This window comes from Bordetella tumbae (genome assembly GCF_965139195.1).
Classification (GTDB): domain Bacteria; phylum Pseudomonadota; class Gammaproteobacteria; order Burkholderiales; family Burkholderiaceae_B; genus Bordetella_A; species Bordetella_A tumbae.
On the sequence record NZ_CBCSJH010000001.1, the window covers coordinates 254,120 to 484,805 of the forward strand.

Annotated in this window: 206 protein-coding genes, 1 tRNA gene, 4 pseudogenes and 1 riboswitch; of the genes and pseudogenes, 123 read left to right on the top strand and 88 right to left on the bottom strand. The window is 58.5% G+C overall.

The window, feature by feature from the left end; translation table 11 throughout:
- The 11 genes and pseudogenes from ACNA0J_RS01220 to ACNA0J_RS01270 all read left to right on the top strand — a co-directional run.
- Positions 1–508 (top strand): annotated as a pseudogene (locus ACNA0J_RS01220) (DUF3305 domain-containing protein); the annotation flags it as partial.
- Positions 505–1,128, top strand: a complete 624-nt coding sequence (locus tag ACNA0J_RS01225) for a DUF3306 domain-containing protein (protein ID WP_415815587.1) — start codon at positions 505–507, stop codon at positions 1,126–1,128. The pseudogene ACNA0J_RS01220 and the gene ACNA0J_RS01225, both read left to right, overlap by 4 nt.
- 101 nt (positions 1,129–1,229) lie before the next feature.
- Positions 1,230–3,326, top strand: coding sequence for a 4Fe-4S binding protein (locus tag ACNA0J_RS01230; RefSeq protein ID WP_415815589.1), 2,097 nt, complete (start codon positions 1,230–1,232; stop codon positions 3,324–3,326).
- Complete coding sequence (locus tag ACNA0J_RS01235; protein WP_415815591.1) at positions 3,323–3,943, top strand: TorD/DmsD family molecular chaperone; 621 nt, start codon at positions 3,323–3,325, stop codon at positions 3,941–3,943. Before ACNA0J_RS01230 ends, ACNA0J_RS01235 begins: the two co-directional genes overlap by 4 nt.
- Positions 3,944–4,079: 136 nt before the next feature.
- Complete coding sequence (locus tag ACNA0J_RS01240; RefSeq protein ID WP_415815593.1) at positions 4,080–4,286, top strand: twin-arginine translocation signal domain-containing protein; 207 nt, start codon at positions 4,080–4,082, stop codon at positions 4,284–4,286.
- An 11-nt stretch (positions 4,287–4,297) separates the two neighbouring features.
- On the top strand, positions 4,298–7,264 hold the full coding sequence (locus ACNA0J_RS01245; protein WP_415815595.1) for a formate dehydrogenase subunit alpha: 2,967 nt from the start codon (positions 4,298–4,300) through the stop codon (positions 7,262–7,264).
- 10 nt (positions 7,265–7,274) lie between these two features.
- On the top strand, positions 7,275–7,919 hold the full coding sequence (gene fdh3B, locus ACNA0J_RS01250; RefSeq protein ID WP_415815597.1) for a formate dehydrogenase FDH3 subunit beta: 645 nt from the start codon (positions 7,275–7,277) through the stop codon (positions 7,917–7,919).
- On the top strand, positions 7,916–8,143 hold the full coding sequence (locus tag ACNA0J_RS01255; protein WP_415815599.1) for a hypothetical protein: 228 nt from the start codon (positions 7,916–7,918) through the stop codon (positions 8,141–8,143). The genes fdh3B and ACNA0J_RS01255 overlap by 4 nt, the downstream gene beginning before the upstream one ends.
- A 78-nt stretch (positions 8,144–8,221) precedes the next feature.
- Positions 8,222–9,370 carry a formate dehydrogenase subunit gamma gene (locus ACNA0J_RS01260; RefSeq protein ID WP_415816487.1) on the top strand — a complete coding sequence of 383 codons (1,149 nt, stop codon included), beginning with the start codon at positions 8,222–8,224 and terminating at the stop codon, positions 9,368–9,370.
- A gap of 340 nt (positions 9,371–9,710) precedes the next feature.
- Complete coding sequence (locus tag ACNA0J_RS01265) at positions 9,711–10,085, top strand: hypothetical protein (RefSeq protein WP_415815601.1); 375 nt, start codon at positions 9,711–9,713, stop codon at positions 10,083–10,085.
- Positions 10,082–10,966, top strand: a complete 885-nt coding sequence (locus tag ACNA0J_RS01270) for a formate dehydrogenase accessory sulfurtransferase FdhD (protein ID WP_415815603.1) — start codon at positions 10,082–10,084, stop codon at positions 10,964–10,966. Before ACNA0J_RS01265 ends, ACNA0J_RS01270 begins: the two co-directional genes overlap by 4 nt.
- 38 nt (positions 10,967–11,004) lie before the next feature.
- Here ACNA0J_RS01270 and ACNA0J_RS01275 read toward each other — a convergent pair whose 3' ends face one another.
- Positions 11,005–12,147: a substrate-binding domain-containing protein gene (locus tag ACNA0J_RS01275; RefSeq protein ID WP_415816489.1), complete on the bottom strand. Its 1,143-nt coding sequence runs from the start codon at positions 12,145–12,147 to the stop codon at positions 11,005–11,007.
- 246 nt (positions 12,148–12,393) lie between these two features.
- Here ACNA0J_RS01275 and ACNA0J_RS01280 point away from each other — a divergent pair, with 246 nt between their 5' ends.
- Genes ACNA0J_RS01280 through ACNA0J_RS01290 form a run of 3 tightly spaced genes read left to right on the top strand, consistent with a single transcriptional unit; the run spans position 12,394 to position 14,707 of the window.
- Positions 12,394–13,137, top strand: a complete 744-nt coding sequence (locus ACNA0J_RS01280) for an ABC transporter permease (protein WP_415815605.1) — start codon at positions 12,394–12,396, stop codon at positions 13,135–13,137.
- Positions 13,134–13,892: an ABC transporter ATP-binding protein gene (locus tag ACNA0J_RS01285; protein ID WP_415815607.1), complete on the top strand. Its 759-nt coding sequence runs from the start codon at positions 13,134–13,136 to the stop codon at positions 13,890–13,892. The genes ACNA0J_RS01280 and ACNA0J_RS01285 overlap by 4 nt, the downstream gene beginning before the upstream one ends.
- Entirely contained in the window at positions 13,889–14,707 is an 819-nt protein-coding gene (locus ACNA0J_RS01290) for an ABC transporter substrate-binding protein (protein ID WP_415815609.1), read from the top strand. The genes ACNA0J_RS01285 and ACNA0J_RS01290 overlap by 4 nt, the downstream gene beginning before the upstream one ends.
- A 132-nt stretch (positions 14,708–14,839) precedes the next feature.
- Here the strand turns inward: ACNA0J_RS01290 and ACNA0J_RS01295 are convergent, their stop codons facing one another.
- The 3 genes and pseudogenes from ACNA0J_RS01295 to ACNA0J_RS01305 all read right to left on the bottom strand — a co-directional run.
- A complete protein-coding gene (locus ACNA0J_RS01295; RefSeq protein WP_415815611.1) occupies positions 14,840–15,658 on the bottom strand; it encodes a DUF4377 domain-containing protein in 819 nt (272 codons plus the stop codon).
- Between the two features lie 142 nt (positions 15,659–15,800).
- Positions 15,801–16,406: a DNA-3-methyladenine glycosylase I gene (locus ACNA0J_RS01300; RefSeq protein ID WP_415815613.1), complete on the bottom strand. Its 606-nt coding sequence runs from the start codon at positions 16,404–16,406 to the stop codon at positions 15,801–15,803.
- Between the two features lie 86 nt (positions 16,407–16,492).
- Positions 16,493–16,978: pseudogene (locus tag ACNA0J_RS01305) on the bottom strand (methylated-DNA--[protein]-cysteine S-methyltransferase); the annotation flags it as partial.
- Between the two features lie 270 nt (positions 16,979–17,248).
- Here ACNA0J_RS01305 and ACNA0J_RS01310 point away from each other — a divergent pair.
- From ACNA0J_RS01310 to ACNA0J_RS01330, 5 genes are all read left to right on the top strand, one after another.
- A complete protein-coding gene (locus ACNA0J_RS01310) occupies positions 17,249–18,262 on the top strand; it encodes a pyridoxamine 5'-phosphate oxidase family protein (RefSeq protein ID WP_415815615.1) in 1,014 nt (337 codons plus the stop codon).
- 106 nt (positions 18,263–18,368) lie between these two features.
- Positions 18,369–19,214 carry a helix-turn-helix domain-containing protein gene (locus tag ACNA0J_RS01315; protein ID WP_415815617.1) on the top strand — a complete coding sequence of 282 codons (846 nt, stop codon included), beginning with the start codon at positions 18,369–18,371 and terminating at the stop codon, positions 19,212–19,214.
- A 102-nt stretch (positions 19,215–19,316) separates the two neighbouring features.
- On the top strand, positions 19,317–20,390 hold the full coding sequence (hemE, locus tag ACNA0J_RS01320) for a uroporphyrinogen decarboxylase (RefSeq protein WP_415815619.1): 1,074 nt from the start codon (positions 19,317–19,319) through the stop codon (positions 20,388–20,390).
- Between the two features lie 350 nt (positions 20,391–20,740).
- Positions 20,741–22,822, top strand: a complete 2,082-nt coding sequence (locus ACNA0J_RS01325) for a primosomal protein N' (protein ID WP_415815621.1) — start codon at positions 20,741–20,743, stop codon at positions 22,820–22,822.
- Between the two features lie 13 nt (positions 22,823–22,835).
- Positions 22,836–24,893, top strand: a complete 2,058-nt coding sequence (locus ACNA0J_RS01330; RefSeq protein ID WP_415815623.1) for a UvrD-helicase domain-containing protein — start codon at positions 22,836–22,838, stop codon at positions 24,891–24,893.
- 31 nt (positions 24,894–24,924) lie between these two features.
- On the opposite strand, the gene ACNA0J_RS01335 is transcribed toward ACNA0J_RS01330, so the two are convergent.
- The 9 genes from ACNA0J_RS01335 to ACNA0J_RS01375 form a co-directional block, all read right to left on the bottom strand.
- Positions 24,925–26,154 (bottom strand): MFS transporter, encoded by a 1,230-nt coding sequence (locus tag ACNA0J_RS01335; protein ID WP_415815625.1) that lies wholly within the window; start codon positions 26,152–26,154, stop codon positions 24,925–24,927.
- A gap of 9 nt (positions 26,155–26,163) precedes the next feature.
- Positions 26,164–27,069 (bottom strand): amidohydrolase family protein, encoded by a 906-nt coding sequence (locus ACNA0J_RS01340; RefSeq protein WP_415815627.1) that lies wholly within the window; start codon positions 27,067–27,069, stop codon positions 26,164–26,166.
- A gap of 73 nt (positions 27,070–27,142) precedes the next feature.
- Positions 27,143–28,273: a M20 family metallopeptidase gene (locus ACNA0J_RS01345; RefSeq protein ID WP_415815629.1), complete on the bottom strand. Its 1,131-nt coding sequence runs from the start codon at positions 28,271–28,273 to the stop codon at positions 27,143–27,145.
- Positions 28,274–28,309: 36 nt separating this feature from the next.
- Complete coding sequence (locus ACNA0J_RS01350) at positions 28,310–29,215, bottom strand: alpha/beta hydrolase family protein (RefSeq protein WP_415816491.1); 906 nt, start codon at positions 29,213–29,215, stop codon at positions 28,310–28,312.
- Between the two features lie 3 nt (positions 29,216–29,218).
- On the bottom strand, positions 29,219–30,220 hold the full coding sequence (locus ACNA0J_RS01355; protein ID WP_415815630.1) for an ABC transporter ATP-binding protein: 1,002 nt from the start codon (positions 30,218–30,220) through the stop codon (positions 29,219–29,221).
- A complete protein-coding gene (locus ACNA0J_RS01360; protein ID WP_415815632.1) occupies positions 30,217–31,200 on the bottom strand; it encodes an ABC transporter ATP-binding protein in 984 nt (327 codons plus the stop codon). Before ACNA0J_RS01360 ends, ACNA0J_RS01355 begins: the two co-directional genes overlap by 4 nt.
- Positions 31,200–32,117 carry an ABC transporter permease gene (locus ACNA0J_RS01365; protein WP_415815634.1) on the bottom strand — a complete coding sequence of 306 codons (918 nt, stop codon included), beginning with the start codon at positions 32,115–32,117 and terminating at the stop codon, positions 31,200–31,202. The genes ACNA0J_RS01360 and ACNA0J_RS01365 overlap by 1 nt, the downstream gene beginning before the upstream one ends.
- Positions 32,118–32,121: 4 nt before the next feature.
- Positions 32,122–33,099: an ABC transporter permease gene (locus tag ACNA0J_RS01370; protein ID WP_415815636.1), complete on the bottom strand. Its 978-nt coding sequence runs from the start codon at positions 33,097–33,099 to the stop codon at positions 32,122–32,124.
- Between the two features lie 144 nt (positions 33,100–33,243).
- Positions 33,244–34,857 carry an ABC transporter substrate-binding protein gene (locus ACNA0J_RS01375; protein ID WP_415815638.1) on the bottom strand — a complete coding sequence of 538 codons (1,614 nt, stop codon included), beginning with the start codon at positions 34,855–34,857 and terminating at the stop codon, positions 33,244–33,246.
- 400 nt (positions 34,858–35,257) lie between these two features.
- On the opposite strand from ACNA0J_RS01375, the gene ACNA0J_RS01380 reads away from it, so the two are divergent.
- Complete coding sequence (locus tag ACNA0J_RS01380) at positions 35,258–36,181, top strand: LysR family transcriptional regulator (protein ID WP_415815640.1); 924 nt, start codon at positions 35,258–35,260, stop codon at positions 36,179–36,181.
- Between the two features lie 219 nt (positions 36,182–36,400).
- On the opposite strand, the gene ACNA0J_RS01385 is transcribed toward ACNA0J_RS01380, so the two are convergent.
- The 3 genes from ACNA0J_RS01385 to ACNA0J_RS01395 form a co-directional block, all read right to left on the bottom strand.
- A complete protein-coding gene (locus ACNA0J_RS01385; protein WP_415815642.1) occupies positions 36,401–38,026 on the bottom strand; it encodes an ABC transporter substrate-binding protein in 1,626 nt (541 codons plus the stop codon).
- 483 nt (positions 38,027–38,509) lie between these two features.
- Positions 38,510–38,743, bottom strand: coding sequence for a hypothetical protein (locus ACNA0J_RS01390; RefSeq protein ID WP_415815644.1), 234 nt, complete (start codon positions 38,741–38,743; stop codon positions 38,510–38,512).
- A 96-nt stretch (positions 38,744–38,839) separates the two neighbouring features.
- A complete protein-coding gene (locus ACNA0J_RS01395; RefSeq protein ID WP_415815646.1) occupies positions 38,840–39,736 on the bottom strand; it encodes an NAD(P)H-hydrate dehydratase in 897 nt (298 codons plus the stop codon).
- 108 nt (positions 39,737–39,844) lie between these two features.
- On the opposite strand from ACNA0J_RS01395, the gene ACNA0J_RS01400 reads away from it, so the two are divergent.
- Positions 39,845–40,678 carry an enoyl-CoA hydratase/isomerase family protein gene (locus ACNA0J_RS01400; protein ID WP_415815647.1) on the top strand — a complete coding sequence of 278 codons (834 nt, stop codon included), beginning with the start codon at positions 39,845–39,847 and terminating at the stop codon, positions 40,676–40,678.
- A gap of 79 nt (positions 40,679–40,757) precedes the next feature.
- Here ACNA0J_RS01400 and ACNA0J_RS01405 read toward each other — a convergent pair whose 3' ends face one another.
- Together ACNA0J_RS01405 and ACNA0J_RS01410 are read right to left on the bottom strand one after the other, a co-directional pair.
- Positions 40,758–41,501 (bottom strand): enoyl-CoA hydratase-related protein, encoded by a 744-nt coding sequence (locus ACNA0J_RS01405; RefSeq protein ID WP_415815649.1) that lies wholly within the window; start codon positions 41,499–41,501, stop codon positions 40,758–40,760.
- 19 nt (positions 41,502–41,520) lie between these two features.
- Positions 41,521–42,516 (bottom strand): NAD(P)H-dependent flavin oxidoreductase, encoded by a 996-nt coding sequence (locus tag ACNA0J_RS01410; protein WP_415815651.1) that lies wholly within the window; start codon positions 42,514–42,516, stop codon positions 41,521–41,523.
- Positions 42,517–42,672: 156 nt separating this feature from the next.
- Between ACNA0J_RS01410 and ACNA0J_RS01415 the strand changes: the two genes are divergently transcribed.
- From ACNA0J_RS01415 to ACNA0J_RS01430, 4 genes are all read left to right on the top strand, one after another.
- Positions 42,673–43,293, top strand: a complete 621-nt coding sequence (locus tag ACNA0J_RS01415; RefSeq protein ID WP_415815653.1) for a TetR/AcrR family transcriptional regulator — start codon at positions 42,673–42,675, stop codon at positions 43,291–43,293.
- A 69-nt stretch (positions 43,294–43,362) separates the two neighbouring features.
- Positions 43,363–44,511: an acyl-CoA dehydrogenase family protein gene (locus tag ACNA0J_RS01420; protein ID WP_415815655.1), complete on the top strand. Its 1,149-nt coding sequence runs from the start codon at positions 43,363–43,365 to the stop codon at positions 44,509–44,511.
- A 226-nt stretch (positions 44,512–44,737) separates the two neighbouring features.
- A complete protein-coding gene (locus tag ACNA0J_RS01425; protein ID WP_415815657.1) occupies positions 44,738–45,958 on the top strand; it encodes a CaiB/BaiF CoA transferase family protein in 1,221 nt (406 codons plus the stop codon).
- An 11-nt stretch (positions 45,959–45,969) separates the two neighbouring features.
- Positions 45,970–47,496 (top strand): 3-hydroxyacyl-CoA dehydrogenase, encoded by a 1,527-nt coding sequence (locus tag ACNA0J_RS01430; RefSeq protein WP_415815659.1) that lies wholly within the window; start codon positions 45,970–45,972, stop codon positions 47,494–47,496.
- Between the two features lie 114 nt (positions 47,497–47,610).
- On the opposite strand, the gene ACNA0J_RS01435 is transcribed toward ACNA0J_RS01430, so the two are convergent.
- The gene (locus tag ACNA0J_RS01435; RefSeq protein ID WP_415815661.1) at positions 47,611–48,531 is read right to left on the bottom strand and encodes a c-type cytochrome; all 921 of its coding nucleotides are present in this window, start codon (positions 48,529–48,531) and stop codon (positions 47,611–47,613) included.
- Positions 48,532–48,744: 213 nt separating this feature from the next.
- Between ACNA0J_RS01435 and ACNA0J_RS01440 the strand changes: the two genes are divergently transcribed.
- A tRNA-Arg gene (locus tag ACNA0J_RS01440) sits at positions 48,745–48,819 on the top strand.
- Positions 48,820–48,941: 122 nt separating this feature from the next.
- On the opposite strand, the gene ACNA0J_RS01445 is transcribed toward ACNA0J_RS01440, so the two are convergent.
- The 9 genes from ACNA0J_RS01445 to ACNA0J_RS01485 all read right to left on the bottom strand — a co-directional run bounded on the left by ACNA0J_RS01445 (position 48,942) and on the right by ACNA0J_RS01485 (position 57,571).
- On the bottom strand, positions 48,942–49,448 hold the full coding sequence (locus tag ACNA0J_RS01445; protein WP_415815663.1) for a hypothetical protein: 507 nt from the start codon (positions 49,446–49,448) through the stop codon (positions 48,942–48,944).
- Positions 49,449–49,572: 124 nt separating this feature from the next.
- Positions 49,573–49,965, bottom strand: coding sequence for a hypothetical protein (locus ACNA0J_RS01450; protein ID WP_415815665.1), 393 nt, complete (start codon positions 49,963–49,965; stop codon positions 49,573–49,575).
- Between the two features lie 277 nt (positions 49,966–50,242).
- A complete protein-coding gene (locus ACNA0J_RS01455) occupies positions 50,243–50,599 on the bottom strand; it encodes a hypothetical protein (protein ID WP_415815667.1) in 357 nt (118 codons plus the stop codon).
- A gap of 76 nt (positions 50,600–50,675) precedes the next feature.
- Positions 50,676–51,407, bottom strand: a complete 732-nt coding sequence (locus ACNA0J_RS01460; protein WP_415815669.1) for a hypothetical protein — start codon at positions 51,405–51,407, stop codon at positions 50,676–50,678.
- A gap of 15 nt (positions 51,408–51,422) precedes the next feature.
- Positions 51,423–51,875 carry a type III secretion system chaperone gene (locus tag ACNA0J_RS01465; RefSeq protein ID WP_415815671.1) on the bottom strand — a complete coding sequence of 151 codons (453 nt, stop codon included), beginning with the start codon at positions 51,873–51,875 and terminating at the stop codon, positions 51,423–51,425.
- 36 nt (positions 51,876–51,911) lie between these two features.
- Entirely contained in the window at positions 51,912–54,179 is a 2,268-nt protein-coding gene (locus ACNA0J_RS01470; RefSeq protein ID WP_415815673.1) for a hypothetical protein, read from the bottom strand.
- A gap of 115 nt (positions 54,180–54,294) precedes the next feature.
- Positions 54,295–55,914 carry a cache domain-containing protein gene (locus ACNA0J_RS01475; protein WP_415815675.1) on the bottom strand — a complete coding sequence of 540 codons (1,620 nt, stop codon included), beginning with the start codon at positions 55,912–55,914 and terminating at the stop codon, positions 54,295–54,297.
- Positions 55,892–57,028: an alanine racemase gene (gene alr, locus ACNA0J_RS01480; protein WP_415815677.1), complete on the bottom strand. Its 1,137-nt coding sequence runs from the start codon at positions 57,026–57,028 to the stop codon at positions 55,892–55,894. The genes ACNA0J_RS01475 and alr overlap by 23 nt, the downstream gene beginning before the upstream one ends.
- A 117-nt stretch (positions 57,029–57,145) precedes the next feature.
- Complete coding sequence (locus tag ACNA0J_RS01485; protein ID WP_415815679.1) at positions 57,146–57,571, bottom strand: ATP-binding protein; 426 nt, start codon at positions 57,569–57,571, stop codon at positions 57,146–57,148.
- A 117-nt stretch (positions 57,572–57,688) separates the two neighbouring features.
- Between ACNA0J_RS01485 and ACNA0J_RS01490 the strand changes: the two genes are divergently transcribed.
- Positions 57,689–58,030 (top strand): STAS domain-containing protein, encoded by a 342-nt coding sequence (locus ACNA0J_RS01490; RefSeq protein ID WP_415815681.1) that lies wholly within the window; start codon positions 57,689–57,691, stop codon positions 58,028–58,030.
- Between the two features lie 78 nt (positions 58,031–58,108).
- On the opposite strand, the gene ACNA0J_RS01495 is transcribed toward ACNA0J_RS01490, so the two are convergent.
- Positions 58,109–58,558, bottom strand: coding sequence for a type III secretion system chaperone (locus ACNA0J_RS01495; protein WP_415815683.1), 450 nt, complete (start codon positions 58,556–58,558; stop codon positions 58,109–58,111).
- A 303-nt stretch (positions 58,559–58,861) separates the two neighbouring features.
- On the opposite strand from ACNA0J_RS01495, the gene ACNA0J_RS01500 reads away from it, so the two are divergent.
- From ACNA0J_RS01500 to ACNA0J_RS01510, 3 genes are all read left to right on the top strand, one after another.
- Positions 58,862–59,746, top strand: coding sequence for an NAD(P)-dependent oxidoreductase (locus ACNA0J_RS01500; RefSeq protein WP_415815685.1), 885 nt, complete (start codon positions 58,862–58,864; stop codon positions 59,744–59,746).
- Positions 59,747–59,879: 133 nt separating this feature from the next.
- A complete protein-coding gene (locus ACNA0J_RS01505; protein ID WP_415815687.1) occupies positions 59,880–60,848 on the top strand; it encodes a Bug family tripartite tricarboxylate transporter substrate binding protein in 969 nt (322 codons plus the stop codon).
- 29 nt (positions 60,849–60,877) lie between these two features.
- Positions 60,878–61,558: an RraA family protein gene (locus tag ACNA0J_RS01510; RefSeq protein ID WP_415815689.1), complete on the top strand. Its 681-nt coding sequence runs from the start codon at positions 60,878–60,880 to the stop codon at positions 61,556–61,558.
- A 37-nt stretch (positions 61,559–61,595) separates the two neighbouring features.
- Here the strand turns inward: ACNA0J_RS01510 and ACNA0J_RS01515 are convergent, their stop codons facing one another.
- The 3 genes from ACNA0J_RS01515 to ACNA0J_RS01525 all read right to left on the bottom strand — a co-directional run bounded on the left by ACNA0J_RS01515 (position 61,596) and on the right by ACNA0J_RS01525 (position 65,553).
- Positions 61,596–62,255, bottom strand: a complete 660-nt coding sequence (locus ACNA0J_RS01515; RefSeq protein WP_415815691.1) for a GntR family transcriptional regulator — start codon at positions 62,253–62,255, stop codon at positions 61,596–61,598.
- A gap of 243 nt (positions 62,256–62,498) precedes the next feature.
- Positions 62,499–64,553, bottom strand: a complete 2,055-nt coding sequence (locus tag ACNA0J_RS01520; RefSeq protein ID WP_415815693.1) for a hypothetical protein — start codon at positions 64,551–64,553, stop codon at positions 62,499–62,501.
- Positions 64,554–64,674: 121 nt separating this feature from the next.
- On the bottom strand, positions 64,675–65,553 hold the full coding sequence (locus ACNA0J_RS01525) for an IclR family transcriptional regulator (RefSeq protein WP_415815695.1): 879 nt from the start codon (positions 65,551–65,553) through the stop codon (positions 64,675–64,677).
- 187 nt (positions 65,554–65,740) lie between these two features.
- On the opposite strand from ACNA0J_RS01525, the gene ACNA0J_RS01530 reads away from it, so the two are divergent.
- The 11 genes from ACNA0J_RS01530 (at position 65,741) to ACNA0J_RS01580 (ending at position 77,808) form a co-directional block, all read left to right on the top strand.
- A complete protein-coding gene (locus ACNA0J_RS01530; RefSeq protein WP_415816493.1) occupies positions 65,741–66,907 on the top strand; it encodes a CobW family GTP-binding protein in 1,167 nt (388 codons plus the stop codon).
- Between the two features lie 3 nt (positions 66,908–66,910).
- Positions 66,911–68,296 (top strand): dihydroorotase, encoded by a 1,386-nt coding sequence (locus ACNA0J_RS01535; RefSeq protein ID WP_415815697.1) that lies wholly within the window; start codon positions 66,911–66,913, stop codon positions 68,294–68,296.
- A complete protein-coding gene (locus ACNA0J_RS01540; RefSeq protein WP_415815699.1) occupies positions 68,293–68,973 on the top strand; it encodes an isochorismatase family protein in 681 nt (226 codons plus the stop codon). The genes ACNA0J_RS01535 and ACNA0J_RS01540 overlap by 4 nt, the downstream gene beginning before the upstream one ends.
- Positions 68,974–69,002: 29 nt before the next feature.
- Entirely contained in the window at positions 69,003–70,166 is a 1,164-nt protein-coding gene (locus ACNA0J_RS01545) for an ABC transporter substrate-binding protein (RefSeq protein WP_415815701.1), read from the top strand.
- Positions 70,167–70,225: 59 nt separating this feature from the next.
- Positions 70,226–71,146: a branched-chain amino acid ABC transporter permease gene (locus tag ACNA0J_RS01550; protein WP_415815703.1), complete on the top strand. Its 921-nt coding sequence runs from the start codon at positions 70,226–70,228 to the stop codon at positions 71,144–71,146.
- A 20-nt stretch (positions 71,147–71,166) separates the two neighbouring features.
- The gene (locus ACNA0J_RS01555) at positions 71,167–72,042 is read left to right on the top strand and encodes a branched-chain amino acid ABC transporter permease (protein ID WP_415815705.1); all 876 of its coding nucleotides are present in this window, start codon (positions 71,167–71,169) and stop codon (positions 72,040–72,042) included.
- Positions 72,035–72,793, top strand: coding sequence for an ABC transporter ATP-binding protein (locus ACNA0J_RS01560; protein WP_415815707.1), 759 nt, complete (start codon positions 72,035–72,037; stop codon positions 72,791–72,793). Before ACNA0J_RS01555 ends, ACNA0J_RS01560 begins: the two co-directional genes overlap by 8 nt.
- A gap of 22 nt (positions 72,794–72,815) precedes the next feature.
- On the top strand, positions 72,816–73,511 hold the full coding sequence (locus ACNA0J_RS01565; protein WP_415815709.1) for an ABC transporter ATP-binding protein: 696 nt from the start codon (positions 72,816–72,818) through the stop codon (positions 73,509–73,511).
- Between the two features lie 56 nt (positions 73,512–73,567).
- Positions 73,568–74,920, top strand: a complete 1,353-nt coding sequence (locus ACNA0J_RS01570; protein WP_415815711.1) for an MmgE/PrpD family protein — start codon at positions 73,568–73,570, stop codon at positions 74,918–74,920.
- A 99-nt stretch (positions 74,921–75,019) separates the two neighbouring features.
- Complete coding sequence (locus ACNA0J_RS01575; RefSeq protein WP_415815713.1) at positions 75,020–76,438, top strand: FAD-dependent oxidoreductase; 1,419 nt, start codon at positions 75,020–75,022, stop codon at positions 76,436–76,438.
- Positions 76,435–77,808 carry an MmgE/PrpD family protein gene (locus tag ACNA0J_RS01580; RefSeq protein ID WP_415815715.1) on the top strand — a complete coding sequence of 458 codons (1,374 nt, stop codon included), beginning with the start codon at positions 76,435–76,437 and terminating at the stop codon, positions 77,806–77,808. Before ACNA0J_RS01575 ends, ACNA0J_RS01580 begins: the two co-directional genes overlap by 4 nt.
- Before the next feature lie 42 nt (positions 77,809–77,850).
- Here the strand turns inward: ACNA0J_RS01580 and ACNA0J_RS01585 are convergent, their stop codons facing one another.
- The gene (locus tag ACNA0J_RS01585) at positions 77,851–78,828 is read right to left on the bottom strand and encodes a tripartite tricarboxylate transporter substrate binding protein (protein WP_415815717.1); all 978 of its coding nucleotides are present in this window, start codon (positions 78,826–78,828) and stop codon (positions 77,851–77,853) included.
- A gap of 174 nt (positions 78,829–79,002) precedes the next feature.
- Positions 79,003–79,917: a helix-turn-helix domain-containing protein gene (locus ACNA0J_RS01590; protein WP_415815719.1), complete on the bottom strand. Its 915-nt coding sequence runs from the start codon at positions 79,915–79,917 to the stop codon at positions 79,003–79,005.
- Positions 79,918–80,187: 270 nt separating this feature from the next.
- Here ACNA0J_RS01590 and ACNA0J_RS01595 point away from each other — a divergent pair, with 270 nt between their 5' ends.
- Entirely contained in the window at positions 80,188–81,459 is a 1,272-nt protein-coding gene (locus ACNA0J_RS01595; RefSeq protein ID WP_415815721.1) for an ankyrin repeat domain-containing protein, read from the top strand.
- 4 nt (positions 81,460–81,463) lie between these two features.
- Here ACNA0J_RS01595 and gshA read toward each other — a convergent pair whose 3' ends face one another.
- Positions 81,464–83,041: a glutamate--cysteine ligase gene (gene gshA / locus ACNA0J_RS01600; RefSeq protein ID WP_415816495.1), complete on the bottom strand. Its 1,578-nt coding sequence runs from the start codon at positions 83,039–83,041 to the stop codon at positions 81,464–81,466.
- A 194-nt stretch (positions 83,042–83,235) separates the two neighbouring features.
- On the opposite strand from gshA, the gene ACNA0J_RS01605 reads away from it, so the two are divergent.
- Positions 83,236–83,718, top strand: a complete 483-nt coding sequence (locus ACNA0J_RS01605; protein ID WP_415815723.1) for a hypothetical protein — start codon at positions 83,236–83,238, stop codon at positions 83,716–83,718.
- A gap of 139 nt (positions 83,719–83,857) precedes the next feature.
- Here the strand turns inward: ACNA0J_RS01605 and ACNA0J_RS01610 are convergent.
- Positions 83,858–84,025: pseudogene (locus tag ACNA0J_RS01610) on the bottom strand (helix-turn-helix domain-containing protein); the annotation flags it as partial.
- 237 nt (positions 84,026–84,262) lie between these two features.
- A riboswitch (SAM riboswitch) is annotated at positions 84,263–84,342 on the top strand.
- Here ACNA0J_RS01610 and metX point away from each other — a divergent pair.
- The 4 genes from metX (at position 84,332) to ACNA0J_RS01630 (ending at position 88,421) form a co-directional block, all read left to right on the top strand.
- On the top strand, positions 84,332–85,645 hold the full coding sequence (gene metX / locus ACNA0J_RS01615; protein ID WP_415815725.1) for a homoserine O-succinyltransferase MetX: 1,314 nt from the start codon (positions 84,332–84,334) through the stop codon (positions 85,643–85,645). Its footprint overlaps the riboswitch before it by 11 nt.
- Entirely contained in the window at positions 85,642–86,259 is a 618-nt protein-coding gene (gene metW / locus ACNA0J_RS01620; protein WP_415815727.1) for a methionine biosynthesis protein MetW, read from the top strand. Before metX ends, metW begins: the two co-directional genes overlap by 4 nt.
- A gap of 150 nt (positions 86,260–86,409) precedes the next feature.
- Positions 86,410–87,693: a muropeptide transporter gene (locus tag ACNA0J_RS01625; protein ID WP_415815728.1), complete on the top strand. Its 1,284-nt coding sequence runs from the start codon at positions 86,410–86,412 to the stop codon at positions 87,691–87,693.
- A gap of 89 nt (positions 87,694–87,782) precedes the next feature.
- Entirely contained in the window at positions 87,783–88,421 is a 639-nt protein-coding gene (locus ACNA0J_RS01630) for a trimeric intracellular cation channel family protein (protein WP_415815730.1), read from the top strand.
- A gap of 103 nt (positions 88,422–88,524) precedes the next feature.
- On the opposite strand, the gene ACNA0J_RS01635 is transcribed toward ACNA0J_RS01630, so the two are convergent.
- Positions 88,525–90,654: a hypothetical protein gene (locus tag ACNA0J_RS01635; RefSeq protein WP_415815732.1), complete on the bottom strand. Its 2,130-nt coding sequence runs from the start codon at positions 90,652–90,654 to the stop codon at positions 88,525–88,527.
- 546 nt (positions 90,655–91,200) lie between these two features.
- On the opposite strand from ACNA0J_RS01635, the gene ACNA0J_RS01640 reads away from it, so the two are divergent.
- Entirely contained in the window at positions 91,201–91,887 is a 687-nt protein-coding gene (locus ACNA0J_RS01640; protein ID WP_415815734.1) for a hypothetical protein, read from the top strand.
- A gap of 325 nt (positions 91,888–92,212) precedes the next feature.
- Here the strand turns inward: ACNA0J_RS01640 and gdhA are convergent, their stop codons facing one another.
- Both gdhA and ACNA0J_RS01650 read right to left on the bottom strand, forming a co-directional pair.
- Positions 92,213–93,556 (bottom strand): NADP-specific glutamate dehydrogenase, encoded by a 1,344-nt coding sequence (gene gdhA, locus ACNA0J_RS01645; protein WP_415815736.1) that lies wholly within the window; start codon positions 93,554–93,556, stop codon positions 92,213–92,215.
- A 431-nt stretch (positions 93,557–93,987) separates the two neighbouring features.
- Entirely contained in the window at positions 93,988–94,776 is a 789-nt protein-coding gene (locus ACNA0J_RS01650) for an exodeoxyribonuclease III (protein WP_415815738.1), read from the bottom strand.
- A 147-nt stretch (positions 94,777–94,923) separates the two neighbouring features.
- Between ACNA0J_RS01650 and pyrE the strand changes: the two genes are divergently transcribed.
- Positions 94,924–95,592, top strand: coding sequence for an orotate phosphoribosyltransferase (pyrE, locus tag ACNA0J_RS01655; RefSeq protein ID WP_415815740.1), 669 nt, complete (start codon positions 94,924–94,926; stop codon positions 95,590–95,592).
- A gap of 76 nt (positions 95,593–95,668) precedes the next feature.
- Here pyrE and gatB read toward each other — a convergent pair whose 3' ends face one another.
- The 3 genes from gatB to gatC are packed head-to-tail and all read right to left on the bottom strand — an operon-like array spanning position 95,669 to position 98,979.
- Positions 95,669–97,126 (bottom strand): Asp-tRNA(Asn)/Glu-tRNA(Gln) amidotransferase subunit GatB, encoded by a 1,458-nt coding sequence (gene gatB, locus ACNA0J_RS01660; RefSeq protein WP_415815742.1) that lies wholly within the window; start codon positions 97,124–97,126, stop codon positions 95,669–95,671.
- Positions 97,123–98,667, bottom strand: a complete 1,545-nt coding sequence (gene gatA / locus ACNA0J_RS01665; RefSeq protein ID WP_415815744.1) for an Asp-tRNA(Asn)/Glu-tRNA(Gln) amidotransferase subunit GatA — start codon at positions 98,665–98,667, stop codon at positions 97,123–97,125. Before gatA ends, gatB begins: the two co-directional genes overlap by 4 nt.
- 3 nt (positions 98,668–98,670) lie before the next feature.
- On the bottom strand, positions 98,671–98,979 hold the full coding sequence (gatC, locus tag ACNA0J_RS01670) for an Asp-tRNA(Asn)/Glu-tRNA(Gln) amidotransferase subunit GatC (protein WP_094823632.1): 309 nt from the start codon (positions 98,977–98,979) through the stop codon (positions 98,671–98,673).
- Positions 98,980–99,205: 226 nt separating this feature from the next.
- Between gatC and ACNA0J_RS01675 the strand changes: the two genes are divergently transcribed.
- From ACNA0J_RS01675 to rodA, 5 genes are all read left to right on the top strand, one after another.
- Entirely contained in the window at positions 99,206–100,249 is a 1,044-nt protein-coding gene (locus ACNA0J_RS01675; RefSeq protein ID WP_094823631.1) for a rod shape-determining protein, read from the top strand.
- A 79-nt stretch (positions 100,250–100,328) separates the two neighbouring features.
- Positions 100,329–101,213 (top strand): rod shape-determining protein MreC, encoded by an 885-nt coding sequence (gene mreC / locus ACNA0J_RS01680; protein ID WP_415815747.1) that lies wholly within the window; start codon positions 100,329–100,331, stop codon positions 101,211–101,213.
- On the top strand, positions 101,200–101,766 hold the full coding sequence (gene mreD, locus ACNA0J_RS01685; protein WP_415815749.1) for a rod shape-determining protein MreD: 567 nt from the start codon (positions 101,200–101,202) through the stop codon (positions 101,764–101,766). Before mreC ends, mreD begins: the two co-directional genes overlap by 14 nt.
- Before the next feature lie 24 nt (positions 101,767–101,790).
- Positions 101,791–103,998, top strand: coding sequence for a penicillin-binding protein 2 (mrdA, locus tag ACNA0J_RS01690; RefSeq protein WP_415815751.1), 2,208 nt, complete (start codon positions 101,791–101,793; stop codon positions 103,996–103,998).
- Positions 103,995–105,131 (top strand): rod shape-determining protein RodA, encoded by a 1,137-nt coding sequence (gene rodA / locus ACNA0J_RS01695; RefSeq protein WP_415815753.1) that lies wholly within the window; start codon positions 103,995–103,997, stop codon positions 105,129–105,131. Before mrdA ends, rodA begins: the two co-directional genes overlap by 4 nt.
- A gap of 303 nt (positions 105,132–105,434) precedes the next feature.
- Here the strand turns inward: rodA and ACNA0J_RS01700 are convergent, their stop codons facing one another.
- From ACNA0J_RS01700 to ACNA0J_RS01730, 7 genes are all read right to left on the bottom strand, one after another.
- Positions 105,435–106,223 (bottom strand): heme ABC transporter ATP-binding protein, encoded by a 789-nt coding sequence (locus tag ACNA0J_RS01700; protein WP_415815755.1) that lies wholly within the window; start codon positions 106,221–106,223, stop codon positions 105,435–105,437.
- Positions 106,223–107,161 carry a FecCD family ABC transporter permease gene (locus ACNA0J_RS01705; RefSeq protein WP_415816497.1) on the bottom strand — a complete coding sequence of 313 codons (939 nt, stop codon included), beginning with the start codon at positions 107,159–107,161 and terminating at the stop codon, positions 106,223–106,225. Before ACNA0J_RS01705 ends, ACNA0J_RS01700 begins: the two co-directional genes overlap by 1 nt.
- A 73-nt stretch (positions 107,162–107,234) precedes the next feature.
- Positions 107,235–108,098 carry a heme/hemin ABC transporter substrate-binding protein gene (locus ACNA0J_RS01710; protein WP_415815757.1) on the bottom strand — a complete coding sequence of 288 codons (864 nt, stop codon included), beginning with the start codon at positions 108,096–108,098 and terminating at the stop codon, positions 107,235–107,237.
- A gap of 129 nt (positions 108,099–108,227) precedes the next feature.
- Complete coding sequence (locus ACNA0J_RS01715; RefSeq protein ID WP_415815759.1) at positions 108,228–109,280, bottom strand: hemin-degrading factor; 1,053 nt, start codon at positions 109,278–109,280, stop codon at positions 108,228–108,230.
- Positions 109,281–109,349: 69 nt separating this feature from the next.
- On the bottom strand, positions 109,350–111,953 hold the full coding sequence (locus ACNA0J_RS01720; RefSeq protein WP_415815761.1) for a TonB-dependent receptor: 2,604 nt from the start codon (positions 111,951–111,953) through the stop codon (positions 109,350–109,352).
- Positions 111,954–112,069: 116 nt separating this feature from the next.
- Positions 112,070–113,059, bottom strand: coding sequence for a FecR domain-containing protein (locus tag ACNA0J_RS01725; RefSeq protein ID WP_415815763.1), 990 nt, complete (start codon positions 113,057–113,059; stop codon positions 112,070–112,072).
- Positions 113,038–113,547: a sigma-70 family RNA polymerase sigma factor gene (locus ACNA0J_RS01730; protein ID WP_415815765.1), complete on the bottom strand. Its 510-nt coding sequence runs from the start codon at positions 113,545–113,547 to the stop codon at positions 113,038–113,040. Before ACNA0J_RS01730 ends, ACNA0J_RS01725 begins: the two co-directional genes overlap by 22 nt.
- A gap of 144 nt (positions 113,548–113,691) precedes the next feature.
- Here ACNA0J_RS01730 and ACNA0J_RS01735 point away from each other — a divergent pair, with 144 nt between their 5' ends.
- Positions 113,692–114,609: a LysR family transcriptional regulator gene (locus ACNA0J_RS01735; protein ID WP_415815767.1), complete on the top strand. Its 918-nt coding sequence runs from the start codon at positions 113,692–113,694 to the stop codon at positions 114,607–114,609.
- On the opposite strand, the gene ACNA0J_RS01740 is transcribed toward ACNA0J_RS01735, so the two are convergent.
- The 5 genes from ACNA0J_RS01740 to ACNA0J_RS01760 form a co-directional block, all read right to left on the bottom strand.
- On the bottom strand, positions 114,610–115,596 hold the full coding sequence (locus tag ACNA0J_RS01740; RefSeq protein WP_415815769.1) for a Bug family tripartite tricarboxylate transporter substrate binding protein: 987 nt from the start codon (positions 115,594–115,596) through the stop codon (positions 114,610–114,612).
- A gap of 149 nt (positions 115,597–115,745) precedes the next feature.
- On the bottom strand, positions 115,746–116,837 hold the full coding sequence (locus ACNA0J_RS01745) for a tartrate dehydrogenase (protein ID WP_415815771.1): 1,092 nt from the start codon (positions 116,835–116,837) through the stop codon (positions 115,746–115,748).
- 124 nt (positions 116,838–116,961) lie between these two features.
- Entirely contained in the window at positions 116,962–118,212 is a 1,251-nt protein-coding gene (gene kynU / locus ACNA0J_RS01750) for a kynureninase (RefSeq protein WP_415815773.1), read from the bottom strand.
- A gap of 26 nt (positions 118,213–118,238) precedes the next feature.
- Positions 118,239–119,582, bottom strand: a complete 1,344-nt coding sequence (locus tag ACNA0J_RS01755) for an ATP-binding protein (RefSeq protein ID WP_415815775.1) — start codon at positions 119,580–119,582, stop codon at positions 118,239–118,241.
- Between the two features lie 3 nt (positions 119,583–119,585).
- A complete protein-coding gene (locus ACNA0J_RS01760) occupies positions 119,586–120,320 on the bottom strand; it encodes a response regulator (protein WP_415815777.1) in 735 nt (244 codons plus the stop codon).
- 248 nt (positions 120,321–120,568) lie between these two features.
- Between ACNA0J_RS01760 and ACNA0J_RS01765 the strand changes: the two genes are divergently transcribed.
- From ACNA0J_RS01765 to ACNA0J_RS01775, 3 genes are all read left to right on the top strand, one after another.
- A complete protein-coding gene (locus ACNA0J_RS01765; protein ID WP_415815779.1) occupies positions 120,569–121,258 on the top strand; it encodes a cytochrome c biogenesis CcdA family protein in 690 nt (229 codons plus the stop codon).
- 107 nt (positions 121,259–121,365) lie between these two features.
- Positions 121,366–121,884, top strand: coding sequence for a thioredoxin family protein (locus ACNA0J_RS01770; protein ID WP_415815781.1), 519 nt, complete (start codon positions 121,366–121,368; stop codon positions 121,882–121,884).
- A 268-nt stretch (positions 121,885–122,152) separates the two neighbouring features.
- On the top strand, positions 122,153–122,530 hold the full coding sequence (locus tag ACNA0J_RS01775; RefSeq protein WP_415815783.1) for a DUF4148 domain-containing protein: 378 nt from the start codon (positions 122,153–122,155) through the stop codon (positions 122,528–122,530).
- A 125-nt stretch (positions 122,531–122,655) separates the two neighbouring features.
- On the opposite strand, the gene ACNA0J_RS01780 is transcribed toward ACNA0J_RS01775, so the two are convergent.
- From ACNA0J_RS01780 to ACNA0J_RS01795, 4 genes are all read right to left on the bottom strand, one after another.
- Positions 122,656–122,937, bottom strand: coding sequence for a peptidylprolyl isomerase (locus ACNA0J_RS01780; RefSeq protein WP_094823610.1), 282 nt, complete (start codon positions 122,935–122,937; stop codon positions 122,656–122,658).
- Positions 122,938–122,995: 58 nt separating this feature from the next.
- The gene (locus tag ACNA0J_RS01785; protein ID WP_415815785.1) at positions 122,996–125,476 is read right to left on the bottom strand and encodes a TonB-dependent siderophore receptor; all 2,481 of its coding nucleotides are present in this window, start codon (positions 125,474–125,476) and stop codon (positions 122,996–122,998) included.
- Positions 125,477–125,646: 170 nt separating this feature from the next.
- The gene (locus tag ACNA0J_RS01790) at positions 125,647–126,702 is read right to left on the bottom strand and encodes a FecR domain-containing protein (RefSeq protein ID WP_415815787.1); all 1,056 of its coding nucleotides are present in this window, start codon (positions 126,700–126,702) and stop codon (positions 125,647–125,649) included.
- A 30-nt stretch (positions 126,703–126,732) separates the two neighbouring features.
- Entirely contained in the window at positions 126,733–127,293 is a 561-nt protein-coding gene (locus tag ACNA0J_RS01795; RefSeq protein ID WP_415815789.1) for a sigma-70 family RNA polymerase sigma factor, read from the bottom strand.
- A gap of 428 nt (positions 127,294–127,721) precedes the next feature.
- Here ACNA0J_RS01795 and ACNA0J_RS01800 point away from each other — a divergent pair, with 428 nt between their 5' ends.
- Genes ACNA0J_RS01800 through ACNA0J_RS01825 form a run of 6 tightly spaced genes read left to right on the top strand, consistent with a single transcriptional unit; the run spans position 127,722 to position 132,634 of the window.
- Entirely contained in the window at positions 127,722–128,393 is a 672-nt protein-coding gene (locus ACNA0J_RS01800; protein WP_094823606.1) for an RraA family protein, read from the top strand.
- A gap of 8 nt (positions 128,394–128,401) precedes the next feature.
- A complete protein-coding gene (locus tag ACNA0J_RS01805) occupies positions 128,402–129,628 on the top strand; it encodes an aminotransferase class I/II-fold pyridoxal phosphate-dependent enzyme (protein ID WP_415815793.1) in 1,227 nt (408 codons plus the stop codon).
- Positions 129,629–129,646: 18 nt separating this feature from the next.
- Positions 129,647–130,477, top strand: a complete 831-nt coding sequence (locus ACNA0J_RS01810) for an ABC transporter substrate-binding protein (RefSeq protein ID WP_415815795.1) — start codon at positions 129,647–129,649, stop codon at positions 130,475–130,477.
- 21 nt (positions 130,478–130,498) lie between these two features.
- Positions 130,499–131,203, top strand: coding sequence for an amino acid ABC transporter permease (locus ACNA0J_RS01815; protein WP_415815797.1), 705 nt, complete (start codon positions 130,499–130,501; stop codon positions 131,201–131,203).
- A 7-nt stretch (positions 131,204–131,210) separates the two neighbouring features.
- The gene (locus ACNA0J_RS01820; protein WP_415815799.1) at positions 131,211–131,903 is read left to right on the top strand and encodes an amino acid ABC transporter permease; all 693 of its coding nucleotides are present in this window, start codon (positions 131,211–131,213) and stop codon (positions 131,901–131,903) included.
- A gap of 8 nt (positions 131,904–131,911) precedes the next feature.
- On the top strand, positions 131,912–132,634 hold the full coding sequence (locus tag ACNA0J_RS01825) for an amino acid ABC transporter ATP-binding protein (RefSeq protein WP_415815801.1): 723 nt from the start codon (positions 131,912–131,914) through the stop codon (positions 132,632–132,634).
- Between the two features lie 66 nt (positions 132,635–132,700).
- Here the strand turns inward: ACNA0J_RS01825 and ACNA0J_RS01830 are convergent, their stop codons facing one another.
- Genes ACNA0J_RS01830 through ACNA0J_RS01840 form a run of 3 tightly spaced genes read right to left on the bottom strand, consistent with a single transcriptional unit; the run spans position 132,701 to position 135,522 of the window.
- Positions 132,701–133,606 (bottom strand): LysR family transcriptional regulator, encoded by a 906-nt coding sequence (locus tag ACNA0J_RS01830; protein ID WP_415815803.1) that lies wholly within the window; start codon positions 133,604–133,606, stop codon positions 132,701–132,703.
- 9 nt (positions 133,607–133,615) lie between these two features.
- Entirely contained in the window at positions 133,616–134,587 is a 972-nt protein-coding gene (locus ACNA0J_RS01835) for a Bug family tripartite tricarboxylate transporter substrate binding protein (protein ID WP_415815805.1), read from the bottom strand.
- 8 nt (positions 134,588–134,595) lie between these two features.
- Positions 134,596–135,522: a LysR family transcriptional regulator gene (locus tag ACNA0J_RS01840; protein WP_415815807.1), complete on the bottom strand. Its 927-nt coding sequence runs from the start codon at positions 135,520–135,522 to the stop codon at positions 134,596–134,598.
- Positions 135,523–135,710: 188 nt separating this feature from the next.
- On the opposite strand from ACNA0J_RS01840, the gene ACNA0J_RS01845 reads away from it, so the two are divergent.
- From ACNA0J_RS01845 to ACNA0J_RS01925, 17 genes and pseudogenes are all read left to right on the top strand, one after another.
- On the top strand, positions 135,711–136,688 hold the full coding sequence (locus tag ACNA0J_RS01845) for a tripartite tricarboxylate transporter substrate binding protein (protein WP_415815809.1): 978 nt from the start codon (positions 135,711–135,713) through the stop codon (positions 136,686–136,688).
- Positions 136,689–136,882: 194 nt separating this feature from the next.
- Positions 136,883–138,382, top strand: coding sequence for an aldehyde dehydrogenase family protein (locus ACNA0J_RS01850; protein WP_415815811.1), 1,500 nt, complete (start codon positions 136,883–136,885; stop codon positions 138,380–138,382).
- A gap of 60 nt (positions 138,383–138,442) precedes the next feature.
- Positions 138,443–139,417, top strand: coding sequence for a Bug family tripartite tricarboxylate transporter substrate binding protein (locus ACNA0J_RS01855; RefSeq protein ID WP_415815813.1), 975 nt, complete (start codon positions 138,443–138,445; stop codon positions 139,415–139,417).
- Positions 139,418–139,453: 36 nt separating this feature from the next.
- Positions 139,454–142,429 (top strand): xanthine dehydrogenase family protein molybdopterin-binding subunit, encoded by a 2,976-nt coding sequence (locus ACNA0J_RS01860; protein WP_415815815.1) that lies wholly within the window; start codon positions 139,454–139,456, stop codon positions 142,427–142,429.
- Positions 142,426–143,274, top strand: coding sequence for an FAD binding domain-containing protein (locus ACNA0J_RS01865; protein WP_415815817.1), 849 nt, complete (start codon positions 142,426–142,428; stop codon positions 143,272–143,274). Before ACNA0J_RS01860 ends, ACNA0J_RS01865 begins: the two co-directional genes overlap by 4 nt.
- Positions 143,271–143,783 carry a (2Fe-2S)-binding protein gene (locus ACNA0J_RS01870; protein WP_415815819.1) on the top strand — a complete coding sequence of 171 codons (513 nt, stop codon included), beginning with the start codon at positions 143,271–143,273 and terminating at the stop codon, positions 143,781–143,783. The genes ACNA0J_RS01865 and ACNA0J_RS01870 overlap by 4 nt, the downstream gene beginning before the upstream one ends.
- 2 nt (positions 143,784–143,785) lie before the next feature.
- Complete coding sequence (locus ACNA0J_RS01875; RefSeq protein WP_415815821.1) at positions 143,786–145,333, top strand: AMP-binding protein; 1,548 nt, start codon at positions 143,786–143,788, stop codon at positions 145,331–145,333.
- Between the two features lie 43 nt (positions 145,334–145,376).
- Positions 145,377–146,819: a UbiD family decarboxylase gene (locus ACNA0J_RS01880; RefSeq protein ID WP_415815823.1), complete on the top strand. Its 1,443-nt coding sequence runs from the start codon at positions 145,377–145,379 to the stop codon at positions 146,817–146,819.
- Positions 146,816–147,424, top strand: a complete 609-nt coding sequence (locus ACNA0J_RS01885; protein WP_415815825.1) for a UbiX family flavin prenyltransferase — start codon at positions 146,816–146,818, stop codon at positions 147,422–147,424. The genes ACNA0J_RS01880 and ACNA0J_RS01885 overlap by 4 nt, the downstream gene beginning before the upstream one ends.
- A gap of 69 nt (positions 147,425–147,493) precedes the next feature.
- A complete protein-coding gene (locus tag ACNA0J_RS01890) occupies positions 147,494–148,300 on the top strand; it encodes an enoyl-CoA hydratase/isomerase family protein (RefSeq protein WP_415815827.1) in 807 nt (268 codons plus the stop codon).
- 27 nt (positions 148,301–148,327) lie between these two features.
- On the top strand, positions 148,328–149,273 hold a 946-nt coding region (locus ACNA0J_RS01895; RefSeq protein WP_415816498.1), incomplete at its 3' end, for a GMC family oxidoreductase.
- A 1-nt stretch (position 149,274) separates the two neighbouring features.
- A pseudogene (locus ACNA0J_RS01900) lies at positions 149,275–150,004 on the top strand (GMC oxidoreductase); the annotation flags it as partial.
- Between the two features lie 56 nt (positions 150,005–150,060).
- Entirely contained in the window at positions 150,061–151,443 is a 1,383-nt protein-coding gene (locus ACNA0J_RS01905) for an MFS transporter (RefSeq protein ID WP_415815829.1), read from the top strand.
- A gap of 22 nt (positions 151,444–151,465) precedes the next feature.
- On the top strand, positions 151,466–152,665 hold the full coding sequence (locus ACNA0J_RS01910; RefSeq protein WP_415815831.1) for an alpha-hydroxy acid oxidase: 1,200 nt from the start codon (positions 151,466–151,468) through the stop codon (positions 152,663–152,665).
- A gap of 16 nt (positions 152,666–152,681) precedes the next feature.
- Positions 152,682–154,367: a thiamine pyrophosphate-binding protein gene (locus ACNA0J_RS01915; protein WP_415815833.1), complete on the top strand. Its 1,686-nt coding sequence runs from the start codon at positions 152,682–152,684 to the stop codon at positions 154,365–154,367.
- Between the two features lie 332 nt (positions 154,368–154,699).
- Positions 154,700–157,033, top strand: a complete 2,334-nt coding sequence (locus ACNA0J_RS01920) for a catecholate siderophore receptor Fiu (protein ID WP_415815835.1) — start codon at positions 154,700–154,702, stop codon at positions 157,031–157,033.
- A gap of 90 nt (positions 157,034–157,123) precedes the next feature.
- Positions 157,124–157,804, top strand: coding sequence for a Fe2+-dependent dioxygenase (locus ACNA0J_RS01925; RefSeq protein WP_415816500.1), 681 nt, complete (start codon positions 157,124–157,126; stop codon positions 157,802–157,804).
- On the opposite strand, the gene ACNA0J_RS01930 is transcribed toward ACNA0J_RS01925, so the two are convergent.
- Positions 157,771–158,679 (bottom strand): LysR substrate-binding domain-containing protein, encoded by a 909-nt coding sequence (locus ACNA0J_RS01930; protein WP_415815837.1) that lies wholly within the window; start codon positions 158,677–158,679, stop codon positions 157,771–157,773. The genes ACNA0J_RS01925 and ACNA0J_RS01930 overlap by 34 nt on opposite strands.
- 155 nt (positions 158,680–158,834) lie before the next feature.
- On the opposite strand from ACNA0J_RS01930, the gene ACNA0J_RS01935 reads away from it, so the two are divergent.
- The 5 genes from ACNA0J_RS01935 to ACNA0J_RS01955 all read left to right on the top strand — a co-directional run bounded on the left by ACNA0J_RS01935 (position 158,835) and on the right by ACNA0J_RS01955 (position 164,476).
- Positions 158,835–159,704 carry an HpcH/HpaI aldolase/citrate lyase family protein gene (locus tag ACNA0J_RS01935; protein WP_415815839.1) on the top strand — a complete coding sequence of 290 codons (870 nt, stop codon included), beginning with the start codon at positions 158,835–158,837 and terminating at the stop codon, positions 159,702–159,704.
- A gap of 36 nt (positions 159,705–159,740) precedes the next feature.
- Positions 159,741–160,922 (top strand): CaiB/BaiF CoA transferase family protein, encoded by a 1,182-nt coding sequence (locus ACNA0J_RS01940; RefSeq protein ID WP_415815840.1) that lies wholly within the window; start codon positions 159,741–159,743, stop codon positions 160,920–160,922.
- Between the two features lie 91 nt (positions 160,923–161,013).
- Positions 161,014–162,006 carry a Bug family tripartite tricarboxylate transporter substrate binding protein gene (locus ACNA0J_RS01945; protein ID WP_415815842.1) on the top strand — a complete coding sequence of 331 codons (993 nt, stop codon included), beginning with the start codon at positions 161,014–161,016 and terminating at the stop codon, positions 162,004–162,006.
- A gap of 37 nt (positions 162,007–162,043) precedes the next feature.
- Positions 162,044–163,738 (top strand): amidase, encoded by a 1,695-nt coding sequence (locus ACNA0J_RS01950; RefSeq protein WP_415815844.1) that lies wholly within the window; start codon positions 162,044–162,046, stop codon positions 163,736–163,738.
- Between the two features lie 42 nt (positions 163,739–163,780).
- Complete coding sequence (locus ACNA0J_RS01955; protein ID WP_415815846.1) at positions 163,781–164,476, top strand: isochorismatase family protein; 696 nt, start codon at positions 163,781–163,783, stop codon at positions 164,474–164,476.
- 19 nt (positions 164,477–164,495) lie between these two features.
- Here ACNA0J_RS01955 and ACNA0J_RS01960 read toward each other — a convergent pair whose 3' ends face one another.
- Together ACNA0J_RS01960 and ACNA0J_RS01965 are read right to left on the bottom strand one after the other, a co-directional pair.
- Positions 164,496–165,464 carry a Bug family tripartite tricarboxylate transporter substrate binding protein gene (locus ACNA0J_RS01960; protein ID WP_415815848.1) on the bottom strand — a complete coding sequence of 323 codons (969 nt, stop codon included), beginning with the start codon at positions 165,462–165,464 and terminating at the stop codon, positions 164,496–164,498.
- A gap of 120 nt (positions 165,465–165,584) precedes the next feature.
- The gene (locus tag ACNA0J_RS01965) at positions 165,585–166,562 is read right to left on the bottom strand and encodes a LysR substrate-binding domain-containing protein (protein ID WP_415815850.1); all 978 of its coding nucleotides are present in this window, start codon (positions 166,560–166,562) and stop codon (positions 165,585–165,587) included.
- Positions 166,563–166,657: 95 nt separating this feature from the next.
- Between ACNA0J_RS01965 and ACNA0J_RS01970 the strand changes: the two genes are divergently transcribed.
- The 4 genes from ACNA0J_RS01970 (at position 166,658) to ACNA0J_RS01985 (ending at position 170,951) form a co-directional block, all read left to right on the top strand.
- A complete protein-coding gene (locus ACNA0J_RS01970; protein ID WP_415815852.1) occupies positions 166,658–167,503 on the top strand; it encodes a fumarylacetoacetate hydrolase family protein in 846 nt (281 codons plus the stop codon).
- Positions 167,504–167,610: 107 nt separating this feature from the next.
- A complete protein-coding gene (locus tag ACNA0J_RS01975; protein WP_415815854.1) occupies positions 167,611–168,363 on the top strand; it encodes an SDR family NAD(P)-dependent oxidoreductase in 753 nt (250 codons plus the stop codon).
- A 31-nt stretch (positions 168,364–168,394) separates the two neighbouring features.
- A complete protein-coding gene (locus ACNA0J_RS01980; RefSeq protein WP_415815856.1) occupies positions 168,395–169,732 on the top strand; it encodes an MFS transporter in 1,338 nt (445 codons plus the stop codon).
- A 193-nt stretch (positions 169,733–169,925) separates the two neighbouring features.
- Positions 169,926–170,951, top strand: coding sequence for a Bug family tripartite tricarboxylate transporter substrate binding protein (locus ACNA0J_RS01985; RefSeq protein ID WP_415815858.1), 1,026 nt, complete (start codon positions 169,926–169,928; stop codon positions 170,949–170,951).
- Between the two features lie 66 nt (positions 170,952–171,017).
- Here ACNA0J_RS01985 and ACNA0J_RS01990 read toward each other — a convergent pair whose 3' ends face one another.
- On the bottom strand, positions 171,018–171,941 hold the full coding sequence (locus ACNA0J_RS01990; RefSeq protein ID WP_415815860.1) for a LysR family transcriptional regulator: 924 nt from the start codon (positions 171,939–171,941) through the stop codon (positions 171,018–171,020).
- 115 nt (positions 171,942–172,056) lie between these two features.
- On the opposite strand from ACNA0J_RS01990, the gene ACNA0J_RS01995 reads away from it, so the two are divergent.
- The 10 genes from ACNA0J_RS01995 to ACNA0J_RS02040 all read left to right on the top strand — a co-directional run bounded on the left by ACNA0J_RS01995 (position 172,057) and on the right by ACNA0J_RS02040 (position 182,702).
- Positions 172,057–172,740: an RraA family protein gene (locus ACNA0J_RS01995; protein ID WP_415815862.1), complete on the top strand. Its 684-nt coding sequence runs from the start codon at positions 172,057–172,059 to the stop codon at positions 172,738–172,740.
- Positions 172,741–172,751: 11 nt separating this feature from the next.
- Entirely contained in the window at positions 172,752–174,134 is a 1,383-nt protein-coding gene (locus ACNA0J_RS02000; RefSeq protein ID WP_415815864.1) for an amidase, read from the top strand.
- Positions 174,135–174,164: 30 nt separating this feature from the next.
- A complete protein-coding gene (locus tag ACNA0J_RS02005; RefSeq protein WP_415815866.1) occupies positions 174,165–175,199 on the top strand; it encodes a TRAP transporter substrate-binding protein in 1,035 nt (344 codons plus the stop codon).
- A 23-nt stretch (positions 175,200–175,222) separates the two neighbouring features.
- Positions 175,223–175,834: a TRAP transporter small permease subunit gene (locus ACNA0J_RS02010; protein WP_415815868.1), complete on the top strand. Its 612-nt coding sequence runs from the start codon at positions 175,223–175,225 to the stop codon at positions 175,832–175,834.
- Positions 175,835–175,843: 9 nt separating this feature from the next.
- Positions 175,844–177,133 carry a TRAP transporter large permease gene (locus tag ACNA0J_RS02015; RefSeq protein ID WP_415815870.1) on the top strand — a complete coding sequence of 430 codons (1,290 nt, stop codon included), beginning with the start codon at positions 175,844–175,846 and terminating at the stop codon, positions 177,131–177,133.
- Between the two features lie 140 nt (positions 177,134–177,273).
- Positions 177,274–178,455, top strand: coding sequence for an MFS transporter (locus ACNA0J_RS02020; RefSeq protein WP_415815872.1), 1,182 nt, complete (start codon positions 177,274–177,276; stop codon positions 178,453–178,455).
- Between the two features lie 249 nt (positions 178,456–178,704).
- Positions 178,705–179,556, top strand: a complete 852-nt coding sequence (locus tag ACNA0J_RS02025) for a GntR family transcriptional regulator (RefSeq protein ID WP_415815874.1) — start codon at positions 178,705–178,707, stop codon at positions 179,554–179,556.
- A 62-nt stretch (positions 179,557–179,618) separates the two neighbouring features.
- On the top strand, positions 179,619–180,593 hold the full coding sequence (locus tag ACNA0J_RS02030; RefSeq protein WP_415815876.1) for a Bug family tripartite tricarboxylate transporter substrate binding protein: 975 nt from the start codon (positions 179,619–179,621) through the stop codon (positions 180,591–180,593).
- 14 nt (positions 180,594–180,607) lie between these two features.
- Complete coding sequence (locus ACNA0J_RS02035) at positions 180,608–181,744, top strand: TauD/TfdA family dioxygenase (RefSeq protein WP_415815878.1); 1,137 nt, start codon at positions 180,608–180,610, stop codon at positions 181,742–181,744.
- Positions 181,745–181,835: 91 nt separating this feature from the next.
- On the top strand, positions 181,836–182,702 hold the full coding sequence (locus ACNA0J_RS02040; protein WP_415815879.1) for an isocitrate lyase/PEP mutase family protein: 867 nt from the start codon (positions 181,836–181,838) through the stop codon (positions 182,700–182,702).
- Positions 182,703–182,729: 27 nt separating this feature from the next.
- Here the strand turns inward: ACNA0J_RS02040 and ACNA0J_RS02045 are convergent, their stop codons facing one another.
- Both ACNA0J_RS02045 and ACNA0J_RS02050 read right to left on the bottom strand, forming a co-directional pair.
- Complete coding sequence (locus ACNA0J_RS02045) at positions 182,730–183,605, bottom strand: isocitrate lyase/PEP mutase family protein (RefSeq protein WP_415815881.1); 876 nt, start codon at positions 183,603–183,605, stop codon at positions 182,730–182,732.
- Positions 183,606–183,643: 38 nt separating this feature from the next.
- On the bottom strand, positions 183,644–184,648 hold the full coding sequence (locus tag ACNA0J_RS02050; RefSeq protein ID WP_415815883.1) for a Bug family tripartite tricarboxylate transporter substrate binding protein: 1,005 nt from the start codon (positions 184,646–184,648) through the stop codon (positions 183,644–183,646).
- Between the two features lie 167 nt (positions 184,649–184,815).
- Here ACNA0J_RS02050 and ACNA0J_RS02055 point away from each other — a divergent pair, with 167 nt between their 5' ends.
- From ACNA0J_RS02055 to ACNA0J_RS02070, 4 genes are read left to right on the top strand one after another with little or no spacing between them, the layout of a single operon-like run.
- Positions 184,816–185,523: a GntR family transcriptional regulator gene (locus ACNA0J_RS02055; RefSeq protein WP_415815885.1), complete on the top strand. Its 708-nt coding sequence runs from the start codon at positions 184,816–184,818 to the stop codon at positions 185,521–185,523.
- 57 nt (positions 185,524–185,580) lie between these two features.
- Positions 185,581–186,996 (top strand): 3-isopropylmalate dehydratase large subunit, encoded by a 1,416-nt coding sequence (leuC, locus tag ACNA0J_RS02060; RefSeq protein WP_415815887.1) that lies wholly within the window; start codon positions 185,581–185,583, stop codon positions 186,994–186,996.
- Positions 186,993–187,607, top strand: a complete 615-nt coding sequence (gene leuD, locus ACNA0J_RS02065; protein WP_415815889.1) for a 3-isopropylmalate dehydratase small subunit — start codon at positions 186,993–186,995, stop codon at positions 187,605–187,607. Before leuC ends, leuD begins: the two co-directional genes overlap by 4 nt.
- Positions 187,608–187,656: 49 nt before the next feature.
- Complete coding sequence (locus tag ACNA0J_RS02070; RefSeq protein ID WP_415815891.1) at positions 187,657–188,814, top strand: iron-containing alcohol dehydrogenase; 1,158 nt, start codon at positions 187,657–187,659, stop codon at positions 188,812–188,814.
- A gap of 92 nt (positions 188,815–188,906) precedes the next feature.
- On the opposite strand, the gene ACNA0J_RS02075 is transcribed toward ACNA0J_RS02070, so the two are convergent.
- Complete coding sequence (locus tag ACNA0J_RS02075; protein ID WP_415815893.1) at positions 188,907–189,416, bottom strand: flavin reductase family protein; 510 nt, start codon at positions 189,414–189,416, stop codon at positions 188,907–188,909.
- 159 nt (positions 189,417–189,575) lie between these two features.
- Positions 189,576–190,544, bottom strand: coding sequence for a LysR family transcriptional regulator (locus tag ACNA0J_RS02080; RefSeq protein WP_415815895.1), 969 nt, complete (start codon positions 190,542–190,544; stop codon positions 189,576–189,578).
- Between the two features lie 157 nt (positions 190,545–190,701).
- On the opposite strand from ACNA0J_RS02080, the gene ACNA0J_RS02085 reads away from it, so the two are divergent.
- Genes ACNA0J_RS02085 through ACNA0J_RS02095 form a run of 3 tightly spaced genes read left to right on the top strand, consistent with a single transcriptional unit; the run spans position 190,702 to position 193,855 of the window.
- On the top strand, positions 190,702–192,063 hold the full coding sequence (locus tag ACNA0J_RS02085; protein ID WP_415815897.1) for an acyclic terpene utilization AtuA family protein: 1,362 nt from the start codon (positions 190,702–190,704) through the stop codon (positions 192,061–192,063).
- Positions 192,064–192,066: 3 nt separating this feature from the next.
- The gene (locus tag ACNA0J_RS02090) at positions 192,067–192,411 is read left to right on the top strand and encodes a DUF4387 domain-containing protein (RefSeq protein ID WP_415815899.1); all 345 of its coding nucleotides are present in this window, start codon (positions 192,067–192,069) and stop codon (positions 192,409–192,411) included.
- 34 nt (positions 192,412–192,445) lie between these two features.
- Entirely contained in the window at positions 192,446–193,855 is a 1,410-nt protein-coding gene (locus tag ACNA0J_RS02095; RefSeq protein ID WP_415815901.1) for an LLM class flavin-dependent oxidoreductase, read from the top strand.
- A 22-nt stretch (positions 193,856–193,877) separates the two neighbouring features.
- On the opposite strand, the gene ACNA0J_RS02100 is transcribed toward ACNA0J_RS02095, so the two are convergent.
- The 3 genes from ACNA0J_RS02100 to ACNA0J_RS02110 all read right to left on the bottom strand — a co-directional run bounded on the left by ACNA0J_RS02100 (position 193,878) and on the right by ACNA0J_RS02110 (position 196,781).
- Positions 193,878–195,218, bottom strand: a complete 1,341-nt coding sequence (locus ACNA0J_RS02100) for a type II toxin-antitoxin system HipA family toxin (protein WP_415815903.1) — start codon at positions 195,216–195,218, stop codon at positions 193,878–193,880.
- 2 nt (positions 195,219–195,220) lie between these two features.
- Positions 195,221–195,463, bottom strand: a complete 243-nt coding sequence (locus tag ACNA0J_RS02105; protein WP_415815905.1) for a helix-turn-helix domain-containing protein — start codon at positions 195,461–195,463, stop codon at positions 195,221–195,223.
- Between the two features lie 232 nt (positions 195,464–195,695).
- Positions 195,696–196,781 (bottom strand): tartrate dehydrogenase, encoded by a 1,086-nt coding sequence (locus ACNA0J_RS02110; protein WP_415815907.1) that lies wholly within the window; start codon positions 196,779–196,781, stop codon positions 195,696–195,698.
- 98 nt (positions 196,782–196,879) lie between these two features.
- Between ACNA0J_RS02110 and ACNA0J_RS02115 the strand changes: the two genes are divergently transcribed.
- From ACNA0J_RS02115 to ACNA0J_RS02125, 3 genes are all read left to right on the top strand, one after another.
- On the top strand, positions 196,880–197,791 hold the full coding sequence (locus ACNA0J_RS02115; RefSeq protein ID WP_415815909.1) for a LysR substrate-binding domain-containing protein: 912 nt from the start codon (positions 196,880–196,882) through the stop codon (positions 197,789–197,791).
- A gap of 304 nt (positions 197,792–198,095) precedes the next feature.
- Positions 198,096–199,082, top strand: coding sequence for a ketopantoate reductase family protein (locus tag ACNA0J_RS02120; RefSeq protein ID WP_415815911.1), 987 nt, complete (start codon positions 198,096–198,098; stop codon positions 199,080–199,082).
- A gap of 202 nt (positions 199,083–199,284) precedes the next feature.
- Positions 199,285–200,313: a glycosyltransferase family 9 protein gene (locus tag ACNA0J_RS02125; protein WP_415815913.1), complete on the top strand. Its 1,029-nt coding sequence runs from the start codon at positions 199,285–199,287 to the stop codon at positions 200,311–200,313.
- On the opposite strand, the gene ACNA0J_RS02130 is transcribed toward ACNA0J_RS02125, so the two are convergent.
- The 4 genes from ACNA0J_RS02130 to ACNA0J_RS02145 all read right to left on the bottom strand — a co-directional run bounded on the left by ACNA0J_RS02130 (position 200,284) and on the right by ACNA0J_RS02145 (position 204,786).
- A complete protein-coding gene (locus tag ACNA0J_RS02130) occupies positions 200,284–201,801 on the bottom strand; it encodes a tripartite tricarboxylate transporter permease (RefSeq protein ID WP_415815915.1) in 1,518 nt (505 codons plus the stop codon). The two genes, ACNA0J_RS02125 and ACNA0J_RS02130, sit on opposite strands and share 30 nt — an antisense overlap.
- 22 nt (positions 201,802–201,823) lie before the next feature.
- Positions 201,824–202,339 (bottom strand): tripartite tricarboxylate transporter TctB family protein, encoded by a 516-nt coding sequence (locus ACNA0J_RS02135; protein WP_415815917.1) that lies wholly within the window; start codon positions 202,337–202,339, stop codon positions 201,824–201,826.
- 15 nt (positions 202,340–202,354) lie between these two features.
- A complete protein-coding gene (locus ACNA0J_RS02140) occupies positions 202,355–203,428 on the bottom strand; it encodes a Bug family tripartite tricarboxylate transporter substrate binding protein (protein ID WP_415815919.1) in 1,074 nt (357 codons plus the stop codon).
- 161 nt (positions 203,429–203,589) lie between these two features.
- On the bottom strand, positions 203,590–204,786 hold the full coding sequence (locus ACNA0J_RS02145; protein ID WP_415815921.1) for a pyridoxal-phosphate-dependent aminotransferase family protein: 1,197 nt from the start codon (positions 204,784–204,786) through the stop codon (positions 203,590–203,592).
- A gap of 211 nt (positions 204,787–204,997) precedes the next feature.
- On the opposite strand from ACNA0J_RS02145, the gene ACNA0J_RS02150 reads away from it, so the two are divergent.
- From ACNA0J_RS02150 to ACNA0J_RS02160, 3 genes are all read left to right on the top strand, one after another.
- Positions 204,998–205,774, top strand: a complete 777-nt coding sequence (locus tag ACNA0J_RS02150) for a GntR family transcriptional regulator (protein ID WP_415815923.1) — start codon at positions 204,998–205,000, stop codon at positions 205,772–205,774.
- Between the two features lie 31 nt (positions 205,775–205,805).
- Positions 205,806–208,835, top strand: a complete 3,030-nt coding sequence (locus ACNA0J_RS02155) for an FAD-binding and (Fe-S)-binding domain-containing protein (protein ID WP_415815925.1) — start codon at positions 205,806–205,808, stop codon at positions 208,833–208,835.
- A 497-nt stretch (positions 208,836–209,332) separates the two neighbouring features.
- On the top strand, positions 209,333–210,292 hold the full coding sequence (locus ACNA0J_RS02160) for a dihydrodipicolinate synthase family protein (RefSeq protein ID WP_415815927.1): 960 nt from the start codon (positions 209,333–209,335) through the stop codon (positions 210,290–210,292).
- Between the two features lie 21 nt (positions 210,293–210,313).
- Here ACNA0J_RS02160 and ACNA0J_RS02165 read toward each other — a convergent pair whose 3' ends face one another.
- On the bottom strand, positions 210,314–211,843 hold the full coding sequence (locus ACNA0J_RS02165; protein WP_415815929.1) for an acetyl-CoA hydrolase/transferase family protein: 1,530 nt from the start codon (positions 211,841–211,843) through the stop codon (positions 210,314–210,316).
- Positions 211,844–212,067: 224 nt separating this feature from the next.
- Between ACNA0J_RS02165 and ACNA0J_RS02170 the strand changes: the two genes are divergently transcribed.
- Both ACNA0J_RS02170 and ACNA0J_RS02175 read left to right on the top strand, forming a co-directional pair.
- The gene (locus tag ACNA0J_RS02170; protein ID WP_415815931.1) at positions 212,068–212,976 is read left to right on the top strand and encodes a LysR family transcriptional regulator; all 909 of its coding nucleotides are present in this window, start codon (positions 212,068–212,070) and stop codon (positions 212,974–212,976) included.
- A gap of 118 nt (positions 212,977–213,094) precedes the next feature.
- Complete coding sequence (locus ACNA0J_RS02175; RefSeq protein ID WP_415815933.1) at positions 213,095–214,768, top strand: ABC-F family ATP-binding cassette domain-containing protein; 1,674 nt, start codon at positions 213,095–213,097, stop codon at positions 214,766–214,768.
- Positions 214,769–214,831: 63 nt separating this feature from the next.
- Here the strand turns inward: ACNA0J_RS02175 and ACNA0J_RS02180 are convergent, their stop codons facing one another.
- The 8 genes from ACNA0J_RS02180 to ACNA0J_RS02215 form a co-directional block, all read right to left on the bottom strand.
- A complete protein-coding gene (locus ACNA0J_RS02180) occupies positions 214,832–215,473 on the bottom strand; it encodes a DUF1109 domain-containing protein (protein WP_415815935.1) in 642 nt (213 codons plus the stop codon).
- Positions 215,470–216,033, bottom strand: coding sequence for a sigma-70 family RNA polymerase sigma factor (locus ACNA0J_RS02185; protein WP_415815937.1), 564 nt, complete (start codon positions 216,031–216,033; stop codon positions 215,470–215,472). Before ACNA0J_RS02185 ends, ACNA0J_RS02180 begins: the two co-directional genes overlap by 4 nt.
- An 84-nt stretch (positions 216,034–216,117) precedes the next feature.
- Positions 216,118–216,759 (bottom strand): DUF1109 domain-containing protein, encoded by a 642-nt coding sequence (locus ACNA0J_RS02190; protein WP_415816502.1) that lies wholly within the window; start codon positions 216,757–216,759, stop codon positions 216,118–216,120.
- Positions 216,760–216,772: 13 nt separating this feature from the next.
- Positions 216,773–217,282 (bottom strand): DoxX family protein, encoded by a 510-nt coding sequence (locus tag ACNA0J_RS02195; RefSeq protein ID WP_415815939.1) that lies wholly within the window; start codon positions 217,280–217,282, stop codon positions 216,773–216,775.
- 5 nt (positions 217,283–217,287) lie between these two features.
- Positions 217,288–218,073 carry an HvfC/BufC family peptide modification chaperone gene (locus tag ACNA0J_RS02200; RefSeq protein ID WP_415815941.1) on the bottom strand — a complete coding sequence of 262 codons (786 nt, stop codon included), beginning with the start codon at positions 218,071–218,073 and terminating at the stop codon, positions 217,288–217,290.
- A complete protein-coding gene (bufB, locus tag ACNA0J_RS02205) occupies positions 218,063–218,983 on the bottom strand; it encodes an MNIO family bufferin maturase (protein WP_415815943.1) in 921 nt (306 codons plus the stop codon). Before bufB ends, ACNA0J_RS02200 begins: the two co-directional genes overlap by 11 nt.
- 31 nt (positions 218,984–219,014) lie before the next feature.
- Positions 219,015–219,326 carry a BufA1 family periplasmic bufferin-type metallophore gene (locus ACNA0J_RS02210; protein ID WP_415815945.1) on the bottom strand — a complete coding sequence of 104 codons (312 nt, stop codon included), beginning with the start codon at positions 219,324–219,326 and terminating at the stop codon, positions 219,015–219,017.
- Positions 219,327–219,457: 131 nt separating this feature from the next.
- Entirely contained in the window at positions 219,458–220,282 is an 825-nt protein-coding gene (locus tag ACNA0J_RS02215; protein WP_415815947.1) for a TauD/TfdA dioxygenase family protein, read from the bottom strand.
- Between the two features lie 88 nt (positions 220,283–220,370).
- On the opposite strand from ACNA0J_RS02215, the gene ACNA0J_RS02220 reads away from it, so the two are divergent.
- The 5 genes from ACNA0J_RS02220 to ACNA0J_RS02240 all read left to right on the top strand — a co-directional run bounded on the left by ACNA0J_RS02220 (position 220,371) and on the right by ACNA0J_RS02240 (position 224,826).
- The gene (locus ACNA0J_RS02220) at positions 220,371–221,339 is read left to right on the top strand and encodes a Bug family tripartite tricarboxylate transporter substrate binding protein (RefSeq protein ID WP_415815949.1); all 969 of its coding nucleotides are present in this window, start codon (positions 220,371–220,373) and stop codon (positions 221,337–221,339) included.
- A 222-nt stretch (positions 221,340–221,561) separates the two neighbouring features.
- Positions 221,562–222,068 (top strand): DUF1097 domain-containing protein, encoded by a 507-nt coding sequence (locus ACNA0J_RS02225; protein ID WP_415815951.1) that lies wholly within the window; start codon positions 221,562–221,564, stop codon positions 222,066–222,068.
- A 9-nt stretch (positions 222,069–222,077) separates the two neighbouring features.
- Positions 222,078–222,590, top strand: a complete 513-nt coding sequence (locus ACNA0J_RS02230) for a DoxX family protein (protein ID WP_415815953.1) — start codon at positions 222,078–222,080, stop codon at positions 222,588–222,590.
- Between the two features lie 65 nt (positions 222,591–222,655).
- Complete coding sequence (locus ACNA0J_RS02235) at positions 222,656–223,879, top strand: alpha/beta hydrolase (RefSeq protein ID WP_415815955.1); 1,224 nt, start codon at positions 222,656–222,658, stop codon at positions 223,877–223,879.
- 32 nt (positions 223,880–223,911) lie between these two features.
- Positions 223,912–224,826: a LysR family transcriptional regulator gene (locus ACNA0J_RS02240; protein WP_415815957.1), complete on the top strand. Its 915-nt coding sequence runs from the start codon at positions 223,912–223,914 to the stop codon at positions 224,824–224,826.
- A gap of 21 nt (positions 224,827–224,847) precedes the next feature.
- Here ACNA0J_RS02240 and ACNA0J_RS02245 read toward each other — a convergent pair whose 3' ends face one another.
- Both ACNA0J_RS02245 and ACNA0J_RS02250 read right to left on the bottom strand, forming a co-directional pair.
- The gene (locus tag ACNA0J_RS02245) at positions 224,848–225,816 is read right to left on the bottom strand and encodes a Bug family tripartite tricarboxylate transporter substrate binding protein (protein WP_415815959.1); all 969 of its coding nucleotides are present in this window, start codon (positions 225,814–225,816) and stop codon (positions 224,848–224,850) included.
- Positions 225,817–225,878: 62 nt separating this feature from the next.
- Complete coding sequence (locus ACNA0J_RS02250; RefSeq protein ID WP_415815961.1) at positions 225,879–226,754, bottom strand: fumarylacetoacetate hydrolase family protein; 876 nt, start codon at positions 226,752–226,754, stop codon at positions 225,879–225,881.
- 302 nt (positions 226,755–227,056) lie between these two features.
- Between ACNA0J_RS02250 and ACNA0J_RS02255 the strand changes: the two genes are divergently transcribed.
- From ACNA0J_RS02255 to ACNA0J_RS02265, 3 genes are all read left to right on the top strand, one after another.
- A complete protein-coding gene (locus tag ACNA0J_RS02255; protein WP_415815963.1) occupies positions 227,057–227,776 on the top strand; it encodes a FadR/GntR family transcriptional regulator in 720 nt (239 codons plus the stop codon).
- A gap of 197 nt (positions 227,777–227,973) precedes the next feature.
- Positions 227,974–229,350 carry an NfeD family protein gene (locus tag ACNA0J_RS02260; protein WP_415816504.1) on the top strand — a complete coding sequence of 459 codons (1,377 nt, stop codon included), beginning with the start codon at positions 227,974–227,976 and terminating at the stop codon, positions 229,348–229,350.
- 42 nt (positions 229,351–229,392) lie between these two features.
- A complete protein-coding gene (locus ACNA0J_RS02265; protein WP_415815965.1) occupies positions 229,393–230,154 on the top strand; it encodes a slipin family protein in 762 nt (253 codons plus the stop codon).
- On the opposite strand, the gene ACNA0J_RS02270 is transcribed toward ACNA0J_RS02265, so the two are convergent.
- Positions 230,151–230,666: a GNAT family N-acetyltransferase gene (locus ACNA0J_RS02270; protein WP_415815967.1), complete on the bottom strand. Its 516-nt coding sequence runs from the start codon at positions 230,664–230,666 to the stop codon at positions 230,151–230,153. The two genes, ACNA0J_RS02265 and ACNA0J_RS02270, sit on opposite strands and share 4 nt — an antisense overlap.
- Positions 230,667–230,686: the final 20 nt, after the last annotated feature.

Sequence of the window (230,686 nt, forward strand, 5' to 3'; positions counted from 1 at the left end):
GCGCATCACGGGCCCGATGAGCCGCTGGCAGGAGTGGCGTTGGGTGCTGGACGATGTGGTCGCCAACGAGACGGCGTTCGGGCCGACGGCTCGTCTTTTATATAAAGACGATACGCAAGAGCGCTGGCTGCACCCGGGCTATACGGTGCGCTTGTTCAAAGACGACGCCGAAGGCTATGTGTTGAACGCTACGACGGCGGCACCCTGTTGGTTTGTGTTGTGGCGTATGCACGATGCCGAAGACGGCAGCGAGCCTCAGGCTCGGCCTGAAATTGTGACGCTCAGCTATCACGATGCGGGCCGCTGGCTGGATGCTCAGGAAACGGTGGAACAGGTACCGGCGCCACCGTCGGTGGTGCAATGGATGAACGCCTTTATTGCCGAGCATTATGTGCCTGAACCCAAGCGGCGCAAGCGCCCGGCCAGTTTCCAGTCACTGCAGGACCGTTTTGGCAATCCTGCGTCGGTGTCGACACTGAAGAAGTTTCGGGGCGAGGGTTCGTCATGACTGCGGAAAATCGGGACGGTTTTCTGCATCGTTGGTCGCGACGCAAGATCGAGGCCCGCGAGGGGGGCGTCCCGGATGAGGACCGTCCGCAGCAGGAAGCGCCTGCGGCGGGGGGTGAGCTTGCGCAGGATTGCGCTACGGACGAATTTTCGCAGCGGACCTCTGCAGCCTCGCCTGCAGAGGCCGTTTCGCACACGGGCAACGATGGCATAGGGAACGAAGCGCCGCCGTTGACGCTGGAGGACGTGCAGGCGTTGACGCGCGATTCGGATTTCGCACCATTCATGACTCGGCAGGTCTCGCCCGAGGTCAAAAACGCGGCATTGAAAAAGCTGTTTTCCGACCCGCATTACAACGTCATGGACGGGTTGGACATCTATATCGATGACTATTCGAACCTGGAGCCGTTACCGGCGCCCATGTTGCGGCGGTTGGTGAGTGCGCAGGCGCTGAAGATGTTTGAGGCTGTCAGCGAGGATAGCGCCGAGAGTTCCTGCACTGAGGACCGGGCGGTAGACGCGAATGTGCAGGACAGTGAGACAACGCCCGCGGCGGGGCAAGCCGAGATGGAAGACGAGGGCGAGGCCGATCGCCCACAGGCAGCATCTGAATCAGAGTAGTGCGGGCAGCAGAGAGGCCATGATGCTAATGAGTCTCGGTTCTTTATTCAGCATTGCGTCAGCGTAAACTCCACTCGTTGGACCTTTTATTTTTTGCGCTCATGACGACTCTAATCTGTGACTGCAACCGCACCATGCCGCTGGCTCCCGATGAGTTGAGCCGCGCGTTGGGCGAGCCTCTGGCACCTCATTCGTTGCTGTGCCGCGGCCAGGCGGGCGATTTTCAGCAAGCGATCCGTGGCACGGACCAGGTGGTGGTGGCCTGTACGCAGGAAACACGGCTGTTTGATGAGCTCGGGCGCAGCACTGAAGGCGCGATCGCGCCGGTGCGTTTTGTGAATATTCGGGAGACAGGCGGTTGGAGCCGCGATGCCAGACAGGCCATGCCTAAATTGGCCGCCTTGCTCGCCGCCGCCCATCTGCCCGAACCGGATCCGGTGGCTACGGTGACGTATCGCAGCGCTGGCCGCTTGTTGATCATAGGGCCGTTGGATCGAGCCGAACAGGCGGCGGCGCTGCTGGATGATGTGCTGGAAGTCACCTTGTTTGCGGATGGCCACGGCCATGCGGGCGGCACTCAGGCACGTCAGTACCCTGTGCTCGCGGGCCAGCTTGACCGTCTGCAGGGCAGGTTGGGGGCATTTGAGCTGTCCTGGTCGCAGCACAATCCGATTGATCTGGATCTGTGCACCCGCTGCAATGCGTGCGTGGCGGCCTGTCCCGAAGGAGCGATCGGCCTGGATTATCAGGTTGACCTGACGCGTTGCACAGGGCATCGAAACTGTACGGCATCCTGTACGGTGGCGGGCGCCATTGATTTTCAGCGTCCGCCGAGGCAACTGACAGAGGTCTTTGATCTGGTGCTGGATCTGGGTGCGACGCCGCAGTTCCGTCGTCATGAGCCGCCGCAGGGCTATTTCACCTGGGCTGATAATGCGCCGGGGACGCTGTTGAAACTGCGCGAGATGGTGGGCGAGTTCGAAAAGCCCAAGTTTTTCGACTACAAACAATCTCTCTGCGCGCATAGCCGTAACGAAACGGTAGGCTGCCGGGCCTGTGTGGACGTGTGTTCGGCCGAGGCCATCAGCAGCGACAAGCATCATCAACGGATTGTGGTGGATCCACATTTATGCGTGGGCTGTGGCGCCTGCACGACCGCATGCCCGAGCGGCGCGCTGTCCTATACATATCCGCGCAATCCCGATCAGGGGCTGAAACTGCGTACGCTGCTGGGTACCTATGCCCAGGCTGGCGGAAGCCGCGCCGTACTGCTGCTGCATAGTCAGCAAGCGGGCCAGCAACTGGTCGAGGGGCTGGGCCGTGCGGCACAGTTGAAGCAGGCCCACGGCGTGCCTGCGAATGTGATTCCGGTTTCTCTGTGGCATACCGCTGGTGTGGGGGCGGATCTGTGGTTGTCGGCCATCGCGTTTGGCGCGGCCCAGGTGGCAGTATTGCTGACCGGCGAAGAGGCGCCGCAGTATCAGGATGCCCTGAGGGCCCAGATGGACATCGCGCAGCGTATTCTGAATGGCTTGGGTTATGCAGGGCAGCATTTGCATTTGCTGCAGGCTACCGAGGTCGCTGCGCTGGATGGCGCTTTGCAGGAGGTAGCGAGCCTGCGTCCCGTCGCGCCTGCCGAGCCCGCTCGTTTTGCGGTGGCACCGGAAAAACGGACGACGCTGAGTCTGGCGTTGGATCATTTGGTGGCGTTGGCTCCCGAGCCTTTACCCGAGACTATCGATCTGCCGGGCGGCGCTCCAGGCAGTGGGTCGCCGTTCGGCGCGGTCACCGTTGACCCTGACGCCTGCACGCTGTGCATGAGCTGTGTGAGCGCTTGCCCGGCCAATGCGTTAAAGGACAACTCACAGCTTCCGCAGCTGCGGTTCATCGAAAAAAATTGCGTGCAGTGCGGCCTGTGCGAGCAGACTTGCCCCGAAGACGCAATTCAGTTGGTTCCCCGGCTGTTGTTGTCCGAGCGTCGCAAGGAAGCCGTGGTTCTGCATGAGGCCCAGCCATTCCATTGCATTCGCTGTAACAAGGCCTTTGGTACGCAAAAAGGCGTGGAAACCATGTTGCAGCGTTTGGGCGGGCACGCGATGTTCCAGGGCGCCGCGCTTGAGCGCTTGAAAATGTGCGGCGATTGCCGCGTTATCGACATGTATTCGTCTTCTAACGAGACACGCATTACCGACCTATGACGATTATTCCGCCTACCGCCACTGAACCGGCCAGCCATGACGAAGACTTTGCGCGGGCAGAGATTTATAGCCTGCTGGCGCATTTGTTCTATGCGCCGCCTGCGCCGGCGTTATTGGCACAGTTGCGGGAGGCGGATGAGGACGATTCGGGCAGTGTGCTGGCGCTATCGTGGAACGCCTTGCTGGCTTGCGCACGCGAACTGGACGTGACGGCGATACAGGCCGAGCACGATACCTTGTTCGGCGGGGTCGGCAAGCCAGATGTTTATTTGTTCGGGTCGCATTACCTGGCAGGGTTTCTCAATGAAAAGCCCTTGGTTCGCTTGCGCGATGACTTGACTGCGCTGGGACTTACACGTGACCCTGCCATGCCTGAAACCGAAGATCACATCGCGTATTTGTGCGAAGTCATGCGCTTTCTGATCACAGGCGCGGATACCAATACGTCGAATCTGGCCCAGCAACGGGAGTTCTTTTCGACGCATATCCGCCCGTGGGCAGACGATTTGTGCGCTGCGATCGTGCAGCAACCGGCTGCACGATTTTATGCGCGCCTGGCTGAATTTTTCCGGGATTTCAACAACATAGAAGCACAGGGCTTCGATATGCTGTCCTAGCCCGTGCCGTCTGGGCAGCTGTTTTTGATGCTGCGCGGCTAATAGCCTTACTTATGAAAGGGGATTGGCCCTTTGTGCGTTATCGCGGTACAGTATGCAAAGAGTTTCATATCTAGTAGCCCCGGAGGGGATCGTCATGTCACAAAAGAATCCTCGACTTTCGCGCAGGATGTTCTTGGCCGGCGCTGCCACAGCAGGTGCGGCGGCCGCGGGTGCGGCTGTTCTGCCTGAAAACCGCCAGACTGCTCAGACCCAAGCGGATGCCAAACCGGCGCCCAAAAACGGGGGCGGCTACCACCTGAGCGAACACGTCAAGCGCTATTACAAGACCACCCTCGTGTGACGGAGTCCGGCATGTTGCTGACCAAGAAAACCGTTGCCGCGCGCGATAGCGCGGTGCAATCCAATTTCGTGCAAAGCCTGCGCCGCGGGTTGTCGCAGGCTTTGCCTACGATGGATCGCCGCACGTTTCTGCGCCGCTCGGGTATAGGCGTCGGCGCTGGGCTGGCAGCTGCTCCCCTGGCGCTGGTGAGGCAGGCGGACGCCGCCGAAACCAAGGAAGTCTTGACCGGCAAAACGAAAACGTCTGTGCACCGCACGGTCTGTTCGCACTGTTCGGTCGGCTGTGCAGTCGACGCCGTTGTGGAAAACGGCGTCTGGGTGCGGCAAGAGCCTGTGTTCGATTCGCCCATCAATCTGGGGGCGCACTGCGCGAAGGGTGCTGCCCTGCGCGAGCACGGCCATGGTGAACACCGCCTGCGTTATCCGATGAAGCTGGTCAATGGCAAGTACCAGCGCATCAGCTGGGACACGGCACTGACTGAAATCTCCGAGCAGCTACTGAAGCTGCGCAAGGACAGTGGGCCGGATTCCATTTACTGGATTGGCTCGTCCAAGCATAACAACGAGCAATCGTATTTGTTGCGCAAGTTTGTCAGCTATTTTGGCAGCAACAATTGCGATCACCAGGCGCGTATCTGCCATTCCACGACGGTTGCCGGTGTGGCCAATACATGGGGCTATGGCGCCATGACCAACTCGTACAACGACATGCAGAATGCCAAAGTCGCTTTGTACATTGGGTCTAATGCGGCCGAAGCGCACCCCGTGTCGATGCTGCACATGCTGCACGCGAAAGAAACCGGTTGCAAAATGATTGTGGTGGATCCGCGTTTTACACGGACCGCCGCCAAGGCCGATCAACACATTCGCATTCGGTCGGGTACGGACGTGGCTTTCTTGTTTGGCCTGCTGTATCACATCTTCAAGAACGGATGGGAAGACCAGGCCTACATCGATGCGCGTGTCTACGGCATGGATCAGGTCAAAGCCGATGTGCTGGCAAAATGGACACCGGACAAGGTTCAGGACGTATGCGGTGTCGACGAAGCCACGATGTACGGCGTGGCCAAGTTAATGCACGAAAACCGGCCCGGCACGTTGGTGTGGTGTATGGGGCAAACGCAGCACTCCATCGGCAACGCCATGGTGCGCGCATCCTGTATTGTCCAGTTGGCGTTGGGAAATATCGGCAGATCGGGTGGCGGAGCCAACATTTTCCGTGGCCACGATAACGTGCAAGGCGCCACGGACGTGGGGCCCAACCCGGACTCACTGCCGGGGTACTATGGCTTGACTGAAGGCTCGTGGAAACACTTCGCCAACGCGTGGGGTGTGGATTACGAATGGATCAAGAGCCGGTATGCCTCACCGGAGTTGATGACCAAGCCGGGCATTACGGTGTCGCGTTGGATCGACGGCGTGTTGGAAAATCCCGAGGTACTGGATCAACCCACGAATCTCAAGGCGGTCATCTATTGGGGTCACGCACCCAACTCGCAGACGCGCGGGCTGGAGATGAAACGGGCCATGGACAAGCTCGATCTGCTGGTCGTCGTGGATCCTTATCCGTCGGCGACAGCGGCCATGGCGGCCATGCCTGGCAAGCCCGAAGAGCTCAACCCAAATCGCGCGGTTTATTTGTTGCCGGCTGCGACGCAGTTCGAGACCAGTGGTTCCTGTACGGCCTCGAACCGCTCACTGCAATGGCGCGAAAAGGTCATTGAGCCGCTGTGGGAAAGCCGCAGCGATCACATGATCATGTATCAGTTCGCCGAAAAACTGGGCTTTGGCAAAGAGTTCGTCAAGAACTACGCGCTGCAAAAAGTCAAAGGCATGGACGAGCCGGTGATCGAGGACGTCCTGCGCGAGATCAATCGCTGCTGCTGGACAATCGGGTACACCGGTCAGAGTCCCGAGCGCTTGAAAGCGCACATGCGCAATATGCACGTGTTCGATGTGAAGACCCTGCGCGCCAAAGGCGGCAAGGACGCCGAAACAGGCTATGACCTGACGGGCGATTATTTTGGCTTGCCGTGGCCGTGTTGGGGCACCCCCGAGATGAAGCACCCGGGGACGGCGAACCTGTACGACACCAGCCTGAATGTGATGCAGGGCGGCGGGAATTTCCGTGCGAACTTCGGTGTCGAGCGTGGTGGCGTGAGCCTGCTGGCCGAAGACGGCTCGCATTCGAAAGGCGCGGATCTGACGACAGGCTATCCCGAGTTCGATCATGTGCTGCTCAAGAAACTGGGTTGGTGGAGCGAGCTGACCGATGCGGAAAAGACCGCAGCCGAAGGCAAGAACTGGAAAACAGACCCTTCTGGCGGGATCATCCGTGTGGTGATGAAGAACCATAGCTGCTATCCATTCGGCAACGCCAAGGCCCGTGCCGTGGTGTGGAATTTCCCGGATCCGGTCCCGCAGCATCGCGAGCCCATCTATGGCACGCGCCCGGACCTGGTCGCGAAATATCCTTCGCACAATGATCTGAAGACATTCTGGCGCGTGCCGACGTTGTATACGTCGCTGCAGCAAAAGAACGTCGCGGACAAGCTGTACGAAAAATTCCCGATTATTTTGACGTCGGGCCGCTTGGTCGAGTACGAAGGTGGGGGCGAAGAGACGCGTTCCAATCCATGGCTGGCCGAGTTGCAGCAGGAAGCTTTCGTCGAGATCAATCCAAAGGCGGCAGCGGATCGCGGCATTCAGAATGGCGATCGGGTATGGGTGCATACCCCCACGGGTGCGCGCCTGAATGTTCAGGCGTTGGTCACGCCGCGAGTGGGTCCCGACACGGCGTTTATGCCATTTCACTTTTCGGGTCATTGGCAAGGACAGGACATGCTGGCCAGCTATCCGGAAGGCGCAGCCCCGATTGTGCGTGGCGAAGCCGTCAATACGGGCACCACGTACGGGTATGACTCCGTCACGATGATGCAAGAAACCAAAACCACGATCTGCAATATCGCAAAGGCTTGAGGAGAGCGTTATGGCGAGAATGAAATTCGTCTGTGATGCAGAGCGTTGTATCGAATGCAATAGCTGCGTCACGGCCTGTAAGAACGAACACGAAATCCCGTGGGGCGTTAACCGCCGCCGCGTGGTGACCTTGAACGATGGCGTGCCCGGTGAAAAATCCATCTCGGTTGCCTGTATGCACTGCAGTGATGCGCCGTGCATGGCAGTCTGTCCGGTGAACTGCTTTTATCGCACCGAAGAAGGTGTGGTGCTGCACAACAAGGACACCTGTATCGGTTGCGGTTATTGCTCGTATGCGTGTCCGTTTGGCGCGCCGCAGTTTCCGTCCGAAGGGGCGTTCGGCGTGCGTGGCAAGATGGACAAGTGCACGTTCTGTTCGGGTGGTCCCGAAGAGCACGGCAGCGCCGCCGAATTTGAGAAGTATGGCCGCAACCGATTGGCTGAGGGCAAGCTGCCTGCGTGTGCCGAGATGTGTTCGACCAAGGCGCTGTTGGCTGGCGATGGCAACGTGGTGGCGGATATATTCCGCACGCGCGTCTTGCATCGCGGCAAGGGCGCCGAGGTCTGGGGCTGGGGTACGGCCTATGGCTCGCAACAGGCTGATCAGCCGCCCGCACAATCGCAGCCTGCGACGGACACAAAGGGTAAATCATGAGCTTACGTTTTGCCTTTGCCGTGATGGGTATCCTGGCGCTATCGGCCTGTACAGAGACGCCACAGGAAATGCATTCCAACGCCGGTCACGGCGTCCCCGAGTATGCGGGCACCGGCAGTAATTTTGTGGCGCCGGGCTGGACGCAGGGTGACAAGACCAGTTGGACCAGCGAGATGACCGCACGGACCCAGCGCGGACAGAACGAGTACAACAAACTTAACTGACCGGAGATCGCCATGTTACGGTCATTTTCCCAAGGTAAAACACGCCTCCTGGGGGCTTGGGGAGCGCTGTGCGCGGCGATGCTGACGGCTGTCGTATTGCTCGCGCCTGCCGCAGCACAGCAAGCCGCACCCGCCAGCGGCGGGCTGGGTGGCATCCAGAGCGCCAATATTTTTGAGGTCAAGCCTGATGCCAATGAGCAGCCAGGTTATGCCGAACAGACCAATGCCGAGCGCGCCAAAGTACAGCCCGGTAATAACGCACCCATGTGGCGCCAAGTCAATTCCGGCGAGCCAGGGTACAGCAGCTTGCCGCATAGCCAGGCGCCTGAAGCCGGCGTGCTGATTCAGCGCTTTGTGCAATATCCGGGATCGCAATACACCACGGCTGGCGAAGCCTGGCGTCAGGTGCGCAACAATTGGTTGATTCCCTATGGCGGCGCATTGCTGCTGATTGCATTTGTGGCGATCGCACTGTTCTATTTGGCCAAGGGACCGATCAAGGTCCATGGTGCGGAAACCGGCCGCAAGATCGAGCGCTTCACGTATTTCGAGCGCGCCGCGCATTGGGTGAATGCGACTGCGTTTGTCATCCTGGCCTTGTCCGGCATCGTGATGGCGTTCGGCAAGTTTTTCATGTTGCCGTGGATGGGGCCTGCCATCTTTGGCAAGCTGACCTGGTTCCTGAAAACGGCGCACAACTTCGTCGGCCCCGTGTTTGCCGTGTCCTTGATCGTCGTGTTGTTGACCTTTGCCAAGGACAACATCTGGCGCCGTTACGACTGGACGTGGTTGCGCAAGGGCGGTGGTTTATTGCGGCCCCAGCATGTGTCGTCGGGACGTTTTAACGCCGGTGAAAAAATCATGTTCTGGGGTGGCATGCTGTTCCTGGGCATGGTGGTGGTGGTGTCGGGCCTTTTCCTGGACCATGTCGTGCCCGGGCTGGCATATACGCGTGGCAATATGCAGATTGCCCATATGGTTCACGGTGTGTCGGTTATCCTGATGATGTGCATGCTGCTGGGGCACATTTATCTGGGTACGATCGGTATGAAAGGCGCATACAAGGCCATGAAGACCGGGTACGTCGACGAAACGTGGGCGCGCGAACACCATGACGTCTGGTACGACGATATCAAGTCGGGCAAGGTCCCGGCGCAGCGCACTGCCGATCGGGCGTCGAAACGGCGCAGCCATGCGATGGTACGTCCGACATCGGGATCACATTGAACCAGCGAGTGCCTGCGCAAGCGGGTCTTGCGCAGGCAGGTCCGAGCCATGCACGACATGGGAAGGAGGACAGTTGACTGTTCCCTTCCCTAAAGGAAAGGGATTCCCACTTCACAGAACCGAGCCGTTGTACATCATATGCACTCAGGTCTTACCGTTTCTCCATGGGCTAACACCGCCAGCCTGGCGGCTAATGGTTTGCATGCCCGAGATACTATCCAAGCCAAACCAGAAAACTGGATATTTATCCAGATGCCAACTCAAATCAGACCAATCTTGCAGCCTTGCGGCTGCGCCCTTTCCTCCCCGGCATGAATGCCGAGGTTTCTCGGAGCAATGGATGAAGACGAGATTCGCAGCATGGTCACTGGTGTTGGGTGTGTTGAGCACTCAGGCCGCTTGGGCTGCCGTCAGTGCTCAAGACGAAGCCAAGGCCGCTGAAGCCAAAGCTAAAGCCGCCTGGAGCACCAAGGTGACCGCCTATCAATTGTGTGCGGCTCAGGATAAGGTCGCAGAGGAATACCGCGCGCATATGAAGGCGAGCGGCAAAGATGCGCCCGCACCCGTGGCCACGCCTGCCTGTTCGGATCCGGGGCCGTTTGCGTATGCGCCTCAGGCCCGGGAGGGCTCTGGTGCGCACTCTCCCGCAGAAACGGCAACGCAACCGCCGAGTTCCGCCCAGCCTGATAGCGCCGGCAAGCCGTTAGCTAAGTGAGCGTAACCCCGTTGTTGCCCCGACTGACTCAGGCAAGTGCGCCGTTGACCCGTGAGGTGACGGTCGTAAACGAATTTGGCGCTGCCGAGACGGTGTCTATTCCGGCAGAGCGTCCGTTGACGATTTATGTCGATCGGCGCGAGATCGTGACCTTGATGACGTTAGGCGCCATGCCTGAATTATTGGTGCTGGGGTACTTGCGTAATCAACGGTTGATCCGTGAGGCCAGCGACGTACTGTCCATCATGGTCGACTGGGAGGTCAATGCCGCAGCGGTGGAAACGCGCCACGGTATTACGGATATCGATGCCCGGACTGCTCAACGAGTGGTGACGACTGGATGCGGGCAGGGCAGTGTATTCGGCGGCCTGATGGAGGAGCTGGATCAACTCCAGTTGGCGCCGCATGCACGAGTGACACAGACGCAGTTATATGGTCTGCTCAATGCCATTCGTTTGCAGGAAACCACCTATAAATCGGCAGGATCAGTGCATGGCTGCGCGTTGTTCCGTGGCGCCGATATGCTGATGTTTGTCGAGGACGTCGGGCGTCACAACGCAATCGATACCTTGGCTGGCTGGATGTGGATGCAGCCCGAGTCCGAGCAGCGGGGAGACGACAAGATCTTCTACACGACGGGGCGGTTGACCAGTGAAATGATCATGAAATCCGCGCAGATGGGCGTGCCGGTCGTGGTGTCGCGCAGCGGCATGACGCAGATGGGATACGAAATCGCACGGGACCTGGGATTGTGCACCATTGGCCGTGCCATCAATCGGCGTTTTGTTTGTTATACCGCGCCGGAACGCTTGGTGTTGCAGCCTGAATTGGCGGCGTCGCGCGTGGCTGCCGATAGCGTGAGCGTCGCAAGCGGATCCTGATCGCCAGCAACGCTGGCGCCTTACAGAGCAAAGGTGCGTCAGCCTGGCCTGTGCGCAGCGCTTTTTGTGGGTCGGCGTTGCCGGGTGGTTTTTTGGGTCGTGAACGTCCACCACGGCAATACCCGTTTCATCGAGAGTACTTGACCGCTTTGCAACGGGCCGTAGCCTGGCATCGAGGACAGCGCGGCTTGCCATTGCGGGCTGCGCAGAATGGCAAGCAAAGCCTGCGTAGAGGGCTGATCCAGGGTCGATTTCAGGCAGACCAGGAAATAGTTTTCCTGCACCAGCGGAACAAAATCCAGTGCATGCCCGAGCACGGCGGGCTCGATGCCGAGACCGGCATCTGCATGGCCACTCGCAATAGCGTGAGCTACTGCGTTATGTGAGGGTTCCGTGCGTTCGTATCCATTGATCGCCGCCGCCGGGATGTTCGCCTGTTCGAGCAGCTCGTCAAACAGCACACGTGTACCCGTACCGAGGGCGCGATTCACATAGCGCACCTCTGCGCGGCGCAGATCGGCCAGGGCGCTGATGCGTTTGGGATTGCCTCGCGCCACGATCAGCCCCTGGCTGCGTTGGGCAAAGCCGATGATCTTGTGCAGCCCCGGCTTGAGCAGGGGTTTGTAAATGCGTTCGGTCAGGGAGCCTGGCACGGGGTCCTGGCGGGTATGAAAGCCTGCGATGACGCAACGGCCCTCGTTGAGTCCGCGAATCGCATCGACGCTGCCGGCATAGCTGATGTCGAGATAGAGCTTGTCGCTGGCCACGGCGTGCTCGCGCAACGCGCCCAAGGCATCGTCATGACTGGCGTACAGCGGCACAACGTGGGCCGCGTCGTCAAATGCCATGGCGAAAGCGCGCTCCAGATCGGCGCGTAGCGCGTTGATTTGCGGGGCCAGCCGGGCTTGGGCCTGGCGTTCGGCCCACAGCAATTTTTCACCGAATTCGTTCAGCTGTGCGGGCTGCCCCTTGTCCCAGACGATCAGGGTGCGGCCCAGTGTCTGTTCCCATCGTTTGAGCTCACCCCATACATGGCGGTACGACAAGCCTAGCGCCTTGGCGGCGCCCGAGATTGAGCCGTGTTCGCGCACGGCGAACAGCAAGTCCATCAGCGCGTTGCCGATGATCGAGGGGGCGGCCGACGTGGAGCCCAATTGGTAGGAGAGGTCGATACGATGCACGGCGGAAGTATGCCCTAAATGCGGGTTGGGGACGTTCCTCTGCAGATAGTAAGTCATCCCTATGCAAAAGTATTCATATGGTGGGCCGCGTTTTGGTGAGATACCCTCAGCACATTGTGCAGCGGACGAGTGAGTTTTCGCTCTGAAGGCATGGGGCTGAATTCGCGGTTCGGCTCAGAATGCGTGGCGCCGCACGGATCGTAAATCCAGATAGAAAAATGACACTTTGCTCTCTGCTCGTCTTCCATGAATACCGTATCTGAAAGCGTATTGACGGCTTTTGAACTGATCGTGTCAGTTGATCCGGTGTTGCTGTCCATCGTGTTGCGTTCGCTCGCTGTGAGCGCCTGTGCCTGTGTGTTGGCGTGCGCAGTGGGGATGGTGGCCGGTGCATGGCTGGCGGTCGCACGATTTCGTGGTCATGGATTCGTGTTGGTGCTGTTGAATACCTCGCTGGCATTGCCATCCGTAGTGGTGGGGTTGGTGGTGTACTTGCTGCTGTCACACTCCGGTCCTTTGGGATTTCTGGGCTGGTTGTTTTCGTTTCAAGCCATGGTGCTGGCCCAAGCGGTGCTGGTTTGCCCTGTCGTAACGGCACTGGTGCGTCAAACGATTTCCGATGCCGAGCGGCACCACGGTGAGCAATTGCGCTCGCTGCGCGCGCGTGAATGGCTGCGCGGCCTCTTGCTGGTCTGGGATGAGCGTTTTGCGTTGTTGACGATTGTGATCACGGGCTTTGGCCGGGCGATTTCAGAGGTCGGTGCGGTGATGGTGGTGGGCGGCAATATCGAGGGTTACACGCGCGTGATGACCACTGCCATTGCGTTGGAAACCAGCAAGGGCGATTTACCGTTGGCACTGGCATTGGGATTGTTGCTGTTGTGTGTGGTGTTGCTATTGAATATGTTGGCTGCGGTGGTGCGGCGTTGGCGCGAGCGGCGTGATGCGGGATTGTCCGGTTTGTTTGACCGGGCGGGAGCCGGTGCATGACCTGTACAGCGCCTTTCGAGACCTTGTTTGATCTGCGCGATGTTGACGTGGATTTCGGCAACGTGCAGGCCCTGCGTGAGGTGTCGTTGACGATACGGCCGGGTGAGTGCGTGGCGCTGGTGGGCGCGAATGGCAGTGGCAAGAGCACGCTGCTGCGCGTGTTGCATTGCCTGCTGCAACCCTCGCGCGGCCAGGCCTCATGTGTGGCGCGCAAGCACCAGGCCATGTTGTTTCAGCAGCCGTACATGTTGCGCATGTCAGTGTTGAACAATGTGGCTTTGGGGCTATGGTTGCGCGGCATGCGTTGGCGCGATGCTCGCGCGCAGGCTGGGCCTGCATTGGCGAGAGTCGGTATGGAGGATCTTGCCACCCGCAGTGCCAAGGCCTTGTCCGGCGGACAGCAGCAACGATTGGCGATGGCGCGTGCCTGGGCCCTGAAGCCGGATGTGTTGTTGCTGGACGAGCCAACGGCCAGCCTGGATCCCCATGCCAAGCGTGAGGTCGAGCAGATGATGCATGACTTCGTGCAACCGGTGATAGCGAGTGAGGGGACGTCTGACGCTCGATCCGAGGCGAATCGCCGGCCTGCGATGGTGTTCAGCAGCCACAATCTGGGCCAGGTCAAACGGCTGGCGCAACGCGTGATTTATTTAGAACGGGGTCGCGTGGTGGTCGATCTGCCCGTTGACGATTTCTTTTACGGCCCGCTGCCCGAAGCAGCCAGTTTTTTCCTCAAAGGAGAACGCATCCTATGAAACTCTCGACTCTCTTGCGGCGCGTAGCGATGCCGGCTTTGCTCGTCGCCGCCACGTGGGCAGCGCCGGCGGCCCAGGCAGAAACCATTGTCATGGCTTCGACCACTTCTACTGAGCAGTCTGGCTTGTTCGCGCATTTGTTGCCTGCTTTTAAAAAGGCCAGCGGTATCGATATCAAAGTCGTCGCGCAGGGAACCGGTCAGGCACTGGATACTGCACGCCGTGGTGACGCCGACGTATTATTTGTGCACGATCAAGTGGCTGAAGAAAAATTCGTGGCCGAGGGCTACGCTACCAAGCGTTATCCCGTCATGTACAACGATTTTGTCTTGATCGGCCCGGCTGACGATCCTGCAGGGATAAAGGGCAACGATATCGTTCAGGCCTTGAGCAAGTTGGCCAAGGACAATGCGTCTTTTGTCTCGCGCGGCGACAAGAGTGGCACGCACGCCGCCGAGCTGCGGTTCTGGAAAGCTGCGGGTGTTGAGGACATGGGCAAGGGCTATAAAGCCTGTGGTTGCGGCATGGGGCCGGCGTTGAATATGGCCTCGTCGATGGGCGCTTATGTTTTGTCGGACCGTGGCACGTGGCTAAGTTTCAAGAACCCCGGCAAGCTGAAGATTCTGGTCGAAGGCGACAAGCGTTTGTTCAATCAGTACGGCGTGATGGTGGTCAATCCCGCCAAGTTCCCGCACGTCAAGGCCAAGGAGGCTCAGCAATTCGTGGACTGGGTGACGTCGTCAGCGGGGCAGGACACGATTGCCAGCTACAAGGTCAACGGGCAACAGCTGTTTTTCCCGAACGCGGAAAAATAAAGTCGAGCGTATGCTGTTTGCGTCATGTCAGCAGCGGGGAATGATTTAACGCTGCTGGGCTCGCATCGCGGATAGACGGCATATCAGTCAAATCAGGCTCGATGAATTCGAGCCTGATTTTTTTGCTGTCGTTTATTCCTTGGCGCTTTGCACCACCATGTCCAGCACATACACATAACGGGATGCGTCAGCTGGCACCGGGTTGCGTTCATAGCGTTTTACGCGCAGCACGTTACGTATGCCCGGTTGATGGGTATAGCCTTCGATTTCGCTATAAAAAGCCTGCCATTCGCCTTGGCCGGTCTGGATCCCGTTGGCATCGTATTGCACCTCGCGCACCTGCAGGCATTGCATATTGGGGATGCCAGGATGAGAACAACGTACTCGCTGCGAGGCGATTTCCAGGAACTGGGTTTCGCCTGCGCCACCATAGCGAGTCTCGTCAGTGGGCGTGCCTGTCAGCGTCCATTGCGCGCCGTCGGCGAAGCCCAGCGTCAATAGCGGTCCCGTCGGGCTCTGCGTGATCTGCCAGGTGGACGCTTGTGGCAAACGTTGGCCGAAGGCCTGTTCGTATTGCATGAGCGCATTGTCGTTGCAGGCCATCATCGTGCCGACGGCACCCGAGATTTTGATCTTGTTCGCGTCGAGGCTATAGCCTGCACCCAGCCGGTTGCACAGGCCGGATACGGACAGGCGTTGATCCTTGAAACTCAGACGCAAAGGCGCGCCATCGCGTGTTTTGGGTGGCGCCCATTCTGTTTGTGCGGTGCCGTTGGCGTCACGGGCTTCGCTTAAGTCCCAGTGATACGCCGATAGCGTCGAGGCGGCGGTGTTTGTGCCCGTCGTGGGCGCATCGGTAGTAGACGTTGTATTCGTGTTCATCGCGCAAGCACTCAGTACGCTGACCGTGGCGGTAAGTAGTAGACGAGAGAGCAAAGTGTTCAATGGCATGGCGCGTGGTCCTGATAAAGCAAGTTCAAGGCTTGATTATGGACTGAATTGATGCGGCGAGCTGTCATTGACGAGAATGCCGTGTGAAGAAGCGCTACGTAGTGACGATTTGTGTAATACGCTCGTGATTTATGTAACGTGTTCACGTTGTCCGCCAGACGCCAGAGCTGCCACGGCGATGGCTGTCGATCAAATGCGTGTCGATCATTCCCGTAGCCTCCATCAATGCATGCATGGTGGTTGGCCCGACAAAGGAAAAACCGCGCTTGCGCAGGGCTTTGCTCAGTGCAGTGGAGGCCTCGGATACGGTGGGGATCTCCGCCAGCGTACGGGGAGCGGGGGTTTCGGCCGGTTGAAATGACCAGATGAAATCCACCAGCCCGCCGTCGGCTCGCAGTGCGATGGTCGCAGCAGCGTTGTTGATGGTAGCCAGGATTTTGGCCCGGTTGCGTACGATGCCGCTATCGGCCATCAGGCGTACGATGTCTTTTTCACTGAACGTCGATACGACATCGGGATCGAACTGGCGAAACGCAGCACGAAAAGCCTCGCGTTTGCGCAGGATCGTCGCCCACGACAAACCCGATTGAAAACACTCCAGGCTCAACCGTTCGAACAACCCGTGTTCATCGCGCACGGGCATCCCCCACTCGGTATCGTAGTATTGGCGCATTAAGGGGTCTTGCGCGGCCCAGGGTGGGCGCGCCAAGCCGTCTTCACCGATGATGACGCCGGTGGGTGAGTTCATCTGTTGCTCCGGGAAACTTCGGCATGCATGCCGGAAAAAAAGGGCAGCGGTCATGCTGCCCTCACGGAATAATAAAACGTCTATGCGGCTGTGGCGCCATGCTCGAGGCCCAGCAGCAGTTCCTTCGCCGGTAATCCGCCGGCAAATCCAGTGAGAGCTCCGGATGCGCCAACAACGCGATGACAAGGCGCGATGATCGAAATCGGATTGCGTCCATTGGCGGCCCCAACGGCACGCACGGCCTTGGGCCGGCCGATCTGTGTCGCGATGTCGCGATAGCTGCGCGTCTGGCCGTAGGGAATGGTCAAGAGCGCAGCCCAGACCTGTTTCTGGAATTCAGTGCCAACAAAATCCAATGGCAGGTCAAAGCGTTCGCGTCGTCCCGCAAAATATTCCGTCAATTGCTGCTCGGTTTTTAACAGAGTGGGATGGTCGGCATCCTCTTGCATCGGCCCCAGGCGAACACGGCCTGGCCGGTCGTTTTCCCACAAAATGGCAGCCAGCTTGGCGTCCTTGGCGACGAGCGTCAATCGGCCCACGGGAGAGGCGATGGTCTTGCAGGCATAGGACATGATGGTTCCTTTCACAGATGGAGCGGATCTAGGTTTGTGGTGATGCCGGTTGTGCCGGTGCAAAGCATCGCCCTGCTGTATCACCATGTCTGTAGTCTAGGGATCACGCCTGAGTGGCGCACTCGTATTCTTGCCGTTGAACTGGGTTTTCGTGGGGAGCTATCACCCTCGAGGGCGAGGCGTCATTGCGTTTTATACAAGAAAACCATGGAAATAAATAATTCTCATTTATAAAATGGATGTTCCTTATCGAATCAACCGGAGACGCGGATGGACAGTGTGATCAATACGGTCGAGGCTCTGGAGTCTCAGGTGGGAGCGCGTGCAGGCGCTGTGGACCTGAAAGTGATCGATCATCTGGATGCCCATGCTCAGCGCTGGCTGGCCGTTTCGCCATTGGTGTTTGCGGGGTTCAGCGACACACAGCAGATCGAGGTGACGGTGGCTGGCGGCCGTCCGGGTTTTACGGTGGCATTGGATGCGAGCCAGTTGCGTATCCCGCGTGTGGCGCTGGATGATCCGCATTATGCCCAGGTGGGACGCGGGGCTGGCTTGTTGTTCCTGATCCCGGGGCTGGGAGAGACCTTGCGGGTGAATGGCGCGGTGGAGGCGGTGTCCGATGATGACATAGTGATTGCGGTGCATGAGTGCTATGCCCACTGCGCAAAGGCATTGCTGCGATCGGCATTCTGGTCATCTGACGAGCCGGTTGCGCGAACGGGTACCGACGATCTGCCAGGATTTCTGGCGGTGTGCCGTTTTATGGCCTTGGCGACAGCCGATACCGAATTGCGCACCGATTTGAGTCCCAAGGGCGATCCCGCGGGCTTGCTGATGCAGGGGGACTCAACGCAGCTTTGTTTTGCCGATCGTCCCGGTAATCGCCGGACGGATAGCATGCGCAATATGCTGGTGCGGCCACAGGCAGCCATCATGTTGCTGGCGCCTGGGTCTGCGCAGGTTGCCGTGGTGAGAGGACGTGCGCACATGACGGCAGACGAAGCATTGAGACAGCAGTTCGAAGTGCAGAGCAAGATTCCAAAGGTCGTGACGGTATTGGAATCACCGCATGTTGTCTTGCGGGAGAGTGCCGCGTTGCTGCGGGCACGGCCTTGGATGACCGCATCGGCGCCAGAGGACATTGATCCTGCTGCTGTTTTTGCCGCACACGTCAAACTGAATAAGACAGGGGGTTTGAGCGCGGCGATTGCGCGCGGGATGGTGTCGATTCCCGGGCTGATGCGTAAAGGACTGGATCAGGATTACAAACGGAATATGTACTGATCTGCACTTGGCTATACGTAGAACCCGCAGTGTGATAACTGCGAATATCGTGGGATGACGATGATGTGTACGCTTGTTTTTTTTCATGCGTATACAGGAGTCCCTCTTGCGTGAAATCTTCGATTGCGCCGTTCTGATGACCCCCGGCCATGAGGGCTGGGTACGGGATTGGGTAGATAGCCATCACGGACAATTCGGCCGTTTGCGGCTGTACGTGCTGGACGTCACCAGTGAGGCGCCTGCCGACGCTCAATGGTTGTCGCGCGCTCACTTGGCATTGCGGCGCTTTGATGGCTGTATATTGCCGGTGGCGCCTGAGTCGCTGTCCTGGGTACGTACCGTGCTGGCTAATGCCGAGGCGAGATTGCGCATCCCATTGGTCGCCGTCGTTTTCGATATCACTGCTCCAGGGATGTTGGACTTGTTGTCGCTGGGTGTTGCCGATTTTGTGCGGGCGCCTGTTTGTCCCGATGAGCTACGGGCGCGCCTGGTGCATTGGCATCGCCAGGCGCGGCCACATGGTCTGACAGAGGCTGCTACGGCGCTATCGTTGACATCATCGCCTGCTTCTGTGTCGGAGGGGGATCAGGCCCTTCGGCCTCGCAACAGGCGCCCCGGCGGGACCATACAGGAGCCTTTGCGCGCCTACGGCGGACTGCCAGGCAGCAAACACCTGTCACCCAGAAAGAAATCGCCTCGGCCGGCTGCCGCAAACGATGTTTTTGATATCGGGGCGATTGACCAGCCGTTTCGTCAAGCCAAGGCCCGGATGGTCGAGGATTTCGAGTGTGCTTATTTGCGTCATGCCTTGTCACGCCATTCCGGAAACGTCGCTCAGGCTGCGCGCGCCTCCAGCAAGCACAGGCGCGCGTTCTGGGCACTGATGCGCAAGCATCGTATTGACGCTGCTCATTATCGCGATAACGCTTCTTTGCCTGAGCCACCAGCCTGATTCGGGCATAGCGCACTGCCGGGGGGCGGGCACACCCAGGGGCAGGCGCCCGCTATGCGTTTGAGGCAGTAAAATCACGGCTTCCGAAATCGAAGGATCGCTGTGTCCGCTGCTTCCCTGAAGAACGATGTGTTTCTGCGCGCCCTGTTGCGCCAGCCCGTCCCGTATACCCCGATTTGGCTGATGCGCCAGGCGGGGCGCTATCTGCCCGAGTACAACGCGACACGTGCGCGGGCGGGTTCGTTCATGGGGCTGGCGCAAAATCCCGATTACGCCGCAGAGGTCACGTTGCAACCCTTGGCACGCTACGATCTGGATGCGGCCATTCTGTTTTCTGACATCCTGACGGTGCCGCACGCCATGGGCTTGGGGCTGGATTTCGCACCGGGCGAAGGGCCGCGCTTTGAGCGGCCGCTGCGCACCGAGGACGATGTGGCGCAGCTCGCGGTGCCCGATATGGACTCACTGCGTTACGTTTTCGATGCTGTGACGGTCATCCGCCGGGAATTGGATGGCAGGGTTCCTCTGATCGGTTTTGCAGGCAGCCCCTGGACCATCGCGTGTTACATGGTCGAGGGGCGTGGCAGCGCCGACTACCGCCTGATCAAGACCATGCTGTATTCGCGCCCGGATCTGTTGCATCGCATCCTGGATATCAACGCGCAAGCGACCCAGCAATACCTTAATGCCCAGATCCAGGCGGGGGCGCAGGCCGTCATGTTGTTTGACAGCTGGGGGGGAGTGCTGGCCGATGGCTTGTTCCAGCAGTTTTCGCTGGCCTATACCCGCAAGGTCGTGTCGGGCTTGATCCGTGAGCACGAGGGACGCCAAGTCCCCGTCATTGTCTTTACCAAGGGCGGCGGGCTGTGGCTCGAAGATATCGCCGCCTGCGGCTGTGATGCGGTGGGGCTCGACTGGACGGTAAACCTAGGACGCGCGCGCCAGCGCGTCGGCGATGCCGTTGCATTGCAGGGCAACCTCGATCCGATGACATTGTTCGGCAGCAGTGATGCCATCCGGGCCGAAGCCCGCCGGACGCTGGACGCTTTTGGCCCTGTCGGCGGGGCCGGGCATGTCTTCAATCTGGGACATGGCATTTCGCAGCATACGCCGCCCGAGGCTGTCACGGACCTGGTGGACGAAGTGCACGCCTACAGCCGCTCGTTTCACGCCTAAGTAAGTGTCCGCTAGCGTGCTGAAGGCCTAGTCTGTGTGCTGGTCACCCAGACTTGTGCACAGCAGCGAAATCGCTCCCAGCAGCACCGGCAATCTAGGATAAATTCTGGGATATTTTTATAAGTCATTGATTTTAAAATAAAAATACAATGTCAATAGTATTCGGGCATTTATTTTTATATTAAGCACCTTGACAGGAAATCAGGTTATTGAATGTTTTTCCCCAAAGTTATCCACAGGCTGTGTTGCCGTGGATATTTCGCGCAGATTTGACAGCCTGTTAGCTCAAAAATCGAGAATTCACTTTAACTTGTCCACGCCGACTACCATGCTTTTGATATCCACTGCCCATGTCTGACGTACCCGATGGCCTCCGTCCCAGCGTGGGGTGCTGGGTGCGCGTGGCACTGGATGTCCCGCTGCCGGGGCCTTTTGATTATCGGGCTCAGGCTGCTGTACCTGTCGGTGCGCGGGTGATTGTGCCGTTTGGCCGTCGCAAATTGGTGGGCGTGGTTGTGGATAACCCGGCCGAGCCGTCCATTGATCCAGCGCAGGTACGCGAGGTGGAGCAGGTCCTCGAGGATTTGCCCGCATTGCCTGCTGATTGGCTGCGTTTGGCACGGTTTGCAGCCGATTATTATCAGCGGCCGCTAGGCGAGGTCATGTTGCCCGCCATGCCACCGCCATTGCGCAAGCCCTCGGCTTACCAAGGCAAACGGTCGGGGCAAGGCCCGGTAGCACGTCTGGACGCACGCAAGGCCAAGCACGTTGTCGCGGCGGCCACGCCCGATCAGGCACCTGTACTGAATGAGGCCCAACAGGCGGCGGTAGATGCCGTTGCAGCGCTAGATGGGTTCAAACCCGTTTTGCTGCACGGGGTGACCGGTAGCGGCAAGACCGAAGTCTATCTGCATATTGCCGAACGCGTGCTGGCGGCGGGACGCCAGGTCTTGTTGCTGGTGCCCGAAATCAATTTGACGCCGCAGCTCGAGGCAGCGGTGCGGGCGCGATTGGAATCAGTGCTGGGGGTTGACGGCCTGGCCGTGATGCATAGCGGCCTTTCGGACGGCGAGCGCGTGCAGGCGTGGGCCCGGGCGCAGCGCGGCCAGGCGCGCATGTTGCTGGGCACGCGGATGGCGATTTTTGCGCCGCTGACCGAGCTGGGCCTGATCGTGGTCGACGAAGAGCACGATGCCTCGTACAAGCAGCAGGACGGCCTGCGTTATTCCGCCCGCGATCTGGCGGTATGGCGGGCGCGCGATCAAAATGTGCCGGTGGTGCTGGGCTCTGCCACGCCTTCGCTGGAGAGCTGGTATCACGCCGGGCGCAACCACTATTTGCGTCTGACGCTGCCGGGCCGTGCGCGGGCGAGCAGCTTGCCGGCGATCCGCTTGATAGACACTCGCCGTCTGGCGATGCGTCAGGGGATGTCGCCTCAGTTGATCGATGCGATCAGTCAGCGGCTCGAGCGTGGCGAGCAGTCCCTGGTGTTTTTGAATCGTCGTGGCTATGCACCCGTGCTGCATTGCGCCTCTTGTGCCTGGGTCAGCCATTGCCCTCGCTGCTCGGCCTTTACCGTGTTGCATCGAGCCGTAGGCCGCGGCAATCGATTGCACTGCCACCACTGCGGTTATCAGGCGCCTGTGCCACGGGCGTGCCCGGAATGCGGCGATCAGGACCTGGAGCCCATGGGGCGCGGGACGCAGCGCGTCGAAGAACACCTGGCAGAGCTATTTCCTCAGGCACGGATTTCACGTATCGATGCGGACAGCACGCGGCGTAAAGGCAGTGCGCAAGCCTTGTTCGCCGCCGTGCATGCGGGCGAGGTCGATATCCTGGTGGGCACCCAGATGGTCGCCAAGGGACACGACTTTGCGCGATTGGGTCTGGTCGGCGTGTTGAACGCGGACTCGATGTTGTTTGCCCACGATTTTCGGGCGCCTGAGCGGTTGTTTGCTCAACTGATGCAGGTCGCGGGCCGCGCCGGCCGCCACGCCAATGGGGGCGAGGTCTTGATTCAGACCGGCTATCCCGAGCAGCCCGTGTATCAGGCCCTGCTGCGTCACGATTATGCGGGCTTTGCTCGCCATGCCCTCGAGGAGCGCGAGACGACAGGGCTGCCGCCGTTTGCGTATCAGGCGTTGTTGACGGCCGAGGCACGCGAGTTGGCACAGGCACTGGCGTTTCTGCAAGAGGCTCGTGATGTCGCCGAGCAGGGCGGTTTCTCAGGCGTGTCATCGTTGACGTTGTACGATCCTGTACCGCTGCGCGTGGTGCGTGTGGCCAATGTCGAGCGTGCGCAGTTGTTGCTGGAAAGCACGAGCCGGCCCGCCTTGCAGGCGTTTTTGACGGAGTGGTCGGCACATCTGCCGACGCTTGCGTCACAATCGCGTGTCCGTTGGCAGTTGGAAGTCGACCCTCTAGAGATTTGAGTTTTCGTTTTCTATGTCTGATAGCGCACCCATAGGCCACGGCCTGAATCCCGCTCAGAAAGAGGCGGTGTTGTACCTGGACGGGCCATGTCTGGTCCTGGCAGGTGCAGGCAGCGGCAAGACGCGCGTGATCACGCAGAAAATCGCGTATTTGCTGCGCGAGTGCGGCTATATGGGCCGCAACGTTGTGGCATTGACGTTCACGAACAAGGCCGCGCGCGAAATGGACGAGCGTCTGCACTCCTTGGTCGATCGGAAGCTGGCCAAAGGCCTGACCATCAGCACGTTCCACTCCCTGGGTGTCAAGATGCTGCGCGAAGAGGCCCGCAATGCGGGACTCAAACCACAGTTTTCTATTCTGGATGCGGACGATGCCATGGCTATCATCCAGGAACTGCTGGTCACTACGGATCGTGGTCGTCTACGCACCGTGCAGTCGACGATTTCGCTGTGGAAAAACGCCTTGCTCAGTCCGGATGATGCCGCACGCGTCGCTGCGACCCCGGCCGAGTCAGAGGCTGCGACGGTATATCGCCATTACGCGGCGACCCTGGCGGCCTATCAGGCAGTGGATTTCGATGACCTGATTCGTATCCCCGCACAATTGCTCGATAGCAACGAGGAAGTCCGTACGCGTTGGCAAAACCGCGTGCGCTATTTGCTCGTCGACGAATACCAGGACACCAATGCCTGCCAGTATCGCCTGGTGCAGTTGCTGTGCGGCGACCGGGCGATGTTTACTGCGGTGGGCGATGATGATCAGGCCATTTACGCGTGGCGCGGCGCCACCATGGAAAATCTGGCCAAACTCACGACCGATTACCCTCAGCTCAAGCTCATCAAGCTAGAGCAAAACTATCGTTCGGTACAGCGTATCCTGGCAGCAGCCAATACGGTGATCGAAAAAAACCCAAAGCTATTCGAGAAAAAACTCTGGTCGGATCTGGGTGTCGGCGAACCGATTGTGGTGTCGCCGATGGATAACGATGAACACGAGGCTCAATCGATCGCAATGAAGATCTCGGCATCGCGTTTTGAACGTCAGGCGCAATGGAAAGATTTCGCGATTCTGTATCGGGGCAATCATCAGTCGCGTATTTTGGAACAAGCGCTGCGCAATCTGAAGATCCCGTACACGATAGCGGGTGGCCAGAGTTTTTTTGACAAGGCCGAGATTCGCGACATCCTGGCGTATCTGCGGTTGGTCGCCAACGATGATGATGATCCGGCTTTCATTCGCGCCGCCACGACCCCCAAGCGCGGCATTGGACAGGCAACATTGCAAGTCCTGGGCCAATACGCCGCGCAGCGCGAGGTCTCTTTGCTGGCGGCTGCGGCGGAGTCGGGGTTGGAGACTTTGCTGCAGCCCCGTCAGTTAGAGTCGTTGCGAACCTTTGCGGAATACATTCGGCGCCTGCAATGGCGTGCGGGGCGTGGCCGCACGGACGGCACGGGCTCTCCAGAGCCCGCTGGCGCGATTCTGGACGACATGCTGGGCGCGATTCAATACGAGCGCCATCTGTACGACACGCTAGAGGAAAAGCCCGCGCAGACGCGTTGGGAAAACGTGCTGGAACTCACCGGTTGGCTTAAACGCAAAGCCGAGGAGGACGGCATGTCGCTGTTTGATCTGGTGCAGCACGTCGCGTTGATCACCATGCTGGAACGCGGCGAGGAAGAAGAGCCCGACGCCGTCAAAATGTCGACGCTGCACGCGTCAAAGGGATTGGAGTATCCGCACGTTTATCTGGCAGGTGTGGAAGAAGGGTTGTTGCCTCACTTGGGTAAAGACGACGAGGATGGCGACCCCGCACGCGCTGCGGAAAACCTGGCCACACGGATCCAGGAAGAGCGTCGCTTGATGTACGTGGGGATCACGCGCGCGCAACGCAGTTTGAATCTGAGCTGGTGCAAAAAACGCCGCCGCGCACGTGAGGATCTGATTCGCGAGCCTTCGCGCTTTATCGAGGAGATGGGGCTGGGCGATGTGCGCGTCGAAGAAGACGACGCGACACGTGCGATGAGCCCTAAAGAGCGCTTGGGAATGCTGAAGGCGCTACTGAAAAAGTGAGCGCCGCGTTAAATCAGGCAAGCCCGAGCGATTACTCCAACACCCGGCCTTTGGTTTCAGGCAGCAGCAACGCGGTCAAGATCACGATGGCGTAGGCGCCCGTAGCAAAGGCGCCGATGGCCCAGGCCAGGCCATGGCTCTGGCTGAGAAAACCCACCAGACTGGGAAACAGCGCGCCGATTCCCCGGCCAAAGTTGTACGCGAACCCTTGGCCCGAAGCACGCACCTCTGATGGAAATAGCTCCGTCAGATAGGCTCCGATACCGCTGAAAATCCCAGAGGCGGCGAACCCTAGCGGAAAGCCCAGTATCAGCATCTGAGTATTGGTGAGCGGGACCAAGGTGTACACATAAACGCTCAGGGCTGATAACACCGAGAAAATCAACAGGTTGGCACGGCGGCCGAGTTTATCCGCCATATAGGCGCCTACGATGTAGCCGACAAACGATCCCACAATGATCACCATCAGATAGCCGCCGGTATTCAAGACCGACAGTTGGCGTTCGGTTTTCAAGAAGGTCGGCAACCATGTCGTGATGGCGTAATAACCGCCTTGCACGCCGGTGCAAAGAATCGCGGTCACGATGGTCGTCTTGAGCAGGCCGGGCGAGAAAATCGTCCAGAACGAGGGGCGCTCGCCGGAGGCTTGCGTTTTGGCTCGCGTACGTTGAAAGACCTCGGGCTCGGGCACGTGTTTGCGGATATACAGCACTAGAAATGCTGGCAGCACACCGATCCAGAACAAGGAGCGCCATGCCCATTCTGGTGGCAAGACCGAGAATGCCAAGGTGTACAAAATGGCGGCGGTTCCCCAACCTACTGCCCAACCGCTTTGTACGGTGCCCACGGCTTTGCCGCGGTGTTGAGCGCGGACAATTTCCCCCATCAATACTGAACCGACTGCCCATTCGCCGCCAAAACCCAGCCCCTGCAAGGCACGCAGGATGAAGAGCTGCTCGAAGTTCTGCGCAAAGCCGATCGCGACCGTGCATACCGAGAACCATAAAATCGTGATCTGCAGTACACGTACGCGACCATAGCGGTCAGCCAAAATTCCGGCCAGCCAGCCGCCTACTGCGGAAAACAGCAGCGTGACCGTACCGAGCATCCCTGCCTGGCCTTTGTCGATGCCCCACAGCTGAATCAGGGTAGAGATGACAAACGTAAAGACCATGAAGTCCAGCGCATCGATTGCCCAGCCACCGAATGCGCCGATAAAGGTCCGGCGTTCTGTTTGATTTAACTCTCTATACCATTGCATGGTTGTCTCTTAGAGGGAAGGGAAGCCGTAAAGGACTTGAGGATTCGTGACCAGGATGCGATGCCGAGTTTGTGCATCGGGTGCCCAGTCCGCGAGTTGATTACGCAGTTTGCCCGTGTTGACCATGGGCGATGTATGCACATGCAGCCAGTCACTGCCCCAGACCATGCGATCGGGAGCGGCAGCGATCAAGGCCTGAGCCCACGGGATGACGTCGGTGTAGTGATCGAATTGATCGCTGATGCGGTATGAGCCAGATAGTTTTACCCACCAGCCGTGATCCTGCACCATGTGCAGCAAGGCCTGGAATCCAGGGCTTTGCACCCCCTCGGCGACGGGCATGTGTCCCATGTGGTCCACCACGCCGGGCACCGGTAGCTTGCGCATGCGCGGCAGCAGTTCCGGCAGTTGGCGTGCGTCCATCAGGAATTGCATGTGCCAGCCCAGATCCTTGATACGGTGCGCCAGGGTTTCCATCGCATCAAAGCCGATGCCGCCGCCAAACAGCACATTGATGCGCAGACCGCGTACCCCCGCTTCGTGCATGTCTTGCAGTTCGCGATCGGTGATCGTCGGGGCGACGACACCGATGCCACGTAAACGATCCGGATTGCGGCGCAGGACTTCCAGCATGTAGCGGTTGTCCGTACCGTACACGCTGATTTGCACCAATACCCCGCGCGACATGCCGTTGGTGTCCAGCATGGCCAAATACGAGCTTTCTGTTGCGGGGTGTGGCGTGTAGGTGCGCTCTGGCACCATGGGGTACGCTATCGCGTCGTCAGCGACGACATGCGCGTGCGTATCGCAGGCACCGGGCGGGACTTCGAACCGTGCGGGTTCTTGTTCGGACAGGGGGAGGGGAGGAAGGCAGAACGGCACCTCTTGTTCGGGGTGCGCAGAGGGACTAGGCATGCAACGTGTCTCCGGAAGTGGTGCTTGCGATATTCCGGCGTTGCCGGATCACGCAAGCATCCGCACTACCGCGTCACGCCAGTTGACGCAGCAGCAATTCCCAGAATTTTACGCGCGTCTGCAGCGTGGAGATCAAGACGTACTCATCCAGTGTATGAGCCCCGTTGCCGTCGGCGCCCAGACCGTCCAGCGTGGGCACGCCCATTGCCGAGGTGAAATTGGCATCGCTGCCGCCCCCCGTCATGGGTGCTTCCGCCAACTCAAAGCCGGCCTCGCGGGCGTAGCCCTGTGCCATTTCCAGCAGGGCGACCGCAGCATCGCTGCGCACCATGGGCGGGCGGTTCAGTTCGACATCGATGTCCAGCTCCACATCGGGGCCGACCGCGCACAAATTGCGCATGCGGCGCAGCACGTCTTCGGCGGCCCCCATATCGGGAACCCGGAAGTCCACGACGCAGCGGCATTGTGCGGGTACGGTGTTGGTCACTGTGCCACCGGCGATAGTGCCGACGCTGACCGTGACGCCACGTTCGTAGTCGGTCATCGCTTCCAGGGCCAGCACCTGGTGTGCCATTTCGCGAATCGCGCTGCGGCCTTTCTCGTGTTGCATACCTGCATGAGCGGGGCGCCCCTTGACGTTCAGTCGCAGCATGCCGGTGCCTTTGCGCGCCGTGACGCAGCCGCCTCCATTGGGGCGGGCAGGCTCGCACACCAAGCCATATTTCGCATTGGCGGCATAGTGTTCAATCGACGCGCGCGAGGCGTGGCTGCCGGTTTCTTCGTCGGGCACCATCAGAAAATCCACGGGCAATTGTGTCGAGCCCGGTTTCACCAAATTCGACAAAGCCGTCAGCGCCAGATAAATGCCGCCCTTCATGTCGTAGCTGCCGGGGCCATATAGACGGTCGCCGTCGATGCGGCAGGGATTCTCCTGCAGCGTGCCGATCGGATGCACCGTGTCCAGGTGCGCCAACACCAGAATGCCTTTGCGGGTATCATCCGCCGCGCGGTTTGTGGCGTACAGCAGGGGGCCGGTATCAGCGCCCAGCGACGTCACTTCCACAGTCAAGCCCGCGGCGCGGGCCTGTGCCTCGACCAAGGCCGCCATCTTGGTCACTCCCTCAGGCGAGTTCGACGGCGACTCGCAGCGCACCCACGATTGGATGCCGGCGACCAGGGCTTCAGTAGACGGGAGGGCGGACATATCGGTATTCCAGATAAAGAATGAACAATAAGAAACTCAGGCGACGTGCTGGCCAGCCAGTTTGGCCAACTCTGCTTCGCTGGGCAGCTTGCCCTCGAACCACAGGCTCGCGCACGCGGCCGACATGACCCGGCCGTCGTGACCTATGCCAGGGACGACTTGCAGGGTCCAGTTAAATGGCACACCACGGCGTGCGGCCTCGCGTTGACCCGCCTCGAAATAGTGATGCGCGCGGGCAAAGCGATGCGGCCCTTGACGTAATGCCGCTGGTTCCGACGGCAGGTTGGGGTCGTTGGTGCTGATGTCTTGATCGCCCGCCAGGATCGTCATCGGATAGGCCAGCAGACGCACCAGGTGGTCTTCGGTCAGGCCCACGCCGTCCAGTCCCTCGGGAAAGCGATGCTCGAACGTGGGAAGGGTGTACCAGCCGGGATTGCCGGCGGTGACTGCGCAAAATGGTGCATGGGATTGGCTGCTCATCAGGCGATGCACAAACTGACCCCCGGCGGAATGACCGAATAAATGGGCCTGCTCTACCTCGGTGATGCCGGCTGCACGCAGGTCGGCAAATATCTTGCCGATCAATGCATAGGTCCAGCCGTCCACATGGCGCGGATTTCCGCCAGGGCTGAATACGCGGCCGTTGTTGTAGCTCTCGACGCCCGGCCAGATATCATTGGAAAACGTAGGCGCCACAATCAGCACGTTGTGCTTGTCGGCAGTGGGGATCCAGAAATCGCGATAGTCATCACCATTGCGCAGCACACCATGCTGCACGATCACGACGGGCCGATCGGGCGTATAGCCATAGGGCCGATAAGTTTGCAATGTGAATGGGCGATCGGCATTGCGATCGTCATCGACATAGACAAAGGCATTGCGGCCGGCATGGCCGAGTTCCAGCCCAATACGATCGACGTTGGTGAGTTCTGCTTTCATGATGATTCAGGCGTTCAAGTGGCAGGCCGACCAATGGCCGGGTGCGATTTCTTTGAGTTCGGGGACGGCTTCGCGGCAGCGCGCCGTGGCGTGCGGGCAGCGCGGATGAAAGGTACAGCCCGACGGGGGATTCAACGGCGATGGGATCTCACCCTGAATCGGCGTGAATTTGCGGCCGCGACGGCCGACGTCCGGTACCTCGGCCAATAGCGCTTGGGTATAGGGATGATTCGCACGCGCAAATATCTCGGATGCGGGGGCGCGTTCGACGATCTTGCCCAGGTACATGATGGCCACGCGATCCGAGATGTGTTTGACCACGCCCAAATCATGGCTGATGAACAGATAAGTAAAGCCGTGCTGTTCACGCAGATCCATGAACAGATTGATGACTTGCGCTTGAATCGAAACGTCCAGCGCTGCAACCGGTTCGTCACACACCAGGAACTTGGGCGACACCATCAGTGCGCGTGCGATCCCGACACGCTGGCGTTGCCCTCCAGAAATCTGATGGGGAAAACGGTCGCGATATTCGCGATCCAGGCCAACTTCAGACAAGGCACGGTCAATGCGCTCGGGGACCTCGGTAGCCGGCGCAAGCTTGTGTACTTTCAAGGCCTCGCCCAAAATCTGGCGCAGGCGTTGGCGTGGATTTAGCGAGGCTTGCGGATCCTGGAAAATCATCTGCACGCCCAGCGTATAGGCCAGGCGTTCGGCGCCGCGCAGCGTGGCCGTGGACTGTCCTTGGTACAGCAATTCTCCTTCCGTTTGCCGATGCAACCCGGCGACAACCCGGCCCAACGTGGATTTACCACAGCCGGACTCGCCGACCAGGCCAAGCACCTCGCCGCGCCGGATCGACAGGTCTACGCCGTTGACGGCATGGACGGTGCGGCGATCAATGGGTTTGCCGGTCAGCGCGAGGATGCGCTGGGCCAGATCGGGATGTTGCTCGAAACGCTTATGGACGTTGCGTAGCTCGATAACAGGCGTGTCTTGCGGGGTCATGCGGAGGCAGTCTCTAGGGCAATCGGGGCGTAGCAGCGGTAGCTGCGCGGGCCTTCTTGCAGGATGGAGGGAGCTTGTTCAGCGCAACGGGTAACGGCGCGGGAGCAACGCGGACGGAAAGCACAGCCCACGGGTCGGCCCGCGAGGCTGGGCGCCATGCCGTCGATCTGATGCAGCCGTTCGCCTGGCGCGGTATTCGCTGGCATGGAATCAAGCAGCCCTTTGGTATAGGGGTGACGCGGTGCATCCAACACCTGATTGACTGGACCTGCCTCGACGATGCGGCCCGCGTACATCACGGCTACGTGGTCGGCCAGCTCGGCGACCACGCCCAGATCGTGAGTAATCCAGATCAGCGCCGTATCGTACTGGCGACAGATTTCCTGCATGCGATACAGGATTTGCCCCTGAATGGTCACGTCCAACGCGGTAGTCGGTTCGTCGCAAATAATCAGATCGGGGCGATTCAACATGGCGATGGCAATCGCCACGCGTTGACGCATACCGCCGGAGAACTCGTGCGGATAGTTATCCAGCCGCTTTTCCGGCGAGGGAATGCCCACCATTTCCAGGGCTTCGCGGCAGCGTTCGCGTGCCTGGGCCACGGGCACGTTTTCGTGCGTCAAGATGGCTTCCATCATCTGCTCGCCAACGCGCAAGACCGGGTTCAACGTCATCAAGGGATCTTGAAAGATCATCGCGATGCGGTTGCCGCGCAGGCGCCTCATGCTTTCTTCGTCGAGTTTGCGCAGGTCTTGGCCTTGGAACAGAATCTCGCCCGAGACGACTTCCCCCGGCGGATCGATCAGACCCAGCAAGGAAAACCCCGTGACGGACTTACCAGAGCCGGATTCGCCGACCAGACCCAGGATTTCGCCGCGGCGCACGGTCAGGTCTACGCCATCAACGGCCGGCCAGGCGCCGGCTTCGGTATGAAATGCGGTGCGCAGGCCGCGCACCTGTAGGATGGTGTCGTTCATTATCGGCGCGGGTCCAGGGCTTCGCGCAGGCGGTCGCCCACGATGTTGATGGTCAGGATCAGCAGCAACAGTGCAACGCCGGGGAACATGCTGATCCAGTAATCGCCTGAAAGCAGATACTGAAAGCCGTTGGCGATCAGCAGACCCAGCGAGGGTTCTGTGATCGGCACCCCTACGCCCAGGAACGATAGCGTGGCTTCCAGCGCGATCGCAGTGGCGATCTGAATGGTGGCGAACACCATCACCGGCCCGATACAGTTGGGCAGCAGATGGAACACCATGATGCGCCATGCCGGAAAGCCCAGATTTGCGGCTGCCTCGACGTATTCCTTGCGGCGTTCCTGCAATGCGCGGCCGCGCATGATGCGGGCATAGTGCGCCCACTGTACGACGACCAACGCCAGGATGACCTTGTCGACGCCGCGGCCCATCATCGCCAGCAATACCAGCGCTACCAGAATCGTCGGGAATCCCAGGATAAAGTCGACGATCCGCATGATGAGCGTATCGACAAAACCGCCAACGTAGGCTGCGATCAGTCCCGCCATGCTGCCGATGGCCGTCGACAGCGCGACGGCCGACAGGCCCACCATCAGGCTGATGCGCAGGCCATACAGGATGGCACTCAACATATCGCGGCCCTGATCGTCCGTGCCCAGCAAATAAACCATGCCGTCCATCGAGGTCGAGCGCGGTGCGAGGCGGCCGTCCAGCAGATTCAGATTAGCCAGATCGTATGGGTTCTGCGGCGCAAAATAGGGCGCGACCAGTACGACGACCATCAGGATAGCCAGCGCAATCACCGATCCCGTGACGGTGGGACGGCCACGCAGTTTTTTCAGAATGGCGGCGCGGCGCGGCGTGTCTTCCAGCGGCTGGATGGTCCGCATGCGGGCGTTTTGAGTAGGATGAGCCATAGCGTTAATGCGAAGGAGCGACGAGTTGCACGCGCGGATCGAGCGCGGCATACAAGATATCGACAACAAAATTGACGATCACAAAGATGAGCGTGACCAGCATCACATAGGCCACGACGACCGGGCGATCCAGTTGGTACACGCTATCGATCAAGAGCTTGCCCATGCCGGGCCAGGCGAACACGGTTTCGGTGATGGTGGAATAGGCGATCAGGCTGCCGAACTCCATCCCGACTACGGTCACCACAGGGATCAGGATATTGCGCAGAATGTGCCGGCGCACAATGCGTCCCGGCTTCACGCCTTTGGCGCGTGCGAATTTTACGTATTCCTGGGTTTGCGCCTCGGCGACTCCCGTGGCGGTCAGGCGTAATACCAAGGCGATATTGGCGAGCGCCAAATTGATGGCAGGCATGATCACATGCGACCAGCCATCGACGGTCAATATCGACAGTGGGACACCCAGCACGCTGACCGTGTCGCCGCGCCCGGATGCCGGCAGCCAGCCTAGCCAGACGGCAAACAACAGGATCAGCATCATGCCCTGCCAGAAATTGGGCAGCGAAAAACCCAGCACCGACGTGGCCATGATGCCGCGCCCCAATGGCCGATCGCGGTATAGACCTGCAACCAGGCCCAACGGGATCCCGATAATACAGGTCAGGGTAATGGCGACCACCACCAATTCAAACGTGGCCGGCATGCGTTGCACGATCAGCTCGATCGCGGGGATACCATGTACGAACGACGTGCCGAGATCGCCGTGCAGCGCACGTTCCAGAAAGGTGAAGTACTGATGCCAGATGGGCTGATCCAGCCCCAGGCGGGCGATGGTGGCGGCGCGTGCTTCCACCGTGGCTTCAGGGCTGACCAGCAACTCGATCGGATCCCCCACGGCATACACCGCGAAAAACACCACGACCGAGACGGCCAGCAGGACGAACAGGCTTTGAATCAACCTGCGTAGGGTAAACAGAACCACGTTAGGCGTTCCTTACGACTTGCAAAAAAAGTCCTCATGCCGGGCCATCGATTGGCTGTCCATGAGGCGTGGCGCGGCGCGGGAACATGTCTCACGCTGCGCCTGGGGGCTCACCGTTCCAGAGGGGCGTTGTTACAGGCGACCTTAGGGAACGGATTTCACTGACGAAGCGAGAGTGTACTGGTCTGCGCGCCCTTCGTAGGTCAACCCCTTGCGAAATGCCCAGATGCTGCTCTCGAAATGCAGGGGAATACTGGGCAGATCGGCCAGTGTCAGTGTCAAGGCCTGCTGCAACAGTTTTTCACGTTGCGCGTCGTCTACCGTGGTGACCGCCTGGCGGAATATCTGATCCAACTCCGGATTCGAATAGCGGCCGTAGTTGCTGGTACCCATGCCCAACTCGGGCGCAAACGAGGTCACCCAGTACTGCAGGAAAGATGATGCCTCACCGGTTTCAGATGACCAGCCTCCCATCGAAAAGCTGAATTCCCGCTTGGCGCGCCTCGGGAAATACACCGAGCGGGTCATGGTGTCGACATGTGTCTTGATGCCTATGCGCGACAGATATTGCGCCACGGCCTGGGTGATCTGGCCATCGTTGATGTACCGATCATTGGTTGATGACAGGGTGAGTTCAAAACCATTGGGATATCCTGCTTCGGCCAGGAGTTTTTTCGCCCCCGCAGGATCGTAGGTCAACTGCGGCGGATGAGGCAGCGTTCCAAACATCCCGTCAGGCAAGAACTGATTGGCAGGCATGGCCATTCCGTCCATGATCCGGTCGACTATGGTCTTGCGGTCGATCGCCATGCTGATGGCCCGCCGCACGCGGGCATCCTGCAGGGGATTCTTGCCATTGCCGGCTTTCACGAACGGGCTGTTTTCGCGGCCGACGTCCGCCTGGAAATACACGACGCGCACCGAGGGCGTGACGACATAACCAAAGCCTGGCGTGCTCTTGATACGTTGCACGTCACGAGCAGCAGGGCTTTCGACGACATCGAAATCGCCGGCCAACAAGCCCGTCAGTCGAGGGCCGGCGTTCGGCACGGGTACAAACTTCACGTTGCGCCACTCGGGTTTTTGGCCCCAGTAATCCTCGTTGCGTTCGAGTTCAATCCCGCTGCCTTTCACGTACGATTTGAGCTTGTACGGGCCCGTGCCGATGGCATGCTTGCCATTATTGAAATCCGCGACTCTGGGCCAGCCGCCGGTGACGCCGCATTTTTTCTCCAGATCGAACGTAATGGGGCCGTGTTCGGCGATGCCGTTCCATATGATGCCCATCCGCGTGAGATCGTTGGGTAGCAGGGGATACGGTTTTCGCGTTTTGATGATCAGCGTATGGGCATCCGGCGTCTGGACATCGGCGAATTTCTGCACGACGGCTTCATACGAGCCCGCGATCGACTCTTCGTTATTCATGGCACGGCAAAACGTGAAAATCACATCCTGCGGCGTCAGCGGCTGACCGTTCGAAAACTTGACGTCTTTCTGCAGCTTGAATTCCCAGGTCGTGTCGTCCAGCGTTTTCCACGATGCAGCCAGGCCGGGAATCAAACTCATCTTGGCATCCTGAGCCACCAAGGTCTCGAAAATCTGCGACGCCATGGCATTGTTCGGCGTGGCTTGGTGGTAGTGCGGATCGATAGCGGTTGGCTCCGAGGCCAATGCGATGGTCAGGGATTGGGCGTGAGCGCCGGCAGCCAAGCCGAGCAGTGCAGTCAGGGTGGCCAAGCGAAGGCGAGAGACGATCATGGTGTGTTCTCTGGGCGAGGTTCTTGGGCGAATGCAAAGCGGGGAATACAGGGATCAGGCGTAGGCACGACAGCTACGTCTGGAGGAGGGGGACAATGAGGGAACGCTGAGGCGAGCACAATTCACCGGCTCTGTATCGAGCTGCTCGTGTCAAACCATGCGCGTGTGCCGGACACAATGGCCGGATTCGTGCCAGGATCACCGTTTTCCCCCTGGGAAAGGCCGCTGGCCTGAGGCTCGTGCGGCGCTGATTCTTATCTTGAGGCTGATTCTAGGGGCCTGTCAGCTTTCTCGACAATTAGAATATTTGCCACAGCATTTGCTTTTTTGGCAAAGCTGCAGGGAAAATACAGCCGTTCTAGCGCTCGGATCCCGACCCATGAGCAGAGGTTAAGCAGCCATGCACGGCATCGCATTGAAGTACTTTGTGGCTGTCGCCCAAGCAGGCAGTCTGAGCGGCGCGTCCAAGCAATTGCACGTCGCGGTGTCGGCCATCAGCCGCCAAATCGCCGGCTTGGAAGAAGAAGTCGGCTCCCCGCTATTCGATCGGGCGCCTCGGGGCATGGTCTTGAGCGAGGCTGGCCGGCTTCTGCTGGCTCATGCACGCCGTACGCAATTAGAGGCAGATGAAGTGCTGCGGCAGATCGCGGGGCTGCAAGGCGCGCCGCACGACGAAATCCGGGTCGGAGCATCAGAAGGCCCCGCACAGGGGTTTTTGCCCGTCGCGATGGTCGATTTTCGAAAGCAATATCCGCGCACGCGCTTTGCACTGCATGTCTTGACCCCGCCCGAGGCGATGCGCGCCATTGCCAACGGCGATATCGACGTCTCGGTATCCTTCAACGTCGAGCCCGCCCAAGGGGTGCAGGTATTGCACTCGTGGCGTGCACCCGTCTACGCCGTCATGGCCGTGAATCATCCCTTGGCGGCTCGCAGTCCGCTACATCTGGAGGAGGTGTTGGCTTATCCTTTGGCGTTGACTGACGACAAAAGCACTGCCCGGCGTCTCTTGAACCGCACATGTGCCCTGGAGGCTGTGCCTTTGCACGCAGCCCTGGTATCGAATTACTCGCCAGCGCTGCATGGTTTCGTACGGCATTCCAACGCCGTGATGTTCGCTGGATATATCTCTGTAGCGTGGCGATTGGTTCAGGACGGGCTGGTCGCGCGTCCCGTCGTCAGCGCCGAGCTGCAATCGCGTAATTTGCAGATCCAGACCATGGAAGGCCGTTTGCTGCCGATCGGGGTGACCCGTTTCATCGACCACCTGAAGGCGCGTATCGATGCCCTGGAGTCAACGTTGGAGTCATCACCGGGACGCTGACGTGGCGGTGCTGCCCTCACGGGCACTGTGGGTTGCCTAGCGAGAAAGCCCAAACGATAAAAACCTCATGCCACGCCGCCGGCGTGCCGTCTTCCGGGAGCTTTATCTTGGGAGCGGCCCAGCGATAAAAAGCCCCTCGAAACCGGATCGGAATCCCATTTTGAGGGGCAGATGCGCGATCGCTCGCGCACTCAGCCGCGTTATGCGACCAAGTCAGGCTTACTTGCCCTTTGCCGAATGCACCGACATGGCCAGCGTGTACTGGTCGCGGCGGCCTTCATAGTCCAGGCCTTTGCGGAACGCCCAGATGCTGCTTTCAAAGTGCAGCGGGATCAGCGGCAGCGTATCCAGCGCGATTTGCGTGGATTGCTGCAGCAGTTGCTTGCGCTTTTCCGGGTCGATCGTGACGATAGCCTGTTCATAGACCTTGTCGAAATCGGGATTCGAATAGCCACCGTAGTTGCTGGTGCCCAGACTGCGGTTCGAATCCAGCGAAGCCACCCACAATTGGAACAACGCCGAGGCCTCGCCCGTTTCCGCCGGCCAGCCGCCCATCGCGAAACTGAACTCACGCTTGGCGCGCTTGGGGAAATAAATCGAAGCCGTCATCGCATCGACATGCGCCTTGATCCCGATGCGCGACAGGTATTGCGCCACGGCCTGGGTAACCTGAGCATCATTCACATAGCGGTTGTTCGTGGATGACAGCGTCAGTTCAAAACCGTCCGGGTAGCCAGCTTCAGCCAGGAGTTTCTTGGCGCCTTCCGGGTCGTACTTGATCTCGGGCGCTTTGGGCAGGGCGCCAAACATGCCATCGGGCATGAATTGGTACGCCGGGGTGGCCAGCCCATCCATGATGCGCTGATTGATGGTTTTGCGGTCGATCGCCATATTGATTGCCTGGCGCACGCGCAGATCCTGCAGCGGGTTTTTGCCATCGGAGCTTTTGACGAAGGGGCTCGGGTTGCGGCCGACATCAGGCTGGAAAAACACCAGGCGCGTCGATGGGGTAGCGATAAAGCCGAAGTTGCTGTTGTCTTTCAGGCGTGGCAGATCTCGTGCCGCCGGGTTTTCGATGACATCGAAATCACCCGAGAGCAAGCCCGTCAGGCGCGGGCCGGCGTTCGGCACGGGGACGAACTTCACCGTTTTCCATTCGGGTTTCGTACCCCAATAGTTTTCGTTGCGTTCCAGCTCGATCCCGGTGCCTTTGACGTACGACTTCAACGTGTACGGCCCGGTGCCAATGGCATCTTTGCCATTATTGAAATCCGCCACCGTCGGCCACGGACCGGTCACGCCGCAGCCTTCCTTCGGCGCGAATTTCAGCGGGCCGTGTTCCACGATGCCGTTCCAGATGATGGGCAATTGCCGGGCCAATTCGGCCGGCATCAGAGGAAAGGGCTCTGCCGTCTTCAGAATGACGGTGTGCTCGTCGGGTGTCTGCACGTCCGTCAGCAGCTTGGTGACCGTCATGTACGACTGCGAGATGTTGGTCTCGTTGTTCAGCGTGCGGCAGACCGAAAACAGCACATCTTGCGATGTAAACGGCTGGCCATTCGAGAACTTCACGCCGTCGCGCAGCTTCAGCTCCCAGGTCAGATCGTCCAGGTTTTTCCACGATGTCGCCAGACCGGGGATGAGCTCCATGTCGGCATTGCGATTGATCAGCGAGTCATAGACATGCGCGGCGAACGCATCGTTCTGGGTCTGCTTGTGATAGTGCGGATCAGCAGAGGTGGGTTCGGACGACAGGGCGATCGTCAGCGACTGGGCCAGGACAGTCGGCGCGGCAGCAAGGCTGGCGGTCGCGGCCAGCAAGGCCAGGGAAGTACGCAATTTCATTGGGGCTCCGAATCGGCGAATGACTGCGCCACGATCAGCAGGGGGCCGAAAGTAGTAATCAATCATTGCAAGGGGGCGATTATCGGAAGCGATTTCGTGCGTTGTCAATGCGCACAGTCCGCTATTGCCGACCCAGATTTCCGTGCTCGCGACCCAAAAGCCCCGCGCTGTGCCTTTGGTGTTGTCTGCAAGGGGGAGTTTTATTTTGGGTGTCCGGGCAACAAAATATAAAGGCGCCGCGCCCCGCTTCGGGGTGCGGCGCCTTGGGGCGCATCGTGTGATACCGCTAGGGCATTGCCGGACTGCTACCGGGTTGCCTCAGTGTGCAAAGAACAGTGTTCAGCGGACTGCATCGCCACAGCATCGTGGCACGCGTGCGAAAGCCTTTGCGAGGCAACGGGCAAAGCCAGCGGATATCACCGCAAACGGGCAAGACTTTGCCGCCGGCCTCTTTTCAGAGGGGGGCGGCAAGTTGCCCGCGGATTACCACTGCGAGCCAGTGTAGTGGGCGCTGGCGGCGCGCGCGCGGTTCATAGCGTCATGGACTTCAGTGACGTAGTCGGCAAAGGCACCGACAGCGCGGGCGATCGCAGAGCCGGCTTGCTTGAGCAGGGCTTGCGGTTGGATGTTCTGTTGGCTTTCCATTGCGCCACGGAGCAGGTCGCGCTCGAGGGCATCGGTCAGGCGGGCGTTTTGGTTCAGGGTCAGTTCAGTCATGGTATTTCTCCAGTCCGTTTCGTCATGGGGTAAACCATTATAGGGATAACCCTAAGTGCATTGCAACATAAAACTGTGGATAAGTTGTAACTCCCTCTAACCGTGGTGGTTTCGCAACTGGCGTGCAGCGTTCGCCAGTTCTCCCGCTGTCAGTCCTATAGGGCCGACGCCGGCCGATACCAGCGCGTCGGCAGCCGCGCCGTGTAGCCAGACCGCGCCCGGCACGGCCTGATCCAGCGTGATGTTCTGGGCAATCAGACTGCCCATCATGCCGGCCAGGACATCTCCCGTCCCGGCCGTGGCGAGGCCTGGATTACCTGTGCGATTGATCCAACACCGGCCATCGGGCCGGCAGACGAGCGTGCCTGCCCCTTTGAGAACGACCCAGGCCTGATGCCGTTGAGCCAGGGCTCGGGCCGCATGCTGACGATTGGCCTGAATTTCCCGGCTGGTGCAATTCAGCAGCCGGGCAGCCTCGGCAGGGTGAGGGGTCAAAATCACCGTGCCGGGTCCCCACGCGGGCAATAGCCCTCCCGCCAGGAGGTTGAGCCCGTCGGCATCCAGGATCAGAGGGGTATTGCCCCGCAGCGCAAATAACCTGTTGAGGGTGTTCAATGCCTGTGTACCCGTTCCGAGTCCGCAGCCTGCCACCCAGGCGTCCACAGGGAGGGCGGCCTGAAAAAGCGAAGCGGCATCGCGCAACATCAACTCTGGCTGCAGCAAATCGCACGCGATCGGGCAGTCTGTTTGAGCAAATCCAATCAGTACCTTGCCAGCCCCGGTTTTCAGCGCAGCTCGTCCGGCCAGTAACGCCGCTCCCACCATGCCGGGGCCGCCGCCGATGATCGCCACGGTGCCAAATGTGCCTTTGTGAGCCTCGGTAGGGCGCGCCGCAAACAAAGAGGGCAAGTTCTCGGGACAGATCGAGGTGGGTTCCCCCTCTGACGCCGAGAGATTGGGAAGGGGACGGATATTGGTCTGGTGGTCGGGCATAGTCAGGCGGTATTCGCTAGGTTGAACTCCCGCTTGCTGCCCGAGAGCAGCGGCAGGCGACTATCCACTATAGTGCCCGGAAAGCATTCACATCGCACGGAGGAGATCATGTCCGATACATCGCTCGCGCATTACGCGCGTTACCAATCCCTGAAACTGCGCCGTCATCCGCAGGGCGTCCTGGAAATCATCATGGGGTCCCGAGGTGGCGTGGCGGGGAAACTGTCTACGGCCGACGAACATCTACATCGAGAGCTGGCCGATATTTGGCGCGACGTGGATACGGACCCGGATACCCGGGTCGTGGTGCTTCGTGGCGAGGGCAAGGGCTTTTCCGGCGGTGGGGATCTGGAATTGGTCGAGCAGATGGCCGATGATTTTCAAGTGCGGTCCCGCGTCTGGCGCGAGGCACGCGACCTGGTCTACAACGTGATCAACTGCAACAAACCCATCGTGTCCGCCATGCACGGCGCAGCCGTGGGGGCTGGTCTGGTCGCCGGGCTGCTGGCCGACATTTCCATTGCCGCTCGCGATGCCCGCATCATTGACGGGCATACCCGGCTCGGGGTAGCTGCCGGCGACCATGCCGCCATCGTCTGGCCGCTACTGTGCGGCATGGCCAAGTCGAAGTACTACTTATTATTGTGCGAAACCGTCAGTGGCGAGGAAGCCGAACGCATCGGCCTCGTCTCGTTGTGCGTGGATGAGGCAGAGCTCATCGCCAAGGCTTTCGAAGTCGCAGGCAAATTGGCCAACGGTTCTCAAACCGCCATCCGCTGGACCAAATATGCGCTGAACAACTGGCTGCGTATGGCGGGGCCCAGTTTCGATGCCTCACTGGCATTGGAATTCATGGGCTTTGCGGGGCCGGACGTGCGCGAGGGCATACAGTCCTTGCGCGAGCGGCGTCCGCCGAATTTCAGTGCGGACGCGCCGTTCTGAGTGGACGAGCCCGCGCAGACTGCGCGAACGGGTGTCGGTAGCCGGCGCTTGTTGCCTTATGTGGCGCTGCGTGGCGCCATCAACGTTTGTTCAAAAAGCGCGCGAAAGCGTCCTGCGCCTCTTGGGTTTTCAGGCGTGCCCGAAACTGCGTGGCTTCAAATTCCAGCGTTTCCGCAATGGCCTCGCGATCAGCGCGCTTGAGCATGTTCTTGGTCAGGCGCAGCGCTTGACGTGGTTGTTCGGCTAGTACCGCGGCGACTTGTTTCGCCATGGCCAACGCGTCGCCAGGGTCGGTGACAGCGGTGGCCAGCCCCGCATCTTGCGCCTCGTCGGCGCTGAACGCTTTGCCTTGCAGCAGCCATTGCGCAGCCTTACGCGCACCGGCCAGACGCGGCAGCAACAGACTGGATGCGCCCTCTGGACACAGGCCGAGCGCGACAAACGGAATCCGCAAGGTCGCATTGCGGGCAACATAGACAAAATCGCAATGCTGCAGCAGTGTCACACCGATCCCGATGGCATAACCCTCTACCGCCGCGATGACCGGCACGTCCGTGGCGATCAGGGCCCGCAGAAAGGTCATTCCCGCGCTGTCGCCCTCGGGACGGTCGGCCTGAAAATCATGCAAATCATTGCCGGCGGTGAAATGTTCGCCTGTGCCCGACAAAATGATGGCGGACAAGCCAGGATCCTCGGTTGCCTGACGCAGTTGATCCGCCAATGCATAATAGGTCGCGATATCCAAGGCATTGCGGCGTTCGGGCCGATTGAGCGTCAGTTGCAGAACCGAGCCGGCGCGTTCGACGATGAGGCTATTTGGCATGGTCTCAATCCTCAGTGACTCAATTGGCCAGTGTTTTGCCCGCCAGGCGGTCCTGACTCTGTCGATATTCCTGCCGCAGTGTCGCCACGATCTCGGCCGCTGGACGCACGCTGTCTATACCGCCTACTCCTTGTCCCGCGCCCCAGATGTCTTTCCAAGGCTTGACGCGGGTTGATCCAAAATTGGACGCGCCCGTATCGGGAACGGGCAGGTTGGCAGGATCCAATCCTGCCGCCGCGATGCTGGCCTTCAGATAGTTGCCGGGTATCCCGGTAAAGAACGGCGTGTACAAAATATCCGACGCACTTGCATCCACGATTGCCTGTTTATATGCCCCTGAGGCGTTGGCTTCGGCGCTCGCGATAAATCGGGTACCCATATAGGCAAAATCCGCCCCCATCGCCAGCGCACCCAATATCCCTGCACCCGAGGTGATCGCGCCCGACAAAATAATCGGACCGTCATAAATACGCCGCACCTCGGACAACAAGGCGAACGGGCTGAGCGTGCCAGCATGGCCGCCTGCACCCGCGCACACCAGAATCAGACCATCGACCCCGGCTTCCAGCGCTTTCTCGGCATGGCGCAGCGTCGTCACATCATGGAAAACCTTTCCTCCCCATGCATGAATTTCCGCGACCAGATCCCCGGGCGCCCGCAGGCTGGTGATGATAAAGGGCACTCGATGTTTACCGCAGCTCTGCAGATCGTGTTCCAACCGATCGTTGGACTGGTGAATGATCTGATTCACCGCAAACGGCGCTACCACCGCCGACGGATTGGCCTGCCGATAATCGGCCAGCCCCGCTTGTACCTCCGACAGCCAGTCGTCCAGCAGAGTCTGGGGGCGGGCGTTTAGCGCAGGAAAGGACCCCATCACGCCGCTCGTGCACTGCGCCACCGTCAATTTCGGATTCGACACAATAAACATGGGCGAGCAGATGACCGGCAACGTCATCTGCGCATAGAGCTGATTGACCAGGGAATTGGGCTGAGCTTCGTCGCGTGCGTTCATGATGAGGAGACGTAGTGGTTGAAAGAGGGGAGAACACGTGCTTATAATTACCTACCGGCTGTCCGGTAATTAATTTTCTTTCATTTAACGGCATGCGTCGCGGGCCTGTCAATGCAGGTTTATCGGTGTAGCCGGCCACGCCAGATTCAGGTCGCCATGTCTACTAGCCCGCTCGCTGCCAAACGCCCCCGTGCTGGCCGGCCGCCCACGATGGCCGCTCCTCGGGAACGCATCCTGGAAGAGGCTGCCCGGCTATTCGCCCGTTGCGGCTACGAGAGCAGCTCGATCGCCGATCTGGCCGCCGCCATTGGTGTGTCCAAGGCCGCCATTTATCACTACTACACGACCAAACAAGATATCTACGACGCCATCATTCTGGATGTGCTGGCTGGGCTGACCGCCGCCGTGTCGCATGCGGTCTCCCAGGCCACGGCAGCTCCAGAGCGTCTACGTCAATTCATGGTGGCTCACGCCCGTTATTTTGAAGACCACCACGCCCAGTTCGTCACCATGCTGATTGGCTATTCGGGGATGGCCATCACCGAACGCGAGGATGCTGCCCGCCTGCGCGATGGTTACGAACGACTGCTGCGCCAGATCATTGCCGATGGCATCGCGCGCGGTGAGTTCCGTTCCTTGGACGTCGCGGCCAGCGGCCGTGCGGTGTTGTCGATGTTGAACTGGATGGCGCGTTGGTACCAGCCAGGCGGTGCGCAGACCGCCGAGGCCATCGCCGCCGGCTATTTCGATTTACTGAGTGGAGGAATGAATGCGTAACGACCGCAAGCCTCGCGTTCACCAGACGGCTTTTTCTTTCTTATTCTTTTTGCGTTAACAGATCTCATCATGGCCCTCGATACTGAAACCTTGAACTTGTTGCTGGACGCGGTCCGCCGCTTTGTGACCGATCGGCTCGTTCCTGCCGAAGACGCGTTGGCGCATAGTGGTGAGATTCCCGACGACATCGTCGCCGAGATGCGAGATTTGGGCCTGTTTGGCTTGTCCATTGCTCCCGAATACGGTGGCCTGGGACTGACCATGGAAGAAGAAGTCCGCGTCGTATTCGAGCTCGGACAGACGTCTCCCGCTTTTCGCTCGCTGGCCGGCACCAATATCGGTATCGGCTCACAATCCATCGTTCTGGCCGGGACCGACGAGCAGCGCAGCCATTACTTGCCCAAGCTAGCCAGCGGCGAATTGATCGGCTCTTTTGCGCTGACTGAGCCCGATGCAGGCTCTGACGCGCTATCGTTGCGCACGACTGCCGTGCGCGATGGCGATCATTACGTCTTGAATGGCACCAAGCGCTTCATTACCAACGCCCCCATCGCGGGTCTGTTTTCCGTGATGGCTCGTACCGCGCCCGAACGCAAGGCCTCATCCGTCTCGTGCTTGCTGGTCGATGCCGGAACCCCAGGCGTGACCTTGGGCAAGCCCGACAAGAAAATGGGCCAGGCGGGCGCGCTGACCTGCGACGTGATTTTCGATAATTGCCGTGTTCCTGCGTCGGCCTTGTTGGGGGGCGAGGAGGGCAATGGTTTCCGTACGGCGATGCGCGTGCTCGACAAAGGCCGTCTGCACATTTCAGCGCTGTGCGTAGGTATCGCCGAGCGCCTGATCCGCGATGCCGTCCAATACGCCACACAGCGCAAGCAGTTTGGCCAGCCTATCTCCGAATTCCAACTCATCCAAGCCATGATTGCCGACAGCCAGGCCGAGCTCTACGCCGCACGCTGCATGGTCCTGGATGCCGCGCGCAAGCGCGATCGCGGCGAGAACACCACACTGGAGGCCGCATGCTGCAAGCTCTACGTCACCGAAATGGTCGGTCGCGTGGCTGACCGCGCGGTACAGATCCACGGCGGTGCGGGCTATATCTCTGAATACGCTGTCGAGCGCTTCTATCGTGACGTGCGTCTGTTCCGCATTTTCGAGGGGACGTCGCAGATCCAGCAGTTGGTGATTGCACGCGAGACAATCAAGGCATATTCGTAATGCCCATGGTCGGCGCGGCGCACGCGATACGATGCAAGCGGCAGTGCACAGCGTTTCATGTGCGCTATCGAACGCTTGCACCCTACCGCGCTGCGCTCCATGTGCGAAATACGCACAAGAACGTGCGGAAAACAGAATACGCCTTGACCGCGGCAGGGGCTAATATCCAAAGGCTTTTCCCTCTGACCGCTTGATCACGCAGCTACTGCATTTACCTATCGCTCACATGTCACAACGACCCGCTCCCCTGACCGGCATTCGCGTTCTGGATCTGACTCGCGTCCTGGCCGGCCCCTGGTGCACTCAGAATCTTGCCGATCTGGGTGCCGAAGTCATCAAAATCGAGCGCCCAGGCTCGGGTGACGATACCCGCGCCTGGGGGCCTCCCTACCTGCAAGACGCCGACGGCGCAGACACCACAGAGGCCGCCTACTACCTGAGCGCCAATCGCAACAAGTACTCGGTGGCGCTGGATATCGCCTCGCCGCGCGGCGCCGAATTAGTGCGCCAACTGGCTCGCCAGAGCGACATCCTGGTCGAAAACTTCAAGGTCGGCGGTTTGCGTAAATACGGCCTCGACTACGAGAGCCTGAAAGCCGAGAATCCGGCGTTGATCTACTGCTCGATCACCGGCTTCGGCCAGACCGGTCCCTACGCCAGCCGTCCGGGCTATGACTTCATGATTCAGGGCATGGGCGGCTTGATGAGCATCACCGGCGAGCGCGACGATCTGCCCGGCGGCGGCCCGCAGAAAGCCGGCGTTGCCGTTGCTGACCTGATGACCGGCATGTATTCCACTGTCGGCATCCTGGCCGCTCTGCATGAGCGTAGCCGCAGTGGTTTGGGCCAGCACATCGACATGGCCTTGCTGGACTGCCAGGTCGCCATGATGGCCAATCAAAACTTGAACTTCATGACCTCGGGCAAGGCCCCGCAGCGTGCCGGCAACGCGCACCAGAACCTGGTGCCTTATCAGGTCTTCGCCGCGGCCGATGGCCATTTGATCGTGGCTGTGGGCAACGATAGCCAGTTCCGCAACTATTGCCGCGTCATTGGCACGCCCGAGTTGGCCGAGGATCCGCGCTTTGCCACCAACCCGCAGCGCGTGAAAAATCGCGAAGCTTTGGTGCCGTTGCTCAGCGAGCGTATGGCAACGGGCAAACGCGACCATTGGCTGGCCGAGCTCGAGTCCGCTGGCGTTCCCGCCGGCCCCATCAACACGCTGGATCAGGTGTACGAGGATCCTCAGGTGCAGGCCCGCCAAATGCGGCGCGAACTGCCTCATCCCACGGCTGGCGTGGCCCCCATCGCCGCCAGCCCCTTGAAATTCTCGGATAGCCCCGTGCAATATCGCCGCCCTGCGCCCTTGCTGGGCGAGCACACTGAGCAAGTGCTCTCAGAGCGGCTGGGCTTGTCCGAAGCAGAAATCCAGGCACTAAAAACATAGGAGTAGACACGATGACAAGCGATATTCAAACCATTGCCGTGGTAGGTGCGGGCGCCATGGGCCGAGGCATTGTGCAAATCGCTGCTCAGGCAGGCGTGCAGGTCCGCCTGTACGACACGAGCGCCGATGCCGTGGCCGCCGCGCGCGAGTCCCTGCGTCAGTTGTGGGACAAACTCGCGAAAAAGGGCAAGCTCAGTCCCGAGCAGGCCGACGCCGCATTGGCACGCGTCGTGCCCGCCGCCAGCTTGCAAGATCTGGCAGACACGCAGCTCGTCATCGAGGCCATCGTCGAGCGGTTGGATATCAAGCGCGACCTGTTTTCTCAACTCGAAGCCATCGTCGGCGCTGACTGCATCCTGGCCTCCAACACCTCGTCGTTGTCGATCACTGCGATTGCCGCTGCGTGCAAGCATCCCGAGCGCGTAGCGGGCTTTCATTTTTTCAACCCCGTCGCGTTGATGAAGGTCGTCGAAGTCATCGACGGCCTGCGCACCGATCCGGCAGCGGGTGATGCCCTGGCCGCTTTGGCGCGCCGCATGGGCCATACGCCTGTCCGTGCCAAAGACATGCCCGGCTTTATCGTCAACCATGCGGGCCGTGGGATGAACATCGAGGGTTTGCGCGTCGCACAGGAAAACGTCGCGCCCTTTGCGCAAATCGACGCCATCATGCGCGAACAGGCGGGCTTTCGGATGGGGCCCTTCGAGCTGATGGATCTGACGGCGCTGGACGTTTCGCATCCGGTGATGGAATCCATCTACCGCCAGTTCTTTGACGAGCCGCGCTTCCGGCCGTCGCCTATTACCACCGTGCGCTTGGCAGGTGGCCTCATCGGCCGCAAAGCCGGCGAAGGCTTTTACGCCTACCCAGACGGTCAAAAGCAAGTCCCGGCCGAGCCACCCGTGCCAGCGGCCCAGGCAGGCCTGCAAGTCTGGATCAGCCCAGCGCATGCCGAGGGACACGCCCGTGCCCGCGCCTTGCTGCAAAGTCTGAACGCCAATCTCGTCGAGGCCGCCGAGCCGCCCGCCCAGGCCTTGATCATCGTGACGCCGTTCGGCGAAGACGTCTCCACCAGCGTTTACCAACAGCGACTGGACGCGGCTCGCACCGTTGGTCTGGACACGCTGCATCCCTTGGAAAGCGGCAAACGCCGTACGCTGATGCTTTCGCCAGCCACCCAAGCAAATTGGCGTGATGCTGCGCATGCCTTGCTGGCTGGCGACGGCGCACCCGTCAGTGTGATTCAAGACTCCCCGGGTTTTGTTGCGCAACGCATCGTGGCCGCCATCGTGAATGTGGCGGCGGAGATTGCCCAGCAGGCCATTGCAACGCCTGCCGATATCGATCGTGCTGTGACGCTGGGTCTGGGCTATCCCGCCGGCCCGCTCGCCATGGGCGACGCCTTGGGCGGTGAGCGCATTCTCGAAATCCTGCGCAATCTGCAACGCGTCACGGGCGACATGCGTTACCGCCCCAGCCTGTGGCTGCAGCGCCGCGTGCAACTAGGATTGCCGCTGCTGGCCGAAGCAGTTGCGTAAACCACAATGAGACGAGGCGCCTCTATCGGGTGCCTCGCCGTCTGGTTCTGATTCGACTGACTCTCAATGGCGTGATCGATCGCGAAACCGCCAGTCTTCAATGCCGCTTGCTGATTACTTAGCGGCATTCACCATATATTCGACCGCGGCCCGGATATCGTCTTCAGAGGCATTTGCCGCTCCGCCCTTTGGCGGCATGGCACCTTTGCCCTGCATGGCAACCTTCACCATCGCGTCGATGCCTGTCTTGATATAAGGCTCCCAGGCTGCTTTGTCAGCAAACTTGGGTGCGCCGGCGATCCCTGCGCTATGACAGGCGAAGCAGGTGCTTTTATAGAGCTTTTCCCCGGCCGGATTGACTGCAGCCTGTGCCTGCTGAGGGGCTGGCGCCGGGGCGGGGGCTGCAGCGGCTGGAGCCGGAGCAGGTGTATTACCGGCCGCTGGAGCAGGGCTTGGTGCTGCGGCGGCCGGAGCCGCTGGCGCTGCAGCGGGCTGTGAGGCTGCTGCCGAGGCCCCTGCTTGCTCAGGTGCCGCCGGTTCGTCAAACGACCCGCCTGACTGATTCGCCATGTACACCACGGCGTGAGCCACTTCGTAGTCGCTTAGTGCAGGGTTGCCGCCTTTTGCGGGCATGGCGCCTTTGCCATGCAACGCGACGTTCAACATGGTGTCGTAGCCACTCTGGATAAATGGCCCCCAGGCTGCCTTGTCTCCGAGTTTGGGTGCGCCAGCCACACCCGCGGTGTGACAGGCCGTACAGACAGCTTGAAAGACCTGTTCTCCGGTCTTGAAGACCTTGGGTGCATTGGCGTCGACGAGCTCGAAACCCGATACTGGGGCAATACGCTTATTAATGGCGTCTGTGGTTAGTGTGTCGGAGCCCGCACCCACTTTAGTGCCCGATGTGACCATATTCACGAGCAAAATAATGATGAGGATGGGGAGGACAAAAGCCAGCACGACCGTGACGATCAGCTGTTTGGGGGTCTTGATGGGCGAGGCGTGTTCTTCGTTGTGTTCCTGCTCGTTGCTCATAACCTATATCCTGCAAATCGGGTACCGGGGCGCCTAATGGCGGCAACAGACGACGAATCAACTACTACGCAAGGAGTGGTCGCAAAGCAAGACCGACCCCGCATGCAAACGCCCGATTATATAACGCATGTGAAACAAAAACAGGGACGGCAGGACATTCCATATGTCGCACCACCGCAAGAAGCAAAAACTTAGGTACAATACCGCCTCTTTGCGCCCGTAGTTCAATGGATAGAATGAGAGTTTCCGAAGCTCTTGATACAGGTTCGATTCCTGTCGGGCGCGCCAAGAATTCAACAGCTTGCTGATTTTTCTTATAAAAATTAATGGAATCGGCTGGTTCATCAGAACGATGACGACGGCCAATGCGTCGCCATCATCGTCTGGTCAGAGCTGTACACGCTAGGCTCTCATGCGAACTTATCTATCCTCTTTGCCTTCACCTCTCCCGGCGTTGGGCTAACGGTATTCGCTTGCTGGTCTTGCATTTTTTCAGTACGTTCTGCATCACTTAGTTGAGCGTAGGAAATCGTGTCTTTGAGATAATCGCGGCTCGGTCCCGCTGGCGACTCTTTTACGATATCGAGGGCACTTTTTCCGGTATGGTCCTTTGCGTTGACCAAATCGAGCCGTTGTCCAGACTTATTGGCAACGCCGATTAGCATGTCCACTTCCTCCTGGTTTCCGCTCGCGGCAGCCACATGCAGCAGCGTCTGCCCGTTTTTATCGGTAGCCATGACGTCGAATTTTTCGTCAGTGATAAATTTGTTGAACTCTGCCGGATTGTGCTCCTTGATCAAGTCAGATGCTTGCTTGAAAGAGTCTTTCTGTGGACTAATTAAATTGCCGATCGCACGGCCGACAGCGGTGTGTACAGGAAACCAATAGGAAAGTGCAGTCTTAACGCTTATGCTCATAGTGTGCCTCACCGTATAGAGAACTGACTGAATGGGAAAATTGCTGCATAAGCCCGCCAAGTCCACGAATCCCTGCTAATGGCACAACGGCAGCTACTACTGCTTAGTGAAATAAGTAGCCTGTCTATGTATGTGTATTCCTCGCAAAAATTCCTGCATGGATGGCCAGCGCGGTGAGTTCTGCCTCTGCCGCCCACGGCAGGGCAGATAAATTCCTGGTCTTGTCCGCTTCTTTTTCAATGCTTTTCGCGAAACCGGCCAGCGCTGATAGGGATTTGGAGCCGGGACGCTGCTGGGCTTCTATCGCACCCCTGGGTAGATCAATACCGCTGCGCTGCGCGCGCGTAATGAGCTCGCTGAAGTCTTCCTGAATGTGTTGCGGTACTGGGTGCTTCCTGGCAGATGTGTTGCGTGGCTTCAGGACGCGGCTCTTCGCGATGCCGGTGCCGTTCGGCTTTTCATGACATTGTTCGGGCCCACTAGAGAAACAGAAATCATGGATTGGCGATAGCTTCATGGAGAATCCTCAGTGTCACGACTCGCAGACAACGTACACCGCCATTTCTGATCAACAATGCTGACGGTGAATTGCGTCAGGTCATGATCGTGGCGTTAGCCGTTATTCAGCGCTGTGCTCGAGATGGCCTTTCGTGAATGATGAGTGCTCCAACCTCAGTGGCCTGCTGTGTCAGCGTCGTTCGTCCGGCCTGCCGTGCGCGTCAGGCCTTGTTCCGGTCACCTAGTAAAGGAGCCTTTCAAGCATGCTCGCTGCCGCGTGTCATTGAGGGCTGGTTTTAAGCCGGTTTGTTTTTGATTGCCGGACTGGGAAGCACGCTGGGCGGATGCTGATTTCCCCCTGGTTGCAGCGCGTAGAGCTTTGCCTGAAGGTCACTCATCACTCCACTGAGCGTCTTCAGTGGCTCTCCGACCGTTCCAGAGCGGTCTACGCCAGGATTCAGTTTTTTGCTTTGTTCGCCTCGGGCATTAGACGGATCAGAATTCAGCAAGGCGTCAAAGCGATCTTGCGCACTCTTGTCTGGCACGCTGGGAAGTGTTTGGAGTTGTGTGTGGGGCAGAGTGGGCGAAGAAGCCGGATTAATCGTCATGATAAGCACCTCGAAAAACAAAAAATACGCGGAAAGAACCGTCATTTAGAAAGGCTTGCTTGCAGGCCAAAATGATGATTCCAATATCCTCGACGGATTGAGATGACGCTAGAAAGTAGACCTACGGTGTAGTCGGGCTAGTACCATACCCTTTGATGAATTCCGAGGCTGTGCGGTGCACCCAACCAGCCGTACCTATTCGGGATTGCGCCGATGATGTTCTCACGTTCCGTATTGCTTCCAGTTCTTCTGCTGCCTCGTTGTGAATTTTTTTGGCTACGTTGACGAGATCAGCGATTTTTTTGGGCTCTGAGCTATCTCCAGCCTTAACGGAGCGCTCCGATAGCCCAAACCCAAATCTATGGGCACGCGAAATCAGTTCGTTGTAGTCGCGGGCGACTCCCTCAGGTAGACCCCGGTGCACCCCCGATGGTCTTGGGCGTAGTGTTTTCCCTGTGTGCGTTGTATTCGCCCTGGTTTCGTTAGAATCCTCGGTACGCTTTCCAGGCAGAATACTCAGCAGTGCGCTGACTGTGGCGTCACCCGCGGCGATCAAATTCGAAGTCACTGCGTTGAACAATGAGACCGGCAGCGTGGCGACATACCAGCCATACGTGGCTAAGCTCGAAAGGAAGCCTGCTTTGTGATTGGATGCGTTTTCTTGAGCTTTGCTGCCGTGCTCACCGTCCCCGGGTTCAATTCTTTTTCCGTGCAATGGGCCCATTCCGTCTACCGGGCCGTTCGTGGCGGCACCGCCATGAACGGGAGATGACGTTCCTGCAATATCATCGAGCGCCTCATGAGTAAAACGAAGCTCGGGGTATTGCACAGAATTATTGTCAGTTTTCATCATGATAGTTTTCCCCTGCTAAGGCTTGTTAGAAAACGCCAGGCGTTGCTCCAGGTCGCCTGGATGAGCAACCCGCTCCAGCGCGCCGTTGGTATATCGCCGCCAGAATGTGGCGGTTTGGGTAAAGGCACCGGCCACGTTGGCCAGCGAATGTGCATCCAACAAGACCAATGGGATACGTAACGACATGGCCAACGTGTTGCCGCTCACCCCTAACGTGGCGCCGCCAGTAGCGGCCCAGAGATAGTTGGCCTCCATAGCGACTTGCAGAATCTCGGCGGTACGTTCGGCCAAGATTTCGCCCAGCGCGGAAAACAGAACGACGTCTCCCGCCTGATCGTCTCCTTCGTAAAACAAACTGATGGTGATGCCATCGTTGATGAGTTCCTTCGTTTTCAGAAATTGCTCGATCGATGGCAATCCGATTTCGCCTGCGAACGCGGTCAACAAAGCCACATAACGGGAAGACATGGCACAGTCCTTTCAGTTTTAAGTAAGCTTGACGTCTTAGGTGTTGGCGGCCAGTAAGTTGGCAGCGATCGTGTTGTTATCCGTGTCGTTACGAGTGGCAGCAGGGATGGCCACCGCCGTCTCATCAGGCGCCGCAGCGAACGGACTGAGTCTGTTCCATAGCCCCGCCACGAAACCGCCAGTGGTCGTAGCGACCGATACTGCAGGGCTGAGCAATGCATTCGCGAGACCGCCCGCCGCCATGATCTGGTTGCTGGCCGACTGAAACTGAGTTCCTACAACTTCGGCGCCTGTTTGTACCGCGCTGCTTGCATAGCCCACCGCAGCACTGCCCAGAGACTGCGCGCCGCTTGACGCGCGGGTGACCATGTACTGAGCTACGATGAGCGCGCTATTGCGTGCGATCTGCACATACGAAATGTTGCCACCGAGAGCTTCCTGATTGTGATGAAGCAGTGCGGCTACGGCCTTATACTCGGGGACGTCGGGGTGCTTGAAATCACCCTTATCGATATAGGGACGCAGATGCTGGATGGCAAGCTTGACCGCTAATGTCGGGATGGCCCGTCGAACCCAGGAGCGTTCCTTGTTATCGGTTTGCGGGTCGCTCTGTGCCAGCGATTTTTCTAGGCCGTTTGCCGCCGCTGTCCCTGTCTGCGCCGTGTCCTGTTCGGGTTGTGGGTCAGGGATTCTTGCTGCCGCATTTTGGGTGTTTGGATTGTCCTTATCCCGTTGTATCGCATATTCGTCCGCCCGTCGTTGCGCGAGCTCCTGCAACTTCAGCGCTTTTTCGGCTTCTTCCGCCGCCTGTTTTACAGCCTCATTCTCCAGGCGTTCCAGGTTCTTCTCAACGGTATTAATCAGCAACGCTTCCAGACCATCCCAGCCGCCATATTCTGGAATGGCGACATACGTGCCAATAATACTCTGCGCAGGTAACTCAGTCGTTCTGGACAGGGTGGAGGCTAAAAGATGCTTGAGACCAAAGTCGGCCGGAATGGCTTTTAACAAGACATTCAAAGCATTCTCGATACGCTCAGCATTTCTTGTGTCCGGGTCGGTCATGAGCACCATGCCGATTGCTTCGCTTAACGCTTTGAATCGCACGGCATTTTCGCGGGCCTTTTCGATGCCCGCCTGGGCCTTCTCGTAGGCTTCCTGAGCATCTTTTGCATCTATCTGCTCATTGGTATCCATTATTACAAAGTCGCTGATATCGACGTCCTGCTTGGGTAAGTCAGTCAGCAAAACTTTGCTCTGAGTATCCGCTTTCGATGAGCCGACCAGAGCCGCTTTATTCTCGTCCATACCGTCATCCGATGCATCGACTAGCACGAAATCATCCTCGTCGTCCGCGATTGCATCGACCAGCACAAACTCGTCTACCTCCTTGTCTATTTCATCTTGCGCCGCGGTGGGTTCGGCCTCCTGCAGGGCAAGTTTGGCATTCGCTTGCTCTAGCGCGTTGCCGGCCTTGGCCAGAACTTTAACTGCGTTGAGGTGAACTTGCGCAGCCAGCGCCGTGGTCAATTCGGCCACGTTGCGGATGAATGGCTCATCGACCAGCGGCTTCGTGGGCGTGTAGTTGGTCAACGCTTCCGTACAATTCTCATCGTTAATCAGATACGCATGCAGGCACCCGGCTGCAAGTTTCAATTCCGGTTTCGTGTAGAACTCCTCCTTCAGCTGAAATGACGGGCTCTCCACGATTGCCCGGTCGACCAGGATTCGCAGGAAATCAGTGCCCACACCTACGCCGGCCAAAATCAAGCGATTGGTGTAAGTGAAGTCTCTGTCTGGAACGAGGGCATTTTGGATTCTGTCGGTGAGCGTATCCCAGCCATGATCGTGGGCATACGCGCCCAGGAGCTGGTGAATGGCTTGTTTGCCGATGTAGTTGTTGATCAGATTCTGCGCAAGATTAATGGCAGGTTCTTTGGCTTCATCAGGAATCTTGCCGGCGGTCGCTTGCTTGTCCAAGGTATGCGTCAGCAACTCTTTGACACTGGCAGAAAACTGCTCATCATCAGTGCCGCGCAGAATTTGATCAGCATATCCAATCAGCTGGGCGCCGGTGATGCCCGCAATGGACTCCGCATACTTGTCGACGGCTTTGTGGGTTCCAGCGATACTCAATCCCAGTCCGATCGCTTGGTGGAGAACGGCTTCGGCGAGCGTGTTGCGGGTGACTCGACCGCCAGTGATGCGTGAGACCAGGTCATTCAGGTTGTCAGCGTAATTCAGAGCACCGAACGCAGCGGTGTTCACCACGAGCGAGATAGATTGGTAGACAGGGATGTGCATGATAATTAACCAAAAAAGAAGTTAAAACCCCGACTGCGTCACGATGAGCTGGAAGGCAGCATTGCTGCGCCGAGATCAAACGCGTGAGTACTCAAGGCATGCGAACGAGCAAGGCTTATCCATGGACAGGCAGAGCCTGAGCGACGTTGACTGCGGCCTGTACGACTTTTTGCTCCCAGTCCTCGATCAGATGGGGCAAATAGGCAGCCCAGCGGCCAGCCTGATTAACGAGGGCTTCCAGTTGTGCAATCGCCGCGTGACTATCCAGATCCGCGAGTGAAATGGTCTTGAACAAAATCACCTGATCCTGCTGAGGTTCGAAGCCAAACATGCAGCCGTCTGTTGCGGCACCGAACATATGGGCTTGCAACAGCATGGCAAAGAACGCATCCCGATGCGTCGCAGGAGCATTGCTTAAGAAGCAATAGGCATGTGTGATGTCTTTGCTCTTGTCGTGATGGATGTTTTCCCGCAGCTTGCTGTCCATGTACATAAAGGCCGTTGCGAGCCGGCCCACTTCGTCCCTGTGCTGATCTGGCAGGGCGGCGATGTGATGAGGCACGTTTCCCTCGACCCGCAGTGCCTGATCAGGGAGTTGTCGTGCATACGATGTCAACCGTTTGAGAGGCTGTACGATGCGTGCGGCGAAAAACCATGCGCTCAATAGCGCAGCCAATGACATGGCGCCGAAGATCAGGGCCTGGCTGCGCAGCAGTTTGCGGGCCGGGGCGCTCAAGTCATTTTCAGGGACCGCCGCTACGATGGTCCAATGCAGTGGCGCATAGTGTGCGCTGTCAATTTTCCAAGGGCCTCGTGATCCGTCGACCTGCAGGCCGTGGAGATTTGCGCGAGTGGGGGCATTCAGACGTTGGCGTAATGTCTGGCCGTCGTCGAAGCGATTATCGAGAAAGCCATGATGTGTATCTGGGGGGGCGACGACGAAGCGCCCGTCATCGGCAACAATAAACACAAAACCGGAATGCGCCAGTTTCATTGGTAATAACGTCGTCCGCACGGCGTTCTCCATCTGTGTGCGGTATTCCTCAATCTGTTCGATGACATCTGCAGCACTGTCGCTGACGGCCAAGACCCAGTTCCACGGACCAAAATAATCGAAATAAGCGTAGCGTGAGTTGTCGTCGTCCCCAACCAGCGCCTGAAAGTCTTGCTGAATACGGCCGGCAGGCTCAGTCGAGGTCGGCCTGCGGTAGATCGCAAAGCTATAACCGGAATCGCGGCTTTCTTCGAGCGAAGACTGTGCAAGCGGCCGATTCTTGTAGTCATTTATTGACGAGAGATCGCGGCCTCTCATCGCCGGATATCCGCTGGCCAGCACGATGTATCGAGTATCAAAGACAAAGGCATAGCGATCGCCGTCGAAATGCAATTGGTTGATCCATTCCCGTGCCAGATCTTGAGCCATCGCTTTTGTGATGAAGCCCTCGTCGGCTAGCCTTGCATACGATTCCAGCGTAGCTTCAATGAGTTTGCCGGTTTGCATCAGCTGGCGTCTACCATTGCGTACGATAGATACTTTGTTGTTGAGCATGGCGCCCCAGCGTGCTGCTGCGTCGTGCTGGATGAGGTCAAGCACGTTGCTGATGGCGTGCTGCTCGCTGGTCATGACGGTATCGGTCACATTGCGTTGCGACGTCAGCATGACCACAATGGCGATCGCTGCCAGAATCGCAGTTACCAGCGCGAAAATCTTGCTATGTAGCGATTGGAATGACATGAATCGGTAAGTTAGCGCTCAAGCCGGTAAACAGCGCAGCGGCGATCGTGCCAGCATGGCGGGCGATTTCTTCGGCTGGTAGTTCGGCGGTGCCCCAAAGCGTGACGGGCATGCCCGGCTCGGCATGAGGAATGGGTGTGAGATCGACGGCCATGAGATCCATGCAGACATGGCCACACAATGTGGTTCGTATTCCATTAACCAGAACTGGCGTTCCTGTGCCGGCCTGCCGAGGGTAACCATGGACGTAGCCGCAAGCGACGATGCCTATGGGCATTGCGCGCGGGGTGACGAACGCGCCGCCATAGCCCAGAGACGTGTTGCCGGGTAAGGTCTGGATAGAGATCAGTTCGGACTGTAATAGCAAGGCTGGCCGCAATCCTAATTGGGGGCCGGCGCGATGCGCCAACGGGCTTGCTCCGTAAAGCATAAGGCCCGGGCGTACCCAGTCGTTTGTCGCGCTATGTTCCTGATGCAGTAGCAGCGCTGCAGAGTTGCTCGTGGAGACAGGGCCTGACAGGCCGCGAATGGTCTTCATGAACTGTTGGCTGGCACGGCGGATGCCGTCTACGCTATCTGATTGCGCGTAATGATTGAAATGGCCGACCATGCGAATCTGACCGGCTCGGCGCATGGCTTCAGCGATTTCATACGCCTGACGATACGTGCACGTATTCATGCCGGTGTAGTTGAGATCGCCCACATAACGCAGCCATACCGACGGAGGGTGATCAGGTGAGTGCGTTCGTAACCAGGAGAGTTGTGACGGATGATGAATGACTAGATGTAGTTCAGGGTCATGCAATGGCTGCACGTCGTCTATTGAAGCCAGGCCGTTCAACATGAGAATGGGGCCTCGCCATCCAGCACGCCGGCAGGCTTGCCGTTCGGCGTCGTTCGATACGGCCAGTCCATCAACCTGCGCCAGCCCCGCTATCACGTTGGCGATGCCGTGGCCGTACGCATCGCCTTTCACCGTTGCCCAGATACGCGGCGGATGATTACCCCGCAACACTGTACGTAAGCAGGCAGCGTTGTGTGCAACGGCGTTGAGGTCCACCTGCACACGTGTCAACCGGCTTTTCGAGGTCTCGGAATGGGGGGGGGAGTTCATGCAACAGGAACGGACGATCAATTGGCAATGCGAAATTACGGTTGGGCAATGAGCCTGAGTAACTTCAGACAAAAATTAGTTCCATGCGAGCAGACGCCAAGAATGACTGCTCATTGTTTACATCATGGGGCGGTTCATTAGGTCTGCCAGCAATGTCATGCAGTTTTTTTGATCGCGACGCACATAAGACATGCCTGATAAATAGTGGCGCATGAGACGCAAGCCATGTCCGCCTAAATGTGCTGCGTCCAGCGAGGTGGCCAATGGCGGGGTGATGGGTTGAGTGGGGTCATATGGTTGGCCATTGTCGATGATTTCGAGACGAACCTGGGCGGGCGTCAACGTGCAACGTAAGCGAATGGTGCGTGGTGTTGAATCGTCATTCGTGCGATGATTGCCATCGGCATGGTCAGTGGTCTGAAACGCATAGGAAACGATGTTGGTGAGCGCTTCATCCAGGCTGAGTGTCAGGGCAAACGCCACTGCTGATGGCCAGTTTTCACGACGACAAATGGTCTCCAGCCACTGAGTGGCCGACTTCACAGTGTTTCCATCGGGAATGAGGTCAAGCGTATCGGTCTGCGGGAACATGTTGACGTACCATCCGTCCCATGAATGATTGGTGGGCTTGCACTTAATGCGCATTTACGAGGCAATGAAATGGCGCTTGCAATCGAAAAAATCGAAGACACCGTGGTGATATCTGCCGAAGGGCAGATCAATAGCGGCAATGCGTCGGCGATCGAGGCAGAGTTGTTATCACAGGTCGATAAAGGTGAGCATCGGATCGTATTGGACCTGGCTCTGCTCAGCTATATTTCCAGCGCTGGATTACGCGTGGTGCTGTTGTTGGCCAAGCGTCTCAAACAGGTAAATGGAAAATTGGTCTTGTGTGCGTTGCAATCACGGGTGCGCGAGGTGTTTGATATCAGCGGGTTTCTGTCCATCCTGGCGGTGGTGGAGACACGTGAAGAAGCCTTGCGTACTACTGCTGTGGACTGAGCTTGTCCGTCGTTCCGTTCACGGCTGGTGAACGGACTGGCCAGGCGATGGCGCTCGTATGTGTCCGGGTAGATAGCGTCATGCAAAGGCAGGCTCAGCAGCAGTGCCGGGCGAAGACGGCGCTGCTAATTCGACGGCTGCCGTTCTTTCGATGAAGGGCTTCCACCGCAGCGCGATATCCACAAAGGCGCCGATCATGTCGGCGAAGCCTTTGGCGTGGCACAAGGGCAGTGGCGTACGGCCTGCGAGCAACACGGCGCCGGTGCCATATTGCAGACCCAAGGTACAACCTCCCGTACCTGTCCATAGCGCGTTGGCTTGCAGCATGAGGACGTGAAGCGATTCACTGTGGTCCGGAACGCCCAGATTGGTACAGAACACGATATCCCCGATATCGTCGTCGCCATCCAGCATCAGGCTGACAGTGATGCCATTGATCACTATTTCTTGTGTAGCCAGCAGCCACTGCACAGGTTCCAGACCCATGATGGCGGCGTAGTTTCTGAGTAGATGTTCGTAGCGTGACATGACGACCTCGATGGTGGCGAAAGGACGACGAGCGCGAGCCGCTCGGGAATGACAGCGAACGTTGGTAACGCCTGGCGGGTTCCTGGTTCCAATGACACGCTTGTGGGGAAAATTGCCGAGACGCTTGATGGTTCGTTCGCCGTGTACACATCGGAGGGGTGGCGTCGTTGTCTATTTGTACTGATTATGTTCGTTTAATAAAGGGTTTACCCTCATAAATGTGCAATATTGGCTGGAGTTACATATTGAATTGTTTTTTTATTGTATTTTTATGCGTGTTTAGATTGGATCAGCCGGAACAAAATGAAGATCGCGTTAATTGGTTGTGGTGAGGTGGGGCATTGTTATGCCCAGGCTTGGTTAGCTGCGGGGCACGAGATCGCCGCCGTGTGCGAATTGCGGCAGGATGCCGACATGCAGGCCCGTGTGCAGAGCTATGGAGCGGCGTTGCATGCGACGCCGGGGCCTTGGTTGGCCGATGTGGATCTGGTGGTATCGGCTGTGTTTGGCTACGCGGCTCAAGAAGTGGCTGCGCAGGCGTTGCCATATCTGGGCAGTAATGCACTGTTTGCGGATTTCACGACAGCCAGTGCGGCAGACATGCGTGCGGCTGCGGCGGTTGCTGCCACGCACGGCGTACCCTTTGCAGACGTCGCGATCATGGGGGCCATTGCCCTGCTCGGGGCGCGTACCCCGTTGCTGACGGCCGGGACGGGCGCCGCTGCCGTCGTCGAGTTTGCCCAGGCCTGCGATATTCCCGCCCAAGCGATCGATGGGCAGGCCGGCGATGCCGTGCAGTTGAAGCTCCTGCGCAGCATCATGACCAAGGGCATGGAAAGCCTGGCGGTCGAGTGCCTGGTCGCTGCGGAAAAGCTCGGTCTGCGCAACGCCTTGTATGACGTATTAGGAGATATCGACCGTACGCCGCTGACAAAATTTATCGATTCGTTTGTGCGTTCTCATGTGCTGCACGCGCCGCGTCGCCTGGCAGAGGTGCGAGAGGCGCGCGAACAATTGGTCGAAGCGGGCTTGCAGCCTTTGGTGCTCGATGGCGTCGAACGTTTATTCGCCCGTACGACACAAGGGATCAACGACGCCCGCGCGGCGCAAGGTGGCGCGCCGTTGGAGTTACCCGATACCGTGCAGGCCCGCTTGGCTTGGTTGACGCCTTTGGCCCAGGAAAAGTGATTTTACCGCCGCGCCTTGATGTAGCGCGCGGCGCAATGGATACTCACGCCAAGGTCGGCGCTACGCAAAGAATTACTACGCAAGGCCAACGCCGTGTTGGCGTGGCCCTGCTTACGATAGAAAGAGGAAGACAATGCAAGTCCTAAAGAAAATGATGGCAGCTGCCGTGCTGGTATCGTGCTCGGCCGCTGCTGTGGCAGCCGATATGGCGGGTTCACCTATTACGTTCATTTCGCCGTTCCCGCCGGGAGGCGGTACCGACACACTGACCCGTATGATGGCAACGGCCATCGGCCAGGATCAGGGTTGGAACATCGTCGTCGAGAACAAGCCGGGGGCGGGCGGCAATCTGGCGTTGGACGCCACGGCACGTGCAAAGCCCGACGGCCATACGCTGGTCATGGCGCAGACTGACAACATCGTGCTCAATCCGTGGCTATATAAAAAGCTGAGCTATGACACGTTCAAGGATTTCAAGCCGGTAGGATTGGTGGCCTCGTCTCCCAGCGTGTTTGTGGTGCTGCCCGATTCGCCCTATAAAACCCTGGACGATGTGGTGAAAGCAGCCAAGGCCAAGCCGGGGGAGGTGTCTCTGGGTATCCCCGGCATTGGCGGCAGCGGTGATTTGATCGGTTATCTGTGGCGCAGCGCCGCCGGTATGGAGTTGATGCATGTCCCATATCGTGGCTGGTCGCAGGCCTTTCCCGATTTGATGAGCGGCCGGATCGCGCTGTACACCGGATCCGTCGCGTCGCTGTTGCCGCAGATCAGCAGCGGCAAAGTGCGTGCGCTGGCCGTAGTTGCCGATGAACGTTCGCCAGCACTGCCCGATGTGCCGACGTTTGTGGAGAGCGGGTTCAAGACCATTAACCAAACGATTTGGTGGGGCTTGATGGCGCCGGGCCAAACGCCCGATGACGTGATTGCAACTTTGAATGGTGCGGTCAACCAGGCGTTGGGCAAGCCCGAGCTGGTCAAGAAACTCGAGCAGGCTGGTTATAGTGTCATGAAGGGCACACCCGAGGATCTGGCGAAACGTCATCGCACCGATCACGATGTCTTTGGCAAAGTGGTGCAGCAAGCCGGTATCCCGCAGCAATAACGATATTCTTCCCTATTTGGAGCGCTTTCATGATCGGTTTTGAAATTCTTTCCCGCAAGCGTGCTGTCAGCGCCGAGCTCGTCGAGAAATTTCGCAAGTTGCCGGTGGCAAATATCAGCGACTGCATGTCGCGTATGGCTGCAGGTGGTGCGCGCCTGCGGCCCATGCATGACGGTACGTTGCTGGCCGGCCCCGCGCTGACGGTGCGCACGCGTCCGGGTGACAACCTGATGGTGCACAAGGCGTTGGGTCTGGCTCAGCCCGGCGATGTGATCGTGGTCGATGCCGGCGGCGATCTGACCAACGCCATCATTGGTGAAATCATGACCTCGTATGCCGAGTCGCGCGGTATCGCGGGCATCATCATCAATGGTGCCATTCGTGATTCGGGCACCATCCGCCGGAGCGCCTTTCCGGTGTATGCCGCAGGTGTAACGCATCGTGGCCCCTACAAAGATGGCCCGGGCGTGATCAACGGCACGGTCGCGCTCGATGGCATGACGATTGAGCCGGGCGATCTGATTCTGGGTGACGAGGATGGTCTGCTGTGCATTCCGTTCGATCAAGCCGAGGAGATCTACCAAAAGGCCTCTGCCAAGCACGCGGCAGAAGAAGTCACGCTGGCAGAGATCGCCGCGGGCAAGCTGAACACGTCTTGGGTTGATGCGCGGTTGCAGGAATTGGGCTGCGCGCTGCCTGCTCAGAAATAAGCAGGCGGGTAGTCCGTCACGACGGCCTCGAAGTCCGCTATGCGGGCTTTGGGGCCGTTTTGCGTTGGTTACGGAACAGGCGATGGGTGGCAGCCAAGTGCAACCGCATCGCGCTTTCCGCATAGTCCGGGTCGCGCGCACGTATGGCAGCGATGATCTGATTGTGCTGTTCCACGCTGCTCAGCATATCGTCCCGGCTATAGAAATAGAACGATCCGATGATGATAGGCATGTCCAGCAGGCTTTCGACCAAAGTGCGTACGCGAGCGGATTGCGCAGCGGCCAGCAAGGCGTGATGAAAGCGATTGTTGTAGTGCTGTACTTCGGCGACGTGGTCTTCGTCTTGGGACTGGACCGCGTGCAGCATGCTGGCATTGATGCTCGTTAGGTCATTGATCTGCTCGGCACTGGCGCGCAGGGCCGCCGAGCGCGCGGCATAGGGCTCCAGCAGCAGGCGCAGCTCGAACGCCTCAGTGATGTCGCGATCCAGCCAACCCAGGACGATGGCGCCACGGCGTTCCTCGCGAGTGACCAAGCCATCATTGATCAGCCGTTCGATTGCACTGCGTACTGGCGTGCGGCTGACGTCGAGCTCGCTGGCGATGTGTTCCTCGCGTAGCCGCTCGCCGGGCAGAAAAGCGCCGGACATCAAACGGCGGCGAAGCTCTGCATAGACCAGATCGCTGGCGCTAGGCATGCTCGAAATCTCTGGCGGTGAAGGGGGGGCTCATGATCGTTGGTGCTTCTGTCGCGGCATGGGGGGGGGGTGATATGTGTGATGACGGTGATTATGACCTGCTCGTGCAGGCAAGAAAAGAGGCGTCTGCTTCGTCCTGTGTGCTTCTGCCTGTCTGAATCCCGTTGCTATGAATACCCTTTCGTCACGTCGAGGTGAAGGTGTACCAAGATAGCCAGCATGGCAATACCGTTTGCGCCCGTATCACACCATCAGCTGTCTGAAGTTCGGGTGTTCCCAGTTTTCCAGCTGCTCTAGCTGTTGCCGTTCGCTGTGGCCGAGCTTGGCATGGCGTGCGAGTTCTGCGATGACAGACGCACGTGCGGCGGCCAATGCTTCTTTTGACATGTTTTGATAATCGTCAGCCGCGAGGATGGAGCGATCCGCCTGGTGTACGCGGTGGGTGGCATGCAGGCGATTGGCGATATGATCGTCGTCTCGCAAGGGAATGATTGCTGGCTGTATGCCGAATGTGCCTGGGTCTTTTACCAAACGGATACGCAATGCAAAGGCGCCAGTATTTTCGTCTATGGTGCGTTCGAACTGTACGCCACGGCAGCCGCGCGGAAAGCCGGCATAATAGTCATGCAGCTGAAAGACACCTGGTTTCATGGCGTCATTCTGTTCTGTAGCATCGACCATGCTGACCGTATAGGTCGTCGGTGCCTGCATGAGGAAGTCATAAAAATGGCTGTGAGGATCGTCGATCAACAAGCTGTTGTCCGGCAAGCGGCGCACGGTCGGCGCAGCTGCGTCGCGAGCGACCTCTGCTGGATGGTCCGCCGCGGCATCGAGGTACCACGTCAAGGCGCGCGTGGTGGTTAGGTTGGAACTCACTGCCATCGATCCGAGGTCGCTTGAACATACGACAGTCCCTGGCGTGGGATCGTCGCTGATCACCAGCGCGTGGGCGATGTGCTGACCCATGTGGAGCTGATTGCGAACCTCAGCTTGCGGAGGGGAAAAACCGCAGGCTTGGCGGTACTGTTCTTGCGAGTTGCGAAAGCTGGCATTGACGATACTGGGCCCCTCGATGGGTGTAGTAAGGGCCCGGATCAGGGATTTGCCTTCTCCATTTTGATAGGCGGTCTCTGCCCGGTAGGCGGTATAGCGGTCTAACAATGTGCCGGGAATCGCGATGACGCGATGGATCGTTTGGCCCACACTAGATAGACCGTATCCGATGGCATTGCCGACAGTCGAGAGGTTGGCATTGACGGCGGCAAAGAGCTCTTGAAATGCCTGCTGGGCGCTGGCGAGCATGGACAGGGATTGTTGACGTTGTTCGCCATCGCCCATATTCAAGGAATCGATGCAGAGGCCGGCGGCATTGGCGTACTCAGTGCTTGCCGGGGCCGCGGGAGCGGTATTAATGGCCTCGGTGAGTGCGGTGAGTTTGCTTTCGAGCGTCCGGACGCGTTGTTGGCGTTCCGCTGCCACGGCGATCACACGGTCCATCGCATTTTTGCGTAGGGCTTCGTGTTGGATAAGCGGCTGGAGTTTGCGTTGACGTTGCTCGACTGCTTGCATGGCGTCTTGAATGGCCAGGTTGATGGCATTTTGACGCGCCTGATCGGGGAGGTTACGCACAGTGTTGAGACCGATATAGCCGCCTCCGAGCAGGGCTGCCGTTTGTGCAAAAAAATTCCCCGTCAGACCGGCGGCATAGGGCAGGCCTGCAGCCACGGCGCCCCAACCCACGGCAGAGGTCGCAGCGGCGCCGCCGCCTCGCAGAAAATAGCCCCAAGAGCGGACATATTCGCTATTGGTTTGTGCGTGTCCCGGCTGCAAAGACGGCGGCATGACGGGCTGGTGCTGAGGGTCTTGGTTGTGTAGTTCCCTGTCGAGCTCGCGTAGTACACCGTCGATCTCGTTGAGCAGCTTCTGGATCTCGGCACAGTTGCGCTCATAGAGCGACGGACGCGGGGCGGGGACCGCTGAGGTGGCTGATAGTGTCGCGTCTTCTTGGGCGGCATAGGGGGCTGCTGACCATAACCATTGAGCCCCCTGGGCGGCGTGGCGCGGAAGCGCGGCCAGACCGCTAAAAAGGAAGGCAATCCCGTTTGATACGTCGGATGCTTCTGGCGACGGCGCGGCTGCCGTGTTGGCGGCTACGCTGGATTCCTTTACCGTTGCGGATGGACGGCCTTCGACGGCGGCTTGGTTTTCTGGCTGACTAGAAAGATCGTCGCCATTCAAATCGAAGACGTCTGGCTCCAGGCTGAAGGTTGGGAACAGGTTGAGGATAGGGAGGACCACGTTTGCCTCGCTCGTGACAGAGGGAACCCGCGATCGGGCTTGTCGAGGAGCTCGGCCCGGCCGGTGAGGGATGCAATCCTTGGTAACTGTCAGCGAGCGTTTGGTTCCGGCCGCTGGCGGGCTAAGACAATGCGCTCAATATTTCCGAGGCGCTTTCGCGCAGATGCCAATCAGCATAGGCCTCACTGCTCAGTTGGCTGGAGAGTTCCGCAGCGCAATGCTGCAGGACTTCTACCTGGTGTCTGCGAGGCGGATTCGGAATATTTTGAATCGATCCCACGATGGACAGTGCTCCTGCCAGCTGATCGCCATTACGAAATATCGGCACGGCAATGGTGTTGACGCCGATCATCATCTCTCCGTCGCAGACCTCGTAGTACTGGCGCCGGATGAGTTCCAAACGCTGGCGGATCCGTGTTGGATCCGTGAGCGACCGGTCCGTTTCCGGGGGAAGCGATTCCGCCAGGCGGGCTTCTATGAGTGCGGGGGGCTGAAAGGCCAGGGTGAGCCGCCCCAGCGCCGAGCAATGGGGAAGCGGCCGGTTGCCGGGTTTGACACTGATCAGAATGCGGCCGTAGATGTTTTCCACGGTGGCAATCACCATGGGCGTGCCATTGATGGGCACCGCCAGCACGGCCGTTTCTTTCAGTTCATCTCGTATGCGGACCATATAGGGTTCGGCCCGAGCTCTCAGGTCGAACTGGTTCCCCGCGGCTTCGCCCAGTTGGAATACGCGCCAGCCTAGATGGTAGCGGTCTGTGGTGCGCTCCTGTTCGATCAGTCCCATCTCTTTCAGGGTGGAGAGATGACGGTGAACACGGGGCTTGGTTTCGCTCAGGGCGTCTGCGAGCTCTGTGACACCCATGGGTCGCTGTTGGGCAGCGAGCTCATCCAGGATGCGTACGGCGACTTTTACGGCTTCGACGGAGTTGGGGTTTTTTTCAATCATGTGGCGGTCTGAGCCGGGACTTAGCAGAGGATAGCGAGAATTTTGACGCATTTGAGCTCCGGAAGGGGGATCAGGCTGCAAGACAGTGTTTTGTTATGAACAGCGATATTTAATTTCTTCTAGCGTAACCGTAATTGCTTTGTTATGCTTGTTGAAATTAAATTTCGCTTGTCGTTATGGCTGGGTGAGATGGGCCAAGGCAGGCAAGATGCGTTTCAAGGGAGCGCGGTGCGTGTCTATGCGTATTGATTGCGATCTGCTGACGGGCTATTTGGGCAGCGGCAAGACCACTTTGCTCAATGCATGGCTGCGTTCGCCGCTATCGGCTGGCACGGCAGTGGTGGTCAATGAAGTCGGTGAGATCGGTATTGATCAACTCGTGCTGGCGCAGGTGACCGATAACGTCATGTTGCTGGAGTCGGGATGCCTGTGCTGCACCCTGAGCGGCTCATTGAGAGAGACCTTGTTGGATGTGTGCGCTACCGCGCGTGCGCACGGCGCGCCGTTGCGTCGCATCGTCGTGGAGACGACGGGGTTGGCGGAACCTCTGCCGATTTTGCATTCGCTGTTGGGCGACAAGATTCTGACTGAAACTATCCGTCTGAATCAGGTGGTGGTGACGGTCGACGGGCAGCAAGGGTTGCGGCAGTTGGTGACACAGCCGGAGTCCGTGCGGCAGCTGGCTGCCGCCGAGTGTGTGGTGATCACTAAGAGCGATCTGGCGCCTGAGCAGGATGTCCGTGAGCTGCGCGCGCTGATTCGTCAACTGAATGTGACCGCGGTAGTGTGCGACTCGGTGGCGGGCAGCCTCGCAGACGAAATCTTTACCGCATCGGCGGGCAGCCTCCAGCGTCAGGCTGTGTTGACTGCCATCGCCAAGGAGCGGGGAGGGCACCCGTCGCATCACTGCGATCATCACGGTGAGCATCGGCATGGTGCCGGACACGATGGTGCGCATCATGGCGATGATCAGGAGCACAGTCACGGTCAGGACCCGGATGCACATCGAGCCGATTCTGCTGTGACATCGCTGTTTCATTCCCGTGTTTCAACGCTCGGCTTTCATATTGACCATCCGATCTCATGGCCGGGGCTGGCTGCCTGGTGGCATTTGGTCTCGAGTCACTATGGCGATCAGCTATTGCGCAGCAAAGGCCTGCTGCGCATGTTGGATGCGGTCAGACCGTTTGTATTCATGCAGACCGTTGGCAAGGTTTTTCATACGCCAGACGTTTTGCAAGCATGGCCTGATGCGGATGAGCGTTCGCGCTTGGTCTGCATCGGTGTTGATCTGGATCGCGATTGGCTGGAGCAAAGTCTTTCCGCGCTTTTGATTGATGAGCCTGGGCTTTTACCCAGCTCGCTGGCTGAACTTTCTCATTTTGTTCCCTCTCATTCGGAGTAGCTGATGTCCCATGATTTCGTCTTGCGGGGTGGCATCGTCGTCGATGCGCAGCATGGCGAGCGCCCCTTGGACCTGTTGATTCAAGGCGGCCGTATTGCTGCACATCTGGTGCCGGGCACCCCTGTCGGGTCGGGCGTGCCAGAAGTTTCCGCACAGGGCTTGCATGTTTTTCCTGGTTTGATCGATGCGCATATCCATTTCGGCTTTGGCGAAAAAATTACCGAATACGAAACCGAGACGATCTATGCCGCGCAGGGTGGGTTTACGACGGTGCTGGGCTATTTTCTGAATAACGAGGATTACACGGACGTCTATCGGCGCGAGCAGGAATATGCCCGCACCCGTGCTCACGTTGATTATGGATTCCATTTCAGTGTCGCCAATGAAATGCATGTCCGGGAGCTGGCGGAGTATGTAAACAAATATGGTGTGACGTCTTTCAAGTACTTCATGAATTTCAAGGGGGAAGAGGGACGTTATCTCGGCCTGGATGGTACTGACGACGGCTATTTTTATGATCTGCTGGCTCAGGCCGCGCGATTGGGCGATGTCAAGGTCGTGTGCCATACCGAGAACATCGAGATTGTGAATCGCTTGCGCAAACGGTTCCAGGCGGAAGGGCGCGACACGCTTAAAGACTGGTCGGCCTCCAAACCCGCGTTTACCGAGGCGGAGAACTGTGTGCGGGCGATGATGTTTGCCGAGCATTTGAATGCCCGCATCTACATCCCCCATTTGAGTACGCGTATGGCGTTGGACGAAGTGCGCAAGTGGCGCCAGCGCTATGAGCATGTCTATGTCGAGACGTGCCCGCATTATCTGACGCATGATGAGAATGCCGATATCGGGCCATTGGGCAAGGCGAATCCTCCGTTTCGCTCGAGTGATGACGTGCAGGCGATGTGGGAAGGGCTAAACGACGGCAGCATCGATGTGGTGGCGTCCGATCATGTGCCTCGAAAAAAGTCGACCAAGGAACGTCCGCTCTGGTTGGCGTCGCAGGGGTTCCCCGGAACGGCCACGATTCTGCCGGTGCTGTTATCGGAGGGGTATCACAAGGGCCGGCTCAGCCTGGCGCGTATTGCGGCGCTGTTGACACAGCGCCCCGCCGAGATTTTCAACCTGGATCCGGACAAGGGCTCGTTGCAGATTGGTGCGCATGCGGATTTGACCTTGGTCGATTTGAATAAGGTTCGCACGGTCAAGGCAGAGGAGTTGGGGTCTTATTCGGATTACAGCCTATATGACGGCTGGGACCTGAAGGGTTGGCCGGTGCGCACGATCGTGCGTGGCGAGACGGTGATGCAAGACGGAAAAATCGTCGGGAAACCAGGCTATGGCCAGTATCTGATGCGCACATTGAAATCGAATCAAGGGAAGTCGCAATGAAACCGTGGGACAACATTATCAGTGACGAGGAACAGCGTGCCTATCGGGCAGCGGGTTTTGGGCGGCCATCTGGCATCGGCGTGCGCCCAGCGTTATTGATTATCGACGTGCAGTACCGCACTGTGGGGACAACGCCGCAGCCTTTCTGGGATTCGATCAAGGAATTCCCCACTAGCTGTGGTGAGGTGGGTTGGAAAGCGGTCGCGAATATTCAGAAGCTGCTGGCGGCCTTTCGCGAAAAAAATTGGCCTGTTTTGTATCCGCACGTCGCGCCGAAGAAGGCTACGGATGGTGGTCGTCTGGCCGAGAAAGTCCCTGCGATCATGAATATCCCGGCGCATGGATACGAGTTTGTGAAAGAGGTGGCGCCCCGCGAAGGCGATGTGCTGTTGCCGAAAAAACATCCCAGCGCCTTCTTTGGCACCGCGCTGGCCAGTCATTTGATCGATCTGCAGGCGGATACCTTGATCGTGACGGGCTGCACGACCAGCGGCTGTGTGCGAGGCAGTGTGGTGGATGCGTTTTCGTTGAATTTCAAAGTGATCGTTCCTGAGGATGCGGTGTATGACCGCAGTCAGGTGTCACATGCCGTGAATCTGTTTGATATGTCTGAAAAGTACGCCGATGTCGGTACGACGGCAGCGGTCATTGAAAAGCTGAACACAATCGGCGGTTGAACCGCCTGCACTCTCCCAAGGGGAATGACATGAAATACGCACGCAGGAAGATCGTTGCTGGACTTGCCTTGACCGCGACATGTTTAGGTTGGGCTGGTATGGGTTGGGCGCAAGCGGCAAATAAAGAACCGTTGAAGTTTGGCCTGGCAATGCCTCTGACGGGCTCGCAAGCGCTGTTTGGCGCGGATCAAGCGAAGGCCGCGCAATGGGCGGTGCAGGACATCAATGCGAAGGGAGGTGTCGACGGCCATCCTCTGGAGATGATCTTGCTGGATACGCAAGCGGATCCTCGATTGGGCATCAATGCGGTGAACCGTCTGGTGAATGTGGACAAGGTGCCCGTGTTTGGCACGGCGTGGAGCGCTGTTGTCAAAGCCGTGGCGCCCATTGCCAATCGCAGTCAGGTGCTGGGATTGAGCGTGGGAGCGAATTCGCCCGAGATCGCCAAGCTGGGTGACTACGTTTACACGACCTATCCGCTGGCCGATGTGGACGTGGTGGCACAGGCCCGCTATGCACGCGAAACGTTGAAAAAAGAACGAGCCGCGGTACTGTACATTCACAACGATAGTGGCGTAGAGGGCGCGAAAATTTACCGCGATGCCTTTGAATCGCTGGGCGGAAAAGTAGTCGCGTACGAGGCATATGACGCACAATCGACCGACTACACCGGGGCCTTGTTGAAGGTCCGGACCTCTAATCCGGACATCATTCATATCCAAGGCCTGGTCTCTGATCTGCCGCAAGTGATCGCGCAGATTCGTCAGTTGGGGATCAAGCAGCCCATCTCGACGTACTCCGCCGGCTATAACCCCAAAGTCATTCAGCAATTAGGCGCTGCTGCCGAGGGCTTGATGGTATCTGCTCTGGCGCCGTCGGCTGAACAGAATCCGCGTATTGCCGAGTTTGTTGAGCGCTGGAAGAAAACGGAGGGGCGCATTCCCAATGGTCTGCCGTACACCCAGTATCTGTATGACATGCCTTATTTGATCGCCGATCTGTACGGTCATCTGCTGAAAAACGGCAAGCCGTTGACGGGCGCCAATATGCGCGAAGCTTTGGTAGAGGTCGCGAACTTTGACTTGCCCATGACCGGGAAGCTGCAGGTCAGCGCTGACCATAGAGTGAAGAAGCCCGTTTATCTATTCGAAGTCAAAAACGGCGCGTTCGCGCCCGTGGCGACCGTCGAGTAAGCGGATAGGAACTGCGTCGATAAAAAAGGGCGGCGCGGGCCGCCTTGCTAGGAGCAGGAATGCTGGACTTCCAGACCTTATTGCAGATTTTCTGGACCGGCCTGGCCAATTCAACCTATGCGGTGCTGCTGGCAGCAGCGTTTGCATTGGTGCTGAAAGTGGTGAAGGTATGGAACTTCGCCCAGGCCGGCATGATGGGGATCGCGTACTACACGATGTACTGGGCCATTCAGAAGTTGGGGTGGCCCGCCTATGCGGCGCTGGCGCTGGGCGCCGGTGCCGCGATTGTTGCCGCGTTGGCGATGGAGATATTCGGGCTACAGACTTTTCGCCGTCGTCATTCGCCGCCGTTGACGTTCTTTATTTTCACGTTGGTGATCTCCGAGCTGGTGCAGTATGTGCTGGCGATGATTGCCGGCACGGAGCCGGTGTCGCTCGCCGCGAGCATCATGTCGACTTCTTATATTGTGGACGGTGTGGTCGTCAGTGAATGGGATTTGAAGGCTATTGCGGCAACCGTGGTCTTGATGTCGATGCTGTTCTTCGTCATGAGGCGGACTCGCCACGGACAGTACATGATCGCAGCAGCAGACAATCCGCATCTGAGCCGTCTCTATGGGGTCAATGTGCGTAAGGTCTATGCGTTGACCTTTGTGCTAGCCGCCATTTTGATCGCGGCAGGGATGTACTTGTTTGGTACGCGAGCCTCCATGGTGCCCAATACGCCTCTGGAGATGATGTTGTTCGCGGTGATCGCGGCATTGTTGGGCGGGATGGGAAATGTATTCGGCGCGGCGATTGCTGCGGTATTCCTGGGGCTGCTGCGTGCGTTCAGTATTCTGGTCATCCCGTCGGCGTGGCAGAGCCTGATCCTGTACGCGCTGCTTTTTATCACCATCCTGTTTTTCCCGAAGGGGGTGCAGTTGACAGGTTTGATGCGCAGAAAGCCGGCGGCCAAGTCCGCGGCATCTGGCGCCTGAGACACGGATCGGAGTCATACATGGAATATGTTGCATCGTTATTGGTTCTGATCGGGCTGTATATCGTTCTGGCATCCAGCTTTAATCTGATCATCGGTTTTGGCGGATTGATCAGCATTGCGCATCCGATTTTTTTCGCGCTGGGAGCCTATACGGTCGGCGTGCTGAGCACGCAGTTCGGTTTGCATCCGGTGCTGAGCATTGCTGCGGGATTTGTCGTGGCAATGCTGGCCTCGTTCATGTTGTCGCTGCCTTCGTTGCGCATATCAGGAGACTATTTGCTGATTACCAGCATCGGATTTCAGCTGGGACTGCTGGAGATCATCAAGAACCTGGATTTTGTCGGTGGGGCCAGTGGGTTGGGCGGGATTCCCAACGTTGTGCAGGAGAATCGCAGCTTGGTGTTCGCGGCCATTACGCTAGGGGTTTCTGTGGTTGTGGTAGTGGCTTTACGGGCGTTGGTGCGAGGCCCCTATGGCAGGGCGATTCAGGCCATGCGCGATGATGAGTTGGCTTTTCTGGCATTGGGTCGCAATGCCATGAATATCAAGATCGCCATTTTCGCGGTGGGCTCCGGTATCGCGGGGGTCGCGGGCGGACTCTATGCCTACTATTACCAATACCTGACGCCAGATCAGTTTCAGATCTTGCAGTCGGCCATGATTCTGACGATGGTGGTGGTAGGCGGTATGGGCTCGGTATATGGGCCGGTGGTGGGGGCGGTGTTGCTGCTCTTGCTGCCTGAGGCGATCACGTTCCTGAATTTGCCATCGGCCATCATGGGGCCGCTGCAAGGGGTGATCTTTACTTCGTTGGTGATTCTGTTCCTGTTCCTGAGACCTCAGGGATTAGTGCCTGCGAGCAAACGTCTTTCAGCCGAGGGTAGCCATGAGTAACGTACTCAGTCTGAATGGAGTATGCAAGCGTTTCGGCGGGGTGGTGGTGGCGGACCACATCACGTTGGAACTCAAGGCAGGTGAAATCCTGGGTCTGATCGGACCGAATGGAGCAGGAAAGACTTCACTTTTCAACTTGATATCCGGGGTGTTTCCGGCCGACAGCGGCTCGATGATGCTGGATGGGAAATCGTTGTCCGGGCTGCCTCTGTATGCGCGAGCCCGGGCCGGTGTGGCACGTACTTGGCAGCACATGCGTCTGTTTGGTTCGTTGAGCGTGCTGGAAAACCTGTTGGTTGCGCCAACTGATTATCCTGGGGAGTCGCTGTGGCGGTTGCTCACGGCGGGGCCATCGGTGCGGCGTGCCGAGCAGCAAGCGAAAGAGCGCGCCATGCATATCCTGCAGCGTATGAAGTTATCCGCCATGGCTGACGTGAGCGTCAATGACATCACATTTGGCCAGCAGAAACTCGTGGGGTTGGCACGCGCATTGATGAGCCAGGGACCATTGTTGCTGCTCGATGAGCCGATGGCTGGTGTGGAAGGTGCTGCCTACGAGACGATGCGCGAGATTGTGCGTGAGGAAGCCGCCTCAGGACGTGCGGTGTGTGTTGTGGAACACAATGTCTCGTTCATCAAGGATCTATGCAATAGCGCCGTGTTCATGGCACAGGGAAAAATCCTGGAGCGTGGCGATGTGGCGACCCTGCTCGAAAGCAAGACATTGGCCGAACTGTACTTCGGCCAATGATGGCCGCGCTTGGGGATATCGAATGCTGGAATTGAAAGATCTGAATGTGCACTACGGCAAACTGCATGTGTTGCACGACCTGAGTATTCAGGTGCCCGAAGGTCAGCGGGTCGGCATTTTTGGCCACAACGGAGCGGGTAAGACGACATTGCTGCGCGCCTGCATGGGTGATCTGGAACATATGCAGGGAAATGTGCAATACCGCGGGAACGCGATCCGGACCAATGAAGTGCATGTGAATGTCAGCTATGGCATGGCCTTTGTGCCGCAGGGTCACAATGTTTTCCGGGATCTGCAGGTGCAGCAGAATCTGAAAATTGCCGGCATGCGCCATGAGCCGGATGCTCGCAAGCAGGCATTTGACGAGGTGTATGCGTTATTTCCATTGTTGGCAGAGCGTAGCGAGCAGATCGCAGGGTCGTTGAGCGGCGGACAGCAGCAAATGCTGGCGCTGGGTATGGCGCTGATGACGCAACCGTCGATCTTGTTGCTGGACGAGCCCACAATCGGTTTGGCACCAGTGATTGTGCGGGATGTGTTGGCCAGTGTCAGCGAGATCAACCGCAGTCGCAAGACAACCATCGTCATCGTCGAGCAGAACGTTCAGGCGACCTTGCAGAACGTCGACCGGGCCATTGTGATCAAGTCCGGGCGGATTATCTACGACGGGAAAAGCGCCGATTTATTGAGCCAGGAGAGCTTGTGGGACCTGTTCTGAATCCAACAGTACCCGCTGATGCACGGCAGCAGGCTGCGGAGGGCTTTGAAGCGTGTGTGAGACGTGTTGTCTCAGTGGAGTGGCGAGACCTATCCGACATGGTGCGCCAGCGCGCAGCCATGATCGTCGCGGATAACGTCTCGGCCGCATTCAGCGCACTGGAAGAACCGCAGATCGAAAAGGCTCGCAATGCGGTCTTGGCGCGGGAGCAGGGCGGTCCTGCATCACTGCTTGTGCCGCATGGCAAGCGTGTCAGCGTCCATGCGGCGGCTACCCAGAATGCATTGGCGATGGGTTGGAACGAGTTGGACGAAGGCTACCGCAAGGCGGTTTGCCATGGCGGCTTGTATGTGCTGCCCGCTCTGATGGCCGTGGCCGAGCAAGAGGGCGCGGTAGCGCAGGATGTGTTACGGGCGTTGACGCTGGGATACGAACTGGTGACTCGGATTGCGCGAGCATGGAGTTTTGTACCTATGCGGATTCATCCGCATGCGTTGTTGGCTCCGGTAGGGGCCGCGGCGGGTATCGCCATACTGCGGCGCTTGCCTGTTGACGAGGCGCTCAGCGCTGTGGCAGGTGCTTGTGCGATGGGAATGGCCGGGCCTTTCAATCAAGCGCTGCAGGGCGTATTGGTGCGAAATACGTGGGCGGCGCAGGGGGCTGCCATGGGTATCCTGGCGGTTGAGCAGGCACAAGCCGGCATTGGAGGATGGGCGTCGACGCCGTATGACGTGTACGTTACCGCGTTGGGTGGCAGCACAAACGTGCCGGCTTTGACGGATGAGGATGAATGGGCGGTTGCATCCGGCTATCAAAAGATCAACGCCTGCTGCCAGTATGCGCATTCGGCAATCGAGGCGGTGCAGGCGCTGTTGTCGCGTGATGCGTCGTTGTTAGGCGGAGAGCAGGTCAGTGAAATTCGGGTGCATGCGCATCCCTTGGCCTATCCGTTGGACAACCGTTCACCCAGTACCACATTAGGAGCCAAGTTTTCCGTACCACATGCCGTAGCTGCGGCGCTGGTGCACGGACATGGCGGGGCAAAGGCTTTTGACAACGCATCGTTGTCCGATCCTCGCATTGCGCGGTTGCGTAACAAGGTGGTCCTGGAACCGTTTGCGGACGTGCGGGATTGGCCACAGGATCGCCCAGCGACCGTGACGCTGACCACGCCTGATGGGCAGATGACTGAGACATGCTGGAGCGCACGTGGAGGTCCGGACCTCCCGCTGGCGTCGCAGGATGTCTGGGACAAAATCCGCTCGCTATGCGATCGGCATACGCCGCACGCGATGTCGACGTTGCAGGCATTGGTGAGCTTGGCCGGTGGCTCCTCAAGTGGACGCACGGAAACACTGGATTTGCAGTGTTCGTGGAGTGATTGGATGCAGGCTCTGACGGCGGCGTAGCTGCCGCCGTTTGGCTCGCCTTCCACGCGCGGCTCATTAAGCGAGCGCGTATCGATAAGCCGTACCGGTGATGGCCGGAAATTTAGAGGAAGAACGCAGGTGATTCACGCTGTCATTGAAAAATCTCATCCCGATTTGGCATGGGATATGGAAGTCGATGTGTTGGTGGTCGGTGCTGGTGGATGCGGCTTGGCGGCGGCCATTGCCGCGCATGACGCCGGCGCGAGCGTGGCCATCCTGGAAAAACGCGAACGGCCGGGTGGCAATTCGTCGTTGAGTACGGGATCGGTGCCAGGAGCCGGAAGCCGCTTTCAGCGAGAGGCGGGGATTGAGGATTCGGCCGAGCGCATGGTGGCTGATCTGGAGCGCACCGCCGGTCATAGCGAGCTGCCCGCGTTGACGCGCCGTATGGCCGGCATTTCTGCCGGCTTGTGTGAATGGCTGGTGGATGTTGTGGGTGCGCGTATGGCACTGATCACAGATTACTGCCATGTGGGTCACTCCGTTCCGCGTTTGCATGCGCCGGTGTCGCGCCGTGGGCAGGATCTGGTGGACGATTTGTTGGCGGCCGTGTCAACGCGCGATATTCCGCTGGCAGTGAATAATGCAGTGTCCACGCTGTATGTCGATGAATCTGGCACAGTGGTCGGCGCAGCGGTGACGGGACCCGGCATCGAGGCATCGAAAATCGGTGCACGCAATGTGATTCTGGCCACGAACGGCTTTGCCGCCAATCGGGATCTCGTCAAGAAATACTGCACCGAGATTGCGGGCGCCGAGTATTTCGGTGCACTGGGCAGCGAAGGTGAAGCCATGATCTGGGGGGAACAGCTGGACGCCCAGTTGGCGAATATGCGGGCTTACCAGGGGTATGCAGCGGTCGCGTATCCGCATGGGTCGCTATTGTCGTGGACGACGATCGAAAAGGGCGGCATTCTCGTGAATGCGGCGGGCGAGCGCTTTGGCAATGAGGATTTAGGATACTCGGGCTATGCAAAACGCGTGCTCGCGCAAGCCGGACCTGTCTACGCGATCTTTGATGATCGAATCAAAGCGCTCGCCAGCAAAGAAGAAGAATTTCAAGAGTTGGTCGATCACCATGGAGTCAAAGGCAGCGACACTGTGCAAGGTCTGGCTGCGGTTTTCAACCTGCCAGAGGCTGCGCTGACCCGCACGCTGACTGATTACAACCAGGCTGCAGAAAATCAGCAGGACAGTGGTGCTAAAGACCCGCAGGGACGTCGGCATTTCGGGATGGCGCCGCTGACGGGAAAACTCTGGATTTGCCGCGTGACGCCCGGGTTGTTTCATACGCAAGGCGGTTTGGCCGTGGATGATATGGGCCGCGTGTTGCGTGCGGACGGTTCGATCATTCCTGGCTTGTATGCCGGGGGCGGTGCAGCGGCCGGTATCAGCGGCAGCGCAGGGGCCGAGGGGTATTGTTCGGGGAATGGCTTATTGACCGCAATCGGCCTGGGCTATCTGGCTGGACGCAGCGCAGCAGGGATATCTGCATGAGTACTGCAACGACTGCTGCCGCTTGGCGTATGGCGCAATTTGCGCGCCTGCTGACCCTGCAGGCTATTCCTCATGATGTGCAGATGCTGGCGCGTTTGCATGTGGCGGATGCAATCGGGGTGGGATTGGCAGCATCGAATGTGCCATCGCACCGCGAGTTCATGGCAAAGCTGTTGGCACAGTGTCCGCGTGGCGGAAAGTCCACGGTACTCGGTGCCAAGGACGCTGTATATGCCGACACGGCAGCGCTGCTCAACGGTACGTCCATACACTCGCTCGAATATGACGACACGCATATGCGTTCGATTGTGCATGGCAGTGCAGTGATTGTGCCGCCGGTTCTGGCAGTGGCGCAGGAGCAAGGGCTGCCGTTGTCCGAAGTGTTGCGCTTGACTGTTGTCGGGTGGGAGTTGCTCGTCCGGGTCGGACAAGCGGCGGCAGGCGCGTTTCAGCGGCGAGGATTTCAAGTCACCTCGGTTGGCGGCGCTGTCGTCGCCGCGATACTCGCAACGGCTGCCCGAGGGGCCGATGTGCAGACGATCGCGCGTGCGGCGGGGATAGCAGGCAGTCAGGCCAGCGGTATCTTTGAATTCTTGAGCGATGGGTCTAACGTCAAGGCCTTGCACCCCGGATGGGCCGCTCATGCTGGGGTGTGGGCAGCCAGCTTGGCTATGTCGGGTATGACGGGACCTGCGTCTGTATTGGAAGGCAAACACGGGATATACGCAGCCTATGCCGACGATCGCTCAGCGGGGGACCGTCTGTCGAATGAGCTGGACAGTCTGGAGGACGTTTGGACATTGCGTGAGGCGGCATTCAAGTTTCATCCCTGCTGCCACTACATTCATCCCTATCTCGAGGCCGCAGGCCAGTTGCGTGAACAGGCCGCGGGGATGGGATTGCGTATCGTGGGTGCGCATTGCCTGGTGGCCGCTGGTGCGGGATTGGTGATTGCGCAGCCCTGGGAAAGAAAGCAAGCACCACGCGATACCAATGATGCGAAATACAGTCTGCCTTATTGTGTGGCGTTGGCGCTATTGAATCTGCCCACCAATGTTGGAGCCATGACGACGGGGCCGTTGAATGAGCAAGCGCTGAATTTGGCCGCCCACATCAGCGCTGCGTCTTGGGAGGAGAGCGGTTTCCCTGAGCGTTTCGGTGCGGATGTGTCCGTCACGTTGGAGAACGGTGCGATCTTGCGTGCGAGTGTCCCTCAAGTGATCGGCAGTGCGCAGCGGCCTGCCACGGTTGAGCAGATTCAAGAGAAATTCTTGAACAACGCAGGTTCGGTGATGCCGCCGTTGCAAGTCCGGACATTGTGGGACGCTTTATTGAATGACGACGCTTTGCCTTCTTTGATACCGGCTTGAGCGTTCAGGGTGGCGGTCTGGCCCGCCACCCTGAACGGAGCGTTACTCGACCGATGCGCCTGAGGCTTCCACGAGTGCCTTCCAGCGTCCTACGTCTTGCTCGACGTATTGCTGAAACTCGGCATGTTGGTTGCCAATCGGGTCGGCGCCCATTTCTTTCAACTTGGTCTGCACCGCGGGCGTAGCGACGCTTTCGGCAATCGCTTTGGACAAACGTTCTACCGTTTCGGGGGGGGTGTTTGCGCGGACGAACAATCCGAACCAGGACCGTGCCTGCATGTCGGTGAATTGCGTTTCGGCAAAGGCAGGCACGTTCGGCAGGGCTGTATGTCGATTTTGGCCCGTGACGGCGATCGGGATCAGGCGGCCTCCCTGGACCTGGGACAGGACCTCCGGCAGGTTGGCGAACATGAACTGAACCTGGCCTCCGATGAGGTCATTCAATGCCGGAGCGCCCCCCTTGTAGGGCACATGAGTGGCTTGCCCGTGCGAAAGTGAGTTGAATTGGGCGCCCGCCAGATGGGCCGCTGTGCCGGTCCCCCCAGATGCGTACGCCATATGATTGCCGTTGTCTCGAATATAGGCGGATAGCTCTACCGCCGTACGGGCAGGAACTTGGGGATTGACGACGAGGAGCAAGGGCACGGATGCGAGGTTGGACAGGCCCGTGAAGTCCTTGGTCAGGCTGTAATCGAGTTTGCGGTACAGCGTGGCATTGATGGCGTGGCTGGAGGTCGCCATGAGCAGCGTGTAGCCGTCGGCGTCGGCGCGTGCGGCAGCTCCGGCGCCAATATTACCGTTAGCCCCTGCACGATTTTCTACGATAACGGGCTGCCCCAATTTACCGGCCATGGCTTGGGCGACGGTACGGGCGATGACATCGGTGGCGCCGCCCGCGGCAAACGGCACGATGATCGTGACAGGGCGTTCGGGAAAGGCGGCCGTGGCGATGTTGCACGCCAAAGCGAGCGGGGCGGCGCAGAGCAGAGAACGCCATAGGCGTGTGCGGAGCTTGGACATGAATGTCTCCTGAGTTATCGGTTTTCCGAAACTGTACGCAGAGACTGGACACAACCGTCAGGACAGATACGCGCTTGAGTTGTACTTTTTGGCGCAGCGAAGGTATTTGGCCCGCCTGTGGCCGGTGTGCTGCGCGGGTGGTTTGATGCGGGGCAGAGCCGTTTCCAGCAACGTTCAGGCGCGCAGGCTGAGATCGACCTTGCGGAATTCGCCGGGCGTCATTGCTGTGTGTTTCTTGAAAAATCGCGTGAAATAGGCGGGATCCTCGAAATTGAGCTGAAACGCAATGTCGGCAATGCCTGATTCGGTATTGCTGAGCAGCCGTTTGGCTTCCAGCAGTATGCGATCCTGAATCAGTTGGCTGGCCGTGCGTCCTGTGGCGCGTTTAGTGGCTTCGTTGAGCTGACGGGCGCTGACGTAGAGTGCGTTGGCATATTGCTGAATACTGTTGTACGCCAGATATTGCGTTTCGATTAATAAGGCAAAGCGCTTGACCAGAGGGTAGCTCGGACCGGCAGTACGTGTGCGGTCATCGATCGGATACACGCGGCGCAACTGGGTCAATAAGATCAGCAAGTACGATCGTATGACGTCGTAGCGGCCGGGTTGCCTGCCTTGTTGTTCCTGTTCCATCGCTTGGAGCAGGGGCAGCATGTCATCGTGCTGATCGCGTGTGAGATAGAGCACGGGATTGCCGCTGGTGGGGTGAAAAAACGGGAACTTGGCGATATCGTCCGCCCGCGGAAACATGTGCGTGAAGAAGGCTGTGCTGATATTCATCACATAGCCTTGCGGTGCAACCGATGAGGTCCAGGCGTGTAGCTGACCAGGGGTCAAGAAGAATACGGCGCCGTCACGGACTTCCAGGTGTTGAAAGTCCAGCATGTGCGTGCCCTGCGCTCGGGACATCCACAGGATGTGGTAGTAGGTATGGCGATGTGGAAAACCCCGTGGAATGCCTGGCTGATCCTGCAATCGCACCAAATCAAAATAAAACGATCCCTCGCCAGCGAAATCCGTGGATTCGAAGGTGGGGAAATCCGAGGCTGAGACGATTGCACCCGTCTCTGTGGCATGCGCCGTTTTCATGCTGAGCGGTTCAAAGGTCATCGGTAGAGGGACAGAACAAAAATTGTACGCCATGGGCATTTTCCCTGGCCTTGTTCTTGGGGCGACCCAGCGTGCCGAGGAAGCGGATATCCCGATAGTGACGGAGATCACCACTCCGGTTGACTTGAAATTTTTGATTCGAAGTGGGAACTCACCGTGTCGAATCGTTACTCATGCCGGTATTTGCAATGATTTCAACCAGATGTTGCGCGATCCGGATCGTGTGACACACCTTTACGGCCGGTACTCATGATGATTGCTAATTCTTTTGTCGCTGCCACCGATTCCGTCTCTGATCTGTTTGCCCGGTCGGGCATCGGGATGATCCCAGATGACAACGCCGAGATGGAGCGCGTACAGGCGCATCTCATGGTGTGCGTCTACGCCAAGGATGCATCCGGTGTGAGAGCCATATTTGCGAAGAACGATACCGAAAAACTAATCGCCAGCCTGAGAGCGCCCAGGTATTTCCCAGTGCATGCAGCGTCGGCCTCAGACAGTGGCGCGGTATTGAGTGCTTTGGTCGATATTCTGCCGGCAGAGGCACTGGATGTCCGGGATGAAAATGGACTGACACCGCTGATGTGTGCCGCGCGGCATGGCCACGTCGCGGCCATTCATACGTTGTTGGCAGGCAAGGCGTCCGTGGATGCGACGGATCAATCCGGCTACAGCGCTTTGATGTGGGCGGCCATGTCCGGGTTTGTGGATGCAGTCAAGGTCCTGTTGGGGTACGAAGTATACGCAGACGATAGTGCCCAGCCCGTGGGCGTCGACAGACAGGACAACAACGGCGACACCGCTCTGGTGCTGGCGATTCGTGCAGGGCATTACGACGTTGTAGAGTCGCTGGTGGCTCGCCGGGCAAACATCAATACTGCAAATGCTGAGGGGGAATGTGCACTGAGCGTGGCCGTGGCACTGGGGCGCCGCCGGGCGATCCGGCTCTTGTGTGAGCAAAGGGATATTGATCTCAACGCCATAGACCGCGCGGGCCTGACGGTCATGATGCGCGCTGCAGATTATGCAGACCGGACCTACGATTCGTCCATTTTGAATCTCTTGATCGGGCAGAACGCCCGGACCGATTTGAAAGACCGCGACGGATGTTCGGCGCTGCTGCGGGCAGCAAAAGGGCAATCGGATATCGCTATCGAACACCTGATCGCAGGCGGGGCGGATATCCATGCAACGGATTCCAACGGATGTTCTGCCCTGGCGCTCGCTGCGAAGCACAATAATCTGTATGGGCTGAGATTCCTGCTCAAGCAGCGAGGTGTGTGGGTAGATGCGCGCGACCACAGTGGGCGAACGCCGTTGTTTCATGCTGTCGAGAATGAAAACTATGACATGGTCAATGAGTTGATCATGCACGGCGCAAATAGCTGTCTGTCCTATACCGTCATCGACGGCACCGTGCTGACGCTGGCGCAGCGCCGTGGGGACCGGCGCATGGTGAAGCTCTTGTTGGACAAGGGCGCTGGCAACGATATCAAGGATATGGCTGCCCTGCCGGGTTAGTGCACTATTTCACGGATTTAGGCGCCTTCAATGCCGCGTGGTAATGCGCTACATAGGTATCAAAGTCGACCGTGTCGCTTTGTTCGAGGTGCGTTTGCTCAGCATGTGACTGCCGTGCCGCCTCGGCATAGGTCGCGGCGATGTCGGCAGGCAGAGGTTGTGCACGCAGAGTGTCTGCATGTCGGCGGCTGAGCTGCAGCGAGTAGTCGTGAAACGACAGGCCGCTGTCGTGCAGGTCGCTGAGCAGGCGTGCCGAGGGTGTATCGTCGGCGCGGTCGAGTTTGTCTCGTTGAGCTTGCAGGGCGCGCGTATAGGCGTCTCCACCTAAGGACTGGTCGTAGAGCGCCGCAAAAGGAGCGATCTGATCGAGCAGCTCGTGGCCCCAGACGGGTAATTCGATGGCCACGCCGTCGCGGTCGAGTTGCAAGCCGGGTTTGCGGCCTTCTTTGACGACGACGGAAAAGTTGTCTGCGCTACGTTGGCAGTAGCCGTTCTGCGGGAAATACGGGCTGTCCGACGCGGCACAGAACAACAAGAATGCGTCCATGAAGCGAGCCGTGTCCGCGGCGATGCCTACGGGCTGGCTGGGATCGATATCGAGGCAGCGGACTTCTACGTATTGCACGCCGCGCTCGGCCAGTGCGGTGATAGGCCGCTCGCCGCGGCCGGTAGCGCGCTTGGGGCGAATGCTGGAGTAGTACTCGTTTTCGATCTGCAGCACATTGGTGTTGAGCTGGATCCATTCGCCGTTGCGATGTGTTCCGATGGCTTGGTAGTCGGGCCAAGGTTGGGACACGGCCTCGTACAGGCGGCCCAGAAAGGTATCGAGATCGTTGTAGCAGAGCTTGAGCTGAGATTGGGCCTTGTTCTGATAGCCCAGGTCGCTCATCCGCAGGCTGGTGGCGTAGGGCAGGTACAGCGTGTCGTTGCCCAGGGGCTGCAATTGCTGAGCGTTGTCGCCCATGAATTGGCGCGACAGGGCGGGGGCGGCGCCGAACAGATACATCAGCAGCCACGAGTAGCGCGTGAAGTTACGGATCAGGCTGATGTAGCCGCGCGAACGCTGGTCTTGCGGATCAGGCGTGCCGGGATCCAGAACGCCCCACAGCGCATCGGGCAAGGAAAAGTTGTAATGCACGCCGGCGATGCATTGCATGGCTTTGCCATAGCGTTCGGCCAGGCCGCGACGGTAGACGTGCTTGAGCATGCCGGTGTTGGACTTGCCATACCAGGCGATGGGAATATCGGCCTCGACGGGCAGAACCGCCGGCATGGACTGATTCCAGATGAGCTCGTCATCCAGCACGCTATAGACAAAGCGATGGGTATTTTCCAGCTCGGTCAGCAGAGGGTCGACACGGTCATGCGTGCCAGTGATCAGCTCGAGCAGGGCCTCGGAATAATCGGTCGTGACATGTTGGTTGGTCAGCGCAGCACCCAGCCCGGCCGGATGGGCGGTACGGGACAGGCGCCCCTGGTTGTCGACGCGCAACCCTTCTTTTTCGATGCCACGCAGGGTCTGGGCAAGCAGGGCGGTATGGGCCTGTAGGCGGGCCAGGCGGCTGGCGGTGGTATCGGTCACAGTCATATGAATATTCGGATATTGAGGCCGGATTTTACGAGGTGTGGGCGATTCCTGCCGAGGTAACCTCTCTGAGAGCCGGGGATCGGTGACAATTCATCCATATCATTATGCGTGAGGGAGGGCATAACATGATGATTTTTCGGTTGTTTTGTCGTCGTGGGCCGCGTTCCGCGGTGTTGCAGCTGTGTTGTATGGTGCTGTTATTGGCTGGCGGGTGCACGCCGAGTTACAACTGGCGCGAGATGGTGGTGGCCGACGGGCATGTGCAGGCGGCTTTCCCGGCCAAGGTCGAGACGGAAACGCGTAACATTTCTCTCGGGGGCCAGGCGTTGGCATTTTCGCTGACTACGGCGCAGGTCGATCAAGCGATGTTTGCGGTGGGGTCTGCGCCGTTGCCCGCGGCGATTGCAAAGGATCGGGCGGCGCGGGAGGCATTGGGTCAAGCGTTGATGCGGTCTCTCTATGTGAACATGGGGGCTCCGGTGCCGTCGCCGCTGCCGAATTTTGGGGACGAGATCGTGGCACGGGGCCGTGCGGGGCAACAGCCGGCTTGGCTGATGGCCCGGGTATGGGTGACCGATACGATGTTGATCGATGCGGTAGCCGCAGGGACCGAGCAGAGTTTGCCTGTGGATCCGGCTCAGGAGTTCGTGCGGGCGGTGAAACTGAAGTAGGCGAGTCAGTGCGCGGAGATTCAGGGATGCGGCGTACGGTCGATGCGGTCCGCGTGGGTCGGACGGTTTTTTCTGGGCGCAAAGGCTGAGGCTCGGTGACTAGGACGGGCAGCAGGCGTCGTCTGACGGCGATGGCGATCGCAGCGCCTCGGTTGTTGACGCCGAGTTTGTGACAGGCATTGCCGATGTGGAAGTTGACGGTGCGCTCGGTGACCCCCAGGATGAGGCCGGTTTCCCGACTGGTTTTCCCCAGCGACGACCAGTGCAGGCACGCGACTTCGCGGTCGGAAAGATGACGTCCTTGCATAACATGTGCGGTGGCGCAGAGCTGCCGAAATGGTGAATTGCGAGAATTAGGTCGCGCGATTTTCCATGTGATACGCAGGATTTATAGCTAAGACAGGATCTGCGATGAGTTATCGGACTCATCTGAGCGTGTATCGGCCCGTTGATGCGCTGGCGCGGGGATGTCCCGGGAGCATCAGCCGCAGGGCTCCTGTCGTGTGACAGGCTGTGACTCGGCTTGAGAGTGCTAGAATCTCTGCTTCAAACCGGCGCCGATTTGCCTGATCCGCTTGCGGGCGCCTCTATAAATCCAGCTAAAGAGGTCGGTATGACCGCTCCTGCCTTGCATTCTGCCGAGGGGATTGCCCCCGGTTCCATCCAGCCATCCACTGAGCCGGCGCCCGGTTCGGTCGGTATGGTGACTCCGCAATTCATCCGATTTGATGAGCCGCTGCCATTGGCCAGTGGTCAGTCGCTGCCGTCCTATGAGCTGGCGGTCGAGACCTATGGCACGTTGAACGATCAGCGCACCAATGCGGTGTTGGTGTGCCACGCGTTGAACGCTTCGCATCATGTGGCGGGTATCGCTCATGACAATCCCAAGGATGTCGGTTGGTGGGACAACATGGTGGGGCCCGGCAAGCCGCTGGATACGAACGTTTATTTTGTGATCGGGGTGAACAATCTCGGTTCGTGTTTTGGGTCTACCGGGCCGGCCAGTATCAATCCCGAGACGGGGCAGCCCTGGGGCGCGGCGTTCCCCGTGCTGACGGTCGAGGATTGGGTTCACGCCCAGGCCCGCCTGGCGGATTATTTCGGGATCGAGCGTTTCGCTGCCGTGATGGGTGGATCTCTGGGCGGGATGCAGGCGCTCAGTTGGGCGATTACGTGCCCCGAGCGGGTGGCGCATTGCATTGTGGTGGCCAGTACGCCGCGGTTGTCCGCCCAGAATATCGGCTTTAACGAGGTGGCGCGGCGCGCCATTATCACGGACCCAGATTTTCATGGGGGCGATTATTATGCGCAGCATACGGTGCCCCGGCGCGGGCTGTCCGTTGCGCGGATGATTGGGCATATCACCTATTTGTCGGATGACGACATGGCCGAGAAATTTGGCCGTACGCAACGTGAGCCCGCCGAGGGGGGGGCGTATCGCTATGGCTACGATGTGGAATTCGAGGTCGAGTCGTATTTGCGGTATCAGGGCGAGAAATTTTCCCGGTATTTCGACGCCAATACCTATTTGTTGATTACGCGTGCGTTGGATTATTTTGACCCCGCTCGTAACACAGGGGGGGATTTGGCACGTGCCTTAGCACCAGCCACGGCAGATTTTCTGTTGGTGTCGTTTACGACAGATTGGCGTTTTCCGCCTGAGCGGTCGCGCGAGATTGTGCGCGCATTGCTTAAAAATGGCAGCCCCGTCACGTATGCCGAGATTGATGCGCCGCATGGGCACGATGCGTTTTTGCTGGATGACTCGCGTTACCACGCAGTCGTACGAGGGTATTACGAACGTATTGCGCGCGAGTTGGGGTTGGCGCAGGCGACGTCAGGCGAAAATGCCGCGTCGCCGGCACACGCTTTGTCCTCCACGGAGGACGCAACCCCGTCAGGAAGGATTGCAGAGGAGCCAGTATGAGTCCCGTGTCGGTAAAACCTGGGCGTACGCAAGGTATGCGTCCTGATCTGGTCAGGATTGCCAGTTGGATCGACCCAAGCAGCCGGGTCCTGGATCTGGGGTGTGGCGATGGCGCGTTGCTCGCGTATCTGCGTGACGAGCGTTCAGTGCGAGGTGCGGGAGTCGAAATCGACGATCAGCATGTGATCGCCTGCGTGCAACGGGGAGTCGAGGTCATTCAGCAGAACCTCGAAGATGGCCTGGCCCTGTTTGATGACAAGCAGTTTGATACGGTGGTGCTGTCGCAGACGCTGCAGTCGATGCATCGCACCGAGCACATTTTGCGCGAGATGGCGCGGGTGGCGCGCTATGGCATCGTGTCGTTTCCGAATTTCGGTTATTGGCCGCATGGGTGGTCGATCTTGCGGGGGCGGATGCCTGTGACGGGGCAGATGCCTTATCAGTGGTACAACACGCCGAATATCCATCTATGCACCTTGCGCGATTTCGAGCGGCTGGCGGCTGACCTGGGACTGCGGATCTTGGAGCGAGCGACGTTCCACGAGGGACGAGAGATCAAGGTATTACCCGGGTGGCGCAGTACCTTGGCGGTTTATCGTTACGCCGCGGAGTGAGGCGGGTGTTGGCTGGCTGATGGCGGTTGATGTCGACATTTGAGGTGGTGCGCGTCTAGGCGGCGCCGGGGAGCGGGGCCGCTATGTTTGCGATGTCCGTGTACGTGTGCACGCGGATGGCAACCGGGCTGCTATTGGTTAATATGCCGGATGTTCGGCGCTCGCAGCGCCATCGCCGTCAGGAGAGCCTTTATTACTGCCGCATCCCATATCTATTTCAGTCGTCGGGTGGCGCCGTTGCTGGTGTTGGGTTTTGCCAGCGGATTGCCGGTGGCGTTGACTGGAGGCACGTTGCAGGCGTGGGCCACGGTCGAGCAGGTTTCGCTAGAGGAAATCGGTTTCCTGACGCTGGTGGGTTCGGCATATACGCTGAAATTTCTGTGGGCACCCCTGCTGGATCGTTATGTGCCGCCTATTCTGGGCCGGCGGCGCGGCTGGATGCTGATCACGCAATTGTTATTGGCCGTGGCGATCATGGCGATGGGGCTGCTGTCGCCCGGATCGGCTTTGTTGCCATTGGCGTTGTTGGCCATGATGGTGGCGTTTTTGTCCGCTACGCAGGATATTGTTTTTGATGCCTATAGCACTGACGTGTTGCGTCGCGACGAGCGAGGGGCAGGGGCAGCAATCAAGGTACTGGGGTATCGGCTGGCGATGGTGGTGTCCGGTGGCTTGGCCTTGATTTTGGCGGACCAAAGGTTGGGTTGGGGGCCGATGTATGTCTCGATGGGCGTGTTGATGCTGTTATGTTCTGCAGCCACGCTCTGGGCCCCTGAGCCTGAGCAACCCGTGACCGCGCCGCGCTCGCTGCGTGTTGCGGTGGTGGAGCCGTTTCGCGAATTTTTTTCTCGGCGCGGCGCTTATACGATCCTGGCACTAATCGTGCTGTACAAGCTGGGCGATGCTTTTGCAGGGGCGCTGTCCACGACGTTTTTGATACGTGGCGCCGGATTCGATCCCACTGAGGTAGGCACCGTGAACAAGGTGCTGGGTCTGCTGGCGACGATTGTGGGGGCGCTGGCGGGTGGTTCGTTGATGGCCCGGTGGGGCCTGTATCGCTCGCTGATGGCCTTTGGTATTTTGCAGGCGATTTCCAATCTGGGTTATTGGGTGATTGCGGTCAGTCCGAAGAGTCTCTGGCTGATGGCTACGGCCGTCGGGGTGGAAAACTTGTGCGGCGGCCTGGGGACGGCGTCCTTTGTGGCATTGCTGATGGGGCTGTGCCAGCAACGGTTTTCTGCGACGCAGTTTGCATTGCTGTCGGCTTTGTCGGCGGTTGGGCGGATTTATCTGGCTGGTCCGTTGACGCCGCCGTTGGTGCACTGGCTAGGCTGGCCCGGATTTTTCTTGTTGACGGTGGCGATTGCCTTGCCGGGCTTGGTGTTGCTCTGGCATCAACGCCGGATAATCGATGCGCTGGAGTCGCCGGCCTGATGCGCTGACGGCTGTGCGCGGGCCGGCTGGGCTGCGAGCATCGCGCGGGTACGCAGCGGGATTTTGTTCGTAAGGTGCGTGAAATAACTATGCCTGTTGAGACGTCTACCGTGTTGTTGCACATCTTGTATCTGATCGCGATCGTGGCCGAGGCGATGACGGCGGCGCTGGCAGCCGGACGTCGCGATATGGACTGGATGGGCGTGTGCATCATCGCGTGCGTGACGGCACTGGGCGGTGGATCGTTGCGTGATGTGCTGTTGGGGCACTATCCGCTGACGTGGGTCGCGCATCCCGAGTATTTAGCGATGACTGCCGGTGCGGCATTGGTGACGGCGTTCATTGCGCCGTTGATGCGGCGGCTGCGTCGATTATTTCTGTGGCTGGATGCTGTGGGGCTGGTGGCGTTTACGGTCATAGGCTGCCAGGTCGCGCAGCAGATGGAGATGTCGACCAGCGTAGTGTTGATCAGCGGCATGATCACGGGTTGTGCGGGTGGGGTGCTGCGCGATGTGCTATGTAACGATGTGCCGCTGCTGTTCCGCAAAGAGCTGTATGCCAGCGTGTCGATTGTGACTGGGGCGCTTTACCTGGGTCTGCTAAAGCTGGACTGGGGCCTTAGTGCGGCAGTGCCGGTGGCGTTAGTGGCGGGATTGACGTTCCGGTTGTTGGCGTTGAGGTTCAACTGGCAAATGCCACGTTTTGTGTACCGTGATGATTGGCATTGATACGCGGTATCAACGGGCCAAACCCTGCTAGTGGACCCATCCCCATTGGCGATGTGCTTGCCAATGGGGATGCAGAGATTATTAGTCCACTACTTTAGCCAATTCAGGCGCGTCGCGTGAATGTCGGATTTTCCCATTGGTTCAATGCGGCCAACTGACGATAGTCGTCGTGAAGCAGCTGCGCCTGCTCTTCGCAAACAAGCGCCATGTCGTCCAGATATGCCTCTACCTCTGCAAGAGACATACCGGTGAAATCCGATGTTTCCACGGGCGTTTGCTCTTGTTCCGTCGCCAGCCTCTTTCGCTGATTCTTGATAATGTCCAATGCCGTAGCTTGATGGGGCCTGAACAGGGATTCGTCAGGTTGGTTCAAAAAGCGTACCGTCAAGACGTGGGCGCCGCTTTTGTCGATCTTGGGCTCGAACTCCATTTGGTTCGCGCCACCAGGGAAGGTGCGGCTATAGTCGGCAATGGTCATGCGTCCAATACCGGCATCGATCAGTTTTGCTGAGGGGCCTACGTCCGCAGTATCGGAGAAATTGGCGCGGGCCGTGGGGGCGCTTGCCAAGAAGCTGTAGAGTTTACGCTCCGGATCCGCAATGGTGTAAGAGCCGTCCTGGCCTTGCGATAAAGTGGGTGCCGTGGCTGCAGCAGATGGATTTCGAGCATTTGAAATGGCCTGCGCATCGATATATCGGGCAATCGACCTCACCGTCGTCAAATTGCTAGGAACGGCATAGTTGCGTTCATGCGCGCCTATTTTTGCCGCGTATTTGACAGCGCCAAAATTCGGGCCCGATGAGAGAATCGTACGAGTGAGATTTTGGCCAATTGCGATATCGGCCCGCAAAGCGGTGTCCGTCACCTTTGTCGAGGTACCGCTGTTTTCCAGGTTCTGGAGCGCGATCACGTCAACGTCAGCAGCGAGAGTACTGTTCTTGATGGTGGATAAGTCCAGGAGCAGGGCTCTGTGTGCATTTTTAAATGCCTCTTCGGCATTTTTTTCCGCTTTGGCATGAGCAGCTGCTTCGCTTACATGAAGCGTGAACAACATTCGTTCGCTCAGGGCATTGAATTCTTGGATGAGCGAGGCAATGAAGTTGTAGAGTGCATCACGCGTTTGTGCGAGCTGTGTAAGGACGGCGTTACGCGTCGGGTCGTCGCGGTGAGCTACTGATACGGGCATGCCATTTTCCAATTCGCAGGCCATTTCGATACGTGCTCGTGCTCTTACGGCTCCTATTATCTGCCGTTCCAGCGCGCCGCAGTGGTCATAGCGCTGCGAAATAGTCGCCATAATACGTTGTTGCATTGCCCAGCGATGTTGCTCTTGACCGATGATGGCGTCCAACTCGTCGAGGTCCTTTTGGATCTCGGGTAGTCGGTCGTTTAACACGTTTTGTACGCCACGGCTCTGAGCTCGCTCTGGAAATTTTCGCATCTCTGTCAGAGCGAGGATGGTTCCACCGCTCAACGCAGCGGCGCCGAAACCTATTCCCAATATGCCAGTCGCACCTACGCCTCCGATGGCCACGCCGGATGCGACGCCTACCGTAGTATCGAGAATTGCGGTGACAGCTCCTTGCGTACGCGCCGAGAAGTTTTGGAGAGAGTCCCACGTAGAGAGCTGGACCGAATCAATGCGGGCTGCGTCGGGAGTCGATAGTTTGATGCCGTGTGTTTTGCAAATACTCTCATCCAAACGTTGCAGCTTCACCTCGATTTGGTAAGCCAACTCTGCGGCACGTTCTATACGCTGACCCGGGGTGAGTTGTTGTATTGATTGTGGTGCATTATTTCCCACCCACCCCTGGACCGTACCAGTCGCTGCGTTATACATTCCAACCAAGGGGGCAGTGAATGCTGAGCGCCAGGAGCGGGGCGACTCAGCACTTATTTGAGTCGGATCGGTTTGGCCCTCCAGGCCTTTTCGGGTGGCCGTGCGCAGGGCGTCGAACGGCTGTTCTAACGTGCCGTGGGAGTCGATTTCAGTCGCTACCCAGCTATCTAATAGGGACTGTTCTTTAATCTCTACCCAGCTATCCAATAGAGACGGCTCTGCATTGTCAACCACCGCGGCTGCACACATTTTGACGGGGGAATAGTCCTCGCGAACAAAACTATCAAGGTTTGGGCGCAACGTATTGGCAGAGTCTTGAGACTTTTTGGATGCCTTGGGTGGCGCGTAGTTTTCGTGGAAATCAAAGGGCTTTAGAGCAGTAACAACAGTCATAATATGGGTTCCAGGGTTAGGGCGGCAGGCGGTTAGGGGCTCGGGATTTCTGAGCACCGTCGATGTTAGTGATCGGGCTGCCAATAGCTGCCGCTTTTTTGCAGGAGACCGTGTTTTCGGACCAATTTCCCTGGCGCCGCTGCCTTCTTCGGCAAAAAAATGTTAGTGCTTACCGCGGAACAACAAGGCGGCTCAGCATATCTACTACGCCTGCGGCGGGCAGCCGTTATCCCGCCTCCATGGCGAGCTCCGCTCGTGTGAACACCTCGACGATAGTCCGCACGTGCAGGCGTACCCTTGTGACTGGTTTTTAGTTAGCTCAGTCCGATTTTGTATAAGTTGTGATTGCTGCGGTAGGGCAATTGTTATGCTGACCAGCATATCGATTTTGAACTAGTGCGTCGTTGCCTATCGGCCGATGGATTCGTACCGTGTGGCTGCCCTGTCAACAGTGAGGTTTAAAAGATAATGATTAAAGTGTCTAGTGGTGTCGCATCCTATGTCAACCCGATCCCGCCAGAGTGCACGTACCTGGATCAGACCCCGATGGAGAGTTTGAAAAAGTACGTGGAGCAGGATGACGACGCGGCGATCAATAGCTTGCTCGATCATCAGGAAAACGTCGCGTTGATCGTAAAAGGGCTTAAAAATTCACCATACTCGTTGTTGCATCAAGCCGCGGCACAGCGAAAAGATAACGCGTTGATGGCGATGATGGAGAAGCTGCCCATCGAGGTGTGGAATTTTCGTACTAAAGAGGACCTTACCCACACGCCGCCCATCATTGGTGGGCGTACGCCGATCATGTTTGCGGCAGAGAGCAATAATGGTGAGCTTATCTCTAAGCTTTTCTACGCTGTGACTAGCTATATATATGATCGTCAGGATGCGTTCAGCATGTATGGCGCCTTGCCCAGCCAGGCGTCGCTTGAGGAGCTAGATGCAGTGAGGAAGGAGTTCAAATGTATGTACGGAAAGGTGGAATCTAACGAAATATGGTTGAAGATTCTCAACGCTCAAGATTACGAGGGAGACACCCCGTTGCTGCTTGCTGTCAAGAAAAACAGGTACGACAGCTTTTACCAGCTATGCATATTCGGTGCCCAGCCTGATATCCCAAACTGCCTGGGAGACAGCGCGCGAAGTGCCATTCTTGCCTTGCCTGCAAAATATGCCATACGCACGCGTTTTGAGGAATTTGCGGCGCCGCAATCGCGCTGTACCGTTTTATAGGCGCGTGTCATTCCTGAGGTGTTCAGTTTCTGGTTTTTGGGGGGCGTTTAAAACGCCCTGAAGTTGGACTGAGCTCCGCCATTCAAAAGGGCGTCAGAAAATGCGATGCTGCCGATCATCGGCAGCATCGCATCTAGTGCCTTCAGGCAGTGTCCACTCGAATGCGGTGCCTACGGATTGAGGGACTGCGCTATTCAACCAGCTAGCGTGTTGAGCGCAGGCCTGTTGTGTGCGGAGCGCAGGAGCTTGCTGCGCTCGGGAAGGGGTAACGAAAAAAAGCCCGCTGAACAGAGAGCGGGCTTCGGGGCTGTATGGGAACAGAGGTTCAGTACAGGCCTTGCTGGATCATGGCGTCGGCGACTTTGACGAAGCCGGCGATGTTGGCGCCATCCAGATAGTTGACGGCGGTGCCGCGACCTTGGCCGTGACGCACGCAGTTTTCGTGGATGTCGCGCATGATGGAGTGCAGGCGCTGATCGACCTCTTCGCGGGTCCAGGCCAGGCGGATGGCGTTTTGGCTCATTTCCAGGCCTGACACGGCCACGCCGCCAGCGTTGCTGGCTTTGCCCGGGGCGTACAGGACGCCGGCTTCGATGAAGGCCTTGGCGGCTTCCAGCGTGGACGGCATGTTGGCGCCTTCGGCGACGCATTTGACGCCATTGGCGATCAGCGTGCGTGCGTCGTCGATTTCGAGTTCGTTCTGGGTCGCGCAGGGCAGGGCGACGTCGACCGGCACGTGCCACGGGCGCTTGCCTGCGACGTAGGTCAATTTGAATTGGCCTGCATATTCGGCCAGACGGCCGCGCAGGTCATTTTTGATGTGCATCAGCGCGGCCAGCTTTTCGTGCGTGAAGCCGGCTTCATCGACGACCGTGCCGTCGGAGTCCGATACGGTAACGACGCGTGCACCCAGGCTCATGGCTTTTTCGATGGCGTATTGAGCCACGTTGCCCGATCCTGAGACGGCGACCCGCAGGCCGTCAAACGACAGGCCGGTGCGCTTGAGCATTTCTTCGGCGAAGTACACCGTGCCGTAGCCGGTGGCTTCCGGACGGATCAGGCTGCCGCCGAAGGTCAGGCCCTTGCCGGTAAAGACGCTGGCGGCCGAGTTGGAGATTTTTTTCATCATGCCGGCCATGAAGCCGACTTCGCGTGCACCCACGCCCATATCGCCTGCAGGTACGTCGGTGTCCGGGCCCAGGTGGCGATGCAGTTCGAGGATCAGTGCCTGGCAGAAACGCATGACTTCGGCGTCGGATTTGCCTTTGGGGTCGAAGTCCGAGCCGCCTTTGCCGCCGCCCATGGGCAGGGTGGTCAGCGCATTTTTCAGGGTCTGTTCGAAACCCAGGAACTTCAATACCGACAGATTGACCGACGGGTGAAAGCGCATGCCGCCCTTGTAAGGGCCGATCGCCGAGCTGTGTTGCACGCGAAAACCGCGGTTGACGTGGGGCTTGCCTTGATCATCCGTCCAGCAAATGCGGAACTGGATGACGCGCTCGGGCTCGACCAGACGCTCGAGCAAGGCGTGCTCGGCGTAATGGGGATGCTGCTCGATAAAGGGCCACAAGCTGGACATGACTTCGTGCACGGCTTGCATGAATTCGGGCTGATGCGGGTCGCGCACAGCGACCTGACGCAAAAAGTCGTCAAGACTTTGCAGTTTCAATGGGGTCTCCTGGGGTGCCGCAGACCGGTGCATAAATGCCCGGATGTGGTGCTATTCGGTCCAAAATAGTGCGCAATGGCACTGGCTCGGTGCGCAATTGTAGGGGTATCGGCGGGGGCGTGCAAAACGAATCATTCGCCGGAAACCCGCGCCAATATTGGGGCTGGATGTCTAGAAAAATTGGGGACGCAATGTATCAAAGGGCTCGTTCCAGATATTGTGAATTGCTCCTTTTACGCTGGTCAGGATATTTCTACCTGCGAGAGTTAATGCGTCACCATTTATTGTGGTGAAAGTTTCGCCCAGGGTTTTTTCGTTAATACATGCACTTGGGGACAAATCAGGGCCTGATAAATAGAGGAACAGGCAATTTTAATTATTAATGCGTCCCTATTTATTTTAAGGCCCTGGCAATCAGTTTTATGCGTGCTTTACAACGTTATGTCGTAGTCGATGGTCAGCGGCGCATGATCGCTGAAGCGTTCGTCTTTATAGATGGCTGTATTGCGCGCACGCGCAGCGATGCCCGGGGTCGCAATCTGGTAGTCGATACGCCAGCCCACGTTCTTGGCCCAGGCTTGGCCGCGGTTGCTCCACCAAGTGTATTGATCGGGGCGCTCGTCCAGTTTGCGAAAGACGTCGACAAATCCGCGTCGATCAAAGACCTCGGTCAACCAGGCACGTTCTTCGGGCAAAAAGCCCGAGTTTTTCAGATTGCCTTTCCAGTTTTTCAGGTCGATCTCTTTGTGCGCGATATTCCAGTCGCCGCAGATAACAAACTCGCGGCCGGTTTTCTTATGCTCGTTCATCAGTTCGTCGATCCAGGGGCCGAACACGTCCAGGAACCGGTATTTGGCCTGTTGGCGTTCGTCTCCGCTGGAGCCCGAGGGGAGGTAGGCGCTGATGACGGACAGATCTTTCCAGTCGGCGCGGATGATACGGCCCTCGGCATCGAATTCCTCGCAGTTCAGGCCGATCTGGACGCGTTCCGCCGCATTGCGCAGGTAAATACCGACGCCGCTGTAGCCTTTTTTGATAGCGTGGGAAAAATGCCCGGTGTAACCAGGGGGATGCCGCAGGTCTTCGGTCAGGTCGGCATCGGCGATCTTGATTTCCTGCAGGCAGAGGATATCGGCACTGTGGGTTTGCATCCAAGGTTGCAGGCCTTTGCGAAAGGCGGACCGGATGCCGTTGAGATTGAGTGAGGTGATACGCAGCACGACGAAGACTCCTGTATAGCGGTTGGCCATCCGGCCTAAAGACGGACTTTAACCGACTGAGGCCGGCTTGCCATGGACGAATGGCGTCGGTAGCGTTGCAGGGGACACGTTAAAATGCGTCCGATCTCCTATTGGAAGTCTCTAATCATGGCCGCTATTTCTACCGACTTTGTCCGTTTTGCCCTCGATGAGGGCGTGTTGCGTTTTGGCAGTTTCAAGGTGAAGTCAGGCCGTATCAGCCCTTATTTCTTTAACGCGGGCTTGTTCAACAGCGGCGCATCGGTGGGTAAGCTTGCCCAGTTTTATGCTCAGGCGTTGCTGGATTCCGGTGTCGCGTTCGACATGTTGTTCGGACCGGCTTACAAAGGTATCCCGCTGGCGACGGCGACGTCGGTTGCCCTGGCTGGGCATGCCGGCATGCAGGGGCGCGACGTGCCATTCGCTTTTAACCGGAAAGAAGCCAAGGATCACGGCGAGGGCGGTACGCTGGTGGGCGCGCCGTTGCAGGGCAAGGTCGTCATTATTGATGATGTCATCACCGCAGGCACGTCGGTGCGCGAGTCGGTAGAGATCATCCATGCCGCGGGAGCGGAGCCGGCGGCGGTGTTGATTGCGCTGGATCGTCAGGAACGTGCGGGCGCGGACGATGCGCTGTCGCCGCATTCCGCCGTGCAAGAGGTTGCGAAAACCTACGGTATTCCGGTCGTCAGCATTGCATCGTTGGCCGATATTCTGACGTTACTGCAGGACGATGACCAATTTGCGAGCCACCGTGAGGCGGTGTTGGCGTATCGGGCGAAATACGGGATTTTGTGATGAGTGGCGGGCTTGTCGCCCGTCATCGGAAGGAAAATGGGCCAGTTTGCACTGGCCCATTTTTTTTGGGGCGCTTTTAGCTATCCAGCTTTTGCTTGAGCAACTCGTTGACCTGCTGCGGGTTGGCCTTGCCCTTGGCGGCTTTCATGATCTGGCCGACCAGTGAGTTAAAGGCTTTTTGTTTGCCTGCACGGTATTCCGCCACGATAGCCGGGTTGGCGTTGAGCACGTCGTCGATCATGGCGCCGATTGCGCCCGTGTCGCTGATTTGCTTCAGGCCACGCGCCTCGATGATGGCGTCGGGCTGGCCGCCTTGTTCGCCCGCCCACATGGCAGAGAACACGTCGCGTGCGATCTTGTTGGAAATCGTGCCGTCGATGATGCGGCCGATGAGTGCCGCGAGAGCAGGAGCCTGGACCGGTGCGTCCGCGATGTCTTTTTCTTCGCGGTTCAAGGTGGCGGCGACCTCGCCCATGATCCAGTTGGCGGCCTGTTTGGCTTGGCCTGCGGGCAATGCCTGGGCGACGGCCTCGAAATAGGAGGCCATGCCGCGGCTGGCGGACAGCTGGGCGGCGTCATAGGCTGACAGGCCGTATTCGCGCACGAAGCGCTCGCGCAGTGCTGCGGGCAACTCGGGCATCTCGGTGCGTACCTGCTCGACCCACTCGGGCGATATCACGAGCGGGGGCAGGTCCGGGTCCGGGAAGTAGCGGTAATCGTGTGCGTCTTCTTTGCTGCGCATGCTGCGCGTTTCGTCGCGATCGGCGTCGTACAGGCGGGTTTCCTGGACCACGGTGCCGCCGTCCTCGATGAGCTCGATCTGGCGGCGAGCCTCGAACAAAATCGCGCGTTCCAGAAAGCGGAACGAGTTGACGTTTTTGATTTCCGTGCGGGTGCCGAATTCCTTTTGGCCTACGGGACGGACGGAGACATTGGCGTCGCAGCGGAAGGAGCCTTCTTGCATGTTGCCATCGCAGATGCCCAGCCAGACGACCAGGCTATGCAGCGCACGGGCGTAGGCGACGGCCTCGGCGGCCGAGCGCATTTCGGGCTCGGTCACGATTTCCAGGAGCGGGGTGCCGGCGCGGTTCAGGTCGATGCCGCTGGCCGGATTGCCGTTGGACAGGGTGAAATCGTCGTGCTGCGATTTGCCGGCGTCTTCTTCGAGGTGGGCGCGCGTCAGGTTGACGGTTTTTTCCTCCTCGCCGACAAAAAACGAGAGCGATCCCCCCAGCACGACGGGCAATTCGTACTGGCTGATCTGATAGCCCTTGGGCAGATCGGGGTAGAAGTAGTTTTTACGGGCAAAGACCGAGCGCGGTGCAACAGTGCCGCCGACGGCGAGCCCGAATCGGATGGCGCGTTCGGCCGCGCCGAGGTTCATGACGGGCAGGCTGCCCGGCAGTGCCAGGTCGACGACGTTGGCTTGTGTATTCGGAGCCGCGCCAAAGCGCGTGCTGCTGCCCGAAAATATCTTGGCGTCGGTGGAAAGCTGGGTGTGCGTTTCCAGGCCGATGACGATTTCCCAGTTCATTGCTCACTGCCTTGCTGGCCGGGCACGCGGCGGTGCCAGTCGGTGACTTGTTGATAACGGTCGGCGACGGCCAGCAGGCGGCCTTCGTCGAAATAGTTGCCGATGATTTGCAGGCCGACGGGGCGACGCTGGCCGTCGCCGCCGAAACCGCAGGGGACGGACATGGCGGGCAACCCTGCCAGGCTGACGCCGAGCGTGTAGATATCAGCCAGCCAGTCGGCGGTGGGATCGTCGCGGTTGTCGCCGAGGTTTTTGGCCACGGTGGGCGACACCGGCCCCATGATGACGTCGCATTGGTCGGCGTAGGCGCGCTGGAAGTCCTGGGCGATCAGGCGGCGCACGCGCTGGGCTTGCAGGTAGTACGCGTCGTAGTACCCGTGCGACAGCACATAGGTGCCGATCAGAATGCGGCGCTTGACCTCATCGCCAAAGCCCTCGGCGCGCGAACGGGCGATCATTTGGTTCAGATCGGTGTATTCCTGGGCGCGGTGGCCGTAGCGCACGCCGTCATAGCGGGCCAGGTTGCTGGAGGCCTCGGCAGGGGCGATCACGTAATAGGCCGGAATGGCCAATTCGGTGCGCGGCAGCGAGATCGATACGCGTTGTGCGCCCAGGGCCTCGAATTGCACCAGCGCGGCTTCGACCGCAGCGGCGACATCCGGGGCCAGGCCCGCGCCGAAGTATTCCTGGGGGACACCGATGCGCAGGCCCTTCAGGGGCAGGCTGCCGGCGGCGGCGTAACTTGCCTGCGCCGCGTCGTAGGCAGCGCGGATGCGGCCCGGGACGTTGGGCGCGCCGTCGCAGCTTTCGAGGCTGGTGGCGTCGCTGGGATCAAAGCCGCTCATGGGATCGAGCAGCTCGAGCAGGTCGCGGCTGCTGGGGGCCAGCGGGCCCGCCTGGTCCAGGCTGGACCCGAAGGCCACGATGCCAAAGCGCGAGACGGTGCCGTAGGTGGGCTTGATGCCGCTGACGCCGCACAGCGCGGCGGGTTGGCGTACCGAACCGCCGGTGTCGGTGCCGGTCGTGGCGGCGACCAGGCGGGCGGCTACCGCAGCGGCCGAGCCGCCCGACGAGCCGCCAGGCACGGCATTGGTGTCCCACGGGTTGCGAACGGCGCCGTAAGCGGAGTTTTCATTGGCCGATCCCATGGCGAACTCATCGCAATTGAGTTTGCCGATCGAGACGGCGCCGGCTGCTTGCAGGCGCTGGACGACCGTGGCGTCAAAGGGACTGGCATAGCCCTTGAGCATTTTGCTGCCGGCAGTAGTGCGCCAGCCGCGGGTGACAAAGGCGTCTTTGTGGGCAATGGGCACACCGGCCAGCGGACCCGCCGTGCCGGCGGCCAGGGCTGCGTCGGCTGCGTCGGCTTGGGCCAGGGTGAGAGCCTCGTCGATGTGCAGAAAGGTATTCAGGCCGCTGGCGGCTTGGGCGGCAGCAAGGGCGCTTTGCGCCAGCTCGCGGGCGCTGACCTGGCGCTGCACGAGCGCAGCGCGCAGTTCGGCGATCCCGCCGAATTGGGTGTGGAGGGCAGAAGTCGTCATGATTTATTCGATGACCTTGGGGACCAGGAACAAGCCGTCGCGGGCATCCGGCGCATTGGCCATCAGTTCGGCGCGATTCGCCTCGGAGGCGGTTTCGGTCACGGCGTCCGGCCGTAGACGCAGGGCGATGTCCTGATGGGCCGACAGCGGGTGCGCCAGCGGCTCTACACCCTGGGTGTCGGCGGCTTGGAGCCGCTCGATCAGGTGAAGAATGCCGTTGAGCTCGCCCTCGGCGAGCTTGAGCTGATCGGGGGTCAATTCAATTCTGGCCAGCCGGGCAATCCGGGCCACGTCTTGTTCGTTGAGCGCCATGTAGGGAGACTATGAGAAATCGAAGGGGCAGGCTGCTGGGCTCAGGTGCGGGTTTGTACGGTATCCGTCCCTGTGACAAAGCATGAATTACCAGCATTTTTGCGCTATTTTCAGGGAAATTATAAGTTATCATTCACGGTTTAATCGCTGCAGCAATGCGGCGGGCTCGTGTTTACCAGTCCGTCACCTGCAGCCCGGCATTATTTCTGAATCTCGCTGAGCCCTCATGTTCGGATTCCTGCGCAGTTACTTCTCCAGCGATATGGCGATCGACCTCGGTACCGCCAACACGCTGATCTACGTCCGGGGCAAGGGCATCGTGCTCGACGAGCCTTCGGTCGTCGCCATCCGCCATGAAGGCGGCCCCAATGGCAAAAAAATCATCCAGGCGGTTGGCCAGGAGGCCAAGCAGATGCTGGGACGGGTCCCAGGCAACATCGAAGCCATCCGCCCCATGAAAGACGGCGTAATTGCCGATTTCACGGTGACCGAGCAGATGCTCAAGCAGTTCATCCGCATGGTTCACCCGCGTAATATGCTGGCCCCCAGCCCGCGTATCATTGTCTGCGTCCCCTGCGGTTCGACCCAGGTCGAACGACGCGCCATTCGCGAATCTGCCCTCGGCGCCGGCGCCTCGCATGTCTATCTCATCGAAGAACCGATGGCTGCTGCCATCGGTGCCGGCCTGGCCGTCTCGGACGCCAGCGGTTCGATGGTGGTGGATATCGGTGGCGGCACGACCGAGGTCGCTGTGATTTCGCTGGGCGGGATGGTCTACAAGGGCTCCGTGCGCGTCGGCGGCGACAAGTTCGACGAAGCCATCGTCAACTACATCCGCCGCAACTACGGCATGCTGATTGGCGAGCCCACCGCCGAATTCATCAAGAAAGAAATCGGTTCCGCCTTCCCGGGTTCCGAAGTCCGCGAGATCGAAGTCAAGGGCCGTAATCTGGCCGAAGGCGTGCCGCGCAGCTTTACGGTGTCGTCCAACGAGATTCTGGAGTCGCTGACCGATCCGTTGAACCAGATCGTGTCCGCCGTCAAGATCGCATTGGAACAAACCCCGCCCGAGTTGGGCGCCGACATCACCGACAAGGGCATCGCTCTGACCGGCGGTGGGGCATTGCTGCGCGATCTCGATCGCTTGCTCCAAGAGGAAACAGGGCTGCCCGTCGTCGTGGCCGAGGATCCGCTGACCTGCGTGGTCCGTGGTTGCGGCGAAGCGCTCGAGCATCTGGAAAAACTGGGCGCGATTTTCATTAACGAATAAGTCTGTCCCGCCAGCGGGCGTCGCCATGCCGGCGATGTCCGGCGCAGTGGCTGCGGGCTGACGCCAAAGCTGGGTATTCATGCAACGACAAGGGTCTCCACCGCTGTTCAGGCGCGGCCCGCCGGTAGAAATCCGGTTGGCCGTCATGGTCGCCTTGTCGCTCGCCTTGCTGGTCCTCGACTCTCAGTTTCATCTGCTGGAGCCGTTGCGACGCGCAGTTTCCATTGGGTTGTATCCGTTTCAGCGCACCGTGATGGCGCCGCGTGATTTTGTGCGGCAGTTCAACGAGTGGGTCGATGCGGCCAACAATAACCGCACCGAAAACGAGGCCTTGCAGCGGCAGCGTATCGAGTTGTCCCAAGTCACGACGCATGCGGCTCAGCTAGCGGCTGAGAATGCACAGTTGCGCCGGTTGTTGGGTGTGACCGATACCGTCGATCAGACTGCGGTGGTGGTCGAGGTGCTGTATGAGCCGGCCGATAGTTTTCAGCAACGGCTGGTCTTTAACAAGGGCAGTCAGGCGGGGCTGGCGCCCGGCATGCCGGTGATTGACGAAGGCGGTGTGGTAGGGCAGATCGTACGTGTGACGCCACAGGCGTCCGAGGCCGCGCTGGTCACCGACGAACGAGTGTCTGTACCCGTTCAGGTGTTGCGCAACGGCCTGCGTTTGATTGCCTTTGGTTCGAATTCGCCGGGCCGCATCGAGGTACGCTTTCTGGCGGCTAATGCCGATATCCAGGAAGGCGACACGATCGTCACGAGTGGCGTGGGAGGCTTGTTCCCCGCAGGCCTGCCGTTGGCCAAGGTGTTGACGGTCGAACGGGATACGGCGTCCGGGTTTGCGCGAGCCGTATGCGAGCCTTTGGCGCATCCCGAGCGGCATCGCCATTTCCTGGTGCTCCAAGTCGATGTCGCTCGCGCAGAGTCTGATCTTCAAGAGGCCGAATCCGGTGGATCGCAATAACTCGTCGGCCCAGCAACCCCCGCGCCGTTTGGGCACGCCTCGCAACGTCCCTCCCGAGCATTTGTCGCGCCCGGCCAATGTGTTTTTTGTGTGGGGCTCAATCGTGGCGGCGTGGTTGCTGTCATTGTTGCCCTGGCGCGTCTGGGAAGGGGCACCCGATATTCTGGTGCTGGTCCTGGCCTTTTGGTGCGTGCACGAACCGCGCCGGGTCGGGCTGGTGGCGGCATTCTGCTTTGGCCTGCTGATGGATGTGCACGATGTCAGTGTGCTGGGTGCGCATGCGTTGTCATATACCTTGGTGGCATATGGGGCGGTGGCGTTGCATCGCCGGTTGCGGCATTTTGATCTCTGGAGCCAGGGCATACACATGTTGCCCGTGTTCTTTGTCGCGCGCTTGGTGCAACAACTCGTGCTGGCGTGGCTGGCCGGTCGATGGTCCGGCTGGGATTGGGGCCTGAGTGTCTTGCTGACGACGGCGATGTGGCCGTTGATAGGTTTCGTGCTGCACTTGCCGCAGCGAGGCACCGACGACGTTGAGTCCTCGTCGGTCTAGCGCCGGGTTGGATAGCGGCGCGCCATGTTTGAATTCAAAAAAATCGGCCAACAGCAAAAGCAGCGCTTTGGGCTGCGCGCCTGGGTGGGCGGTTTGTTTGCGCTGGCCTGCTTTTGCGTGTTGGCTGGGCGTTTCTGGTTTTTGCAGGTAGACCGCTACGAGGGGCTGTCCGAGCGAGCCGATCGTAATCGCATTGCCGTGGTTCCCATTGCGCCACGCCGTGGAGAGATCCTGGATCGCAATGGTGTGGTGATGGCGCGCAATTACCGGACCTACACGCTAGAGGTGGTGCCGGGCCAGGTCGGTGATATTGATGCCATGCTGGCACGCCTGACGCCTGTGGTGTATGTCAGCCCAGGCGATCAGCGTCGATTTAAACGCCGGGTGCAGGAATCGGGGCGGTATGCCAGTCTGATACTGCGCAACAACTTGAATGACACCGAGGCATCCTGGTTCGCGGCCCATGCTTTTGAGTTTCCTGGTGTGGAGTTGCGTGCTCGTTGGGTGCGCGAGTATCCGCAGGGCGCCACGGCAGGGCATGTGGTGGGTTACATCGGCCGTATTGCGGAAAACGATATCGAAGCGTTGGAAAGCTCTGGCGAGCTGGGCAATTATCGCGGCACCGATGTGATCGGTAAAAAGGGTATCGAGAAAAGCTGGGAAAAGGCGCTGCATGGCCAGACCGGGATCGAAGAGGTCGAGGTCAATGCGAGCGGCCGTCCTGTGCGGACGTTACAGCGTACTGATCCGGTGCCTGGCGTGGACGTCATGCTGTCCATTGATCTAGGCTTGCAGCGTGTGGCCGAAGAGGCTTTTGGAAATCACCGCGGCGCGCTGGTTGCCATCGATCCCAACACGGGCGAGGTCTTGGCGTTTGTCTCTAAACCTGCGTTCGATCCGAATCTGTTCATCGATGGTATCGACGTGGAAAACTGGCGCTTGTTGAACGAGTCGCCGGATCATCCGCTGATCAATCGGCCGTTGTACGGTACTTATCCGATTGGCTCGACCTATAAGCCTTTTGTGGCGTTGGCAGCGCTGGAACTGGGTGTGCGCGACGCCAAGACACGTATTCCCGATCCAGGCTTTTTCGAATTCGGGGGGCAGCGTTTTCGGAACGCTGGCGGTGCGGTTTATGGCATGACCGATATGCACAAGGCTATCGTCGTGTCTTCGGATACGTATTTCTATTCGCTGGGGCCGGAAATAGGCGTGAACCGGCTGCATGACTTTACCAAGCAGTTTGGGTTCGGGCAGATCACTGGTATTGACCTGGATGGCGAACGCAAGGGCGTGTTGCCCTCGACCGAGTGGAAACGCCAGGCATACAAGGACCGCAGGCAACAGCAATGGTATGCGGGCGAGACGATTTCGGTGGCGGTGGGGCAGGGGTATAACTCGTTCACATTGCTGCAGTTGGCGCAGGGGACATCGACCTTGGCTAACAGCGGCGCCTATCGGAAACCGCATTTGGTGCATGCGACGCGCGATACGCATACAGGCGTCGTGACGCCGACACCGTCGACACCGGAATATCGCATTCCGTTAAAGCAAGAGAATGTCGATTTCGTCAAGAGCGCGATGGTCGGCGTGGTGCGCTCGGGGACGGCACGACGAGCCTTTGCCGGTGCGGCGTACCAGGCGGCGGGCAAAACTGGCACGGCGCAGGTGTTCAGCCTGCGTGGATCCCAATACCGGGCGCATGAGCTGGATGAGCGTTTACGCGATCACGCGTTGTTCATGGGTTTTGCGCCGGCCGATAAACCGCGTATTGCCGTAGCGCTATTGGTGGAAAACGCAGGGTGGGGGGCGAGCGTTGCGGCGCCCATTGCCCGTACGGTGTTCGATTATTGGTTGTCGCGGCCTGCCAAGCCGACGGCTGGCTCGCGCATCATGCTGCCCTCAGACGTGGCGCCGTTGTCTGTGCCGGCGCAAAGCGAGACTCCCGTTCCTACGGGTGTGTCGGCGCCTGTGGTGCCTGGCGCGACGAGTTCAGACGATCTCGTGGAGCCGCCGCCGGGGGTAGTGCTGGATGATGCGCCGCAGGACGAGCCGCTGCCACCGCTCATTCCGGGCTCGGATAAGCCTCCCCCAAGCATGAGGCCCCGATCTGCACCCAAAGCGGCGCCCGCTCAGCAAGCACCAAGGGCGACGCAGCGCCCCTCTACCGCGCCAGCGCGGTCCGATTTGAACGACTTGTTCGAATCGTCTGGATTCGGAGTCAAGCAATGAAACGTCTGGGCGCTATCCTGGTCCGCGTCTTTCTCGCCTTTGACTGGCCGTTGCTGATCATTCTGGCGTTGTTTACCGCGTTGGGTCTGACGGTGATGCATTCGGCGGTGGGTAGTACCGACTGGCGTTTTGCCGATCAGTCGCGCAATTTTCTGATTGCGTTCTTTGCGATGTGGGTGGTGGCCTTGGTGCCGCCGCATATGTTGATGCGTCTGGCATTGCCGTTCTATATCGTCGGCGTTGCACTGTTGCTGGGGGTGGAGTTTTTTGGGGAAACCAGCAAGGGAGCCACGCGTTGGCTGAACCTAGGCATCACGCGTATTCAACCGTCTGAAATGATGAAAATCGCTGTGCCGCTCATGTTGGCATGGTATTTCCAGCGGCATGACGGCGATGTGCGTATCCGCGATTTTCTTGTCGCTGCGGCGATGCTGGCCGCGCCTTTTGGCCTGATCGTGTTGCAGCCTGACTTGGGCACGGCGTTGTTGGTGTTTGGCGCGGGGTTTTGCGTCATTTATTTCGCCGGGTTGTCCTTTAAATTGCTTGCCCCGATTGCGATTGTCGGTATCTTGGGGATAGGGACGCTGATCTATTACGAAGATACGTTATGTCAGCCCGGTGTGGATTGGGTGGTCTTGCATGATTACCAGAAGCAGCGGGTGTGCACGTTGCTCAATCCCAGTTCTGATCCATTGGGCAAGGGGTTTCATACGATTCAGTCGATGATCGCCGTGGGGTCGGGGGGGCTCTATGGCAAGGGGTATATGCAGGGGACGCAGACACACTTGGACTTTATTCCCGAGCGTACGACGGACTTTATTTTTGCGGTGTATGCGGAGGAGTTCGGGCTGTATGGAGGCGTGGCGATGCTGTTGTTGTACGCCTTGCTGATCGCTCGAGGGTTGACGATTGCGGTGCGGGCTACGACGCAGTTTGGACGCTTGATGGCGGGGGCGTTGACGATGATGGTGTTTATCTATGTGTTCGTTAACGTGGGGATGGTGACGGGGATCTTGCCTGTGGTGGGGGTGCCGTTGCCGTTCATGAGCTATGGGGGGACGGCGTTGTTGACGATGGGGATTGCTTGCGGGATTTTGATGAGTATTTCGCGGTATCGGGGGGATAAGGCCTGACGTGGGTAATTGCGTCGGGTGTCTCTAGATCGCGTCGGGTGTCTCTATTAAGCCGTCCGTGCCGCGTGCCTGGGTGCCGCGCCGGNCCTATCGCCGCGACTCGNCCCATGAGCAGGGGCCTCGGCCTCGCTGCGCGAGGCTNAATCGCGGCTCTACGGGCCGGCGCGGCACCCAGGCACGCGGCACGGACTCACAGTAATGGCATGCGTGCGTCGCTGTTAGATTAGATTGCAGTAGTGCGTGTCTGCGCTGCCGGCGGGTGAGGTTGCAGTAGGAGTGGCTGCCTGCGTTGCTGTGGCATATCTAATGCGGCAATACCAGGATGCGGTTGGGCATGGTGGGGTGGGGCAGGATGTCGGTTTCGATGTCGTAGACGGTTCGCAGGTTGTCGCGGGTCAGTACGTCTTTGGAGGGGCCGTTGGCGATGACGGTGCCGTTGCCCAGCATGATGAGTTGGTCGCACCAGCGGGCGGCCAGGTTGATGTCGTGGACGATGATCAGGACGCCCAGGCCTTGGGTATGGGCTAGGTCGGCGGTGGTGCGCAGCAGTTCGATCTGGTGTTTGGGATCCAGGCTGGAGATGGGCTCGTCCAGCAAGAGGTAGCGCGAGAGGTTGGGGTCATGCTGGGCCTGGCACTGGGCCAGGACGCGGGCGAATTGCACGCGTTGTTGTTCGCCGCCGGACAGGTCGGGATAACGGCGTTGTGCCAGGTGGGGGACGCCGGCCAAGGCGAGCGAAGATGCGGTCAGTTCCTCGACTTCGACGGGGTCGAGTTCGGGGAAGGGGTAGGCACCCATGGCGACGACTTCTTGTACACCCAGATCAAATGTCAGTGAGGGCTTTTGCGGCAGGACTGCGCGTTGCCGGGCCTGACGGCGTGGCGGTATGCGGGTCAGCGGTGAGCCGTCTAATTCGATATGACCACGGGCGGGCGACAGCTCGCCGGCGAGGGCTGCGAGCAGTGTGGATTTGCCGGCGCCGTTGGCGCCCAATAGGCCCAGTACTTCGCCAGGCTCGATGCTGAGCGAGACATTGGAAAGTATGCGGGTCGAACCGCGTGATACGTCTAGGTCTATCGTACGCAGGCTCATCAGAATCGTCGTCCTCGCGCGAGCAACCACAAGAAAAAGGGTCCGCCGACCAGGCTGGTGACTAAGCCTATGGGCAGCTCGGCCGGGATCACGACGATGCGAGCCAACCAATCGGCCAGCGTGAGCGCCAAGGCGCCGGTCAGCATCGAGGCTGGCAATAGCCAACGATGATCGGCTCCCAGGGTCATGCGTACGAGATGGGGCACGACGAGTCCGACAAAGCCGATGCCGCCCGTGGCGGCCACGAGTGGACCCACGATGAGTGCGGTGGCCATGACGAGTTTGTAGCGGACCGTGACGAGGGCGAAGCCGAGATGCTGGGCTTCGCGTTCTCCCAGCAAGAGGGCGTTCATGGCGCGCCACTGGCGCATCAGCCAAAGGGACCACACGAGTGTCCACGGCGCCAGAAAGGCCAACAATGACCAACTGGCGCCCGCCAGGCTGCCCATGTTCCAGAACGTCAGGTCGCGCAGTTGCGCATCGGAGGCCATGTAGGTGAGCAGCCCGATCAAGCTGCCGGCGACGGTGTTGATGGCGATCCCTGCCAACAACAGGCCGGCGACGCCCGGAACGCGTCGCCCGACGGCATAGGCTGCCGCTGTGGCCAGCAGGCTGCCGGCAAAGGCAGCAGGTGCGGTGACGATGAAGCCGCCCGTGGTCAGCACGATGGCGGCAACGGCGCCCAGCGCGCCGCCTGCGGAGATTCCGACCAAGCCGGGCTCGGCCAGCGGATTGCGAAACAGGGCCTGCATCGCTGCACCGGAAATCGCCAACGCCGCGCCCGCCACGACGGCAAACAAGACGCGTGGTAATCGAATGTCCAGCAGCACGTTGCGCCATAACGTGTCATTAGGCTGCGAGGCGCCGGTGGTCAGCACGCGCAACGCGTCTGCCAAGGGAATATGGACGGCGCCGCTCAAGGCGGCTAGCAAGGCCACTGCCAATGCCGCAATACCCAGTCCGATCAGTACAGTGGGAGGATGCGCCCGCCTGGTCGGCGGTGCCAGGCGATCAGCCTTGGCGAGCGACACAAGCGGTCTCCTTGAGTGAGCGTATGGCTTGCGGCAGCCGCGGCCCAGTGCCTAGGGCAAGCAGGTCGTCCATGACGACGATGCAGTGATTTGTTGCTGCCGGCGTGGAGGCGATGCCCGGCGTAGCGCGGAATTTTTCCATGCCGCCCGCTGCCTCCAGCGACATGCGGGGGACGACGATGACTTGAGGGGCCAGTGCACTGAGCGCTTCGGCTGAGATGGGTTTGTAGCCTTGTTGGTCGGCGAGCACATTGACGAGTCCGGAGAGTTCCAGCACGAGTGCGGCTGCTGTGTCGCTGCCCGCGCCCAGGGGCGTGCCCGTGCGGTTCATCAGCAGTACAGCGCGCGCGTGGGACTCGGGCAAGGCTTGCGCTTGGCGCAATGCGGTCGCGACGGATCCAGCTAATTGCTCGCCGCGCTCTGGTACGCCCAGGGCTTTACCGATTTGCAGAATGCGATCGTTGAGCGATTGCACGCTGGGCTTGTCAGAGATGATTTCAAGGGGGACGCCGATTTCCTTCAGGCGCGCGAGTGCCGTGGGGGGACCAGATTGCTCAGACGCCAGCACCAGGTCCGGATTCAACGCGAGTACGCCTTCGACGGGCACGGCACGGTAATACCCGACGCGCGGTAACTTGGTCGCCGCCTCGGGATACAAGCTCGATTGATCGTCGCCGACGAGACGATCTCCTTGATCCAGGGCATAGACGATTTCGGTGACCGTGCCGCCCAATGTGACAACGCGTTGAGCGGCAGAAGGGGGATCATTCGCGGCTTGTGCGGCGCTGGTGACCCAGACTGCAGCGATTGCAGCGGCGATCGTCTTGGCTAGACTTGCGGCCATGGTGCTTCCTTGATGAGGCGTCGTGTTTCCGTACGGCGGATAAAGGGTCGACTGATCAGAGCGTCTTGGTGCTTAAGCTTAGCCGTTCTTGGCGGTGCTGAGTACGCGACACACTGATCATGTAGGGTGTTACGCCGCTAACGGCTCGGCGCAAAGGCTGCTCAATAGATTGCGCCATTCGGCAAGTTCTGGTTTGCCAGGCTTGCGTTCACCAAAGAACTGCACGATGAGATCCCCATGGGCGTTGTAGACCTCGAGCGAGGTGACCCAGCCATCGCTGGTGGGTTTGCTGACCACCCACGCCGAGTCGATAGCGCCGGTGTTCAGATGCAGATTGAATCGCGGATCGAGCACGTTGAACCAGGGGCCTGTGCGCAATAGTTTGGTGATCGGACCTGTGTGGATCTGGATCATGCCGGGGTTGCCTACAAAACACATGATGGACAGGCCTGACTGCGCAGCGGCCTCCAACATGCGTTCGGCGGTATCGGTCTCAACCTGCTGCGCCAGATCGGATCCTGCCGCCCTCAGCGCGGCCAGGCGGGAGACTTTGAATTTACGCAGCAGAGGAAAGAACTCGTGCGTATCTTGCATGGCCAGCCAGGCGGTACGCAGCGCGTCAGGATCACTGACGGTGTCGGATTCGTCTTTGGACGCATAGGGTTTGGTCTGCGGCCAGACAGGCTCGCCTGCGAAGCGTGCGACAAGCGCATCATAGGCAGCGACATCCGTGGCATCGGTACGATAGACCTTATGCACGGCAGCGCCTGCACAGTCAAAGAACTGCAGGCTATGCCGGCCGTCTTGTTCGACGGCCCAGGCTGAATCCCAGGTGCTGAAGAACACACGCAAATCAATGTCAGGTCCCAGGACGAGGCCGACAGGGCCTTCTGCCTGGATGGACTCGTAGCGCCCGTGGCGCTCATGGACACACCAGTCGTTGCGCGTCAACGCCATGACCTCACCCAGCGATCCCAGTTCGCGGAATATCGCTTGCGGGGACGCGGCGCCCGTCAGCGCGGTGGCGCGCAGCCCGTTGCATTCGGCGGCGACCCATTGGGCCTCGGATACGTTCAATGCTTGGGCGAGATTGCGCGCGCGTTGGCCCGGTTGCTCTGCGACCAGGGCGTCGTTACGAGCGCGCAATTCGGCGGCCAGTTGGGTGAAAGAAGTGTTGCTCATGGATGACTCCTCTGTCCGGGTACGGCGGGCGACCCATAGTCCCGGGCCGCCGCCTGGCAGGCCCGTGGTTCAGTATTGATAGGTTAGTGAGACGCGCACACTGCGCCCAGGTTCGGTGTACCAGTCTACCGGATGGGGCAGGGCAGATGCTCCTGCAGTGGGAACGTTGATGGCTTCCCAGTATTTTTTGTCGAACAGGTTGAACACCCCCGCACGGACTTGCAACCCCTTGACCGCAGCAGGTTTCCAGTAGGCCATCAGGTCCACGACGCCATAGCCGGGGGCGCGAAAATCGGGATTGGGCGCATCGGTGGTCGCGTCGGGATATTCGACTTTGTTGCGTTGTGCGGATAGCGTCCACATGGCGCTCGCGCCCCATTCGCTTCGGTCGTAGCCCAGGCCCAGAATCGCCTTGAAGGGCGGCACCGAATTCAGATATTGGCCGGTGCTTTGGTCTTTGCCGACAGTCCAGGCCAATGATCCCCAAGTGCGCCAGTTCGGGGTGAAACGCCAATGTGCCGAGGCCTCGGCACCGTAGATACGCACTCGGGCGCGGTTGGCTGCGGTGGTGACACCCAGCGGATACTGTTCGTCCCAACTGCCTTGCCATTGCGGATCGCCGGCCGTCACCGGTATTTGGGTATCGATGAAGTTTTGATAGCGTGTATCAAAGAGCGACAACGCCCCGCCGAGGTCATCGTTGCCCAGGCGAGCGCCTAGTTCCCAGCCGCGGCTGGATTCCGGTTTCAAATTAGGATTGCCGGCACGCAGATACGTGCCTGGTGCGCCGTAGTTCGTGTAAAGCTCGGTCGCGCTGGGGGCGCGATAGCCATACGCATATTGTGCGTAAAACGTGACCTGCTCTTGTGCTTTCCAGGTTCCCAGCAAGCTCGGCGAAAACCTGCCGCCACTCGATGAAGGCGGCAATGCGCCGGCATTGGGATTGCTCTCGTAGCTGCCGGTGTCTTGTGGTTTTTGCTCGTAATGGTCGTACCGGATCGAAGGCGTCAGCGTGTAGTGGCCCTGGGCAAAGGAAAACTCATCCTTTGCCCATAGAGCCCATTGGCTGCCTTTGATGCGCGGCATGTCCGCCTGGTTGGTGTGCAGCATGTCGCAGGAACGCGGGCCGAAAAGCGCGGGCAAGCCCGTTGGTATATCGGGGCAGTTGTCGTAGCCGTCAGAATATTGTTCGGTGCGATTACCCATCCATTCGGCCCCCACGGTCACGATTTGCGATACCGATCCCTCGATTCGCCGCGTGGCTTCACCGCTGAACCCGAACAGCGTTTCCTGAATCGAGTTGTCTCGGCCATAAGCCCCGTTGGGATAACCGTACATGAATGGGTCGCCAGGGATAATCGATGCACGCGTATCTGTGGTGCGTTCCCCGTCCAGCCCCTGATCGAGTCGCAGGCGCTGCCAGTACACCACGGCCTTGGCACTGTCGATCAACCCACCCGCATTGGGCGCCTGGTATTCGTAGTCCATCGAAACGCGTTCACGCTTGATCGTTTCGCTGGCTGTGTTCTCGCCAATTTCGTAGCTGGTGCCTGGGCCCTGCAGGTACTTGCTGTCGGTATCCGAATCATAGTGAAAGTATTCGCCCGTCAAACCGAAACGGTGGCCGCCTTCGATGCGTTGTTGCAGTTTCAGCATGACGCTGCGTTGTGTGTAATCCTCGGGATCGGGCTTGTCACGATTGTCGCCGTAGCCGCCATGGTCTGCGCGGTTGTCCAGTTCATGGCCTTTACGTATCCCGGCTTGCAATAACCATGTGGTGTTTTCGGCCAGCCGGCCCGCCAAGGCGGCATTAGCGGCCCGGCTGTTGTCCCCTGAGTCGTAGTCGCCTTTGACCAGTGCGCCAAAGTTGCGTCCGTCTTGCAAGAGATCGTCGGGATTGAGTGTGTGTAATTCCGCTGACCCTCCCAGCGCACCCGATCCGACAGAGGCAGAGTCCGTGCTGCGCACGATATCCAGGCTCGATAGCGAATTGAAATCGACTGCATTCAAGCCGCCTTTTACGCCGCGCGCGCCGTCGTCCAGCCACGGCAGGCGAATGCCATCGATGCGCGTCAGAACACGATTGCCGTCCATGCCGCGAATATTGATGCTGTTGTTCTGGCGATTGAAATTGACTCCGGCATCCATGCGTTTGCCTACGTCGTCCCAACTGCGTACTTGCAGGTTATCCAGGTCCTGGCGCGTATTGGTGCTGACCCAGGCCGGATCGGATCGCAACGCGTCGGCTTGCACCGTCACGGGTGTGAGCTGTGAGACGGCATCTTGGGGTTGCAATACGAATGCGCCGTTGCCGTGTTCGCGTGCGGCGAGTCCCGTTCCCGCCAACAGGCGCCGCAACGCTTCGTCGACAGGGTAGGCGCCCTGCAGGCCTGCACTCTGGCGGCCTTGGACCGTTTGAGGTTGGAACAGTACGGTGATCCCGGCCTGATCGGCAAAGCGCGATAGCGCCGCGCCCAGTTCGCCCGCGGGGACGTGATATACCCGTTGCTGCGTCACCGTCGCGGCAGATTGTGCCCAGGCGGGGGCGCAAAGCGCACCCAGGCTGCCAGCGATGGTCAACCCCAGCAGTGCACGGCTGATGGCGCACGCCAACGTGGTTCGTCGGGGAGAGAAACGGATATCAGGCAAAGCGGGCGCGTACAGCGTGTCCATGAGGTTCCTTTCGGACAGGGTCTTTGGATACAGGCCATGACAGCCTTTGACTTCCATGACCCCGCACGACACGAAACCGGACATTCACATCCAAAATTAAATGCAACAAAATAAAACTACGTCTGCGTTGCTGCCGGTCCGAGCGTGACCCAGTACGAGGTCCGGTAGTTCACTTGCACGGGCAATAGCGCTGGCAGGGCCTGCAACACCGCATCGGTATTGCTCAGCTGAAAAGTCCCGGAAATCTGCAGTGCGGCAATGGCCGGATCGCAACGTACGATGCCGGATCGATAGCGAGCCAATTCCGCCGCAAACACATCCAATCGCATCGCATCCGCGTGCAAGGTGCCTCGCAGCCAATCCGGGTCGCGCGTGTCCGAGGCCTGCCATGGGTAGACGGTATCGGCATCGAATGCCGCTTGTTGCGCCGCGCTCAGGCGGACACGGTGCGTTGTTGCCCTGGCGGGCAGGACTTCTACCTGACCGGTTATGACATTGACCTGGCACCGTTGGGCGTCGAGCCGGACGGCAAAGCGCGCCGCGGCGTCCGCGTGGATGGCGCCCAATCGGGTTTCGACGTGAAGTGCAGGGCGGCGTTGCGGCGAGGCTTGTACGTAGATTTCGCCGTCACGCAGCCATAGGGTGTGGTCGGTGTCGGTGAATGCTTCGTCGATTGCCGTTGCGGTGTTGAGCCAGACCCGCGATCCATCGGCCAGCACGACCTCGCGCCGTTCACCCACTGCCGTGCGGTAGTCGGCCCGCCAACGCACGGCGGGCGCTGCATTCCAGGTCGACCAGGCCACAGGCGAGGCCACTAGCAGGGCCACGAGCGTCTTGAGCGCAGCTCGGCGCGATTTGGCTGCCGGCCGGCCTAGTGTTGCCATGCCCACTTCGGCGGGGATCAGGCCAAATGTTCGACTTAATGCTTGCGCGCGTTGCCAGGCGCGTTCATGCTCGGTGCTGTCAGCGCGCCATCGGTCGCACGCGCGTACATCGGCGGCCGTGGCATGACCCGATCCCAGCCGCATCAGCCAACGCGCTGCTTCGCGCGCTACACCGCGATCCAGCGGCGCCTCGGCGGGAGTCACGAGCTCGCGAGCAGGCATTGTTCGTATCCTTGCACGATGTAGCGCTGTACCGTGCGTACCGATACCTGCAGACGCTGTGCGATCTCCTCGTAGGGCAAGTGTTCCAACTGCGCCAGCAAAAACGCCTGACGGGCGCGCGCCGGTAAGGCATTTAATGCCGCATCAATCTCGTGCAATGCCTCGAGTATCAATAACTGCTGTTCGGGCGAGGGGGCCAGCGGCTCCGGCATCGCAGCCAGCGCTTCTTGATAGGCTTGCTCCAGCGATTGACGCCGATAGTGATTCAGCACCAGGCGCTTGGCGATTGTGGTCAGGTATGCACGTGGTTCGCGAACCATTGCCAATTCGGCACGGTGCCGCAGCACGCGGACGAATGTATCCTGGACCAAATCCGCCGCATCGCAGGCGTTGCCCACCTTGCGCCGCAACCAGCCATCGAGCCAGCTTTGGTGGTCGCGGTATAGGCCGTGGACGGCGTCTTGCGAGGCGGGGAGGGAACGCAACATTAATGAATCTTAATGTAAATGAGAAATACTCGCATTTTAAATAAATCAGCTGAAGATGCAACCAGTTACCGATAATCGAATGTGAAATGAAGCGTTCGCTCTGGGCTACTATGGCTCCGGCTTTTCTATGAGGGTGTTACGTCGATGGGGCAGTCCCAAGAGCTGCAGTTGTTGGTCGAGCTGGTCCGTGCGGGCAGTCTGTCAGCGGCTGCGCGCGAACTGGGCGTGACCACGGCCGCTGTCAGCAAGCGCCTGGCTCAGATCGAAGACCGCCTCGGCGTGCGCCTGCTCAACCGCAATACCCGGCGCCTCAGCCCGACGGCCGAGGGCGAGCTGTATCTGGAAAATGCGCGGCGCATTCTGCGTGACATTGATCATCTGGACCAATTGATCGCCAGCCGGCAGGCGCAGCCGCGGGGATTATTAAAGGTGAACGCACCGCTGGGGTTCGGGCGCAGCTATATTGCGCCGGCCATCGTGCTGTTTGCGCGCCGCTATCCCGAGGTCGAGGTACAGTTGCAACTGACAGACACACCGGGCGATTTTGTGCAAGATGCGTTTGATGTCGCGATCCGCTTTGGTGACATCCCGGATGGACGTCTGATTGCCCGGCCTATTTCGCCGAACCGTCGTCTGGTCTGTGCGTCGCCCGAGTATCTGGAAAAGCATGGCCGCCCGCAGGTGCCGCAGGATCTGGCGCGCCACCAATGCATCGTGCTGCGCCAGAACGATGATACCTATGGCCTATGGCGCTTTACGCGGGGTACTTATGGTGAAACGATCAAAGTCCGTGGTGCGCTGAGCAGTAACGACGGAGAGGTCACATTGACCTGGGGCCTGGCCGGGCTGGGAATTTTGCAGCGCGCAGAATGGGATCTGGCGCGCCACTTGCGTGCTGGCAGACTGGAATTGCTGCTGCAGGATTACGCCTTGCCGCCCGCCGATATTCACGCTGTTTTTCCCGAACGTCATCACCTGTCGGCCAAGGTGCGCGTGTTTATCGATTTCCTGGTGGAATATTTTCGGGACAGGCGTAAAACCGGCAAGGGCGACTCTTGGTAATCAGTTGACCACGACGTTCGCTTGCTTGACGAGTTTGGCGTAGTCAGTGGTATCGGTCTTGATGCGTTCGGCCATTTGCGCGCTGCTATCGCCTATCGGTACGGCGCCGATCTCCGCCATCTTCTTGCCGAAATCCGGCGACTGGATGATTTTGACCATGTCGGCATTCAGGCGCGCGACGACCTCGGGCGGTGTCGTGGCAGGGGCCAGGACGCCGAACCATGTGCCCATATTGAAGCCTTTCAAGCCGGCCTCCTGCATCGTCGGGACATCGGGTAATGCCGCGGAACGTTTATCCGTCGTGACAGCCAATGCACGCAGTTTGCCTGACTTGATGTGAGGCAATACAGGGGTAATCGTGTCGAACGACATGTCGATCTGGCCGCCCAGCAGATCCGTTGTTAGCGGGCCGCTGCCCTTGTACGGCACGTGCAGCAGCGAGACGCCGCCGATCTCCTGGAACTGCGCGCCGATCAGATGTTGTCCTGTGCCGACGCCATTGGAGCCAAAGGTCAATTTGCCGGGCGTCTTGCGGGCCAGGGCCAACAGTTCCTGCACATTTTGTGCAGGAACCTTGGGGTTGACGACCAGTATGTTCGGCACCAACGCTACCGTGGTGACGGGTGCAAAACTTTTCTGAAAATCGTACTGCAGGTTGTTGTAGACGCTGGTCGCAATCGTATGATGGACTGCGCCCATCAGCAGGGTATAGCCGTCGGGGGCGGCCTTGGCCACGTAATCGGCGCCGAGCGTGGCACCGGCGCCAGGTTTGTTTTCGACGATCACGGGCTGGCCCAGGCTTTTGGCCAACTCTTGGCCGAGCGTACGCGCCAGCACATCGGTGGTGCCGCCCGCCGGGAAGGGCACGATCAAGTTCACGGGGCGCGTGGGATAGTTTTGTGCTGCCGCACTGCTTGCCAGTGTGATGCCGGCTGCACATAGCACGCCGGTCAGCGCGATGCGCAGACCATGCTTTGCAGTTTTCATGATGTCTCCTCGTCGTGGTTGTCGATCTGTGGTGATCATTTTTTTTTGGGCGCACAAGTTGTGCTGCTATGCATATGTCGCGCTTGCCCGTGCGCCGGCGACTGCACGCAGTGCCGCGACCGATGTCCGGTCACGGCGTTCTGCTTGTATTACGCAGCCTGGGCTTGCGTGGATGCCTGCTTCAGGTGGTGGCACACCGCCTCAGTGACTTGTGCTGTCGTGGCTTTTCCACCCAGATCGCCCGTATGCAGTGCGGGATTGGCGGTCACATGTTCCACGGCCTTCATGACACGCTGGGCTGCCTGATGTTCGCCGAGATGTTCCAGCAACATCACCACGGACCAGAACGTGCCGATCGGGTTCGCCAGGCCTTTGCCCATGATGTCGAAAGCCGAACCATGAATCGGCTCGAACATCGAGGGGTAACGGCGTTCGGGATCGATGTTGCCGGTGGGGGCAATTCCCAGGCTGCCGGCTAATACTGCGGCCAAGTCACTCAGAATATCTGCGTGCAGGTTGGTCGCGACAATCGTGTCCAGCGTCGCGGGTCGATTCACCATGCGGGCGGTCGCAGCATCGACCAGCTCTTTATCCCAACGTACATCGGGAAACTCGCGGCTGATTTCAAGGGCAATTTCGTCCCACATCACCATGGCATGGCGTTGTGCGTTGGACTTGGTGATCACCGTCAGTTGTTTACGCGGACGAGATTGCGCCAAGCGGAAGGCGAAACGCAGAATGCGTTCGACGCCCGCTCGCGTCATCATGGAAACATCGGTCGCGGCTTCGATGGGCTGGCCCTGGTGTACACGGCCGCCGACACCCGAGTATTCGCCCTCCGAGTTTTCGCGCACAATCACCCAATCGAGTTGCTCGGGCGTGCAGCGTTTCAGCGGTCCATCGATTCCGGGCAGAATGCGCGTGGGGCGCACGTTGGCATACTGATCCAGGCCCTGGCAGATCTTTAGCCGCAGACCCCATAGCGTAATGTGATCGGGGATGTCTGGATCGCCCGCCGAGCCAAACAAAATAGCGTCTTTGTCGCGCAAATCGTCGAGCCCATCGGCAGGCATCATGACGCCATGTTTGCGGTAGTAATCGCCGCCCCAATCGAAATCCTGAAACGCAAAGGCGAACGAGCCATCTGACTCGGCCAATGCCTGCATGACCTGTTGGCCGGCCGGGATGACTTCTTTGCCGATGCCGTCGCCGGGAATGGTTGCAATACGGTATGTTTTCACGTGCCTGACTCCTGCCGGCGCCGATCGCCAGCGTGTGTCAGGCACTGTACCCATCCCCGCACCGTATGGGTGCAGGAGCGATTCAAAGCATTATTAACTTCAGGTTAACGATGCGCCGCTCTCATCAAGTCACCGCGCCGCGCCGCGAAAACTCGGGCTGTTTCCAGATCTCGCTATCGAGCACGTCCGTCAAAATCTCTACCGCATCCCAAACATCGGCGTAGCCGAAGTAGAGTGGTGTGAATCCGAAACGCAGCACCTCGGGCTCACGATAATCGCCGATGACCCCGCGCGCAATCAGCGCCTGCATCACGGCATAGCCATGTGGATGCCGTAGGCTGACATGACTGCCGCGGTGGGCGTGCTCGCGCGGCGTGACCAGGGTCAGGGGATGGTGGGCACAACGGCTTTCCACGAGCGCAATAAACAAATCGGTGAGCGCCAGCGATTTCCTGCGCACCTCGTTCATGTCTGCCTGCAGAGAGATATCCAGGCCGCATTCCACTAACGACAGCGACACCATGGGCTGCGTGCCGCACAGATAGCGGCGGATACCGCCTGCGGGCTCATAATCGACGGCCATATCAAATGGCCGCTGATGGCCCCACCATCCTGAGAGCGGTTGCCAGAAATGATCGGTGTGATGCGGCGCTACCCAGATAAACGCCGGCGCGCCCGGGCCGCCGTTCAGATATTTATAGGTGCAGCCCACGGCGAAATCGGCATTGGCGCCGGTCAGGTCCACCGGCACGGCGCCCGCTGCATGGGCCAGATCCCAGATGGTCAATGCCCCGTGTGCATGCGCCTGCGCTGTGACGTCTGCCATATCGTACATATGGCCCGTGCGGTAATTCACGTGCGACAGCAGCAATACTGCGACGGAGTCGTCCAGCGCCTGCTCCAACGACAGATTCTCATCTACCAGGCGCATCTCGTAGCCTTGTTGCAGCAGATCGATCATGCCCTGGATCATGTACAGATCGGTCGGAAAATTATCGCGTTCCGACACGATGACTTTACGCTGTGGTGCGGCCTGCTGTTGAATGCGGATCGCGGCTGCCAGAGACTTGAAAAGATTCAACGAGGTGGTGTCCGTGACGACGACCTGGCCTGTTCCGGCGCCAATCAACCGGCCCAGCTTGTCGCCCAGCCGCGAAGGCAGCTCAAACCATCCCGCATCGTTCCAGCTGCGGATCAGCCCCTGGCCCCATTCCTGTTGGATGACCTGCGCGCTGCGTGCGATAGCGGCTTTAGGCAGCACACCCAGCGAATTGCCGTCCATGTAAAGCACGCCTGCCGGTATGTCAAACTGCGCTTTCAGTGGGGCGAGCGGGTCTTGTTGATCGGCTTGCAGGCATGCTTCACGGGTATGCATAGAAACTCCTTTATCGTCCTTGAATACTACACTGCCTGATCGGCAGAAAGCGGTATTCGCACCTCGACCGACAGTCCTCCACCATCGCGGTTGCTCAGCACCAATTTACCTCCCAGCACGGTGACCAGTTGCTGTCCGATCGCCAGGCCCAGTCCTGTGCCTCCGGTATCGCGATTGCGTGAGCCCTCCACGCGGTAAAACGGCTGCAGTACGGCGTCGAGTTCGTCAGAGGGGATACCCGGGCCACGGTCCAGTACAAAAATGGACACGCCCTGGGATCCATGATTTTGTACAGCGACTTCGGCTGCGTTGGCGAATTTCAGCGCATTGTCGATCAGATTGCCCAAGATGCGCCGCAACGCGTGCGGACGGGTCTGTATCAACCCGGACGACTGGTCAGCCGGGCTCGGCAACGTTACCTCGCGGCCCGTGTCTTGGTAATCACATACCAGGCTGTCCAGAAAGTCGTGCAAATCGATGCGAGCAGGCCTTTCCTGGGTGCCGTGTGCACTGCGCGCGTACTCGATGCCTTCGCGCACCAGCCGCTCGACTTCGCCGAGGTCTTGTGTCAGCTTGGTTTTATCCGTCGATTCGTCCATGAATTCCGCTCGCAGCTTCATTCGGGTAATCGGTGTCTGCAGGTCATGCGAAATCGCGCCCAGCAATTGCATGCGTTCTTGCAGATAGCTGGCGATACGCTCCTGCATGGCGTTGAACGCGGCAGAGGCTTGTGCGACCTCGGCGGGGCCACGCTCGTCCAACGGGGGACTCGTGTTGTTGGGGTGCAGCGTATCGGCGGCTTTTGCCAGCTGCGTCAACGGGCGAACGGCCAGGCGTACTGCCAACCAGGCGCACAGTGCCAGCAGCACCAATTGCAGGCCCAACACGACGGGTAGCCATACGGCCAGGGGGGGCATGGCCAAATGGATGTCCAGCACTACGGGATGGCCGTCCTGCAGCGTGATGCGAGCCTGAATATGGTGGTCGTTGCCCGCCATGGCGTGCACAACGACGGGATACCGGCCGCGTAACGTGTCTTCAATGGACTGGGCTGCCGTGTGAGCCTCCGCCAGGCGCAGTGGCTGGTCGGCGGTGCCGGGACCCAATAGATACTGGCGATGTCCGCTGGACAGGCGCGCCAGCCAATCGGCGCGTTCGTCGGCTGGCAGGCGGTTGAGGATATTGACGGCAATCGAGACATCGCGCTGCAGATCGTTCAGCATCATCGATTTGGTCGCGTCGTAGCGTTCATAAAACAGCAACGCAAACGACAAAGTGTGAGCCAGCACCAAACCTACCAGAAAGATCAGGAATAAGCGCGCGACCAGAGTTCGCGGCCAAAGGCGTATCGGAAATCGGCGGCGCGGCATTTTTTATTCTTCCTGGACCTCGACCGCGGCCGAAAACACATAGCCTTCGCTGCGTACCGTCTTGATATACATCGGTTCGCGCGCGTCTTCGCGCAGACGCTGACGTACGCGGCTGACCAGCAGATCGATGGATCGGCCAAACATGTCGGCATCGCGTCCCTGAGTCAGGTTCAGTAATTGATCGCGATTCAGGACGCGTTGTGGATGATCCAGAAAGACGCGCAGCAGCCGGTATTCGGCGCCGCTCAACGATACGATCGTATCTTCTTCGTCCAGCAGGTGGCGGGCGGTTGTGTCTAACCGCCAGGTGCCAAATCTGATCTGACGCCCCGGCTCGGTGATCTGAAAATTCGGGGGCAACATGCGGGTACGGCGCAGGATGGCCTTGATACGCGCCAGGAGCTCGCGGGCGACAAACGGCTTGACGAGATAATCATCAGCACCCATTTCCAGCCCTATCACACGGTCCATGTCGTCACTGCGTGCGGTCAACAGCAATATCGGGATTTTGCGATGCTTGCCGCTACGTAATTCGCGGCATAGCACCAGACCATCGTCACCGGGCATCATGATATCCAGCACGATCAGATCGACTTTCGTGCTTTCCAGCAGCGACTTCATGTGCCTGCCATCCGCGGCCAAGGTGACCTCCAACCCATTCCTTCGCAGGAAGTTGGCTGCGAGCTCGCGAATTTCTCTATCGTCGTCGACGATCATGATGTGGTCGATTTGGTCCATTCTTAGATGCCTTACGCCGTATATAGCAGGTTGGGGATCGGTATGAAACGGGGTTGCAGGATGAGACAGGGCAGTTTCGTCACGATCAGAAGTGTAGTCAAAGTACGGCTCAGTGAAAGCCGCGCATGTGTCGTAGTGTGTATAGCTCTGGACACGATACAAGAACTCAAAAAATGACGGTGCCGGCGGCACAGACCAGATACCTGGCACGGGCGAAATGGCGTTTCCTGACAACGGAAACACTCAACATGAATGCTATCAACGCTCCTATTGCGCTACTGGCTGGCGTTCTGACGATTGCCTCGCCCTGCGTATTGCCCCTTTTACCCATTTTGCTGGGTAGTTCTGTCGAACGCTCCAACCGCCTGCGTCCCTTGTTCATTGTTGCCGGTTTTGTCTGCTCCTTCGCCGGGTTGGGTATCGCGCTCAGCCTGCTATCCAACTTGAATGAAACCGTCCACGAGGCGGTGCGGTCTACCTCGATTGTGTTGTTGATGCTGTTTGGCCTGGTCCGTATCTGGCCGCGCCCGTATGACTGGCTGATCGCTCGTATTGGCGGGCCGATACAGCGCATCGCAATGCTATCGGGAAAGGCTGATAACGGTAATTCAGGCGGGTTCCTCCTGGGAATTTCGCTGGGTGCTGTATGGACGCCATGTGCAGGTCCGGTGTTGGCGTCAATCCTGGTGCTGGCCGCCAAGGCCCAGAACCTGGGGCAATCCAGTGTGCTATTGATCTTCTATGCCATCGGCGCGGGTATTCCCATGCTTGCCATTGCGTACGGCGGCAAGGCTATTGCCTCTCGTGTGGGCTGGTTGACTCGGCATACCCATCGTCTGCAGCAAGGGTTCGGTGTGTTGTTGGTGCTGACCGCATTGGCCATTTATTTCCAGTACGACGTTTTGTTTTATGCCTGGCTAACGGGGCTGTTTCACTGACCCGTGCCTGGATGACATCCCGTGTTTTCTGTTCGTGCTGGTTCTCTCTGACGCGATTCTATTTACTTCGCCAGCACTCTTTTTTGCTTGTTGATAAGGAGCTCATCATGTTCAAAATGTTGAAATCATTCGCAGCCGCCTCGGTATTATTGGTTTCAGCCGTACACGCGGCGCCTCAACCCGCACCGGTCCCCGCTCCGGAGTTTACGGGTATTGAAAAGTGGCTCAACAGCGAGCCGCTTACGCTGCAGTCGCTGCGTGGCAAAGTGGTGCTCGTCGATTTCTGGACCTATACCTGCATCAACTGCATCCGCACACTGCCGTATGTGACCGACTGGTATCAGAAATACAAAGACCAAGGATTGGTCGTCGTCGGCGTGCATACCCCCGAGTTTCCATTCGAGCGTTCCACTACGAATGTGACAAAGGCGCTGGATCGATTCGGCATCAAGTACCCCGTTGCACAAGACAATGGCTATGCGACCTGGGACGCCTACCGAAATCAATACTGGCCTGCGGCATACCTGATCGATAAGCAAGGGAACATCGTGTATCGCCACTTTGGGGAAGGGAAATACCAGGAAACCGAGGCCGAAATTCAGCGTCTGTTGGCTCAGCCGGGTTGATGCTGTTGGTGTTTGCGGCCGTTTTCCCGATACGTATCGGCTCGTTGGCATCCAGATTTGTCTCGCACTGTATCTAACCGTTCTACAGATACCTTGGGTACTAAAACCCCAGTCCCCGTGACATATCCGAGATACGCGACAGTCTTCTAATAACACTCATGGATAGACGGCACACGGCAGCAACCACGACACAATGCCTTGCTGACTATTCAAAGCGTGTTTCGTCGTTCATTCACCCATCAATCATTACTTTTTATCGAGACTTACTATGAAAACCCAATTCGCCATCTTTGCCATCGCTTTGTCCGCTTCGTTCGCCGGTACGGCCGCACACGCTGCAGAGGAAACCTATGTGCCGCCGAGTGTCTCGACGTTGTCGCGTGCTGAAGTCACGGCCGATCTGGCAGCTGCCAAGGCTGCGGGCAATGTACAGCCGGGCGATCAGACTTATATTCCGGTGTCGCCATCGACGCTGTCTCGTGCCGAGGTCAAGGCGGACTTGGCGGCATGGAAGCACGCCGGTTTGTCTAGTGAATGGCGCGGCAATGCGACGCCCGATATCTACAGCACAGCATACAGAACCAAGCTGGCTGTTTACGAGTATTCGGTGGCCTCACAGGCGAGCCGTGTCGCTTCTGTTTCGTGATGTCTTCTAAGAGGTTCTCGGATTCAGCACCGTCTGAAAACATCGGTCTGGCCGCGAATCCCGGGTTGTCAGCATATTGCTGCAGGTCGGTGGGGGGGGGATTCCACCCACCGACCTTGTCCTGATTAATCTTGACGATCAGTCACTTCGACCAGGTGATACCCGAATTGGGTCTTGACCGGGCCTTGCACCACGTTCAACGGCGCGCTGAACACGACTTGGTCGAATTCACGCACCATTTGGCCCGGGCGGAATGTGCCCAGGTTGCCGCCGTCGCGGCTGGACGGGCAGCTGGAGTTTTCGCGGGCGACTTGGGCGAAATCGGCACCGCCTTCGATAGCGGCCTTCAGTTCGTTGCATTTGGCTTCGGTGGACACCAGGATGTGGCGTGCGCTGGCTTGGGCCATGGAGTGCTCCTTTAATAAAAAATGACTACCAGCCAGATGATACTCGCTCGTGTGTGACCTACCAGCGATAGGTCGTACTCAATGTAACGAGACGTCCCGTGCCGTACGAGCAAGACCCCCACTCGGTGCACTGGCTGAAATACTCCTTGTCGGTCAGGTTGCTGGCGTTCAACGCCACGCGCCAGTGGCGATTTTCCCAGGCCACCATGGCGTCAAAGAGCGTGACAGATGGCGTTCTGGGCACATAGGAGCCGTCGTTGGGCTCGTCGACAAAGCCGCTCGCGTAATGCACGCCGGCGCCGGCGGTAAAACCGTCCAGATTCCCGATCGCGAACTTATACGTTCCCCAGAAAGCGGCCTGCCGCTTCGGCACCCCGGTCAATTCGCGGTCGACATTCAAATAAGTGAAACTGGCGTTGATGTCCAATTTGGGGGTGATCGAGCCCACCCATTCCAGCTCCAGCCCGGTGTTCCGGGTCTTGCCGCGTTGTGCAACCTCCGTCTGGGAAATTTCCACGGTACGGTTGGTCTCGCGTAGCTCAAATATGGCCGCCGATGCGCGCCAGTCTTGCTCTGGAGGCTGATATTTGAGGCCCGCTTCCCACTGTTTGCCGCGCAGCGGGCGCAGCTGTTGGCCATAATCCGTATTGGCCTGGGGCTGGAACGACTCGGCATAACTGACGTAGGGCAGCAGGCCTGGCACGATTTCGTACATCAGGCCCACTCGCACCGTGTTGGCCCGATCATTGCGGTCCGCCGCACCGTCTTCCCAGTTAGTGGATTCATCGTGCCGCCAGCCCGCCAGCAGGATCCATTGCCTCCAGCGCATTTCGTCTTGAATATAGACGCCTAGCTGCTTGACCCCATTCGCGGCAGTCGGCTCGAGATCCGGCCGCGTATAGCCGCTGTTATAAATAGGATTGAAGACATCGATCGGGGGAACGCCGCCGCCATCGGCCAGGCCGTAGTCATCGATGCCAGAACCCCTGACGCGATAGCGCATGATATCCAGGCCCACCAGCAACTGATGGTCGACGGAGCCCGTCGAGAATTTGCCCAACAGGTTCTGATCGGCGGCAAAGATGCGCGTATGTTTTTTCCAGAAATACGCGGCGCGATTCAGCACGCGCTCTTCGGCATCCAGATAGGGCGCATAGACGTCAAACGCCCCGTAATCGGTCTTGTTGTCTGTCCATCTCGTGTTCTGGCGAAACGTCCATTGCTCGTTAAACGCATGGCGGAACGACCAGCCGGCTTGCCAGCTGTCGGCATCGAAATAGTCTAAACCCGGCTCACCCACGAACGTATGCCGGGAAATCTTTCCATTGGGATTCGACAGGATCGTGCCGTTCCAGGGCAGCGTGCTGCCCGAATCGCCATTGGCCCGGTCTTTCTGCCATTTGAACCGTAACGTCAGCTCCGTGTTGGCGCTGGGAGCCCACGTCAGCGAGGGGGCAACTACCTGCCTGTCGTCCTGGCCGTAGTCGAGTTGCGTGCCACTTTCCCGGCCCAACGCCACCAGCCGATAGAGCAGGGTGCCGTCTTCATTCAACGGCCCGGTCAGGTCCGCCTGGATTTGTTTTTTGTTGTGATTTCCGACTTGAATACCGACTTCGCGTTGGGTTTCGGCCTGGGGCTGTTTACTCACGTTGTTGATCAGGCCGCCCGTGCCGCCTTGGCCATACAGCATCGAGGCCGGTCCGCGCAGGACTTCCATGCGTTCCATCAGATAGGGTTCGACACGCGCCGTGCTGTTCCAGTAATTCACCCGGTCTTTCAAGCCATCCAGGTAGATGTCTTCAATCTCGACCCCACGTGCTTGCACCGCATCCAGCCGGGAACTCGTGCCATACATCGACGTGCGTACGCCTGCCGTATAGGTCAACGCCTGATCCAGGGAGCTCGATCCGGTATCGCGGATCTGTTCGGCAGAGACGACCGAAATCGACTGCGGGGTCTCCACAATCGGCGTGTCGGTCTTCGTGGCAGTTTCGCTATTTCGTGCCATATAGCCGATCACCGGACCGGTACCGCTTTCAGTGCGGCCTGTGATCGTGACCGTGGGGAGTTCACTCACACTGGAGGCCGGCAGGGCCTTGAGTATGTACCGGTTATTGGCATCCGGTGTCGCCTGCAGGCCCGTGCCAGTCAGCACATTCGCCAAGCCTTGCGAGACCGTATAGTTGCCTTGCAGACCGGTGCTGTTTTTTCCATTGGCCAGCTCGATCGAGCCCGCGAGGTAAATGCCCGACTCGCTGGCAAAGCGGGTCAGCACGGTGCGCAGCGGGCCGGCGGGGATGTTGTAGCGGCGCTGTGCGGGCGCCGCCTGTGCGATGACGCCGTCGGCGGCATAGACGTGTCCCGGCATGCCGGTCCCCACCGCGATGACAGCGGTGAGGGCGCCCAACTCCATCCAGACCGCCCAGGGCTTGCGGGCAAATCGATTCTGCCGCGACCGTTCCGTGCCGAGACCCAATGGGGTCGATCGGGCCGAGCGGGACTGCGGACGGCGGAGAGCATGCGACGAGCGCCAAGGCATGAGAATTCCTCTTCACAAAGTGGGTGCAACAGGGGCCTTGTCTGTGCGAACACCTATCGCGACCTGAGACGTGCGGCCCTCTCTATCTCTAAATCAATCGAGAGGGCAAAAAGCGGAACTCACGCGGTAAAAAAAAATCAGGGGTGCTTTGTGCCCGGATAACAAAACGCTCAACGGGATTGAGCAGGAGCCGGCGTGGCGTCGCGGCTACTGATTGAAATCCACCATGGCAGCGGTTTACGCACCTGTAGCGACGCCACGTCCGCGAGCATGGCCAGCGCGCCATCCACATCGCGCAACGGAAATGTCCCGAATACACGGCGCCGTGCGACGGCCGGATCCAGTGCGATATGTCCTGTGTAATAGCGATTGAGTTCATGCACCACAGCCGCCAGCGACAAATCCCAGGCAATCAAATCTCCACGGCTCCACGCCTCTCGCGCGGGGTCGGCCTCCGTGGCATCGGCGATGTGATCCAGACTGAACCGCGTCTGTTTCCCCGCGGCAATGATGGTGGTCGTGTCGTTGGCCGCGGTTCGGATTTCGACTGCGCCGTCGTAGACGGCCAGAAAGGTTTGCTCAGGCTCGCACCGGACTGTGAAGCGTGTGCCCAGCGCGCGCAATTGCCCCTGCGGCGTCTCGACAATAAACGGACGAGTATCTCCGTGGGCTGTCGATACCAGGACCTCCCCGGCGATCAGCGTGAGCTTGCGCAAATTCGCCGACATATCGGCGTTGACCGCACTGCCCGCATTGAGCCAGATGCGCGAGCCGTCGGCCAACCTGATTTCGCGAATGTCTCCGGTGCCGGTGCGATAGTCTGCAGTCCAGGCTGCCAGGACCCCAGCGATCGGTGTGTGTGTCCAGCCTGTCCAGCCGATCAGGCCCAGCCCTGCCACGGTGCCGAGTCCTGCCAATACGCGTCGGCGGGATCGCTCGCGGGTATGCACGTCGTGGACCTTGGAGGCCAATAACGTCGGGTCGGGCGCATTCTGCAGAGGAGCCAGCACGCGTTGGCTGACTGCTTCCACGTAGGCCCAGGCGTGCCGATGTTGCGAGTTGGCCGCCAGCCAGGCCTGCCAGCGGGCACGGTCAGCCGCATCAGCTTCGCCGGAAATCAGCAGGGCATACCAGTGCGCGGCCTGTTCCATCGCCGCGTGCGAAGGGTCTTTATCTTGGCCGTGGCTGCCCGGTTGCGCAGAATCGATGGAGGACGTTGCAGGCATGGGGTTATGGCAGGTCGGTGAACACGCGCATCACACCGCGGGTGAGGTCCGCAGTTCAGCCGCGGTCTGGACTGCATGGGCCTGCATACAGCGCAGCATGGCTTGTGCGACGTACTTGCGCACCATGCGCGAGGATACGCCGAGTTCGCAGCCCACCTCCGAGGCCGTCATGCCGCATATGGTCGACATCAGAAAAGCCTGGGCCGCCTTGGCGGGCAAGCCTTGCAACAGCGTTGCGATCTCGTGCAGCGCCTCCAGCACGATTGCCTGCCGCTCGGCCGAGGGCGCGACATCCTGTGGCTGCGCAGCCAGTGTATCGAGCCATGCCTGTTCGATTTCTCTTCGACGCCACAGATTGATGCACATGCCTTGCGCCATGGAGCGCAAATAGGCGCGGGCCTCCAGCGGGCTATGAAATCCCCGCGGCGCGGGCTTCATGATCAATCGTAAAAAGGCTTCGTGTGCCATGTCGGCCGCGTCGGCGGCGTTGCCCAGGCGCCGTTGCAGCCACGTCCTGAGCCAGGAGTGGTGCTCGGCGTACAGCGTATCCACCGATGGTGGCGAAACGTAAGGGAGGGACGCGGCACTCACGGGCGGATTCCGGGGGTAAATTGCCAGGTGGAGGAATAGCAGAACTGATGATATTAATAGAAATCGTTCTTATCTTGAATTCGGGCTGACCCGTGGTAACGACAACGGCAGCAGATCGATTCGTGTCGTGGTCAAAATGTGGTCAAACTGCGCAGTGATCGGGCCTGAAGAAGCCGCAATGTGCTAGGGGATTTCCCGCATCAAGGGTCCATAATGGTGCGGTGCCGCATGAACAATGCGTTCTTTGATGGGTTTTTTATAAAACGATATAAGCCATTGTCATAAAAGAATAAAAACTCCACATTAGTGGACTGCGGTGTGACTCATGCCGGCTTATATTCATAAAAGGAATAAAACCATAGGCTTTTAATTCCCTTTTGGCGTGTCCGTGTTTTTTGCATGATCCAGTCTTCTGGAGACCGAACCCCATGCAAAACGCTTCGCCATTTACCCTCAATGCTGCCGCTCCGGTGCTTAGCGCCGAGTTGGCAAATGCCCTGCAGTCCATCGTGACCCCGCATCTGAGCGACAACATGCACCGCCAGAGCGGCGTTGTCGGTTTGAACCGCTACAACCGCAGCGGCAAGCTGGTCGGCAGCGCGCTGACGGTCAAGACACGTCCCGGCGACAACCTGTTCATCTACAAAGCCATGACCTTGATTCAGCCGGGTCACGTGCTGGTGGTGGACGCCGGTGGCGATCTGACCAACGCCTGCGTGGGCGAAATCATGAAGCGTTATCTGCAGCAGCGTGGCTGCGTTGGCCTGATCGTCGATGGCGCAATTCGCGACGTGGCGGCTTTCGAGAATGATTCATTCCCCTGCTACGCCCGTGGCCACGTGCACCGTGGCCCCTACAAAGACGGTCCTGGCGAAGTCAACGTGCCGGTCACCATCGGCGGGCAGGTCATCCAGCCTGGCGACGTGATTGTGGCCGACGAAGACGGCATCGTGTCGTTCCCGGTCGCTCAGGCTGACGCTTTGGTAGAAAAAGCCCGTGCTCACGCTGCAAAAGAAGAGCGCATCATGGCCGAGATCGACAGCGGTGCCGAGCGCCAAAGCTGGTTGCACGCCGTATTGGAATCCAAGAACCTCCTGTAAATCGCATCATGACTGCCAGCAACACGAATCAAGCCGTTTCTTTCCTCGCGCAACGCATGAGCGCGATCAAGCCGTCGCCCAGCATGGCGGCCAAACGCAAGGTCGATCAACTGCGCGCCGAGGGCCGGGAAATCGTCGACTTCACCATCGGCGAGCCAGACCTGAAAACGCCTGCGCATATCGCACAGGCTGGTATCGCTGCGATCAAAAGCGGCGCAGTGAAATACACCTCGTCCGCCGGTATCCGCGAACTGCTGGTGGCTATCCAGCAAAAATTTCAGCGCGAAAACAAGCTGTCCTTCGAACTGGATCAATTGGTCGTCGGCACCGGCGCCAAGCAACTGATTTTCTCGGCGCTGCAAGCAACATTGAACGCGGGCGACGAGGTCATCATCCCCACGCCGTACTGGGTGTCATATCCGGACATGGTGTTGTTGAACGACGGCAAGCCAGTCATCCTGCCGACGACCGAAGCACAGGACTTCAAGGTCACGCCCGAGGCCCTCGAGGTCGCGATCACGCCGCGTACCAAATGGCTGTTGCTCAATGCCCCCAACAACCCCTCAGGCGCGATCTACACCGAAGCCGAGCTCAAGGCCTTGCTCGCCGTGATCGAACGCCATCCGCAAGTCCTGCTGATGGTCGACGAGATCTACGAACACTTCTGCTACGACGGCAACTACATTTCGCCGCTGGCCGTGAATCCCGGCCTGGCATCGCGCGTCATGTTGGTCAACGGCGTCTCCAAGGCTTACGCCATGACTGGCTGGCGCATCGGCTATGCGGCTGGCCCTGCCTGGCTGGCAAAAGCAATCTCGACACTGATTTCGCAATCCACCTCGTGCGCCAGCCAGATTTGCCAAGTGGCCGCAGCCACGGCACTGACCGCAGACCAACAATGCGTGGCCGATACCGTGGCCATCTACAAAGAGCGTCGCGACACGATCGTCAGCCTGCTCAATGGCATCGAATCGATGAGCTGCCCCAACCCGGCCGGCGCATTCTATGTGTTTCCCAACATCCAGGGCTTCATTGGCAAGAAAACGCCAGATGGCAAGACCATTACCAACGACCTGGAGTTTGTGCATTACCTGCTGGACGCCGCCGGCGTTGCCGTTCTGGACGGTACCGCTTATGGCAACCCCGGCTATCTGCGTATGAGTTTCGCCACCGATCTGGAGACCATCAAGCTCGGCTGCGAAAAACTGGCGCAAGCTTGCCGCCAACTTCAATAACACTCAAGGAAGGAAATCATGGTCTTCAAAAATATTCTGAAGTGCCTGCCCCTGGTGGCTTGCCTGGGCATGGCAAACGTCGCGCACGCTGACGCGCTGTCCGATATCAAAGCGCGCGGCACCCTGGTGTGCGGCACGCTCGGCACCTCCGAGCCCTTTAGTTTTCAGGATCCCAAGACCCGTCAGGTCGTGGGCTACGAAATCGATCTGTGCAATAAAATTGCCGCCGACCTGGGCGTCAAGCTTGAAGTCAAAATGATCTCCGTGGCAGCCCGGATTCCCGAGCTGGCCGGTGGCCGCGTCGACCTGGTGGCCGCCAATCTGGGTTGGACTCCCGAGCGCGCGCAGCAGATCGACTACAGCTACCAGCACTACGTCAGCCCGCAAAAGATCCTGATCCGCCGCGACGATGCCGGTACACTCAAAACGAATGCCGATTTGGCGGGCAAGCGCGTCAGCGCCGTTGCAGGCTCCTCCTCGGAGTCGGGCGCCAAACGCCTGATCCCGGATGTCACCACCGTGACGTTCAAAGATCCTCCGACCGCCTTTGTCGCCCTGCAACAGCGCAAGGTCTCCGGCTTTGTCGGCTCGGAACTCATGCTGTTGAAGTTCAAGCAAGACGCCGAAAGCTCGCCCGTCAAACTCGATATCATCGAAGAGCCGTTGTTCGTCGAGCCGTGGGGTATCGGCATGCGTAAAGGCGAAGACGGCCTGCGCAATGAGGTGAACAAGGTCCTCACCAAGCTGGAGACTTCCGGCGAGCTGCAAACCATTTTCGACCGTTGGTTTGGCCCGGACACCAAGTTCCCGACCAAGCGCGTGTTCAAAGTCGAAGAAATCAAAGGTTGATCCCGGCAGGGCGGGTAGCTTATGAACTACACATTGGATTTCGGTGCGTTACTCAGTAACGGCTACCCGACGTTGATCTTGGGTGGATTGCTCACCACCCTGAAGATGACCTTGCTTGCCTGGGTGTTGGCGTTCGCGCTGGGCAGCGTGCTTGCCGTGTTGCGCATGCTCAACATCCGGGTCTTGAATTACCTGATCATTCTGTATGTGGCCTTTCATCGCAACGTGCCGATGCTGGTCCATATTCTGTTGTGGTATTTCGGTGTCGCGGCCCTCATGCCGGTCGCGGCGGACGACGTGATCAATGTCGTCGGCGGCGAGTTCTTTTACGCCACGATTGCAGTGGGACTCGTGACCGCTGCCTACGTCAGCGAGGATCTGCGCAGCGCGATTCGCGCCATCCCGCGCGGCCAGATGGAGGCCTCGCGCAGTCTGGGGCTGAGCTATCTGCGCACCATGCGCAAGGTCATCCTGCCCCAGGCCTTCAAGATCTCCATCCCGCCACTGACAAACCAGACCCTGCTCTTGTTCAAGAACACCAGCCTGGCGATGGCCATCGGCCTGATAGAGCTCACGGGGGCGGGCCGGGAAATTGAGTCCGCAACGTTCAAGACATTCGAAATCTACACTGTCGTGACGGTGTTGTATCTGGTGATCTCGCTATTGCTGATGCTGGCGGGCGCCTATCTCTCTAAACGGGTCGCGTACGTGGCCAAGACCCGGTAAGGCCGTCATGCTCGAGATACTTTCCGATAACTGGTTATTGCTGCTGGTGGGCCAATGGCCCAACGGCCCGATGGGCGGCCTCGTCGCAACCGTAGGCCTGGCGCTGGTCAGCCTGGCATTGGCGTTTCCGCTAGGCGTGTTGCTGGCCCTGGGCCGGATCAGCTCGCACAAAATATTCTATTGGCCCGCTACGGCGGTGGTGTATCTGGTGCGCGGCTTGCCGCTCATCATGTTCATTTTCTGGGCCTATTTTTTCCTGCCGCTGGCCATCGGCACCTCGGTCAGCGGTGTCGTGACCATGGCTGCCGCATTGATTTTGTACGAGGGTGCCTACCTGTCCGAAATCATCCGCAGCGGGATCCAGGCCTTGCCGGCTGGCCAAATGGAAGCCGGCCGCTCGCTCGGATTGAGTCATATGCAGACCATGCGCAAGATCATCTTGCCGCAGGCCCTGTACAACACCATTCCCAGCATGCTCAGCCAGTTCATCTCCACGGTGAAAGAAACCTCGCTGGGTTTCGTCATCAGCGTGCATGAGCTGACTTTTGCTGCCTCGCAGGTCAACAATATTCTGCTGACCAAGCCGTTTGAAGTCTTCGCGTTGTTGGCGCTGACCTATTTCGTGCTGAACCTGATTCTTACCGGCGCCGTCAAACTCGTTGAGATCCGCATGAGCGGGACCCGACCCGTCGCAGCCTAGGCTTACCCATGATCGAATTCAAGAACGTCAGTAAATGGTATGGCGAATATCTCGCCCTGGACAACATCAATGCCCAAGTGCAAAAAGGCGAGGTCCTGGTGGTGTGCGGGCCCTCGGGGTCAGGCAAGTCCACGCTGATCCGCACCGTCAATCGCCTGGAGCCGATCCAGAAAGGCAACATCGTTGTCGATGGCGTCGACGTCTACCACTGTGGATCGATCGACGATATGCGCAGCCATATTGGTTTCGTTTTCCAGCAGTTCAATTTATTCCCGCACATGAGCGTGTTGGAAAACCTGATGATGGCCCCTGTGCTGCTCAAGCGGCTGAATAAAAACCAGGCGCGCGAACATGCGGTGGCGTTGTTGGAGCGTGTAGGCATGGGGCACAAGGCCGATGCCTATCCGGGCCAGCTATCGGGTGGCCAGCAACAGCGTGTCGCGATTGCCCGCGCCCTGGCCATGAAGCCGCGCATCATGCTGTTCGACGAGCCCACCAGTGCCTTGGACCCGGAAATGGTCAATGAAGTCTTGCTGGTCATGAAATCCCTCGCCGCCGAAGGCATGACCATGGTGTGCGTGACTCATGAAATGAACTTCGCTCGCGACGTTGCCGATATGGTCTGGTTCATGGACGCCGGCCGCATCGTCGAACAAGCGCCGCCCAAGCAGTTCTTTGAGCAACCGCAGACTGATCGCGCACGCAAGTTCCTATCCGATATCAAGCATTGAGCCTCAGGCACCGAGTCCCGAGCGACAAAACTTCGATATCAAACCGTTGATGCCGACGGCCTGGCGTTATGCGCTGAGCCCGCCATACGGCTGAGAAAAATCGCACACCTCGCGCGCAATGCGCGCGATCTCCTGATAGAACATGGTGTTCGATTGCTTTGCATACATGGCGCAGTACAGCGACGAAGGCATGGCCTTCGTCGTGCGGGCGACTATCAGTTTGCGGCTCGCAAACAGCTCTGAAAAATAGTCCTCCGGCATGCACGCCACGCCAAACCCCGCCACCGCCATGCCCACCATCGCCTGCAGGCTGTTGATGGTGAACAAATTCGACTGCGGCGTATACGGGGCAAACCATTCGTCATAAATCGCATTCAGACCCGAATCCGGGTCCTGGCGAATAATGTTCAGCCGGGACAGGTCCTCCGGGGTATAGACCTTGGTCGGGGAGATCACATCCGGACTGCCTGCCCATGAAAAATTCACCTGTGCAATCGGCTCGGCCTCCAGAAACGGATTGCGTAACTCCCGGTGCAGGATCGCCATGTCCAATTGCCCTTGCAGCAAGCTCTGCTGCAATTGCCACGCCAAGCCGATTTTCGGCAATACGACCAGTTCGGGAAACAGCGTCCTCAGTTCCGTCATCAGCCTGGGCAGCCAGGTCATCGCCGTGATTTCCGTGATGCCCAGGCGCAGCGAGCCCGAGAAAGGCTTGAAGCCTTTCATCTTGAGCAGCATCTGATCGCGCCGTCCCAGCAGATCCGCCGCCATATCCAGCAGCTCTTCGCCCATGCGCGTCAATGTGGCCTTTTGGCCGCTGCGGTCAAAGATCTGGATACCGAAATTCGTCTCCAGTTCCTGAATCCGCTTGGTGATCGCCGATTGGGTGGTGTTGAGCCGCTCTGCCGCATTGGCAAAACCTCCCAACTGCACCACCCAATACAGGGCCTCGATCTGCTTGAAGGTCAGCATGGCAGAGCGTCAGTCAACCGACGCGCCCGATTTCTTGACGGCATTGCCCCATTTTGCGACCTCCTGGTCGACAAAGCGTTTGCCCTCATCGGGGGTGTACACCAACGGCTGGCCGCCTCGGTCGGCCAAGGCTTTTTGCATCTCCGGCGACTGCAGAATTGTGTTGATTTTTTGATTGAGGTACGTCACCACATCGGCAGGCGTCTGTGCGGGGGCAAACACCATGGCCCAGCCTACCGCCTCAAATCCCGGCAAACCCGACTCTGCAACGGTGGGCACATCGGGCAACTGAGGCACGCGTTTGCTCGTCGTGACAGCCAGTGCCACGGCGGCATGCGAACTGATGTGCGGCAACGCGGCCGTGACCGAGTCCACCATCAACGGGACATGATTGCCCAGAAAATCGGCTTGCGCAGGGCCGCTGCCTTTATAGGGAATGTGGCGGATCTCGACGCCGGCGTCGGCTTTGAACATCTCTGCCGACAGGTGCTGCGTGCCGCCGATCCCCGCACTGGCATACGCCAGTTCGTTCGGTTTGGCCTTGGCTTTTTCTATCAATTGCGGCAATGACGTGATGTCGCTTTTGGGGTTCGCCAAAAAAACCAGGGGAACGGTAAAGATACCGCCTACTGGCGTGAAGTCTTTCTGCAGCGAGTAACCGGGATTGCTATATAAGGTCTGGTTTACCGCAGCGGCGCTGCCGCCGACCACCAGGGTGTAGCCATCGGGCTCGGCGCGGTGCACAAACTGCATACCAATGTTGCTGCCGGCGCCGGCCTTGTTTTCGACCACCACGGGCTGGCCGACTTCTTTGGCCAGCTGCTCGGCCACCATACGCGCAAAAATGTCAGTCGCCTGACCCGGCGGAAAGGGCACGACGAGATTAATGGGGCGTTCAGGATAGGCCGCGTGGGCCGCTCCGGCGGCCGAGAGAACGATGCCTGCCATCAACGCGGCAAAGCGGGGAAGTCGCTGCGACATAAAAAAACCTATTTCTTAGAGGATTTAGAGGATTGCTGGGAGGTGTCCAACCGGCGCATATGTTCAGATAATAAAGCCACAAACGCAGAAGCCTCGGCGCTCAATGCGCGGCGAGGGTGAGTGACCCGGGCGATTTGGCGAATGAGCCGCGGTGAAACCACCTCATGGCATTTCAGCCGGCCCCGCTGTACTCGATTGCTGATCGCGACACGGGGCAGTAGCGTAACAAGTCGGGTGCGCTCTACGAGCTTGATGATGGACACAATGGAGTCGAATTCAAAGACTGGCGTCAGATCGATGTCCTCTGCCTGGGCGAAACTCTCCAGGATCAGCCGCAGCCCATGTTTGCGCGTTGGCAAGGCCAGGTCCAACGCAATGACATCACGTAACGGCACGCTCGCCGGCAGATGCTGGTGATAGTCGGCCCCCGTCACCAATACCATGTCCTCGTCGACCACATGTTCCAGGTTCAGTGCCAGAGGGCGGCGCGGTTTGTTGATGAACGCGGCGTCCAGCTCCCCTCCGGCGACGCGATCTGCCAGCGTAGCGCTATAGCCGTCGGTCACGGTCAATGTGACCTTGGGATGCTGTGCTGTGAATTCCTCTACGGCATCCGACAAAACACCTTGGGCCACAGAAGCGATGATGCCGATGTTGACGTGCCCATGCAGCTCGCCATCCTTGCGCAGGACTTGTTCACGGGCGTGCGTGAAATCACGCAATATCGGTAGGAACAGCCGGTACATCTGGCGTGCGGCCGATGTAGGCTGCATGCCTTGTTGGCTGCGCTCGAACAGCTGCTGCCCCAACTCGTCCTCCAGGCGCGCGATCTGCATGCTCAAAGCCGGCTGCACGATGTTGAGCCGGCGTGCAGCGCGCGTGACAGAGCCTTCTTCAAAGAGGCAGATGAAATATTGAATTTGCCGGAATTCCATAGGGTCCCCAAGACACGGTGTGCTCATGCACTGCGCAAAACTCAGATGCCTATTTCATCATAAATAGTGATTATTGTGATCATTAAAAATTAATTGACCTGATATAGGCCCATTTCTAGACTCTCCGCACAAATAAGGCAGGCGGCGCCGACGGTGTCGTCTTGCGCATTCTTTAACGGAGGGGGCACATGTTTCGAAAACTCAAACGTATTGCAGCCGTCATGGCGGCTGCTGGGGTGATGACTTGCGGCGCAACTGCGCAGGCGCAAGACTATCCGCAAAAACCTATCCATATCGTCGTGCCGTATCCGCCAGGCGGATTCAATGACACGCTGGGCCGCGTGGTGGCCAACAAGCTGAGCGCGGCGTGGGGGCAGCCGGTAGTCGTAGACAATAAACCCGGGGCGGGGACCATCATCGGTACCTCGATCGCGGCCAAGGCCGCGCCGGATGGCTATACCCTGCTGGTGGCGCAGTTTCCCTTTGCCGCCAATCCGGCGTTGTACCGATCCTTGCCCTACGACACGGCGAAGGATTTCGCTCCAGTGATCCTGGCAGGGCAATCTCCCATGCTGTTGGCCGTGCATGCCGACTCATCCTTGAAGAGTGTCGGTGCCGTGGTGGAGGCCGCGCGCGCTCGCCCGCGCCAGATCAATTATGGGTCCTCGGGCAGCGGGTCTTCGAATCATTTGGCCATGGCATTGTTCGAACGCATGGCATCAGTGGAAATGACCCAGATTCCCTACAAAGGCAGTACCCCAATGTTGACGGATCTGGCGGGCGGTCAGGTTGAGCTGGCCTTTGATGCGTTTCCGCACGTCTTGCCGTTCATCCAGTCAGGCAAGGTGCGCGCCATCGCCATTGCTGACGAGCATCGGTCACCGTTGATGCCAGATCTGCCCACCGTCGCTGAAGCCGGCGTTCCCGGGTATCACGTTTCGTCCTGGCATGGCTTTGTTGCACCTGCGGGGACTCCCGAACCGATTCTGCAGAAACTCAATACTCAGATTAACGCCATCCTGGCGACAGAAGAGGTCAAGAAAATATTTCGGGAGCAGGGTGTCGTCCCCACAGGAGGCACCCCAGCGGATTTTGCTGCTTTCATCACGGCGCAAATGGGCAAGTGGCGTCAGGTCGTCGTGGACGCTGCTATTCCTCTGCAATGAGGGCGTTGTCTTGTATCCATGCCCCGGTCGCAATGATCGGGGTTCATGCTGCCCGGAATCATCAATGGCAGCCAAGTCATCACTATATGTGATGAACTTAATAATTAAATATTAATTGACCTGATATTTGCCGCTATCTAGACTGCCCTCCTGACAAAACGAGGTTCACAAACCCGTACTTGATGGAGGCAGCAATGGCGCAACCCGCACACGAATCACAGACCCGTAGCCAGCAGCAGACCGCACAAGCGCTGAATCTGATCGCCGGTCGTTGGACGCCGGCATTGGGCGGGCGAGTGGGGGTCAGGCACGATCCTGCCACCGGTGCTGTCGCCGGGTACTACGCCGACAGTGACGCTCAGGATGCACACACGGCCATTGCGGCGGCACACCAGGCTTTTTATGGCACCGCATGGGCACAGAGCCCGCGCCGCCGTCAGATGGCGATGTTGCGCTGGGCCGATCAATTGGAATCGCAATCCGAATCGCTGGCACAGTTACTGACCCTGGAAAATGGCAAGGTCCTGGCGCAGTCGCGCGGTGAAATTGCCGCGGCGATTTCCGAGATCCGTTACTACGCTGGACTGACCCGCCACATTCCGGGCCATGTCTTTGAAGTCGAGCCGGGCGCTTTCGCGACGCTCTTAAAAGAGCCGGCCGGCGTTGCCGGTTTGATCATTCCGTGGAATGCGCCTGCGGTACTGCTCATCCGCGCCTTGACGCCCGCGATGGCCGCCGGGTGTACGGTGGTCATCAAGTCTGCATGGCAGACGGCGCGCTTGAGTGCCGCCTTGGTCGCGCCGTTGGTGGGCGACCCTGATGTCCCTGCAGGCGTGGTGAATCTACTGACAGAAAGTGGGAGCGAGGTGGCTCAAGTGCTGGTGTCCTCATCCGATGTGGATGTGATCAGCTTTACGGGATCTAACGCGGTAGGACAGCGCATTATGGCTGCCGCCGCGCCAACCATGAAAAAGCTCTCGCTGGAGTTGGGTGGCAAATCGTGCTGTGTGGTGTTCGATGATGTCGATGTGAAATGGGCTGCGCCGCGCTTGGCTGCGGCAGCCACCATCATCTCGGGCCAGCAGTGCACCGCTGCACGGCGTGTGTTGGTGCATGCCTCGCGCTACGAAGAAATGAAGCTCGCGCTGCGTGATGCTTTGGCTGCCCTGAAAGTCGGGCCAGGCGACGCACCGGGTTCCCAGATCGGGCCGTTGATCGACCCCAACGCGTTGCAGCAAGTACAAGCAGGCATCGACGCGGCTCAGCAGATCGCCGACGAGGTGGTGCTGGCGGGACATCGACTGCAGGGGGAGCTTGCCTCGGGCTGCTTTATGTCGCCCTCGTTGGTTGCTCATCGAGATACCAACGCCTTTTTCGTGCAGGAAGAGATCTTCGGACCCCTGCTGGTGCTGGAACGATTCGAAGACGAGGCCGAGGCTGTCGCGCGTGCCAATCACACCGAATATGGCCTGTCAGCCAGCGTGTGGACACATGACGGCGCGCGTTCAATGCGTGTGGCTCGAGCACTGCGCAACGGCACCGTGTGGATCAATGATCACAACAAACTGTTTGCAGAGGCCGAGACCGGCGGCTATCGACGCAGTGGCATCGGCCGTCTGCACGGCTTTGATGCGCTGATCGACTTCATGGAAATCAAGCACATCTACCAAGAAGCGGGCGTCGTAGGGCAATAGCGCTACCCGCGATCCGCACATTAAGAAAGGGCGAAAAAGCCCGCAACACGGAGACTATTGATGATTAAAACGATAGGGCGTTATGCCGCGGCAGCAATCTTGGGGTTGACGGCTGGGCATGCCACAGCGGTCCAGGCCGCCTATCCCGACAAAGCCGTACGCATCATCGTGCCGTACACGCCAGGCGGTTTCAATGACACGATGGCGCGCCTGTTCTCAAAGAAATTGCAGGAGGCGCTGGGGCAACCCTTTATTGTCGAAAACAAACCCGGAGCAGGCACGATTGTCGGCACCGAGCAAGGCGCTCGCGCCGCACCGGACGGCTATACGCTGACCGTCGTCGGCTTTCCTCTGGTCGCGAATACGTTCTTGTACCAAAAGCTGCCCTACGACGGGCAGCGAGATTTCTCTCCCATTATCGTCGGCGCCCAGACACCTAATTTTCTGGTGGTAAAGGCAGATTCACCGATCCAAACCCTGGCTGATTTTGTCAAACGGGCGCAACAGAAGCCTGGGCAGATGAACTACGCTACCGCAGGGATCGGAACGTCAAATCATCTGACCATGGCGTACTTCGAAGAGGTCGCCAAGATCTCGACCATGCACGTGCCCTACAAAGGCAGCTCGCAAATGGTCACGGCATTGCTGGGGGGCGAGGTGGACGTCATGTTCGATAACGCGCCCAGCGCTTTGCCGCAAATGAAAGCCGGTAAAGAACGAGCCTTGGCCGTGACGAGCAATAACCGCTCGCCGCTCGCGCCTGACATCCCCACTGTGGCCGAGCAAGGTTATCCCGGCTTTGGCGTATCCGTCTGGTACGGCCTGGCCGCCCCGGCAGGCACACCTGCACCCATTGTCGAACGCTTGAACGAGGTCTTGAATCAAGCCTTGAAATCGCCGGAGATTCAGAAAATCTTCGCGGATCAGGGCGTTGAGCCGGTCGGCGGTTCTGTGCAGAGTTTCCACGATTTTTACGCTCAGCAACTGAAGACCTGGGGCGCCGTTATCGAACGCGCCGGGATCAAGGCAGAGTGACACGTATGGAACATCTCCACGCTTGGTAACAGCAATATGGACGCAAGCAATCAATCGACGCTCGACGCGACACGTACGCATGTCGGAACGCGGCGGCAACGGGTAGAGGACCAGGCTATCCTGACCGGACGAGGTCTGTATGGCGACGATGCCGCGTTACGCCCAGGCACTCTGCATGCAGCCATCGTGCGTTCGCCGCATGCTCATGCGAAATTGACCGGCATTGACAGTACAAACGCCCTGGCCTTGCCTGGCGTGCGTGCCGTGTTGACCGGGCAGGATCTTGCGGCATGGTCACGCCCGTTTGTCGTCGGGGTAAAACAACCGATGGAGCAATGGTCGCTCGCCGTTGATCACGTGCGTTACGTGGGTGAGCCCGTCGCCGTTGTGATAGCGGAAAACAGGTACCTCGCAGAAGACGGCGCCGATCTGATCCAGGTCGCTTATGAGCCGCTAGGCGCAGTCGTTTCGATTGATGATGCCATTGCTGACGATGCGCCAGTCCTGCACGAAAAAGTCGGCAGCAATGTCGTGAGCGATCGATCCTTTCGTTATGGCGATCCGGAAGCCGCCTTTGCTGCTGCGGCACATCGGATAGCGTTGACGGTACGTTATCCCCGCAACTCCTGCACGCCCATCGAGTGTGCTGTGGTGGTGGCCGAGTATCTGTCGGTGCAGGACGGCTACGACGTGCAGTCCAACTTCATGGGGCCATTCTCGCTGCATACCGTGATGGCGTTGGCCCTGAAAGTCCCCGGCAATCGGCTGCGGCATCGCACCTTCGCGGATTCGGGCGGCAGTTTCGGTGTGAAGCAGGCAGTGTTTCCGTACGCGGTATTGATGTGCCTGGCGTCGCGCAAGGCGGGGGCACCGGTAAAGTGGGTTGAAGACCGGCTGGAACATTTGGCGGCCGCGACCTCGGCCACGGGGCGTCTGGCGCATATCGAGGCAGCAGTTAACGCGGATGGCCGCATTACCGCATTGTCCTTCGATCAATTCGATGACTGTGGCGGCTATCTGCGAGCGCCCGAGCCTGCTACGTTCTATCGCATGCATGGCTGCCTCACGGGAGCCTACGATATTCGCAACCTGGCCGTGCGTAACCGCGTGGTACTGACCAACAAGACGCCTGCCGGATTGGTGCGCGGCTTTGGTGGCCCGCAGGTGTATTTCGCGCTCGAACGCTTGATGCAGCGTATCGCACAGCAGCTGAGTATCGACCCACTCGTGCTGTATCGCCGAAACTTCATTGCGGCCGATGCCTTTCCCTATAGGGCCGCGGCTGGTGCCTTGATCGATTCGGGGAACTATCAGGGAGCGCTCGATTTGGTCCGCAGCGAAGGTGGATTGGATCAGTTGCTGGCGCGTCGTGATGAGGTACGCGCTCGTGGCGGGTTGTACGGTATCGGCTACGCGGCGATCGTCGAGCCATCGATCTCCAACATGGGCTATATCACGACGGTGATGCCGCGCGAGGCCCGCGAGAAAGCCGGTCCCAAAAATGGCGCCATTGCCGCCGCGACGGTGGCGGTGGATCCTCTGGGTGGCATCAGCGTGGTGATCGCGTCGGCGCCGGCGGGGCAGGGGCATAAAACGGTATGCGCGCAGATCGTTGCCGATGCGTTTGGTGTGGATCCGGATAACGTCACCGTCAACGTTGAGTTTGATACACAGAAGGACGGCTGGTCCGTGGCGGCAGGCAACTATTCCAGCCGCTTTGCAGGCGCCGTGGCTGGTACCGTACATCTGGCGGCGTGCCGGCTGCGAGACAAGCTGGCCGGCATCGCCGCATCGCAACTCGGTTGCCAGGCCGACGAGATTATTTTCTCCGAAGGAAAAATTGCGCCGCGCAATCGTCCCGAGGCGGCTCAGCCCTTTACCCGTCTGGCCGCCAATCCGCATTGGGCTCCGGCACTGCTACCCGAGGGAGTCGAGCCAGGTCTGCGCGAGACCGCGTTCTGGACACCGCCGCAGCTGACTGCGCCAGACGATCAGGACCGCGTCAATACCTCTGCCGCTTACGGTTTCGCTTTTGATGTATGTGCAGTTGAAGTCGACCGTATCACCGGACGCGTACGTATTGACCGCTACATCACCACGCATGACGCCGGCCGCATCCTCAATCCTGCATTGGCAGACGGCCAGATCCGCGGTGCATTTGCGCAAGGCCTGGGCGCAGCATTGATGGAAGAGTTCCGCTACGGTCAGGACGGCAGCTTCCAGTCCGGAACCTTTGCGGATTATCTCGTGCCGACGACCTGCGAAGTTCCAGAGCCAGTGATATTGCACATGGAAACGCCTAGCCCGTTCACCCCGCTGGGCGCAAAAGGCCTGGGCGAGGGCAACAACATGAGTACGCCAGTCTGTGTCGCCAATGCCGTAGCCGATGCGCTAGGCGTCAGTGATGTGACCCTGCCGTTGACGCCCTCTAAAGTCATGGCATTGATCGGTATGGCAGACCCGCCACCCTCCGCAGGGGCGCAGACAATACCAAAAGCCTCAGGCAAAGGCGGTAAATCTCTGTCGGCCCGCGGCGAAGTGAAACTGGCGGCAGCGCCCGAAGCTGTCTACGCCGTGATGATGGATCCCGCAGCGTTGGCCAAGGTCATTCCCGGCTGCAATGCGCTGACTCCGAACGGCGATAACCGCTATCGCGCAGATGTCACCGTGGGTGTAGGAATGATCAAAGCGCGTTATGCCGCCGAGGTCGCCTTGTCCGATCTGAATCCGCCGCATAGCCTGCGCCTGTCCGGGACGGGTATCTCCAGCGTGGGTACCGCCAAGGGCAGCGGCCTGGTGACGTTGACCGCCGACGGCGCCGGCACCTTGCTGAGCTACGACTACGAAGCTGAAGTCTCAGGCAAAGTCGCCGCAGTGGGCGGACGGATGCTCGAGGGCGCTGCCCGCATCGTGCTGCGCCAGCTTTTCGATCAATTGGGCCGGCAGGCCGGTGGCGAGACCCGGCTCTCCTGGTGGCGGCGGTTGCTCGGCCGTTGGGGGCGCAAATCATGAAGCCACAAGCCTTTGATTACCTACGCGCCGACAGCGCACAAGATGCCGTCGATGCCTTGGCCGAACTGGGTTCCGATGGCCGTATTCTGGCCGGCGGCCAATCGTTGATGGCGGTGTTGAACATGCGCCTGGCCCAGCCGGGTGCGTTGATCGATATTTCCCGCGCCGCCGATCTGGACTATGTCAAGGCGGAAAACGGTTGGTTGACAGTAGGCGCTGCCGCGACGCAGGCAAAGGTAGAGTGGCGTCCGGACCTGCATAACGAAGTGCCCATGTTGGCGCAGGCGATCCCCTTCATCTCGCATTTCCAGATTCGCAATCGAGGAACGGTCTGCGGATCCGTTGCGCACGCCGACCCCAGTGCGGAACTGCCACTGGTGTTGGCCGCTCTGGGAGGCGAGGTGTTACTACGTACGCGACGCAAGCAGCGCGTGCTGTCTGCGGAGGAGTTTTTCCAAGGCATGCTGATGACTGCGCGGGCCGCCGATGAAATCGTGGAGGCCGTGCGCTATCCCATGGCGCGTCCAGGCACACGCTACGCCTTTGACGAGTTCTCTTCACGACATGGCGATTTCGCCATTGTTTCCGTCGCGGCGGTAGCCGACGATAAGCAACTGACACTGGCGGTTGGGGGTGTTGCTGACAGACCTACCGTGCAGCGATGGCCAAGACTGCAGGGGGGCGATCTGGAGGCTGCCCTGAATGACTTTGCTTGGCAGCTGGATGCGCAGGACGATGCACACGCTTCTGCGATATTCCGCCGCCATTTGGTACGTACGCTGGGCGCACGTGCGTTGCAGAGAGTAGTCGAGCGTGGTGATGACGTGAGCGGGAGAAAACGATGAAACGATTAAGCAGCGCAGAGACCCACGTCGTGTCGTTCATTTTGAACGGCCAGCCACGCCGCGCAGCCTGCGAGCCGCGTACCTTGCTGTCCGATCATCTACGCCACGGATTGGGGGCGACAGGCACGCACGTAGGCTGCGAGCACGGCGTATGCGGGGCTTGCACGGTGCTCATTGATGGGGTGGCCGGGCGCGCATGCATGACGTTGGCCGTGCAGGCCGAGGGTCGCTGTATTGACACCGTCGAGGGACTAACCAGCGATGAACGGGGCCTGAATGATCTGCAGCTCGCATTCCGCCGGAACCACGCTCTGCAGTGTGGTTTCTGTACCGCAGGGATCCTGATGTCCTGCCAGGATTACTTGAAACGCAATCCCGACCCGACCGAACAAGAGGTGCGCGACATGTTGTCGGGCCATCTATGTCGATGCACGGGGTACACGAATATCGTCAAGGCGGTCCTGGAAACGGCGACCGAACGACGCGAAGCCTCACAGAAAGCGGAGTGAACATGCTGGATCTCGGAAGGACCTTTTTGCAAAGCGTCGAGCGCAGTCCCGGCGCGTTGGCTGTTGCCGATGGCGACAGAGTATGCAGCTATGCCCAATGGCACGACGATATTGCTGCGTTGGCCGCCGGCCTGAAGGGAATGGGTTTGCGCCAAGGCGATCGCGTCTTGGTCGTGCTGCAGAATCGCTATGAGATGGCTACGCTGCATTGGGCTTGCCAATTTCTCGGCGTAGTGGTGACGCCGCTGAATTGGCGCGCCAAAGAAGACGAGGTCGTCTATTGCATTCAGGATGCAGAAGTCCGCGCCGTATTCTTCGAGCCGATCAGCGCCGAGGCTGTCGTGCCGGCCGCCGCTCAAGGTAACGTGCCGATTGTGGCCGTCGGCGAGGTGGCGGCAGACTGCATTCGTTTCACGTCCCTGATCGAGGAGCATCGGGGCGCGGCATTAGTGCCAGAGGCGAACGCAGACGATTTCTCCCTGATGTTGTACACATCAGGTACGACTGGAAAGCCCAAGGGCGTGCCTCGTCGTCATCGCCACGAGCGTGCCGCGGCACTGGCTCATGTCGCACAGAATCTATATGGCCGCGGTGAACGCACATTGGGTGTCATGCCGCTGTATCACACCATGGGTGTGCGTTCGCTGCTCGCCATGGCGCTGGTGGATGGGCTATTCGTGTGCATGCCGAAATTCGATCCTGCCTTGACCTTGCAGGCGATTGAACAACATCGTCTGAGTTGTCTGTATTTGGTGCCCACGCTGTATCACGACATGCTGACCTGCCTGGAACAGCGCCAGACAGACGTCTCGTCCGTCAGCAAGCTGGGCTTCGCGGGTGCGCCGATGCACGACGCGTTGCTCCAGCGCCTGAACCGTGTTTTCGAGCCGAAGCTGTTCGTCAATCACTACGGTTCCTCCGAGGTTTACACCTTTGCCGTCGATGCCGATGCGACACGTAAACCGGGCAGTGCCGGCAAGGCCGGCATCAATACTCGGCTGCGTGTGATTACCTTGGGTGCCGACGACCCGGATACGCTCGCTGCCCCAGGAGAAGAGGGCCAGATCATTGCAGATCTCGCGGGCGATGAAGCGTTCGAGGGCTATTGGAATCGTCCCGACGCCGATGCCAAATCCATTCGCAATGGATGGTATCGCACGGGCGACACGGGCTACATCGATAAGGACGGAGATCTGTTCGTCACGGGACGCGTGGACGACATGATCATCAGCGGCGGGGAAAACATCTCGCCTGTCGATATCGAGTCGGTGCTGTCATTGCATCCGGCGGTTGACGAAGTGGCGGTGGCGGGCATGCCGGACGAGCGTTGGGGGCAGCGCGTCGTCGCCTTCGTCAAGCGCAAAGCTGCGGTAGACGCTACGGAGTTGGACGCGCATTGCCGCAGCTCCGATCTGCTGAATTTCAAGCGGCCGCGTGAGTATGTGTTCGTCAATGAAATTCCAAAGTCGCCCGTAGGCAAGGTGCTGCGCCGCAAGCTGACCGCGGGTGAGTACGTGGCGGATGCCACTGCCGAGTCCGGATCCAAATAATCGGGCGGCCAATCCCGTCCATGACAACGTCGAATTGAACATCATGATTTCTGAAGCTCGCAAAACCGTACACACTGACCTGCGTGGCTGGCTCAGTCACTTGTCCACTACAGACCGGTTGGCCGTCATCAAGCCGGGAGCTGCCCTCGAACATGAACTCGTGGCGATCGCCAAGCTCCTGGACGGCCGGCAGGCGGCCTATTTTCCGCAACCCGATGGTCACAGTGTTCCCGTCGTCTCTGGCTTCATGGCGCGCCGTTCATGGATTGCAGAAGCCATGGGCGTAGCGGAATCCGAGCTGTTGGCCACCTTCCGCGAGGCTGCCGAGCAACCCTTGCCCAGTCAGTTAGTGCCGCAGGCAGAGGCTCCGTGCCAACAGGTTGTGCATCGGCAGCCCGATGTGCGCGCAGTGCTGCCGATTCCGACTCACAGCGAACACGACAATGGCCCGTACATCACGGCGGGTATGGTGATCGCGCGCAATCCCGCGACGGGCGTGCAGAACGTATCCATCAACCGTATCCAGGTGCACGGCAAAGATCGCATGGCGATCCTGATGCTGCCCCGCCATCTGTATGCCTTCTACAAAGAGGCCGAGCGTCGCGGAGAGGACCTGCCGATTGCGATCGTCATCGGTGCCGATCCTTTGACGTTGTTGGCCTCGCAGGCGATTACGCAGATTGACTACGACGAGTTGGACATCGCCGGCGCATTGCATGGCAGTCCGTTGCGCGTGGCGCAGTGCCTGACCAACGATGTGCATGTGCCTGCCGATGCGGAAATCGTCATCGAAGGCCGCATTCTATGTGACGAGCGCGAGATGGAGGGCCCGTTCGGCGAATTCCCCCGCTACTACAGTGCACGCGAACAGCGCGAAGTCATCGCCGTCGATGCGATTACCCATAGACAGGCGCCGATATTCCATACCATCGTGCCGGCAGAAATGGAGCACCTGTTGCTGGGTTCCATTCCGCGTGAAGCCACATTGCTCGCCCATCTGCAGCGCAGTTTCCCGAACGTCCTGGACGTCCATCTGTCGATAGGCGGAGTAGGGCGTTATCACCTCTACGTCAAGCTGCGTAAAACGCATGAGGGACAACCCAAAAATGTCATCTTGTGCGCCTTTGGTGCCCACTATGACATCAAACAGGTGATCGTCGTGGACGAGGATGTCGAGGTCCACGATCCCCAGCAAGTCGAATGGGCTGTGGCAACACGGTTTCAGGCGGACCGCGATATGGTGGTGATCAGCGGCGCGCAAGGTTCCGCGCTGGATCCTTCGACCACCTTGGGTGCAGGCGACGGCGTTGCACCCGTGCACGAACAGGGTGTGAGCGCAAAGCTCGGCCTGGACGCTACGCGACCCGTGACCTATCACGAGCACACCTTCACTCGGGTGCGCGTGCCCGGCGAAGACTCGATAGATCTCGCGGCCTGGATTGAATCAGGGCGGCGAGTCGATTTCAATTCGTTGGCCCAATCATGACCGAATCTATTCGCAGGCGCTTGATCGTCGCCATTACCGGCGCCAGCGGCGCGATCTACGGCGTGCGGATTCTGCAGGAGCTACGTCGCCACCCAGAATGGGAAAGCCATCTGGTGATGTCCAGTTCAGGGGCGCTGACCGCTGCGCAGGAGTTGTCGATGAAGCGTTCCGAGATAGAAAGCCTGGCCGACGTGGTGCATAGCGTCAAGGACATCGGTGCGTCAATATCGAGTGGATCGTTTGCCACCGACGGCATGGTGATCGCACCTTGCTCGATGAAAACACTGGCCTCTGTCGCACTGGGAATGGCGGACAACCTGGTCAGTCGCGCCGCGGACGTTGCCCTCAAAGAGCGGCGCCGCGTGGTGCTGCTGGCGCGCGAGACGCCATTGAATCTGGCGCATCTGCGCAATATGACCAGTGTGACCGAAATGGGGGCGATCGTTTGCCCTCCCGTTCCCGCTTTCTATAACCAGCCCAAATCCCTGGACGATGTGGTGAATCACACGGTAGGACGTGTGCTGGATCTATTCGGTATCAAACACACCCATCTGTTAGAGCGCTGGGATGGGCTGCGCAAACCCTTAGTTAACCAGGAAGCCTGACATCTTTCCGATCGACGGCATGTTTCGATCAGTGCATTACGGAATTCATTTCGAAGGAGTTTTACTGCCATGACCACTTTGCGACATCCCGCTCAAGACTTGCTGGCGAATATCGACGGTTTTCGCGTTGAGATCAACGAGGAAAAACAGCGCGCCGACATCATCCTGAGCCGGCCTCCATTGAATGTCATCGCCATGCCGCAACGTGACCAACTGCGCGTGGTCTTTGAGGCATTGGACGAGGACGAGCGTGTGCGCGTCATCGTTTTGCGTGCCGAGGGCGAACACTTTTCCAGTGGCGGCGATATCAAGGGATTTCTCGAGGCATCCCCGGAACACGTATCGAAACTGGCCTGGAACATTGCTGCGCCAGCACGTTGCAGCAAACCTGTGATCGTCGCGAATCGCGGCTATTGCTTCGGCGTCGGTTTCGAAATCTCGCTGGCATGCGACTTCCGTATCGCCAGCGAGACGACGCTATATGCTTTGCCTGAGCAAAAGCTGGGTCAGATTCCGGGCTCGGGCGGATCGGCGCGGCTGCAGAAAATGGTCGGCATTACGCGCACCAAAGACGTGGTCATGCGCTCCCGCCGTATCAGTGGGCAGCAAGCCTACGATTGGGGGCTGGCGACTGAGGTGGTGCCCGATAGTGAACTCGAGGCTGCGACCGACAAACTAGTGGCCGAGTTGGTGGCGTTTTCTCCTATCGCTCAACGTACCGCGAAAAAGCTGCTCAATGACACTGAGGATGCATCACTATCGGCCTCTATCGAGCTGGAGGGCCATTGCTATAGCCGCCTGCGCAGCTCGGACGATTTCCGTGAGGGTGTCGAGGCATTCCATGGCAAGCGTGCACCGAAGTTCCGCGGCAGCTAAGCAAGGAACATCGAGATGGACACCGTCATGGGCGAGTTCGATTATGTGATTGTGGGCGGCGGTTCGGCCGGTTGCGTATTGGCTCGCCGGTTATCAGAGCGCCCCGATTGCCGTGTCGCCTTGATCGAAGCCGGCGAAGACACGCCGCCCGGCGCCGAGCCGGCTGAGATTCTGGATAGCTATCCCATGCCGGTGTTCTGCGGCGATCGTTGGATCTGGCCTGAATTGACTGCTGCTGCGACTCGCGATGCAACACGCCGAGTCTATGAACAAGGGCGCGTGATGGGCGGCGGCTCCAGCATCAACGTCCAGTCAGCCAATCGCGGCCTGCCGCGTGATTATGACGGCTGGGCGCAAGACGGTGCGCAAGGATGGGCGTGGGACGACGTGCTTCCCTACTTTCGCAAACTGGAGCGTGATCTGGATTTTCCCGATCATCCTTTGCATGGCGGTGACGGCCCCATTGCGATACGCCGCATAGCGCCGGCTCAGTGGCCGCCATTTTGCGAGGCTTTTGCCAAAGGCCTGCGCAGTCAGGGCCTGCCGCTGATGCAGGATCAGAATGCGGAATTCGGGGATGGATTTTTTCCGGGCGCGTTTTCCAATGAAAATGACCGCCGTGTCTCGGCGGCCGCAGGCTATCTGGATGAGGCCACGCGGTGCCGTCCCAATTTGCAGATATATGCCAAGACCCAGGTTCTGCGTTTGTTGATGGAGGGCGTCAGGGCCAATGGCGTAATCGCGCGGGATGCTGCCGGACAGCGTTTTACCTTGCGGGCACGCGAGGTCATTGTCTGCGCCGGTGCGCTGCAGTCCCCGGTCTTGTTGATGCATGCGGGTATCGGCGACGCTGAGAGCCTGACGCGCTTGGGTATTTCCAGCACGGTGCATCTACCTGGGGTCGGTCGGCAACTACAAGATCATCCCTCACTGACGTTCTGCCATTTTCTTGCCCCGCAATTTCGTGTGCCGCNGGCGCGCCGGCGCGCCAGCATGATGGCTGCACGCGTGAGTTCGGGCGTTGCCGGTTGCGAGGACTCCGATCTTTACTTATCGAGCGCAACGCGAGCTGCCTGGCATGCGCTGGGCAATCGCCTGGGCTTGTTTTTTCTATGGTGCAACCGGCCCTATTCGCGTGGCCAGCTCGCACTGACGTCGCCAGATCCCCAAGTGCCTCCCCGAGTCGATCTGAACCTGTTGGACGATCCTCGCGACGTGGCGCGCTTGATCCAGGGGGTGCGCTTGCTGGCCAACACGGTCCAGGCCAGCGGCCTGGGGCAGGACGAACGCGATTTCTTTCCCGCCGCTTTTTCGCCGCGAGTCAAAGCGCTCAGCCGTTATACCCCGGCCAATGAGCGCTTGACCCGTGTGTTGGGCCTCGCGCTCGATGCTCCTGCACCGTTGCGCCGGGCGCTGATCAGCCGTTCATTCAACGGCGGACGCAAGATGTCGGACCTGCTGGGCAATGAGCAGGAGCTGGCTGCTTTCATCCGCCGCCAGGTGTTCGGCGTGTGGCATGCCAGCGGCACGTGCCGCATGGGATTGGCTACTGACGCTCGCGCCGTGACCGATAACCAAGGCCGAGTGCATGGCACGCAGGGGCTGCGCGTCGTCGATGCGTCATTGATGCCGCGTTTGCCGTCGGCCAATACCAGTATTCCAACCATTATGATCGCCGAAAAGATCGCCGACGCAATCCGCTGAAGGCACATAGAAAAAATTTTCGTCGCCACGAATCCAATTATCCGAAGGAGCAAGAAATGTCGACAAGCGTGCAGCAGCCTGCATCGCAGAGCGGGGCAGGCAACAACAGGCAAGTGGCGGGAGCCGTGATCGCCTCTTGCATGGGGTGGGCCCTCGATCTGTTTGATCTTTTTGTCTTGTTGTATGTGGCGCCGGTAGTGGGACGCCTGTTCTTCCCCTCGGAGCACGCCATGCTGTCTTTAGCTGCCGTGTATGCCTCTTTTGCTGTGACATTATTGATGCGGCCATTGGGGTCAGCATGGTTCGGTTCCTATGCGGACCGAAAGGGACGCAAAGGCGCCATGATCGTGGCCGTGGTGGGTGTCGGTTTCTCCACCGCTGCATTCGGCCTGTTGCCGACGGTGGCTCAGGTGGGTCTTTTGGCGCCGGTATTGTTCATTGTGTTGCGGTTGGTGCAAGGCGTTTTTGTCGGCGGCGTGGTCGCATCGACGCATACGATCGGTACGGAGTCGGTTGCGCCTCGCTATCGCGGCGCGGTGTCGGGCTTGGTCGGCGGCGGCGGCGCGGGTATTGGTGCGCTGTTGGCGTCTCTCGTCTATATGGCGATGTCGCACATCTTTCCGGGAGATCAGTTTGATGTCTGGGGATGGCGCTGCATGTTCTTCACGGGCATCATCAGTTCGGTATTGGGCCTGTTTATTTTCAATCGCCTCGAGGAATCCCCGTTGTGGAAAAAGGTGGCTGCCGAGAAAGCTGCGCGCGCGCAGCAGGCCCGTCACGATGTCACGGCAGGCACTGTGCGATCACCCGTGCGCACGCTGTTTTCCAGTGAATACCGTTCGGTGCTGTTCGTCAATTTGCTGTTGACCATCGGTGGCGGCAGCGGCTATTACCTCACCTCGGGCTATTTGCCGACCTTTCTCAAAGTCGTCAATCAGGCGCCCAGTGATGTCGCCGCCAACATCCTGATGGCATGCTCTGCAATCGTGGTGGTGGTGTCGATCATTGTGGGTCATTTGAGTACGTTCATAGGCCGCAAGCGTGCATTCCTGGCCGTCGGCGTGCTGCAGATCTTTGGTTTGCCTGCCCTATATTCCGCGATGCACACGGCGCAAACGCCTATGGAGTTAGGGGTCTATGCCGTGCTATTGGCCGGATTGGGGTGCGCCAGCTTTGCGCCTATCCTGATTTTCCTGAACGAACGCTTTCCGACATCGATTCGCGCCACCGGTACCGGCCTGTCGTGGAATATCGGTTTTGCGATAGGCGGCATGATGCCGACATTCGTTTCGCTGGTTGCGGCCACGCCTGCTGATTTGCCCTCGACCCTGGGCATATTCGCCGGCGCCATCAGTGTACTGTTTGTCATCGGTGCGTTGATCATCCCCGAGACCGTGGGCCGGCTGGAGCACGCTACGCCCACCCAGGCAAAGGCTTGACATGTGGTGCAGGCCCGCGGCATTGTCCATTGCAGATCTGCAGCGTGCCGCCCAGCGGCGCCTGCCTCCCAGTATTTACGGCTATGTGCATGGCGGTAGCGAAGATCAAACCGCCATGCAGGCCAATCGTGATGCGTTTTCCCGTTGGCGATTTTTGCCCCGGCCGCTGGTCAACGTTTCACAGCGGCGCTTTGGCGTCACCTTGTTTGGCCGGCGATACAACGCCGCTTTGGGGATCAGCCCTATGGGCGTTGCCGGCTTGTGCGCTTTCGAAGGAGACCTGGCGCTGGCTCGTGCATCATATGAAGCGGGGATTCCGTTTGTATTGAGTGCCGCCTCTACGACGCCATTGGAAAAAGTGGTCCAGGCGAATCCGGACATGTGGTACCAAGGCTATTTGCCTGCCGATCACCACGTCATTGAGCCGTTGTTGCATCGAGTATGGAACGCAGGCGTCAAGGTGCTGGTAGTGACGGTAGATGTTCCCATTGCCTCGGCGCGTGAGAACGAATTGCGCAATGGCTTCAGCATTCCACTCCGGCTATCGCCGCGCCTGGTCTTTGGCGGCATGATTCGGCCTCACTGGCTGATGTCGACCTTTGCGCAAACACTGGTAAAGCGCGGCATCCCGCATTTCGAGAATTTCACCGCACAACGTGGCGGCCCCATCATCGCCGCTGCCAAAGGCGATCACAGAGCTGGCCGTGCTGCGATGAGCTGGAATGATATTGCCTTGATCCGGGATCGTTGGCCGGGCACGTTGTTGGTGAAGGGAATCTTGCGTGCGCAGGATGCTCAGCGTGCTCGTACGTTGGGCTTGGATGGGATATTTGTATCCAACCATGGGGGACGCCAGTTGGATGGTGCCGTTGCCCCGTTGGACGCGCTGCCGGAAATTGTGGCCTCCGCACCGGGGCTGACTGTCTTGCTCGATGGCGGCGTGCGCCGCGGCACAGATGTGCTGAAGGCGGTGGCGCTGGGCGCGCATGCCGCGTTCATTGGCCGCCCCGCCATGTATGGGTTGGCAGCCGACGGGCAGAGAGGCGTCGCTCAAGCATTGGCCTTGTTGACCCGCGAAATTGATGTAGACCTTGCGCTGTTGGGGTGTCCCGATATCGCTGATTTGAATCCAGCCTATTTGTGCCGTGCTGACCTGCCTGTAAGCACCGAGCCGACGCAACTGAATGCATTGACGCCTGGCGTTGCGGCGACGGCTTTTTAAAAATTAAGGAAATACTATGAATGTTCCTGCCAGCGAAACCGTATCCCGTACGGGCGGACAAGTTTTGGTTGATAGTCTGCGGATTCACGGCGTAGACACGGCGTTTTGCGTGCCAGGGGAAAGCTTCCTCGCCGCTATCGATGCATTCTATGAACGCCAGGACGCGATGCAATTGGTCGTTTGTCGCCAGGAAGGGGGCGCTGCCCATATGGCAGAGGCCTACGGCAAACTCACTGGCCGTCCTGGCATTTGCTTTGTGACGCGCGGGCCGGGGGCGACCAATGCCAGCATCGGTATTCACACTGCCCGGCAGGACTCCACACCGTTGATCGTCTTTGTCGGGCAGGTAGCGCGAGATTGTTTCGGACGCGAGGCGTGGCAGGAAATCGATTATCGCCACATGTTCGGCCATATTGCCAAATGGGTCGAGCAGATCGACGACCCGCGCCGTATTCCAGAATACATTAGCCGAGCCTTTCATATCGCCATGTCGGGGCGGCCGGGGCCCGTGGTGTTGGCGTTACCTGAGGACATGTTGGCAGAACAGGTCGTGGTGGCGGACGCGCCCGCCTATCGTTTGGCGCAGGCGGCTCCTTCTGCGCAAGCGATGACTGAACTCAATGCCATGCTGATGCGCGCACAGCGACCTCTCGTGCTGTTGGGCGGCGGCGGCTGGACGGCCGAGGCCAGCACACAAGTCGCCACGTTTGCTCAGGCTTTTCAACTGCCTGTCGCCTGCGCATTTCGCCGCCAGGATCTGATCGACAATTGCCACGATCGTTATATTGGCGAAGCCGGACTGGGCATGGATGCCAAGCTGGCCAAACGTATCGTCGATGCGGACTTGGTGCTTGCCATCGGCCCGAGATTGGGTGAGACCACGACAAACGGCTATGCCTTGTTTGAGGTGCCACGGCCGCGCCAGCGGCTCATCCATGTCCATGCCGATGCTGAGGAACTGGGCCGCGTCTATCAAGCAGATCTGGCCATCAACTCCGGCATGGAGCCTTTTGCCATGCAATTGGCGCAGTTGCCTGCCCCTGTCGATTGCCGCTGGTCATCCTGGGCGGAGGACGCTCGCGCGGATTATCTGCGCAATCTCGAGCCTACGCCCATGCCGGGCGACGTGAACCTGGCAGAAGCCGTCAAGTATCTGCGCGATACCTTGCCCGCAGATAGCATCATTACAAACGGTGCAGGCAACTACACCCTTTGGGTGCAACGCTTTTATCAGTATCGCGGTATACGTACCCAACTGGCGCCTACCAGCGGAACCATGGGCTACGGGGTGCCGGCAGCTATCGCGGCCAAACTGTGCCATCCAGAACGGACGGTGGTTTGCTTTGCCGGAGACGGGTGCTTTCTCATGAACGGCCAAGAGATGGCGACAGCGGTGCAGTATGGCCTGAACGTGATCTTTATCGTGGTCAACAACGCCATGTATGGCAGCATTCGCATGCACCAGGAACGCCACTACCCGGGGCGAGTGTGCGCCACGGATTTGCATAATCCGGATTTCGTGACCTTGGCGCAAGCCTATGGCGTTGCGGGCGAGCGCGTCGAGCGCACCGAGGATTTTGCCGCCGCGTTTGAGCGGGCACAGGGGGCAGGACGGCCGGCGCTGATTGAGCTGTGCATCAGTCAGGATGCCATTTCGCCTCGTACGACTCTGACAGCTTTGCGGGCTCAGTCGCAAAAGTAGAAGCCCCTGCGAGGGCTTTCGTCTGGCGAATTAGCGCTCGAAAAGCCCTCGGACGTCCTCTTTTTTTCAAGCCATATATGTCAATACATGTCGATGTTTCATTTTGAAGTCATCGAATATGTGTTCATTTTGGGCGACGTTTAAGAGAAATAGGCAATTTAAGGCGCTTTGCAGCCATGTTTGGCTTGCGTCGCCGTATTACAACGTTTCAGCCGTTGTTCAGATTAATGTAAATCATTTTTATTTAGCATTCGATTCGCTGTTCGATGTAATCCATAGTAACGGCCGCGCCCTCAGGCACGGACGGGTCGTCTATTCCCACGAGAAGCCGAATGCAATACATAAAAAACCGAAAATGCGCTCCGGTGCGTCCGTTGAGCCAGGGCTCCCTAGCGGGCAGCGCTGCCGCCTCTGTCCTGGCGACGCTCATGCTGAGCCAACCGGGCGCCGCCATGGCCCAGACCGCGGGGTCTGACGTCAAGACGCTGTCCCCTGTGAAAGTCATTGGTGAAGACACCAATTCCTACAAAGCCAACAAACTCGAGTCCGCAAAATTCACTCAACCGCTGGTCGATACGACGCAGACAGTGCAGGTGGTGACCGAGCAGATGATGAAGGACCAGCAGGCCACGACGCTGACCGAGGCCATGCGCAACGTCGCGGGCGCCGGTACGTTCTACGCAGGCGAGAACGGTAATACCTCGACGGGCGATGCGATTTATCTACGTGGATTTGATACGTCTAACAGCATCTACGTCGATGGCATTCGCGATATTTCCAGCACGGCTCGAGATATGTTCAATACCGAGGCTGTGGAGGTGATCAAGGGGCCGTCCGGTTCGGACTATGGCCGTAGCGCGCCCAGCGGCTCGATCAACCTGGTCAGCAAGCAGCCTCGATTGGATAACAGCTTTGATGCGAGCATTGGCATCGGTAGCGCACGGTACAAGCGAGGGACGATCGACTGGAATCAAGCAATTGGCGAGACGTCTGCGTTCCGTTTGAACGTCATGGGGTTAGATACCGATGTTGCTGGCCGTGACGAAGTCCAGAACAAGCGCTGGGGTATCGCGCCGTCGCTTGCTTTTGGTCTGGGCACGGATACTCGCGTCTATATAGATTTCCTGCACGTCAAACAAAACAATGTGCCTGATGGTGGTGTTGTGACAATAGGCTTGCCTGGCTATCACTCACCGGGTGGCGCAATGTCATTTTTGGAGGAGGCCGACAAGGTAGATACGAATAATTTCTACGGTACCCAGTCGGATCACGATGACGCGACGACAGATATGGCAACGTTGCGTTTGGAGCACGACATTAATGACAACGTGACGGTGCGCAATGTGACGCGTTGGTCGCGGACCAAGCAAAACTATCTGTTGACGTCTTTTATGGCGGGCGGCACGAGCGGTACGCCGCCCACGCCTAACGTAATCGGCGATCCGAATGATCCGTCTACCTGGGAGATGTACCGGTCGGCGAACCTGAAGAATTCCAACAATCGTATTTGGACCAATCAAACTAACCTAACCGCCAAATTTAATACGGGTTCGTTCAAGCACGATCTGAGCACGGGTTTCGAGTTTACAAGTGAAATGCAGGACAATTTCGGAATGACGTCTCCGACGTATCCGAAGGTCAATATTTATCATCCGGATAACAGCATTCACGCCGAAGGTATTCACAATAACGGCGCAGATGCCCACGGCAAGACTGACACATTTGCCGTCTATGCTTTTGATACCGTCGAATTGACTGATAAGTGGCAAATCAATGGCGGCATCCGTCTAGATCACTACCGCACGAAATACGATAGCGCCACCGCATGCGGCGGCTCGGGCCGTACCGCGGTGGCGTGCAACGGCGCCCCGACGGGTACGCCCATTACCACGGTCGATGAGCGTATTTCCGGCAACCTCGTGAACTGGAAACTCGGTGCTCTGTATCGCGTCGCGCCTAACGGCAACGTCTACGTGAACTATGGTGTATCGCAGCAGCCTCCCGGTGGATCGAACTTTCAGCTGGCCGCCGAAGGCAGCGGCAATAGCGCCAACCGCATTGACTTCGCGCCGCAAAAAGCCAAGACGGCCGAGTTGGGTACTAAATGGGAGCTCTTTGATCGTCAACTGCTGCTCAGTGCTGCCTTGTTCCGCACCGAAGTCGACAACGAAGTCCAGCAAGACGTCGATGGCACCTACAGCCAGACCGCCAAGAAGCGAGTACAAGGCCTGGAGTTGGGCGCCAGCGGTCAGATCACAGACAACTGGTCGGTGAGCGCGGGCTACACGATTCAGAATGCGACAGTCGAAGACGGTCCCTCGGTGACCAACAACGGCTCGAACAACCTGACCTACACACCGAAACACGCTTTTTCGATGTGGAGCACGTATCGCTTGCCCGGCGGCTTTACCTTGGGCGGCGGCGCGCGCTATATCGGCAGCATGGAGCGCGGCTCCGACGGCGCCGTGGGCACGCCGGAATACGTTCGTTCGTATTGGGTCTTTGACGCCATGGCGGGCTATGAGGTCAACAAGAACCTGGATTTCCAGTTCAACGTCTACAATCTCTTTAACAAAGAGTACGTTGCGGCGATCAACAAGAGCGGCTACCGCTATTTCCCCGGCGCACCGCGTACGGTATTGCTGACGGCCAACATCCATTTCTGATTCGCGCAGGCGGATGTTGAACGCCGCCGCGGCGGGTGGAACTACGGTTCTGCCTGTTGCGGCGGTTATTGCATTCTTAGCGGGACATTCATCATGCTGCATATTCCCCAGATCCTGACACAGGATGAGGTTCGAGACATGCGTCGCCGTCTGGACGCGGCCGAATGGGTGGATGGCCGCGCCACCGTCGGCAGCCAAGGCGCTAACGTCAAACGCAATCGCCAATTGGCCGAATCGTCCGATCTGGCTCGAGAGCTGGGTGAGACTGTATTGCGTGCTTTAGCCCGCAACCCGCTGTATTTTGCGGCCGCGTTGCCGCTGCGCACCGTGCCGCCGTTGTTCAATCGTTACGAGTCTGCAGAAACCTACGGCTTTCATGTCGATGGTGCGGTGCGCAGTTTCCCGGCGGCGCCGGGCTGGTTGCGCACCGACTTGTCGGCAACGCTGTTTCTGTGTGACCCCGATGACTATGAGGGCGGCGAACTTGTCGTGAAAGACACGTACGGCGAACATCTCGTCAAGCTGCCCGCCGGCGACATGATCCTGTATCCCGCCAACAGCCTGCATTGCGTCACTCCCGTGACCCAAGGAGCACGCGTAGCATCGTTCTTCTGGATTCAGAGCATGATCCGTGAACATAACCGGCGGCAGATGCTGTTCGAACTCGATCAGACCATTCAGCAACTGCGTACTCAGTTAGGGGAAAACGAGCAGACGCTATCGCTGACGAATTGCTATCACAATTTGTTGAGGGAGTGGACTGAGCTTTGAGCCTCCCGCTTGTAGACTCGCACCGCGGCGTCCAGAAAGGCTTCTATCAAACGCAGGCGCGGTGATGACCGGAGCCAGATCAATCCAAATCGGCGCGGTTTGCATGGTGTTTTCAACGGAATTCCGACAACGTTCAGGCCGTTCTGCCATTGATGCCACGCGCTAGGTACGATCGACACGCCGAGGTCTTTGTGCACCAGGCGGGTGATGGCTTCGGTCGAGGCGAGTTCGAATCGCTCTTTGGGGACGATGCTGTTCTGGCGCAGATAAGTCTCGATCTGTTGGCCCGCCCAGCTTTCGCGGTGATAGCGGATGAATGGTTCCCGCTCCAGCAACAAGTGCGGGTCAGCACCCTCATGCTTGCGCGAGGCAATCAGGACGAAAGGCTCATCGCAAAGCAAATGCCACCCCATGACCTTTGACGGCGTAAAGGATGGCTCGATGGCGATCGCTGCATCCAATGTGCCTCGTTCGACTTGGGTGTGAAAGTCGGGGGACTGCCCGGACATGATCCGTACTCGGATCTCGGGATATTGGCTGCTCAGCGCTTCGAGAATGTCGGGGATCTTGCCTGCCAGGACGGTATTGCCTGTTCCGAGGCTGAGTTCGCCTCTGAGTTCGTCAGTATTGGCCAACGCCGCCAAGGAGTCGACTTCGTCGATGATTTTCTGCGAGGCGTCCAGAATCCGATGAGCCGCCTGAGTGAGATGCACGACTTTGCCTGCGCGGCGTACCAGCTCGACGCCCAGGTCGCTCTCTAGTGTGCGTATCTGCTGGGCAATTGCGCCATGTGTCAGGTTCAACCGTCGAGCGGCCTCTGCCATGGAGCCGTAGCGATGAACGGCCAGCAGCGTATGTAGTAGTTTGGTGTTCATCCGTTGCGCGACGGCTCGGTTCGGGGCAGGAGAAATCCCCTTCTCTTCAAAAGGAGGGCAAAAGATAGGATAGCTATCTTTTGATCATGCTGGCAAGCGCCCTAAAACCATCGGCGTCCCGATAGCATGAATGCTCATGGATATGAGAGGGACCTATGCGCAGCAAGTTATTTGTACCTGCTTCCCGGCCTGAGCTATTCGCCAAGGCGCTCAAGAGCGCGGCGGACGCGATCTGTTTTGACCTCGAGGATGCCGTACTGGAAAGCAAGAAGGCGTACGCGCGGGAATGCCTGGCGAGTTTCTTCAGTACTGATGAATTTCACTCGCTGCGTCACGAAGGCAAGAAGAGCGTCATCGTTCGCGTCAACGCGCTTGAAACAGGCCATACTGAAAACGACCTCATTGTGGCCTGCGTCGCGGGGGTCGATATCCTCAACATTCCAAAAACCGATACGGTCGAAGATGTACTTCGTTTCACTGCCATGTTGGATGCGCGCGCCGAACAGACGGCCCGAGCGGGAGAGAAACTCGGCATCCGTGTGCTGGCGAACATCGAAACCCCTCGGGCCCTCTTGAATGCGGCCGAGATCGCAGCGGCTCATCCACAGGTCTGGGGGCTTCAGTTGGGACTGGGAGACTTGTTCGAGCCTTTGGGCATCACCCGCGAGGACGCCCAGAATGTCCATGCGGTGATGATGCAGATGCGCATCGGGGCTGGAGCCGCAGGCAAGATTGCCTACGACACGGCCTACACCAATGTCGCCAATGCCGAAGGCTATAGGCAGGAAGCCTGGCGGGCACGCCAAGTGGGATTCCTGGGCAAGACGTGTATCCATCCCAATCAAGTCGCCATTGCCAACGACGTTTTCAGCCCTACCGAGGCGGAGATCCGCTGGGCCGCGAAAGTGGTGGAATCGGCCGAGCAGAACGACGTCAACGGCGCCTACATGCTGGAGGGGAAGATGATCGACGGCCCATTCATTGAGCGTGCGCGGGTCATTCTCGCGCAATCCGGCGGCCAGTGAGCATAAGGCAACTCGTTGTAGAGGATCGTTGTGAATATGTCTATGACTAAAAGCTTTCCGTTATCCGGCTTCAAAGTGTTGGACCTCAGTGCGTACATCGCCGGGCCGTATGGCTGCAATCTCCTGGCGGACATGGGCGCCGAGATCATCAAGGTCGAGCCCCCAGAGGGCGACAATCTGCGCAAGTATCCTTCGACGCTTTTGGGTGAAAGCCGTGCTTTCCTGGGTGTGAATAGGGGAAAGCGAGGCGTTTGTCTCGACTTGAAGAGTGCATTCGGCTACGACGTCTTTCTGCGCCTGGTCAAGCAGGCCGATGTAATTGTCCATAATTTTCGGCCATCGGTTCCCCCGCGCTTGCGTATCGACTACGACACGTTGCGCGCCCACAATCCAAAGCTCATCTATTGTTCGTTGACGGGCTATGGCCAAAGCGGGCCGTTGGCGAACCGGGCGGGATATGACCAAGTACTGCAGGCGAGAACCGGTATTTGTTCGTCGCAGGGAACCCCGGATGATCCCAAGATTGTCTATGGTTCAGTCGTGGATTACTACGGGGCCGCCATGTTGGCCAACGGTGTGACGGCGGCGTTGTTGCATCGCGAACGCACCGGAGAAGGCCAACACGTTGCGGTGTCGCTATTGGGCAGCGCTTTGGCCATGCAGGCGGCCAGATTGGTCGTGGCCGAGAACGAGCCGCGCAGCATCAACCGCGATATGAGATCGGGCGGCATTACGGGGATTCATCCCACTCGCGCCGGACATCTATACATTTCCGCGAACACGCCGCATTTCTGGCGATCACTGTGCACCTTGGTCGGCCAACCGGCACTGGCGGACGATGAGCGCTATGACTCTGTCAAGAAACGTGCGGCTCACGTGGACGAATTGCTTCCCATACTGCGCGAGGCCCTGTTGAATCGGACGGCCGACGAATGGGAAGTGCTTTTCGGCGATCAGGTGCCATGCTCTGTTGTCCGGAACGTCGAGGACGTTTTTGAGGATGCTCAAGTGCTGGAGCAAGGGTTTGTCGGTGAGCATCAGCATCCCGCTCTGGGGGCGTATAAAACCATTGCCAATCCGATTTCGTTTGGAGCTGCAGGCAGTCGGCGCGAGCTTCGTAGCGCTCCTGGCTTGGGCGAGCACACGAACGCGATTCTGCGAGAACTGGGGTATTCAGATAGCGAGATCGAATCCGGCAATGGCAATCAGTCAGACTGACCTCCGGCGATACGAGGTGTCCGCCGCGATGTAAACGGAGCAGTATTTACTTCCATCCATGTTGTTGGTATTACCTTGCTAGGAGTCCAGCATGTCCAAGCGCCGTACCCTGAAAATACTATCGAGTTTTGTGTTGACTGGCACCTTGGGTGCAGCCGCCGGGCTGCCGGTCAGCAGTGTGGCGGCCGCTGCGGATTGGCCGCAACGGCCTGTCCGGCTGATCGTTCCGTTTGCGCCGGGCGGCAGTAACGATGTCATTGCCCGCAAGCTGGCCGACAGCATGAGCAAAAACACTGGCCAGTCGTTCATCGTCGAGAACAAAGGCGGCGCGGGCGGTGTGGTGGGATCAGGTTACGTGGCGACGTCTGCTCCGGACGGCTATACGTTCCTGTTTGTCTCCGGCTCTCTCGCAACCTCGGCGGCAGTCCAAAAGACACCGTACGATCCCAAGACGGCATTTGATGCCGTGTCCATGGTGGCGAGTGCGCCGTTCGTCGTGCTGACGCGCAAGGACTTCCCGGCAAAGGACATGAAAGGGCTGCTCGCCTACGCCAAGGAACACCCTGGCCAGATCAATTTTGGCAGCGCGGGTCTGGGGGATAGCTCCCAGATGGCGACAGAGTTGCTCGCCAATAAGGCAGGCGTAAAAATGCAAACCGTGGGCTACAAGGGTATCTCGCCTGCTCAACTCGACCTGGTCGCCGGCCGGTTGGACATGATCATTACCACCATGGCATCGATCAACGGGACGCCGACAGATCAGCTGCCCAAGCTTGCTTTCACAGGGGCCGAGCGCGAGCCGGACTACCCCGATATTCCGACCGTAAAAGAGGCAACGGGGCTGGATTACGTGGTTAATGTATGGTGGGGAGTCTTTGCGCCAAAGGGCGTGGATGGTGCGATCCGGGATCGGCTGAATGCCGAAATCAAAAAGGCCATCTCCACCGAGGAGTTTGCCAAGTTTCTTCATACAGCAGGCGCGCGTCCGCAATCCTCGACACCTGAGGAGTTGCAAAAATTGCTCGAATCCGACGTGGATCAATGGACTGAAACGGCACAAGCCGCAGGCATACGTCCGCAGTAAATCTGCTTTTGGATATTCCGACTTTATTGGAGCGGCGATGACTACAGAATCAAGGGGCGGGGAGAAGCAGGGAATGGAGAGCGTCAAGCAAGCTATCACACAGTACCTGGTGGCTAGTACTGCGCACATGCATGGAACTCCCTCCCGCACCGATCCAGCAATAGTCGCGTCGGAAGTAGAGCGCTTGAACTCCTCGGTCCGAGCGAGTGTGAGTGAGGGCATCAGTCCGTACGGCCAGCCGGCAGATTTCCAGATAGCACAGCTGCGGGCGAGCGATTCCAGCAATGCATTACAGCGAAAAGCGGATGGCCATGGATCCCGATCCCCCCAGGCTGTCGAAGGTCCGAGGGGTTTACCGGCGGGCCAGTATTTGACCCTGGCACAAGCGATACAGAAAATGGAAAACGGCGAACTTAACGCCGAGACATTGACTGCACAGAGTATCGCCCGCGCCACTGAGAGCCAACCGTCCCTGAACGCTTTCATCGAAATCTGGGCCGATCGCGCGATGGCTCAGGCCCGAGCCGCCGATGCAGAGCGTGCGCAGGGGAAAATCCGCGGCCCGTTGCACGGAATCCCGCTGGCACACAAAGACTGTTTTGAAATCGAAGGGCATGCCGCGACCATAGGCTCTCGGGCACGCCCCGCTGTCACCGCCTCGCGTGACGCCCATGTTATCCAGCGCTTAAAGGCGGCAGGGGCTGTCACAATAGGCGCATTGAATTTGAACGAGATGGTCGCAGGTCCGACGGGGCAGAATCCCTCGTTCGGCGACTGCTGCAATGCCCTGGATCCAGCGCGAATCTCCGGCGGTTCATCCAGCGGGTCAGGGTCGGCCGTAGCGTCGGGGGCGGTTTTCGCGTCTCTGGGTAGCGACACCGGCGGCTCGATACGGTTGCCTGCATCCGTGCAAGGGTTGTTCGGATTGAAACCGACTTATGGCCGTATCTCGCGCAGTGGATGTTTTCCCCGCGCCTATTCATTGGACTGCGTCGGTCCATTGGCGCGGACCGCAGAAGACTGCGCCATCATTTTGCAGGCGGTGGCAGGACACGATCAAGAAGATCCCTCTTCCTTGAATGCGGTGGTTCCCGATTATCCCGCTTTGCTGGACATTGCTGCGGAGAAGAGCCGAATCGCTATCTTGACTCTAGACGGCGCCGAGGCCTGTGATCCGGAAATCGATTCGGTCTTCCGCACTTTCGTCGGCCATGTCGAACATCTCTTTGGCACTGTGAGCGCCGTGGATTTTCCGCAACTCTCAGCCTGCTATGCCATGGGTGACGTCATTTCCAAGGTCGAGGCAGCGACGTTGCACGGCCAATGGATGCGAAGCCATGCCGACGCCTATTCTCAGGCGGTGTATTCCCGAACAGAGCCAGGACTGCATGTGCCTGCTGTACGGTATCTGGAAGCCATGATGGTTCGCGCGCGGATACTGCGGGAATTCCTGGACGGTCCGATGGCGAACGTGGATCTGATCCTGTGTCCGACTGTCCCCATCCCTGTCCCGTTGCGTACCGACGCAGATATGGAAAAAGCGGGCAGTGTGTTCAATGTCGTGAGCGCCATCACTCGGCTCACTCGACCGTTCAGTTATTTAGGCGTGCCGGTACTGACCATGCCTGTGGGGCGAGATGCGAACGGCATGCCGGTTGGAGTCCAGGTCATCGGCCGGCCGCTGGCCGAGGCCAGGTTGTTATCGTTTGCGCATCAGATGTCTGTTGCCTGAGCCAGCATCTGGCGCACAATTTACTTGATATGGCGTAGAGCAATGAACAGCAAACCGTGGGAAAAATATCTGGTTGACAGTGACAGGGCCGTTCTGGAGCGTGGCCGCTTCGCCCGCCGCATGGGCTACGGCGAAAAGCCGGCTGTCGTCGTTATTGACGCGCAGCGCTATATGGTCGGCGAAGAAGGCAACGACCAGGCATGGCCCTCCAGCTGCGGCGCTATTGGCCGTGAGGCAGTACGCCAGATTCAGCGCGTAGTCGAGCAGGCACAGAAAAGCGACGTGCCGTGCTTTTTCACTACCTTTGAGCTCGACCCCAATGGGAACGATATTGGGGTATACGGCCGTAAGCGCGATTTGCTCGACAGTGAGCATTGGTGTTTGGCTGGCACCTTGGGCGCGGAGCTTGTTCCCGAGTTGAAACCGGGAAAGAACGACGTCACGTTTGTCAAAAAGAAGCCCAGCGGGTTCCATGGAACGCCGCTGCTGGGCTATCTCGTCGAACGAAAAATCGATACAGTGATCGTCGTAGGTGGGGCCACCAGCAACTGCATCCGAGCGACCGTGTTCGATTCGTCTTCCTACAATTTCCGCACCATCGTTCCTCACGAGGCTGTCTTTGATCGCATTGCGATTTCGCATGCGATCAGTCTCTTTGACATGGACAGACAGTTTGCGGATGTCGTTGCTGTTGATGATCTCATCCCGTATTTGCAGGAGATTGACCGCTCTCGCTAAGTGGACGCTGAGTGCCGTATCAATCAGGCTGCATATGTGCAGCCTTTACCACCTTGCCCAATCGCACACGCTCGTCCTGAGTAAATTTGGTGAACTCTGCGCGGTCCATCGTGCCGGGTACGATGCTGCTCGCGTTCAATGTATCCAGGACCTCTTTGGATTGAGAGGCCTTGCGAACGGCGGCATTCACTTTATCCAGGATTTCTGGCGGCGTACCGGTGCGGGCGTACAGGCCTTCCCAGTGGCCGATACGTATATTGGGGAATCCTAGCTCCGCAGTGGTCTTGATCTCGGGTGCCGATGGCATTTTGTCCCAGGTCGTGGCCAGCGCTTTGAGTTTGCCCGCCTTGATCAGCGGCAACGTCACGATACTGGCTTCGGACGTCATATCAGTCTGGCCGCCGACGACAGCGGTGACGCCTTCCGAGCCGCTCTTGTACGGAATTTGCTGCACGTTGAGACCCGTCTCCAGCTTGACCATGGCGCCGACAAAATCCGGCGTGCTGCCCATGCCTGCTGTAGAGAAGGTAATGCGTTGATCCGCTGCTTTCTTCGCACGTTCGACCAGATCCTTCAGATCGGCCGCCGGATTGGACGGGTTTGCAACGATGACGGAGGGGACGATGGACAACAAGGCTACCGGCTCGATTTCCTCGTCTTTATACGGTTGGTCCGAGCGTATCAGACTGTTGGTGACGGTGCCGTTGGAGGCTGCCAAAAACGTATAGCCATCAGGTGGCGTACGCGCCACATAGGCTGCACCAACGATGCCGCCTGCTCCTGCGCGGTTCTCGACGATGACATTGGCTTTGAGATCGTTGGCGATCTGCTTGGCATATAGCCGGGCCACCAGATCGTTGGCACCTCCCGGAGAAAATGGGACAACGATGGTGATCGGCTTGCTGGGCCATGTGTCTGCGGCGTGCGCATTCAATGTGCATAGGGCAATCGCCGATAGGGCGAATGTGCCAAGAATTCTGCTAGGCATGATGTCTCCTTGATGTTCAGAGCGGTGTCGCACCTGCCTAGGATGCCTAGAAATGCTGAATACAAGCTGATAGTGAGATTTTGGGCCGGGTTTTACCATTCGGTATCGTGAGACTCGGCATCAGTCTTGGGTCGACCGTGGCGCATGCATCCGTATGAATTCACATAATCGATGCACCGTCGGCGTTTGCGTAAAGCCAGCGCGCATCACGATGCCATAAGGCTCGGCCGTGGATTTGATCTTCAGGTTCAGCCGCCGCAATGTCTTGGATTGTTCGAAAAAATCGATGGTTTCGCCCGAGAACAGCGCAATGATCTCGTTGCTTTTATGCAGCAACAACGCGGTGGCGAACGTCGACGATGTTTCGATGAAGCTGCGTATGGCGACATTCTGGCTCGCGGCTTCACGCTCCAGCAACGTACGCAAGGGCATATGGCCAGGAAACAGGATCCACGGGTATTGGGCGGCTTGCGCCAACGTGACGGTTTCCGCATTGGCCAAGGGGTGAGAGGGGGATGCCGCGACTCCCACGACCTCGTCGCACAGCCACTCAAAATGAAACGAACCCGGATGCGTTGCAACGGATGTCCGGCACAGCGCCATATCGATGGCGCCGCTCTGCAATTGTTCCAGCAGGTGTGCGCTCGTGTCTTCATACAGATCAATGCGCACCGTAGGATAGGCTCGGCGAAAGGCGACCAGCGCGTCGGCCAGCACGGCAGCCAATGCGCCCGCGACTGTCCCGACGGCGATGCGCAGGCCGCCGCCACGCGACAGCGAGCCCAGCTCATCATGCATGTGCGCCAGGCTCGCACACATCAAGCGTGCATGGCGAATCGCGCAGCGGCCCATATCCGTTGCCAGCAGCCCCTGAGGGGAACGGGCAAACAGCGTCGCGCCGATGGCGTCTTCGATTTCCTTCAGCGCTTTGCTCACTCCTGGCTGAGACATGTGCAACAACTCTGCCGCCCGATGGACAGAGCCCATGTCTTCGATCGCGATCAGAAGCTTCAGCTGTCGAAATTTCAGGCGGGAGCCGATTTCATGCAGGCTCGCCAATTCGGGTAAACACTGATGGGGTTTGTCCGGAGATTCCATTTTGTATTTTGAGTCCACCAACTCGCATAACGATAGCGCACTGCGGGGAGATAGACTGCTGCAGGTTCAAATTTTGCATCAACCAGGAGACAAGAATGAAGCTGTTGCGCTATGGTCTGCCGGGCCGCGAGGCCCCCGGTGTGTTGGACGCCCAAGGGCAGATCCGCGATATTTCCAGCCTGACCCAGGACGTAGACGGCGCTTTTCTCGCCAGCGACGCTTTCCGCGCACTGCAGAAAACCGACCTGAGCCAATTGCCCTTGGTCTCCGGCCAGCCGCGTCTGGGCCCCTGCGTGGGCGCGATCGGCAAATTCGTCTGCATCGGCCTGAATTACGCGGACCATGCCGCAGAATCCGGCATGCCCATCCCCGCTGAGCCAGTCGTATTCAACAAATGGACTTCGGCCATTGTCGGCCCGAACGATGACGTCAAGATTCCGCGCGGATCTGAAAAGACCGACTGGGAGGTCGAGCTGGGCGTGGTGATCGGAAAAACCGCTTCCTATATCGAGGAAGCCGACGCCTACGACTATGTGGCGGGTTACTGCGTCGTGAACGATGTGTCCGAGCGGGCCTATCAGATCGAGCGTGGCGGTACCTGGGACAAGGGCAAGGGTTGCGACACATTCGGCCCTACCGGCCCGTGGCTCGTGACCAAGGACGAAGTGCCTGATCCCCACAATCTGAAACTCTGGCTCGAAGTCGATGGCAAACGCTACCAGGACGGCAATACCTCGACCATGATTTTCAATGTTCCTCAGATCGTCGCGTATCTCAGCCGGTTCATGACGTTGAATCCAGGTGATGTGATTTCCACAGGCACCCCTCCCGGCGTAGGCATGGGTATCAAGCCCGAGCCCGTGTATCTGCGCGCTGGGCAAACCATGCGTCTGGGTATTGACGGCCTGGGCGAACAACAACAGAAAGTCGTCGCGGCTTGACGTACGCGACGAAGACAACCCCCACGTGATGTGCGCGGCAGGCTAGTCCCGAAAGGGAGCTTGCGCGCATGTAGGGGGTGGTTCGGCGATAAAAATGGAGACTTAAAATGAATCAGTACGACCTGAAAGGCCGTGTAGCCGTGGTTACCGGCGGTGCACAAGGCATTGGCTACGCAGTTACCCAACGGCTGTTGGCTGGCGGCGCCAAAGTCGCGATCTGGGACATCGACGATGCGGTGTTGAACCAGGCAAAGCAGACCTTGGGTGCGGGCGAGAATGTCCTGACCGTCAAGGTCGATATTGCGGATCTGGCAGTCGTGCAGTCAGCTGCCGAAACGACCGCAGCCACGCTGGGCGCTGTCGATATCCTCGTCAATAGTGCCGGCATCGCCGGAGCCAACGCGACCGTTGTTGACTACCCTGAGGCAGAATGGCATAGGGTGATGAATATCAATTTGAACGGCACCTTTAACGTCAACAAAGCACTGGTGCCCGGCATGATCGCCCGCAATTATGGACGTATCGTGAACGTGGCATCGATCGCGGGTAAAGAAGGCAACCCCAATGCTTCTGCCTACAGCGCATCCAAAGCCGGTGTGATTGCGCTGACAAAAAGCCTGGGCAAGGAAACTGCTGGCAAGAATATCGCCGTCAACGCAGTGACCCCCGCTGCGGCCAGAACCCGGATTTTCGAGCAGATGTCGCAGCAGCATATCGACTACATGCTGTCGAAAATCCCTCGCAATCGATTCGTCGAAGTCGACGAGATCGCCTCCATGATTGCATGGCTGGTCAGCGAGGAAAACTCCTTTACCACTGGCGCCGTGTTCGATCTATCTGGCGGCAGGGCGACATACTGAACTCGATAAATAAAAACAGAGGAGACACTCCATGAGCTACACCGCGCCTGTCGGTGGTATGCCGGCGTCCGCGTCTTTGCCTGCGACGACAGCCGAGAGCATTTATAGCAAGGTCTTTTGGCGGTTCATCCCGCTGCTGGTGATCTGCTGGGTCATCGCCTATCTGGATCGCGTCAATATCAGTTTTGCCAAGCTGCAGATGCAAAGCGAGCTGGGCCTGTCCGATGCGGCCTATGGTCTGGGTGCCAGTATTTTCTTCATTGGGTATTTCTTATTTGAAGTGCCCAGCAACATGATTCTGCATCGAGTCGGCGCACGCATATGGATCATGCGCATCATGGTGACATGGGGACTGGCCTCAGCCAGTGCCATGTTCGTGACAACGGAACTCGGGTTCTACGTGACGCGCTTTCTGGTCGGTGCCTTAGAGGCTGGCTTCGTCCCGGGGGCGCTGTATTTCTTTACCAAGTGGTTCCCGGCAGACCGGCGCGCACGTATTAATACGATCTTTATGTCCGGTATCGCCTTTTGCGGCATCATCGGCGGCCCGATTTCGGGCGGCATCATGAAGTTCACCGACGGCAGTCTGGGACTGTCTGGATGGCAATGGCTGTTCTTGCTAGAGGGGCTGCCTGCGGTCATTCTGGGTTTGATCGTGTGGAAATACCTGGATGACGAGGTACACGATGCCAAATGGCTGACCGAGGCCGAGAAAACCACCTGGAAAGCCCAGATCGATCGCGATGCAAAAACCGCCGAAACGCATAACTTTGGCGCGGCCTTGCGCGAGCCGGCGACGTATGTGCTGTCAGTGGTGTATCTGTGCCTGGCTGGCGCGATTTATGGCCTGGTGTTCTGGATCCCCCAGTTGATCAAAACGGCCGGCACCCAAGACCCCTTTGTCATAGGCATGATTTCGTCCATCCCCTATATCGTTGCAGGGATCTCCATGATCCTGCTGGGCAAAAACTCCGATCGCACCGGTGAGCGGCGTTGGCACCTGGCGCTGACGACCTTGGCAGGTGGCGTAGGGTACTTCATCAGCGGGCTATACAGCGATAACACGGTTGCGTTGCTGATCGGATTGACCATTGCCGCCACCGGCATTATTTCGGCCATCGGTCTTTTCTGGGTGTTCCCGCAACGTTTCCTGGGTGGGATGGCTGCCGCAGGCGGTATTGCCTTGATCAACTCCATTGGTCAATTGGGTGGCGTGATCACGCCGTACATGGTCGGCAAAATCAAAGACGTGACAGGCCAGACGACCTGGGGGTTGTACGCGATTGCTACGGCATGTGTGGTGGCCACCGTCATCATCGCCTGGGGATTGCCGAAGCGTTTCTATCAGCGTTCGGTTACGCCTCAATAGGCAGATTTGCTCACGCTTTGGATTGGACCCACGAGGCCGCATGAGACCGGCTTTCGTGGGGGACGCGACATCGCGCATGATAAGAAAAATCTCTCAATACCCGGACCATTTGTGATTACTTCGTCCGAGTGATCGCGTGCTAATTTTCCCTTGCAGTTCAACGACTAATTCTTAATGCAAGGGAATCACATTCATGAGCGCTGTTCACAGCAAGCGGCATTTTTTGTCGTCGTCCACGCGCCGCCGGATCCTTCTGGCGGCGTCCGTATCCGTATTATGTGCTGGCTTGTTCGGGCATGGGCAGGCTTACGCTGCAAGTGATTTCCCGGCCGATAAGCCGATCAACCTGGTGGTGCCTTTTCCGGCGGGCGGTGGCACGGATTTTATTGGCCGTTTGCTCGCATCCGAGCTTGGGAAAATCCTGCAGACCACCGTGGTGGTTGAAAACAAGGGCGGCGCCAATAGCAACATCGGCACCGCCTATGTGGCACAGGCCAAGCCCGACGGTTATACATTATTGCTATCGGGCGTAGGGATTGCGACCAATCAGTCCTTGTATAGCAAACTGCCATATGGACTGGATCAACTCGATCAGATCGCGATCCTGGCCTACGGGGCGGACGTGCTCGTGACCGCGCCTAATTTTCCGGCAAAAACGTTTGCCGAATTTCTGGAAATGGTGCGCAAGGAACCGGGAAAATATTCCTATGCTTCGTCAGGCAACGGCACCTCGGGTCACCTGGGTATGGAGATGCTCAAGATGCGTGCCAACCTGGATATGATGCATGTGCCCTACAACGGCGGCTCTGCGGCGATCAACGATGTGTTGGCGGGGCGAGTGGATACTTTGTTCTTGAACCAGGACACCGTACTGCCACACGTGCGAGCTGGCAAGCTGCGCGCATTGGCTATCGGCAGCACCGAGCGCAATCCTGTTTACCCGGACACGCCCACATTGGCCGAAAGCGGGCTGCCAGGATTCTCGTCAGAGTATTGGTTCGGCCTGAGTGCACCGGCGGGTTTGCCAGACGACGTTTTTCAGAAACTATTCGAGGCGACACGTACGGCGATGCAGTCCCCTGAAATCAACGAAAAGCTCGGCGCTGTCGGTTTGGTGATTCCGACGTTAACGGACCGGAATCAATACTCCAAGCTGGTCAATAGCGAAGTTGAAAAATGGGGAAAAGTCGTTCGCGCTTCGGGCGCGAGGATTGATTGAGCAGTACTGCTTGCTGCAGGAATCACACATTGCTCCACGATGAACTGACATGGCGGAGCAATGTGGTCAGCCGTTCTGATTCGAATCGTGGTCTGGCGTCAGGAAATTCAATCGCGTCAACGTATCGCGCGTAATATCAACCACAGAATCGATGTGTGCCCCATGTGAGGCCGTCAGGTACGAAATATAAAAGCGGGCAGGCGGAATCGGCGGATCGCAGGGAAGGGCTTGCAACATGCCCATGGCTAGCATGTCATGCAACAGTGGCACCGGCAGGATGCCAATGGCATGGCCCGCACCGATCAGACGAGAGATGAGGGCCAGCGAATTCGTCGTGCTGAGTCCCGCCATATCCACGCCACCGGAGGACAGCCATCCCTCCACCACGGTATACAACGTAGAGGGCGGCGAATGAGTCGCGATATGGTGCCCGCGCACATGTTCCGGGCGGAACGGTTCGGCATTGATACGCAGAGAAGGTGACGCCACCCAATAAAAAGGCATCCAGCCTATGAAAATGTCGCTGACGTCGTCACCTGTCGCGGGATTTGTGAGCAGCGCCATGTCCAATTCGCCGGCATTGAGTTTGCTGTTCAGCACTGAGCCGACATCCACGGTCATTTCCAGGGCCAGCGAAGGATAGTGTTCTTTGAGTTGTGCGATGACGGCGGTCAGGCCGACATTTGCGGAACACTCATCGGCCCCCAAGCGCAATTTTCCACCGAGCGTGCGGTCCTTTCCAAAGTGCTCCAACTGCCGGCTGCTGTGCAGCGTGGTTTCGGCATGGCGCAGGGCGGACTGTCCCACATCGGTCAACGTAATGCGTTGGCGTGACCGATCGAACAACTGCACGTCCAGAGTGTTTTCCAGTTCTCTGATGCGCGCGGAGACGGCCGGCTGAGTGACGTGCAGGTGCCGTGCGGCGGCATGAATGCTCCCGAGTTTGGCCGCCCAGTAGAACGCCTCGATCTGACTAAGGGTTATCCGCATGATAAGAATTTGTTGTCAAAGTAGGCCGAAATTTTGATTATTTGGTGCTGATAGCCACGTGCTACCTTTTTATTCATCGGGTTTTCGCCCTTTTCCATTGTAGTGAAACAAGTCGATGTATCAGATCAATCCGTTGCCCGAGCAGGTGGCGCCCGAGGATTTGGCGCTATTGCTGCAGGCCGAGCCGGCCACGATTGGGCACTTTCAGGCTAGTGGTATTTTGCGCGCGGATATCCGCGCGCATCAGCAGGACACGCGTGTAGCAGGGACGGCCGTGACGGTGCGTATGCCCGGTGTTGATGGCGGCATTTTGCACTACGCGATGGGGTGCGTGCGCCCTGGGGATGTGTTGGTGATTGATCGTTGCGGTGAGTCCGTGACGGCGGCACTCGGAGGTGCCATGGCGTTCGCGGCACGTCAGGCTGGTGTGGCGGCGATCATCGTCGACGGATTGGTCACGGATCTGGGAGAGCTGCGTCAACACGGGGTGCCCGTGTGGTCAAAGGGCCCTTCGGCCGTGACGACCCGTGTGCTGGGGATAGAGGGCGCATTCTGCGACACGATCAGCTGCGGAGGTGTCACTACGCAGCCGGGCGACGCGGTGCTGGCAGACGAAAACGGCGTCCTGATCCTGCGTCCGCATGCCTTGCGCGCTGCCGCCCAGCGCGCCGTTGCATTTCAGTTGCAGGAGCAGACCACTCTGACTCGTCTGCGTAGTGGCGAGAAATTTCCCGACGTCGTGGGCTCGCGCGCCGTGCTGGATCAAGCCATTGCCGCAGCCACCGCCGCACAACATTAACGAGATCAGTCATGAGTATTGACTTGAATGTAGCCAAACTGGCGCAGCGTATTGAACGTCGCGAGATCAGCGTCGAATCCGTGGTGCAAGCCTATCTGTCGCGCATCGATGCATTAGACGGCTGGCTGCACGCGTATGTCGATGTCTATGCCGACGAGGCGCTGGATGCTGCTCGCGCGGCAGACTTGCAGTTGCGCGCGGGCGTCTATCTGGGGCCTCTGCACGGTGTGCCGATCGCGCTCAAGGACATCATCGACATTGCCGGTCGCCCGACGACGATAGGTTCGCCGATTCATGCGCAGAATGTCGCGCAAAAATCCGCACGATTAGTCCAGCAATTGCGCCGAGCGGGCGCCATTGTGTTGGGAAAAACGCATATGGTGCAGTTCGCGATGGGCGCTTGGGGGCCCAACGAGCACATGGGCACGCCGCGTAATCCTTGGGATGACGAAGTGCATCGTATTCCCGGCGGCTCGAGCAGTGGCTCGGCCGTGGCGGTCGCAGGCCGTCTGGCACCTGTGGCGATCGGCACGGATACTGGCGGCTCAGTGCGTGTGCCGGCCAGCTATTGCGGCATTACGGGATTCAAACCCACCGTGGGCCGTGTTGCGACCGATGGTGTCGTGACCTTGAGTCATACCCTGGATAGCGTGGGTGTGTTTGCACATAGCGCAGCCGATGCGCGTGTTGTGTTTGACTGTTTGGCTCCGGCACGGCCTGGGGAATGGGTTGAGCCCCTGGCCGCGTTACGGTTAGGTGTGGAGGGTTTGACATTAGGTCGCTTGCCCGACGCTTTTCTGGTGGACGTTCAGCCTGGCGTCCGCCAGGCCTACGAAGACGCGCTAGGCGTGTTTCAGTCATTAGGGGCAAAAATCGTCGTCGTGACGCCGCCCGCCAGCCTCGATCAATTCAAGGCTGTCACAGGCGACATCATGATGACGGAGGGTGTTTTCTCGTTTGAACGCGAGATCACGGACCTCGATTTACCCGTAGACAGTTCGGTCCGCCCGCGCCTGCTCGCTGGGCTGGAGGTGTCTGCCGTACGTTATCTGGCGGCATTGCGCGAACGTGATCGGCTCCAGGCCGACATGTTGCGGCGACTGCATGGTATTGCGGGGTTACTCACGCCCACCACGCTGACCACTGCCGTAGCCCTGACGTCTGTGGATCACGGCCAGGCGCCTGTACAGTACACCCGCATCGGCAACTTGCTGCAGCTGTGCGGCGTCTCCGTGCCCAATGGCCGTGACGAGGCCGGCTTGCCCACAGGTTTGCAAATATTGTGTCCCGGCGGTGACGACCGATTGGCATTGTTCCTGGCCGAGACTTATCAACATCACACCGATTGGCATTTAGCCAGGGCGGAGCCGCAGCCTCCGGAGACGGCTCGCTGATTTGGCGTACGCAACCAACAAGGGGAAAACATGAAACGGATATTCATGGCGGCGCTGATGGCGGCCATGGCGACTGCTGCTGTCTCGGCGGACCTGCCCGCGACGCATTTCAGGGTCATCGGCGGTGGCAGCCACAACTACACGTATTCAGCGGTGGAAAAGCCATTCTGGGAAAAGACCTTGCCCGAGGCTTCGCAGGGGCAAGTTACCGCGGAGCTGGCGGGCCTCTCCGAGAGTGGGCTGAAGGGACCCGAGATCATTCGCCTGATGCGTGCGAACGCGTTGGACATCGGCATGGGTGTGTTCGCCTTTGTGAGCGGTGACGATGCCATGTTCGAGGGCGTCGACCTGCCGGGCATGGCGCCTGATATCGCCACGGCGCGCAAGATGGTACAAGCCTATCGTCCCGTGCTCGAGCAGCGTATGCGAGAGCGTCATGGCGTGCATCTGTTAGCGACGGTGCCCTATACCGCACAGGTGTTTTTCTGCCGTGAGCCTGTGAAGAGCCTCGCAGATCTCAAGGGACGCAAAGTGCGCACCCGAGGCAGCAACATGGCCGACTTTGTCAGTGCATTGGGTGCCGCGCCTGTGATGATCGCGTTTGCCGAGGTGATTCCCGCGCTGCAGACTGGCGTCGTGGATTGTGCCGTCACGGGCATCGGTTCCGGCAACGCGGCCAAGTGGTATGACGTTGCCAAGTATCTCTACAACCTGCCTATCGATTGGTCCATCGGTTTCTACGCTATCGGCGAAAAACGCTGGCAGCAGTTGGATCCGGCAGTACGGCAGCTGTTACAGGATCAAGCCTCGATACTCGAAAATCGGCTGTGGGAACAGACTGCACTGGAAAACGATTACGCGATGGCGTGCAACACCGGCCAGGGCGAATGCCGCATACATTCACCCGCCGATATGCAGGCGAGCAGTCCCGTGGGGCCGGAGCGTGAGGCACTGCGCGTAGTCGCCTCTCAGGTGGCGGGTCAATGGGGTAAACGCTGTGGGCCAGATTGTGCAAAGGCTTGGAGCGACTCAGTAGGACACGCTTTGGGCGTCACGTTGCCTTGATGTCCGTCAAACAGGGAAATTCCATGTCATCTTCATCTCATGCTTCGGTGCGCTTGCTAGAGCGCATCGCCCGCGGCGGTGCCTGGATCAGCGGGCTGGGTCTGTTGGGCGTTTCGTGGTTGATAGTCGTCGATTTGATTGCGCGCAAACTATTGGGCGTATCGCTGGGCGGTGCTGACGAGATCGCCGGCTATGTGCTGGCTGTGGCGAGCGCCTGGGCCTTTCCGATTACGCTGCTGCGGCGCTCTCATATACGGGTCGACGTGCTCTACACCCATCTGTCATCCAAGGCACGTGTGGCGCTCGATTTTTTCGCGTTGGCTTGCTTGAGCGTGTTCGTCGGCGTGTTGACGTTTCACGCGTGGACGGTGCTGTCCGATTCGATCAGCTTTCACTCCGTTTCCAATACGCCATTACGGATCCCTCAGTGGATTCCGCAATCTTTATGGTTCGCCGGCTATGCCTTTTTCTCGCTGACGGTAGTGGTGTTGGGCGCTTGCGCGTTGGCACGTGTCGTGTCTGGGCGTTGGCAAGACGTCAATGGGCTGATTGGTATTCATTCGCTGGACGAGGAAATCGAAGCCGAAATGAAGTCATCCGATCTGCACGTTACTCCCTCACAACCCCAACGCTAAGAACCTGCCATGTTGACTGTGACGATTTCGATGTTGTTAGGCCTGCTGGCGCTGAGCGTGACTGCTGCGGCTACGGTCGCGTTGCTGGGCCTGACATTGGCCGAGGCCTACTCCCCGCTGTCGCTCGCCAATGCCATGGGCGAATTGGCGTGGGGCACCAGTTCCGAGTTTCTACTGGTCGCCATTCCCCTCTACGTACTGATGGGAGAGCTTTTGGTCAGCTCCGGCGTCGCCGGACGGATGTATGGTGCTGTCACGAAATGGGTCTCGTGGCTGCCTGGGGGATTGATGAACGCCAATATTGGTGCATCCGCTTTGTTTTCAGCGACCAGTGGATCCAGTGTTGCGACGGCGGCGACCATTTCGACATTAGCCTTGCCGGAGCAGCGCAAGGCGGGCTACAACGCGCCGCTTTTTCTCGGGTCGATCGCGGCCGGTGGGACGTTGGGAATTCTGATACCGCCATCGATCAATATGATCGTGTATGCGCTAATCGCTAATGTCTCGGTACCGAAACTCTATCTGGCCGCCACGTTGCCCGGTATTGTGTTGGTGATCCTGTTCATTGCGCTGATCGTCGGCCTATGCCTGTGGCGTCCCGGCTTGGCCGGCAGACGGCTATCGATCAGCTGGGCAGAGCGGATTGCCGCATTGCCTCATTTGTTGCCGCCGCTTGCGATCTTTGCGTTGGTGATCGGCGTCATCTACGGCGGTGTCGCGACCGCCAGTGAATCCGCAGCACTGGGCGTGGTCGCCGCGACATTGTTGTGCTGGGCCAAAGGCGCCATGAGCTGGGAAATGCTGAGCCGCGCGTTTGAGGCCACATTGCGCACCACTGGCATGATCATCTTGATTACGTTGGCTGCCTTCTTTCTGAATTTCGTTCTGTCCTCTATCGGCCTCACCACGCTCCTGGTGGATCAGGTGACAGGGCTGGATCTGCCGCCGCTGGGCATGATGTTGGCGATCATCGCGTTCTATATCTTGCTGGGCTGCTTCATGGATACCCTGGCGATGTTGGTGACGACTGCGCCGCTGACCGTTCCTATTGTGGTTGCGCTGGGCTATGACCCTATCTGGTTCGGCGTCATGTTGATTGTGTTGTGCGAAATGGGCCAATTGACTCCCCCCTTTGGCATGAACCTGTTCGTGGTTCACAGTGTGCGCGGCGAGGGGAAGTTCATGGACGTGGTAGTGGGAGTGCTACCCTTTCTGCTGATGTTGCTGGCGATGATTGCGCTGCTGCTGGCTATTCCCGAGCTCGCGATGTGGTTGCCATCGGTGGTATCCGGCAAATGAGGACCGGGCCGGTCGATAGACCGGCCTTTTTCTTTAAATGGCCGACGCGTTTTAAAATCACTCCTGGTAATATGCATAGATTGAAAATGCATATTGTGTAATGCCCAGGCCATCTCCTGGGCATCGCTACCTCCAGACCCATGAATCGCAACCTCTGGCTGTTATCCATCCTGCAGGGCTTGTTCCTGACCAATAACGTCACGTTCATGGCCATCAACGGCCTGGTGGGATTTTCCTTGGCGCCCTACGGATGGTTGGCGACCTTACCCGTGATGGGATACGTCGTCGGGGGTGCGATCTGTACCGGCCCGGTGGCGTGGACGCAGCGGCGCTTCGGGCGCAAGACCAGTTTCGTGTTGGGATTGGTTGTGGCGGCAGGGTCCGCGTTGCTGTGTGCTTTTGCCGCCTATATCCAGAGTTTCTGGCTGTTGTGCACCGCTACGATGATCGCGGGTTATTACTCCGCCAATGGGCAGCTATATCGTTTCGCATCTGCCGAGTTCGCAGCGCCAGAGGCGCGCGAGAAAGCCGTGTCGATGGTGATGGCCGGTGGTTTGCTGGGGGCCGTCTTGGGACCTAATCTGGCCTCGTATTCAAAAGCCTGGCTTGCGACCCCGTTCATGGGGGCGTATCTCGCTTTGGTGGTGGTGGCGTTGGTCGCGATGGTGCTGCTGTTCTGCATGGATTTTCCCGAGGCGCCCAAACGCGCGTCGGTATCCGGCGGGCGCCCTATGTCGGTGATCGCGCGGCAACCCGCATTTCTCGTTGCAGCCGGGGCGGGTGCATTGAGCTATGGCGTCATGAACCTGCTGATGGCGGCGACCCCATTAGCCATGCAACATCATGGTATGCCGTTTGACGATGCAGCATTCGTGCTGGAATGGCACGTCATCGGGATGTTTGCGCCCGGCTTTTTCACGGGATATCTGATCAAACGATTCGGCGCGCTGTCTGTGATGGCCTGCGGCGGTTTGCTGAATCTGTTGTGTATTGCCGTTGCGCTGTCGGGCACGGATCTGCATCATTTCACGGCATCGCTGTTCATGCTTGGCGTCGGATGGAATTTCCTGTTCACTGGCAGCACGACCTTGTCCCTGTCAACCTACACTGCCGAAGAAAAAGACAGAGCGCAAGGCACGATGAATTTCTGCGTATTTGCGGTGATGGCCTTGAGTTCGTTGACGTCGGGAATGTTGGTCACCACGCAGGGGTGGACGATATTGAACGTTGGATCTCTCGTGCCCATGCTCGCGATTTTGGTTGGGTTGGCATGGTTGGGATATCGCCATAAAAAAGAGCCTAGAGAGGTAGCCGTAGGGTGAGCGAGGATGCGATGACCGATTTCGCTGCTACACGTCGTCCTCAGCAGGTCGGTCAACTCATTCGCTTCTGGCCCTCACCGAGCGGTTGGATGTTCCTCTGCGTGAGCGTAATCGAAAGGCGCGATTTTGCTGATCGACGGCGTGCCGACAGATTATTCGGCGACGACGCTGGTCGAGAAATGGCAAACAACGCTTGACGAGGGCAATTGGTGGCATTTAGTATATGTTCGAACAAATGGACAAATACGCATGGCCACCGAAAAAATAGACAAGGGGACAAAGCCATCCAGGTCTCCAGCGAGGGGTAAACCAGCACGCAATGCGACGAACACCGTCGATGCGTTTGCGGAGTTACAGGAGTTGCCTGCGCCACGTCATCAGAACCTGACGCGGACGCTTGCTGCTGAAATTCGCAACGGCGTTTATCCCGTCGGTAGCAAGTTACCCCGCGAGTTGGATCTGTGCACGCAGTTTGGCGCGAGCCGGCATACAGTACGCATTGCGCTTGATCGATTGACCCGTGCTGGTTTGATCAAGCGCACACCGCGCTTGGGGACCGTCGTTATCGCCACTGTCGTGCAACGGGAGTTTCAACTGGCGGTGAGTCAGATCTCGGATTTGATGCAGCATGGCGCACAGACCCGAATGAAGGTCCTGACTCGCCAGATCGAAACAGTGGATGCCGATGCGGAACCGGCATTGATGCCCTACGAAGGCCAACAATGGTTATTCGTGACGGGGCTGCGCTACGAACATAATCAGACGGTGCCTATCTCCTGGCACGAGGTATGGGTGCACCCCGATTATCGTTCGGTCGAAGGTGTGCAGGGGTTCATTACCCGTTCAATATTTCGCTTGGTCGAGCAACAATTCAATGTCTCTGTCGCGCGTGTGCGCCAGACCATACGGTCCGCCACGTTGCCTCAGGACGTTGCACGCAATCTGCAGGTGGACTCGAGCACGGCATGTCTGTGGGTGCGCCGCGAATACTACGACGCACATGACCGCATGATTGAGTTATCGCTCAGTGTCCATCCTGGCCATCTTTTCTCGTACGAGATGACGTTAGAAAGGAATACATCGGGTCCCAGAACGGACTGATCTTTTTGGAGTCGGGGCGCCTCCTGCTCACATTCATAAATAACGCGCCCGAGGAGACAAGCATGACCATGCATCGAGTCGCCTGTATTGTTGCGGGCGGGGCAGCACTCGCCCTGAGCACTTGTAACGCCCTCGCGCAATATGATTATCCCAACCAGCCTATTCGACTGATTGTTCCCTATTCGGCAGGTGGCGGGACAGATACCGTCGCCCGGAAATGGGGGGAACGAATAAGCCAACGGCTGGGGCAAAACGTGATTGTCGAGAATCGTCCCGGTGCCAATGGGATCATTGGTACGCGTGTGGTCGCAACGGCGAAGCCCGATGGCTACACCCTGGTCTTGGTCGTCAACAGCCATCTGATTAATCCTCTAGTGCAAAAGGACATGCCGTACGACACGTTCAAGGATTTCGTCGGTGTCACAATGGTTGCCCGCTCGCCTCTCGCTTTTCTGGTGAGTTCGACGTTGCCGTTCAAAACGATGAACGAGTTTATGGACGCGTCACGCAAACCGAACGCACGATATTCGTATGGCAGCTCCGAAAATATGACGCGTCTAGTCGGAAACATGCTCGACTATTACGGAAAACTCAATATAGTCAGCGTCTCGTATAAAGGTGGGGCGCCGTTGATGACGGATGTCGCGGGTGGCATCGCGACGATAGGCACAACCAGCATTCTGACATCAAAGGCGTTCGTAGACGGCGGGCGAGCTCGTCCCCTCGCTATTACCGGATCGAAGCGTACGCCAGTGTGGCCCGATGTACCGACGATGAAAGAACTCGGAATGCCAGAGTTCAATGAGGTCTATACGTCATACAGTCTTTTTGCTCCTGCAGGAACGCCCAAACCGATACTGGAAAAACTGCAGCACGAAACAAAGGCAGTGGTATTCGATTCGTCCATGCGCTCGGTTCTCGCCGAGCAGGCTGCCGAGCCGGTCGCAGATACCGTGGATGAATTCAATGCTGCGAATGAGCGCGCCTTCAAATTCTGGAAATCGCTCGCCGACGCTATCGATCTCAAACCCATCTGAAAGGAGTGTGCATCATGATTGAGGCTATTACTCAACCCCGTGGTTGGAACCGCACTGATCTGGAGCAGGATTCTTCATGGATCTATCGGCTGACGTCGGATGATATTGCTCAGTTGCGCGGTGCGTTGAGTCATGCACTGGCAAGCGGCCGATCAAAGATGGAAATGTCGCGCGACGATTTTCCCATCAATGAAGCATTGAGGCGGAAATTAAAAGACCTCATCGCCAGCACGCAGACCGAGCATGGATTCAAACTGATGCGTGGCTTTCCTGTCGGGGACTATTCCGAAGAAGAGCTTCGGATATTTTATTGGGGGCTCGGATTGCAATTAGGCGTCCCACGCCCTCAAGGAAAGGCGAGTGCATTCATGTCTGATGTGCGAGATGCGGGGGGAACCTATAGAGCAAAGACAGGGCGCGGCTATAACACGAGCTCGCGGTTGGATTTTCACGCCGATGGTTCCGATATGGTCGGATTGCTGGTAGTGCGTGTGGCTAAATCAGGAGGTGAGAGCATGATTTCGAGCTCGATTCGTGCTCACAATGAAATGCTGGCCATGAGACCGGATTTGGTCCATGTGCTCTACCAACCCTTTGTTTTCAGCCGTCAGGGCGAACATGCGCCAGAGGAGCCTCCTTACTACGAGGCGCCAATATTCGGGATGCAAGACGGACACTTTGTTTGCCGCCACATTCGGAATCACATTAATTCCGCACAGTTATCATTTCCCGAAGTTCCGCGACTCACACCCTTGCAGATCGAGGCGCTGGATATGCTCGATGCGACGCTGGCGCGTCCTGACCTTTGCTTTAGCATGAACTTTGAGCCTGGCGATCTGCAGTTCATTAATAACCACATCGTCTTGCACGCTCGCACTGAGTATGAGGATGAACAGGAGCCCGAGCGCAAGCGGTTTCTTTTACGGCTTTGGCTGGCGCTTCCGGAGGGGCAACCATTGCCAGAAGGGCTGCGTGCGGCCTACAAGGACGTGGCCCCGAAATCGGTGAGGGGAGGATTTCGCGGAGTGAACGTTACGCCGGAAGTGCAGGCGTTCGAGCAGCGTATCGCCAGCGAGCATGGTATGAGGTTCGACATCTATCGCGATCGCCAGAGATATGCGGAAGGGTCCATTCATCAGACCTCAGCATGATCGACGGAGATGGCAGAAAGGATGCTGTGTCCTCGCATGGACAGTGAATGGCGCGAATATATGTTGAGAACCTGATAAAGGGATTACGTTCATGAATCCAGGTAAAGAGTTTCGTAAACGCTTGGAGGCAGGGCCCATCGCTTGCTTGGGCGCGTATGACGCCTTGACGTCGCGTCTCGTGCAACAGACAGGTGCTCGCGCCATGTATATCAGCGGCTATGCGGCGGCGGCAGCGGCACTGGGGTATCCTGATCTGGGGCTGGTGAGCCAGACGGAAATGGCCGAGCATATCCGTCGCATCTGCCGGGTGACGGATCTGCCGGTTATCGCAGATGCAGATACCGGATACGGCGGCATTCTTAGCGTGCAACGCACGATTGAACTCTGGGAGGCTGCCGGCGCGGCCGGCTTGCATGTAGAAGATCAGGGATTTCCGAAGAAATGCGGCCACATTGCCGGAAAGACGGTGATTCCCGTCGAGGAAATGACGCAGAAAATCAAGGCCGCCATTGCTGCGAAAGAAAATTCGGATTTCTACATCATTGCTCGTACCGATGCCATTGCCGTCACAGGCTTGTCGGATGCGATCGAGCGATGCAAACGTTTTGCCGATGCAGGGGCAGACGCATTGTTTGTCGATGCGCCAGAATCCATCGATCAAATCCAGAAAATTGGCGAGGCGCTAAAAGGCTGCGGCAGACCTCTAGTGTTCAACTCTGCCCGCACAGGGAAAAGTCCCTTTCTGTCGGAAAAGGCGTTGCAGGAACTGGGGTTCACCATCGTGCTTTACCCGATCGAGGCGATGACCGCCGCTCATCACGCTGTCAAAGAGATTTTCGAAGTCATCGTGCGTGAAGGCCGCACGGACACCATCGCCGATCGGATCTCGTCATTTAGCGAGATCAACGAGTTAGTACAGTTGCCGCAGTATGTACGGCACGAAAGTTCCTTTGGATAGTGTTGCTGCGGACCGGTTGCATGTTGTTCAAGAGGTCTGGTCGCGTGCCCAGCTCCGTTCGAAATCCCAGACTTCTTCAAAGCCTATCAGTTTGCAGAACTCTCCAAAGTCGAACATGTCGATGTCGGGTGTCTGGCTCAGTCCGTCATTTTTGAGTATGCGCAACGCTTTTTCCATGGCTGCAGCGGCCACGAGACTCGTCATCGCGGGATAGATGGCTAGCGCATATCCGATTTCCTGGAGTGTTTTCGCTGGCAGGATAGGGGTCTTGCCGCCATCTGCCATATTGGCCAGCATGGGCACGTCAAATGCATCGCAAGCGCGGCGCATTTCATCTTCTGATTGGGGGGCTTCAAAGAACAGAATGTCGGCGCCTGCTCGGGCATATGCCTCCATGCGTCGCATCGCTTCGTCGACGCCCAGCGATGCTCGGGCGTCTGTGCGAGCAATGACGAGGAAGTTCTCTTTGTCCTCCCTTGCCTCGACAGCAACTTTGATCTTGTCGACCATGTCCTCTATGGGTACACATCGCTTGTAGGGGGTATGGCCGCACTTCTTTGGAAACTCCTGGTCTTCGAGTTGAATGGCAGTCACCCCCGCGGCTTCGTAGCCGCGCACAGTGTGATGCACATTAAGCAAGCCACCGTAACCGGTATCGGCATCGGCGATCAGTGCCGAGCTAGTGGTTTGCGTCACGGTACGCATGCGATCAACCATTTGGGTGTAGGTGGCGATGCCGGCATCGGGCAAGCCCAGAGAGGATGCGGTCAACCAATAGCCAGAGCCATAGACGACATCGAACCCGACTTTGCGGGTCATGAGTGCGGCGATCATGTCTTGTACACCAGGGACGATCAGGAATTCGCCCGCATCGAGTTTCTTACGCAGAATGGGATTGGCCATAGGAACGGTTTTTGGTGAGTTAATTGGGAGACAGTGCTTCAATCGAGTTTCAAATTGGCAGTTTGCGCGATTTTTTTGTTTTTCTGCAGATCGTTTTCAATCTGTTTATAGAAGTCTTCGGGAGTTCCGGGCGTTGTGACCACTCCGAGATTGATTAGCCGCGCCTTGGTATCGCTGTCGTTGAGAACGGCCTGTAGCTCCGTATTTAGACGCGCGATAATCGTTTGAGGCGTACCGGCAGGAGCCATCAAACCGACCCAGGAATTGAAAACGTAGTCTTTTACGCCTTGTTCGTCGAGCGTGGGTACGTCAGGCAGCGAAGGGGCTCGTTCTAGCGACGTCATGGCGATGGCTCGCACCTGATTGCCTTGCAAGAATGGCAGGGCGCCTGCGACCGAGGAAATGGTCATGGGCAGAACTCCCCCAGCGACATCGACAACGGCCGCGCTGCCTCCCTTGTACGGAACCGCTTGCAACGGAATGCCTGTGCGCTGGCTCAACATGGTGCCCGCCAAATGAGGAGTGCTGCCATTGCCCGCAGTGCCATAGAACAGCCCTTCTTTGCTTTGTTTGGCTTGCGCCATCAACTCACTGAAATTGTGTATCGGCAGTTTGGGGTTGACCAGGACGACGAGTAAAGCGTCTCCGATCTTGCCGATGGAAGCGAAGTCTTTCAGCGTGTCGAACGGGACCTTGGTGTAGACATTGGGATTGATCACCAACGTCCCGTCATATCCCAGCAATAGGGTGTAGCCGTCGGGAGTGGCACGAGCTACCTCGGCGGTGCCGATATTGCCCCCTGCGCCGGGGCGGTTTTCTACAATGACTGTCTTCCCCAAGCGTTGACCCAGTCTCTCGGCGACGATCCGAGCGGCGGCATCGGTGACCCCCCCGCTGACAAAGGGAACGATGAGACGAATGGGTTGTGTGGGATAGTTGTCTGCCGCGTTGGACGTGCTCCAACTACCTAGCGTCATGGCCAATGATGCGGCAGCTGCCAGCAAGGTGCGTCGGAACGGGGAGGGTGTGGCGATCTTGTACATGGGCTGTCTCTACAGGATGTGATTTTGTCTGTTACACGATGCGGTTGAAGCACGTGCATTATTTATTTTCCGTCAAAAATGTCTGACACTTTTATGTGACTTTAGTGTATGATTTTTATCGGGTCAAATAGAATTACGCCATCTATAGGATTAATTTGGTCGTATTTATGAACTTGGCAGATAACCGCGCGAATGCCGCCGTGGACGAGTCCACAGGCCGCTCCGGCGAAACCGTAGAGCGCGTGGCAAATGATCTGAAGATGGGCATCCTCGAGGGCCGCTACGCACCGGGCCAGCGCTTGATCTCGCGCGACATTGTTGAGCAGTTAGGCGTCAGCCGCAGCTCGCTGCGCGAGGCGTTTCGCCGGTTGGAGGCGGATGGTCTGGTTCATCTGATTCCGAATAGGGGCGCGGTCGTGCGCCGCTTGTCGCCGGACGAAATACGGCACATGTATCAGATTAGAGAAGCCCTTGAGGGCTATGCGGCGCAGTTGGCGGCGCAACGAATCGACGAGGGGGCGAACCGCCAGCGCTTGATCGATGTCGTGGCGCGCGGCCGCAAGCATCGAGAAAGGCCAGTATTTCAGCAGTTCGCCATCGACAACCAGGATTTTCACCGAGAGATTGTCCGTATTACCGGCAATCCGTTGCTCGCTGATCTGATTGAAAAGCATCACCAATCCGTATTCATCAGCCAACTGCGGCAGGTCATCAGTGAAGAGGAAGTGATCTATCAGGCACTCGACGAGCATGAGGTCATCGCCGACGCAATTTTGGCGGGTGACGCCGACGCGGCATATGCCGCCATGAAAAAGCACTTGTGGCGTTCTGCAGATCAATTGCTGGAACGTTTGAATAATTCGTTAGACCGCTGATCAGGGCGTCGTCCTCGGGCTTCGTACTGCGGCGTTGCATACCCAAAGGGATGACGCATGAGCAAAGGAACTATGTTCGACAAAATCTGGGATGCGCATGTGGTAACCCAGATTTCGGAGGACGTCGCGTTACTGCACATTGACCGGCATTTGGTACACGAGTTGACCACCGTGGAAGCCATACGCGTTCTGGAAGGGCGTAGCCTGAGTCCAAGAAATCCCGGGCTGACGTTTGCCACGTTGGATCATGTCATAGGAACCGAGCCAGGCCGTGTCGAAAACGGCCCGCCCAGCGCTCGTCATATGATGCAGGGGCTGCGTGAGCAAACGGCTCGGCTGGGCATGCCTATGTTGGACATTACCGATGGCCGGCAAGGTATCGTGCATGTGGTCGGGCCGGAACAAGGGCTGAGCCTGCCGGGTACGACTATTGTTTGTGGTGACAGTCATACCTGCACTCACGGCGCATTCGGCGCACTGGCCTGGGGGATCGGTTCGTCAGAACAAGTGCACGTGTTGGCGACGCAGACCATCAGGCAGCGCCGCCCACAGACGATGCGGATTTCGATAACAGGACAACCGTGTAGCGACACGACGGCAAAGGACGTCATTTTGCACGTGATCGGTGTGCTGGGAACTTCCGTTGCGACCGGATACGCAGTCGAGTTTGCAGGTGAATGTGTACGTGCCTTTGATATGGAGGCGCGTATGACATTGTGCAATCTCGCTATTGAAATGGGAGCTCGCGTGGGGATGGTGGCTCCAGATGAGGTGACTTACGCCTATCTGTCAGGCCGCCCGTATGCGCCTCAGGGACAGAATTTCGACAAGGCTGTGCAGTACTGGACCACCTTGCCGTCGGACTTAGACGCTGTATTTGACCGAGAGCTTAGTGTCGATGTGGAGGGTCTCGAGCCCATCATTACCTGGGGGACCAGTCCAGAGCACGCGATGGCTATTACGGGAGTGATTCCAGATCCGGAAAATACAAGTGACGCTGCGAAACGGCAGGGTATGCGTTCCGCGTTGGAGTATATGCGTCTGAACCCGGGCCAATCGTTAGCAGGTACGCCCGTTGACCACGTATTTATTGGGTCTTGCGCCAACAGCCGTATCTCGGATCTACGAGCCGCTGCCCACGTCGTGCGCGGCAAGAAAGTGGCTGCCAGTGTCGAGGCGTGGGTGGTGCCGGGCTCTCTGCCCGTCAAATTCCAGGCCGAGCGAGAGGGCCTGGACGAGATCTTTCGTGAGGCGGGTTTCCAGTGGCGTGAACCCGGATGCTCGATGTGCGTAGGAGCAAATGGCGACATGGTGTCTGCGGGCCGGCGCTGCGTATCGACATCAAATCGAAATTTTGTCGGGCGGCAGGGGCCCGGGGCGCTGACGCATCTGGCTAGTCCGGCAACGGCCGCAGCTTGCGCCATCGCGGGCTGCATCACCAGTTCATCATCGTTGCTGGAGAGCGCAGCATGAGACGCTTTGTGACGTTTGATAGTGTGGCGGCCGTGATTGATCGCGACAATGTTGATACGGACATGATCATTCGTATCGAGCGTATGACAACGCTAAAGCGAGGACAGTTTGCGCCATGGGCGTTCGAGATGTTGCGCTATCAGCCGGACGGTCGGGAGAATGAGGCCTTTGTCTTGAACCAGGAGCCATTTCGACGGGCAAAAATCCTCGTCTCTGGAGAAAATTTCGGCTGCGGAAGCTCGCGAGAGATGGCGGTGTGGGCGCTGGATGATTTTGGCGTTCGTTGTATCGTTGCGCAAAGCTACGGCGATATTTTTTATAACAACTGTCTGCAAAATGGACTGTTACCTATTCGGCTATCCGCGAGCCAGATAGAAAAAATAGTACCGCTGGCCAGGCAGGGGCAAACCTTACATGTCGATTTGGGCGACAGTGCGATACGCGTCGGCAATCATCTCGAGATTCCATTTGTTGTTCCTGCGCACCAACGTGAAGCCTTGTTGAACGGCTGGGATGACATTGATCAAAGCCTGGTGCTCAGCGAAGACATTTCCGCATTTCAGCAGCGAGACCGACTGGTTCGCCCCTGGATCTACGACATCGCGCAATAGGGGAGCGTACGATGCTCGTACGAGATGAGCGGCACACAGTGGAGTAGATATGAATGGTTTTGAGTTTTCGACGGTCCCTCATTTGATCGTTGAACGGGGGGCTGCTCGCCATTTGGGCGAGCGGCTGCGCGGCCGGTATGCAGCGAGTCGTTTGTGCCTGATCACCGATCAGTTTCTGCATGCTAGCGGTCTGCTTGATTCTGCCTTGGCGGATTTGCATGCTCATGGATGGAATGTCACGGTCATTGACGATGTGGTGGCAGATCCACCTGATGATGTTGTATTAAAGGCCGCCGAGCGTGCTCGAGATTTCGGGGCGGAGGTCGTGTTGGGGTTAGGGGGCGGATCGTCCATGGATGTCGCCAAGCTTATTGCTGTGCTTTGCGGGTCGGCGCAACCTTTAGGCGAAATGTATGGCATTGGCAAGGTCACGGGACCTCGCCTGCCACTGATCCTGATACCGACAACGGCTGGCACGGGATCTGAGGTGACGGCGATTTCTATTGTGACTACCGGCGAAACCACCAAGAGCGGTGTCGTGTCGCCATTGTTGACGGCCGATCTGGCGATCCTCGACGCTGACCTGACATTGGGCCTGCCTTCAGCAGCCACTGCAGCGACGGGTATTGACGCCATGGTCCATGCGATCGAGGCGTACACCTCGGCGCGGCTGAAGAATCCTTTGTCCGATATGCTGGCCAAGCAGGCTATGACGCTACTGTCGAGAAATATTCTGCAGGCCTGTCGTGAGGGGACGGACATAAATGCCCGCGAAGCGATGTTGCTTGGTGCAACGTTAGCGGGACAGGCATTCTCCAATGCTCCTGTCGCCGCGGTTCATGCATTGGCCTACCCGTTGGGTGGACATTTTCATGTCCCGCATGGACTATCCAATGCCCTGGTATTACCTCATGTGCTGCGCTTTAATCTTCCGTGCGCGCAGCCGTTATACGCGGAACTTGCCAGGACGCTGCCCGCAGAAAATTGTCCCGCGGACCAAGCGGGCGCCGCGGAGTATTTTATTGATCAGATACAAGCTCTGGTTATAGAAACCGCGATTCCGCGTACGCTACGCGAGGTTGGGGTTCGCGAAGGCGATATTGCGCTTTTGGCTCAGGAGGCAATGCAGCAGCAGCGCTTGCTGGTCAACAACCCGCGTACCGTGACGCAGGCTGACGCTTTGGCGATCTATCTGGCAGCGTTCTGAGAGTTTTCTTGTTTCCATGGGGGCGATTCAGTGTGCTGCTGCCATGGCATACTCAGTCGCCCGGCGAGGAGGAGCCGGGCGATTCAGGGGTATTAGCTTGAAAACGCCAATTCCTCTCTCTCGATTTTCCGAAAGCCTCTATTGAAGTAGAGCAGCGGCGTCGCGTCACACCGCTCGATATCGTCTACCCGACCTATAAGCACTGTATGGTCTCCGGCCTCGTGGCAATCCTGTGCCACGCAATGCAACGACGCCAATGAGCCTGGCAGAACAGGGGGGTGGGGCTTGCTCTTCGTGCCGAATCTGAAGGCATGCTGTCCGAATTTGTCGGCATTTTTTCGTGAAAATTGCAGTGCGATCTCTTGCTGTTCTTCTGAAAGAATATTGATTACGTATCGTTTGGCGCGTACAAACGCGGCGTGTGACTCTGCGGTCTTGGCGAGGCAGACGAGGACTAACGGCGGATCCATGGATACGGATGAAAATGAGCTCGCGGTGAATCCCCAATGACGACCTTCGTGGTCAGTGGTCGACACAATGGTGACTCCGCTCGGGAATGCGCTGAGCGCATCCCGGAACGTCTTGATATCGTGCAGGGCCATGCTGTTTATTCCTTGATTCGTCTCGGTTGCGAATAGTCGACTGCCGTCGTGCAGGTTCAGGCTTTAAGTCTATTTATCCGTCGATACGAGAACAATTTCGATATTGCAATGAATCTATCAAGGAAACCGATAGATGGCCTGCGATGGCACCATGTGGCGCTATGGCGCATTGACCACGATGGATTCGAAGTTATCTTGCAGAAACTTGATAAAACTATCGACTGCCGGCGTCGGCTCGACATTACGGTTGCGCAAAATGCCGAAGCTTCGAGTCAGGTGGATGTCCTCGATTTCTAACGTACATCGAGTATCGATCGCATAGCGCTGTGCCATCGAGCGTGGCAAGACGGTTGCGCCTAACCCTGCATCGACTAGGCCTAGCAGCGTACTGAGATTGATGACCTCGCGAGTCGGCTGCATGGCAAGGTTGCGCTGCCGCAGTTCGCTGGCCAGCTTATCGCGCAGCATTGAATAGCGACTCAACATGACCAGGGGGACTTCGGCCAACTGCGATAGCGACACCTTCCCTGCGTGAGCCAGCGGGTGTCCCTGGGGCACGATCAAGAGGATGTCTTCCTCGGACAAGGGTTCGAAATGCAGTTTCTTCGAGTCGTTGTCGAAGGCGACGACGGCAAAATCCACATCTGCACTCTCCACTTTTTGGATGACATCTTCGTACTGTAGGTCTCGCAGGTGAATCTCTATATCCGGATAGCGCACCCCGAAATCATGAATCAGGGTGGGCAGCATCATGGCCGAGATCATAGGCGTCGAGGCAATGGTGACGCGTAGGCGAGCAGCCTGGGCGTCAGCCTGGAACTCCTGAAGCAAGTCTCGCAGTCCACGCAACGTGATCTCTGCCCGCTCTTGCAGACGCTTCCCTTCGTTTGTCGGTTCGACATGGCGCGTAGTACGAACGAGAAGTTTTGTTTTTAATAGAGATTCAAGTCGCTGCACACGGCTGGTGACCGACGGCTGGGAAATGTGCAGACGGCGCGCGGCCAGGCTAAAGCTGCCGAGCTCGACGACGACCAAAAAGGTCTCCAGCTCGACCAGATCGAATCGCATGGTCATGGATGCAGGGGCGGCAGCCGTTGCTGTCTTTCCCTCAGTATCTGGCGCAGCCATTTTCTTGGTCCCACTCCTGCTTTTATTAGGAATGCCTATTAGTCTATCTCATAAAGAAAATAGTCTTTGATCCCTGGTGTCCGGATAATTCTCACAACGAAACGCAACGACTATATCGCTCGCGAACACTTGCCGAGACGAGTAACGGAGACTTGATTTGAAAGACGAGATTAGGATTCTTACGCCAAATGGCATTCTCGGATATGGCATTCCCGAAGCCGATTTTTGGCGCGGGATCGATAGGAATCCCGACGCGATGATCGTCGACGGAGGATCGACGGACCCCGGGCCATATTTACTGGGCTTGCCAAAAACCATCGTGTCTCGGGACGCATATAAACGCGATCTGTCCCTGATGCTGGATGCCTGCGCAAATCGAAAAATCCCCGTTTACATCAGTTCGGCAGGAGGGGCCGGCATTCGTGAGCAGGTGGATTTGCTCGTCAGCCTCATTCAGGAGATCGCGGTTGACAAAGGCTATCACTTCAAAATCGCCAAGATCTATTCGGATATAGCCCCGGGCGTCGTGCGCCAGGCATGGGCAGATGGCAAGATATCGCCCTGCGCCTCTGCACCTGTACTGCAAGAAGACGACATCGACATGGCTTCGAACATCGTGGCTCAGATGGGAGCCGAGCCGTTTGTCAACGTGCTGCGCGAACATCCCGATGTAGATGTCATTGTGGCTGGCCGATCTTATGATCCAGCACCCTTTGCCGCGCTTTGCATGATGCACGGCATCGAGCCTGGCATTTATTGGCATATGGGGAAAATCGTCGAATGTGGGGCCAACTGTGCAGAACCAAAAGGAAAGGTGATTCTGGCTACAGTACGACGCGACAGCTTTGACCTGGAACCCATGAGTCCGAAGGAGCGTTGCACGCCCGCTTCCGTAGCCGCTCATACACTTTATGAAAAAGCGCGCCCGGACCTCCTGGTTGGACCGGGCGGCACTATAGATTTGCGCGAGGCAAGCTACGAGCAGATCAATGATAGAGCGGTGCGGGTGCGAGGGAGCCGCTTCATCGAGTCGGCAGACTATACGGTGAAGTTGGAAGGGGCGGGCATTGTCGGTATGCGCACGATTTTTATCGGCGGAATACGGGATCCCATACTGATCGGTCAAATCGACGATTATCTCAGTCGTATCAAGGCTGACGCCTGCAAAACATATCCAGAAATCCGCTCAGGCGCTGCCCAGATCATCTTTCATGTCTATGGCATGAACGGGGTGATGGGTGAATTCGAACCCATGGCCGACGCTCTGCCGCATGAAATCGGATTGTTGGGCGAGGTGACGGCTCCCACGCAAGAGTTGGCCAACACGATATGCAGCAGCGTTCGAATCGACGTGCTGCATACCGCCTACGACGGTCAGCTGGCGACCGCCGGGAATTTCGCAATTCCTCTGAACCCTCCCGAAAATCCTATCGGTCCTGTATGTAAGTACACGGTATATCACTTGATGAAAATTGACTCGACGGACACCTTGTTTCCTTTCGAGATCGTGGAGATTTGAACCATGAGCATGGAAAAAAACGGGGTGCGTACGAAGACCTTGCGTCAACTTGCGAAAGTCGTTCGCAGCAAGAACTCGGGCCCGTTCGAGATTACCTTTGACGTAATTTTCGATAGTGATGAGGTTTATGAAAAGGTGAAGTCGAGCGGTGTTTTGACGGAGGCGCTTATTTGCCGGCTATACAGCGTGACGAGCGATGACATTGTTACGTTGATGTTCTTCGACCCTGCACGCGCTTTCAAGTTGACATTGAAGCGAGCCTGGGAGCAAGGCACGGTAGGCGAAAGGGATACCTTCGGCGCGCAACAGCATGCGCCCCTTTTGACCGTAGAGATTCCCGATTTCTGAACATTGAAAAGTACGATCAGTAAGGAGACGAAGTATGTCCATTACCAGTTCTCGTCATATGACGATGATCGGTTTTATGCAGGCCCAGAATTGTTCCACTTATCCTGGGTCGTGGCGGCATAGTGCTGCGATGCAGGATTTCATGACGCCCGAGTATTACCAACGTATCGCGAGGACTTTGGAGGAGGGCAAGTTTCATCTGGCGTTCTTCGATGATCGCCTGGCGATGCCAGATATTTATGGGAACGACCATCGCAAGACGATCGAATATGGTGTGCGCGCCGTCAAGATGGACCCTACAGCCATCATGATGGCCATGGCGATGGCTACCAAGAACCTGGGTTTGGGTGCAACCTATTCCACGACCTATTACGAGCCCTATCACGTCGCGCGCCTGTTCTCGACACTCGACTTGATGACGCATGGCCGTGCCGCATGGAATGTTGTCACGTCTTTGAATGACTCCGAGGCTGCGAACTTCGGTGCCTCTGGTCATCTGCAGCATGATTTGCGATACGACCGCGCCGATGAGTTTCTCGAAACTGTGATGGGCCATTGGGATTCGTGGGATGATGATGCACTGGTGCTTGATAAGCATAGCGGCAAATTTGCCGATCCGGACAAAGTCCGCCGGCTTGATCACAAAGGGCGGTATTTCAGCTCCCGAGGCCCGCTCACGGTACCGAGATCGGAGCAAGGGCATCCCGTACTGATTCAGGCGGGTCAGAGCGGGCGGGGCAAGGCTTTTGCCTCACGCTGGGGAGAATTGGTATTCGTGGTGTATCCCAATCTCGAAGCCGCCAAGAAACAATATGCGGAATTCAAACAGTCTGTCGCATTGGCCGGACGCAATCCAGACCATGTCAAGGTCGCTACGGCGATTTACACGATTGTGGCTGAATCCGATGAGATTGCACAGAAACAGAAAGCGTATATCGATTCTCTCGCGCAGCCGATCGATTCGCTCACGCTGCTCTGCGAAATTTTAAATACCGACTTTTCAAAACGTGACTATGATGAGCCGTTTACCGATGCGGAGATGCAGAGTATTTCCGGCTGGACGGGCTTTCGCGATCGCGTGGTGATGCTGTCAGGCAAGAAGAATCCGTCAGTACGCGATTTCGTCGAGTTTTCCAATCGTGCCCGCATTAAGGAGTTTCCCGTCTTCGCTGGGACTGCCAAAAGCGTGGCGGATCAGCTGGAGCAATGGTTTGTCGAGCGGGGATGCGATGGGTTCGTGGTGTCCCCGACTCACATTCCTGGCAGCTACGAGGACTTTGTGCGCTATGTTGTGCCGGAGCTGCAACGCCGAGATGTATTTCGTAAGACCTATGCAGGCTCGACATTGCGCGAGAATCTCGGCCTGCCGATTCCCCGCGCGGGCGACTGGCGTAATCAAGCCTATGCGGGAGTGAATGAGGAATTGCTCAGAAGACCCGCGTAAGGTGTTGCCCGACTAGCAGGTATCAGCTGGGCATTCTCGCTAAACGTTCCGCCGCCTGCTCCATTCCATCTCGTATTGCTGTAAATACGTCCTCGGGAAATTCGGCTGGCAGATCGTTTGCGGCAGTGTCAAGAATGCCAGGCAATTGATCCAGCACTGCTGTGATCACGTCTTCCATATTGGGACCCCAACCACACAGCGCAGCTGTGTGGTTGAAGTGCCTTCGTTGTATGTCTCGCAATCGGTAATGTGTGTTTTTACCCTTTACTGCCATCGCCAGGCGTAAACGGTTGGCATCTAGTTTGTTCGGCCCTTTTCCTGTCACTGGCCAGGCCGACAGCACATCATAGAGCGGGGTCAAGCGATACCGAGCGCCAGGAAGCAAGAAGATAGAGAAATTCTTGGCGTGTCCGTCAGTCGCCGCCATTAACCAAAAGAGTAATTGTGCTGTCAACAGGACACGCAGATCGTGTTTGCTAGTTTCCGACTGTTGTAGAAGACGAGCGATTTGAATAATCCCAGGGCCTCCGTCAGACTCATATTTTGCATCGGCTGGTGTCCCTGTTGCCTGGCAAAAATCCTCTTGTGGCATTCGTAACCAATAGCCTTGCCCAGACATGTGACGATCAAAGCGCTCGACGATCAAGACTTTCTGGTCTTCGAAATGAGCGATATCGCACCCAGCTACCGGCAAGCCGAACCGTCGCAAGATATTGGCGCACAACCATTCATTTTCCACCGATGTCCGCATGTCCGCCTGGCGATTCCCCACCAAGCCCAAGGGCAGTTTGAATATATGCGTCGTTGGTGTGGCGCCCAATGGCCGGCACCATTGTCCCTGATGCCGGAGTAATGCGGTCTTTTCCTGAGCCCCCGCAATAGAAATCCGAAAATCTTCGTCTGAGTCGTCGTGTTGTCCTATCGCAGTGGGCATAGCCGCTGTCAATCGCAATAAGTTGGCGATTTGCGCATCGTCCAATATTTCTGCTTCGATCGTCTGGACGTTTTCGGGTGTTTGACCTTCGGGCAATAGCTGAACGGCGCCTACGCAATCACGTCCTATTTCTGCCAGTAGGTCAAAAGCTGTTGTGCTCAGGGTGTGAAACCGCTTCTGTATCCGGCGTCGAATGGCGTCGCTGTCGGGCAGCAAATTGTCAAAGTAGTTGCGCACCATCGCACCACGTAGCGGTGCGTTATCGAGTGTGAACGGCATGGATAGCGACAAAGGCCGCCCCTGTGGGGAAGCGATCCAGTGTGGATCGTAGGTCAGCGTGTCATTGCCGTTCGTGGGCAATTGCCATTGCCCCACCCGCAGTCCATTCGCCCAGATGTTCAGACGGCGGGTACTAGATTGGCGTGCCATGACTACCACTCACTCGAACTGGGCGCGGTCTGCGTACGTTCTTGTAGCGTCAGCTCGATTCCCAACACGCCCGTTATGGCCAGCAAGCGATCAACAGTTAATTGGCCGGGTTGACTCTCGAGTTCGGAAAGCCTGTTTTGGCTAATGTTCAATCTCGCCGCAACGTCGGCTTGCGTCAGTCCCAGCGCCTTGCGACGGGCGATGAGTATCATACCGATCTGCTCACTGGTGGAAAGCTTGTGCATGAGAACAAATATCGAGGTTGCCGATATTTCTACTGTATCGGTAATCTCGATATTTGGCAATTATCGGTATTGGCGATAATTTAAAAATATCGACAATATCGATATTTACCAGTGGCGTTTCTTCAGTCAGATGCAGAATTGCACATCAAAAACATAGTTTGATGCGTAATTCTGCATCTTAGACATGCAATAGCGTCGGCTTGAGGCGTAGTGGATTGCACGGCCACTACCGTCAGCCAGCTAAATCACACCCAGCAACATGCTCCGCAATCGCGCGGCCGATGTCTTCGGTCCGCGCGTCGCCGCCCAGGTCCGGCGTACGCGGCCCTGATTTCAAGCAGTCTTCAATCGCACGCAAGATGGCATCGTGGGCGTCGTCACTGCCCAGGAATTGCAGCATCAACGCACCTGACCAGATCATGGCGATGGGGTTGGCGATGCCTTTGCCATAGATGTCTGGCGCGGATCCATGCACGGGTTCGAACAGTGAAGGGAACTTGCGTTCCGGGTTCAGGTTCGCCGACGGTGCGATGCCGATCGTGCCTGCGCAGGCAGGGCCCAAGTCCGACAGGATGTCGCCAAACAGATTCGATGCCACCACCACGTCAAAGCGCTGTGGCTGCAGCACAAAGCGTGCTGCCAGGATATCGATGTGCTGCTTGTCTACCGTGACATCCGGATAGTTCGCCGACATCGCATTGGCGCGGCCATCCCACCAGGGCATGCTGACGGCAATGCCGTTACTCTTCGTGGCGACCGTCAGGTGTTTGCGCTCGCGGCTTTGGGCCAGATCGAATGCATAGCGCAGCACGCGATCCGTACCGTGGCGCGTGAATACCGATTCCTGGATCACAATCTCGCGATCGGTGTCGGGGAACAGGCAGCCGCCCAGATTGGTGTATTCACCCTCGGTGTTTTCGCGCACGATATAGAAATCGATGTCGCCTGCCTTGCGGCCGGCCAAGGGGCAAGGTACGCCATCAAACAAGCGTACATGGCGCAGATTGATGTACTGATCGAACTCGCGCCGGAATTTCAGCAGCGATCCCCACAACGAGACATGATCGGGCACCGTTGCGGGCCAGCCCACCGCGCCAAAGAAAATCGCGTCGAATTCCTGCAACTGTGCTTTCCAGTCTGCCGGCATCATTTCGCCATGCTTTTCGTAGTAGTCGCAGTTGGCCCAGTCGAAATGGACGATCTCTAGCGGCAGGCCGAAACGTTTGGCGGCGGCGTCGACGACGCGCAGGCCTTCGGGCAGGACTTCGTTGCCGATGCCGTCACCGGCAATGGCGGCGATTTTGAATGATTGGGTCATGAGGGCGGGCTCGATAAAGGTAGGGAAGCAGGCCCCATGGTAGAAGGTGCACGAAGTATCTACAATGGGCCATATTGTGAAATTAATATGCACGAATCATGAATAATGATGTTCTGCCCGCTGATCTGCGCGTCTTCTGTGCTGTCGTGCGTTCGTCCAGTTTCTCTGCCGCCGCCGCAGGCCTGGGTATGTCACCGGCCTATGTCACCAAGCGGATCCGGGTGCTGGAGGAGGCGCTGGCAACGTCGCTGTTTCATCGCACCACCCGCCGCGTGGTGACTAGCGAAGCGGGCGAGCGCATCTACCACTGGGCGCAGCGCATTCTGGATGACGTCGACCATTTGATCGAAGAGGTAGGCGTGACCCGCGGCGAGCCCCAGGGTTCGTTGCGAGTGTGCAGCAGTTTCGGGTTCGGGCGGCGCGTGGTCGCGCCTGCGTTATCCGCATTCTCGGCACAGCATCCCTCGGTCCAAGTGCACCTGGAGGCGTTTGACCGATTGATCGATGTCGCGGCAGAGGGCTACGACCTGGACGTCCGTGTGGGCGACGAGATCGCTCCACATCTGATTGCGCGGCCTTTGGCTGACAATCATCGCGTGCTGTGCGCCTCGCCTGCGTACCTGCAAACCCATGGTACGCCCAAAAATCTGGATGACCTGGCCGCACACGATTGTCTCGTGATCAAAGAGCGCGATCATCCCTTTGGGGTGTGGCGGCTACAGCGGGGACGTCGCGAACACACAGTAAAGGTGCACGGCCCCTTGTCGACCAATAATGGCGAAATGGCGGTGAACTGGGCCGTGGACGGGCGCGGCATTATCCTGCGTTCGACCTGGGACGTGAATCCGCTGATCGAGCAAGGGCGTTTGGTGCATGTGCTGCCGCAGTATCGACAACAGGCCAATATCTGGGCAGTGTATCCGTCGCGGCTGAACGCCTCGGCCAAGGTGCGGGTATGCGTGGAGTTTTTGGAGACCTATCTGCGAGAGCAGGGGATATCAGGCCGGTAGCTCTCGGTATTCGTTAAGATACGGCCCGTTCTTTGACGACGCGATTCCTGCTTGACCGATCGGGACAATACCGGACAGAGTCCGACGCCCTGAATGAGCAGGGCGAGATGGCCTCGGCAGTGGTTCAGCAAGCCGGTTGTCCTTATTGGAGTTGCGCTCGATAGACACGGGTGCGTGGATGCGATCTTGATGTCGCATGGTCAATTTAGCAAGCGTCATGCACGCACGGCATATCTACAATGGGATATCGATTTCCCGCGACTGTAGGCGATCCCCGCCATGCGGGCTTCAGCTTGAGGACGACATGAAGATTTGCGTATTCGGCGCAGGTGCGGTCGGCAGCAATGTGGCAGTGCGACTCGCTAGTGCAGGGGTGGGAGAGGTAAGTATCGTGGCGCGGGGCCCGCATTTGGCGGCCATCCGTTCGCATGGTTTGTCCTTGCGCCATATCGATGGAGAGCAATGGCATGCCCATTTTGATCATGCCACTGACGACCCGGCGACGCTGCCGCCCCAGGATATCGTGCTCGTCGCGCTAAAGGCCGCGAGTGTGCCTGCACAGGCTGACGCATTGCGCCAGCTATTGGCGCCTGATGGTGTCGTCGCGTTTCTATCGAATGGCATTCCTTGGTGGTGGAACTATGGTTGGAACAAGGGGGAGGGGGCGCTGCCGTTGCTCGACCCTGATGGTGCACTGTGGAATCGTCTAGGCCCAGAGCGTGCGCTGGGGACGGTGATCTATTCCGCCAACGAGGTCGAGGCGCCCGGGCGGGCGTTGCATCGCGGCGTGAATCGCTATATTTTCGGCGAGCCGGATGGCAGTTTGCCGGGACGGGCGGGCAGGCTTGCCGAACTGTTCAGCAGCGCTGGACTGGGTGGCGAGACCACTGCCGATATCCGCTACGAGATATGGCGCAAGCTGTTGCGTAACGCGGTTGGCAGTCCGTTTTGTGCGTTGACGAGGCTCGCATCGGCCCATTGCTCTCAAATTCCAGGCTTGCCTGACATTCAGCGCGGGTTGGCGTTAGAGGTCGCCAACATTGCACGTACGCTTGGATCCCCGATTACGGATGATCACGCTCTAGGAGCAGTGAGCACGCAATTGGCATCCAATGGCCGACCCTCGATGCTGCAAGACGTGCTGTTGGGCAGACGGATCGAGGCGGATGCACTATTGGGGCAACCACAGCAGTTCGCACGAGAACTGGGCCTTGCGTCCCCATATCTGGACACCGTGGTGGCGCTATTGCGGGGCGTGGATCAGGCGCTCGCACTGGGCGCGCAGAAATAGCCAAAAATACATTACCGTTTGTTCATGATTTGTGCGATGCGATAGGTCGAAGAAACCTGATTCTCCTATGAAATCTAATATTTCATGAGCTGGCTCAGGCCGTAAAAAATCTAACCATTTATTCATAAACCAGCAGACTTTCAAGCCCACCCACAGCTAAAATCGGCCGCGTGATGTTCCCCGCAGGGGTTATTCGGTACGCATGAAAGAGATCGCTGTTTATATTCGCAGCCGGGACAAATTCGGTGATCAGATCGCCTCGTTCCCAGCGCTTTATCAATTAAAGCAATGGTGGCCACAGGCCACGCTGCGGGTGGTTGGGCAGCATGCGGTGTCTGGCTACTATTTGCCCTTGCCGTGGGTGGACGAGTTCGTGCAGGTCGATAGCCTGTATGCGGCCGCACGCGCAATGCCGTGGCGGGCGGACATGACAGTGTGTCTGCACCATACCAGCGAGCGCTACGCCATCGTCAATATGCTGCGCATGCCCAAAGTACGGTTGGGCTTCCAGAATAACCGTTTGCTCGATTTCATCTGGACGCATGGCTGGCGTAAAGACATCAACGAATACATCGGCCTGGCTAATTTATCTCTTTTAGGTACTTATCGTGCCGTGCAGCCTGAAATCACTGCACGCGATTGTTTTGCGAGCATCGCTGCATCGGCTCCGCAGCCTGGCGTTTCAGCGGATATCGTGCTGATTCCAGGCGGCGGTGATGGTGAGTTCAAGCGTTGGGGCGTGGATAACTTCGTCGCGCTGGCTGACCTGCTCAAGGCTACGTTAGGGGCGGATACCCGCTTCAGCTTCGTTCTGGGCCCTGCCGAGGCTGCCGAGCAGGCTGCTCTTCATGCATTGAATCGGCCGGATTTTCAACTCGTCGTCGGTTGTACCGTGCCGGAATTAGCGGCGCTGATGCTCAACGCACGGCTGATCGTCGCCAATGACTGCGGCCCGTCGCACATCGGGCAGGGCGTATGCGTGCCTTATGTCGGTGTATTCAACGAAGCCAACCCCGAGTGGTTCTGGGCACGATCCTATACCGAGGCCGTGTATCCTGAGCCGGGAAGTGTCGGCATTCAATTGGTATCGCCGGGCCAGGTGGCCGCGGCGTGTTTTCGAGTGTTGCACACGCCGCGTCCGCTTTGGCTCAGTGGTCAGGAGAGCCGCACGGCGGGACCCGCCGGTACTCTCGAGGCTGGGTCAGTGCTGCGAGACCGTGTCGCGGCCTGATTTACGCACCAGGCGCCAGAGCAGGGATATCAGCGGCCAGAACAGCATGATCAGCGCCAGCGTTGTGATCGTCCCGACCAAGCCGTTGGACCAGAACACATGCAGGCCGGTGCCTGGGCCCAGCATGGACTGCCGGAAAGCGTCCTCCATGCGATCGCCCAGAACCAGCGCCAGAATCATGGGCGCCAGCGGGTACGACAGCTTTTTCAGCACATAGCCTATTACCCCGAACAGCAGCATGAACCACACATCGAGCATGGCGTTATTGACCGAATACGCGCCAATTGCACATACGACGATGATGATGGGAGCGACGATGGCAAAGGGGATGCGCAGTATCGCGGCAAACAGCGGTACCGTGCTCAGCACGATGATCAGGCCCACGAAATTGCCGAGATACATGCTGGCGATCAAGCCCCAGACGAAATCTTTTTGTTCGGTAAAGAGCAGCGGGCCGGGCTGCAGGCCCCAGATCATCAAGCCTCCCAATAGCACTGCCGCCGTGGCCGAACCCGGAATGCCCAATGCCAGCATGGGCAGCAAGGCGGATGTACCCGATGCGTGAGCGGCTGTCTCGGGCGCAATGACGCCCTCGATTTCGCCGGTGCCGAATTTATGGCCGTTGCGCGAAAACCGCTGAGCTAATCCATAGCCCATGAATGATGCTGCCGTGGCACCGCCCGGCGTCACGCCCATCCAGCAGCCGACTAGCGTGCTGCGTATCAGCGTCATCCAGTATTTGGGCATTTCCTTCCAGGTTTGCAGCACTACCTTGAGATTGATGCGGCCGCTTTTGCCCTCGAATTTCAGGCCTTCTTCCATGCTGACCAGAATTTCGCCGATACCGAAAAGTCCGATCACGACGACCAGAAAATCCACTCCGCGCAGCAATTCCGACCAGCCGAACGTCATGCGCAACTCGCCGCTGACAGTGTCCATGCCTATTGCTGCCAAACCAAAACCCAACATCATGGAAATGATGGTCTTGAATGGTGTCTTCTTGTCCGTGCCCACAAAACTGCAGAAGGTCAGCAGGAATACCGCAAAGAATTCCGGTGGGCCAAAGCGCAAGGCGAATTTGGACACTAGGGGCGCCAGAAAGGTGATCAACAGCACCCCTGACAGCGCGCCCACAAACGAACCGGTGAACGACGCGGTCAGTGCATTGCCGGCACGGCCCTGTTGCGCCAGGGGATAGCCATCGAAGGTGGTGGCCACCGAAGACGTTTCCCCTGGGATGTTGAAGAGAATCGACGTAATCGCGCCTGCGAATAACGATCCCCAATAAATACACGACAGCATGATGATGGCTGAGGTGGGCGGCATGGTAAAGGTCAGCGGCAGCAGGATCGCCACGCCGTTCGGTCCGCCCAGGCCGGGCAGCACGCCGATGATGACGCCTAGCACCAGGCCGATGAACATCATGCCCAGGTTGTACCAGCTGAGCACTGTAGAAAAGCCATGGAATAACGCGGTCAGTTCATCCACTTGAGGTCTCCTGTTCCTGGTTTCAGTAGCCGAACAAGGCTTCTAGCGGGCCTTTAGGCAGGGGAACCATGAACTGAACTTCGAACATCCAGAACAGCACCGCGTTTACGCCAACGCTGACCAGTATCGTCTTGAGCCAGCTGATCTTGCCGAGCAATCGCATGAAGGCAGCGATGAACAGCACCGACGCCACATAAATCCCCACCATTTGAATAAACAGAACGTACAAGGCAGTTGGCAGCAGTACCAGCAGCACCAGGCGGAATCGCGCCCAGCTGACAAAGATTTCCTGATTACGGTGCTTGCCGAACATTGCCTTCAGGAACACCGCAACACTGGCAATGCAGATGATGAGCCCGATGTGAAACGGGAAGTACCCAGACTCAGGTCCGTCAGCGGCCCAGGTGATACCTATGCGGTAGTTATCCACCATCATGACTACGCCCACGGCAAAAAATACGACCGCGGTGATTGCGTCGACGGCACTATGCGACAGCCCGCCTCCCGACGGGCTCCCCTGTGTTTGCGGTTGATCCATCCTGATTCCTCGGGCTTATTTCTTGGCGGCTAGACCGGCTTCTTGCATCAAGGCTTTGTGCTTGGCCTCGTCCTGCTCCAGGAATTTCACGAAGTCTTCGCCGGTCCGGTAGTCACCCTTGAGCGCCTGTTTGGCCAGGTAGTCCTTCCATTCGGGTGTCTCGCTGACTTTCTTGAGGAGGTCGGCGTAGTACGCGGCCTGTTCGGCCGTGCTGTCCGGCGGCAGGAAGAACGCGCGCAGCATCTGATATTGCACGTCGTAGCCGGCTTCTTTGCAGGTCGGGATATCGGCCCAGGATTGGGTCTTGGTGACCTTTTCGGTGTAGACCATGCGCTTGTCAGAGAACACGCACAAGGCATTGACCTGGTCCGCACGCCACTGCGCAATGTTTTCGCTGGGGTTGTTTACGTTGGACTCGGTATGCTTGCCCACGAGCTGCGTGGCGGCTTCACCGCCGCTTTTGTAGGGGACGTAGGTGAACTTTACGCCGGCGGCTTTTTCCAGCGCTACGGTGATGATCTGATCTTCGCGCTTGGCGCCTGTGCCTCCCATTTTGAACTGTCCGGGAGGCGCTGCTTTAACGGCCTTCAGATAATCGGCAGCGGTTTTGTAGGGTGCTTCGGCATTGGTCCACAACAGAAATTCATCCTGCGCAATCATGGCCACGGGTGTCAGGTCGCGCCAATTGAAAGGCAGGTTCACCGCGAGAGGTAGGGTGTAGATGGCTGAAAACGCCACCATCAGCTTGTGTGGATTCTTGGGAGAAGCCTTGGTATCCATGATGCCTTCGGCTCTGCTGGCACCGCCTTTGTTCAGCACCAGCGTGGTCTGCTTCATCAGCTTGTGCTTGAGAATGATGCTCTGAATCGTGCGCGCCATTTGATCGGACGCACCGCCCGCACCTGCAGGCACGATGATTTCCACAGGACGCGTGGGTTCCCATGCGTGAGCGGGTAGCGCAGAGAGGCTGGCCAGCGCGCCCAGCGATGCGATGAAAAGCGATGTTTTGGCCAGTCGAGGCCGAGCGGTATTTGCCGCTGGTACGGCGTGGGAATATGGCGTTGATGGTCTGTGAGTCAGGTGCTTCATGATGTCTCCTCCGGGTCGTACCACGGGAGCGTCCTGTGTCGGTACGCTTAGTTTGTGAGCCTTCCTGTCTGTACAGCGAGTCCTGTTGTTGTTCCCCTGTGTCGGACTTTGTATTCGATGGTGTTGCTTGACCTACTTGATTCGTGTGCCGGTGGCGCGGTCTAGGATGGGTATGCCTTGCAGGTTTGCGACAGATAATCCAGCGCTGCCTGTACACCGCCGGGCTTATGCGGCACACCGGCTTTGCTCAATCCCATTTCCACGCCGGACAGCGTGCCGCATAGCGTCAAATCATTGAAATCGCCCAGATGGCCAATACGGAAAATCTTGTCCGAAACTTTACTCAGGCCTTGGCCCAAGGACATATTGAAGTGGGTCAGCACCGTCTTGCGGAACGCATCTGCGCTATGCCCCTCTGGCATCATCACGGCCGTCAACGCCGGACTATATTCTTCAGGCTTTCGGCACAGGATCTCCAGCCCCCACGCATGCACGGCACGGCGGGTGGCTTCTCCATGCCGCTTGTGCCGCGCAAACACATTTTCCAAACCCTCGGCAAACAGCATCTGCAATGCTTCGTACAGGCCATAAAGCAAGTTGGTCGCGGGGGTGTAGGGAAAGTATCCGCTTGGATTGATCGCCAGCATTTCCTTCCAGTCCCAGTAGGAACGCAGCAGCGCAGCGGTCTCGGAGGCCTTCAAGGCCTTGGCGCTGATCGCGTTAAACGACAGTCCAGCTGGCAACATCAGCCCTTTTTGCGAGCCCGCGACTGTGACATCGACACCCCATTCGTCGTGCCGATAGTCGATCGATGCCAGGGAAGAGATCGTATCCACCATCAACAACGCAGGATGGTTGGCATCATCGATAGCTTTGCGCACTGCCGCGACATCGCTGACGACGCCGGTGGCCGTCTCGTTGTGCACTACGCATACCGCTTTGATTTCATGGCCGGTATCGGCAGCCAGGCGTTTGCCGATCTGTTCGGGATCTGCGCCATGCCGCCAATCGCCCTCCTGGAACTCCACGCGCAGCTTCAGCCTTTCTGCGACCTTTTTCCACAGCGTTGCAAAGTGGCCGGTTTCTGCCATCAAGACTTTGTCGCCGGGCGACATCGTATTGACCAACGCGGCTTCCCAACTGCCGGTGCCCGAGGCCGGGTAGATGATCACATCCGATTCGGTCTTGAATACCTTTTTCATGCCTGCCAGCACGGCTTTGCCCAGTTCGCCGAATTCCGGGCCGCGATGGTCGATGGTGGGGTTGTCGATAGCGCGCAGCACACGATCAGGCACGTTCGTCGGGCCCGGGATCTGGAGAAAATGACGGCCGGAAGGGTGGGAATGCAGTGGCAGCATGTGTAGGGCTCCTCATGAATTTGTATACAAAATACAAATCTTGGTGAAGAATACGCATCAAGACTGCGATTTCGCAAGCAAAACTTATGCGGCACCACAGCAATTTCGGGAGACACAGGGGCCAGTAAAATAGGGAACTCATCCGATCGGCCGGGCATGGCAGCGGACGGACAACGCCGATGACGTGCATGCCTCTTGAATTTGTATACAAATGAAAATCGACTCCGTGAGCCTACCTCATCATTCCTCCTCGCTGACGGCCGAGCCTGCACAGGCGCCAGAGGCCGTCGACCGACGCACGCTGCCAGCGACCATCGCCGACCGGCTGCGCGAGATGATCATCGAGGGTGAACTGGCCGCAGGTGCGCGCCTGAATGAACGAGAGCTGTGTGATCGGCTGCAGGTGTCGCGTACGCCGTTACGCGAAGCATTTCGCTTGCTCTCGGCAGAGGGGCTGGTCCGCATTCAGCCTAATCGTGGCGCGCATGTGGTGGCCTTGTCCGAGAAGGACATCCGGGAAAGCTTTGAAGTCATGGGTGCGCTCGAGGCATTATCCGGCGAATTGGCCTGCCAGCACATCACCGAGCAGGAAATCGCAGAGATCCGGGCGCTGACTTTTGAAATGCAGGCCTGTCATGCCAGGCAGAATCTGTCGTCGTACTACCACGTCAATCGTGCGATTCACGACCGCATCAATGCCGCGGGCCAGAATCATCTGCTGTCGCAGGTCTATCAGAACATCAACCTGCGCCTGCAGAACCTGCGCTTTCGCTCCAATCTGAACCATGAAAAATGGGACAGGGCCATGCGCGAGCACCTGGAAATGGTCGATGCGCTGGCGTCACGCGATGGTCCCCGACTCGCGCAGATCATGCGCGACCATTTACGACGCAAAGGCGAGGCCGTCCTCGAGAGTCTGAGGCTGCACGCCGATACCTTGAGCACTACCCATAACGCGGATATCCCTGACGACCCAGGCGAATCCTGATATCCCTCAATCGATCTGATGCAGGACAACCATGAACGCGCCGTTATCCTCACAAGCACAAGCCGAATTGAATCCATTGCATCTAGAGCTGGCCGCTCGCCTGCGTCGTGAAACACAAGGTGAGGTGTTGTTCGAGCGTGGCCCACGTGGACGCTATTCCACCGATGCGTCCATCTATCAGATCGAACCCGTTGGCGTGTTGATTCCCAGGACAAGCGCAGACGCCGCAACAGCGCTGAACGTGTGCCGTGAGCTGTCTGTACCGGTGCTGGCGCGCGGTGCTGGTACCTCGCAATGTGGCCAGACTGTCGGGGCGGCACTGGTCATTGACAACAGTAAATATCTCAATCGCGTCCTCGATTTCAATCTGGCTGCCATGACTGTCACGGTAGAGCCGGGTATCGTGCTGGATCATCTCAATGCATGGCTGAAGCCGCATGGTGTGTGGTTTCCGGTGGATGTCAGCACGTCGGCCCAGTGCACACTGGGTGGCATGGCAGGCAACAATTCCTGTGGTTCGAGATCGATCGCCTACGGCAACATGGTGCATAACGTGCTGAGCATCGATGCATTGTTGTTGGACGGCACGGCGGCGACTTTTACTGACGCCAGCCGCATGGGCAATGCGCCGCCTCGCATACAGGCCCTCATGGAAACGCTGCAGGATATCGCTGCCCGCGAGCGCGACGAGATCGAGCGCATGGTGCCCGACGTGTTGCGCCGCGTGGGCGGCTATAACCTGGATATTTTTCATCCGCAGAGTTCGCGCCCCTATACGGCCGATGGCCAGGTCAATCTCGCCCATATGCTGGTGGGCAGTGAAGGTACGCTGGCCTATACCCGAAGCATCACGCTCAAGTTGTCGCCTTTGCCCGCCGCCAAAGCGCTGGGCGTGGTCAATTTCCCCACCTTTTATCAGGCCATGGATTCGGCCCGTCACATCGTGGGGCTAGGTCCGTGCGCGGTGGAGTTGGTCGACAAAACCATGATCGACCTGGCCCGCAGCAACCCCGCGTTTCGCCCTGTCATCGAGAAAGCGCTGATCGGTGAGCCCGAAGCCATTCTGCTGGTCGAATTCGCAGGCGAATCGCAGGATGAGCAATTGGCCAGCCTGGCAAAGCTGGTCGAGTTGATGGGCGACCTGGGATTGCCTGGCTCGGTGGTGGAAATGCCGGAGGCAGCAGCCCAGAAGGCACTATGGGACGTCCGCAAGGCAGGGCTCAACATCATGATGAGCATGCGCGGAGACGGCAAGCCGGTTTCTTTCATCGAAGACTGTGCGGTGCCGCTGGAGCATCTGGCCGAATACACCAGTCAGTTGACCGATGTGTTTTCCAAGCACGGTACGAAAGGGACATGGTATGCGCACGCCTCTGTCGGCACGCTGCACGTCAGGCCCATTCTGGATATGCGCCGGGACGGCGCGGCAAAGATGCGCGCGATCGCCGAAGAGGCCGGAGAGCTGGTGCGACGATACAAGGGTGCCTTTTCCGGCGAGCATGGCGATGGCCTGGTGCGCAGCGAATGGGTAGCATGGCAGTTCGGACCTCAGCTCACGCGTGCGTTCGAAGCCATCAAGGATGCTTTTGATCCAGACAGGTTGATGAATCCGGGCAAGATCGTGCGCAGTACAAAGATGGACGATCGAGCCTTGTTTCGTTTCAAGCCCGACTATCGGATCATTCCGCTCACGCCCGTACTGGATTGGTCCGCCTGGAACGTGAGCAACGATCCTGCCTCGGAAACTGTCGGCGATCCCGGCACGGGCGGTGATCCCGCTCAGGGCTTGGCCAAGGCAGTGGAGATGTGCAACAACAACGGGCATTGCCGCAAGTTCGACGCGGGCACCATGTGCCCCAGCTATCGCGTCACACGCGACGAACAGCACCTGACCCGCGGCCGCGCCAACACGTTGCGACTGGCGCTGTCAGGCCAACTCGGAGAGGATGCATTGACCTCTGATGAGATGCGCGCCACCATGGATCTGTGCGTCAGTTGCAAAGGCTGCAAGCGCGACTGTCCCACCGGCATCGACATGGCGCGCATGAAAATCGAATTCATGAGCCAATGGCGTCAAAAACGAGGGCTGGCGCTGAAAGACAAACTCATTGCCACGCTGCCGCGCTGGGCGCCTTGGGCCGCCCGTTTTTCGTTCTTGTTTAATCTGCGCAACACCTTGCCGGGGGCGGCCTGGCTATCCGAGCGCCTGTTGGGATTTTCATCAAAGCGGACGCTGCCGACCTGGCGCAATGACGTTTTCACCGATCGGTCTACGTCGGTCGATGCAGACACGGCCGACGTCGTGCTGTTTGCCGATACGTTTAACAACTACTTTGAATCCGAGAACGCCCATGCGGCGCTCGCCGTCCTGCAAGCCGCTGGCTGTCGGGTCTACGTCGCAAGTCCTGCGGCGAACGACGCCGAACCCGATCGTCCATTATGTTGCGGCCGGACCTATCTGTCGGCAGGCATGGTCGATCAAGCGAAAGCCGAAGCACGTCGTGTGGTGAATGCCCTGCAGCCGTTCGTCGCACGGGGCGTACCCATCGTTGGCCTGGAACCCTCCTGTCTGCTGTCGCTGCGCGATGAATTTTTGGTGATGGGCTTGGGTGCTGATGCCCAGGCACTGTCTCGGCAAGCCTATCTGTTCGAAGAATTCCTGGCCAACGAACTGAAGGCTGGCCGCCTCGACCTGAAACTGAATCCCTTGCCGGAAAAACGTGCATTGCTGCACGGCCATTGTCACCAAAAGGCCTTCGACGCCGTCAAACCTGTCCAGCAGATACTGGCGCTGATACCAGGGTTAAAGGTGGAATTGATCGAGTCGAGTTGTTGCGGTATGGCGGGCAGCTTTGGCTACGAGGCGTCGCACTACGAGACTTCCATGAAAATGGCCGAGCTGTCGTTGTTGCCTGCTGTGCGTAAGGCGGGCGCTGACACGTTGCTGGTTGCGGATGGCACCAGTTGTCGTCATCAGATTGCCGATGGCACTCAAAAGGAAGGCGGCCTGCGGGCTGAGCATGTAGCATGCGTATTGCAGAGGGCATTGGCTGCACCTTGACCGAGTCAGTCACATCCCGGCTTCTGTCGTACTTTTCTCAGGAATTTCAAAATTTACGGAAATTTTAGGGAAAGCCAAGGCGTCTTAACGGCGTCTTTACAACCAAGTTCTTACACTGAAAGTGATCGATGCAGTTAATCGATAGATCCATTTCGCTGACAAGATATGGTTGCCCTGAGAAAAATGCTGCCCCGAAACGTAATGTCAGAGTCCCGGCCACGCCCGCGTCCCCCGCAGGGCAGCCCGAGTGCCGGCAAAGTGTTTATTTTCATTCGCGTGGATTCGAGATATGCGCTACTGGCGCATCATGAGTTGAGCCGATGTCACGTGTCATCGATCGACATAGATTCCGCCGACACCGTTTGTCATTCTCAAAGCATCACCTATCGAGTTGGCCTGCATGGCCAATTTATCGACGAGCTCATGTGCGGGGTAATGGAACATATTCCTGCAGCGCAGTTCGGCAGGATAATCATCGACCCTTCGGAGCTGCCGGAATGTTGACTGCGAATAAGGAGGCGGCGCTGACTGATACGAGCGTCAATTTCGATGGGCTGTGGTTACCACTGATCACCCCTTTCCGCGACGGCCAACTAGATATTCCCGCTGTGCAGTCGCTGGCCTGCTATTGCTCGGCGTCCGGAATCTCTGGTCTTGTCCTGTTTGGTTCCACAGGCGAGGGTAATCTGATTACGCTGGACGAAAAGTCCCGTATTGTGAGTGCGGTACGAGAGGCGGCGCCGCAGATGCCTATCGTTCTAGGCGCGGGTGCCGTCGATACGCGAACGATGTGTCTAGGTATTCGGAAGCTGGATAGATTAAAGCCGGATGGATGGCTCGTTCCTCCGCCTTATTATCTCTGTCCCGCCGCCGACGGTATCGTATGGCACTACAAAGAAGTGGCCTGGGCGACAAAACGGCCAATCATTATCTACAACATCCCCAAGCGAACGGGCACGGTGCTGTCGGTCGAATTGATGGAGCATCTTTGTCAATACACCAGCTGTGTCGCTGTCAAGGAATGCGACCCTATTGTGCTTTCCGCCATGAACGCCCGTAGAAAAATCAATGCGCTCTGTGGGGAAGACATGGCCTTTTTCGATCACTGTCTGCAGGGCGGAAGTGGTGCCATTTCTGCATCTGCTCATATACGGCCGGACATATTTGTGGCGGTGATGACTCTCACAAAATTAGGTCATCATGACGACGCTGCGATGCTGTTTGCATCGTTAAAGCCGATGATCAGATTGCTGTTCCAAGAGCCGAACCCAAGTCCTATCAAACAGGTATTGGCTTCTTTAGGCGTCAGCACGAACGAGGTGCGCTTGCCGATGACGCCAGTCAGTGAGGCGTTGGCCAAGCGACTGGGGCAGGTGCTAGCGAGATTGCCGTCCACGGAGGACGTTGCTGCGCATCTGGCGCGCAGCCGGGCGGATGCGCGCCTTCAGACAGAGTAGGTTCTCGCGGGGCGGGCTTGCTCAGGCTGTTTCGGCCATGGCGACCGGTACGTATGTCGGCGCAGGGTGCATGGATCCCGTGCGCTCGAAACGGGTATGCCAGGCAAAGGCCTCCGATAACAGATGCGGTGTCTGACCGCCTCGCGCGCAGGCGCTGTCGAAATAGCGCTGGAGCTCGTCGCGATACGACGGATGCACGCAGTTGGCGATGACGGATCGGGCGCGTTCGCGCGGGGAGAGACCGCGCAAATCGGCCAGGCCGCACTCGGTCACGATGATGTCCACATCATGCTCGTTGTGGTCTACGTGGGCCACCATGGGCACGATGCTGGAAATATCGCCTTGCTTGGCCGTGGATTTCGTCACAAAAATGGCCAGACTGGCATTGCGGGCAAAGTCGCCCGACCCGCCCACGCCATTCATCATGTGGGTGCCCCCCACATGCGTGGAGTTCACGTTGCCATAGATATCGCATTCCAGCGCGGTATTGATGGCGATGACCCCCAGGCGCCGCACCAATTCAGGTGCGTTGCTGATTTCCTGCGGACGCAGTACCAGGCGCTCGCGATAGTGTTCCAGATTATTCAGAATACGGTGGTATACCGGAGTCGACACGGTAATCGACGACGCTGATGCGAAAGCCAGTTTTCCGGAGTCGAGCAGCTCTATGGCGCTGTCTTGCAGGACCTCGGAATACATGGTCAACTGCTCGAAATCGGACTCGCCAAAGCCATGCAGCACAGCGTTGGCAATAGTGCCTATGCCAGCCTGCAAAGGCAGCAACGATTTGCTCAAACGGCCCAGTTCGACTTCGTGGCGCAGGAAATTCACGATATGTGCCGAGATCGCATCAGTTTCCTCATCGGGAGGTAATGCATTGGACGGGCTGTCCGGCTCATGGGTAATGACGATGGCGGAAATGCGCTCTGGATCGACCTGGATATACGTCTGACCCATACGATCTTGAACTTGGGTCAACGACAAAGGCGCGCGGCCGGGGCGCGGACCGGGTACGTAGATGTCGTGCAGCCCCTCAATGGCTGCAGGCACAGCGACGTTCAGTTCGACGATGATGCGCTTGGCCTGCTGCACGAACGATGCAGAGTTGCCGACTGACATCGTGGGTACGATACCGCCATCTTCGGTAATCGCCGCGGCTTCGATGATGGCGACATCTACAGGCGCCAGGTGTCCGGCGCGCAATTGTTCCGCTGTCTCAGAAAGGTGCTGGTCGATGAACGCGATTTCACCGTTATTGATCTTCCGGCGCAGGGTGGTATCCACCTGAAAGGGCATGCGACGCGCTAGCGCGCCAGCCTGCGCCAATTGCTTGTCGGTATCGTGGCCGAGCGATGCACCGGTGATCAGGGTAATTTGCAGCGATTCGCGGGAGGCGCGTTCGGCGATCGCGGCCGGCACGGATTTGCAGTCTCCGGCGCGCGTAAATCCGCTCATGCCTACCGTCATACCGTCTTGTACGAGTCGCGCGGCCTCATTGGCGCTGACGATGCGTTGTTGCAGGGCAGGGTGGCGGATTCGATCGGAATGCATGCTTGTCTCCAGGCACAGGGTGCGGCCGGGGGTGTCGGGATGGGCTCGTAGCCTCAGATCCAGGACACCGTCTATCGCGGCGTTTTGAGTTGAGCTGTGCTCCCAGTTGTGTCGGGGGCACGAAGTTTTCCGCAGTATAGAAAGCATCACAAAAAATGAATAACGACTTAAAATCATAGAAATAAGTCGTTTTTTTCATGATTTGGGCTTAAGGAAACTTTGCCATGGACGTTCGCGCCCTGCGCTATTTCGTGGAGACGGTGCGTACAGCCAGCTTTACGCGGGCAGCGCAAGCCTTGTTCGTGACGCAATCCACCGTCAGCAAGATGATCCGCCAACTGGAAGACGAGGTCGGCACGCCGCTGTTGATACGCGAAGGCCACACGGCGCGTCCCACGGATACCGGCCGTATCGTCTATGAGCGGGGGCTGCACATCCTCGGTGCGATGCAGCAGCTGAACGCCGAGGTCCGCGAGGCCGTGGAGTTGCGTCGAGGCGAGTTGGTCGTGGGTATTCCACCCATGATCAATATGTTGTTTACACCGGTGGTCAAGCGCTTTCGCGAGCAGTACCCCGAGATCCGTCTCACTCTGCGCGAAGACACCGGGCAGGGCGTAGAGCGGCTGGTCGTTGCCGGTGAACTGGAGGTGGGCGCAACGGTGTTGCCTGTGTCTGACCAAGGACCATTGCAGAGCGAGCGCTTTGGCAGTTATGCGCTGTGGGCAGTAGGTCCGCCCAAGGCCAGCTGGCACGGCAAGACGGCCGTCCCTCTGGCTGCCTTGCGGGATGTTCCTTTGCTGATTCCGACCGATGATTTTGCATTGACGAGGCGGCTGCGTGCTGCCTGTCTGCAGCATGGATTCACGCCGACGATTGCCGCGCAGAGTGCGCATTGGGATTTTCTGGCGTCCATGGCCTCGGCCGATCTGGGGGTGGCCCTGCTGCCCGAGCCATTGATGCGGAAATTGAACGTCAGAGGCGTGAGTACTGCGCGCCTGGCGCGGTCAGGCGTGCAATGGGAAATCGGGCATGTCTGGGTACAGCAACGATATCTGTCGTATGCCGCGCGCGCGTGGCTGGACGTGGCGCGCGAGGTCCTCGGCGCAGGCAAGCCGCCACGAAAACGTAAATAGCCTTAGCCTGGGGAAAATCGGCTCGTGCGCCGGCTATTTCTACGGTATCAGCGAGCACACCCCATGTAAAATCAAGAAAGATTCGCGTGCCACGCGTATAAGAGAAGACTTATCCCCAATGATCATCCTCAAGAACGTGACCTTGCGTCGCGGTAGCAAAGTATTGCTCGACAAAACCTCCGTTACGCTCAATCCCGGGGAAAAAGTGGGCCTGGTTGGCCGTAACGGTGCAGGAAAATCCTCGTTATTTGCAGTACTCAACGGCACTTTGCATGAGGATAGCGGCGAGTTTTCCATTCCCACGCAATGGCGCATGTCGCAGGTCGCGCAAGACATGCCGGAAACCGAACAGAGTGCGACGGACTTCGTCGTGGAGGGCGACACCCTTCTGATGGCGGCGCAAGCCGAAGTCGCCGCCTCCGAGGCCAGCGAGGACGGCATGCGCATGGCATATGCCTACACGGCGTTGCACGACGCCGGGGCGCACGATGCGCCGGCTCGCGCGCAGGCGCTCATTTTGGGGCTGGGTTTCAGCGTGGCCGAGCTCGATCGGCCCGTAAACAGCTTTTCGGGCGGATGGCGTATGCGCCTGCAGCTGGCGCGCGCGCTGATGTGCCCGTCGGATTTGCTGCTGCTTGACGAGCCCACCAACCACTTGGACTTGGATGCCTTGGTGTGGCTGGAAGCCTGGCTCAAAAACTACGCGGGTACGATGGTGGTGATCAGCCATGATCGTGAGTTCCTCGATGCCGTCACCGGCGTCACGCTGCATATCGACCACGGAAAACTGGTGCGCTACGGTGGTAATTACAGCAAATTCGAGGACATGCGGGCAGAGCAAATGCTGCTGCAACAGGCCGCGCATGCCAAGCAGCTGGAAAAAGCCGCACATCTGCAAAAATTCATCGATCGTTTCAAAGCAAAAGCCAGCAAGGCCAAGCAGGCACAGAGCCGTGTCAAGGCGCTCGAGCGCATGGAAAAGATCGCACCTGTCCTGGCGGATGCCGAATTCCAGTTCGAATTCAAAGAGCCCTTTAGCCGGCCCAACCCTATGCTGGCCATGTCCGCGACGAGCTGTGGTTACCCGCCGCCCGCAGAGGCGTCGGCCGACGCAAAGCCCATCGTCATCGTGCAGAACATCAATCGTTCTGTGTTGGCGGGACAGCGCATCGGTATTCTGGGTGCCAACGGACAGGGCAAATCCACACTGGTGAAAACCATCGCCGGCGCATTGCAGCCGATCGCGGGCGAGATCATTACCGGAAAGGGCTTGAATATCGGTTATTTCTCACAACAAGAGTTGGATGTCTTGCGACCCGCCGATAACCCGCTGGAACACATGATCCGCCTGGTGCGCGACACACCCGCCAGCGTCCGCCCCAGCGCCATGGATTGTCGCGAACAAGGCCTGCGTAATTTCCTGGGGACCTTCAATTTCAGCGGCGATATGGTCAAGCAGCCTGTCGGCAGCATGAGCGGAGGCGAAAAAGCCCGCCTGGTCTTATGCATGATCGTCTGGCAGCGACCCAATCTGTTGCTGCTCGACGAGCCGACCAACCATCTGGATCTGGCGACTCGCGAGGCGCTGGGCGTCGCCTTGAACGAGTTCGAAGGCTCGGTGATGCTGGTCAGCCATGATCGCGCGTTACTGCGTTCCGTTTGCGACGAATTCTGGATGGTATCGCGTGGCGGGGTGACGGATTTTGACGGTGATCTGGATGATTACCAGGTTTATTTGCTGGAAGAAGCCAAGCGCCAACGAGAGGCAGCAAGCTCCCGTGCTGCTGTTTGATCTGCTGGGCATGTCCCGCGGTAGGCCGGAATCGCGTTGTCCCGCGTTGGCTCCGAGCTTCCTTTACCACCGCAGCAGACGTGGCCCCAGCAACGCACCCAACGCGGCGGGAATCAACATGCCGATCAGATACCACACCGCCCAGAATGCAACCTCCATTTCGGGGCAATGCAGACAATAGGCAATTGAGGCGACCGAACTGGCAAGCAGACCCGCGATGGCTCCGGCCTTTCGCAGGTGTGTAGGGGCCAGGCCTTTCATGGCCCAGAACACCCCAATGAACGTGGGCACCGACAACACGGTGATGTTGAACGGGCAGCTACGCCACGAGCTGCCAAGAACCATGGGCAGGCGTTCGGGCGACGGTGCAACGACCAAGGTGTATGCCGCGGCCAGCCATACCAGCGCAATTGGCATGGCCAGTAGCAGCCACGTGCGCCCCATCAGCATGCCAGGCCGAGAGAGGCGGGCAGCGCCTAATAATGCTGCCGCTGCCACACAGACAGGAAACGCGACTTTCGCCCAGAACAGGGGAGTCACCAGCATCGTGTCGATATCAGGCCGCATGCCAAAGGTCGCCAGCAGCAACAGCACAGAGCCGAGTCCGCCCGCCAGCAGCGCCCAGCGATAGCGTCGAGCCAGCGCGCCGTAGTCTATTGGCTCGACGTTAGCGGCCAGCATCGAGATCATGTCGTTCGTTTTCACAGTGCACCTCGTATCATTGTGGCCAGGGCTTTCAGCCCGCGGTGTATTCCTATTTTGACTGCTGATTCCGATAGGCCGGTTAGTTGGGCCGTCTCCGCCACTGTTAATCCCTGCAGCTTCACATGCACGATGGGCAGTCTATGCCGATCAGGCAATTGAGCCAGTAATTTGTCGACATCGCGTTTGGCTTGGGCTGCTTGCTCGTCAGAGTCGGCAAAGATCTCATGTTGTTCATCCAGGGGCTCATTGCGCCGTTCGTGACGAGACTGGCTGCGCAGGTAGTCGGCGATCTTGTACCGCGCAATCGCATGCACCCAAGCCGTCAGCGGTTGGCTGGGTAGATAAGTATGGCGGCCATTGTGGACAGCGATCAGTATTTCCTGGACGAGGTCCTCGACATCGGCCGGCTGGTTATGCAAGCGCTTGCGCAAGAACGCCCGCAGGTGCGAGCCCAATGCCTGCAGAAATGCATGATAAGACGGTGCGTCACCGTCCAGGCCCTGCAAAAGCAGAGCCCTGAGCCGAACCTCGGCGGCTTGCGGAGGCGTTGCCTGATTCATGGGTCGGCAGGACCGTCAAGGGCGAGCCCACTAAACAGAGCCATGCGGCTATGCCGCATGGATAGAGGAGTGTGGCGCGGCATATTACCAGCGCAGGTAACGCGGCGCGCAGACTGCGCCAATGCCTGCGGTGATGAGAATGGCAGAGACATGCCAGATACTCCAGAAGGGTACAGGCGTTTCCGAGCAGTACAGTGCATAAACCAGCAATCCTTGCGAACCGCCCAGCAAGCCCGCCGCGGCGCCCGTCAGCGTCAGGCGGGTAGGCGCGAGGCGTTTCAGAGCATGCATGACGGCGGCTAGCGACGGCAACGACAGTAATACGACGGCGGCCGAAGCAGTCCATCCGGTCGTGCCAAAATCCCATTGCAGTCGGTAGTGAGGAGGCGTTGCGAGCCATAGTGTAGCGGCAACCAATAGCATCGCTGCAATGGGCAAGAGGGTGGCGAGCCAGGCAAGGCCAAGCGAGACGCCTGGGCTGGCCAGGCGCTCGGCCAGTTTTAGCGCTGCTGCGACGCTTGCTAATGGGAACGCCAGCCGGAACCAGAACATGGGCGTCAGGATCTGTTGCGGCATGTCGCTGCTGATCCCATACAACGCCACGAGCAGGACGGCGCTGCCGCCAAGGCCCGTTGTCAGTGCGTGAGTCAGCCGCTTTTGAACGGCATCGCGTTCGACTGGCGGCACGTTCCAGGCCAGCCGGGAAACCAGGTCTTGTGTTCTCATTGCCATGGCAGCCTCACGGCCCGGGCCTGGGGGATCGGTCCCCCAGCAGATAATCGATGGAGATCCTGCCCGGACCCCATGCCACAATGGCCCAGGCCATCGCGGCCCAGGTGAGGTGAATAGGCCAACCGTCGGGCACGGTCAACTGGATGACACATGTCATCAGGAATAGGCCCATCGCGGCAAACCGTGTTCCCAGCCCCAGTACCAGCAGCACGGGAAAGAGGACCTCGCCGCAGCCTGACAGAAAGGCAAACACAGTGGGCGCGGGAAACGCATAGGGGCCGCCCGGCAGATGTAATCGGAACTCGTCCGTGAACAGCGTGACGGCGATATCGTTCAACTGCAGGAAGCCCTGCCATTTGAGGATGCCAGATTTCCAGAACGGAACGGCCAGCGCGATGCGCAGCAGCAGTTGTACGAACCAGGGCTGGGCAAGCCTTTGCAACCATTGCCCGGTTATGGAAGGAAGCACTGGAAAGCCTTTGCTGGCTGAGGACTGATTTGCTTGCAGGGCTGACATTTCGTTCAGTCTCCGTAGTGAATAGTCGAGAACACGCCCGCCGCTATCATTCCGCCCAGATTAGCGGCGAGATTGAAAGAGGGAGAGTCTGCGAAGGCAGTGGTGGCGGCCTCGGCAAGCGTGGCGCCTCGGAGCAAGGACATCAGAAAAACTGCGCCACCGGCGGGTAAGCGAGACACGATCACATCGGCGTCGGGCCTCGTGATGAGCGCGTCTTCGGCGTCGTTGGAGCGCAGTGGCGAGACGGGACCGTCGGCCTTATTCATCGTGAAAATGGCTACTGCCGGATATATGGACTGCAGCACCCGAGCAGCGGGGTGAGGTGTGAAATGCAGGGTCGCCAGCAGGGAGGGATCGACCGTCGCCAGTGCATCAGCGGCGAGCACTGGAACGTCCGCGGCATGATAGGCATCTAGCCACGCGCGCTCGATACGGGCGATGTCGGCGAGCCAGGGCATGTCTCGCGCATACTCATAGGATTCGATAAAGTCTGGAAAATCCCGGCCGTATTCGAACAGCAACACGGACGTGGGAGGTGTCGCCCTCACATGGAATCGTGCCATCGCACGAAAGAACTCAACCCCTGTAATGCGTTGCACGGCGGGATAAATCGCGGCCAGCGCGTCGATGAGGCTGACGGTCACGTTGTTGCGGTATACGTTATATCGCTGCGTCACGCCTTTGCCGGCGCGGGCTATTACCTCGTCTGGGGGCTCGTGTGCCGGATTCATCAGGCCCATCGCGAATGAGGCGGCGTAGGGAGGATGGCAGGTCGGGAATTCATGCGACATGATGGGCTCGCGGTTGCGATGCACGGTGTGCCGCCATGATCTGGCGGGCCCGGAATGCCTGGTCGCGCAGGATCGGCCAGTCAGGCAAATCGCTGTCCCATTCAATCAGGGTAGGTTTTGACCCGCCCCGCGCGATGACGCTGTCATAGAGATCCCAGACGACATCGGCCACGGCTCGATCATGCCCGTCTATCAGCAACGCATCGCCCTCATCATCGACCTGTGCGCTATGTCCCGCCAGATGTATCTCACCCACCTGTTCGAGCGGAAACTCGGCGAGATAGGCGCTCGCGGAGAACCCGTGATTGGCGGCGGAGACGAAAACATTATTGATGTCGAGCAATACTCCGCAACCGGTGCGTTGCACCATCATCTTGATGAAGTCGATCTCGCTCATTGTCGAGGAGGCAAAGGCGACATACGTCGCCGGATTTTCCAGCAGCAGCGGCCGTTCAATGGCATCCTGTACTTGGTCGATGTGCGAGCACACGCGCGCCAACGTGTCTTGGTTGTAGGGCAATGGCAACAAGTCATTAAAAAACGTGCCCCCATGCGAGGACCACGCGAGATGCTCCGACACGAGCGAGGGTTCATAGCGACGCACCAGATCCCGAAAGTGCGCCAGATGGCCGGTGTCCAGCTCATCCGGGCCGCCGATCGACATGCAGACGCCGTGCAGGGACAGCGGATAGTCTTGCCGTATGGCCGTCAGCATGCGATGCGGTGGGCCGCCCATGCCCATATAGTTCTCGGCATGGACCTCAAAGAAACCCTCTACCAGCGCATCTGCCAGAATGTCGTGCAGATGGACGTGTTTGAAGCTCACGCCGGCCAGTTGTTGCGCTGCGGAGACCGACGGCCAGGGATGGCCGGGCGTGCGTGTCGCCTCGAGCTCGATCGGAGCACCCATGGCCATCCCCGTTTGCATTGCAGGACCGATATCAGGACTTGATCGGGGTGAGCGAGCCGTGGCCGCCAGCCGGGGTCATGATGCTGGTGCACGTGCCGCCCTTGACGAATTTCCAGGCATTGCCCTGGAAGTCCATGGTCGAGGTGCCTTGGCAGGTCGTGCCAGGGCCCGCGGCGCAGTCGTTTTGACCTTTTAGCGCGACGCCGTAGCACTTTTCCTTGTGTGCAGCCGCTGCCGCATCGGCCTCGGCCTTGCTCAGCGGGGCAGCATGAGCGAGTGAAGCAAAGACGGTGGCGACGGCGCTCGCAAGCAGTGCGGACGTGACGGTGGTTTTTGCGGACATGTGAATCTCTCCATTGGTTGGATCAGTGGTATCCATAGCGGATACATAAGCTAATTCGCTGCAATGGGAGATTGGGTTACAGGGTGAGCGTTTTTTTTTAAGTCGGATGCTCAGGTCAGGCCGTTACATCGTCAGCTGGGGCGATCGCCTTTTAGCGTGATACGGTGCATGACGCGGCGAAACCCATGATAGTCATTGATAGGGTTATGCATGGTGCAGCGATTGTCCCAGAACGCAATCGCATTAGGCGACCAGACAAATCGACAGGTGAATTCCGGCTTGACCTGGTGTTCGAACAGGAACGCCAGCAGCGACGCGCTTTCCTGATCGCTCATACCCTTGATGCCCGCAGTGTGAGCAACGTTCACATATAGCGATTTGCGGCCTGTTTCCGGGTGCGTGCGCACAATGGGGTGCTCGGCAATGTAGTTTTGGGGGGCTTCTTTTTTGCCGTCGGACTTGATGCGGTCTTCGCGTGTGCGGGATACGTCTGCCTTGGCAGATGTACTGATGCCTTGCAATCCGTCCAATAGACGTTTCATCGTGTCGGATAGGGTCTCGTAGGCCAGGTATTGATTGGCAAACAGCGTATCGCCTCCATAGGGTGGGATCTCGCGCGACAGCAGCATGGAACCCATCGGAGGCTCTTCCAGATAGGTGGTGTCCGAGTGCCAGATTCCGCCGAAATTCGATCGCTCGTCCTCCAGCTTTTTGACTTCGATGATTTGGGGAAATCCGTCTAGCCCGTTGACGAACGGATACTCGATCGGCGTACCCATGGCGTTGGCGAAGTCCAGAAACTGCTGTTGAGTCAGGTCCTGGTCCCGCAGAAAAATGACCTGATGCTCAAGCAACGCCTGGCGCACAGCGCGGGCTTGCGAGCTGTCGAGCTTTTGTCGCAAGTCGATTCCGCTGATCTCTGCGCCCAACGCGCCTGCAATTTTCCGGGTTTCCATAGTGTCTCCGTATTTGACGTGCAGGTTCCGAACGACCGCTCGCCATGTGTATGATTGATAGCACAACGATAAATCATACGGAGACAAGATGCGAGTGATCCTAAAAATGGCGAGTTCGGCGCTGGCTGCCGCCTGTATGCTGGGGCCGGCTATCGCCGCCGAGACCTTTCCCGACAAGCCGGTCCATCTGGTCGTGCCGCAAGCACCCGGCGGCGCATCGGATACCCTGGCCCGCATCATGGCGCAGGCGTTGGGACAGAAATGGAAACAGCCGGTTGTCGTGGAAAACCGGGCAGGCGCTGGCGGCAATATCGGTATGGAATATGTGGTGAACGCCGGCGACGACGGGTACACCTTGTTGATGAGCTATGAGGGCTCTCACGCGATCAATCCGGCGCTGTACAAGAGCTTGCCGTTCGATGTGAAGAAAGACTTCACGCCCGTTGCGACCTTGGCAACCTTGCCATTCGTTGTCGTGACCAGCCCCAAGTCCGGCATCAAGAGCCTGCCCGATCTGGTCGAGGCCGCAAAAAAAGGCCGTGTGACCTATGGCTCGGCCGGCAATGGGTCGGTTAATCATCTGCTGGGAGAAATGTTCAATTCCGCCGCCGATGTCAAAATGGCGCACGTACCGTATCGAGGCGCGGCACCTGCGATTCAGGACTTGCTGGGCGGCCAGATCGATGTGGTATTCACCAGTCTGCCTTCAGTCAAGGGCTATATCGATTCTAAGACGCTGGTGCCGTTGGCCGTGACCAGTGCAAAGCGATCAGCCAACGCTCCTGATATTCCCACGATTGCGGAGCAGGGCTATCCGTCATTCGACGTGAATCCTTGGTTTGGGTTGTTCACGGCGTCTGGTGTCAGTGCGGACAAGATTCAGTTCATGAATCGCGATATCAGTGCGTTGTTGAATACCCCGGAGATCCAGCAAAAATTTGCGGCGCAAGGCGCTGTCACCTACGTCTCTACGCCGGAGGATTTTGGCCAGCAGGTCGACGCGGCTTTGGAGCGCTGGGCAGAGGTGGTAAAGGCGTCCGGCGCGCGGGTAGAGTGATCCCGGTGCCTGGCTACCCGTCCTGCTCGCAGTCCGACGAGCACAGCAGGGACATACTCATTGCTGCCTAATTGTTGATTGTTTTCGAATTAACAAGGCAATTTCACGCTATTTAATCATTTTTGGCCAAATGACATCATGCCCCCATGGTGCAAACGGCCTCGTCCGTTTGAGCTCTCGAATCGTTGACTACAAGACTGAGCGCGTCTCAGGGAGGCTCCAATGGCAAATAGCGGGACATCTACCCATCTGAAAGTCGTGATTGGCGAGGCCGTCATCGCGTCATCCGCGGCGACGCTCAGCACGGCAGCGCTGGAAGTGCCCGTATGGGCCATGTTCGTAGGCTGGATTTCTTTTTTCACGCGGGGCGTGAACCTGAAACAAGGCGCAATCAATCTGGCTTGCGTGTTGATAGGCCTGGCCCTCGGTATTGGTGCCGCACATGCAATGGCCGTACTCACTCCTCTGCTGGGTGGCTACGCAATCAGTGCCGTTGTTTTCGCGGTCACCGGCATTGCCCTCTCGTTGGCAAAAGTGCCCGTGTTCAACAACCTGCTGGGTTTCTTTCTCGGCCTGGTTGCCTATTTCGCCTCGCATCAGCCGCCTTCGATGTCGGCATTCACCATGTTGACCGTGGCAGCCACCCTGGGGGCGACCGCAGCGTTTCTGGCGCATGCACTGCAAAAGCGCATTCACCAGAATGCAGGTCAACCGAAATTCGTTCCTTAAGGCGGCGACATGCAAATCTCTCGTTCTACTGCCCCTGTTCCTGCCGAAAATCCATCGCTTTCTGCCGATCGACTGCTATTTCCCGCACTGGGCTCGCTCTACAGCCGAGCAGAACCTGTGCTGTACGCAGTACTGCGTGTGGCCTTTGGCATCGTCATGCTCACACACGGTCTGCCCAAGGCCCTGGGCACTTCTCACGGGTCCATGGCTGACCCCATGGCGGGTTCGATCAACCTCATCCAGAACGTAATGGGGCTGCCGTTTGCGCCGCAGTTAGCGTTTCTCGTCATGTTGCTTGAGACCATCGGTGCGGTGATGCTGGCCATCGGGTTATGGACTCGTCCTGTTGCGTTAGCTATCGCCGTGCAGATGGCGGGAATCAGTTATGCACTGGGCCCCACCTGGCCGTGGATTGACCGTGGCATAGAGTTTCCCATGCTGATGTTGTTTCTAGCGCTGTATATTGCAGTGCGTGGCAGTGGCAGTTTTGCCGTGGATCGCAAGCTCAAAGTTTCCATTTGAGTCGTGTGACATTCGGCTTGCGGCTGCCCCTACCGTAGCGCCCTGCATGCATAGGGAATGTCATCGTGAAAACAACCCGTCGTCGGATATACGTGCTAGGCCGTGCAGCGCTCGGTATTGCCGCTTTGCTGATCACCGCCGCATGTGCTGTGACAGAGCGTCCAGATGCTTCCCTGCGTCAGATTTCCTTTGACACATATCGGCAGGACACTGTCCAGCTGCTGCAGCAGCGGCGCGCCTTTCAGGGCGCGGACCAGGTTGCGGAAATCGAATGGAATGCGCCTCATGAATGGCGGCCGACAGGGCAACCCCATAAAGGGATACTGCTTGTTCACGGGCTGGGCGACTCGCCGTGGTCCTTTCACGATATAGGCCAGCAGCTGGCCGATCAGGGCTTTCTGGCGCGCACGGTATTATTGCCGGGGCATGGTACGCGTCCAGAGGACATGTTGGATGTGACACTCGAGGACTGGCGCCGAGTGGTGGCAGAACAAGCGCAGGCCTTGAGCCGTGACGTCGATCAGGTCTATCTGGGTGGGTTCTCGACCGGCGCCAATCTGGTCCTGGATTATGCTTACGCGCATCCCGACATCCAAGGGCTGCTGCTCTTTTCGCCCGCCTTTATGTCGAACAGTTCCTTTGACTGGTTAGCGCCTCTCGTCAGTTGGGCCCGCCCCTGGTTGCTGGCGGCGGATAACGGCCGACCGATGCAGACTGTTGTACGGTATATGAACGTGCCAACGAATGGCTTTGCGCAGTTTTACCGCAGCAGCCGCTCGGTGCGGCAGGCAATGCGCGGCACGCCTTATGGCAAGCCCGTCCTGATGGTCGTGGCCGAGAACGATTCGGTGCTCGATAGCAATTATCTGTCGAACGTATTCACCACGCAGTTCACCCATCCGGCGAGTCGGTTGATCTGGTATGGAAAAGATCGGGACCTATTCCAGCAGGATCAACGAGTCTTGGTGCGGTCGGATTATCTGCCGGAATTGCAGATCAGCCAGTTTTCCCATATGGGCGTACTGTTTTCTCCGCGCAATGATTTGTATGGCGCCAACGGCAGCTTGCGTATGTGTTGGAATGGGCAGGCCGAAGCGGCGCGTACCGAATGCCAACAAGGGGCGCCTGTCTGGTTCTCTGACTGGGGCTATATTGAGCCAGGAAAGATTCACGCGCGGCTTACCTTCAATCCTTATTTCGATTGGCAGAATCAGATCATGGCCCAAGTGCTGGACGAATCTGCCAAGGAGTTCGCCCAGCGCCCATCGGTGCACACGGCGCTGGATTAGCGTGCTTTTACTAATGTAACGACTGGCGCTCCATGGATCGATTTCTCACCCTGCAACTGTTCAATCGAATCGTCGAACTTGGCAGCTTTACAGAAGCCGCAGAAATGCTGAATCTGCCGCGTGCGACCGCGACACACGCTATCAAGCAGATGGAGAGCCGATTAGGGGCGCGATTGCTGGATCGCACGACCCGTCACGTCAAGCCGACCTTGGATGGGCAAGCTTTCTATGAGCGCAGCAAGCGTGTCTTGGCCGAGCTCGAGGATGCCGAAGCCTCGCTCAGCACGCACGTCGCCAATCCACGCGGAACGCTGAGGCTGGACGTGCATGGCGTACATGCGACGATGATCCTGTTGCCCCGTATCACCGAGTTTCGAGAGCGCTATCCGAATATCGATGTGGTGCTCAGCAGCGGTGATCGCCTGGTCGACTTGGTCAAGGAGGGTATCGACTGCGTAGTGCGGGCGGGCCAGCCGCGTGACTCTACGCTGGTCGCCAGAAAATTGGCGGACCTGCCAGAGATCATCTGCGCCAGTCCGGAATATTTGGACCAATTTGGAACACCGGAACATCCTCGCGATCTGGAACAGCATCAAGGGATAGGCTTTTTCTCTCGCGGAAATAGCTACCGTTACCCGTTCTCTGTGATCATGGACGGAGAGGTACAAGAATTCGAAGCCAGCGGTTGGATTTCGGTCAGTGATGCCGAATGCTATACAACTGCTGCGCTGGCCGGCTGCGGATTGATCCAGGTGCCGCGGTTTCGATTGGAAGAACACCTGAAGGCCGGCCGGCTGGTCCAAGTCCTGCCGGAATGGCGTTGCCCCGATTTGCCAATTTGCGCCCTCTATCCGTTTCACCGTCAGCTTTCGCCGCGGGTGCGCGTATTCATTGACTGGGTTCGCGAACTGTATGAGGAGAGGTTCGGGGCATCCAGCGATCAATGACCGCTGAGATGCGTTGGCGTGTTATTCCACTTTCCCGATATCCTGCACCGCTTTTCTCAATAACGCATCGTCTTTGTCCCAATACGCCTGGAACGCATCGGCATCCAGGTAATCGATAGGACTGCCTGCCGCCAGGATTTTTGCCTGTACATCCGGATCATTTGCCACGGTCTTGGCTGCATCGCGCAGTCGTTTGATCACGTCGGCGGGCACATCTTTTGGCACAAAGATGCCTGACCACTGGACAAACTTCACGTCATATCCCTTGTCGGCCAAACTCGGGGTATCGGGCAATGCGTCCAGCGGCTTGTCGCCCCAATGCGCCAGGGGCCGTACCGTGCCTGCCTTGACATGCTGCAGAATGCTGGAGGGGCCCGTGGATATCGCATCGACCTGGCCGCCCAGCAATGCCGCTACGGCCGGGCCCGCGCCGGTGTAGGGGACATGGGTCATCTTGATGTTCGCGTTTTTTTCCAGCATGGCCATGGGCACATGCATGGAGCCATAGATTCCCGAACTGCCGTAGTCGACTTTACCCGGCGCCTGACGGGCCGCTGCGACAAATTCATCGACTGTTTTCCAGGGGGATTTGGCAGACACTACCAGCACGGTGGGATCTGCGGTGATACGTGCAATGGGTTTGAAATCCGTGGTGTTGTATGCCGCTTTGCGGCCCAGTATTTTGTCCGCCTCCGGCAAAATCGAGATGGACGAGAGCATCAGCAAAATGGTGTAGCCATCTGGCTTGGCGCGCGCTGCCTCACCGGTGCCGATGGCGCCGCCTGCTCCTGCCTTGTTCTCGACGACGACTTGTTGCCCTAGCGCTTTGCCAAGCGCATCGGCGATGGGGCGTGCGACCGTATCGGTCACGCCGCCGGGAGGAAAAGGCACGATCATGGTGATCGGGCGGGTTGGATAATCGGCCCAAGCGATGCTTGAGGCCATCAGGGTCATGCCGACTGCGAGTGTTTTTAATGTCGTCGTTTTCAATGTTGTCTCCTTCACCGAAGCCTACTGCGGGCTTTTTTCTAATACATTGCCACTCGCACGGCCTATCTAAAGGTGTTTTCGAGTGTGCCGATGCCATCGATCTGAATGCGAACGCGGTCACCGGATTTCAAGTAGCGAGGCGGATTGAACCCCATGCCCACGCCGGCAGGTGTGCCAGTCGCGATGATGTCGCCCGGGTAAAGCGATATCCCGCGCGAGCAGGTCTCGATTAACGTAGGCAAGTCGAAAATCAGGTCGCGTGTCTGACCGTCTTGCCGCAGTTCGTCATTGACCCAGCAGCGCACACGCGTATTGGTGGCATCGAACGCGTCAGCCGTGATCAACCATGGCCCCATGGGGCAAAAAGTGTCGAACGACTTGCCCAAGTCCCATTGTTGATGCCGCATCTGCACATCGCGCGCGGTCACATCGTTGACGATGGTGTAGCCCCACACATGGCTCATCGCGTCGGCCTTGCTGATGTTCTTGCCGCCTTTGCCGATCACGATCGCCAACTCAGCCTCGTAGTCGATTTGCTCGGTGATACCAGCGGGCAGGATGACATCCTCACCGTGCGCGATGACCGTTTCGGGCACCTTGGTGAAAACGATGGGCCATGCTGCGGGATCCGCATTGTTGGCCTTGAATACCGAGCCAGAGAGCTCCTTGGCATGTGCATGGTAGTTGCGGCCGACGCAGAAAATATTGCGCCGGGGGCGCGGCACGGGGGCAAGCAGCTTTACCGACTCCAATGGCACTGCGGCGGCACGGTTCACGGTAGCGAGCCTGGCGGGGTCTGCGAATGCCTGTATCAGGCCGAGCACACCATGCTCGGTCGTTCCGGGAGGGATATCCAATAATGCCTGCACCGTCAGCGCATCGTCGCTGACAACGCCGACATAGCGTTGTTGATCTTTCGTGTAAGTGGTTATACGCATAGATTTCCTTCGATGGGTGATGCCGGTGGTCGCGGTAAGAATATGGACCATTTATGTACCAATTGGATTTATTGGTACTGAAAATTGAGTATATGGTTCTGCAGGTGGCCGCGCAATAACCCTGATTTTGGAAAAATTTGGAGAATCGGCGTTCTCGTTATTGCAGTACCAATTGGTATAGGAATGCTATGCTGTCAGCATTGTTTTTTTGTCGCCGGGCCGCCCCAAGGCAAAAACGCCCCCTTGGGGGGCAGCAAGTCGAAGGCGCGGCGTGGGGGCTTTTTTTATCCATCCAGCCATTCATGACATCAGACGTACTTGTATCGGGTTTGCGTAGTGCCGGGGCACAAGCTTTGGCGGCCTATCTGCAAGCAGAGATTCGCTCGGGAAAGATCCCTGTTGGTGTGAAACTACCCGCTGAGCGAGAGCTGAGTCAGCGTTTCAATACATCGAGAGGTTCTGTACGACGCGTACTGGCAGCGTTGAGAGATCGCGGCTGGATTACGCAAACGGTCGGCAGCGGCACATTCGCCGCGCGTCCTGCACTAGAGGAATCGGTAAGTGCTGGTGGTGATGATCTTGTACTGGATCAAACCAGTCCCGCCGAGCTCATGGAGGCCCGCCTGTTGATCGAGCCGCTCATGCCGACCTTGATCGTGCGCCATGCCTCGCGTAGCGATTTTTCCCGCATGCATGAATGCCTGGTCAACGGTGAGCGCGCTCAGACCGTCGAAGAGTTCGAGCGGTGGGACGGTGAGCTGCACCAGGCATTCGCACTCGCCACGCACAATCACTTCTTTCTGCAAGTACTGGCGCTCAGTAATCGCGTCCGGCAGCAGGACGATTGGGGCAGGCTCAAACGTAATTCGCTCACCCGCGAGCGCCGCGCCGAATATGAGCGCCAACACCGTGTCATCGTTGCCGCGTTGGAAGACCGGGATGCGGAATCGGCGCGCGAGGCGTTGGTTGCCCATTTAGTGCAGATTCAGAAAAATCTGTTTGATCCGCCAGCGACGGAATGAGATAGGGGTATGGCAGTGATTAGCTGAGCACAAGCAAAAGGAGTACCGTGTATAGCGAGGGTGAGCCTATTGCCATCCTCAAAGCATCCCGGAGGGCCCAACTCATGGTCATCACTCGACCCCAGAGTCCAACGGCCGGAGCGCGATCGACGTTCCGTATGGTGTGCGGTATTGCATTGTTATGGGCGGTCGCCATCATGAGCGCTTGGGGCCAGCCCCTGCCTGAGAACGATCGCCAACGATCCGCCATCGTGTTATCACTGGACGGTGTCGTCGGTCCCGCCACCGCGGATTACCTTGTTCGAGGCCTGGCCGTCGCGCACGATCAGAATGCTGCGGTGGTAGTGCTGCGCATCGACACGCCGGGCGGGCTCGATACGTCGATGCGCGAGATCATCCGCTCGATCCTTGCTTCGCCTGTGCCCGTGATTTCGTACGTGAGTCCCAATGGATCGCGCGCGGCCAGTGCTGGCACTTATATCCTTTATGCAAGTCACATCGCGGCCATGGCGCCCGCGACGAATCTGGGGGCCGCTACGCCGATATCGCTCGGCGGCGACTTTTCCAAACCGACCGACAAGCCTGCTGACTCCGCACAAAAACCCGATGAGAAACCATCGAAAGACCGTGTCGATCGCCTCCCGCCTGCGGGGCCTAAGGACGCAAGCGAATCCAAGGCGATCAACGACGCCGTAGCCTATATCCGGTCATTGGCTGCGCTGCGCGGTCGCAACGCCGATTGGGCGGAACAGGCGGTTCGCTCCGCCGCGAGCCTGTCCGCAGGCGAAGCACGCCAACAGAATGTGATCGATCTGATCGCCGACGACATTCCGGATCTGCTCCAAAAGGTGGACGGACGCACCGTCAAGGTCGGCAACAGCGAGAAGATCCTGCATGGCAAAGCACTCCAGATCCAGCACAGAGAGCCCGATTGGCGCGCACGTCTGCTGGGCGTCATCACGAATCCCAACCTGGCGTTGATACTCCTGATGATCGGCGTCTATGGGCTTATCTTCGAGTTCATGAGTCCTGGCGCGTTTTATCCTGGCGTCATAGGCGCGATCTGTCTGTTGGTTGGTCTTTATGCCCTGTCCGCCTTGCCGTTGACCTATGCCGGGCTCGGCCTGGCTTTGTTGGGAATGACCCTCATGGTGGCGGAAATTTTTACTCCATCAGTCGGAATCCTGGGCATAGGGGGGGCGATTTCATTCGTGCTCGGCTCGCTTTTGCTCGTGGATACGGAGTCTTCCGCCTATGAAGTATCGCTGCCGCTGGTGGCGGGTATAGCGGTTGCGAGCCTGGGCATGACGTTCCTGATCGGTCGACTGGCATTGCGTTCGCGACAGGCGCCTAATGTCAGTGGGGCCGATGCGTTGATCGGCCAGCGCGCCAAGGTGCTGAGCTGGGAAGGGGAGCAAGGCTACGTGTCAGCGGCCGGCGAGCGGTGGCGCGCTGTCGGTCCCACGGACGTGATGCCTGGCGACACGGTAGTAATTGCCGCTGTGCAAGGTTTGACCTTGCACGTTCGGGTGGACATCAGCTTTTCTGCTCATCTCCCGCCGGTGAGGCGGTGAAGCGTTTTCCCGAGGCCGAACCCTTTTATCTTGGAGCTTGCCATGTTGACGCAACTGACCTTTTACGGACCCGTCATCGTTTTGATTGTTGTGCTGGTTGCATTGTCAATCCGTATATTGCGCGAGTACGAGCGCGGCGTGATTTTCACACTGGGACGTTTTACGGGCGTGAAAGGCCCGGGGCTAATTTTGATGGTGCCGGTCATCCAGCAAATGGTGCGCGTAGACCAGCGTGTGATGGTATTCGACGTTCCCAGCCAGGACGTGATTTCGCGGGACAACGTGTCGGTCAAAGTGAACGCTGTTATTTATTTCCGAGTCATTGATCCGGGACACTCTGTGATCCAGGTCGAGAATTTTCGCCAAGCCACCAGCGAGCTGGCGCAGACGACACTGCGCTCGGTGCTGGGAAAACACGATCTGGATGAAATGCTGTCCGAGCGCGACAAACTGAACAACGACGTGCAAGAGATCCTGGATTCGCAGACTGACGCGTGGGGTATCAAGGTGGCAAACGTGGAGATCAAGCACATTGACTTGGACGAGAGCATGATCCGCGTCATCGCGCGCCAGGCCGAGGCAGAGCGCGAAAGACGTGCCAAAATCATTCATGCGGAAGGCGAGGAACAAGCAGCGCAAAAGCTACTGGATGCCGCGCGAATCCTGGCACAGCAGCCGGAGGCGATGCAACTGCGCTACTTGAGCACACTGGCCATCATCGGTTCGCAGAATAACTCGACCGTAGTCTTTCCTTTTCCGACTGAGCTCGGACAGGTGCTAAAGGGTATGGCAGAAAAAACCTAGGCGGCGTTAAAGGCATCGCTATAGCGCGCGGTGCCAACAGGCACGGGGCCGTGCAATGCCAATGCCATGAAATACGCCGGCGGTACGTCTGGTAGTTGCAGACCCGTATGGGGCTGAAAGCCAAAGCGCATGTAATACGCCGGTTCGCCTAGCACTACGCAGCCAAGGGCTCGTTGCGAACCGAGTTCGGCCAGCGCTAGTTTGATCAGGCGGGAGCCGATGCCTTGCCCTTGTCTGGCCGGCAGCACAGAGATTGGCCCCAGGCCATACCAGCCGAGTATCTCGTTGCCGTGTCCGTCAGTGATGGTGATGGGCGACAGCGCTACGTGGCCGATGACCTGTCCCTGTTCTTCCGCAACCAACGAGAGTGTCAATTCATTGTTTACCCGCAAACTACGCACGATAAATTGCTCGGTATGGCTGGTATGGGGAGCCTCGGCAAAGGCCGCGACAGTGACCGCTTCGATGGCGGCGGCGTCGTCTGGGGTTTCGTGTCGGAATTGTAGCGGCATGGGTTCATCCTTTGGGGTTT

Excerpts from the sequence above, each read along its gene's own strand:
- ACNA0J_RS02015 (WP_415815870.1), top strand. The coding sequence starts at position 175,844 with ATGTTGACTGTGACGATTTCGATGTTGTTAGGCCTGCTGGCGCTGAGC.
- gatA (WP_415815744.1), bottom strand. The coding sequence starts at position 98,667 with ATGACGACTTCTGCCCTCCACACCCAATTCGGCGGGATCGCCGAACTG.
- ACNA0J_RS01265 (WP_415815601.1), top strand. The coding sequence starts at position 9,711 with ATGAAGACGAGATTCGCAGCATGGTCACTGGTGTTGGGTGTGTTGAGC.
- ACNA0J_RS02190 (WP_415816502.1), bottom strand. The coding sequence starts at position 216,759 with ATGAGAACACAAGACCTGGTTTCCCGGCTGGCCTGGAACGTGCCGCCA.
- metW (WP_415815727.1), top strand. The coding sequence starts at position 85,642 with ATGAGTCCCGTGTCGGTAAAACCTGGGCGTACGCAAGGTATGCGTCCT.
- ACNA0J_RS01335 (WP_415815625.1), bottom strand. The coding sequence starts at position 26,154 with ATGCAATGGTATAGAGAGTTAAATCAAACAGAACGCCGGACCTTTATC.
- gatC (WP_094823632.1), bottom strand. The coding sequence starts at position 98,979 with ATGGCGCTCAACGAACAAGACGTGGCCCGGATTGCCCGGCTGGCCAGA.
- rodA (WP_415815753.1), top strand. The coding sequence starts at position 103,995 with ATGAAACGTCTGGGCGCTATCCTGGTCCGCGTCTTTCTCGCCTTTGAC.
- ACNA0J_RS01875 (WP_415815821.1), top strand. The coding sequence starts at position 143,786 with ATGCTGGATCTCGGAAGGACCTTTTTGCAAAGCGTCGAGCGCAGTCCC.
- ACNA0J_RS02020 (WP_415815872.1), top strand. The coding sequence starts at position 177,274 with ATGAATCGCAACCTCTGGCTGTTATCCATCCTGCAGGGCTTGTTCCTG.
- ACNA0J_RS02170 (WP_415815931.1), top strand. The coding sequence starts at position 212,068 with ATGGACGTTCGCGCCCTGCGCTATTTCGTGGAGACGGTGCGTACAGCC.
- ACNA0J_RS01530 (WP_415816493.1), top strand. The coding sequence starts at position 65,741 with ATGCGTATTGATTGCGATCTGCTGACGGGCTATTTGGGCAGCGGCAAG.
- ACNA0J_RS01930 (WP_415815837.1), bottom strand. The coding sequence starts at position 158,679 with ATGAACACCAAACTACTACATACGCTGCTGGCCGTTCATCGCTACGGC.
- ACNA0J_RS01880 (WP_415815823.1), top strand. The coding sequence starts at position 145,377 with ATGATTTCTGAAGCTCGCAAAACCGTACACACTGACCTGCGTGGCTGG.
- ACNA0J_RS02215 (WP_415815947.1), bottom strand. The coding sequence starts at position 220,282 with ATGGAAACCCGGAAAATTGCAGGCGCGTTGGGCGCAGAGATCAGCGGA.
- ACNA0J_RS01830 (WP_415815803.1), bottom strand. The coding sequence starts at position 133,606 with ATGCTGACCTTCAAGCAGATCGAGGCCCTGTATTGGGTGGTGCAGTTG.
- ACNA0J_RS01760 (WP_415815777.1), bottom strand. The coding sequence starts at position 120,320 with ATGGACCAAATCGACCACATCATGATCGTCGACGACGATAGAGAAATT.
- ACNA0J_RS01280 (WP_415815605.1), top strand. The coding sequence starts at position 12,394 with ATGAATACCGTATCTGAAAGCGTATTGACGGCTTTTGAACTGATCGTG.
- ACNA0J_RS01425 (WP_415815657.1), top strand. The coding sequence starts at position 44,738 with ATGTCACAACGACCCGCTCCCCTGACCGGCATTCGCGTTCTGGATCTG.
- mreC (WP_415815747.1), top strand. The coding sequence starts at position 100,329 with ATGCAACGACAAGGGTCTCCACCGCTGTTCAGGCGCGGCCCGCCGGTA.
- ACNA0J_RS01635 (WP_415815732.1), bottom strand. The coding sequence starts at position 90,654 with ATGACTGTTGTTACTGCTCTAAAGCCCTTTGATTTCCACGAAAACTAC.
- ACNA0J_RS02075 (WP_415815893.1), bottom strand. The coding sequence starts at position 189,416 with ATGGCCCTGCACGATATCAAGACGTTCCGGGATGCGCTCAGCGCATTC.
- ACNA0J_RS01390 (WP_415815644.1), bottom strand. The coding sequence starts at position 38,743 with ATGACTGAACTGACCCTGAACCAAAACGCCCGCCTGACCGATGCCCTC.
- ACNA0J_RS01325 (WP_415815621.1), top strand. The coding sequence starts at position 20,741 with ATGTCTGACGTACCCGATGGCCTCCGTCCCAGCGTGGGGTGCTGGGTG.
- gatB (WP_415815742.1), bottom strand. The coding sequence starts at position 97,126 with ATGAACTGGGAAATCGTCATCGGCCTGGAAACGCACACCCAGCTTTCC.
- ACNA0J_RS01435 (WP_415815661.1), bottom strand. The coding sequence starts at position 48,531 with ATGAGCAACGAGCAGGAACACAACGAAGAACACGCCTCGCCCATCAAG.
- ACNA0J_RS01840 (WP_415815807.1), bottom strand. The coding sequence starts at position 135,522 with ATGGAATTCCGGCAAATTCAATATTTCATCTGCCTCTTTGAAGAAGGC.
- ACNA0J_RS01340 (WP_415815627.1), bottom strand. The coding sequence starts at position 27,069 with ATGCCTAGTCCCTCTGCGCACCCCGAACAAGAGGTGCCGTTCTGCCTT.
- ACNA0J_RS01870 (WP_415815819.1), top strand. The coding sequence starts at position 143,271 with ATGAAACGATTAAGCAGCGCAGAGACCCACGTCGTGTCGTTCATTTTG.
- ACNA0J_RS01995 (WP_415815862.1), top strand. The coding sequence starts at position 172,057 with ATGTATCAGATCAATCCGTTGCCCGAGCAGGTGGCGCCCGAGGATTTG.
- ACNA0J_RS01765 (WP_415815779.1), top strand. The coding sequence starts at position 120,569 with ATGAATGCTATCAACGCTCCTATTGCGCTACTGGCTGGCGTTCTGACG.
- ACNA0J_RS01400 (WP_415815647.1), top strand. The coding sequence starts at position 39,845 with ATGTCCGATACATCGCTCGCGCATTACGCGCGTTACCAATCCCTGAAA.
- ACNA0J_RS02080 (WP_415815895.1), bottom strand. The coding sequence starts at position 190,544 with ATGGCTGCGCCAGATACTGAGGGAAAGACAGCAACGGCTGCCGCCCCT.
- ACNA0J_RS01855 (WP_415815813.1), top strand. The coding sequence starts at position 138,443 with ATGATTAAAACGATAGGGCGTTATGCCGCGGCAGCAATCTTGGGGTTG.
- bufB (WP_415815943.1), bottom strand. The coding sequence starts at position 218,983 with ATGGGTGCTCCGATCGAGCTCGAGGCGACACGCACGCCCGGCCATCCC.
- ACNA0J_RS01845 (WP_415815809.1), top strand. The coding sequence starts at position 135,711 with ATGTTTCGAAAACTCAAACGTATTGCAGCCGTCATGGCGGCTGCTGGG.
- ACNA0J_RS01860 (WP_415815815.1), top strand. The coding sequence starts at position 139,454 with ATGGACGCAAGCAATCAATCGACGCTCGACGCGACACGTACGCATGTC.
- leuD (WP_415815889.1), top strand. The coding sequence starts at position 186,993 with ATGAGACGCTTTGTGACGTTTGATAGTGTGGCGGCCGTGATTGATCGC.
- ACNA0J_RS02265 (WP_415815965.1), top strand. The coding sequence starts at position 229,393 with ATGTTGACGCAACTGACCTTTTACGGACCCGTCATCGTTTTGATTGTT.
- ACNA0J_RS01960 (WP_415815848.1), bottom strand. The coding sequence starts at position 165,464 with ATGCCTAGCAGAATTCTTGGCACATTCGCCCTATCGGCGATTGCCCTA.
- ACNA0J_RS01700 (WP_415815755.1), bottom strand. The coding sequence starts at position 106,223 with ATGAGCCTGCGTACGATAGACCTAGACGTATCACGCGGTTCGACCCGC.
- ACNA0J_RS01515 (WP_415815691.1), bottom strand. The coding sequence starts at position 62,255 with ATGCCTAGCGCCAGCGATCTGGTCTATGCAGAGCTTCGCCGCCGTTTG.
- ACNA0J_RS01360 (WP_415815632.1), bottom strand. The coding sequence starts at position 31,200 with ATGAACGACACCATCCTACAGGTGCGCGGCCTGCGCACCGCATTTCAT.
- ACNA0J_RS01365 (WP_415815634.1), bottom strand. The coding sequence starts at position 32,117 with ATGGCTCATCCTACTCAAAACGCCCGCATGCGGACCATCCAGCCGCTG.
- ACNA0J_RS01955 (WP_415815846.1), top strand. The coding sequence starts at position 163,781 with ATGAACAGCAAACCGTGGGAAAAATATCTGGTTGACAGTGACAGGGCC.
- ACNA0J_RS01450 (WP_415815665.1), bottom strand. The coding sequence starts at position 49,965 with ATGAAGCTATCGCCAATCCATGATTTCTGTTTCTCTAGTGGGCCCGAA.
- ACNA0J_RS02090 (WP_415815899.1), top strand. The coding sequence starts at position 192,067 with ATGAGCATGGAAAAAAACGGGGTGCGTACGAAGACCTTGCGTCAACTT.
- ACNA0J_RS02115 (WP_415815909.1), top strand. The coding sequence starts at position 196,880 with ATGAATAATGATGTTCTGCCCGCTGATCTGCGCGTCTTCTGTGCTGTC.
- ACNA0J_RS01970 (WP_415815852.1), top strand. The coding sequence starts at position 166,658 with ATGAAGCTGTTGCGCTATGGTCTGCCGGGCCGCGAGGCCCCCGGTGTG.
- ACNA0J_RS02155 (WP_415815925.1), top strand. The coding sequence starts at position 205,806 with ATGAACGCGCCGTTATCCTCACAAGCACAAGCCGAATTGAATCCATTG.
- mrdA (WP_415815751.1), top strand. The coding sequence starts at position 101,791 with ATGTTTGAATTCAAAAAAATCGGCCAACAGCAAAAGCAGCGCTTTGGG.
- ACNA0J_RS02095 (WP_415815901.1), top strand. The coding sequence starts at position 192,446 with ATGTCCATTACCAGTTCTCGTCATATGACGATGATCGGTTTTATGCAG.
- alr (WP_415815677.1), bottom strand. The coding sequence starts at position 57,028 with ATGAACTCCCCCCCCCATTCCGAGACCTCGAAAAGCCGGTTGACACGT.
- ACNA0J_RS02240 (WP_415815957.1), top strand. The coding sequence starts at position 223,912 with ATGGATCGATTTCTCACCCTGCAACTGTTCAATCGAATCGTCGAACTT.
- ACNA0J_RS02035 (WP_415815878.1), top strand. The coding sequence starts at position 180,608 with ATGATTGAGGCTATTACTCAACCCCGTGGTTGGAACCGCACTGATCTG.
- ACNA0J_RS01405 (WP_415815649.1), bottom strand. The coding sequence starts at position 41,501 with ATGCCAAATAGCCTCATCGTCGAACGCGCCGGCTCGGTTCTGCAACTG.
- ACNA0J_RS02250 (WP_415815961.1), bottom strand. The coding sequence starts at position 226,754 with ATGCGTATAACCACTTACACGAAAGATCAACAACGCTATGTCGGCGTT.
- ACNA0J_RS01430 (WP_415815659.1), top strand. The coding sequence starts at position 45,970 with ATGACAAGCGATATTCAAACCATTGCCGTGGTAGGTGCGGGCGCCATG.
- ACNA0J_RS01560 (WP_415815707.1), top strand. The coding sequence starts at position 72,035 with ATGAGTAACGTACTCAGTCTGAATGGAGTATGCAAGCGTTTCGGCGGG.
- ACNA0J_RS01455 (WP_415815667.1), bottom strand. The coding sequence starts at position 50,599 with ATGACGGTTCTTTCCGCGTATTTTTTGTTTTTCGAGGTGCTTATCATG.
- ACNA0J_RS01300 (WP_415815613.1), bottom strand. The coding sequence starts at position 16,406 with ATGAACTCACCCACCGGCGTCATCATCGGTGAAGACGGCTTGGCGCGC.
- ACNA0J_RS02000 (WP_415815864.1), top strand. The coding sequence starts at position 172,752 with ATGAGTATTGACTTGAATGTAGCCAAACTGGCGCAGCGTATTGAACGT.
- ACNA0J_RS01950 (WP_415815844.1), top strand. The coding sequence starts at position 162,044 with ATGACTACAGAATCAAGGGGCGGGGAGAAGCAGGGAATGGAGAGCGTC.
- ACNA0J_RS01640 (WP_415815734.1), top strand. The coding sequence starts at position 91,201 with ATGGAGAGTTTGAAAAAGTACGTGGAGCAGGATGACGACGCGGCGATC.
- ACNA0J_RS02220 (WP_415815949.1), top strand. The coding sequence starts at position 220,371 with ATGCGAGTGATCCTAAAAATGGCGAGTTCGGCGCTGGCTGCCGCCTGT.
- ACNA0J_RS01885 (WP_415815825.1), top strand. The coding sequence starts at position 146,816 with ATGACCGAATCTATTCGCAGGCGCTTGATCGTCGCCATTACCGGCGCC.
- ACNA0J_RS01310 (WP_415815615.1), top strand. The coding sequence starts at position 17,249 with ATGGACAGTGTGATCAATACGGTCGAGGCTCTGGAGTCTCAGGTGGGA.
- metX (WP_415815725.1), top strand. The coding sequence starts at position 84,332 with ATGACCGCTCCTGCCTTGCATTCTGCCGAGGGGATTGCCCCCGGTTCC.
- ACNA0J_RS01230 (WP_415815589.1), top strand. The coding sequence starts at position 1,230 with ATGACGACTCTAATCTGTGACTGCAACCGCACCATGCCGCTGGCTCCC.
- ACNA0J_RS02165 (WP_415815929.1), bottom strand. The coding sequence starts at position 211,843 with ATGCATTCCGATCGAATCCGCCACCCTGCCCTGCAACAACGCATCGTC.
- ACNA0J_RS01415 (WP_415815653.1), top strand. The coding sequence starts at position 42,673 with ATGTCTACTAGCCCGCTCGCTGCCAAACGCCCCCGTGCTGGCCGGCCG.
- ACNA0J_RS01285 (WP_415815607.1), top strand. The coding sequence starts at position 13,134 with ATGACCTGTACAGCGCCTTTCGAGACCTTGTTTGATCTGCGCGATGTT.
- ACNA0J_RS01345 (WP_415815629.1), bottom strand. The coding sequence starts at position 28,273 with ATGTCCGCCCTCCCGTCTACTGAAGCCCTGGTCGCCGGCATCCAATCG.
- ACNA0J_RS01410 (WP_415815651.1), bottom strand. The coding sequence starts at position 42,516 with ATGAACGCACGCGACGAAGCTCAGCCCAATTCCCTGGTCAATCAGCTC.
- ACNA0J_RS02270 (WP_415815967.1), bottom strand. The coding sequence starts at position 230,666 with ATGCCGCTACAATTCCGACACGAAACCCCAGACGACGCCGCCGCCATC.
- ACNA0J_RS01780 (WP_094823610.1), bottom strand. The coding sequence starts at position 122,937 with ATGGCCCAAGCCAGCGCACGCCACATCCTGGTGTCCACCGAAGCCAAA.
- ACNA0J_RS01525 (WP_415815695.1), bottom strand. The coding sequence starts at position 65,553 with ATGCGTCAAAATTCTCGCTATCCTCTGCTAAGTCCCGGCTCAGACCGC.
- ACNA0J_RS01710 (WP_415815757.1), bottom strand. The coding sequence starts at position 108,098 with ATGGCCGCAAGTCTAGCCAAGACGATCGCCGCTGCAATCGCTGCAGTC.
- ACNA0J_RS01260 (WP_415816487.1), top strand. The coding sequence starts at position 8,222 with ATGCTGACGGCTGTCGTATTGCTCGCGCCTGCCGCAGCACAGCAAGCC.
- ACNA0J_RS01935 (WP_415815839.1), top strand. The coding sequence starts at position 158,835 with ATGCGCAGCAAGTTATTTGTACCTGCTTCCCGGCCTGAGCTATTCGCC.
- ACNA0J_RS01800 (WP_094823606.1), top strand. The coding sequence starts at position 127,722 with ATGCAAAACGCTTCGCCATTTACCCTCAATGCTGCCGCTCCGGTGCTT.
- ACNA0J_RS01835 (WP_415815805.1), bottom strand. The coding sequence starts at position 134,587 with ATGTCGCAGCGACTTCCCCGCTTTGCCGCGTTGATGGCAGGCATCGTT.
- ACNA0J_RS01755 (WP_415815775.1), bottom strand. The coding sequence starts at position 119,582 with ATGCCGCGCCGCCGATTTCCGATACGCCTTTGGCCGCGAACTCTGGTC.
- ACNA0J_RS01490 (WP_415815681.1), top strand. The coding sequence starts at position 57,689 with ATGGCGCTTGCAATCGAAAAAATCGAAGACACCGTGGTGATATCTGCC.
- ACNA0J_RS01825 (WP_415815801.1), top strand. The coding sequence starts at position 131,912 with ATGATCGAATTCAAGAACGTCAGTAAATGGTATGGCGAATATCTCGCC.
- ACNA0J_RS02195 (WP_415815939.1), bottom strand. The coding sequence starts at position 217,282 with ATGTCAGCCCTGCAAGCAAATCAGTCCTCAGCCAGCAAAGGCTTTCCA.
- ACNA0J_RS01460 (WP_415815669.1), bottom strand. The coding sequence starts at position 51,407 with ATGATGAAAACTGACAATAATTCTGTGCAATACCCCGAGCTTCGTTTT.
- ACNA0J_RS01505 (WP_415815687.1), top strand. The coding sequence starts at position 59,880 with ATGCAAGTCCTAAAGAAAATGATGGCAGCTGCCGTGCTGGTATCGTGC.
- ACNA0J_RS01805 (WP_415815793.1), top strand. The coding sequence starts at position 128,402 with ATGACTGCCAGCAACACGAATCAAGCCGTTTCTTTCCTCGCGCAACGC.
- ACNA0J_RS01475 (WP_415815675.1), bottom strand. The coding sequence starts at position 55,914 with ATGTCATTCCAATCGCTACATAGCAAGATTTTCGCGCTGGTAACTGCG.
- ACNA0J_RS01720 (WP_415815761.1), bottom strand. The coding sequence starts at position 111,953 with ATGGACACGCTGTACGCGCCCGCTTTGCCTGATATCCGTTTCTCTCCC.
- ACNA0J_RS02145 (WP_415815921.1), bottom strand. The coding sequence starts at position 204,786 with ATGCTGCCACTGCATTCCCACCCTTCCGGCCGTCATTTTCTCCAGATC.
- ACNA0J_RS01630 (WP_415815730.1), top strand. The coding sequence starts at position 87,783 with ATGCCTGTTGAGACGTCTACCGTGTTGTTGCACATCTTGTATCTGATC.
- ACNA0J_RS01295 (WP_415815611.1), bottom strand. The coding sequence starts at position 15,658 with ATGCCATTGAACACTTTGCTCTCTCGTCTACTACTTACCGCCACGGTC.
- ACNA0J_RS01550 (WP_415815703.1), top strand. The coding sequence starts at position 70,226 with ATGCTGGACTTCCAGACCTTATTGCAGATTTTCTGGACCGGCCTGGCC.
- ACNA0J_RS02225 (WP_415815951.1), top strand. The coding sequence starts at position 221,562 with ATGGCAAATAGCGGGACATCTACCCATCTGAAAGTCGTGATTGGCGAG.
- ACNA0J_RS01565 (WP_415815709.1), top strand. The coding sequence starts at position 72,816 with ATGCTGGAATTGAAAGATCTGAATGTGCACTACGGCAAACTGCATGTG.
- ACNA0J_RS01985 (WP_415815858.1), top strand. The coding sequence starts at position 169,926 with ATGAGCGCTGTTCACAGCAAGCGGCATTTTTTGTCGTCGTCCACGCGC.
- ACNA0J_RS02055 (WP_415815885.1), top strand. The coding sequence starts at position 184,816 with ATGAACTTGGCAGATAACCGCGCGAATGCCGCCGTGGACGAGTCCACA.
- ACNA0J_RS02005 (WP_415815866.1), top strand. The coding sequence starts at position 174,165 with ATGAAACGGATATTCATGGCGGCGCTGATGGCGGCCATGGCGACTGCT.
- ACNA0J_RS01865 (WP_415815817.1), top strand. The coding sequence starts at position 142,426 with ATGAAGCCACAAGCCTTTGATTACCTACGCGCCGACAGCGCACAAGAT.
- ACNA0J_RS01815 (WP_415815797.1), top strand. The coding sequence starts at position 130,499 with ATGAACTACACATTGGATTTCGGTGCGTTACTCAGTAACGGCTACCCG.
- ACNA0J_RS02255 (WP_415815963.1), top strand. The coding sequence starts at position 227,057 with ATGACATCAGACGTACTTGTATCGGGTTTGCGTAGTGCCGGGGCACAA.
- ACNA0J_RS01725 (WP_415815763.1), bottom strand. The coding sequence starts at position 113,059 with ATGCCTGCTCGCGAGCTCGTGACTCCCGCCGAGGCGCCGCTGGATCGC.
- ACNA0J_RS01915 (WP_415815833.1), top strand. The coding sequence starts at position 152,682 with ATGAATGTTCCTGCCAGCGAAACCGTATCCCGTACGGGCGGACAAGTT.
- ACNA0J_RS02100 (WP_415815903.1), bottom strand. The coding sequence starts at position 195,218 with ATGGCACGCCAATCTAGTACCCGCCGTCTGAACATCTGGGCGAATGGA.
- ACNA0J_RS01735 (WP_415815767.1), top strand. The coding sequence starts at position 113,692 with ATGGGGCAGTCCCAAGAGCTGCAGTTGTTGGTCGAGCTGGTCCGTGCG.
- ACNA0J_RS01920 (WP_415815835.1), top strand. The coding sequence starts at position 154,700 with ATGCAATACATAAAAAACCGAAAATGCGCTCCGGTGCGTCCGTTGAGC.
- ACNA0J_RS02230 (WP_415815953.1), top strand. The coding sequence starts at position 222,078 with ATGCAAATCTCTCGTTCTACTGCCCCTGTTCCTGCCGAAAATCCATCG.
- ACNA0J_RS01770 (WP_415815781.1), top strand. The coding sequence starts at position 121,366 with ATGTTCAAAATGTTGAAATCATTCGCAGCCGCCTCGGTATTATTGGTT.
- ACNA0J_RS01470 (WP_415815673.1), bottom strand. The coding sequence starts at position 54,179 with ATGCACATCCCTGTCTACCAATCTATCTCGCTCGTGGTGAACACCGCT.
- ACNA0J_RS01380 (WP_415815640.1), top strand. The coding sequence starts at position 35,258 with ATGCACGGCATCGCATTGAAGTACTTTGTGGCTGTCGCCCAAGCAGGC.
- ACNA0J_RS02120 (WP_415815911.1), top strand. The coding sequence starts at position 198,096 with ATGAAGATTTGCGTATTCGGCGCAGGTGCGGTCGGCAGCAATGTGGCA.
- ACNA0J_RS01235 (WP_415815591.1), top strand. The coding sequence starts at position 3,323 with ATGACGATTATTCCGCCTACCGCCACTGAACCGGCCAGCCATGACGAA.
- ACNA0J_RS01375 (WP_415815638.1), bottom strand. The coding sequence starts at position 34,857 with ATGATCGTCTCTCGCCTTCGCTTGGCCACCCTGACTGCACTGCTCGGC.
- ACNA0J_RS01385 (WP_415815642.1), bottom strand. The coding sequence starts at position 38,026 with ATGAAATTGCGTACTTCCCTGGCCTTGCTGGCCGCGACCGCCAGCCTT.
- ACNA0J_RS01500 (WP_415815685.1), top strand. The coding sequence starts at position 58,862 with ATGAAGATCGCGTTAATTGGTTGTGGTGAGGTGGGGCATTGTTATGCC.
- ACNA0J_RS02150 (WP_415815923.1), top strand. The coding sequence starts at position 204,998 with ATGAAAATCGACTCCGTGAGCCTACCTCATCATTCCTCCTCGCTGACG.
- ACNA0J_RS01715 (WP_415815759.1), bottom strand. The coding sequence starts at position 109,280 with ATGAGCAACACTTCTTTCACCCAACTGGCCGCCGAATTGCGCGCTCGT.
- ACNA0J_RS02070 (WP_415815891.1), top strand. The coding sequence starts at position 187,657 with ATGAATGGTTTTGAGTTTTCGACGGTCCCTCATTTGATCGTTGAACGG.
- ACNA0J_RS01445 (WP_415815663.1), bottom strand. The coding sequence starts at position 49,448 with ATGAGCATAAGCGTTAAGACTGCACTTTCCTATTGGTTTCCTGTACAC.
- ACNA0J_RS01975 (WP_415815854.1), top strand. The coding sequence starts at position 167,611 with ATGAATCAGTACGACCTGAAAGGCCGTGTAGCCGTGGTTACCGGCGGT.
- ACNA0J_RS01625 (WP_415815728.1), top strand. The coding sequence starts at position 86,410 with ATGTTCGGCGCTCGCAGCGCCATCGCCGTCAGGAGAGCCTTTATTACT.
- ACNA0J_RS01810 (WP_415815795.1), top strand. The coding sequence starts at position 129,647 with ATGGTCTTCAAAAATATTCTGAAGTGCCTGCCCCTGGTGGCTTGCCTG.
- ACNA0J_RS01820 (WP_415815799.1), top strand. The coding sequence starts at position 131,211 with ATGCTCGAGATACTTTCCGATAACTGGTTATTGCTGCTGGTGGGCCAA.
- ACNA0J_RS01980 (WP_415815856.1), top strand. The coding sequence starts at position 168,395 with ATGAGCTACACCGCGCCTGTCGGTGGTATGCCGGCGTCCGCGTCTTTG.
- ACNA0J_RS02030 (WP_415815876.1), top strand. The coding sequence starts at position 179,619 with ATGACCATGCATCGAGTCGCCTGTATTGTTGCGGGCGGGGCAGCACTC.
- ACNA0J_RS01290 (WP_415815609.1), top strand. The coding sequence starts at position 13,889 with ATGAAACTCTCGACTCTCTTGCGGCGCGTAGCGATGCCGGCTTTGCTC.
- ACNA0J_RS01595 (WP_415815721.1), top strand. The coding sequence starts at position 80,188 with ATGATGATTGCTAATTCTTTTGTCGCTGCCACCGATTCCGTCTCTGAT.
- ACNA0J_RS02045 (WP_415815881.1), bottom strand. The coding sequence starts at position 183,605 with ATGGCCAATCCCATTCTGCGTAAGAAACTCGATGCGGGCGAATTCCTG.
- ACNA0J_RS01510 (WP_415815689.1), top strand. The coding sequence starts at position 60,878 with ATGATCGGTTTTGAAATTCTTTCCCGCAAGCGTGCTGTCAGCGCCGAG.
- ACNA0J_RS01890 (WP_415815827.1), top strand. The coding sequence starts at position 147,494 with ATGACCACTTTGCGACATCCCGCTCAAGACTTGCTGGCGAATATCGAC.
- ACNA0J_RS01580 (WP_415815715.1), top strand. The coding sequence starts at position 76,435 with ATGAGTACTGCAACGACTGCTGCCGCTTGGCGTATGGCGCAATTTGCG.
- ACNA0J_RS02110 (WP_415815907.1), bottom strand. The coding sequence starts at position 196,781 with ATGACCCAATCATTCAAAATCGCCGCCATTGCCGGTGACGGCATCGGC.
- ACNA0J_RS01790 (WP_415815787.1), bottom strand. The coding sequence starts at position 126,702 with ATGCCTGCAACGTCCTCCATCGATTCTGCGCAACCGGGCAGCCACGGC.
- ACNA0J_RS01775 (WP_415815783.1), top strand. The coding sequence starts at position 122,153 with ATGAAAACCCAATTCGCCATCTTTGCCATCGCTTTGTCCGCTTCGTTC.
- ACNA0J_RS01605 (WP_415815723.1), top strand. The coding sequence starts at position 83,236 with ATGGTGCTGTTATTGGCTGGCGGGTGCACGCCGAGTTACAACTGGCGC.
- ACNA0J_RS01545 (WP_415815701.1), top strand. The coding sequence starts at position 69,003 with ATGAAATACGCACGCAGGAAGATCGTTGCTGGACTTGCCTTGACCGCG.
- ACNA0J_RS01940 (WP_415815840.1), top strand. The coding sequence starts at position 159,741 with ATGTCTATGACTAAAAGCTTTCCGTTATCCGGCTTCAAAGTGTTGGAC.
- ACNA0J_RS02210 (WP_415815945.1), bottom strand. The coding sequence starts at position 219,326 with ATGTCCGCAAAAACCACCGTCACGTCCGCACTGCTTGCGAGCGCCGTC.
- ACNA0J_RS01255 (WP_415815599.1), top strand. The coding sequence starts at position 7,916 with ATGAGCTTACGTTTTGCCTTTGCCGTGATGGGTATCCTGGCGCTATCG.
- ACNA0J_RS01740 (WP_415815769.1), bottom strand. The coding sequence starts at position 115,596 with ATGAAAACTGCAAAGCATGGTCTGCGCATCGCGCTGACCGGCGTGCTA.
- ACNA0J_RS02175 (WP_415815933.1), top strand. The coding sequence starts at position 213,095 with ATGATCATCCTCAAGAACGTGACCTTGCGTCGCGGTAGCAAAGTATTG.
- ACNA0J_RS02140 (WP_415815919.1), bottom strand. The coding sequence starts at position 203,428 with ATGAAGCACCTGACTCACAGACCATCAACGCCATATTCCCACGCCGTA.
- ACNA0J_RS01905 (WP_415815829.1), top strand. The coding sequence starts at position 150,061 with ATGTCGACAAGCGTGCAGCAGCCTGCATCGCAGAGCGGGGCAGGCAAC.
- ACNA0J_RS02185 (WP_415815937.1), bottom strand. The coding sequence starts at position 216,033 with ATGAATCAGGCAACGCCTCCGCAAGCCGCCGAGGTTCGGCTCAGGGCT.
- ACNA0J_RS02040 (WP_415815879.1), top strand. The coding sequence starts at position 181,836 with ATGAATCCAGGTAAAGAGTTTCGTAAACGCTTGGAGGCAGGGCCCATC.
- ACNA0J_RS01990 (WP_415815860.1), bottom strand. The coding sequence starts at position 171,941 with ATGCGGATAACCCTTAGTCAGATCGAGGCGTTCTACTGGGCGGCCAAA.
- ACNA0J_RS01555 (WP_415815705.1), top strand. The coding sequence starts at position 71,167 with ATGGAATATGTTGCATCGTTATTGGTTCTGATCGGGCTGTATATCGTT.
- ACNA0J_RS01225 (WP_415815587.1), top strand. The coding sequence starts at position 505 with ATGACTGCGGAAAATCGGGACGGTTTTCTGCATCGTTGGTCGCGACGC.
- ACNA0J_RS02025 (WP_415815874.1), top strand. The coding sequence starts at position 178,705 with ATGGCCACCGAAAAAATAGACAAGGGGACAAAGCCATCCAGGTCTCCA.
- ACNA0J_RS01535 (WP_415815697.1), top strand. The coding sequence starts at position 66,911 with ATGTCCCATGATTTCGTCTTGCGGGGTGGCATCGTCGTCGATGCGCAG.
- ACNA0J_RS01395 (WP_415815646.1), bottom strand. The coding sequence starts at position 39,736 with ATGCCCGACCACCAGACCAATATCCGTCCCCTTCCCAATCTCTCGGCG.
- ACNA0J_RS01420 (WP_415815655.1), top strand. The coding sequence starts at position 43,363 with ATGGCCCTCGATACTGAAACCTTGAACTTGTTGCTGGACGCGGTCCGC.
- ACNA0J_RS02260 (WP_415816504.1), top strand. The coding sequence starts at position 227,974 with ATGAGCGCTTGGGGCCAGCCCCTGCCTGAGAACGATCGCCAACGATCC.
- leuC (WP_415815887.1), top strand. The coding sequence starts at position 185,581 with ATGAGCAAAGGAACTATGTTCGACAAAATCTGGGATGCGCATGTGGTA.
- ACNA0J_RS01355 (WP_415815630.1), bottom strand. The coding sequence starts at position 30,220 with ATGACCCCGCAAGACACGCCTGTTATCGAGCTACGCAACGTCCATAAG.
- ACNA0J_RS01945 (WP_415815842.1), top strand. The coding sequence starts at position 161,014 with ATGTCCAAGCGCCGTACCCTGAAAATACTATCGAGTTTTGTGTTGACT.
- ACNA0J_RS02125 (WP_415815913.1), top strand. The coding sequence starts at position 199,285 with ATGAAAGAGATCGCTGTTTATATTCGCAGCCGGGACAAATTCGGTGAT.
- ACNA0J_RS01675 (WP_094823631.1), top strand. The coding sequence starts at position 99,206 with ATGTTCGGATTCCTGCGCAGTTACTTCTCCAGCGATATGGCGATCGAC.
- ACNA0J_RS02050 (WP_415815883.1), bottom strand. The coding sequence starts at position 184,648 with ATGTACAAGATCGCCACACCCTCCCCGTTCCGACGCACCTTGCTGGCA.
- ACNA0J_RS02200 (WP_415815941.1), bottom strand. The coding sequence starts at position 218,073 with ATGTCGCATGAATTCCCGACCTGCCATCCTCCCTACGCCGCCTCATTC.
- fdh3B (WP_415815597.1), top strand. The coding sequence starts at position 7,275 with ATGGCGAGAATGAAATTCGTCTGTGATGCAGAGCGTTGTATCGAATGC.
- ACNA0J_RS01850 (WP_415815811.1), top strand. The coding sequence starts at position 136,883 with ATGGCGCAACCCGCACACGAATCACAGACCCGTAGCCAGCAGCAGACC.
- ACNA0J_RS01965 (WP_415815850.1), bottom strand. The coding sequence starts at position 166,562 with ATGGAATCTCCGGACAAACCCCATCAGTGTTTACCCGAATTGGCGAGC.
- ACNA0J_RS01590 (WP_415815719.1), bottom strand. The coding sequence starts at position 79,917 with ATGAAAACGGCGCATGCCACAGAGACGGGTGCAATCGTCTCAGCCTCG.
- ACNA0J_RS01245 (WP_415815595.1), top strand. The coding sequence starts at position 4,298 with ATGTTGCTGACCAAGAAAACCGTTGCCGCGCGCGATAGCGCGGTGCAA.
- ACNA0J_RS01585 (WP_415815717.1), bottom strand. The coding sequence starts at position 78,828 with ATGTCCAAGCTCCGCACACGCCTATGGCGTTCTCTGCTCTGCGCCGCC.
- kynU (WP_415815773.1), bottom strand. The coding sequence starts at position 118,212 with ATGCATACCCGTGAAGCATGCCTGCAAGCCGATCAACAAGACCCGCTC.
- ACNA0J_RS01465 (WP_415815671.1), bottom strand. The coding sequence starts at position 51,875 with ATGTCTTCCCGTTATGTGGCTTTGTTGACCGCGTTCGCAGGCGAAATC.
- ACNA0J_RS02010 (WP_415815868.1), top strand. The coding sequence starts at position 175,223 with ATGTCATCTTCATCTCATGCTTCGGTGCGCTTGCTAGAGCGCATCGCC.
- pyrE (WP_415815740.1), top strand. The coding sequence starts at position 94,924 with ATGGCCGCTATTTCTACCGACTTTGTCCGTTTTGCCCTCGATGAGGGC.
- ACNA0J_RS02160 (WP_415815927.1), top strand. The coding sequence starts at position 209,333 with ATGTTGACTGCGAATAAGGAGGCGGCGCTGACTGATACGAGCGTCAAT.
- ACNA0J_RS01540 (WP_415815699.1), top strand. The coding sequence starts at position 68,293 with ATGAAACCGTGGGACAACATTATCAGTGACGAGGAACAGCGTGCCTAT.
- ACNA0J_RS01785 (WP_415815785.1), bottom strand. The coding sequence starts at position 125,476 with ATGCCTTGGCGCTCGTCGCATGCTCTCCGCCGTCCGCAGTCCCGCTCG.
- ACNA0J_RS02105 (WP_415815905.1), bottom strand. The coding sequence starts at position 195,463 with ATGCACAAGCTTTCCACCAGTGAGCAGATCGGTATGATACTCATCGCC.
- ACNA0J_RS02135 (WP_415815917.1), bottom strand. The coding sequence starts at position 202,339 with ATGGATCAACCGCAAACACAGGGGAGCCCGTCGGGAGGCGGGCTGTCG.
- ACNA0J_RS01730 (WP_415815765.1), bottom strand. The coding sequence starts at position 113,547 with ATGTTGCGTTCCCTCCCCGCCTCGCAAGACGCCGTCCACGGCCTATAC.
- ACNA0J_RS01240 (WP_415815593.1), top strand. The coding sequence starts at position 4,080 with ATGTCACAAAAGAATCCTCGACTTTCGCGCAGGATGTTCTTGGCCGGC.
- ACNA0J_RS01330 (WP_415815623.1), top strand. The coding sequence starts at position 22,836 with ATGTCTGATAGCGCACCCATAGGCCACGGCCTGAATCCCGCTCAGAAA.
- ACNA0J_RS01495 (WP_415815683.1), bottom strand. The coding sequence starts at position 58,558 with ATGTCACGCTACGAACATCTACTCAGAAACTACGCCGCCATCATGGGT.